This window comes from Weissella viridescens, assembly GCF_001437355.1.
Taxonomy (GTDB): domain Bacteria; phylum Bacillota; class Bacilli; order Lactobacillales; family Lactobacillaceae; genus Weissella; species Weissella viridescens.
Genome location: NZ_JQBM01000001.1, coordinates 57,672 through 288,110 on the forward strand (window position 1 = coordinate 57,672; position 230,439 = coordinate 288,110).

At 40.7% G+C, this 230,439-nt stretch carries 214 protein-coding genes, 1 other RNA gene, 6 pseudogenes, 1 riboswitch and 1 other annotated feature (1 of these 223 cut by a window edge); of the genes and pseudogenes, 115 read left to right on the forward strand and 106 right to left on the reverse strand.

The genetic code is table 11. The features are described from left to right. The 4 genes from IV50_RS00290 to IV50_RS00305 form a co-directional block, all read left to right on the forward strand. Positions 1 to 701 carry the 3' portion of an MDR family MFS transporter gene (locus IV50_RS00290; protein WP_057743415.1) on the forward strand. Its footprint begins 649 nt before the window's first position, so the window shows 701 of its 1,350 coding nt (coding positions 650-1,350); its start codon lies off the left edge, out of view; it ends in the stop codon at positions 699 to 701. Positions 702 to 780: 79 nt separating this feature from the next. After that, positions 781 to 2,664, forward strand: a complete 1,884-nt coding sequence (gene dnaG, locus IV50_RS00295; RefSeq protein ID WP_057743417.1) for a DNA primase — start codon at positions 781 to 783, stop codon at positions 2,662 to 2,664. Next, positions 2,664 to 3,797: an RNA polymerase sigma factor RpoD gene (gene rpoD / locus IV50_RS00300; RefSeq protein WP_057743420.1), complete on the forward strand. Its 1,134-nt coding sequence runs from the start codon at positions 2,664 to 2,666 to the stop codon at positions 3,795 to 3,797. Before dnaG ends, rpoD begins: the two co-directional genes overlap by 1 nt. A gap of 82 nt (positions 3,798 to 3,879) precedes the next feature. Next, positions 3,880 to 5,100 (forward strand): MFS transporter, encoded by a 1,221-nt coding sequence (locus tag IV50_RS00305; protein WP_057743423.1) that lies wholly within the window; start codon positions 3,880 to 3,882, stop codon positions 5,098 to 5,100. Between the two features lie 121 nt (positions 5,101 to 5,221). Here IV50_RS00305 and IV50_RS00310 read toward each other — a convergent pair whose 3' ends face one another. Further along, complete coding sequence (locus IV50_RS00310; RefSeq protein ID WP_057743425.1) at positions 5,222 to 6,310, reverse strand: site-specific integrase; 1,089 nt, start codon at positions 6,308 to 6,310, stop codon at positions 5,222 to 5,224. Positions 6,311 to 6,413: 103 nt separating this feature from the next. Here IV50_RS00310 and IV50_RS00315 point away from each other — a divergent pair, with 103 nt between their 5' ends. Then, a complete protein-coding gene (locus tag IV50_RS00315) occupies positions 6,414 to 7,010 on the forward strand; it encodes a hypothetical protein (RefSeq protein ID WP_057743428.1) in 597 nt (198 codons plus the stop codon). Between the two features lie 175 nt (positions 7,011 to 7,185). Here the strand turns inward: IV50_RS00315 and IV50_RS00320 are convergent, their stop codons facing one another. From IV50_RS00320 to IV50_RS00330, 3 genes are read right to left on the reverse strand one after another with little or no spacing between them, the layout of a single operon-like run. Next, positions 7,186 to 7,605, reverse strand: a complete 420-nt coding sequence (locus IV50_RS00320; RefSeq protein ID WP_057743431.1) for a hypothetical protein — start codon at positions 7,603 to 7,605, stop codon at positions 7,186 to 7,188. Positions 7,606 to 7,663: 58 nt separating this feature from the next. Continuing rightward, positions 7,664 to 8,059 (reverse strand): hypothetical protein, encoded by a 396-nt coding sequence (locus tag IV50_RS00325; protein WP_057743434.1) that lies wholly within the window; start codon positions 8,057 to 8,059, stop codon positions 7,664 to 7,666. A 3-nt stretch (positions 8,060 to 8,062) separates the two neighbouring features. Then, a complete protein-coding gene (locus IV50_RS00330; RefSeq protein WP_057743436.1) occupies positions 8,063 to 8,398 on the reverse strand; it encodes an XRE family transcriptional regulator in 336 nt (111 codons plus the stop codon). Positions 8,399 to 8,715: 317 nt separating this feature from the next. Between IV50_RS00330 and IV50_RS00335 the strand changes: the two genes are divergently transcribed. The 8 genes from IV50_RS00335 to polA all read left to right on the forward strand — a co-directional run bounded on the left by IV50_RS00335 (position 8,716) and on the right by polA (position 17,636). Beyond that, positions 8,716 to 9,429: a response regulator transcription factor gene (locus IV50_RS00335; protein WP_057744611.1), complete on the forward strand. Its 714-nt coding sequence runs from the start codon at positions 8,716 to 8,718 to the stop codon at positions 9,427 to 9,429. 2 nt (positions 9,430 to 9,431) lie between these two features. Further along, entirely contained in the window at positions 9,432 to 10,838 is a 1,407-nt protein-coding gene (locus tag IV50_RS00340) for a sensor histidine kinase (RefSeq protein WP_057743439.1), read from the forward strand. Next, positions 10,838 to 11,467: a uridine kinase gene (gene udk / locus IV50_RS00345; RefSeq protein ID WP_057743442.1), complete on the forward strand. Its 630-nt coding sequence runs from the start codon at positions 10,838 to 10,840 to the stop codon at positions 11,465 to 11,467. The genes IV50_RS00340 and udk overlap by 1 nt, the downstream gene beginning before the upstream one ends. Before the next feature lie 15 nt (positions 11,468 to 11,482). Next, the gene (gene ytpR / locus IV50_RS00350; RefSeq protein ID WP_057743444.1) at positions 11,483 to 12,124 is read left to right on the forward strand and encodes a YtpR family tRNA-binding protein; all 642 of its coding nucleotides are present in this window, start codon (positions 11,483 to 11,485) and stop codon (positions 12,122 to 12,124) included. 14 nt (positions 12,125 to 12,138) lie between these two features. Continuing rightward, on the forward strand, positions 12,139 to 12,600 hold the full coding sequence (locus IV50_RS00355; protein ID WP_057743447.1) for a hypothetical protein: 462 nt from the start codon (positions 12,139 to 12,141) through the stop codon (positions 12,598 to 12,600). 89 nt (positions 12,601 to 12,689) lie between these two features. Continuing rightward, a complete protein-coding gene (murC, locus tag IV50_RS00360) occupies positions 12,690 to 14,036 on the forward strand; it encodes a UDP-N-acetylmuramate--L-alanine ligase (RefSeq protein ID WP_057743448.1) in 1,347 nt (448 codons plus the stop codon). Positions 14,037 to 14,099: 63 nt separating this feature from the next. Further along, positions 14,100 to 14,822 (forward strand): Bax inhibitor-1/YccA family protein, encoded by a 723-nt coding sequence (locus IV50_RS00365; RefSeq protein WP_057743451.1) that lies wholly within the window; start codon positions 14,100 to 14,102, stop codon positions 14,820 to 14,822. Between the two features lie 102 nt (positions 14,823 to 14,924). Further along, positions 14,925 to 17,636: a DNA polymerase I gene (polA, locus tag IV50_RS00370; protein ID WP_057743454.1), complete on the forward strand. Its 2,712-nt coding sequence runs from the start codon at positions 14,925 to 14,927 to the stop codon at positions 17,634 to 17,636. A 41-nt stretch (positions 17,637 to 17,677) separates the two neighbouring features. Here the strand turns inward: polA and IV50_RS00375 are convergent, their stop codons facing one another. Beyond that, positions 17,678 to 17,977 carry a hypothetical protein gene (locus IV50_RS00375; protein WP_057743458.1) on the reverse strand — a complete coding sequence of 100 codons (300 nt, stop codon included), beginning with the start codon at positions 17,975 to 17,977 and terminating at the stop codon, positions 17,678 to 17,680. A gap of 153 nt (positions 17,978 to 18,130) precedes the next feature. Here IV50_RS00375 and IV50_RS00380 point away from each other — a divergent pair, with 153 nt between their 5' ends. Beyond that, on the forward strand, positions 18,131 to 18,793 hold the full coding sequence (locus IV50_RS00380) for an NAD(P)H-binding protein (protein WP_057743461.1): 663 nt from the start codon (positions 18,131 to 18,133) through the stop codon (positions 18,791 to 18,793). A 14-nt stretch (positions 18,794 to 18,807) separates the two neighbouring features. Here IV50_RS00380 and IV50_RS00385 read toward each other — a convergent pair whose 3' ends face one another. Continuing rightward, positions 18,808 to 19,299 carry a phosphotransferase-like protein gene (locus IV50_RS00385; RefSeq protein ID WP_057743463.1) on the reverse strand — a complete coding sequence of 164 codons (492 nt, stop codon included), beginning with the start codon at positions 19,297 to 19,299 and terminating at the stop codon, positions 18,808 to 18,810. Positions 19,300 to 19,485: 186 nt separating this feature from the next. On the opposite strand from IV50_RS00385, the gene IV50_RS00390 reads away from it, so the two are divergent. The 4 genes from IV50_RS00390 to IV50_RS00405 all read left to right on the forward strand — a co-directional run bounded on the left by IV50_RS00390 (position 19,486) and on the right by IV50_RS00405 (position 21,153). Continuing rightward, entirely contained in the window at positions 19,486 to 19,671 is a 186-nt protein-coding gene (locus tag IV50_RS00390) for a hypothetical protein (protein ID WP_057743466.1), read from the forward strand. Between the two features lie 193 nt (positions 19,672 to 19,864). After that, positions 19,865 to 20,155 carry a hypothetical protein gene (locus tag IV50_RS00395; RefSeq protein WP_057743470.1) on the forward strand — a complete coding sequence of 97 codons (291 nt, stop codon included), beginning with the start codon at positions 19,865 to 19,867 and terminating at the stop codon, positions 20,153 to 20,155. Between the two features lie 118 nt (positions 20,156 to 20,273). Beyond that, positions 20,274 to 20,636 (forward strand): ASCH domain-containing protein, encoded by a 363-nt coding sequence (locus tag IV50_RS00400; RefSeq protein ID WP_082626086.1) that lies wholly within the window; start codon positions 20,274 to 20,276, stop codon positions 20,634 to 20,636. Between the two features lie 10 nt (positions 20,637 to 20,646). Then, positions 20,647 to 21,153, forward strand: a complete 507-nt coding sequence (locus IV50_RS00405) for an isochorismatase family protein (protein ID WP_057743474.1) — start codon at positions 20,647 to 20,649, stop codon at positions 21,151 to 21,153. Between the two features lie 67 nt (positions 21,154 to 21,220). Here IV50_RS00405 and IV50_RS07955 read toward each other — a convergent pair whose 3' ends face one another. The 3 genes from IV50_RS07955 to IV50_RS00415 form a co-directional block, all read right to left on the reverse strand. Continuing rightward, on the reverse strand, positions 21,221 to 21,439 hold the full coding sequence (locus IV50_RS07955; RefSeq protein ID WP_236697679.1) for a GNAT family N-acetyltransferase: 219 nt from the start codon (positions 21,437 to 21,439) through the stop codon (positions 21,221 to 21,223). Beyond that, positions 21,402 to 21,794 carry a GNAT family N-acetyltransferase gene (locus IV50_RS00410; protein ID WP_057743478.1) on the reverse strand — a complete coding sequence of 131 codons (393 nt, stop codon included), beginning with the start codon at positions 21,792 to 21,794 and terminating at the stop codon, positions 21,402 to 21,404. The genes IV50_RS07955 and IV50_RS00410 overlap by 38 nt, the downstream gene beginning before the upstream one ends. 65 nt (positions 21,795 to 21,859) lie before the next feature. Further along, a complete protein-coding gene (locus IV50_RS00415; RefSeq protein ID WP_057743481.1) occupies positions 21,860 to 23,188 on the reverse strand; it encodes a C1 family peptidase in 1,329 nt (442 codons plus the stop codon). 139 nt (positions 23,189 to 23,327) lie between these two features. Beyond that, positions 23,328 to 23,606, forward strand: a binding site (T-box leader). A 93-nt stretch (positions 23,607 to 23,699) separates the two neighbouring features. Between IV50_RS00415 and IV50_RS00420 the strand changes: the two genes are divergently transcribed. From IV50_RS00420 to ribB, 20 genes and pseudogenes are all read left to right on the forward strand, one after another. Further along, the gene (locus tag IV50_RS00420; RefSeq protein WP_057743484.1) at positions 23,700 to 24,578 is read left to right on the forward strand and encodes a MetQ/NlpA family ABC transporter substrate-binding protein; all 879 of its coding nucleotides are present in this window, start codon (positions 23,700 to 23,702) and stop codon (positions 24,576 to 24,578) included. Between the two features lie 298 nt (positions 24,579 to 24,876). Beyond that, a complete protein-coding gene (locus tag IV50_RS00425) occupies positions 24,877 to 25,878 on the forward strand; it encodes an ABC transporter ATP-binding protein (protein WP_057743487.1) in 1,002 nt (333 codons plus the stop codon). Between the two features lie 8 nt (positions 25,879 to 25,886). Next, positions 25,887 to 26,861, forward strand: coding sequence for an ATP-binding cassette domain-containing protein (locus tag IV50_RS00430; RefSeq protein ID WP_057743489.1), 975 nt, complete (start codon positions 25,887 to 25,889; stop codon positions 26,859 to 26,861). Next, positions 26,842 to 27,801 (forward strand): murein tripeptide/oligopeptide ABC transporter permease OppB, encoded by a 960-nt coding sequence (gene oppB, locus IV50_RS00435; protein WP_057743492.1) that lies wholly within the window; start codon positions 26,842 to 26,844, stop codon positions 27,799 to 27,801. Before IV50_RS00430 ends, oppB begins: the two co-directional genes overlap by 20 nt. 10 nt (positions 27,802 to 27,811) lie before the next feature. Continuing rightward, positions 27,812 to 28,708, forward strand: a complete 897-nt coding sequence (locus tag IV50_RS00440) for an ABC transporter permease (RefSeq protein ID WP_057743494.1) — start codon at positions 27,812 to 27,814, stop codon at positions 28,706 to 28,708. Positions 28,709 to 28,810: 102 nt separating this feature from the next. Then, positions 28,811 to 30,622, forward strand: coding sequence for an ABC transporter substrate-binding protein (locus IV50_RS00445; RefSeq protein ID WP_057743497.1), 1,812 nt, complete (start codon positions 28,811 to 28,813; stop codon positions 30,620 to 30,622). 67 nt (positions 30,623 to 30,689) lie between these two features. Beyond that, the gene (locus tag IV50_RS00450; protein WP_057743499.1) at positions 30,690 to 31,751 is read left to right on the forward strand and encodes a S66 family peptidase; all 1,062 of its coding nucleotides are present in this window, start codon (positions 30,690 to 30,692) and stop codon (positions 31,749 to 31,751) included. Positions 31,752 to 31,962: 211 nt separating this feature from the next. After that, entirely contained in the window at positions 31,963 to 32,451 is a 489-nt protein-coding gene (gene purE / locus IV50_RS00455; RefSeq protein ID WP_057743503.1) for a 5-(carboxyamino)imidazole ribonucleotide mutase, read from the forward strand. Next, positions 32,444 to 33,571, forward strand: a complete 1,128-nt coding sequence (purK, locus tag IV50_RS00460) for a 5-(carboxyamino)imidazole ribonucleotide synthase (RefSeq protein WP_057743505.1) — start codon at positions 32,444 to 32,446, stop codon at positions 33,569 to 33,571. Before purE ends, purK begins: the two co-directional genes overlap by 8 nt. Beyond that, positions 33,558 to 34,292: a phosphoribosylaminoimidazolesuccinocarboxamide synthase gene (locus IV50_RS00465; RefSeq protein WP_057743508.1), complete on the forward strand. Its 735-nt coding sequence runs from the start codon at positions 33,558 to 33,560 to the stop codon at positions 34,290 to 34,292. Before purK ends, IV50_RS00465 begins: the two co-directional genes overlap by 14 nt. Before the next feature lie 2 nt (positions 34,293 to 34,294). Then, positions 34,295 to 34,549 carry a phosphoribosylformylglycinamidine synthase subunit PurS gene (purS, locus tag IV50_RS00470; protein WP_057743510.1) on the forward strand — a complete coding sequence of 85 codons (255 nt, stop codon included), beginning with the start codon at positions 34,295 to 34,297 and terminating at the stop codon, positions 34,547 to 34,549. Between the two features lie 2 nt (positions 34,550 to 34,551). Then, positions 34,552 to 35,226: a phosphoribosylformylglycinamidine synthase subunit PurQ gene (gene purQ, locus IV50_RS00475; RefSeq protein WP_057743512.1), complete on the forward strand. Its 675-nt coding sequence runs from the start codon at positions 34,552 to 34,554 to the stop codon at positions 35,224 to 35,226. 10 nt (positions 35,227 to 35,236) lie between these two features. Further along, positions 35,237 to 37,459 carry a phosphoribosylformylglycinamidine synthase subunit PurL gene (gene purL, locus IV50_RS00480; protein ID WP_443098088.1) on the forward strand — a complete coding sequence of 741 codons (2,223 nt, stop codon included), beginning with the start codon at positions 35,237 to 35,239 and terminating at the stop codon, positions 37,457 to 37,459. Beyond that, positions 37,441 to 38,855, forward strand: a pseudogene (gene purF, locus IV50_RS00485) (amidophosphoribosyltransferase); the annotation flags it as partial. The gene purL and the pseudogene purF, both read left to right, overlap by 19 nt. 80 nt (positions 38,856 to 38,935) lie before the next feature. Next, positions 38,936 to 39,988, forward strand: a complete 1,053-nt coding sequence (gene purM, locus IV50_RS00490) for a phosphoribosylformylglycinamidine cyclo-ligase (RefSeq protein ID WP_057743515.1) — start codon at positions 38,936 to 38,938, stop codon at positions 39,986 to 39,988. Further along, a complete protein-coding gene (gene purN / locus IV50_RS00495; protein ID WP_057744616.1) occupies positions 39,967 to 40,554 on the forward strand; it encodes a phosphoribosylglycinamide formyltransferase in 588 nt (195 codons plus the stop codon). Before purM ends, purN begins: the two co-directional genes overlap by 22 nt. Next, positions 40,554 to 42,080, forward strand: coding sequence for a bifunctional phosphoribosylaminoimidazolecarboxamide formyltransferase/IMP cyclohydrolase (gene purH, locus IV50_RS00500; RefSeq protein ID WP_057743519.1), 1,527 nt, complete (start codon positions 40,554 to 40,556; stop codon positions 42,078 to 42,080). Before purN ends, purH begins: the two co-directional genes overlap by 1 nt. A gap of 15 nt (positions 42,081 to 42,095) precedes the next feature. Next, positions 42,096 to 43,342, forward strand: a pseudogene (gene purD, locus IV50_RS00505) (phosphoribosylamine--glycine ligase). Positions 43,343 to 43,348: 6 nt separating this feature from the next. Further along, a complete protein-coding gene (locus IV50_RS00510; RefSeq protein ID WP_057743522.1) occupies positions 43,349 to 45,010 on the forward strand; it encodes a formate--tetrahydrofolate ligase in 1,662 nt (553 codons plus the stop codon). A 99-nt stretch (positions 45,011 to 45,109) separates the two neighbouring features. Then, entirely contained in the window at positions 45,110 to 45,742 is a 633-nt protein-coding gene (gene ribB / locus IV50_RS00515) for a 3,4-dihydroxy-2-butanone-4-phosphate synthase (protein ID WP_057743524.1), read from the forward strand. Between the two features lie 228 nt (positions 45,743 to 45,970). Here the strand turns inward: ribB and IV50_RS00520 are convergent, their stop codons facing one another. After that, positions 45,971 to 46,678: a helix-turn-helix domain-containing protein gene (locus IV50_RS00520; protein ID WP_057743526.1), complete on the reverse strand. Its 708-nt coding sequence runs from the start codon at positions 46,676 to 46,678 to the stop codon at positions 45,971 to 45,973. Positions 46,679 to 46,884: 206 nt separating this feature from the next. Here IV50_RS00520 and IV50_RS00525 point away from each other — a divergent pair, with 206 nt between their 5' ends. Next, a complete protein-coding gene (locus IV50_RS00525; RefSeq protein ID WP_057743528.1) occupies positions 46,885 to 47,616 on the forward strand; it encodes an SDR family NAD(P)-dependent oxidoreductase in 732 nt (243 codons plus the stop codon). Between the two features lie 47 nt (positions 47,617 to 47,663). Here IV50_RS00525 and IV50_RS00530 read toward each other — a convergent pair whose 3' ends face one another. Continuing rightward, a complete protein-coding gene (locus IV50_RS00530; protein ID WP_057743531.1) occupies positions 47,664 to 48,614 on the reverse strand; it encodes an L-lactate dehydrogenase in 951 nt (316 codons plus the stop codon). 296 nt (positions 48,615 to 48,910) lie between these two features. Between IV50_RS00530 and IV50_RS00535 the strand changes: the two genes are divergently transcribed. Beyond that, positions 48,911 to 50,266 (forward strand): gluconate:H+ symporter, encoded by a 1,356-nt coding sequence (locus IV50_RS00535; RefSeq protein WP_057743534.1) that lies wholly within the window; start codon positions 48,911 to 48,913, stop codon positions 50,264 to 50,266. Positions 50,267 to 50,353: 87 nt separating this feature from the next. On the opposite strand, the pseudogene IV50_RS00540 reads toward IV50_RS00535, so the two are convergent. Together IV50_RS00540 and IV50_RS00545 are read right to left on the reverse strand one after the other, a co-directional pair. Next, positions 50,354 to 51,298: pseudogene (locus IV50_RS00540) on the reverse strand (lactate/malate family dehydrogenase). A 21-nt stretch (positions 51,299 to 51,319) separates the two neighbouring features. Continuing rightward, positions 51,320 to 52,453, reverse strand: coding sequence for an aminotransferase class I/II-fold pyridoxal phosphate-dependent enzyme (locus tag IV50_RS00545; RefSeq protein ID WP_057743536.1), 1,134 nt, complete (start codon positions 52,451 to 52,453; stop codon positions 51,320 to 51,322). Positions 52,454 to 52,740: 287 nt separating this feature from the next. On the opposite strand from IV50_RS00545, the gene IV50_RS00550 reads away from it, so the two are divergent. Next, complete coding sequence (locus tag IV50_RS00550) at positions 52,741 to 53,778, forward strand: aldose epimerase family protein (RefSeq protein WP_057743539.1); 1,038 nt, start codon at positions 52,741 to 52,743, stop codon at positions 53,776 to 53,778. Between the two features lie 67 nt (positions 53,779 to 53,845). Here IV50_RS00550 and IV50_RS07785 read toward each other — a convergent pair whose 3' ends face one another. After that, positions 53,846 to 53,998 (reverse strand): hypothetical protein, encoded by a 153-nt coding sequence (locus IV50_RS07785; protein ID WP_156405002.1) that lies wholly within the window; start codon positions 53,996 to 53,998, stop codon positions 53,846 to 53,848. Between the two features lie 235 nt (positions 53,999 to 54,233). Here IV50_RS07785 and IV50_RS07790 point away from each other — a divergent pair, with 235 nt between their 5' ends. The 15 genes from IV50_RS07790 to IV50_RS00620 all read left to right on the forward strand — a co-directional run bounded on the left by IV50_RS07790 (position 54,234) and on the right by IV50_RS00620 (position 67,628). Further along, positions 54,234 to 54,383: a hypothetical protein gene (locus IV50_RS07790; protein WP_156405003.1), complete on the forward strand. Its 150-nt coding sequence runs from the start codon at positions 54,234 to 54,236 to the stop codon at positions 54,381 to 54,383. Between the two features lie 19 nt (positions 54,384 to 54,402). Further along, the gene (locus IV50_RS07960; RefSeq protein ID WP_057743541.1) at positions 54,403 to 54,585 is read left to right on the forward strand and encodes a helix-turn-helix domain-containing protein; all 183 of its coding nucleotides are present in this window, start codon (positions 54,403 to 54,405) and stop codon (positions 54,583 to 54,585) included. A 100-nt stretch (positions 54,586 to 54,685) separates the two neighbouring features. Beyond that, positions 54,686 to 54,985 (forward strand): hypothetical protein, encoded by a 300-nt coding sequence (locus IV50_RS00560; RefSeq protein ID WP_057743544.1) that lies wholly within the window; start codon positions 54,686 to 54,688, stop codon positions 54,983 to 54,985. 423 nt (positions 54,986 to 55,408) lie between these two features. Beyond that, positions 55,409 to 56,242 carry a bifunctional DNA-formamidopyrimidine glycosylase/DNA-(apurinic or apyrimidinic site) lyase gene (mutM, locus tag IV50_RS00565; protein ID WP_057743545.1) on the forward strand — a complete coding sequence of 278 codons (834 nt, stop codon included), beginning with the start codon at positions 55,409 to 55,411 and terminating at the stop codon, positions 56,240 to 56,242. A gap of 2 nt (positions 56,243 to 56,244) precedes the next feature. Then, positions 56,245 to 56,859: a dephospho-CoA kinase gene (gene coaE / locus IV50_RS00570; protein ID WP_057743548.1), complete on the forward strand. Its 615-nt coding sequence runs from the start codon at positions 56,245 to 56,247 to the stop codon at positions 56,857 to 56,859. 3 nt (positions 56,860 to 56,862) lie between these two features. Beyond that, entirely contained in the window at positions 56,863 to 58,212 is a 1,350-nt protein-coding gene (locus IV50_RS00575; protein WP_057743552.1) for a DnaD domain protein, read from the forward strand. Next, the gene (dnaI, locus tag IV50_RS00580; RefSeq protein WP_057743555.1) at positions 58,209 to 59,159 is read left to right on the forward strand and encodes a primosomal protein DnaI; all 951 of its coding nucleotides are present in this window, start codon (positions 58,209 to 58,211) and stop codon (positions 59,157 to 59,159) included. Before IV50_RS00575 ends, dnaI begins: the two co-directional genes overlap by 4 nt. A gap of 105 nt (positions 59,160 to 59,264) precedes the next feature. Continuing rightward, positions 59,265 to 60,278 carry a YibE/F family protein gene (locus IV50_RS00585; protein ID WP_057743558.1) on the forward strand — a complete coding sequence of 338 codons (1,014 nt, stop codon included), beginning with the start codon at positions 59,265 to 59,267 and terminating at the stop codon, positions 60,276 to 60,278. Beyond that, on the forward strand, positions 60,275 to 61,030 hold the full coding sequence (locus IV50_RS00590) for a YibE/F family protein (protein ID WP_057743560.1): 756 nt from the start codon (positions 60,275 to 60,277) through the stop codon (positions 61,028 to 61,030). The genes IV50_RS00585 and IV50_RS00590 overlap by 4 nt, the downstream gene beginning before the upstream one ends. 141 nt (positions 61,031 to 61,171) lie before the next feature. Further along, the gene (locus IV50_RS00595) at positions 61,172 to 61,861 is read left to right on the forward strand and encodes a response regulator transcription factor (RefSeq protein ID WP_057743563.1); all 690 of its coding nucleotides are present in this window, start codon (positions 61,172 to 61,174) and stop codon (positions 61,859 to 61,861) included. Positions 61,862 to 61,879: 18 nt separating this feature from the next. Next, positions 61,880 to 63,355, forward strand: coding sequence for a HAMP domain-containing sensor histidine kinase (locus tag IV50_RS00600; protein WP_057743566.1), 1,476 nt, complete (start codon positions 61,880 to 61,882; stop codon positions 63,353 to 63,355). An 88-nt stretch (positions 63,356 to 63,443) separates the two neighbouring features. After that, positions 63,444 to 64,448, forward strand: coding sequence for a nucleoid-associated protein (locus IV50_RS00605; protein ID WP_057743570.1), 1,005 nt, complete (start codon positions 63,444 to 63,446; stop codon positions 64,446 to 64,448). A gap of 137 nt (positions 64,449 to 64,585) precedes the next feature. After that, positions 64,586 to 66,070, forward strand: a complete 1,485-nt coding sequence (gene yjeM / locus IV50_RS00610; RefSeq protein WP_057743572.1) for a glutamate/gamma-aminobutyrate family transporter YjeM — start codon at positions 64,586 to 64,588, stop codon at positions 66,068 to 66,070. A 132-nt stretch (positions 66,071 to 66,202) separates the two neighbouring features. Further along, entirely contained in the window at positions 66,203 to 67,183 is a 981-nt protein-coding gene (gene yidC / locus IV50_RS00615) for a membrane protein insertase YidC (RefSeq protein WP_057743575.1), read from the forward strand. 109 nt (positions 67,184 to 67,292) lie between these two features. After that, the gene (locus IV50_RS00620; protein WP_057743578.1) at positions 67,293 to 67,628 is read left to right on the forward strand and encodes a thioredoxin family protein; all 336 of its coding nucleotides are present in this window, start codon (positions 67,293 to 67,295) and stop codon (positions 67,626 to 67,628) included. 38 nt (positions 67,629 to 67,666) lie between these two features. On the opposite strand, the gene IV50_RS00625 is transcribed toward IV50_RS00620, so the two are convergent. The 5 genes from IV50_RS00625 to mvk form a co-directional block, all read right to left on the reverse strand. Further along, entirely contained in the window at positions 67,667 to 68,209 is a 543-nt protein-coding gene (locus IV50_RS00625; protein ID WP_227067110.1) for a TetR/AcrR family transcriptional regulator, read from the reverse strand. 176 nt (positions 68,210 to 68,385) lie between these two features. Then, positions 68,386 to 69,423: a type 2 isopentenyl-diphosphate Delta-isomerase gene (fni, locus tag IV50_RS00630; protein ID WP_057743583.1), complete on the reverse strand. Its 1,038-nt coding sequence runs from the start codon at positions 69,421 to 69,423 to the stop codon at positions 68,386 to 68,388. An 8-nt stretch (positions 69,424 to 69,431) separates the two neighbouring features. Beyond that, positions 69,432 to 70,505 carry a phosphomevalonate kinase gene (locus IV50_RS00635; protein ID WP_057743586.1) on the reverse strand — a complete coding sequence of 358 codons (1,074 nt, stop codon included), beginning with the start codon at positions 70,503 to 70,505 and terminating at the stop codon, positions 69,432 to 69,434. Next, complete coding sequence (mvaD, locus tag IV50_RS00640; RefSeq protein WP_057743587.1) at positions 70,502 to 71,488, reverse strand: diphosphomevalonate decarboxylase; 987 nt, start codon at positions 71,486 to 71,488, stop codon at positions 70,502 to 70,504. Before mvaD ends, IV50_RS00635 begins: the two co-directional genes overlap by 4 nt. A gap of 5 nt (positions 71,489 to 71,493) precedes the next feature. Further along, on the reverse strand, positions 71,494 to 72,429 hold the full coding sequence (gene mvk / locus IV50_RS00645; protein WP_057743590.1) for a mevalonate kinase: 936 nt from the start codon (positions 72,427 to 72,429) through the stop codon (positions 71,494 to 71,496). Positions 72,430 to 72,643: 214 nt separating this feature from the next. Here mvk and IV50_RS00650 point away from each other — a divergent pair, with 214 nt between their 5' ends. The 4 genes from IV50_RS00650 to IV50_RS00665 all read left to right on the forward strand — a co-directional run bounded on the left by IV50_RS00650 (position 72,644) and on the right by IV50_RS00665 (position 78,254). Next, complete coding sequence (locus IV50_RS00650) at positions 72,644 to 75,496, forward strand: helicase C-terminal domain-containing protein (RefSeq protein ID WP_057743592.1); 2,853 nt, start codon at positions 72,644 to 72,646, stop codon at positions 75,494 to 75,496. Between the two features lie 96 nt (positions 75,497 to 75,592). Then, entirely contained in the window at positions 75,593 to 76,105 is a 513-nt protein-coding gene (locus IV50_RS00655) for a cell wall elongation regulator TseB-like domain-containing protein (RefSeq protein ID WP_057743595.1), read from the forward strand. Positions 76,106 to 76,131: 26 nt separating this feature from the next. Beyond that, positions 76,132 to 77,427, forward strand: a complete 1,296-nt coding sequence (gene asnS, locus IV50_RS00660; RefSeq protein WP_057743598.1) for an asparagine--tRNA ligase — start codon at positions 76,132 to 76,134, stop codon at positions 77,425 to 77,427. 77 nt (positions 77,428 to 77,504) lie between these two features. Then, complete coding sequence (locus tag IV50_RS00665) at positions 77,505 to 78,254, forward strand: DnaD domain protein (protein ID WP_057743601.1); 750 nt, start codon at positions 77,505 to 77,507, stop codon at positions 78,252 to 78,254. Between the two features lie 41 nt (positions 78,255 to 78,295). On the opposite strand, the gene IV50_RS00670 is transcribed toward IV50_RS00665, so the two are convergent. Together IV50_RS00670 and recU are read right to left on the reverse strand one after the other, a co-directional pair. Further along, entirely contained in the window at positions 78,296 to 80,650 is a 2,355-nt protein-coding gene (locus tag IV50_RS00670) for a transglycosylase domain-containing protein (RefSeq protein ID WP_057743604.1), read from the reverse strand. A gap of 18 nt (positions 80,651 to 80,668) precedes the next feature. After that, complete coding sequence (gene recU, locus IV50_RS00675) at positions 80,669 to 81,271, reverse strand: Holliday junction resolvase RecU (protein ID WP_057743607.1); 603 nt, start codon at positions 81,269 to 81,271, stop codon at positions 80,669 to 80,671. Between the two features lie 137 nt (positions 81,272 to 81,408). Here recU and IV50_RS00680 point away from each other — a divergent pair, with 137 nt between their 5' ends. From IV50_RS00680 to uvrB, 9 genes and pseudogenes are all read left to right on the forward strand, one after another. Then, the gene (locus IV50_RS00680) at positions 81,409 to 81,981 is read left to right on the forward strand and encodes an SLOG family protein (protein ID WP_057743610.1); all 573 of its coding nucleotides are present in this window, start codon (positions 81,409 to 81,411) and stop codon (positions 81,979 to 81,981) included. Positions 81,982 to 82,059: 78 nt separating this feature from the next. After that, positions 82,060 to 82,404: pseudogene (gpsB, locus tag IV50_RS00685) on the forward strand (cell division regulator GpsB); the annotation flags it as partial. A gap of 177 nt (positions 82,405 to 82,581) precedes the next feature. Continuing rightward, an RNA gene (gene rnpB, locus IV50_RS07630) (RNase P RNA component class B) lies at positions 82,582 to 82,951 on the forward strand. A gap of 90 nt (positions 82,952 to 83,041) precedes the next feature. Next, entirely contained in the window at positions 83,042 to 84,172 is a 1,131-nt protein-coding gene (locus IV50_RS00690; RefSeq protein ID WP_057743613.1) for a THUMP domain-containing class I SAM-dependent RNA methyltransferase, read from the forward strand. Positions 84,173 to 84,206: 34 nt separating this feature from the next. Further along, complete coding sequence (gene pcrA, locus IV50_RS00695; RefSeq protein WP_057743615.1) at positions 84,207 to 86,492, forward strand: DNA helicase PcrA; 2,286 nt, start codon at positions 84,207 to 84,209, stop codon at positions 86,490 to 86,492. A gap of 12 nt (positions 86,493 to 86,504) precedes the next feature. Beyond that, on the forward strand, positions 86,505 to 88,511 hold the full coding sequence (gene ligA, locus IV50_RS00700) for an NAD-dependent DNA ligase LigA (protein WP_057743620.1): 2,007 nt from the start codon (positions 86,505 to 86,507) through the stop codon (positions 88,509 to 88,511). Between the two features lie 59 nt (positions 88,512 to 88,570). Further along, positions 88,571 to 89,764: a CamS family sex pheromone protein gene (locus tag IV50_RS00705; protein ID WP_057743624.1), complete on the forward strand. Its 1,194-nt coding sequence runs from the start codon at positions 88,571 to 88,573 to the stop codon at positions 89,762 to 89,764. A gap of 99 nt (positions 89,765 to 89,863) precedes the next feature. After that, positions 89,864 to 90,499 carry a YfbR-like 5'-deoxynucleotidase gene (locus IV50_RS00710; RefSeq protein ID WP_057743626.1) on the forward strand — a complete coding sequence of 212 codons (636 nt, stop codon included), beginning with the start codon at positions 89,864 to 89,866 and terminating at the stop codon, positions 90,497 to 90,499. A gap of 140 nt (positions 90,500 to 90,639) precedes the next feature. Then, a complete protein-coding gene (gene uvrB, locus IV50_RS00715; RefSeq protein WP_057743629.1) occupies positions 90,640 to 92,658 on the forward strand; it encodes an excinuclease ABC subunit UvrB in 2,019 nt (672 codons plus the stop codon). Positions 92,659 to 92,703: 45 nt separating this feature from the next. Here the strand turns inward: uvrB and IV50_RS00720 are convergent, their stop codons facing one another. Both IV50_RS00720 and IV50_RS00725 read right to left on the reverse strand, forming a co-directional pair. Beyond that, the gene (locus tag IV50_RS00720; protein WP_057743632.1) at positions 92,704 to 93,009 is read right to left on the reverse strand and encodes a hypothetical protein; all 306 of its coding nucleotides are present in this window, start codon (positions 93,007 to 93,009) and stop codon (positions 92,704 to 92,706) included. 7 nt (positions 93,010 to 93,016) lie between these two features. After that, positions 93,017 to 93,445: an HIT family protein gene (locus IV50_RS00725; protein WP_057743637.1), complete on the reverse strand. Its 429-nt coding sequence runs from the start codon at positions 93,443 to 93,445 to the stop codon at positions 93,017 to 93,019. Between the two features lie 142 nt (positions 93,446 to 93,587). Between IV50_RS00725 and IV50_RS00730 the strand changes: the two genes are divergently transcribed. Genes IV50_RS00730 through trmB form a run of 3 tightly spaced genes read left to right on the forward strand, consistent with a single transcriptional unit; the run spans position 93,588 to position 96,043 of the window. After that, positions 93,588 to 94,298, forward strand: coding sequence for an ABC transporter ATP-binding protein (locus IV50_RS00730; protein WP_057743640.1), 711 nt, complete (start codon positions 93,588 to 93,590; stop codon positions 94,296 to 94,298). Beyond that, the gene (locus IV50_RS00735) at positions 94,291 to 95,397 is read left to right on the forward strand and encodes an ABC transporter permease (RefSeq protein WP_057743643.1); all 1,107 of its coding nucleotides are present in this window, start codon (positions 94,291 to 94,293) and stop codon (positions 95,395 to 95,397) included. Before IV50_RS00730 ends, IV50_RS00735 begins: the two co-directional genes overlap by 8 nt. Further along, positions 95,381 to 96,043 (forward strand): tRNA (guanosine(46)-N7)-methyltransferase TrmB, encoded by a 663-nt coding sequence (gene trmB / locus IV50_RS00740; RefSeq protein WP_057743645.1) that lies wholly within the window; start codon positions 95,381 to 95,383, stop codon positions 96,041 to 96,043. The genes IV50_RS00735 and trmB overlap by 17 nt, the downstream gene beginning before the upstream one ends. Positions 96,044 to 96,091: 48 nt before the next feature. Here the strand turns inward: trmB and IV50_RS00745 are convergent, their stop codons facing one another. After that, a complete protein-coding gene (locus IV50_RS00745) occupies positions 96,092 to 96,514 on the reverse strand; it encodes a DUF2507 domain-containing protein (RefSeq protein ID WP_057743648.1) in 423 nt (140 codons plus the stop codon). 113 nt (positions 96,515 to 96,627) lie between these two features. Between IV50_RS00745 and IV50_RS00750 the strand changes: the two genes are divergently transcribed. From IV50_RS00750 to IV50_RS00815, 15 genes are all read left to right on the forward strand, one after another. Continuing rightward, positions 96,628 to 97,548 carry an ADP-ribosylglycohydrolase family protein gene (locus IV50_RS00750; RefSeq protein WP_057743651.1) on the forward strand — a complete coding sequence of 307 codons (921 nt, stop codon included), beginning with the start codon at positions 96,628 to 96,630 and terminating at the stop codon, positions 97,546 to 97,548. A 208-nt stretch (positions 97,549 to 97,756) separates the two neighbouring features. Next, positions 97,757 to 98,533: a threonine/serine exporter family protein gene (locus IV50_RS00755; RefSeq protein ID WP_057743654.1), complete on the forward strand. Its 777-nt coding sequence runs from the start codon at positions 97,757 to 97,759 to the stop codon at positions 98,531 to 98,533. A 2-nt stretch (positions 98,534 to 98,535) separates the two neighbouring features. Further along, positions 98,536 to 99,009 carry a threonine/serine exporter family protein gene (locus IV50_RS00760; protein ID WP_057743657.1) on the forward strand — a complete coding sequence of 158 codons (474 nt, stop codon included), beginning with the start codon at positions 98,536 to 98,538 and terminating at the stop codon, positions 99,007 to 99,009. Positions 99,010 to 99,093: 84 nt separating this feature from the next. Further along, positions 99,094 to 99,924 carry an HAD-IIB family hydrolase gene (locus IV50_RS00765; protein ID WP_057743660.1) on the forward strand — a complete coding sequence of 277 codons (831 nt, stop codon included), beginning with the start codon at positions 99,094 to 99,096 and terminating at the stop codon, positions 99,922 to 99,924. 43 nt (positions 99,925 to 99,967) lie between these two features. Beyond that, positions 99,968 to 100,795 (forward strand): glycosyltransferase family 8 protein, encoded by an 828-nt coding sequence (locus IV50_RS00770; protein WP_057743662.1) that lies wholly within the window; start codon positions 99,968 to 99,970, stop codon positions 100,793 to 100,795. Positions 100,796 to 100,868: 73 nt separating this feature from the next. Beyond that, positions 100,869 to 102,218: an APC family permease gene (locus tag IV50_RS00775; RefSeq protein ID WP_057743665.1), complete on the forward strand. Its 1,350-nt coding sequence runs from the start codon at positions 100,869 to 100,871 to the stop codon at positions 102,216 to 102,218. Positions 102,219 to 102,403: 185 nt separating this feature from the next. Next, entirely contained in the window at positions 102,404 to 103,408 is a 1,005-nt protein-coding gene (locus tag IV50_RS00780; RefSeq protein WP_057743668.1) for a glycosyltransferase family 2 protein, read from the forward strand. Position 103,409: 1 nt separating this feature from the next. Beyond that, positions 103,410 to 103,835: a GtrA family protein gene (locus IV50_RS00785; RefSeq protein ID WP_227067090.1), complete on the forward strand. Its 426-nt coding sequence runs from the start codon at positions 103,410 to 103,412 to the stop codon at positions 103,833 to 103,835. Positions 103,836 to 103,995: 160 nt separating this feature from the next. Beyond that, complete coding sequence (folB, locus tag IV50_RS00790) at positions 103,996 to 104,358, forward strand: dihydroneopterin aldolase (RefSeq protein WP_057743671.1); 363 nt, start codon at positions 103,996 to 103,998, stop codon at positions 104,356 to 104,358. 6 nt (positions 104,359 to 104,364) lie between these two features. After that, on the forward strand, positions 104,365 to 104,856 hold the full coding sequence (folK, locus tag IV50_RS07965) for a 2-amino-4-hydroxy-6-hydroxymethyldihydropteridine diphosphokinase (RefSeq protein WP_069201651.1): 492 nt from the start codon (positions 104,365 to 104,367) through the stop codon (positions 104,854 to 104,856). A gap of 14 nt (positions 104,857 to 104,870) precedes the next feature. After that, entirely contained in the window at positions 104,871 to 105,431 is a 561-nt protein-coding gene (gene folE, locus IV50_RS07970) for a GTP cyclohydrolase I FolE (protein WP_069201652.1), read from the forward strand. Between the two features lie 13 nt (positions 105,432 to 105,444). Beyond that, on the forward strand, positions 105,445 to 106,740 hold the full coding sequence (locus tag IV50_RS00800; protein ID WP_057743673.1) for a bifunctional folylpolyglutamate synthase/dihydrofolate synthase: 1,296 nt from the start codon (positions 105,445 to 105,447) through the stop codon (positions 106,738 to 106,740). A gap of 5 nt (positions 106,741 to 106,745) precedes the next feature. Beyond that, positions 106,746 to 107,861 carry a dihydropteroate synthase gene (gene folP / locus IV50_RS00805; protein WP_057743676.1) on the forward strand — a complete coding sequence of 372 codons (1,116 nt, stop codon included), beginning with the start codon at positions 106,746 to 106,748 and terminating at the stop codon, positions 107,859 to 107,861. Positions 107,862 to 108,004: 143 nt separating this feature from the next. Continuing rightward, a complete protein-coding gene (locus IV50_RS00810) occupies positions 108,005 to 108,859 on the forward strand; it encodes a metallophosphoesterase family protein (RefSeq protein WP_057743679.1) in 855 nt (284 codons plus the stop codon). 11 nt (positions 108,860 to 108,870) lie between these two features. Then, positions 108,871 to 109,725 (forward strand): metallophosphoesterase family protein, encoded by an 855-nt coding sequence (locus IV50_RS00815; protein WP_057743682.1) that lies wholly within the window; start codon positions 108,871 to 108,873, stop codon positions 109,723 to 109,725. A gap of 52 nt (positions 109,726 to 109,777) precedes the next feature. On the opposite strand, the gene rpiA is transcribed toward IV50_RS00815, so the two are convergent. Further along, positions 109,778 to 110,485: a ribose-5-phosphate isomerase RpiA gene (gene rpiA, locus IV50_RS00820; protein ID WP_236697681.1), complete on the reverse strand. Its 708-nt coding sequence runs from the start codon at positions 110,483 to 110,485 to the stop codon at positions 109,778 to 109,780. 132 nt (positions 110,486 to 110,617) lie between these two features. On the opposite strand from rpiA, the gene rbsK reads away from it, so the two are divergent. Both rbsK and rbsD read left to right on the forward strand, forming a co-directional pair. Further along, positions 110,618 to 111,556, forward strand: a complete 939-nt coding sequence (rbsK, locus tag IV50_RS00825; protein ID WP_057743688.1) for a ribokinase — start codon at positions 110,618 to 110,620, stop codon at positions 111,554 to 111,556. Positions 111,557 to 111,571: 15 nt separating this feature from the next. Beyond that, the gene (gene rbsD / locus IV50_RS00830; RefSeq protein WP_057743691.1) at positions 111,572 to 111,994 is read left to right on the forward strand and encodes a D-ribose pyranase; all 423 of its coding nucleotides are present in this window, start codon (positions 111,572 to 111,574) and stop codon (positions 111,992 to 111,994) included. Between the two features lie 39 nt (positions 111,995 to 112,033). Here the strand turns inward: rbsD and IV50_RS00835 are convergent, their stop codons facing one another. Then, positions 112,034 to 112,405, reverse strand: coding sequence for a DUF1304 domain-containing protein (locus IV50_RS00835; protein ID WP_057743694.1), 372 nt, complete (start codon positions 112,403 to 112,405; stop codon positions 112,034 to 112,036). Between the two features lie 69 nt (positions 112,406 to 112,474). Here IV50_RS00835 and IV50_RS00840 point away from each other — a divergent pair, with 69 nt between their 5' ends. Then, positions 112,475 to 113,092 carry an NAD-dependent epimerase/dehydratase family protein gene (locus IV50_RS00840; protein WP_057743697.1) on the forward strand — a complete coding sequence of 206 codons (618 nt, stop codon included), beginning with the start codon at positions 112,475 to 112,477 and terminating at the stop codon, positions 113,090 to 113,092. An 816-nt stretch (positions 113,093 to 113,908) separates the two neighbouring features. Here IV50_RS00840 and IV50_RS00845 read toward each other — a convergent pair. The 5 genes from IV50_RS00845 to IV50_RS00865 form a co-directional block, all read right to left on the reverse strand. Further along, a complete protein-coding gene (locus tag IV50_RS00845; protein WP_057743699.1) occupies positions 113,909 to 114,622 on the reverse strand; it encodes an MIP/aquaporin family protein in 714 nt (237 codons plus the stop codon). 12 nt (positions 114,623 to 114,634) lie between these two features. Further along, entirely contained in the window at positions 114,635 to 115,408 is a 774-nt protein-coding gene (gene tpiA / locus IV50_RS00850) for a triose-phosphate isomerase (RefSeq protein WP_057743702.1), read from the reverse strand. Further along, positions 115,405 to 117,216, reverse strand: a complete 1,812-nt coding sequence (locus IV50_RS00855) for an FAD-dependent oxidoreductase (RefSeq protein WP_057743705.1) — start codon at positions 117,214 to 117,216, stop codon at positions 115,405 to 115,407. The genes tpiA and IV50_RS00855 overlap by 4 nt, the downstream gene beginning before the upstream one ends. Continuing rightward, the gene (gene glpK / locus IV50_RS00860; RefSeq protein ID WP_141324813.1) at positions 117,216 to 118,730 is read right to left on the reverse strand and encodes a glycerol kinase GlpK; all 1,515 of its coding nucleotides are present in this window, start codon (positions 118,728 to 118,730) and stop codon (positions 117,216 to 117,218) included. Before glpK ends, IV50_RS00855 begins: the two co-directional genes overlap by 1 nt. Positions 118,731 to 119,357: 627 nt before the next feature. Further along, positions 119,358 to 120,980 (reverse strand): malolactic enzyme, encoded by a 1,623-nt coding sequence (locus IV50_RS00865; RefSeq protein ID WP_057743712.1) that lies wholly within the window; start codon positions 120,978 to 120,980, stop codon positions 119,358 to 119,360. 121 nt (positions 120,981 to 121,101) lie between these two features. Here IV50_RS00865 and IV50_RS00870 point away from each other — a divergent pair, with 121 nt between their 5' ends. Beyond that, positions 121,102 to 121,977: a LysR family transcriptional regulator gene (locus IV50_RS00870; protein ID WP_057743716.1), complete on the forward strand. Its 876-nt coding sequence runs from the start codon at positions 121,102 to 121,104 to the stop codon at positions 121,975 to 121,977. Between the two features lie 69 nt (positions 121,978 to 122,046). On the opposite strand, the gene spxB is transcribed toward IV50_RS00870, so the two are convergent. The 7 genes from spxB to fba form a co-directional block, all read right to left on the reverse strand. Beyond that, positions 122,047 to 123,870 carry a pyruvate oxidase gene (gene spxB, locus IV50_RS00875; RefSeq protein WP_057743719.1) on the reverse strand — a complete coding sequence of 608 codons (1,824 nt, stop codon included), beginning with the start codon at positions 123,868 to 123,870 and terminating at the stop codon, positions 122,047 to 122,049. Positions 123,871 to 124,126: 256 nt separating this feature from the next. After that, positions 124,127 to 125,506, reverse strand: coding sequence for a polysaccharide pyruvyl transferase family protein (locus IV50_RS00880; RefSeq protein WP_057743722.1), 1,380 nt, complete (start codon positions 125,504 to 125,506; stop codon positions 124,127 to 124,129). Positions 125,507 to 125,633: 127 nt separating this feature from the next. Continuing rightward, positions 125,634 to 129,101 (reverse strand): CDP-glycerol glycerophosphotransferase family protein, encoded by a 3,468-nt coding sequence (locus IV50_RS00885; protein WP_057743726.1) that lies wholly within the window; start codon positions 129,099 to 129,101, stop codon positions 125,634 to 125,636. Positions 129,102 to 129,268: 167 nt separating this feature from the next. Continuing rightward, positions 129,269 to 130,450, reverse strand: coding sequence for a CDP-glycerol glycerophosphotransferase family protein (locus IV50_RS00890; protein WP_069201653.1), 1,182 nt, complete (start codon positions 130,448 to 130,450; stop codon positions 129,269 to 129,271). A 103-nt stretch (positions 130,451 to 130,553) separates the two neighbouring features. Next, a complete protein-coding gene (locus tag IV50_RS00895) occupies positions 130,554 to 133,991 on the reverse strand; it encodes a CDP-glycerol glycerophosphotransferase family protein (RefSeq protein ID WP_057743729.1) in 3,438 nt (1,145 codons plus the stop codon). A gap of 121 nt (positions 133,992 to 134,112) precedes the next feature. Further along, positions 134,113 to 134,712, reverse strand: a complete 600-nt coding sequence (locus IV50_RS00900) for a cadmium resistance transporter (protein ID WP_057743732.1) — start codon at positions 134,710 to 134,712, stop codon at positions 134,113 to 134,115. Between the two features lie 191 nt (positions 134,713 to 134,903). After that, positions 134,904 to 135,782 carry a class II fructose-1,6-bisphosphate aldolase gene (gene fba, locus IV50_RS00905; protein ID WP_057743735.1) on the reverse strand — a complete coding sequence of 293 codons (879 nt, stop codon included), beginning with the start codon at positions 135,780 to 135,782 and terminating at the stop codon, positions 134,904 to 134,906. A 502-nt stretch (positions 135,783 to 136,284) separates the two neighbouring features. On the opposite strand from fba, the gene IV50_RS00915 reads away from it, so the two are divergent. Then, on the forward strand, positions 136,285 to 137,238 hold the full coding sequence (locus tag IV50_RS00915) for a dimethylarginine dimethylaminohydrolase family protein (RefSeq protein WP_057743741.1): 954 nt from the start codon (positions 136,285 to 136,287) through the stop codon (positions 137,236 to 137,238). Between the two features lie 22 nt (positions 137,239 to 137,260). After that, positions 137,261 to 137,845, forward strand: a complete 585-nt coding sequence (locus tag IV50_RS00920; RefSeq protein WP_057743744.1) for a pentapeptide repeat-containing protein — start codon at positions 137,261 to 137,263, stop codon at positions 137,843 to 137,845. Positions 137,846 to 137,877: 32 nt separating this feature from the next. On the opposite strand, the gene IV50_RS00925 is transcribed toward IV50_RS00920, so the two are convergent. Continuing rightward, entirely contained in the window at positions 137,878 to 138,204 is a 327-nt protein-coding gene (locus IV50_RS00925) for a MazG nucleotide pyrophosphohydrolase domain-containing protein (protein ID WP_057743747.1), read from the reverse strand. A 59-nt stretch (positions 138,205 to 138,263) separates the two neighbouring features. Between IV50_RS00925 and IV50_RS00930 the strand changes: the two genes are divergently transcribed. Together IV50_RS00930 and IV50_RS00935 are read left to right on the forward strand one after the other, a co-directional pair. Continuing rightward, positions 138,264 to 138,833: an LOG family protein gene (locus IV50_RS00930; RefSeq protein WP_057743749.1), complete on the forward strand. Its 570-nt coding sequence runs from the start codon at positions 138,264 to 138,266 to the stop codon at positions 138,831 to 138,833. Between the two features lie 164 nt (positions 138,834 to 138,997). Further along, a complete protein-coding gene (locus tag IV50_RS00935; protein ID WP_057743752.1) occupies positions 138,998 to 139,528 on the forward strand; it encodes a hypothetical protein in 531 nt (176 codons plus the stop codon). A 33-nt stretch (positions 139,529 to 139,561) separates the two neighbouring features. Here IV50_RS00935 and IV50_RS00940 read toward each other — a convergent pair whose 3' ends face one another. Beyond that, positions 139,562 to 140,356: an SDR family NAD(P)-dependent oxidoreductase gene (locus tag IV50_RS00940; RefSeq protein WP_057743754.1), complete on the reverse strand. Its 795-nt coding sequence runs from the start codon at positions 140,354 to 140,356 to the stop codon at positions 139,562 to 139,564. A gap of 90 nt (positions 140,357 to 140,446) precedes the next feature. Between IV50_RS00940 and IV50_RS00945 the strand changes: the two genes are divergently transcribed. After that, the gene (locus IV50_RS00945) at positions 140,447 to 140,989 is read left to right on the forward strand and encodes a GNAT family N-acetyltransferase (protein ID WP_057743756.1); all 543 of its coding nucleotides are present in this window, start codon (positions 140,447 to 140,449) and stop codon (positions 140,987 to 140,989) included. A gap of 56 nt (positions 140,990 to 141,045) precedes the next feature. Here the strand turns inward: IV50_RS00945 and IV50_RS00950 are convergent, their stop codons facing one another. Genes IV50_RS00950 through alr form a run of 7 tightly spaced genes read right to left on the reverse strand, consistent with a single transcriptional unit; the run spans position 141,046 to position 148,118 of the window. Further along, positions 141,046 to 142,140, reverse strand: coding sequence for an aspartate-semialdehyde dehydrogenase (locus tag IV50_RS00950; protein ID WP_057743759.1), 1,095 nt, complete (start codon positions 142,138 to 142,140; stop codon positions 141,046 to 141,048). 10 nt (positions 142,141 to 142,150) lie between these two features. Further along, entirely contained in the window at positions 142,151 to 142,897 is a 747-nt protein-coding gene (gene dapB / locus IV50_RS00955) for a 4-hydroxy-tetrahydrodipicolinate reductase (RefSeq protein WP_057743763.1), read from the reverse strand. Further along, complete coding sequence (gene dapA, locus IV50_RS00960; RefSeq protein WP_057743766.1) at positions 142,897 to 143,790, reverse strand: 4-hydroxy-tetrahydrodipicolinate synthase; 894 nt, start codon at positions 143,788 to 143,790, stop codon at positions 142,897 to 142,899. Before dapA ends, dapB begins: the two co-directional genes overlap by 1 nt. A gap of 11 nt (positions 143,791 to 143,801) precedes the next feature. After that, entirely contained in the window at positions 143,802 to 144,968 is a 1,167-nt protein-coding gene (locus tag IV50_RS00965) for an N-acetyldiaminopimelate deacetylase (RefSeq protein WP_057743769.1), read from the reverse strand. Between the two features lie 12 nt (positions 144,969 to 144,980). After that, complete coding sequence (gene dapD / locus IV50_RS00970; protein ID WP_057743771.1) at positions 144,981 to 145,700, reverse strand: 2,3,4,5-tetrahydropyridine-2,6-dicarboxylate N-acetyltransferase; 720 nt, start codon at positions 145,698 to 145,700, stop codon at positions 144,981 to 144,983. Positions 145,701 to 145,723: 23 nt separating this feature from the next. Then, on the reverse strand, positions 145,724 to 146,989 hold the full coding sequence (lysA, locus tag IV50_RS00975) for a diaminopimelate decarboxylase (protein WP_057743774.1): 1,266 nt from the start codon (positions 146,987 to 146,989) through the stop codon (positions 145,724 to 145,726). Positions 146,990 to 147,002: 13 nt separating this feature from the next. After that, positions 147,003 to 148,118 (reverse strand): alanine racemase, encoded by a 1,116-nt coding sequence (gene alr / locus IV50_RS00980; RefSeq protein WP_057743777.1) that lies wholly within the window; start codon positions 148,116 to 148,118, stop codon positions 147,003 to 147,005. Positions 148,119 to 148,205: 87 nt separating this feature from the next. Next, positions 148,206 to 148,382: riboswitch (Lysine riboswitch) on the reverse strand. Positions 148,383 to 148,486: 104 nt separating this feature from the next. On the opposite strand from alr, the gene IV50_RS00985 reads away from it, so the two are divergent. Next, entirely contained in the window at positions 148,487 to 149,851 is a 1,365-nt protein-coding gene (locus tag IV50_RS00985) for an aspartate kinase (protein WP_057743780.1), read from the forward strand. A gap of 63 nt (positions 149,852 to 149,914) precedes the next feature. Here the strand turns inward: IV50_RS00985 and IV50_RS00990 are convergent, their stop codons facing one another. Then, positions 149,915 to 151,096, reverse strand: coding sequence for an MFS transporter (locus tag IV50_RS00990; RefSeq protein WP_057743782.1), 1,182 nt, complete (start codon positions 151,094 to 151,096; stop codon positions 149,915 to 149,917). 29 nt (positions 151,097 to 151,125) lie between these two features. After that, positions 151,126 to 152,415, reverse strand: a complete 1,290-nt coding sequence (locus tag IV50_RS00995; RefSeq protein WP_181405887.1) for an MFS transporter — start codon at positions 152,413 to 152,415, stop codon at positions 151,126 to 151,128. Between the two features lie 381 nt (positions 152,416 to 152,796). Between IV50_RS00995 and IV50_RS01000 the strand changes: the two genes are divergently transcribed. Further along, on the forward strand, positions 152,797 to 153,576 hold the full coding sequence (locus tag IV50_RS01000) for a threonine/serine exporter family protein (protein ID WP_057743785.1): 780 nt from the start codon (positions 152,797 to 152,799) through the stop codon (positions 153,574 to 153,576). 24 nt (positions 153,577 to 153,600) lie between these two features. Next, positions 153,601 to 154,095, forward strand: a complete 495-nt coding sequence (locus tag IV50_RS01005; protein WP_057743788.1) for a threonine/serine exporter family protein — start codon at positions 153,601 to 153,603, stop codon at positions 154,093 to 154,095. A 43-nt stretch (positions 154,096 to 154,138) separates the two neighbouring features. On the opposite strand, the gene IV50_RS01010 is transcribed toward IV50_RS01005, so the two are convergent. The 5 genes from IV50_RS01010 to IV50_RS07700 form a co-directional block, all read right to left on the reverse strand. Further along, on the reverse strand, positions 154,139 to 155,308 hold the full coding sequence (locus IV50_RS01010) for a serine hydrolase domain-containing protein (protein WP_084736667.1): 1,170 nt from the start codon (positions 155,306 to 155,308) through the stop codon (positions 154,139 to 154,141). A 91-nt stretch (positions 155,309 to 155,399) separates the two neighbouring features. Further along, positions 155,400 to 156,551 carry a serine hydrolase domain-containing protein gene (locus tag IV50_RS01015; RefSeq protein ID WP_057743795.1) on the reverse strand — a complete coding sequence of 384 codons (1,152 nt, stop codon included), beginning with the start codon at positions 156,549 to 156,551 and terminating at the stop codon, positions 155,400 to 155,402. A gap of 2 nt (positions 156,552 to 156,553) precedes the next feature. After that, on the reverse strand, positions 156,554 to 157,453 hold the full coding sequence (locus IV50_RS01020) for an alpha/beta hydrolase (protein ID WP_057743798.1): 900 nt from the start codon (positions 157,451 to 157,453) through the stop codon (positions 156,554 to 156,556). Positions 157,454 to 157,467: 14 nt separating this feature from the next. After that, positions 157,468 to 157,965: a PTS sugar transporter subunit IIC gene (locus IV50_RS07695; RefSeq protein WP_057743801.1), complete on the reverse strand. Its 498-nt coding sequence runs from the start codon at positions 157,963 to 157,965 to the stop codon at positions 157,468 to 157,470. 42 nt (positions 157,966 to 158,007) lie between these two features. Next, the gene (locus IV50_RS07700; RefSeq protein WP_057743804.1) at positions 158,008 to 158,739 is read right to left on the reverse strand and encodes a hypothetical protein; all 732 of its coding nucleotides are present in this window, start codon (positions 158,737 to 158,739) and stop codon (positions 158,008 to 158,010) included. A 133-nt stretch (positions 158,740 to 158,872) separates the two neighbouring features. Between IV50_RS07700 and IV50_RS01035 the strand changes: the two genes are divergently transcribed. Continuing rightward, entirely contained in the window at positions 158,873 to 159,916 is a 1,044-nt protein-coding gene (locus IV50_RS01035) for a serine hydrolase domain-containing protein (protein WP_057743807.1), read from the forward strand. Between the two features lie 43 nt (positions 159,917 to 159,959). Here IV50_RS01035 and IV50_RS01040 read toward each other — a convergent pair whose 3' ends face one another. From IV50_RS01040 to IV50_RS01090, 12 genes and pseudogenes are all read right to left on the reverse strand, one after another. Then, complete coding sequence (locus tag IV50_RS01040) at positions 159,960 to 160,820, reverse strand: alpha/beta hydrolase (RefSeq protein WP_057743810.1); 861 nt, start codon at positions 160,818 to 160,820, stop codon at positions 159,960 to 159,962. A 51-nt stretch (positions 160,821 to 160,871) separates the two neighbouring features. Then, positions 160,872 to 162,149 (reverse strand): D-alanyl-lipoteichoic acid biosynthesis protein DltD, encoded by a 1,278-nt coding sequence (dltD, locus tag IV50_RS01045; RefSeq protein ID WP_057743812.1) that lies wholly within the window; start codon positions 162,147 to 162,149, stop codon positions 160,872 to 160,874. Then, on the reverse strand, positions 162,142 to 162,381 hold the full coding sequence (gene dltC / locus IV50_RS01050) for a D-alanine--poly(phosphoribitol) ligase subunit DltC (RefSeq protein ID WP_057744626.1): 240 nt from the start codon (positions 162,379 to 162,381) through the stop codon (positions 162,142 to 162,144). Before dltC ends, dltD begins: the two co-directional genes overlap by 8 nt. A gap of 40 nt (positions 162,382 to 162,421) precedes the next feature. Next, a pseudogene (gene dltB / locus IV50_RS01055) lies at positions 162,422 to 163,672 on the reverse strand (D-alanyl-lipoteichoic acid biosynthesis protein DltB). Then, positions 163,669 to 165,195 (reverse strand): D-alanine--poly(phosphoribitol) ligase subunit DltA, encoded by a 1,527-nt coding sequence (gene dltA, locus IV50_RS01060; protein ID WP_057743815.1) that lies wholly within the window; start codon positions 165,193 to 165,195, stop codon positions 163,669 to 163,671. The pseudogene dltB and the gene dltA overlap by 4 nt, the downstream one beginning before the upstream one ends. A gap of 19 nt (positions 165,196 to 165,214) precedes the next feature. Beyond that, the gene (locus IV50_RS07705; protein ID WP_072153082.1) at positions 165,215 to 165,349 is read right to left on the reverse strand and encodes a teichoic acid D-Ala incorporation-associated protein DltX; all 135 of its coding nucleotides are present in this window, start codon (positions 165,347 to 165,349) and stop codon (positions 165,215 to 165,217) included. A 92-nt stretch (positions 165,350 to 165,441) separates the two neighbouring features. Beyond that, positions 165,442 to 166,596, reverse strand: coding sequence for a serine hydrolase domain-containing protein (locus IV50_RS01065; protein ID WP_057743818.1), 1,155 nt, complete (start codon positions 166,594 to 166,596; stop codon positions 165,442 to 165,444). A 194-nt stretch (positions 166,597 to 166,790) separates the two neighbouring features. Beyond that, entirely contained in the window at positions 166,791 to 167,177 is a 387-nt protein-coding gene (locus IV50_RS01070; RefSeq protein WP_057743821.1) for a hypothetical protein, read from the reverse strand. Beyond that, on the reverse strand, positions 167,170 to 168,477 hold the full coding sequence (locus IV50_RS01075; RefSeq protein ID WP_057743824.1) for a Y-family DNA polymerase: 1,308 nt from the start codon (positions 168,475 to 168,477) through the stop codon (positions 167,170 to 167,172). The genes IV50_RS01070 and IV50_RS01075 overlap by 8 nt, the downstream gene beginning before the upstream one ends. Positions 168,478 to 168,640: 163 nt before the next feature. Then, entirely contained in the window at positions 168,641 to 171,364 is a 2,724-nt protein-coding gene (locus IV50_RS01080) for a YhgE/Pip domain-containing protein (protein ID WP_057743826.1), read from the reverse strand. Continuing rightward, a complete protein-coding gene (locus IV50_RS01085; protein WP_057743829.1) occupies positions 171,361 to 171,804 on the reverse strand; it encodes an RrF2 family transcriptional regulator in 444 nt (147 codons plus the stop codon). Before IV50_RS01085 ends, IV50_RS01080 begins: the two co-directional genes overlap by 4 nt. Positions 171,805 to 171,987: 183 nt before the next feature. Then, positions 171,988 to 173,148: an ArgE/DapE family deacylase gene (locus IV50_RS01090; protein WP_057743832.1), complete on the reverse strand. Its 1,161-nt coding sequence runs from the start codon at positions 173,146 to 173,148 to the stop codon at positions 171,988 to 171,990. Between the two features lie 149 nt (positions 173,149 to 173,297). On the opposite strand from IV50_RS01090, the gene IV50_RS01095 reads away from it, so the two are divergent. Continuing rightward, on the forward strand, positions 173,298 to 173,888 hold the full coding sequence (locus IV50_RS01095; RefSeq protein WP_057743835.1) for a hypothetical protein: 591 nt from the start codon (positions 173,298 to 173,300) through the stop codon (positions 173,886 to 173,888). A gap of 48 nt (positions 173,889 to 173,936) precedes the next feature. On the opposite strand, the gene IV50_RS01100 is transcribed toward IV50_RS01095, so the two are convergent. From IV50_RS01100 to IV50_RS01115, 4 genes are all read right to left on the reverse strand, one after another. Beyond that, entirely contained in the window at positions 173,937 to 174,419 is a 483-nt protein-coding gene (locus IV50_RS01100; protein ID WP_084736670.1) for an NUDIX hydrolase, read from the reverse strand. Between the two features lie 18 nt (positions 174,420 to 174,437). Beyond that, positions 174,438 to 175,040, reverse strand: a complete 603-nt coding sequence (locus tag IV50_RS01105; RefSeq protein WP_057743838.1) for a short chain dehydrogenase — start codon at positions 175,038 to 175,040, stop codon at positions 174,438 to 174,440. A gap of 31 nt (positions 175,041 to 175,071) precedes the next feature. Beyond that, entirely contained in the window at positions 175,072 to 175,344 is a 273-nt protein-coding gene (locus tag IV50_RS01110; RefSeq protein ID WP_057743841.1) for a hypothetical protein, read from the reverse strand. A gap of 235 nt (positions 175,345 to 175,579) precedes the next feature. Next, positions 175,580 to 178,255 carry an HAD-IC family P-type ATPase gene (locus tag IV50_RS01115; protein WP_057743845.1) on the reverse strand — a complete coding sequence of 892 codons (2,676 nt, stop codon included), beginning with the start codon at positions 178,253 to 178,255 and terminating at the stop codon, positions 175,580 to 175,582. A 211-nt stretch (positions 178,256 to 178,466) separates the two neighbouring features. Here IV50_RS01115 and IV50_RS01120 point away from each other — a divergent pair, with 211 nt between their 5' ends. After that, the gene (locus IV50_RS01120) at positions 178,467 to 179,417 is read left to right on the forward strand and encodes a TerC/Alx family metal homeostasis membrane protein (RefSeq protein ID WP_057743848.1); all 951 of its coding nucleotides are present in this window, start codon (positions 178,467 to 178,469) and stop codon (positions 179,415 to 179,417) included. A gap of 102 nt (positions 179,418 to 179,519) precedes the next feature. Here the strand turns inward: IV50_RS01120 and IV50_RS01125 are convergent, their stop codons facing one another. The 4 genes from IV50_RS01125 to IV50_RS01140 are packed head-to-tail and all read right to left on the reverse strand — an operon-like array spanning position 179,520 to position 182,212. After that, positions 179,520 to 180,386, reverse strand: a complete 867-nt coding sequence (locus IV50_RS01125; protein ID WP_057743851.1) for a polysaccharide deacetylase family protein — start codon at positions 180,384 to 180,386, stop codon at positions 179,520 to 179,522. Beyond that, positions 180,322 to 180,660: a hypothetical protein gene (locus IV50_RS07875; RefSeq protein ID WP_057743854.1), complete on the reverse strand. Its 339-nt coding sequence runs from the start codon at positions 180,658 to 180,660 to the stop codon at positions 180,322 to 180,324. The genes IV50_RS01125 and IV50_RS07875 overlap by 65 nt, the downstream gene beginning before the upstream one ends. Positions 180,661 to 180,662: 2 nt before the next feature. After that, entirely contained in the window at positions 180,663 to 181,889 is a 1,227-nt protein-coding gene (locus IV50_RS01135; RefSeq protein WP_057743857.1) for a glycosyltransferase family 2 protein, read from the reverse strand. A 26-nt stretch (positions 181,890 to 181,915) separates the two neighbouring features. Next, positions 181,916 to 182,212, reverse strand: a complete 297-nt coding sequence (locus IV50_RS01140; RefSeq protein WP_057743860.1) for a hypothetical protein — start codon at positions 182,210 to 182,212, stop codon at positions 181,916 to 181,918. 350 nt (positions 182,213 to 182,562) lie between these two features. On the opposite strand from IV50_RS01140, the gene IV50_RS01145 reads away from it, so the two are divergent. The 6 genes from IV50_RS01145 to IV50_RS01170 all read left to right on the forward strand — a co-directional run bounded on the left by IV50_RS01145 (position 182,563) and on the right by IV50_RS01170 (position 191,592). Beyond that, entirely contained in the window at positions 182,563 to 183,960 is a 1,398-nt protein-coding gene (locus IV50_RS01145; RefSeq protein WP_057743863.1) for a hypothetical protein, read from the forward strand. A gap of 55 nt (positions 183,961 to 184,015) precedes the next feature. After that, positions 184,016 to 185,296, forward strand: coding sequence for an Ig-like domain-containing protein (locus IV50_RS01150; protein ID WP_057743866.1), 1,281 nt, complete (start codon positions 184,016 to 184,018; stop codon positions 185,294 to 185,296). A 113-nt stretch (positions 185,297 to 185,409) separates the two neighbouring features. Beyond that, entirely contained in the window at positions 185,410 to 187,845 is a 2,436-nt protein-coding gene (locus IV50_RS01155; RefSeq protein WP_057743869.1) for a Xaa-Pro dipeptidyl-peptidase, read from the forward strand. A gap of 246 nt (positions 187,846 to 188,091) precedes the next feature. Then, a complete protein-coding gene (locus tag IV50_RS01160; protein WP_057743872.1) occupies positions 188,092 to 189,363 on the forward strand; it encodes a hypothetical protein in 1,272 nt (423 codons plus the stop codon). A 391-nt stretch (positions 189,364 to 189,754) separates the two neighbouring features. Continuing rightward, positions 189,755 to 191,086 carry a M20/M25/M40 family metallo-hydrolase gene (locus IV50_RS01165; RefSeq protein ID WP_057743875.1) on the forward strand — a complete coding sequence of 444 codons (1,332 nt, stop codon included), beginning with the start codon at positions 189,755 to 189,757 and terminating at the stop codon, positions 191,084 to 191,086. Between the two features lie 17 nt (positions 191,087 to 191,103). After that, entirely contained in the window at positions 191,104 to 191,592 is a 489-nt protein-coding gene (locus tag IV50_RS01170) for a GNAT family N-acetyltransferase (protein WP_057743878.1), read from the forward strand. Between the two features lie 45 nt (positions 191,593 to 191,637). Here IV50_RS01170 and abc-f read toward each other — a convergent pair whose 3' ends face one another. The 4 genes from abc-f to IV50_RS01190 all read right to left on the reverse strand — a co-directional run bounded on the left by abc-f (position 191,638) and on the right by IV50_RS01190 (position 196,504). After that, on the reverse strand, positions 191,638 to 193,140 hold the full coding sequence (abc-f, locus tag IV50_RS01175; RefSeq protein WP_057743881.1) for a ribosomal protection-like ABC-F family protein: 1,503 nt from the start codon (positions 193,138 to 193,140) through the stop codon (positions 191,638 to 191,640). Positions 193,141 to 193,382: 242 nt separating this feature from the next. After that, positions 193,383 to 194,210: an energy-coupling factor transporter transmembrane component T family protein gene (locus IV50_RS01180; protein WP_057743883.1), complete on the reverse strand. Its 828-nt coding sequence runs from the start codon at positions 194,208 to 194,210 to the stop codon at positions 193,383 to 193,385. Beyond that, positions 194,200 to 195,924 carry an ABC transporter ATP-binding protein gene (locus IV50_RS01185; protein ID WP_057743886.1) on the reverse strand — a complete coding sequence of 575 codons (1,725 nt, stop codon included), beginning with the start codon at positions 195,922 to 195,924 and terminating at the stop codon, positions 194,200 to 194,202. Before IV50_RS01185 ends, IV50_RS01180 begins: the two co-directional genes overlap by 11 nt. Before the next feature lie 19 nt (positions 195,925 to 195,943). Next, positions 195,944 to 196,504, reverse strand: coding sequence for an ECF-type riboflavin transporter substrate-binding protein (locus IV50_RS01190; protein WP_057743889.1), 561 nt, complete (start codon positions 196,502 to 196,504; stop codon positions 195,944 to 195,946). A gap of 139 nt (positions 196,505 to 196,643) precedes the next feature. On the opposite strand from IV50_RS01190, the gene IV50_RS01195 reads away from it, so the two are divergent. Continuing rightward, positions 196,644 to 197,195, forward strand: coding sequence for an MFS transporter (locus IV50_RS01195; protein ID WP_057743892.1), 552 nt, complete (start codon positions 196,644 to 196,646; stop codon positions 197,193 to 197,195). Positions 197,196 to 197,481: 286 nt separating this feature from the next. Then, entirely contained in the window at positions 197,482 to 199,431 is a 1,950-nt protein-coding gene (locus IV50_RS01200; protein WP_069201655.1) for a hypothetical protein, read from the forward strand. 77 nt (positions 199,432 to 199,508) lie between these two features. Here the strand turns inward: IV50_RS01200 and IV50_RS01205 are convergent, their stop codons facing one another. The 5 genes from IV50_RS01205 to map form a co-directional block, all read right to left on the reverse strand. Next, positions 199,509 to 199,688: a hypothetical protein gene (locus IV50_RS01205; RefSeq protein ID WP_057743897.1), complete on the reverse strand. Its 180-nt coding sequence runs from the start codon at positions 199,686 to 199,688 to the stop codon at positions 199,509 to 199,511. A gap of 14 nt (positions 199,689 to 199,702) precedes the next feature. Beyond that, on the reverse strand, positions 199,703 to 201,346 hold the full coding sequence (gene ade, locus IV50_RS01210; RefSeq protein ID WP_057743900.1) for an adenine deaminase: 1,644 nt from the start codon (positions 201,344 to 201,346) through the stop codon (positions 199,703 to 199,705). Between the two features lie 176 nt (positions 201,347 to 201,522). Then, a complete protein-coding gene (locus tag IV50_RS01215) occupies positions 201,523 to 201,897 on the reverse strand; it encodes a type II toxin-antitoxin system PemK/MazF family toxin (protein ID WP_057743904.1) in 375 nt (124 codons plus the stop codon). Further along, on the reverse strand, positions 201,897 to 202,136 hold the full coding sequence (locus IV50_RS01220; protein ID WP_057743907.1) for a hypothetical protein: 240 nt from the start codon (positions 202,134 to 202,136) through the stop codon (positions 201,897 to 201,899). Before IV50_RS01220 ends, IV50_RS01215 begins: the two co-directional genes overlap by 1 nt. 51 nt (positions 202,137 to 202,187) lie before the next feature. Beyond that, complete coding sequence (gene map, locus IV50_RS01225) at positions 202,188 to 202,979, reverse strand: type I methionyl aminopeptidase (protein WP_057743909.1); 792 nt, start codon at positions 202,977 to 202,979, stop codon at positions 202,188 to 202,190. Between the two features lie 179 nt (positions 202,980 to 203,158). On the opposite strand from map, the gene IV50_RS01230 reads away from it, so the two are divergent. Beyond that, a complete protein-coding gene (locus IV50_RS01230; protein WP_057743912.1) occupies positions 203,159 to 204,514 on the forward strand; it encodes an amino acid permease in 1,356 nt (451 codons plus the stop codon). A 58-nt stretch (positions 204,515 to 204,572) separates the two neighbouring features. On the opposite strand, the gene IV50_RS01235 is transcribed toward IV50_RS01230, so the two are convergent. The 8 genes from IV50_RS01235 to IV50_RS01270 form a co-directional block, all read right to left on the reverse strand. After that, positions 204,573 to 205,382, reverse strand: a complete 810-nt coding sequence (locus IV50_RS01235; protein WP_057743915.1) for a methylenetetrahydrofolate reductase — start codon at positions 205,380 to 205,382, stop codon at positions 204,573 to 204,575. A 60-nt stretch (positions 205,383 to 205,442) separates the two neighbouring features. Beyond that, a complete protein-coding gene (locus tag IV50_RS01240; RefSeq protein ID WP_057743917.1) occupies positions 205,443 to 206,069 on the reverse strand; it encodes a hypothetical protein in 627 nt (208 codons plus the stop codon). A 192-nt stretch (positions 206,070 to 206,261) separates the two neighbouring features. After that, positions 206,262 to 207,596, reverse strand: coding sequence for a dihydrolipoyl dehydrogenase family protein (locus IV50_RS01245; protein ID WP_057743920.1), 1,335 nt, complete (start codon positions 207,594 to 207,596; stop codon positions 206,262 to 206,264). 105 nt (positions 207,597 to 207,701) lie between these two features. Continuing rightward, positions 207,702 to 208,205 (reverse strand): Asp23/Gls24 family envelope stress response protein, encoded by a 504-nt coding sequence (locus IV50_RS01250; RefSeq protein ID WP_057743923.1) that lies wholly within the window; start codon positions 208,203 to 208,205, stop codon positions 207,702 to 207,704. Between the two features lie 26 nt (positions 208,206 to 208,231). Then, positions 208,232 to 208,426 (reverse strand): DUF2273 domain-containing protein, encoded by a 195-nt coding sequence (locus IV50_RS01255; protein WP_057743926.1) that lies wholly within the window; start codon positions 208,424 to 208,426, stop codon positions 208,232 to 208,234. A gap of 18 nt (positions 208,427 to 208,444) precedes the next feature. Beyond that, entirely contained in the window at positions 208,445 to 209,044 is a 600-nt protein-coding gene (gene amaP, locus IV50_RS01260) for an alkaline shock response membrane anchor protein AmaP (RefSeq protein ID WP_057743929.1), read from the reverse strand. A 73-nt stretch (positions 209,045 to 209,117) separates the two neighbouring features. Next, the gene (locus IV50_RS01265) at positions 209,118 to 210,638 is read right to left on the reverse strand and encodes an ABC transporter permease/substrate-binding protein (protein ID WP_057743933.1); all 1,521 of its coding nucleotides are present in this window, start codon (positions 210,636 to 210,638) and stop codon (positions 209,118 to 209,120) included. 12 nt (positions 210,639 to 210,650) lie between these two features. Beyond that, on the reverse strand, positions 210,651 to 211,598 hold the full coding sequence (locus tag IV50_RS01270; protein WP_057743936.1) for an ATP-binding cassette domain-containing protein: 948 nt from the start codon (positions 211,596 to 211,598) through the stop codon (positions 210,651 to 210,653). Positions 211,599 to 211,838: 240 nt separating this feature from the next. On the opposite strand from IV50_RS01270, the gene IV50_RS01275 reads away from it, so the two are divergent. The 3 genes from IV50_RS01275 (at position 211,839) to IV50_RS01285 (ending at position 214,234) form a co-directional block, all read left to right on the forward strand. Then, a complete protein-coding gene (locus IV50_RS01275) occupies positions 211,839 to 212,879 on the forward strand; it encodes an ABC transporter permease (RefSeq protein WP_236697683.1) in 1,041 nt (346 codons plus the stop codon). Positions 212,880 to 212,881: 2 nt separating this feature from the next. Next, positions 212,882 to 213,556, forward strand: a complete 675-nt coding sequence (locus IV50_RS01280; RefSeq protein ID WP_057743941.1) for an ABC transporter ATP-binding protein — start codon at positions 212,882 to 212,884, stop codon at positions 213,554 to 213,556. Between the two features lie 144 nt (positions 213,557 to 213,700). Then, a complete protein-coding gene (locus IV50_RS01285) occupies positions 213,701 to 214,234 on the forward strand; it encodes a TetR/AcrR family transcriptional regulator (RefSeq protein WP_057743944.1) in 534 nt (177 codons plus the stop codon). An 81-nt stretch (positions 214,235 to 214,315) separates the two neighbouring features. Here IV50_RS01285 and IV50_RS01290 read toward each other — a convergent pair whose 3' ends face one another. The 12 genes from IV50_RS01290 to IV50_RS01345 form a co-directional block, all read right to left on the reverse strand. Beyond that, the gene (locus tag IV50_RS01290) at positions 214,316 to 215,920 is read right to left on the reverse strand and encodes an APC family permease (RefSeq protein ID WP_057743947.1); all 1,605 of its coding nucleotides are present in this window, start codon (positions 215,918 to 215,920) and stop codon (positions 214,316 to 214,318) included. Positions 215,921 to 216,383: 463 nt separating this feature from the next. Beyond that, entirely contained in the window at positions 216,384 to 217,085 is a 702-nt protein-coding gene (locus IV50_RS01295) for a DUF975 family protein (RefSeq protein ID WP_057743949.1), read from the reverse strand. A 52-nt stretch (positions 217,086 to 217,137) separates the two neighbouring features. After that, complete coding sequence (locus IV50_RS01300) at positions 217,138 to 219,387, reverse strand: ATP-binding cassette domain-containing protein (RefSeq protein WP_057743951.1); 2,250 nt, start codon at positions 219,385 to 219,387, stop codon at positions 217,138 to 217,140. Between the two features lie 499 nt (positions 219,388 to 219,886). Beyond that, positions 219,887 to 220,411 (reverse strand): GNAT family N-acetyltransferase, encoded by a 525-nt coding sequence (locus tag IV50_RS01305; RefSeq protein WP_057743954.1) that lies wholly within the window; start codon positions 220,409 to 220,411, stop codon positions 219,887 to 219,889. A 12-nt stretch (positions 220,412 to 220,423) separates the two neighbouring features. Beyond that, positions 220,424 to 221,602 carry a thiolase family protein gene (locus IV50_RS01310; protein WP_057743957.1) on the reverse strand — a complete coding sequence of 393 codons (1,179 nt, stop codon included), beginning with the start codon at positions 221,600 to 221,602 and terminating at the stop codon, positions 220,424 to 220,426. 260 nt (positions 221,603 to 221,862) lie between these two features. Further along, positions 221,863 to 222,813, reverse strand: a complete 951-nt coding sequence (locus tag IV50_RS01315) for a Dyp-type peroxidase (RefSeq protein ID WP_057743960.1) — start codon at positions 222,811 to 222,813, stop codon at positions 221,863 to 221,865. 232 nt (positions 222,814 to 223,045) lie between these two features. Beyond that, the gene (locus IV50_RS01320) at positions 223,046 to 223,489 is read right to left on the reverse strand and encodes a Fur family transcriptional regulator (protein ID WP_236697684.1); all 444 of its coding nucleotides are present in this window, start codon (positions 223,487 to 223,489) and stop codon (positions 223,046 to 223,048) included. A 22-nt stretch (positions 223,490 to 223,511) separates the two neighbouring features. Continuing rightward, complete coding sequence (locus tag IV50_RS01325; RefSeq protein ID WP_057743964.1) at positions 223,512 to 224,291, reverse strand: ABC transporter permease; 780 nt, start codon at positions 224,289 to 224,291, stop codon at positions 223,512 to 223,514. Further along, positions 224,275 to 224,928: an ABC transporter ATP-binding protein gene (locus IV50_RS01330; protein ID WP_236697685.1), complete on the reverse strand. Its 654-nt coding sequence runs from the start codon at positions 224,926 to 224,928 to the stop codon at positions 224,275 to 224,277. Before IV50_RS01330 ends, IV50_RS01325 begins: the two co-directional genes overlap by 17 nt. Before the next feature lie 93 nt (positions 224,929 to 225,021). Next, entirely contained in the window at positions 225,022 to 225,423 is a 402-nt protein-coding gene (locus tag IV50_RS01335; protein ID WP_057743969.1) for a VOC family protein, read from the reverse strand. A gap of 11 nt (positions 225,424 to 225,434) precedes the next feature. Beyond that, entirely contained in the window at positions 225,435 to 226,235 is an 801-nt protein-coding gene (locus IV50_RS01340) for an alpha/beta fold hydrolase (RefSeq protein ID WP_057743972.1), read from the reverse strand. A 96-nt stretch (positions 226,236 to 226,331) separates the two neighbouring features. Beyond that, on the reverse strand, positions 226,332 to 226,904 hold the full coding sequence (locus tag IV50_RS01345; RefSeq protein WP_057743975.1) for a hypothetical protein: 573 nt from the start codon (positions 226,902 to 226,904) through the stop codon (positions 226,332 to 226,334). A 291-nt stretch (positions 226,905 to 227,195) separates the two neighbouring features. Between IV50_RS01345 and proC the strand changes: the two genes are divergently transcribed. Further along, the gene (gene proC / locus IV50_RS01350) at positions 227,196 to 227,963 is read left to right on the forward strand and encodes a pyrroline-5-carboxylate reductase (protein WP_057743976.1); all 768 of its coding nucleotides are present in this window, start codon (positions 227,196 to 227,198) and stop codon (positions 227,961 to 227,963) included. 36 nt (positions 227,964 to 227,999) lie between these two features. Here proC and citG read toward each other — a convergent pair whose 3' ends face one another. The 3 genes and pseudogenes from citG to IV50_RS07880 form a co-directional block, all read right to left on the reverse strand. Next, positions 228,000 to 228,854, reverse strand: coding sequence for a triphosphoribosyl-dephospho-CoA synthase CitG (gene citG / locus IV50_RS07920; protein WP_057744636.1), 855 nt, complete (start codon positions 228,852 to 228,854; stop codon positions 228,000 to 228,002). After that, positions 228,841 to 229,413 carry a citrate lyase holo-[acyl-carrier protein] synthase gene (citX, locus tag IV50_RS07925; protein ID WP_057743980.1) on the reverse strand — a complete coding sequence of 191 codons (573 nt, stop codon included), beginning with the start codon at positions 229,411 to 229,413 and terminating at the stop codon, positions 228,841 to 228,843. Before citX ends, citG begins: the two co-directional genes overlap by 14 nt. Positions 229,414 to 229,515: 102 nt before the next feature. Next, positions 229,516 to 230,439, reverse strand: a pseudogene (locus IV50_RS07880) (hypothetical protein); the annotation flags it as partial.

Below are 230,439 nucleotides of genomic sequence, written 5' to 3' on the forward strand. Positions count from 1 at the left end.
AACTATCATGGCAATACTTTGGATTAAGTCTGATCTTTTTGGTTGGCTTCTACTACTGTAATAAACGTCGACAAATGCTCAATTTAGCAGTCTTTAGGAACAAAACTTTTGATGAGCTCACATACAGTTTCTTGGTTTATCAGGCGATGTTATTGGGATTATCGTTTGTGTTACCAAACTACTTACAATTAGGGTTACATGTTACATCAACTCAAGCGGGTTTGTTCATGTTCCCTGGAGCAGTGCTTGGAGCTGTGTTAGCACCAATTTCGGGACGACTTCTTGATAAGATTGGCGCTGTTAAGCCAATTTTGGGTGGTATCACACTATCAACAACTGGGTTAGTTTTGATGAGTGTCTTTTTCCCCGTGATGAGTTTTTGGACGCTCTTATTGGCGCACATGTTACTCATGACAGGAACAGGGTTAGCGTATAGTAATATCATGACTGTGACTTTGGGTACATTGCCTCCTGAACAAAGCGCCGATGGAAATAGTATTTTGAATACCATGCAACAATTTGTTGGAGCAAGTGCAACGGCCATTGTTGCCCAAATCTTTTCAAGAACCGTCACAACGCATTCAAATGGGACTGGAACCATGCTTGGTTCACAATATGGAGTGTGGTTGTTAACAGCTTTGATGCTTGGCTCAGTTGTATGCTTTTGGTTTGTCAAAAGACAGTTGCAGACCAAAGCGTAGTCAAGTTGCATTCTCCTAAAAAACCAGTATAATTATATGGAGTGAAACTGTGTCCACTCAGTGATTGGAGGTGCAGGTGATGCCAACACGAATCCCAGAGGATGTCGTAACTGAGATTAGAGAACGGGTCAATATTGTTGATGTGATATCACCTTATGTACCATTAAAAAAACAAGGTCGAAATTTGTTTGGGGTGTGTCCGTTTCATGAAGAACGGACACCATCTTTTTCAGTCAATGAAGACAAGCAAATTTTTCATTGTTTTTCATGTGGACGTGGGGGGAATGTATTCAGTTTTGTGATGGATATTGACCAAGTTTCATTTCCACAAGCGGTTGCTAAGGTGGCACCGCTAGCTGGAATTGATATTGATGATAAATATCTTAACAATGAATCAGCCCAACCTGTTGACGAAAGAACGCAGGCCTTACGTGAATTATATCAAGATGCAACAAAGTTATATCACCATCTACTGGTTAATACCCAAGCTGGTGAAACAGCACTTAACTATCTCCATGAGCGTGGGCTAGATGATGCTACGATTGATGCCTTCATGTTAGGCTACGCACCAGGTAATGATTTTTTACTCGATTATTTTCAAAATAAGAAAGTAGATTATCAATTACTTCGGACATCTGAATTGTTTGTGGTCTGGGACGATGGGACGCTGCATGATCGATTTTCAGATCGTGTATTATTCACCATTCGTGATCAATATGGACATCCGATTGCCTTTTCTGGGCGTCGACTAAGTGCTGATGATACACAACCTAAGTATGTTAATAGTCCAGAAAGTTTATTATTTGATAAATCAAATGAACTTTTTAATTTAGATTTAGCACGGGATAGTATTAAAAAGTCACACGACGTCATTTTGTTTGAAGGATTTATGGATGTCATTGCGGCTTTCCAAGCTGGTGTAAAAAACAGTGTGGCTTCAATGGGGACCTCATTAACGATTGATCAAGTTCGACAATTGAATCGATTAGCTGAAAATATTACAATTGCCTATGACTCTGATGCGGCTGGGCAAAATGCGACAAAAAGAGCTCTTGACCTAATTCAACAGAATAGCCAAATGACACCGGTTGTCGCACATATTCCAGACAATCAAGATCCGGACGAATACTTGCGGAGTCACGATGCGGCGGCACTCAATGATGTGCTGGCTCATCACCACGAAAATCCGATTGCGTTTAATTTACGATTTCTTCGCCAAGACCGGGACTTTTCGAATCAAAATGAGGTGTTTGATTATATTGATCAGGCGTTGCATTTAATTGCATCGGTTGATGAAGCAGTTGTCCGTGAAAATTATTTACGTCAATTGTCGGATGATTTTAATATTAGTTTTGATGCTTTGACTGACCAAATTCGCCCAATGTTGATGCAACGGCAAGCAACGCGTCAATCGACGCCAGTACCGCAACAAGCTGCGCCGACATATGTGGATGGGTTGGTAGAACTGCCTGAAGCACCGGCATTTCCGGTACCTGATGATGATTTGAATCGGGTGGAGCAAGCTGAGCGGATGTTATTAGCTTGGATGTTACGGGATAATGACGTATGGTTAGAGGTTACACAACAACCTGATTTTACATTTTCGGACGTGTCCTATGAAACGTTGTATATGTTGGCAACTGGCTATCGGGAATCGCATCAATTAACGACAATTGATAACCTTAATGATTTTATGGATTACGTTCAAAAACCAGAACTAATTCGGATTCTGGCTGCAATTCAAGATATCCCCGATGAATTATTTGAGGATCGGGAGCATGTGAAGGCCTACATGCAAGTAATGATGCAAGAAGAACCGTTAGAAACACAGATTAAGAAGTTAACGCAACAATTGGCCGAAGCGAAAAGTATGCATAATGATTCAGAAATCGCACAAAAAAGTGTTGAAATCATCAATTTGCTACGTAAGCAACAAGCATTAAGAGAACAAGGAGACCGATGATGGCAGAAAAAAAGAAGACAACAGCAAAAGAGATGTCACAAGAAGATTTTGATAAAGCTATCAAAAAGGTTATCAAGGCCCACAAAGCTGACAAACAAATTCAAGAGGATCAATTACAAAAGGAATTAATTACGCCTTTGGAAATGGATTCAGATCAAATTGATGAGGCCTACGATGAAATTGAGTCTGCTGGTATTTCAATCGTTGATGAGAATGGTGAACCAACGGAACGTGCCTTGAAGAACCGTAAGACTGCACTTTCTGAAAAGGAATTGAAGCAGGCTGCTGATGCGCCTACAGGAATGAAAATCAATGATCCTGTTCGGATGTACTTAAAGGAAATTGGTCGGGTACCGTTGTTAACGGGAGATCAAGAAGTTGAATTAGCTGAACGGATTGAACAAGGTGATGAAGAGGCTAAGCAAGAATTGGCTGAAGCCAACCTACGTTTGGTTGTTTCAATTGCTAAGCGTTATGTCGGTCGTGGAATGCAATTCTTGGATTTGATTCAAGAAGGAAACATGGGGTTGATGAAGGCGGTTGAAAAGTTCGATTACCGTAAGGGATTCAAGTTCTCAACTTATGCCACTTGGTGGATTCGTCAGGCCATTACACGTGCCATCGCTGACCAAGCTCGTACAATTCGTATTCCAGTTCACATGGTCGAGACGATTAATAAGTTGATTCGAATTCAACGAAACTTGCTCCAGGATTTAGGTCGTGAACCAACACCTGAGGAGATTGGTGCCGAGATGGACATCAATACTGACAAGGTTCGTGATATTTTGAAAATTGCTCAAGAACCTGTGTCATTGGAAACACCAATCGGTGAAGAGGATGATTCACATTTGGGTGATTTCATTGAAGATAATGAAGCAATTTCACCTGCAGATTCAGCTGCCTATGAAATGCTGAAAGTACAACTTGAATCAGTTCTTGATACATTGACTGATCGTGAAGAACAAGTTTTGCGTTTGCGTTTTGGATTGGACGATGGACGTACACGTACGCTAGAAGAAGTCGGTAAAGAATTTGGTGTGACGCGTGAACGTATCCGTCAGATTGAAGCCAAGGCACTTCGTAAGCTACGCCACCCATCACGTTCAAAGCAATTACGTGATTTCTTAGATTAAAAGATGACTTAAAAGTCGGAGGATAATGTCTATTGTTCTTCGGCTTTTTGTTTTTTCAAAAAAATAATGGAGGCTGGGAAATATGGAAGCAACCCAGGAACAACAACGTCAAAAGAAACTAAGTAATTTTAGTTTACCGTTGTTAACGTCAAATTTTGCATCAGTTTTTGGTGAAGGGGTTTACCGCTTTGGCTTGAATTGGTTTTTAGTTTCAACATATGGGAATGCCCAACTATTAGGTTGGTTAACTGGATTTGGTTTTTTTGTTTATTTACTAAATGATATGTATGTTGGGGCAGTCCTTGATCGTTTCAATCGTAAATGGGTGTTAGTTTTATCTGATTTATTCGGTGCTATCGGCATAATTATCTTATCATTGATGATAAATCCCGCGAATCCGCAGACCTGGATTTTATTTGCGATTACTGCAGTCATGTATATTGATATATCCTATGAGTATCCCGCTGCGCGGGCGATCCTACCAGATGTGATTAAGAAATCGGGTCTAGCACGCTTTAATGCCTATGTGAGTGCCGCCTTTTCAGCTGGACAAGCAATGGGGCCACTCGTGGGTGGAATCTTACTCCGAATGGATTGGATTAATTTACGTAGTTTTATGTTCTTGTATGGAATGCTGTTGCTTTTGACAGCAGGGATTAATTTAGCCATCCGCACACATCCAGAAGTCATTGACCGCGTATCAGAACCATTCATTCAAAGTTTAAAGAATGGCTTCACCTATGTTTGGAAAATGCCAAAACTATTCGAATCTATGCTGATTACTGTATGGGCAAACTTTTGTTTTGAAGCTTTCATTATCTCAATGCCATTTTTGGTGCAAAAGACTTACCATGGTACAGCTAATGAATATTCATTAGCTTTAACTGCTGCGGCAGTCTCGGGCATTGTGGCGGGATTTTTATTAGCCCACTATACTCGGTTTAATAATTTAAATACGTTGTACCTTGATTTTTATGTGCTCGGGTTTGCCTTTATGATTGCGACGTTTGTGAACGTGATTTGGGCGCTGGTGATTGTCATTATTATGAATGGCTTTGTGCGTTCTTCATTTGTGATTAAGGTGAATACGGTTCGTCAAGAGGAGAGTTCTTCTGAGTATTTAGGTCGCGTCTTTGGTATTTCATTTTTTGCCACCGATCTTTTCGCACCCATTGTAAGTATTACATTTGGTTATAGTGTTTCAAAGTTAGGCGTATGGACTTTGTTAGTCATCGGAATCATGATGATTGTCGGGATGCTTGCCATTAAAGCAGTGATGCGTCGACGTTATGCTACTGCATAACTTTATAAATTCTAAAAAAGATAACTGTAAAACCTGCAGTTATCTTTTTTTTCGTGTTAAATTATCGATATGTACTTATACCGCTATTTGTAGCGGTTATTGGGGAAGATTGGGGAAAAAATTATTTTTTACCCTTTCCCAATACCTTAAGGGCTAACTTATCTTGAGTTAGCTCTTTTTCTTTGAGCATATGTGCGTATGTGCTTAATGTGACAGTTGTGTTAGCATGTCCAACTCTCTTGCTAATATAATTGATGTCAATATTATTATGCAGTAGGTAGGAGACGTGAGAGTGCCGTAGACCATGGAATGTTATATTGGTTATGCCTAGCTTTGTGGTTAATTTATGGAGCGAATAATTTGCAGCTGAACTACTACTAGAGGCATTAAACATGAGTCGTTTTCCATCTTGTGAAGCAAAGTAATTTTGAACAACTTCGGATAAAGTTTCTGGGATAGAGACCGTCCTAATACTAGATTGGTTTTTTGGTTCAGTTATCTTTTTAACGGCTGATGAAAACGATTTTGTAATTGATACTGTGTTATTGGTGTAATCAAAATCAGATTCTTGGAGTGCGTAAACCTCTCCAAAACGAGCACCAGTTTCTAAAACGACAAGAATTATGATTAAAGCAGGTTCGTCTGGCATATCAGAGGTGTGATCATATAGGTAATCACGTAGAAGAAAAAATTCTGCTTCATCAAGGTATTTCTTCGCTTTTTTACGACCATTATCATTTCCGTGGGGTTTTAACCTTGAGTAAATATCTCGATCTATAAGACCATCAATTTGTGCATCTTTTAGAGCAGATCTTAAAGAGATAGTAAATTGTTGTACGGTAGATGTGAGGTGTGTTTCGCCGAACTCATCTAATTTGCTTTGAATTATTTGTGTTGTTAATTTATTTAAGGGGATATTCTCAAATAACTCATTTACATGCTGCTGCCAAACAGTATATCTAACACGAGTTGATTCACGAATATTCTTATCTTTAAAATTTTTAACCCATTGACGATAATAATCCGTAATCAGAATTTTACCCTGCATAAAGTCAATGCCTGACTTAACTTTTGACTCCATTTCAGCAGACCATTTAACAGCTTCCTTTTTCATAGGGAAAGTCTTGCTAGCCTTTCTGCGAATACCATTTCCGTCAGTGTACGATACTACGGCTCGATATTTTGAACCACGTTTTTCAATTGACGCCATATTAAATTAAACCTAACTTTTCTTGTTATAAATAAGCAGTTTAGTGACATGCTAAGGTCAAGATTGTATACTAATTAAAAATAAGCTAATTTAGGGAGTGAATATGGAAACGTTAATTTCAACATTGATTACAACTGGTGGGCTCGGTTTTGCCAATGTTCTGTTTTTAGAAAGAACTGGTGTGCTACATTTTGATAATCAATTAAACAATGATAAGTATATGTGGCTTGTCGTTTTTTCTGCTTTGAACTTTGCTGTACAAACGTTTTTTAATAATATATATATTACAGTGGGTGTGTCGATTATTTGTACTGGGATAGTTTATGGGTGCAACTATAAGCTAGAGAACCTAATCAGAAATAAATCTGGTTTGTCCAGTGCAACTGATGAGAATGCCGCTGATGCTTTCTGGAATAGTATGTTTGCTAAGAAGGATCTATACGTATTTGTTTTTGATTTAAATTCACATCAATTACTAGATTTCGGTGAACCTATCTATGTCACTCGAAGTCTTGATAAGAATAACGGCATCGCAATGAATCTAAACGGTTCGGAAATGGAGGAATATGCAAATTACAATTATGAGAGTGTCTTGGCATTAGCAGAATACAACCAGAGTAGCCAAAATAAAGCTAGTGGGGCAAACTCGTATTCTGACTATGAAAACAATAAGAAGTACATTGCAATTTGGAATGATTAGTTTACTTATCCTTTTTTGGATTCTTTGGAAGAATTGGTTCTCTTTCAGATCTCTTCGGGGTAGGTGTATTTCTAACTTCTGGAACTGGTAAATCCGGATACCTTGTATCGGTCATATTTCTCTCCTTGCCACCTTAGGGTGGTTTTTTTATGTATGCCACTAAAGTGGCGTTTAATTAATCAACATACCCCTTTTTAGTGGCGTAATTTTGATTCATGTCCATGATAGCAACAGCTTTCATATCAGACTTATTACCGCTCTTACTTGCGAATTGAATAAGAACAGCTCGGTCAGTGTCCTTATCTTCCCAGACGATAGTTGATTCAACAGGCAATTTAAAGTCTTTTGAACTTTCAATGTCTGATGAATCAGGGAACTTTTCTTTATTTGGTGTTCCCAACATCTTTTTGGCTTCTTCATATGAAGTACCATTGTTACCAAATTTGCTATCACCTAATTTAATTTCAGTGTTAGCTTTTTGTGCAATTGAATTTGGTTTAGTTGATACATAGAAAAATGATGCAGCACCGATTGCTACTACTAGTACAACTGCAAAAAGCCAGAACCAAATGTCCTTATAGAAATGCTTACTCATAAAATGTCTCCCATCAGCTTTTAACGTGGTTCAGGTATTTCAGTTTTGCACGTATGTGTTATCCCATAGCTAAACTTGAGTAGGGGTTAATAGGTAAAATTCGTTGAAGCCAATAATCGTCACATCCTGAAATTTCAAGAAATAACTGACTGTATTCTATGGATCCACCCTCACGGATGAAGATTTCCCATAAGAATTCGGTAGCTTGTTCATTGCAGTCACGTTCTTGTGAGCACCGGACATCATTTTCAAAGCGGCGTCGCTTATGTCCATCTAACTTATGAAAATACTCATGTGCTATAACCTTGGGGGTTGCTCGGTAAGTATCATAAGCACCAACGTTCTTAGTAGGGTTAATAACAGCTATTGCATCTAAATGTTCAACGGCTCTGAAATCAACACCTAAGCTTCTGATGGACTCTACAAGTTCATCTATTAGGTCTTGTCTATTCATACACTATTCTCCAAATAAAGCACGGAGAACGTTTTTATCATGATCACTTAGAGGTCGTCCATCAGATGAAAGGAACTCGTCCCATGAATCTGTTTTAGCTACATCTTTAATATCTACCTTTGGTTTCTCAGATTTTGCATACATATCATCGGAAGTACCAAGTAAGTAATCAACAGATACACCTAATGTTTTTGCAACTGGGGCAACTCTGTCTGGAGTAGGTTGATGGTTCTTCCACTTATAAATAGACTTCCCGCCTAATCCTGATTCAATGGCTAAACTAGTAAGACTTTTGCCTTGGCTTTTTGCGACTTTTTTCACTCGTTCACATAATGTCATAGGTTCTCTTTCAATTTGTTAGAAAATAAGTATCCATGTATGTGTATAATTATTTATATTGAAATGTTGATAGACAAATCAACACATTCGGAATGGTTATAAAACAACAAGTTGAATGATTTATGCTGATACAGAGATGTTTAACTTGGTGCGATCTCCAATCACAATGGTAGTATCCAATTTGTGCATAGTCAACAATTCAATACTTAAAAATGGAAAAAATGTCTGAATTCGATTTGAAAATTGATGAAATTGAAGTAATGCGTGTTAAAATGAATAGAACCATTTTGTATAAATATATACTTGAGGTAATGAAAATGACACGAATTTTGGTAGTTGACGATGAACCGTCACTCGTAACGTTGTTAACGTATAATTTGAAAAAAGTAGGCTATGAAGTTTATGCGCAAAATGATGGCGAAGATATTTTAAATACCATCAAAGACAAGCAAATTGATTTGATATTACTTGATGTCATGTTACCTAATCAAAGCGGTGTTGAGATTACACGAGATATTCGAGCCGCAAAGATTGATGTTCCGATTATTATGGTGACCGCTTTAGACGATGAGGTTGATAAGATTTTAGGCTTGGAGATGGGGGCTGATGACTATGTCACGAAACCCTTTAGTCCACGTGAAGTCATTGCCCGAATTAAAGCAGTCTTACGTCGGTTTGAACATGGGCATAAGCCTGACCAAAGTACTGACCATATTAAGATGTATGGTGATTTAGCAATTGACTATGACAAGATGGCGGTTCAGCTATCTGGTGAAAATGTTAAATTAACACCGAAGGAATATGAACTTCTAACGTATATGGCCCAACGTGAAGGTCGTGTTTTAGATAGAGAAACAATTTTGCATGGCGTTTGGGGTTACGACTATGGTGGCCCAGATACGCGCATGGTTGATATGCATCTCTCACACCTGCGGGAAAAAGTGGAACAAGATCCTAAGCACCCAGCCATGATTAAAACTGTACGTGGGATGGGCTACCGCTTTGAAGATCCCAGTAAGGCCGAGGACTAGGTATGCATAAACATAAAATCGGTCCATTTATCCGATCATTTGTTTTTTTTGCCATCTTATTTTTCTTAGCAACCAGTGTGGCAACGATAATTGGTAATATGATATCAAAGAAGGCCCTAGCTTATGGCGATCTTTGGGAACTATTACTTATTGTGTCAATGGGTCTGGCGCTGGTGGTGGCGATTGTTTTAGAATGGACACGACGACGTCAGCAAGAACAAATTGATCTTTTCATTGAAAAAATGCAGGCAATGCGCGCTCAAAATGCCTACGGGGGGAAAGTCTTATTACGTCCAGATGACCCACTTGCGCCGTTAGCTAACGCAATTAATGACGTTCAAAGTCTTAACCGGTCTCGAACGAAAATGTTGCAACAACAGGCAAGCGTTTTGAACGTTTTATTGGAGAATATGCCAATTGGTGTATTACGGATTAAACCGAACCATGAAATCGTACAGATGAATGATCAAGCCATGTACATGTTGCAACTGCCAGATAATGCGATTGGAAAACCATTTGAAAACGTCTTTAAAAGTCATCAACTATTGGCTTTGGTCAATCAAGTCTTGGATGAACAGATAAGCCAGCGTGAGCAGATGGAGATTGATCAATTAGATGTGGATGTCTTTGTGACCTACTACCAATTGCGTGAACGCCATGATGAAGTCATGGTTCTGTTGTATGATATGACAGAATTAAAGCGACTTCAGAAAATGCAGGCGGATTTTGCTGCAAATGCGTCACATGAATTACGGACACCACTATCTGCTATTATTGGATTTGCGGATACACTATTAGATGGGGCACAAGATGATCCAGAAGTACGCTCTGAATTTATTCAAATTATTCATGATCAGGCCGAACATTTGCTGGCCTTGACGAATGATATTTTGACATTAGCCAAGACCCCGGTGCAAAATAAATCTGTCGAGCAGTTGCCAATTCGGGAGATGGTTGATGAAACATTTGAAACGCAAGCTAATACTGTTAAAGGTCTACAATTAACTCTTTATAATCGAGCAGATGCGCATACCGCTTTTCAACAAAACCGGGATGATGTGCAAACTATTTTAACGAATCTCATTGTAAATGCTATTAAATATAATCAGATGTCGGGATCAGTTACGGTGACTGCGCATGCTGATCAACGCCAGTGTTTTATTACAGTTAGTGATACAGGGATGGGAATTCCCAGTGATCAACAAGAACGTATTTTTGAACGTTTTTATCGGCTTGATAAATCACATAACAAAAAAATACCGGGAACAGGATTAGGCCTTGCCATTGTCAATGATTTGGTCCAATCGCTTGGCGGAAACATTCATTTGGAAAGCCAGGTGGGGGTTGGAACTAAAATTACGGTGACACTGCCTAACCTCCCAATTGATAAAAGAAAGAGTAAAGTATAATGAAAAATAGTAAACCTGTAATTATTGGCGTTACCGGAGGATCAGGCTCTGGTAAGACAACCGTCAGTGAAGAAATTTTTAATCGTTTAGCTGGTGAATCAATGGTCATGTTACCACAAGATGCCTATTACAATGACCAGAGTGATATGGACATGGAGGCGCGGAAGGCCGTAAACTATGATCATCCTGATGCGTTTGACACAGCACTACTGATTAAACAATTGAAGCAGCTCATTGGTGGTGAAACGATTGAGCGCCCAACATATAATTACGCCGAATATAATCGTTCACCTGAAACAATCACAATTGCGCCAGCTGATATTATTATCGTTGAAGGTATTTTGTTATTTAATAATCCTGAATTACGAGACTTATTAGATATTAAGATTTATGTTGATACTGATGACGATATTCGATTCATTCGACGGATGCAACGTGATGTCAATGAACGCGGTCGAACAATTGAATCAGTGGTGAACCAGTACCTTGCAACAGCAAAGCCAATGTATCACCAATTTATTGAACCAACTAAGCGATATGCAGACATTATTTTGCCCGAAGGTGGCGCAAATAAGGTTGGTATTAATATGATTGAAGCACAACTACGTGTTATTTTAAATGCAGATTAAAAAGGAGGAATCAACATGTTGATTTCAAGTTATAACCAAGCCGGAATGGGGGATGTGCTCGTTTTGTTGACGGCCTCGCAATCAGGTGCCACGCACTCAGAACAAAAAGGTGACATCGTCCGTCTGACAAATGAGAAGAATGAAACGATTGGCTACAATGTGCTTAATGTAAGTCAATTGCTTGACCTAGGCGATGTGGCCGGACAAATTCAATTAGATGCAGACCAAGTTGCTATCCTAAATCAAGCCATTAATGCTGTTGGATTTACTGGCGACTTGGTAGTAGATACAGATCCTAAGTTTGTTGTTGGTTATGTTGAAAGTGCTGAACCACATCCTGATTCAGATCACTTACAAGTGACCACAACACAAATTGGGAATGGAGAAACTTTACAACTGGTTTCTGGATCACCAAATATGAAAGCCGGTATCAAAGTTGTTGTTGCTAAAGTTGGCGCGATGATGCCTTCTGGATTGATTATTTGGCCAGGTGCCCTTCGCGGTGTTGAGTCAAATGGAATGATTGTTTCAGGTCGCGAATTGGCCTTGCCAAATGCTCCACAACAACCGGGAGCACTCATTTTACCTGATGATTTTGCTGAAGTAGGCACACCATTTGATGCAAAAGCGCCTGCTGCACAAGCCTTATTTGAATAAGGGAGATAGTAACGATGGTAGTTAATCGACGGCCAATTGTGTACTATGAAACGTTACGCCGACAGAGTTACGCGCAACAGGTCAAAGAAATTATGGCTGCCAAAACAGCTTATATCTTATATGCCGATACTGACACAGCCGATGATGCGCCTGTTAATGTCACAGCGCCTGTTGAAACGGTCGTTTTGAATCCGGTTGAGGTGACAATTCTTAAACCACAACCGATTGCTACAGTCTCAAATGTGACTCAACCAGATGCGGTTCGCGAATCACATGCTATGTCAGAGCCTAATTCACGAAACCAGACAGCAGTACCTGAAACATCAGCCGTTGAATTTGAAACGCCAAAGGTGGCTGAGACGCGGACTAATGCTGGTAATATGACTGGCTTAGGGTTGAGTTTGGACTCAATTTTTGGTGAGGAAAAACAAGCTGCAGCGCATGCACAATCAAAATATTTTAAAGATTCTAAATAGAAAGGTGGTTCAACCCTATGTGTTGAACCATTTTTTTGCTATCATAGTTATAAACAGATTTGAAACGAATTTTGGAGATATGACTAATCATGGATAAAGAAACAAGCTACTATTTTATTGGGATTAAGGGTTCAGGAATGAGTGCCTTAGCACGCATTTTGCATGACCAGGGGTATCAAGTATCAGGTTCTGATATTGATGAATATACCTTCACACAAAAGCCATTAGAAGATGCTGGTATTGCCATCAAGCCATTTGATGCATCAAATATTAAACCAGGGATGACTGTCATTCGCGGAAATGCATTCGAAGATGATCAAGTTGAAGTGGCCCAAGCCTTAAAGATGGAAGAAGCTGGTGAAGTTAAAGTGATGACTTATCCAGAAGTGGTTGAAGAATTAATTCAACAATCAACGTCAATTGGTGTAGCTGGTGCCCACGGTAAAACATCAACAACTGGCTTACTGGCACATGTTCTTTCTGGAATTGCGCCAACTTCATATTTGATTGGTGATGGTAGTGGTAAAGGTGTTCCTGATCCACGATTCTTTGTTTTTGAAGCAGACGAATATCGTCGTCACTTCAAAGATTATCATCCAGATTATGCCATTATGACGAATATTGATTTTGATCATCCTGATTATTACACAGGTATTGACGACGTTCGTTCAGCTTTTGAAGAATTTGGCTCACACGTCAAGAAGGGCGTTTTTGCCTGGGGAGATGATCCGCAATTACGTCAACTCCACCTTGATGTGCCAATCTATTATTATGGTACTAATCCAGAGACTGATGATTTTTATGCAACCAATATTAAACGCTCTACCAAAGGTTCAGCCTTTGATGCATACTATCATGATGAATTCTTAGGGACATACGAAGTACCGCTTTATGGGCAACATGGTGTTTTGAACTCGCTAGCCGTGGTTGCAGTGGCCCATTTTGAAGATATGGATAAAGAGCTCGTTAAGCACGAACTTTTGTCATTTAAGGGGGTTAAGCGTCGTTTTACTGAAAAGCAAGTCGGACCAGTGACCATTATTGATGATTATGCACATCATCCTTCAGAGATTAAAGCAACCATTGATGCAGCGCGCCAAAAGTATCCTGATCGTGAAATTGTGGCTGTTTTCCAACCACACACGTTCAGTCGGACAATTGCTTATAAAGAAGATTTTGCTAAAACATTGGACTTGGCTGATCATGTTTACTTAACTGACATTTTTGCTTCTGCTCGTGAAAAGAAGGGAGACATTAGTTCCGAAGAATTAGGTGCTGAAATCAGCAAGTTCCGAGGAATTGTATCACCTGAAAACGTGGCACCACTGTTGAATCATGAAGATGGTGTGTTTGCCTTCATGGGAGCTGGTGATTTGCAAAACACTGAGTTTGCCTTTGAAAAGCTTTTGGCAAATACGCAAACAAACCTACAATAATAAGCTTAATCTAAGCTACTAGTTGTATACTAATTTAAAATAATTTCAAATTGGAGGAATTATATGGATAATTATAATAACCGTCGGACCGTTAACCCGGATACCGCTGGATTAAACAAGTTCTTTGTGAAAGTCTACCAATATATGGCAATGGCTTTGTTGGTTTCATTTGTCACGGCATACATTGGTGTTAAGTTCTTCGCACAACAAATTGCGGCAATTTTCACGAACCCAATCATGTCATTGGTGATGTTCGCAGTAATGATTGGCTTTGTCTATCTGTTTTCTAAACGTGTTTACTCAAATCCTGGAGCTGCCTTCGGAATGTTGATGGGATACTCGGTTTTGAACGGGGCAACTTTCGCCGTAATCGGTCTTTCATTTGATGTTGCGACAATCGGGATGGCACTTGCTGGGGCCACTGCTTTGTTCGCTGGTATGGCAATTTATGGATACACAACGAAGCGGTCACTTGCCTCATGGCGTGGTATTCTATTTGGTGCCATGATTGCATTGATCATCGTTGGTCTATTGAATATCTTTTTCTTCAATAGCTTGGTTTACCTTGTGACAGCCATCATCGGAGTGATTGTGTTTGCGGCAATGACAGCCTATGATATGAACACTTTGAAGTCAATGTATTTCCAGTTTAGCGAAAGTGGTGCTGGAGCTACGGCTGAACAAGGATTGGCTGTATCAGGTGCTTTGAATTTGTACCTTGATTTCGTCAATATTTTCTTGTATTTGCTACAAATCTTTGGTCTTGGTGGCAGCAACAACGACTAAATTTAAAGAATTGGGACGTCCTATTTATGATAGGGCGTCTTTTCTGTTATGATAAGAGAAGAAGAAATGCGGCGAGCAGATGTTGCTGAAAGAGAGATATATATGGCTAGACCAACATTATTACTAATCGATGGAAATTCATTGGCATTCCGTGCCTTTTACGCCATGATTAATCAAGTCGATCGCTTTGTTAATAGCGAGGGCTTGCATACCAATGCCTTAGTGGCATTCAATAACTTTTTGGATGGTATCGTTGAACCATTTAATCCAGATAGTGCATTAGTTGCCTGGGATGCAGGGAAAACCACTTTCCGAACTGGTAAATTAGACTCTTATAAGGGTAACCGTGATAAGACACCAACTGAATTAACTGAACAATTTCCGTATTTGCGTGAAATGGTAACGCTTCATGGCATCTACAGCTATGAACTCCCAAATTACGAAGCGGACGATATTATCGGAACGACAGCAAAAGAAGGCCAAGCCGCCGGTTATGATGTCACCATTGTCACTGGTGATCGCGATATGTTGCAATTGGTGGATGAACATGTTGAGGTTTGGATCACAAAAAAGGGTGTTTCAGAAGTTGAGCATAACGATTTAGCCATGGTTGCTGAAAAATACGATGGTTTGACACCCGCACAAATTGTAGATGTCAAAGGTCTCCAAGGTGATACATCGGATAATTATCCAGGTGTCGCCGGGATTGGGCCCAAAACGGCCATCAAGTTGATTAAGGAATATGGGTCCATTCAAGGTTTATATGACCATATTGACGAGCTTAAGGCCAATAAACAAAAAGAAAAATTGGTAAATGGTAAGGAAGACGCTCTGATGTCCCGTGATTTAGCACGAATTCGGACCGACGCACCCGTGACATTTACCCTAGAAGATTTAAAATATACGGGACCCGATTACCAAGGCTTAATTAAGTTCTATCAGAAATTAGATTTTCGCCAACAATTGGCCAAATTAGCTAATCAGGGGCATGTCGCAGGTCAGCCAGAACCGGATGTGGATGGAGCAAGTGGCAATCAACCACAAGCTAACGCACAGAAACCCATTAATTTGAAGCCTATGCTTTTGGAAGATGTCGCAAACTTACCTAATTTTGAAGATGAAATCAGTGTTTATATTGAGCTGGATGATAAGGATTATCATCTAGGCGTTCCTGTTGGCTTTGTCCTTGGTAATGAAACCGATGGTTATGTGGTAAGTCGCGATCTTGATTTATTATTAAGTGAACCAGTGAAGCAAATCCTCGAAAACAGTGACATTGCCAAACATGTTTTTGATGCCAAATCAATTTTCGTGGTTCTAGAACGTTATGGCATTGCCTTGGCAGGTGTAAATGATGACGTTTTGTTGATGTCATACTTGGTCGACACGAATGATAACAGTAATGACTTGGGGGCTTTGGCACAACAAAATGATTACTTTGACGTTCAAACTGATGAGTCAGTTTACGGTAAGGGAGCAAAGTACGCCATTCCTGAAGATGATGATGTATTCTTCAATCATTTGGGACAAAAAGCGCGCGCGCTAAACATGTTACCAGCACAACTGTTGTCACAATTAGAAGAGCGTGAACAGACTGATCTCTATAAAACCATGGAATTGCCATTATCATTTGTACTAGCTGATATGGAAATTAATGGGATTAAGGTTGATAGTCAACAGTTGCTGGCCATGGGAACTGAATTAACAAACTGTCTGCATGAATTAGAACAATCAATTTATGCGGAGGCTGGCCATGAATTTAATATCCAATCGCCTAAACAACTAGGCGTCGTGCTTTTCGAAGAAATGGGCTATAAGCCAATTAAAAAGACAAAGACGGGTTATTCAACGAGTGTCGATGTCTTGGAACAAATGCAAGATGTGCCAATTGTGGCTGATATTTTGGAGTACCGGAAACTGTCAAAAATTAAAGCAACCTATGTTGATGGTTTATTACGGGTCATCCATGGGACAGATTCAAAGGTGCATACGCACTATATTCAAACTCTGGCCCAGACAGGCCGCTTATCTTCAACCGATCCGAACTTGCAAAACATTCCTGCTCGAACTGAAGAAGGCCGTTCAATCCGTAAGGCCTTTGTACCTAGTGAACCAGATTGGTATATTGTCAGTTCGGACTACTCACAAATTGAGTTACGTGTGCTAGCACACATTTCTGGCGATAAGAATATGCAAGCAGCGTTTAATGCTGATGAAGACATTCACGCGGATACTGCACGTCGTATCTTCCACTTAGATGATGATGCTGAAATTGATCCTAATATGCGTCGTAAAGCTAAAGCCGTTAACTTTGGAATTGTTTACGGTATATCAGACTTTGGTCTCGCCAATAACATTGGCGTTAGTCGTAAAGAAGCTAAAGAAATCATTGATACGTACTTCCAGGAATACCCTGGCATCAAGCAATGGTCTGACAACATTATTGAATTTGCACGTGAACATGGGTATGTAGAAACCTTGGCGCACCGCCGTCGTTACTTACCAGACATTCATGCTAAAAATTTCAATGTGCGTAGTTTTGCGGAACGTACAGCTATGAATACGCCAATTCAAGGTTCAGCTGCAGATATTATTAAAATAGCCATGTTACATGTTCAGCAGGCCTTGAAGGATGCTGGTATGCAAACTCGTATGTTGCTTCAAGTACACGATGAATTGATTTTCGAAGTTCCTGAAAATGAATTAGAACAAGTGCATACAATGATTCCAAAAATAATGGATTCTGCGATGCAATTAGATGTTCCTCTTAAGGTCTCAACTCATGAGGGTAAGTCTTGGTACGAAGCGAAATAAAATAAAAAACGTTCCAGAGCTTGTTTACTCTGAAACGTTTTTTATTTTATAGTTTGCGGCTCGAGAATTTCAACTTCAACGACATCTTCAGCAGCTGCTTTATCCTTATTTGATAAGGCAATGATTTCTTGGTCGATGCGTTCACGTTCTTTAATCAAAAGTGTTTTATTATTTTCCATAGAAGCACTAATGTTTGTTAAATGAACGGCTTTGTTATCTAAGATAGATTCACGTAATTTAGAAGTCTCAACTAAAGCCTGGTATTTTTGACGTAAACGTACGTAAAGAATACCCAAAATGCACACAATCAAAAGTAAAATAGCAATAATTATTTTAAGCATGTATGTTTCTCCAATAATTTAGGATAGTATCAATTATACATGATAATTGGGGTGGCATTAAACCTTTTATTTGATTTGAAATAAAACTGACAGGGGTGTATCCTTGCCTATAATGATAATTACTATGTAAAAGAAAGTACATGAGGCAAAAAGATGACAAAAGAAATTTTAGTGGTTGGTGCTACAGGACGTGTTGGACAACGGGTGATGCGACTTTTGCAGAATAACGTAGCTTACCATGTTGTGGGGACATCGAGTCATCCAACAGCAGAATCACCATTGATTAAACTTGACCTACATGATAATTTTGAATCAATTCGTCAAGTTGTTGCTCAATTTGACATTGTATTTTTTACAGCTGGATCACGTGGAAAAGATCTTTTACAAGTGGACTTGAATGGTAATATTAAAATTGCACAAGCTGCTGAACAAGTAGGTGTTGAGCGATTTGTACAACTTAGCTCAATTAAATCGTTAAATCAAAAAGGTTGGTCAACACCTAAAGCAGGTGACTTAACAGATTACAATATTGCACGTCATTTTGCCGATCAGATGATTACCCAAAGTAAGTTAGACTATACAATTGTTCAAGCTGGTTCGCTTTTGGAGACAGAACCGACACACAAAATTAATGTCTATTCCATCGGTGAAATGGGGCAGCGTGTGAACTTAGACGAGACGCAGAATCGGGGAAATACATTAGATGACGTTGCTCACGTCCTCACTGAAACACTTAATTACCCTAACTTAGCTCAGCGCGTAATTGAAATTGAGAATGGCGATATGCCAATTACTGAAGCCTTGTCTCAAATCTAATTAAATCAACTTGATCAACGTTCGTTATAACAACTTTGTTGAATCACTTTGAGACGCTCTGGTAGTGATAACTGTGTTGGTATAATGATTTCTGCGTGTTTTACTGGATCACCATTGTGACACCACCACTTCTTTAATTGAATTTCCGAAAAGGGAGTGGGTTTTAAGTTATTGCGTTGTAAACCAGTGTCGAAATCTAGGTTTAAATAGAAGTAATGGACGGGTACAGGGACGCAGTCTAAAAAGGTGTAAACCGCTCGATAGTGTTCTGTTCGTAAAATCCCTTCCAAAATGATATCTAATTGATGATCAAGAGCCCAATCCATTAAAGTGACAATTAATTTTGGTGTTAAACTATGCAGTCCTTCATGTTCTAAGAGTAATTCTCTTTTAATCGTGTCTTGAGCGATTAAAAAAGTTGTTTGTGGGTGTGCCGCTTTCAATGCTCGCGCAAGTGAGGTCTTGCCACTTGCTGAGTTTCCGCGAAGTACAATGATTTGTGACATAGAGTTGAACCCCTTATTGATCTGGAAAATAGTTTCTTTAGTCTTGTTATTTGTGTAGAATATGCTATAATAATAGATTAAGGGTAGCAGGTATGCATTCAGTGGTCTTAAATAAAAACCACTTTGCATTCATATATTGTATACAATATATAAAAGTAGTAAACAAGACTAAAAGGAGGAAAACAGATGAATCAAGTATCAAAATGGTTTAGATTAAAAACGTTGCAACGCGAACACGCACGTGTGCAAATGAAATTAAACCAAATCTATTCAACAAAGAGTCGTAGTACAGACTTCTTAGAACGTCAAAAGAATTTGCGTCGTCGATTGCGTACAATCGAAGAGCGCATGGATCAATTAAAGCAACAATAAAGCTGATGGCCTTGCCATTGGCTTTTTTTGTAACGTTTGAATGACCAACACTTGTGTCGGCTTTAAAAGTGGGGTGAATTGGTCTATAATTAAATTTTAATGGAGTACATTGTTTATTTTAATTTTAGCGCAGTGAAGGATTACGTTAAGAATTTGTTGTTTTAGAATTTAAATGGGAAAGTGGGTAAGTAGCATGTTAGGTCAAGTAGGCGATTATCATTTCAATAAGACGACGCACAATAATTTAAAGGTTCATGTAGATGTTGCCGGAGATCCCGAGCAAAAAGCTGCTGAGGAAGAAGCCGGATTCCATGTTTCACAAAGTCTCCGTTTGCATCAGAGTTACGAAGAACGTTACAAGCGTTTTGCCAAAATGATGGAGGCCAAGAAACCGCTCGATGAAATTGCTAAAGAATTGGACTTATCTGAAATAACGTTACATAGTCAACGTTATATGCAACGCTATACAAAGCACGAGAAATAACCTAACAACCTAGGAGTGGGATAGGTACAATGAATCAAACAGTTGCAGAATATTGGGAGACATTCCGTAAAAAAATCAGCTTAAGGCTTCCGAACCATATGAAGTCTTTGGGTTTGGCATGACGCCAGTGGTCATTGACGAATTAGCTGAGCTAGTCGTTAAAGATAAAAAAGTTGGTACTACCAGTGCTGTGAGTTTGTATGAACACGATGAGCCGATGCCTTATGTTGGTGCGCTATCCATTGTATTAAATAGCGCCGAACAACCTGTAGCTGTGATTGAAGCGACACAGGTTGAAAAAATACGCTTTGATGATGTCACACCGGAACACGCACGTTTGGAAGGTGAAGGGGACTTATCATTGTCCTACTGGCGGCAAGTCCACAAAGATATATTTGAATCGTTGTTTCAAGGTGAGTTAGGGCGTCCTTTTAATGGGGATGAACTGGTTATTTTTGAAACCTTTAAACGTGTGTTTTGAAGGAGTAATCATGTGGTCAGCTGATGTCTTACTTGTTATTGATATGCAGAATGGCATTTGTCGTCGTGGTGTGGCAGATAGTCTAGATTTATCTAATCTGATGCAACGCATTAATACCCGCGTCCAAAGCTACCATGCGTTGGATAAACCCATCATTTGGATTCAACATCATGATGATGACATAAGACGCCATACATTTGACTGGGATTTTTTACCAGAATTGATGCTTAATCGAACGACAGACGATATAATCGAAAAAAATCATCCCGATAGTTTCTACAACACCTGTTTGGACGCACGCTTGCAACAAGTAGGTGCACAGCATCTTGAAATTTGTGGTGCACAAGTCGAGTTTTGTGTCGATACGACAATCAAAGCAGCCTTTGATCGTGAGTACCAGCTCCATATGCTGCCAAATATGACAACTACTTGGGATAATGAATACATGAACGCTAAACAGACGCAGAAATTTTACGAAAAGATTTGGCAAAATACTTTTGTATCTGGTCTCGCGTAAGCGACCACAAGAAAAAATGATTGTTAATAAAAGGCCCCAGCCTGTTTTACCAGCTGGGGCCTTTTATTTATAGATTAATAACATCCGGTTGTTTAGGCAAGGGTGAGATTTGTTTTTCCATCCAAATGGTATCCAGCCAGTGTCCAAATTTATAACCACTGTTTTTGAAATGACCAACTGTTTCAAATCCTTGTTTCTGATGAAAAGCAATGCTTGATACGTTTTCAGCTGTAATACAAGCAAAGATATTAACGATATTTTGCGTTTTCAGCTGTAATACAAGCAAAGATATTAACGATATTTTGCGTTTTCAGCTTTTGTTCTAATGCTGTGTAAAGCGCTTGACCAACATGTTGTCCTTGCGCTGAATCTACGATATAGATGGTCGTTTCGACACTCCATTGATAAGCAAATCTTGAATTATAAGCATGTGCGTAACAGTAACCCAGTAGCTGATCTTGGTCATTTTCCGCTACCAAGTAGGGATAGCTTCGTCGGATTTGCTGAAACTGCTGCGTAAAATCCGTCAATGTTGGTACCAATTCATCAAAGGTTGCTGTAGAACGCGTCACATATGGTGCATAAATGCTGAGTAGTTGTGGTAGATCCGCTTTTTGAGCAGTACGAATCTTTACTGTCATGTGATACCTCGTATGAGTCCGAAAAAAAAAGTCGGGTACACCCGACTTGTGTGAGAAACATTCAACTAGGCAAGAGCACCCATTGGATCCCATGGCGCTAGTTTGATTGGTTCAGTTTCAAGGGCAGCTTTTTGGGCATCGGTTAACAAATCTTTACGAACCACGATTTGGTAAGTGAATTCATCCATCCAGGCATCACTCATCACGAAGAAACCATTCGTTCCAACCTTATCGCCCCAGCTGTTTTCAACTTTCCATTTTGTAGGTTGGTCGTTTACAAGATCAACACCAGTCAAAACCATGGCGTGTGTCATCATACTTTCACCGTAGTCCAAGCGTTGTGCCTTGGTTGTATCAAAGTCAACATAAAATAATTCATTCACGTCATACGCATCCAATGCCATAATCCCCTTATCACGAATTGATGATTGTCCGACATCGCTACCAAACCAAACAGATTCACCAGCTTGAAGTTGCTTGAGTGCTAGATCTTTTAAATCAGCCATTTCAAGATTAAGATATTGAACGGGCTTCCCATTAACGACGTTTCCTAACATATCAACACTGTAGGTGTGCATGAACGGTTTGTCGGCAGTAGGGGCATTAATGACACTAATGTAGTCATTGAAGTCGATATCAATATACTTTTTAAAGAAAGATTGTGGGGTTAAGTCCGTTTCTTGTAAGAAGTTGTTGTTTTCATCCCGATATTCAAAGTCGAAAGTTTCAGGTGGAATACCCAAAGCCATGGCGAGAACATTATAAACTTCTTGAAGTAGGTCCTGGCGCTTGGTTTCAATCTCACTGGCTGTGGCGTGGTCTGCCACTAATGTTCGCAAAATATAGGCATGCTTTCGTAATAACTTATTCAAATATTCATTGAGCTGGGTTGAATCTGAACTACTTGCGGTTTCAGGCATTGCTGACTTAGGCACGAGGCCGTACTTGTCAAAGATTGACACCATCATATCCCATTGACCACCATCTTGTTGTGGGGTTTGGAGAAGGAAAGCCACTTCGCGACTAGTACGGTCCAAGTCTGCGGTAGCCAAGATGTTTTCATAGAAGTAATTGGCCTTTTCATATTTGTCCCAGAAGAAGGTGTAGTTTTGTGAAAGTTCAAAGTTAGCAAGGTTAAAATCACTTGAAAGCTTGTGGCGCATTGTATTTAATGCGGCAAACATCCAGCAACGACCTGACTTTTTCTGATCGGCAACCTTACCAGTATTGAGATCAATCGAAAATGTAGGGGTGTTTTCGACAAATGTGCTCTGATTTTGGGCAGAATTATTAATGCCGTTCTTCCAGACACTGCGTTGTCCCACACGTTGCGTAGGATTGGCTAAAAATGCTTCACGAAACTTATTTGTTTCTGATTGTGTAATTTCTGACATATGGACCCTCCTTATTTCTAATAATTCTCATTTTACGCCGAAAATGATTGAAACACAATTGATGACAAAAAGTTAAACGTTTAATGAGAAAAAATCATTTTATTGATTGACATTAGCGTTCTTATTCGTTATTCTAATGTTGTTTACGAAGATAAGATGAAGTAGACATTGAAAGATTCTCAGAGAGCTAATGGTTGGTGTGAGTTAGTGATTGGCAAATGTTGAAAATGGTCTTTGAGTCATTTGTAGTGGTGAGCCATCATGGGTTGATGTGTAAGCCATTGCCGGAAGTGCCCGTTATCGCACAGCGTATATCCGAACGTTGTTGACTAGTCCAACGGAAGTGGCGTACGTCTGAGCTTGTGTCAGTAATGATACGAGAAAACTAGGTGGTAACACGATTCAGATCGTCCTAGGATACCCAAAACAGGGGTGTCCTAGGACGTTTTTATTTTGGCCAAATAAACTGTCAATCGTGTTGACTGAACACATATCTGATGAGGAACATAATATGAGTAAATTATTGAAGCAAATTGCAGTCGGTTCAGCAGTATTTGGGTTAGCAACAGTTGTGGGGACGACTGTTTCACAAGCAGATGGGAAAGATACAAAGGACCTGAAGACGATTAAAGTGGGAATTAATTCACCTTCAAAGACAGATGATGGCGTTTGGAAACGCGTTAAAGCCAATGGTAAAAAGAATGGGATTGATATTAAACTAGTGACGTTTACCGATTTTAACCAACCCAATCAAGCGTTGCAAGACGGTCAAATTGATGCAAACGCATTCCAACACTATGCTTTTTTGAAGGATTGGAATCAACATCACCATGCTGATTTACAAGCTGTTGGACAAACGGTTTCAGGTCCAGGACGCTTATATTCTGATAAGCATAAGAGCATCAAAGACATCCCAGATGGTGGGACAATCGCCATTGCAAATGATCCAACGAATGAGGCTCGGGCACTATTCTTGTTACAATCGGCGGGCTTGATTAAGTTGAAGAGTGGTGTAGAGAATCCAACCGCCAAAGATGTTGTTTCAAGTCCCAAGCATTTAAAAATTAAGGAACTTGCGGCTGATCAAACCTTAGCTAGCTTGAAATCAGTTGATGCTGCGGTAATTTCAGCAACTTTTGTGGAAGCAGCTGGACGTAATCCGGAGTCCGCAATCTATGTATGGAATGTCGATAACAAACACACTCATCAATATATTAATATTATTGCTAGTTCAAAGGCCAAAGAAAATAAGTGGTATACCAAGGCGTTGGTAAAATCTTATCAAGCGGACAACGTTGCTAATTATATAAATAAAACGAGTCATGGAACTGAGGTACCTGCTTGGAAAGGCGCTCCACAGCCAAAATTAAAAACAGCTGAACAAAAGTGAGGGAAATAAATGAGAAAACACTTTTAATTCTCATTTAACTAAGTTATAATCTCAAATACAAGCACAACGATAGCGTTTGATGTTCCTTTCCAAATTTTATAAACATAAATATACAACCATACTACTCAAAAACATCTTCATTATCTGCTGTGTTCTGTATGCGAAGCCTTATCAGGTTTACACCTGGTAAGGCTTTTTTAGTGCAATAGTGGCATTTTTTAATAAAACACTTGCATTTATGTCTTTAATATTAGAGAATACTAATAATTTAATTTTTAAGGATGAGGAGAGCAAGTGTATGGTTGGTGATGATTTACTGAATGCAAAAAAAGTAACAGTTTCATTTTTAATCAATGGTGAATGGCAGACAGGAATTTATGATGTTGATTTAGATATCGCACATGGAGAGGTGCTTGCGTTAGTCGGTGAATCTGGGTCAGGTAAAAGTACCTTTGCCACCTCAGTCATTGGTTTGCATAATAAAAAACAAACCCACGTGACGGGGAGTATCACCTTAGATGGACAGGAATTGATTGATTTACCAGACGCAGAAGAAAATCGCGTTCGTGGAGAAAAGATTGGCATGATTTTCCAAGATCCGTTGGCCGCTTTAAACCCACTCATGAAAATTGGACAACAAATTCAAGAGACATTGGATATTCATGATGTCTATCAAAAGGATCAATATCATGCACGTGTGATTGAACTATTGGATGAAGTTGGCATTGTTAATCCGGAGCGAACAGCTAAACAATATCCACATGAACTATCTGGAGGGATGCGTCAACGTGTCATGATTGCGTTAGCTATCGCAAATGATCCGGACTTGATTATTGCAGATGAACCAACAACTGCGTTAGATACGACTATTCAAGCGCAGATTTTAGATGTTCTGCTTGAAATTCGTGACCGTAAGGAAACTGGGATCTTATTGATTACCCATGATTTAGGTGTCGTAGCTGAGGTTGCTGACTCGGTGGCTGTTATGTACGCTGGACAAATTGTTGAAAAAGCTTCAGTTCAAGAATTATTTGAACATCCACTACATCCTTATACACGTTCGCTCTTGCGTTCAAACCCTGAGGTCGATCGTGAAGATGATGAACTCTACGTTATTCCAGGTACGGTTCCCGCATTATCCGAAATGGACCACCACAAGGATTTGTTCTTACAACGTGTTCCGTGGATGCAAGACGAAGCAGACGTAGACATTCCCGATGAACTTGTTGAAGCGCGACCAAATCATTTTGTACGAGGAACCGCTTGGCGCACATTTGAATTTCCAGATCAAAAAGGATAGTAAAAGATATGGCAGATGAAATTTTAAAATTAGAAGGTTTGAAAGTACATTATCCCATTCGTTCCGGTTTTTGGAATCGCGTGACGGACAATGTCAAGGCGGTTGATGGTGTTGATTTAACCATTAAGCAAGGTGAAACATTAGGCTTGGTGGGTGAGTCCGGATCAGGTAAATCAACACTGGGTAAAGTGATTGTTGGTTTAGAAGATATGACTGAAGGAAACTTAGTTTATGAACATGAGCATGTGAACACTGCGGCTGAACGTAAGCGCGTCCAATATAACAAGGATGTTCAGATGATTTTCCAAGACTCGTTGTCTTCCTTAAATCCACGTAAAACCATCTACGATATTATTGCGGAGCCAATTCGTAACTTTAATCCTATGGATCCAGTTGCAGAAAATGACCGTATTCGGAAGTTGCTAGATATTGTGGGGTTGCCACAACGGACCCTTTTCCAATATCCTTTCCAGTTTTCAGGAGGACAACGACAACGGATTGGAATCGCCCGAGCGCTAGCGACAGATCCGAAACTGATTATTGCTGATGAACCGGTCTCAGCCTTGGACTTATCCGTACAAGCGCAAGTTTTGAATTTCATGAAGAAAATTCAAAAAGAATTAGGTATTTCATATCTTTTCATCTCGCACGATTTAGGTGTTGTTCGGCATATGACAGACAATATTGCGGTTATGCATCATGGCCGGCTAGTTGAAAAAGGGACGCGTGAGGATATTTTTGAAAATCCACAACACATTTATACGCAACGGCTCTTAGCTGCTATTCCATCTGTGAATGTGTCAGAACGAGCAGAAAATCGGGCAAAGCGACGTGCGATTGAACAAACGTTCGATGAACGTTTTAATGAATTTTATGATGATGAGGGAATGCCACTGCCACTTGTCCAGCTAACCGAGACACATTATGCAGCATTACCACAGCAAGACCAGAAGGAGACGGACCATGTGGAAAGTAATAATTAGACGAATTTTAATCATGATTCCACAACTTTTTATTTTAAGTTTGTTGGTATTTCTATTAGCAAAGATGATGCCAGGGGATCCATTTAGTGGATTAATTGGTCCAAACACAGACCCTAAACAGATTGCCGCATTACGTGAGGCAGCAGGCCTAAATGATCCCTGGTGGCAACAGTATATCCACTGGATTAGTAATGCCGCTCACGGTGATCTAGGGATGTCATATACCATGAAACAACCAGTCTCAACTTTGATTGGTAGTCGGATGGTGAATACTTTCTGGCTTTCATTGTTAGCCATGATTTTGACGTATGCACTTGCCATTCCAATGGCCATTTCAGCAGCACGCCACGAAGGCTCACTTTGGGATCGCATTTTGTTAATTTATAACTCGGTTACTTTTGGTATTCCTGCCTATGTTGTGTACTTACTCTTTATTTTCATCTTCGGATTTACTTTGGGTCTTTTCCCAACAGGTGGTACAGTCGACCCTAATGTTTCAGGATTCTTCCCAACATTGATTAATAAGATTTATCACATGATTTTGCCAGCAATTACGATGGCATTATTGGGAACAACAGCAATTTTCACCTACCTCCGTTCTGGTATCTTAGATGAACAAACGCAAGATTATGTGAAAACTGCCCGTGCTAAAGGTGTAAGTGAAGATCATGTCTTCACGCGACATATTCTTCGAAATGCCTTGCTACCAATTGCTGCCAATTTTGGTTTTGTCATTACTGGTTTGCTTGGTGGAGCCATCTTCGCTGAAACAATTTTCGGATATCCTGGACTCGGTAAGTTATTCATTACTGCAATTACAGGACGTGATTACTCAGTGATTACAGCTTTAATTTTGTTGAACGGGTTCTTAGCCTTATTGGGAGCACTGCTTTCAGATATTATTATGGCAATTGTTGACCCACGAATTCGGATTGAGTAGGAGTAAGAAGATGAGTCGAAAATTAAAAATCAAAGAAAATGCAGGAAATGGTGGACTCCTCAAGCGGACGTTAATCCGTGAATTTAAAAAGGATGATTTAGCCCGCTATTCACTTTATATTTTAGTGGCCTTACTTTTAATCGTCTTTGTCGGGGCATTGTTTATTCCTAAAGCACATTACCTTGATGTCAATATTATAGATCAATATTTGGCCCCCATGACTGATGGCCATATCCTAGGGACAGACAACGGTGGACATGACATTATTACAATGTTGATTGTTAGTTCGCGCAATTCACTGACAATTGCCTTAGCCGTTACCTTGCTTACCTTTGTTTTCGGTACAGTTGTGGGAACAATTACGGGTTATTACGGTGGAAAGGTCGACATGATTGTCATGCGTATGACTGACTTTATTATGATTTTACCCGTGTTAATGATTATTATCGTGTTGGTCACAATCGTGCCAAAGTATAATGCCACAACGTTAATTCTATTAATGAGTGCGTTTTATTGGATTGGAACCATGCGGTTGGTTCGTTCACGTGTGCTAACTGAATCACAACGTGACTATGTTAAAGCATCAAAAACATCAGGTACATCTAATTTCAAAATTATGTTCCGTGAAATCTTGCCCAATATTGCCTCATTGTTAATTGCTGAAGCAACCCTTAGTTTTGCTGGAAACATTGGATTAGAGACTGGGTTAAGTTTCTTAGGGTTCGGATTGCCAGCGGGTACGCCATCATTAGGAACAATGATTAATGAGGCCACAAATCCTGAAACGATGACCCAAATGCCATGGACCTGGGTGCCAGCGGCGGTGATTATTCTCATTGTCGTTTTGACAATTATCTTCATTGGGCAAGCTTTGCGTCGTGTGGCTGATCAACGTCAAACGAATTAATGATAATTAAATTAGAAAAGAATTAGAAAAACACTTGCTATGTTAAATAAGTAATGTATAATAACTTTATTAGTAAATTTTAATCATATGGGAGTAGAGGCTATGAGTAAAGGAAAATGGATTGCAGGTGTGACCGTAGCTGCCGTTGTCTTAGGCGGTGGTGGATATGCGTATTATGCTTCACAGCATAATGATAATGCTACCGGCGGAAAAGTTGGTAATTTGAACGTCGAATACAAAAATGATAAAACGATTAAAAAGGGCGGAAATTTGAATGTTGCTTATGAGTCAGATGTTCCGTTTAAAGCACAGTTTGAAGCTGGGTTAATGGACGATGCTACCATGCAGCAAATGGCAGCTCCCGCCACTGGTGGAAGTGTTAACGGAGGCGGAGGAATTTTCAATGCCGATAACGACTTTAATATCCAAAAGGGTGGTCAAGCAGACATTTCCTTTGATAAGAATGCTAAAACAGCGACAGTGACATTGCGTGATGACCTTAAGTGGTCTGATGGCAAGCCGGTTACGGCAAAAGATTACGAATTTGCCTACGAAATTGTCGCCAATCCCGCCTATGGATCGTCTCGTTGGACTGATTCATTAGCGAATATTGAAGGATTGAGTGATTACCATGCTGGTAAAGCAAAATCTATTTCTGGTATTACCTTCCCGGATGGCGAAGAAGGTAAAAAAATTAAACTCCAATTTAAGGAAAACAAGCCAGGATTTAAGCATACTGGTAATGGATACTTCCTCGAAAGTGTATCTCCATACCATTACTTAAAGGATGTTGAACCAAAGAAATTGGCGTCAGATCCAAAGACAACAACAAAGCCTTTGGTCACTGGTCCGTTTAAGCCTGAAAAAATTGTTTCAGGAGAATCAATTTACTATACGCAAAATAAATACTACTACGGTAAGAAGCCAAACTTGAAGTCAATTACGTATACAACTGTAGACCCTTCAAAGACAGTAGCTTCGATTAAAGCTGGTAAGTATGATGTGGTCAAGGAAGCCTCACCAAGTGTTTATCCACAAATTAAGAAGTTGGGTAATGTTGCTGTGACCGGACAGCAACAACTTTATATCTCTATGTTGAATTTCAACTTAGGTCATTACGATACGAAAACATCACAAAACGTACAAGATCGTAAGACGCCATTACAAGATAAGCGTGTGCGTCAAGCTATTGGATATGCACGTAATGTTGACGAAGTTACAAAGAAGTTTGGAAACGGGTTAACGCAACGTGCAAATACATTAATTCCACCAATCTTTAAGGACTACTCAGACACTAAACTTAAGGGTTACCCTGAAGATATTAAGAAAGCCAATAAGCTTTTGGATGAAGCTGGCTGGAAGTGGGATAAGAAACACGAGTTCCGAGAGAAGGATGGCAAGCGTTTGAACTTGACTTACATGGCACGTCAATCTAACGGAAACTCTGAAGCCGTTGCTAAGAACTATATCCAACAATGGAAGAAGATTGGGGCCAATGTTACCCTTTATAAGGGTCGTTTAACTGACTTCAACACTTATTTGCAGATTACAACTTCACCTGAATCTGGTGCATGGGATTTGACTGATGCAGCTTGGTCACTTTCATCTGACCCATCACAAAATGATTTGTTCAGTAAGGGTGCTCAATACAATACTGGCCACTTTACGAGCCCAGAATTGACAAAGAAGTTGAACAAGATTGATTCATCTACAATCAAGAACGATAAAGAACGTGCTGAAGCCTTTAAGGATTATCAAAAGTACATGAATGATGAAGCATATGTCATTCCAACGTCATTCAGCACAGATTACACACCAGTTAACAAGCGTGTAGCTAACTGGTCAATGGCTTATGGTGACAATAATGCTTGGTCTGATTTAGGGGTTACCTCAAATACACCAGCAAAGAACTAAGCTATTCTGAAGAAGCAATAATCCGAGATGGATTATTGTTTTTTTATTATCTCGAAAGGAGCACGCTATGACGATTAAGCCACCACATTTAAAAAAAGGGGACACACTTGCCTTAGTGACGCTTTCAAACGGTGCACTATTTGATAATGACATTGCCTTAAAAATCGGTCAGCAGCGCCTGGCTGATTTTGGCTTAAGTCTCAAAGTGATGCCCCATGCAGCTGATTCACCAGAATATTTATGGGAACATCCGGAGGTACGTGCTACTGATTTGAAGGCTGCATTTATGGATGACGATGTCAAAGGGATCGTCTGTACCATTGGCGGGTGTGAGACTTATCGACTTACACCATATTTACTTGATGATCCAGAATTTATAAAGGTAGTGCGTCAGCACCCAAAAGTTTTTATGGGATTTTCAGATACAACGTTAAATCATCTTGTTTTCCAAAAAATTGGCTTGAATACGTTTTATGGACCTAGTTTTTTGAATGATTTCGCTTACTTAGGGCCTGAAATGTTGCCATTTGCCCGTGATAACTTTGCCCATTTCTTTGTTCCTGAAGCTTATCAGCTTGTATCAAGTCCAGTTTGGTTTGATGAGCGCCAGGATTTTTCAGCTAATAGCTTGGGCGTACAACGTATGGCACATCAAGAGCGATATGGTTATGAAACGCTGTATGGAACTGGGGCCCAGACAGGCAAACTATTAGGTGGATGTATTGAAAGTTTGTTTGATTTGTTAACTGGCCACAATTTTCCTGACGAATTAACCATCAATGCAAAATATGGGCTATGGCCAAAAAATTGGCAGGGAAAGATGATGTTCTTAGAGCCGAGTCAAGAGAACCCAGATCCGAAAAAATTAGCGATTTATTTACATCGAATTGCCCAGACCGGGGTTTTCAATCAGGTATCAGGTTTATTAGTGGGCAAGTCCCAGAACCAGAAGTATTTTCATGAATATCGAAAACTGTATCAACAGCTTGGTGAACGATATCATTTACCAGTACTTTATAATGTTAATTTTGGTCATGGCTTTCCACGACTTTCCATGCCATATGGTGTTGAAGTTGAAGTTGACTTTGATGAACAAACGATTAAATTACTAGAATCGCCATGGACATAAATAAACGATAAGGGGCAACTTAAAAGTTGCTCTTTTTTTCTGCAATAAATCAAAAATGAACTTTACTTCTATATAATTCACTTCTAAAACGTTTAAAACACGAACGATATAAATTAATACCGTTAATTTTAAAGCTAAATGTTTACATTAATGAATAATGGTGGTTAAATGTATGTAAATAAGACGTAAATCAATGTTCGTGGAGGAAAATATGCCAAAAGTAGCTGTCATTATGGGGTCACAATCAGATTGGCCAACCATGCAAGAAACAACCAACATTTTTGATGATCTCAATATTGATTATGAAGTTCATATTGTTTCTGCTCACCGAACGCCTGAAAGAATGATTTCATTTGCGCAAAACGCACGTGAAAATGGGTTTGGCATCATTATTGCTGGAGCTGGTGGTGCGGCACACTTGCCAGGTATGGTTGCAGCCGCAACAACGCTTCCCGTGATTGGTGTGCCAATTCAATCAAAGGCCCTAAATGGTATGGATTCGTTGTTAAGCATTGTTCAAATGCCAAGTGGTGTGCCAGTTGCCACAGTTGCAATAGGTACGGCAGGTGCGAAAAACGCAGCTTACTTAGCCGCACAGATATTGGGAGTTACAGATTCACACATCGCTCAAGCCATTACCGATTTTCGTAAGCAGCAAGCGGATGCAGTTATTGAAAGTGAGGCACATTTAAATGACTAAGCCAATCTTACCACCCGCAACTATCGGTATTATTGGTGGCGGACAGTTAGGACAAATGATGGCCTTGGCTGCTAAGCCAATGGGGTACCGTGTCATCGTTTTAGATCCAACGCCAAATGCACCTGCCGGTCAAGTTGCCGATGAACAAGTAATTGCGTCATATAACGATGCTGCCGCTTTAACCGATTTGGCTCGACGTGTGGATGTGCTGACCTATGAATTTGAAAATGTTGATTTAGCAACACTTGAAACCTTAGGAACATTAACGCCATTACCACAAGGAACTGAGTTGTTAGCAACGACTAAAAACCGGTTGTCTGAAAAGAGATTTTTACAAAGTTTGAACTTACCAGTTACTGAGTTTGCTGAAGTGAAAAACGTTGCTGATTTAGATGCTGCGGTTCAACAAGTTAAATTGCCTGCCATCTTGAAGACTGTTGAAGGTGGATATGATGGTCATGGTCAATGGGATATTCCAGACCGTGAGGCATTGGCAGAATTAGTTGCCCATTGGGATAACGATATTGAAGAAACATTGATTTTAGAGCATCGCATTGATTTTGATTATGAAGTCAGTGTAATGGTCACAACAGACGGAACAGATACAACCCGTGTCTGGCCAATTACCGTCAATGAGCATCACAAACATATCTTACGTAGTTCATTAGCCGATGGCCAACAATCCACGCACTTACAGGCCATTGTTACCGATATCGCTCAAAAAATTGCGCAGGCCTTTAACTTAAAGGGTGTGTTAGGCATTGAAATGTTCGTAAAGGGCGATGCCATTTACATCAATGAATTAACACCACGACCACATAACTCGGGTCACTATAGCATTGAAGGCACGAATGTTTCTCAGTTCGAAGGACATATTCGCAGTATTGCTGGTCTGCCGATTCCTGAAATCACCTTAGCAGCACCAAGCATGATGCTGAATTTGTTGGGTGAAACCCTCGATAAGGCTCGTGAAGCACTTGTCGATCATCCCGAATGGCACTTCCACGACTATGGTAAGGCTGACATTAAGCCATTACGAAAGATGGGACACATCACGGTTACTGGAACTGAAGCAATTAATGCATTAAAAGCATGGGGGATGTCAAATGGCGCATACTGAAATTGAACAAGGTAATTTAATTACCGCAGGTAAGGCTAAGGCTTTATATGAAACAAACAACCCGGAATACATCTGGGTCCACAATTTAGACCAAGCCACAGCTTTAAATGGTAAACGAAAAGAAGCTGTTGCAGACAAGGCCTATTATACAAATCAAATTAGTCGTTATTTATTTGAATACTTAAATCAAAAAGGGGTTCCAACGCATTATGTGGAAGCCTTAAATGAGACTGATAGCTTAGTCCATCGTTTGACGATGCTTCCAATTGAAGTTGTAACACGTAATTATGCTTCAGGACATTTCGTGAGTCGCTTCGATGTTGAACCGATGTTTCCATTGGAACCCACCGTTCTGGAATTCTATTACAAATCAGATGCTTTGGATGATCCATTCATGAATGACTCACAAATACTTGCCCTCAATCTGGCATCACTGGAAAGTATCACGCGAATTAAAGACCTAACCCATCAAATCAATCCACTCTTAAACCAATTGTTCGATGAAATTGGGATTACCTTAGTTGACTTCAAGCTTGAATTTGGCCGTAATACCGATGATGTCATCGTACTAGGCGATGAACTTTCACCAGATAATATGCGGTTAGTTGATCAGACCACGGGTGACTCACTCGATAAAGATGTTTTCCGTCAGCAAACTGGCGATTTAACGACTGGTTATGCCCAAGTGCTCACACGTCTACAAGCAAAATTAGGAGAATAAAAATGTATTTAGCAAAAATCAAAGTAACGTATAAGCCTTCAGTTTTGGATCCACAAGGAGAGGTCATCAAGTCTGCACTGCACCGTCTAGACTATGAAACCGTAGAACAGGTTATTCAAGGTAAATACTTTGAGGTTAGGTTATCTGCTGATTCATTGGCTGCTGCCAATGGTTTGGTAGAATCAATGACTGAAGCACTTTTGATTAATCAAAATACAGAAACTTACAATTATACCGTCGAGGAGGTTGAAGCCTAATCATGAAATCAGTTGTAGTTCGTTTCCCAGGCTCTAATTGTGATGAAGATATGTTTTACGCTTTGCAAGAACTTGGATTAAATCCAAGTTTCGTTTCAGCCCAAAGTGATATTTCCTTAGCCGATTATGATGCAATTTTTCTTCCCGGTGGGTTCTCTTATGGTGACTATTTACGAACAGGTGCTATTGCTCGTTTTTCACCAATCATGCAGGCTGTGCAAGCTGCAGCAGATAATGGACAACTTGTTGTTGGCATTTGTAACGGTTTCCAGATTTTAACAGAGAGCGGTCTCTTACCTGGGCAGCTGATGATGAACGAAGTGCCTGGTTTCATTTGTGATGAAACACTATTACAGGTTGAACAAGCTGAATCAGCCTTTACCAATGCCTACACCACAGACGAAATCCTTATTCCCGTCGCACACGCTGATGGGCGCTACTATGCTGATGAACAAACTTTAGCTGACCTCGAATCCAATCATCAAATTGTCTTTAAGTACACATCTAATTTAAATGGTTCTGAAGATATGATTGCCGGTATTACCAACAAGCAAGGCAATGTCTTGGGCATGATGCCTCATCCAGAACGCGCGGTTGATCCATTAATCGGCAATACGGATGGTCAAAACTTCTTCAAGAGTATTTTAGCAACGGTTGCAACACAAGGAGTGAACTAACATGGTCGAGATGGTATCTAATCCAATGGCAAATGAGCCGAACCCCACTGACATTCAAACAACTAAGTTGTATGAAGCTTGGGGCTTAACTGAACATGAATATGATTTGATTGTTGATGAACTAGGACGATTACCGAATTATACTGAAACAGGCTTATTTTCAGCCATGTGGTCTGAACATTGTTCATATAAGAAATCAAAACCTGTTTTACGAACATTTTGGTCAAAAAATGAACGTGTACTTCAAGGACCAGGTGAAGGTGCCGGTATTTTAGATATTGGTGATAACCAGGCCGTCGTCTTTAAAGCTGAATCACATAATCATCCTTCAGCAGTTGAACCATATGAGGGTGCTGCTACAGGCGTTGAGGGAATCTTACGTGATATCTTTTCGATGGGTGCCCAGCCAATTGCAGTGCTTGATAGTCTTCAATTTGGAGATGTTACGTCAAAGCAAACGCAACGTCTAATTGACGGCGTGGTTGCTGGCATTGCTGGATATGGTAATGCAATTGGTATTCCAACCGTTGGTGGCGCAATGAACTTTGATGCGACGTATCAACATAATCCCTTAGTCAATGTCATGGCCGTCGGGTTGCTTGATCAAGATTTGCTACATGTTGGAAAAGCTGAAGGTGCTGGAAACGTTGTGCTATACGTTGGGGCAACAACTGGACGTGACGGTATTCAAGGGGCTACCTTTGCTTCAGCTGAATTTGATTCTTCCGAAGATCAAAATCGTTCAGCCGTTCAAGTTGGTGATCCCTTTATGGAAAAGCTTGTCATGGATGCAACCATTCAAGCCATTCAAGAATACGGCGATGTCATTGTCGGCGTTCAAGATATGGGGGCCGCTGGTTTAGTATCATCAACGGCCGAAATGGCTGATAAAGCTGGTATGGGAATGATCTTAGATTTGGATCAAGTCCCACAGCGTGAAGAAAATATGACCCCCTACGAATTAATGCTCTCTGAATCACAAGAACGCATGATTCTGGTTGTTAAAAAGGGACACGAAGATGCCGTAAAGCAGATCTTCACAGATGCCGACTTAAACGCGATTGTGATTGGTGAAGTTACCGATAATAAACAGTATCAACTTACCTTTGATGGGGCGCTGGTAGCCGATGTGCCTGTTGATTTCTTAACATCAGCCCCAAAGGTTGAATTGCCACAAACTGAACCTGCTCGTTTAGTTGAAGCAACAACAGCGCAATATCAACCTGAAGTGACAGATGCTACTGCTGTTTTAAAGCAATTATTAGCACAACCAACGATTGCTTCTAAGGCAGCTTTATATCGCCACTTTGATTGTAGCGTTCGTGCTGACACCGTTATCAAACCCGGAGGCGATGCGGCAGTTGTACGTGTTCGCGGGACGGAAAAGGCTTTGGCAATGACGACAGACATCAACAGTCGTTACACATATCTTAACCCTTATATTGGTGGACAATGGGCCATTTTGGAAGCAGCACAAAACATTGTCGCAACTGGAGCCGAGCCAATCGGAATTACGGATTGTTTGAATTTTGGAAACCCTGATGATCCAGAAATTTATTACGAATTAGCGCAATCCGTTGCCGGAATCAATGAAGTGGCTCAAGTGATTAATACACCTGTCATTTCTGGAAATGTATCCCTATATAACGAAACGGATGGAACTGCGATTTATCCTACGCCGATGGTCGGTATGGTGGGCTTGCACACATCAACAGATGATATTACGACCATTCAAGCCAAACAAGCTGGCGATGTCGTTTATCTTGTTGGTGAATTAAAAGCACAATTTAATGGTAGTGAGATTCAACACATGCAAACTGGTTCAGTGTCAGGAGACTTATTCTCAATTAACGTGGATCATGCTCAGGCAGTACAAGCGAAAATACTTGAAGCCGCGCAAAGTCATTATGTCAATAGTATTCATGACATTGCTGAAGGTGGATTAGGGGTTGCCGCATCTGAAATTTTGTTTGGCACACCATTTGGTGCTGAACTTACCTTGGCAGCACCAATCGGAAATGCCTTTTCGGAAGCGCCAAGTATGTTTATTGTGACGGTAGCTCCAGCAGAACAAGCAGTGTTCGAGGCTTTGATGGGCGACGAAGCAACAAAGTTGGGTGAAATCACGGAAAATCCAACCCTTAAGCTTGTCGCACAGGATCAAACAATTAACGTATCCGTATCTGATGTAGAAAGTATGTACAAGGACAGCTTATGGCAACAACTACAATAGTAAATGAACGTTCGCTAAATGAAGAATGTGGTATTTTCGGCGTTTGGGATAATCCAGAAGCCGCTGAATTAACTTTTTATGGCTTACATGCGTTACAACATCGCGGACAAGAAGGGGCCGGTATTGTTTCAAAGAAGGCTGATGGTCGTCTCTGGCAAGAACGAGGTTTAGGACTATTGAGTGAAGTCTTTGCCGATCCGCGCCGAATGATGAATTTGGTTGGGGATTCAGCAATTGGGCATGTTCGTTACGCCACGGCAGGCAGTAACGGAATTGAAAATATTCAACCATTTATGGTGAATTTTTCTGACATGCAAATTGCATTAGCGCATAACGTAACATCACCAATGCCAAGACGTTACGTCAAGAACTTGAAGATGAAGGTGCAATTTTCCAATCTTCATCGGATACGGAGATTTTGTTGCACCTCATTCGACGATCAAAAGCACTGACTTTTGATGAGAAATTGCAAGAAGCCTTGCTTAAACTTCGTGGTGGGTTTGCGTTTCTACTCTTAACGCCGAATGCAATGTACGCCGCGCTTGATCCACACGGCTTCCGACCTTTTGTGATTGGTCGGTTACCTAACAATGGCGCTTACGTTGTCGCGAGTGAGACAGCTGCATTAGCTTCAGTAAATGCAGCATTTGTGCAAGATGTGCAGCCCGGTGAATTGATTCGCTTTGATAACACGGGCATGCACGTTTCCAACTATACTGAGCATACAACGTTAAACATCGATGCCATGGAATATATTTATTTTGCTCGTCCAGATTCCAATATTTATGGTGTGAATGTGCATAAAGCACGCAAACGCATGGGTAAGGCGACGGCCATTGAGCATCCAGTTGCGGCTGACATGGTGGTTGGCGTGCCTAATTCATCCTTATCAGCTGCAATGGGCTACGCCGAACAGGCGCAATTACCAAACGAAATGGGCTTAGTGAAGAATCAATACATTGCGCGTAGCTTTATTGAACCAACGCAAGAAAAGCGTGAACGCGCCGTACGAATGAAATTGAGTGCGGTACCAGCCATTGTTTCAGGTCAACGCGTCATTCTCGTAGATGATTCAATTGTTCGTGGAACGACTTCAAAGTACATTATTAAGATGCTTCGCGATGCTGGGGCGAGTGAAGTCCATGTACGCATTGCTTCACCTGAATTCAAATACCCTTCATTTTATGGCGTTGACATGCAAACGACGGATGAATTGATGGCTGCCCACCACACAAAAGCTGAAATGTGTGAAATCATCGGAGCCGATTCACTAGAATTTTTATCCGTTGATGGGTTAATTGATAGCATCGACTTACCTTATTCAGGGGCAGGCAATGGACTGACAACGACCTACTTTGATGGTCACTATCCATCGCCAGTTTACGATTACCAAGCATAATTGGCAAAATTAGCTGAAGCTGGCGTGGTGACCTTTGACCCCGAACCCTAATCACTACTTTTAAAGGAGAAGCTGACATGACAGATGAAAGTGCGTATGCTGCATCCGGTGTAAGTGTTGAAGCCGGAAAAGAGAGTGTTGCCCAAATGCAAGCAGCCGTTGAAGCAACTTATACCGATAGCGTTTTGTCCCCATTAGGCAGTTTTGGATCAGCCTTTGCTTTAGGTCAGGCGCTACATGACCCAGTCTTAATTAGTGGGACAGATGGTGTCGGAACAAAGTTGTTATTAACGATTGCCGCACAAAAATATGACACGATTGGTCAAGACCTGGTTGCCATGGTTATGAACGATGTATTAGCTCAAGGCGCCAAACCATTGTTTATGCTTGATTACTTAGCTGTCGATAAGATGCGTCCAGAGGTTGTCGCCACATTGGTTAAAGGGGTCGCTCAAGCGACTAAGACCATTGGTGCTTCATTGATTGGAGGGGAATCGGCCGAATTACCCGGTATGTACGCAAAAAATCATTATGATCTTGCAGGTTTTGGCGTTGGCGTCGTCGAACGAGATGCCTTGCTTTCAGCTGAAAATGCTCAGGCCGGTGATGTTCTAATTGGCTTACCTTCAAGCGGGCTCCACTCAAATGGATATTCTTTGGTTCGACGCGTCTTGGGTCTTGAAACGGATGCAGACTTTACCAAATTACCGGAAGCCATGCAACAAACGTTGCTAGAGCCAACCCGCTTGTATCAACCAGCGCTAAATCCCATTTTGGGTATGGATGGCTTGCATAGTATGGCGCATATCACAGGTGGCGGGATTGTTGAGAATTTGCCTCGCGCATATGATGAAACTCTCGCTGCTGAGCTCGAATGGGGTAGTTGGCCAATCCTGCCCATTTTCGACATTCTGCAAAAGCAAGGTAATTTAAGCTTAGAAGATATGTTATTGACCTTTAATAATGGTCTTGGCATGGTCTTGGCGGTTGCTCCTGATGCGGTTAACGCTATGATGCAGCAATTTAATACTCATGATGAACCTGCCTACATCATTGGAAAACTACAACCACGCACGACTTCAGACATTGAATGGAAGGGGCAAGCACCATGGCCAATGACGTTCGACTAGCCGTTTTTGCATCTGGTCATGGCACAAATTTTGCCGCTATTCTTGACGCAATTCAGACGCAAAGCCTGTCTTGCCAGATTGTCCGCTTAGTCGTTGATAAAGCAAACGCTGGGGCATTGGCAATTGCCGAAGCTCACAATATTCCGACGTTGGTAGTGAACTATAAGGCTGCCGGAAGTCGCGACGTTGTTGAACAGGAAATTATTACGCAACTAAAGGACGATGGCGTACAGGGGATTTTGTTAGCAGGCTACATGCGGATTATTACGCCTAAACTCTTACAGGCATTTCCACAAAAAATCGTTAATATTCATCCAGCTTTATTACCCAGTTTTCCAGGAACACATGGTATTGAAGACGCTTTTAATTACGGCGTCAAAGTCACTGGTGTCACCGTCCATTTTGTGGACGAGGGCACAGATACGGGGCAAATTATTGATCAGCAAGCGGTGCGTATTACCAACGACGATACGCTCGCAAGTTTAGAAACAAAAATTCATGACGTTGAGCATCACTTATATCCCGCGGTTTTAGCACAATTATTGAAAGAAGAGGTATTTAACTAATGGCACGAGCACTAATGAGCGTTTCAGATAAGCAAGGTTTAGTTCCTTTCGCACAAGCATTGACTGAATTAGGTTATGAGATTGTTTCAACTGGTGGCACCCTACGAACTTTACAAGAAGCAGGGATTGAGGCTATTGCAATTGATGACGTTACTGGTTTCCCAGAAATTTTAGATGGACGTGTTAAGACATTGCACCCACGTGTACACGCTGGATTGTTAGCACGTCGTGACTTGCCAGAACACATGGAAACTTTGGCTGAATTGGATATCACGCCAATTGATATGGTCGTCGTTAATTTGTATCCATTCAAGCACACCATTCAAAAACCGGATGTGACTCGTGCCGATGCCATCGAAAATATTGATATTGGTGGCCCTTCAATGCTTCGCTCAGCTGCTAAAAATGCGCAAGACGTTTTACCCATTGTTGATCCAGATGATTACAATGAAGTGATTGAACGTTTGCAAACAGATAATGTTGACCAAACGTACCGACACGGTTTGGCTGCGAAGGTCTTCCGTCACACAGCCGCGTACGATGCACTAATTGCTGACTATCTTACTGATGAAGACTTTACCAAGCAAAAGACTGAAACTTATGAATTAGTGGATAACTTACGATATGGTGAAAATGCGCACCAGGATGCTGCTGCTTATCGTGATGCCTTACCAACTGACTATTCAGTCTTGAGCGCCAATATTTTGCATGGTAAGAAGCTTTCATATAACAATATCCGCGATGCCGACGCTGCCTTACGGATCATTGCTGATTTCTCTGAGCCAACGGTTGTGACAGTTAAGCATATGAATCCAGCCGGGATTGGGCAAGGGGACACCATTGAACAAGCTTGGGATCGCGCTTTCTATGCCGATGATATCTCAATCTTTGGAGGGATTGTTGCCTTGAACCGTGAGGTAGACTTGGCAACTGCCCAAAAGATGCATAAAATCTTCCTTGAAATCATCATTGCGCCAAGCTTTACAGATGATGCGTACGCTGAATTAGCTAAAAAGAAGAACTTGCGCTTGTTGACTTTGCCATTTACAAATGACATTCCGCAAGCCGTTGAATTGACATCAATCTTGGGTGGTACGGTGATGCAACATCGTGATTTATTGGAAGAAAAGCGTGAAAACTATGAAGTGGTTTCACAGGCGCAACCAACAGAAGCCCAATTGGCAACCCTTGAATTCGCACAAACTGTTGTTAAGCACGTGAAGTCAAACGCAATTGTTGTGGCAACCGATAATCAAACCCTTGGAATTGGTGCTGGACAACCAAATCGAATTGATTCAGTTAAGTTGGCTGTTGACCATGCTTCAACCAAGGACGGTTTTGACAAAGCTGTTTTGGCCTCAGATGCTTACTTCCCAATGGATGATTCAGTGCAATATGCTGCGGACCATGGCATCAAAGCCATTGTTGAACCTGGTGGCTCAATTAAGGACCAAGCTTCAATTGATAAGGCTAACGAGCTTGGCATTGTCTTGGTCTTTTCTGGAAACCGTCACTTTAAGCATTAAGATTGGAGTAGGTCAATGACATCTGTCTTAATTATTGGGTCTGGTGCCCGCGAATTTATCTTTGCTAAAACATTTGCGCAGTCTGTTGACCAAGTTTTTGTTGCCCCAGGTAATGCAGGTATGCGTGAGGCTGGCTATGAAACGGTTAATTTAACGGATATTCCTGATTTAATTGCATTTGCTCAAAGTCAAAAAATTGATTTGACTTTGTCGGCTCTGAAGCACTATTGACCGACGGTATCGTTGACGCTTTTCAAGCGGCAGGATTACCGATCTTTGGTCCAACAAAATCTGCTGCCCAGTTGGAAGGGTCAAAGGCATTTACTAAAGCCCTCCTACAAAAATATGATATTCCAACGGCCGATTCCGTGACTGTAACAAATCTAAACGAGGCCAAACAAGTCCTCAACACCCATGCTTATCCAGTTGTTGTTAAACTTGATGGTTTAGCTTTAGGTAAGGGGGTTAGCATCTATGAACATCCAGAAACTGCTTTAGCGGGCATTGAAAATATCTACGAACAAGATTCCCAAGCCCCTTTAGTTATCGAGGAATTTATGCAGGGACCTGAATTTTCAATCTTTTCTTTTGTCGGAAAAGAACAAGTCGTTCACGCGCCGATTGCCCAAGACCACAAACGTCTCTTAGATGGCGATCGTGGACCAAACACTGGTGGTATGGGTGCCTATAGTCCGGTTCGCTGGATTGGTGAAGATGTCGTACAAACAGCCATTACATCGCTCGTTGAACCCGTTCTAGCAGCCATGCGAGCGGAAGGCACACCCTTTGAGGGCATTTTGTATACCGGCGTTATGTTGACTGAAGCTGGACCAAAGGTTATTGAATACAACGTCCGTTTCGGAGACCCAGAAGCACAAGTTGTTCTGCCACAATTGACGAGTGATTTGTACACAAATATCATGGAATTGCTTGCTGGCAAACCAACCAATATGACTTGGCAAGATACTGATGTCTATCTTGGTGTAACGCTAGCTGCTCCGGGTTATCCGGTAAATCCTGAAAAGGGGCTGCCGTTACCAGCATTGCCAAATGATGTTCAAATCGATTATGCTGGTGTCAAGCAGCAAACAAATCAACTTGTTAGTAACGGGGGGCGTGTGTTAACTGCAGTTATTCATCGACCAACGATGGTGACTGCCCAAACTGATTTGTATGCCGCATTAGATCAGACACACACGGACTTGGTCTACCGACATGATATCGGGCACCAGGCTGTGGTAGCAGAATTAGCAGAGGAGTAATGGCAGATGTTAAGTGATATTGAAATTGCACAAGATGCAGAAGTTTGGCCAATTGAAAAAATCGCCGATAAGATTGGACTTGAAAAATCGGAATGGCAACCGTATGGCTGGGATAAAGCCAAAATCACATTGGGACATGAACATGATAATGATCCATTGGGTAAGTTGATTTTGGTAATCTCAATTAATCCAACCGCGGCTGGTGAAGGAAAATCAACGGTTACTGTCGGATTAGGCGATGCCCTCGCTAAGGTTGATGAAAAAACCATGATTGCTTTGCGTGAACCATCTTTGGGCCCTGTGATGGGGATGAAAGGCGGCGCGACAGGTGGTGGCTATTCACAAGTCATTCCAATGGCGGATATTAACTTACACTTCACAGGTGACTTCCATGCGTTAACGAGTGCGCACAATACTTTAGCCGCATTAATTGACAATAGTATTTATCAAGGTAACCCGCTAAATATTGATCCACGTCGTGTCCTTTGGAAGCGTGCATTAGATGTGAATGACCGTGCCTTACGTCATGCCACAATTGGTCTTGGTGGTCCAACAAGTGGCGTGCCACGTGAAGACGGCTTTGATATTACCGTTGCATCCGAACTCATGGCTATTCTAACGTTATCTACGGACTTGATGGACATGAAGCAACGGATTGAAAAGATTGTGATTGCAGATACGTATGACCGTCAGCCTGTAACTGTTGCTGACTTAGGCGTAGCTGGTGCTTTAACGACTTTGTTGAAAGATGCCATTCACCCTAATTTGGTTCAAACGTTGGCGCACACGCCAACTTTGATTCACGGCGGACCTTTTGCCAATATTGCCCAAGGAACAAATTCGGTCCAAGCAACCAAAACAGCACTTCAATTATCAAACTACGTCGTCACGGAAGCTGGCTTCGGTGCTGACCTTGGTGGTGAAAAGTTTTTGGACTTTAAAGTACCGCTTTTGGGTAAGACGCCTGACACGATTGTGATCGTTGCCACTGTTCGCGCTTTAAAGATGCATGGTGGCCTGGCTAAAGATGAGCTCAAACAACCCAATGTGGCTGCACTACAAAATGGTTTGGCAAATCTTGGACAACATCTATCAAGTATGAAGCGTTATGGCGTACCTGTTGTGGTCGCCATTAATCAATTTACAGATGACACAGCTGAAGAATTACAAACAATCAAAGACTATGCTGCTGAATTTGATGTACCAGCATACGTTGCTGATGTCTGGGGGCAAGGTGGTGCAGGGGCACGCGAATTAGCTGCCGGTGTAATTGAAGCAACGCATCAACCATCTGACTTTACGCCGCTTTATACACCAGAAGATGCCGCGATTGATAAGCTAAATAAAATTGCCCAAACCATTTATGGTGCCCAGGGCGTTGAACTATCTGAAAAGGCTCAAAAACAACTCAAGCGTTTCGCCAAGTATGGTTGGGATAAATTACCCATTATCATGGCTAAAACGCAATACTCACTTTCTGATGATCCTAAAAAATTAGGTGCACCATCAGACTTCACAATTCATGTACGAGAATTTGTTCCCAAATTAGGGGCTGGTTTCTTAGTTGCAATGACTGGTTCAATCTTAACGATGCCAGGTTTGCCTAAACATCCAGCTGCCAATGACATTGATATTGACGAGGACGGTACAATCCGTGGCTTATTCTAGGACCCAATTATTGGATGCGATGGGTATGCCTCCGTAAGGATACCCATTGACTCTATTCTGTTACTGTTGTTTTATTTATATTTAAGGAGCGAATATTTCATGAACACTTCAATCGAAGATGCTGTCCGTTACATGGCCCAAGGTGGGTTGGCCGTTATTGTTGATGATGAGAACCGCGAAAATGAGGAGGACTTGGTCGGCATTGGATCTAAAATGACACCGGAAAATGTCAACTTTATGGTCACCCATGCTCGTGGTTTGCTTTGTGCCCCAATTACACAATCAATTGCCGACCGTTTAGGTTTGGTTCAAATGGTTGAGAACAACACTGAAGTGAACGGTACCCGTTTCACACTTTCAATCGATGGCAGCCATGCCGCAACTGGTGTTACGACTGGTGTTTCTGCCTTTGATCGCTCTGCCACACTACAACACTTAGCTGACCCTGAAGCCAAGGCAGAAGATTTCGTTCACCCTGGTCACAGTTTTCCACTAGTTGGTGAAGATGGTGGTGTAATGGCACGTGACGGTCATACCGAAGCCACTATCGATTTAGCACGTTTAGCTGGTGAAACCGAGGTAGGCGCTATTTGTGAGATCTTATTAGAAGATGGGCACATGGCGCGTGAAGCTGATCTACGTCAATTCGCCGAAGACTTTGATTTACCCTTTATCTCAATTGAACAACTAACAGACTATGTTCGCGAACATGGTAACTCCGCCATCGTTTAGTCCTAGAACATAAAAATCATAAAAAAGCTTAGCTGATTGACGTCAGCTAAGCTTTTTTTGTTTGTTTCGTTCAAGTAATCCATCGTAGTTAGATTGTATTTTTTATTTCAGTAATTTCATGGTTGATGCTATCCAATAATTCAATATCTTCTAAGGTTGCAATTATCTGCACATACTTATTAACTTCTTGATCATTCTTCCTGGCAAGAGCTTTTCGAACATGGGCGGTTAATGCGATATCATATCGATGAACGAGTTTGGCATACCTGATTGATTCATCAAATACCTGATTGATTCATCAAATACCTGTTCACTTTCTGATGCCGCATCGTCCAAAAGCAACAGAAGACCTAAATTATTTAAAAATGAAGCTTTTAAAGCAATTAATTCAGGGTACTCGTGTGAAATTTTATCAATTCCTAATTTCGCAACATTCTCGGCCACTTTGACAGGTAAAAACGCTATCAAATCATTCAAAACGTAAAGGTCTGTTCGATTCCAGTTTTCTACCAATTGAAACTTGTTCCAAACGGCCTGGATAGTTTCTTGTAATTGATGTCTATCCGTAGTAGTACGTCGCCATAGAGCATCTGATAGCATATAAATATTTTCAGTCATGGCGTTTTCTTCAAAATTACGCGTAGCTTGCACATTCTCAATCTTTCTAAGGTGAAAACTATGGGGAGCTTGTGTATCTATATTTTTAAAATAAGCTTCTAAAGCAGAGTTACTTTTTTCACCCATATAACGGCGCTCAAAATCTGACAATGAAATGCCCAGCCGATTAATTAATTTCATGGCGGTTTCAAACGAGGGCTCGTGTGTGCCATTTTCGATTTTCGAGATGGTTGAGCGCGAAACAATACCGTCAGACAGCTCTTTTTGTTTAATGTTTCTTTCGATACGAATCTGTTTTAATAACCCGCCAAAAAACATGATCAAACCTCCCTATATGCTTTACGTGTGACTATACGACACATTTTCCATGCGCTGGAAAATTAGTGATAGTCTGTAATTAATCAACGATGGCCATGGGCTAAACATGATGAATTTTAACATAGTCTATCAGAAAAATTATAGGTCACTTCATCCAACTTGGTTTTTGGATTGCTTGTAACCCATGTGAATAGGAGCGTATCAATATGAAAAATATCGTCATTACTGGAGGCACTTCTGGTGTTGGTTATGCTATCGCTAAAAGTTTGATTAACGAAGATGTCTCAATTATTATTATTGGTCGGCAAAAAATCAAGGCTCAGCGAGCAGCTTCAAGACTAGGAGATAAGGCATTTCCAGTCACGGGTGATCTATCAACTCCAAGTGATCGTGCAAAAGTTGTGGATGAAATACAAACTAGATTTAAACACGTTGATATTTTGATCCATAGTGCTGGCGTTATACCACATAATAAAATAGAGAATATCAATACCAATTTAGCTGCGCATTACTATCTAACGCTGGCCTTAACAAACCAATTAAATAATAGCCGCATCCTAATCGTTACAGGAAATCCGACCGTCATACAAAGATTTCCAGTCAATGAAATGCAATCAACCCCAGTTTTTAAAGCGGCTTGGATACTAACACATAAGACGCTTTTAATGCTTTATTTAGCTAAAATGTTCCGTTCGGTTGGGACAACAGTAAACAGTTTTTTCCCAGGGGATGTAAAAAGTGACTTAATGTCTTATACTCGCAGTCTATCAAATACCTCTGTATCGGTGGCCAAACATTTAGCCATAGATTCAGCTTTTGACGAACAAACAGGGCACTTTTATGACAACTTGGGAGAGCTTGTTGAATTAGATGCCAAATTGTATAATCCGATAAATGCCGAAAAAATTCTCTCAAAATATTTAGATTTAGAAAGTTAATACGCTAAACAAACCCGACTGTATATTTTACAACCGGGTTTGTTTTATTAAAGTTCATTATTTTCAATTTTTTCGAGCAATAAGTGGTAGCGTTCCGTTACAAAGTCATAAGACCCTGTTAACTTTGTTTCTTCTTCATCAGTTAAGTGTAGATGACCATGACCTAACACACCATCGCGCCCAATAACAGCAGGATATGATAGGGCAACTTCATGACCCTCACGGAACGTTGATACGGGTAATTCTTCATGACTATCATTCAAAATTGTTTCGGTAAGACGAAGGGCAGAAGCAGCAATCGCATAACTCGTATAACCTTTACCATTCAAAACACGGTATCCATTATCGCGGGAAATATTGGCAATTTGATTAAGGTCAATGCCTTTTTCCGCGGCAACGGGTTCGATAGATTCATCTAGAATCTTGACAGTTGACCACGCTGTAAATTGTGAATTTCCATGCTCACCTAAGTTATAGCCTTGAACCGAACGCGGATCAACATCGAAAGTTTCTCCAACGGCATTCTTCATACGGGCAGTATCAAGTAGCGTTCCGGTTCCAATGACTTTTTCTTTGGGGAAACCAGTCAACTTTTGGTAAAGCGTTACAATCACATCATTCGGATTCGTAATCACTACCAGAACACCATTGAACTTAGTTGCCTTCAACTTTGCAGCAACCGATTTCAATTGTTTCGCATTGTACTCAGCTTCAATAAAGCGGGCATTACCCCCGGTTGCATTTTTTTGAAGCCCAATATTCCCAAGTGCAGAGATAATCACATCAGCGTCATCAAGGGCATCCCAATCGTTTGAAATGATATTTGCATGGTGTTTTAAATTCGGTTGAGCTTCAATTAAATCTAAGACTTCTGAATCCAATTTCTCCGGATTTGAATCAATTAGCACATAATCATCAGCTAATCCCTGAAAAATAGCACCTTCTGCAACAGCACCTCCAACGTGTCCAGTTCCAATAATTCCAATCTTACGTGTCATGTCTCTACCTCATTTCATTGACTGAATGCTTGTTTATGGTAGCAATATTAAATCTTTTCTCATTTATTGTCAATTAATCTAACCAAAATAATATAAAAATGGTAAATAATCAACAAGTCTTGTGATTACATGCCATTCTATATACAAGGACATGGTGACGTCTTATAAAGTTGTATGCTTTATGATTCATTGGAAATGCACAATCTTTGAAAGCGCATACATTAGCTACACAGGGTGTGTTACACTAATTATCGAAGAGTTATATTTCACAAATTATTTTGAGTTGGAGAGAACTTATGGAGTCACTTATTGTACTATTTTTGGGAATTGCTTTGTTATTGTTTTTAATCATCAAAGTTAAGATGAATACATTCATTGCTCTCATTTTCACTTCTGTTGTTGTTGGATTAGGATTAGGGATGAACTTCGTTGAAATCCCACTTTCGATTGAAAAAGGAATCGGCAGTTCGCTAGGGGAACTAGCCATCGTGTTCGGGTTCGGAGCCATTCTTGGGCGTTTAGTATCTGATGCCGGAGGTGCTTATCGCATTGCCCACACTTTAATTAATGTTTTTGGAAGAAAGTACGTTCAACTTGCGGTGATGATTGCGTCATTCATTTTGGGAATTGCGTTATTCTTCGAAGTGGGGATGGTTATCTTAATTCCAATCGTATTTGCTATTGCACTTGAAGTTGGGGTGCCATTGCTTTACCTTGGAATCCCAATGGCAGCTGCCTTGTCAGTTACTCACGGATTTTTACCACCACATCCTGCACCAACTGCCATTACGGCAGCCTTGGGTGCAAACCCAGGACATGTTTTGATGTATGGGTTCTTGATCGCCGTGCCAGCAGCATTAATTGCTGGACCCGTCTTTACAAAGGTCGCTCAAAAGTACGCACCTGATGCTTTCAAAATTAAGAAGGAATTAAGTGCTTTTGGGGAGGTTAAGTCATTCACCTTGGCTGACACGCCTTCATTTGGATTAGCATTGTTAACAAGTTTGTTCCCAGTGATTTTGATGGGGCTTACAACGCTTTATACGGTCGTTATGCATGATGGAGTAGCACCAAGTAAGGCCACTGGTCTTGATAGTTTTGTTGCCATGATTGGAAATCCTGTTGGTGCGATGATTATTTCTTTGGCCTTTGCGCTCTGGTCAATGGGCTGGCATCAACGTAAGTCAGCTAAGCAAATGAATGCCACCATTGAATCAGCCGTGAAGTCTATCGCCATGTTATTACTTATCATTGGTGGTGGGGCTGCTTTCAAGCAGATTTTGATTGACGGCGGTATTTCAAATGAAATTTCACATCTGTTCATGAACTCAGCCTTATCACCACTATTGCTCGCATGGATTATTACCGTAGTCCTACGAGTGGCCTTAGGTTCAGCGACCGTCGCTGCATTGACAGCAGCAGGGCTAGTGCAACCGTTGATGGTTTCAGCTTCTGTGAACCCAGCCTTAATGGTCCTTTCAATTGGGGCCGGATCACTGGCAGCTTCCCACGTAAATGACGCTGGTTTCTGGATGTTTAAGGAATACTTTGACCTTAGCGTTAAACAAACTTTGCAAATCTGGACAGTACTTGAGACCTTAATCTCAGTCGTTGGATTGATTATGGTTTTGTTGCTAAGTCTAGTCGTATAAAACTAAATGAAAGATGTCTTCGTTACAAGTGGAGACTTTTTTTATACAAAAAAGGAAGGTAGCGGGGGCTACCTTCCTTTTTAATTTTTAGTACTCATCTAAATGTGCCACAATATCATGGTACTTATCTGAAACAAATTTGTATGATTCAGCTAACTTTGCTTCTTCGGCATCAGTGAGATCCAAATCAGCTTGTTGCAGGATGCCTTCACGACCGACGACAGCAGGATATGAAAGGTAAACATCATGTCCTGGACGTAAGTTAGAAACGGGCAATTCGCTATGACTATCTGAAAGAATGGTTTCAGTTAGTCGAATTGCTGCACCAGCAATGGCATAATTTGTATATCCCTTGGCTTGGAATAGAAAATGACCATTGTTTCGGGACGTATCTTCGATGTCTTCTAAATCAACACCTTCACGTTCCGCAATTGGGATAATCGGATGATCCAAAATTTTAACATTTGACCAAGCGGTAAACTGTGAGTTACCGTGTTCACCCAAGTTATAACCACTCACTGAACGAGCGTCAAGGTGAAACGCTTGTCCGACACCATTTAACATTCGTGCTGTATCAAGCAATGTCCCCGTCCCAATTACCTTATTTTGAGGGTAGCCCGTCAACTTCTGATAGAGGGTAACCATAATATCATTTGGGTTTGTAATCACAATTAAAACCCCATGGAATTTAGTGGCCCGTAAATGCTCAGCCACTGATTTAACTTGTTTGACATTGTGGGGCACCTCAATAAAGCGTGAATTGGTCCCTGGGTTCGTTTTTTGCAAAGCAATCTTACCTACGGAAGAAATGACAACATCGGCATCATCCAATGCAGACCAATCATTCACAGTGATATTTGCATGGTGCTTTAAATTCGGTTGTGCTTCAGTCAAATCGAGGGCTTCAGCTTCGACATGGTCGACATCCGTGTCAATCAATACATAATCGTCTGCGACACCTTAAACCACGGCACTGTGCGCAATCGCACCACCAACATGTCCGACACCAATAATTCCAATCTTTCTAGTCATAAGCTGAACGACCTTTCTGAGCTATTGCTCTTCCAAAAAACGTGCAATGCGACTGACCGCTTCTTCCAAAGTTGCCTTGCTTGAAGCGTAACTCATTCGGAAGTGACCTTCACCACCAGGACCAAACGCTTGTCCCGGCACGGTACCAACCTTGGCTTTGAGAGCTAGGTCAGTCACGAAGGCCGGATCATCATCCCCATATGCTTCCGGGACGCGAGGGAAGAGATAGAACGCTCCTTCTGGGGTATCCAATTCGAAACCTAAATCGCGCAGCGCATTGACCAGGTAATCACGTCGATCTTGATATTCATCATTCATTTCCATAGTTGCTTGGTGGCCGGCCGGCGTGCCAAGGGCCACCGTAGCAGCAGCAGCCATTGGGTTAGGCGTTGTTGTCACAGCCATTTGATGAACGAGGGCAGGGCCCTGAATCAAATCCTCTGGGCCCGCAATAAAGCCGAGACGATAGCCTGTCATCGCGTGGGATTTAGAGACACCATTTAAGATTAACGTCTGTTCAGGTAAATATTGTGCAATTGAGTGATGGTTTTGATCATAGGTAAGTTCTGAGTAGATTTCATCGGCAATGACGACAATATCTGTATCTTTCAAAACTTCAGCCAATGTCTTTAATTGCTCATCAGAATAAGTCCGTCCAGTAGGGTTACCTGGGTAGTTGAGAATCAATACTTTAATGTCATCCCCGAATTCGTCTAAGGTTGCTTTCAAGCGCTCAGGTGTGAGAAGAAAATCATCATCTTGAGTATTAACCAACAATGGTTCGGCGCCCAAAATCAAAGTATCTGATTCATACAGTGGGAAAGTTGGGGTTGGAATCAAAACTTTATCACCAGGATTGACAAACGCTGCAATCGTATCGTAGATAGCCTCTGTAGCCCCAACCGTCACGACAATGTTTTTGTCAGCATGATATGTCAAGTCATAGCGTGTCTGCATAAAGTCAGCTATTGCTTCACGGAGTGCTTGAGTCCCCAGCGAAGGACCATAGTGTGAATCATCACCTGTAATACTATCAATGGCTGCCCGCTTACTGACTTCAGGGACATTGAAATCTGGTTCACCTAACGTCAACTTGATAATGTCATCAATCTTTGAAAATTGATTATCGTATTCACGAATAATATTGGGTGTCACACGGCTTAAATTTTTATTAGCAGGGAAAGTTTTTGGCTCCTTAGCAAATTGGTTTCATGTTCGCTCTCAGATACGACACACACGTATGTGACCGTATTGTTGATGATAATATTAAATGTTTTCTCATTTTATGTCAAATTGTTAGCGACCAAACGTTTCAGGTTTCCAGTGAAGCAATTTCACGAATTTTAATTATGAGAACACTTCTCCAAAATTCGTTTTTTTTAATACAACACTGTATAATGAAAGTATAGTGAATGTTGGCTAGGTGTATATGGAGGTATCTCATGATTACAAAGACACATTTTGGCGAAGTTTCAGGAAAGCCAGTTGAAAAGTATACAATTGAAAATCAAAATCAGACACGCTTAAGTGTTTTGACTTATGCTGAAATCGTCCAAGAATTTTCAGTAATTGATAACAATGAACGAGTGAACTTAGTGTTATCATCAGATCGAATTGAAGGTTTTTCGGAAAATACGTACAACATTAATCGTGTTATTGGGCGTGCTGCTGGACGGATTACCAAGGGGACTTGGACCCAAGACGGCGTGACACATCATGTACCGACGAACGACGGCGAAAACACACTTCACAGTGGACCTGAAGGTGTTGGAAATCAGTTCTTTGTCGTTAAGTCAGTTGACGAAGATAAAAATCAACTCCAACTAACTTATACAGCACTGGAATCTGTTGATGGTTTCCCCGGAGACCTTGACATAACAGTGACCTACACTTTGACTGAGAATGATACTGTTGATGTCACTTTTACCGGCCACCAAACGAAACAAGCTGGTGTCTTTAATCCAACCGTCCACATGTACTTTAATCTGGCTAACCCAGGTATTACTGATTTAATCGACCATGACTTATTTATTAATTCAGACCAACACTTAGCTGTGAATGCTGAAAAGTGCCCAACCGGTGAACTTGTCGATAATGCAGGAACACCATTCGACCTAAAGCGTCACCATGATTTGGGGGAGATCTTACCTGAACTAAAAAAGACGACCGTTGAACAAGGATTTGATGACGTCTTTAAGGTTCCGGCTAATCAGGACGCTGTTGCGGCTAAAGTTACTGATCGCGTTTCAGGACGGCATGTCGCAATTCATTCAGATCGCAATGGGGTTGTTGCCTTTACGGAAAGCCAAATTGGCAATGATGTCAAATACTTGAACCTTGGTGAGAGTAAGCCATGGATGGCCGTTGCGCTCGAAGCACAAACATTGCCTGATAGTGAAAATCACCCTGAATTAGGAGATGTTTCCATCGCCGCTGATGAAACTCAGGAATATCACATTCAATACGTTTACGGTAAATAATGCAAATAAATAAAAAGCCTGTTCTCGGTATAGTCCGAAAACAGGCTTTTTTAATGTGTTCATTGCTTTATTCAATAAAGAGACTGGCAATTAGGAGGAAGAGACCTACTAGAGGGATAGCGTTAAAGTAATTACCTTCACCAATTTTGAAATAGCGTAGGACAACCCACAGTAGGACAAGCGCGCAGCCAACAAAGGCGATGATATTTTGAATGGTCATGGGACACCTCATGTGTTTTTTATTTGCCACTATCCTAGCATTTTTTAAGGGATGGAGACAAATAACCTAAGGAATGACAGTGAAAAAATTTTAAAAATAAAGTTTGGTACTTTTTGATAGATTAGAAAGTTTTATTTTAAATACCATTCAGTATATAATTAACATATCACATAAACTGAGGAGGAAACGAAATGAAGATTTGAAGGCGACTTCTTCTTCGTTGAGTAGAGGAGATATGACAAAAGAGCGAATGATTAATGTAAAGAAATATAATAAGTATGGTGCAAAAGTAACTCGCGAAATTTCGATGCGTACGGGATTTTTTAACGTATTGAATAAAATGGGTTTAATTAACGCGAAAAACTGGGAAAAAGTAAATAATTAATCTAGATGACGACGATATTATGAGCGCTGGTGAAGCATCGAAGTTATGGGGGAAATCGGACAACTATGTTAGACAAATGTTGGCGAAGTACCCAGAGAAATTCCCGGCAGGATCCGTAAGAAAAATTGGAAAACAGTTAGTTGTGACACCTCAGGGGATGGAAGCTGTTACAGGTATTAGGAAGAATGACTTAGATATCTAGTAAGTGGTGCAGTTTACCCAACTAATTGTACAAAGGTTATTTTTGAAAAGATTGCATAAGTTGTGAATCAAGTCATATCAAAGATAGAGAGATGAATTTTATGTTATTTGGAACGATTAACAAAAATGGTTATGATGTTTCTTTAGAAACTTTTCCAGAATCCTTTGACCTGGCTACAAGTGTAGAAATAAGTGCATATGACGTTACAATCTATTTTAAAAATTACTCAACCTTCAACGTTTGGTACGATGGCTATACAGATGCGACAGTTGCATTTGGATTTGACATCCACGGCACAGGTGAGCCGTGCCCAAAAGGTCTCGTTATGGAAAGAGTCCACGATACATTATATTATGAAACATTAGCACAACAAGAGGCTTTAGAAAAAGTGGCAAAATAATGGTACTTGCACGGATGAATACGTACTGATTATTCATATATGGACCTGAATATGTCCTAAAACGGTTCTTTTTTTATGCCAAAATTGCGTCCAGGAGTAGCTCAGTTCACTTAAAATATTGAACGAATGATTGTAATTGGCAACACTTTTAGAAGAAGAAACTCAAACAGCAGAATCCAAATCAGGTTCAAAGTTTTTTCATAACAGCAAGCAATCTTAAGACTGTGATCGTATCCAAAAAAATCCCTTTTATGACATAGTTTCTTAACCAGGTTCTTTTTAATTTATCTTTAACCGAAAATGAACTATAATTAGAAGTTACAAGAACAAGTTCAGATAGCAATTGTAAATTGACAAAAGGGTTAGCCTAAAAGCTAACCCTATGAACAACAAACACTGTCACATCAAGGGAAGGAGCACCACATGCCCGAACTACCAGAAGTTGAAACTGTCCGCCGAGGTCTTAATCGGCTCGTTAAAGGACATACGATCCTAGGAACTGAAGTCCGTTGGCCAAAAACGGTCTCAAACATGACCCCAGAAGAATTCGATGCTGAATTAACTGGGCGTAAAATTGAAACAGTTGATCGGCGTGGTAAGTACCTCTTATTCCGACTATCTGGTGACATGACGATGGTGTCACACCTTCGCATGGAAGGGGCCTACTACACGGTTCCCGCTGGAACTGAACCAGGTAAGCATGATTTGGTAACTTTCCACCTTGATGAAAAAGTTGACTTACTCTATCGTGATACCCGTAAATTCGGTCGCATGACCTTAGTTAAAAATTCAGAACTTGGTCAAGTTCCTGGCCTTTCAACATTAGGGCCAGAACCAACAGAAAAAGATTTGACCTTTGCGTATATGAAAGAAATCTTTAATAAGTCGCATGGGCGCATCAAACCTTTCTTGCTGGATCAAAGTCACATCGCCGGTATAGGTAATATTTATGCTGATGAGACGCTTTGGCAGAGTAAAATCCATCCTAAAACACACACTGACGCACTGTCCGATGACGAGATTAAAGTGCTCCGTGAAAATATTATTAACGAAATGGATCGTTCCATTAAGCACCATGGGACAACTGTTCATAGTTTTACGAATGTCTTTGGTGAGGCAGGGGAATTCCAAAATGAATTAGAAGTGTACGGGCGCGTTGGAGAGCCATGTTTACGCTGTGGCACAACTTTAGAAAAAATAAAGGTTGCCCAACGTGGCACTACTTTCTGCCCACATTGTCAAGTTGAAAAGGATTAATCATGTTTAGATTAGGCTTAACTGGTGGTATTGCCACAGGAAAATCAACCGTTTCAAAGTACCTTAAAGAAAAAAAGGGGCTTCCTGTTCTAGATGCCGATGACATTGCGCATCAAATCATGGGTCCAAACCAACCCATTTTGACAGAGATTGCTGATGTTTTTGGGGATGACTATATCAATGATGACGGCAGTCTGAATCGGCAAAAACTTGGTGCACTTGTGTTTAATGATGACCAGGCGCGTCAAAAATTAGATGATTTAACACATCCACGTATTTTTAGTGCTTTTGAAGCACAAATGCTGGAATTAGAATCTGCGGGGACTGCACTCGTTGTCCTAGACATCCCATTACTTTTTGAAAATGAACAACGCTTAACTTATGATGCCGTTGCTGTTGTTGTCACCACCGAGCACACGCAACTCAAAAGATTGATGCAACGTAACGCGTTAACTGAATCCGAAGCCATGGCGCGCATTCAATCACAAATGCCGCTTGATGAAAAAAAAGCTAGTGCAGATTACGTGATTCAAAATAATGGCACGCCAGCTGAAACATACAAACAAGTCGATCAGATGATTGACCAAATTAATCAAACAATCGCAGAAAGGAGTTAGTCTATGGGAGAATTTTCATTACAACAACACTATCGTGTCATCAGTGACACGGCTCTGACATTGCCTGATATTCAAGCACTCACTCAAGTTTATTTGCCAATTATTGGTCATGAAGCATTCACGTTGTACATGACCTTAGCATGCTATCCACATAACGATACACGGACATTTGTTCATACTGAGCTCCTTGACCAAGCAGGGTTAACCCACCATTCTTTTTTAGATGCTCGTGGTCGCCTAGAAGGCATCGGTTTGATGAAGACCTTTCAACAAGATTTAACCATGAAGACACAGTGGGTTTATGAAATGCTTGAACCCATGTCAACGCGGGCCTTCTTGTCTGATGACACTTTAGCCAGTTTATTGGCACATTACTTGGGTGAGGATACCTTGAACCAGCTGATTGCAGATACTTTACCAGAGCAACCCGCAATTCCAGGGAAAAATGTCACGGCTTCATTCTTTGATTTAATTGGGGCGGATTCATTCAAGCAAATGAAGTCGCCAGTAACCAAACCGGATCGGCTTACGCCAGTTCAAAAGGATATTAAAGCAGCCAATAAATCACTCAATCTTGATTTGATGGCTCAAATGCTCAAATCGTTCAATGTATCTTTACGAGATTTGAAAACTAACGAGGCGGCCTTACTAGTTGAAAAGGAATTATATGGGTTAGATGATGTGACATTGGTTCGTCAAATCCAACAAAGTTTGACACCCAATCATGAAATTGATATGCCACGTTTGCGTAATAACTTAAAGCAACAAACGCTAGCTAACCAACGTCAACCCGTTTCGGACCCGTTACAAAACACAATTGCCGAACAAGACGCAACTGCAACCAGCGAAAAACAAGACCAGCCTCAAAATCCAGCACAAGTCTTTTTGGAACAAGTAAAAAATACGGCACCGGTTGCCTATTTAAAAGCTTTACGCCAAGCAAAGGGTGGTTTCATCACTGACAGCGAGTTGAAGGTTCTTCAAGATACAGCGCAATTGAATCGTCTACCAAATGAAGTCATTAATGTTATTTTATATGAACTGACAGTGGTTGAAGGACGCTCAACAATCAGCCGTAATCTCATGCAAACCATTGTAAATGATTGGAGTCAGGCTGGTATTCAAAACGCAACAGGTGCGATAAAATATCTACAAGAACGTAAAAAGAAACGTGCTGAGGCACAAAATACCAATAAAACACGTTATCGTAACCAACAGCCAATGAAGAATGAAACACCACCAGATTGGAAAAATCAAAAGGTGGAGGCTGCTACGGCTGAAGAACAGGCCGCTGCATCCCGTCAACTTGCCGCACTTCGTGCAAAACGTAAACAGGAGGATCGTAAGTCATGACCGAATCTGATTTTAATCAACCCCTCGACGTCGGCCAAGCCATGCGTAAAAGCATGCAAGAAAACCATTTAAATGCACGTTATGCTGAAGTGCAAAAAAAAGTATTTGCTGATTCTGATATTCAAGCCTTCTTTACTGCACACGCCGATGAACTAAATCGCGACATCGTCCACCGCGACTTTGCTAATTTGTACGAATTTTATACGCAGAAGCAGAAATCTGATGACGAATCCGTACATCGTGGTTACGAACCTGTATTAGATTTCATTGATGGGCAAATTACTGTCTTATATCAGCCGAGTCGGGCAACTGTCCAGGCTCAAAAACAACAAGCACGTGAGAATCTCGTTCATGCGATTCAGATGCCTAAATTGATCACTCGTGCAACCATGGATGATTTTTCAAACATTAGTGCAGATCAAAGTAAAGCTGTGACAAAAATCATTAGCTTTATTACTGAATACCTTGAAAGTCCTACAGAATATCACCGTGGTCTTTATCTACATGGACCATATGGTGTTGGTAAAACCCATCTCATGGGCGCAATGGCTAACGAATTAGCTGAATATGATGTTCCGGTAACGCTCGTACATTTTCCAAGTTTTGCGGTTGAACTACGTAATGGATTTAACTCAGATAATGAGGTAAACCAGAAGCGATTAGAAACGCTACAAAAGGCTACCATTCTCGTCTTAGATGATATTGGTGCTGAATCACTAACAGCCTGGTTACGTGATGATGTCTTAGGTGTCATTTTGGAATATCGCATGCAAAATGAATTACCGACTTTCTTTACATCTAACTTTTCAATGGACCAACTTGAAAAAGAACATTTAGGAACGACCAAAGCTGGTAATGAACCTATGAAGGCCGCTCGAATTATGCAACGCATTCGTTTCTTATCTGAAGAAGTGCTGATGTCTGGTGAAAATAAGCGGGTACAATAATAATGCAAATTTTAAAATCATATTTGAAAAAAAACATGGCACGCTTGGCTAGCACTTTTCGTACTAGTTATTAGCGTGGCATGCTTTTTTTCTTTCAATGGCGCGATGTACCACGATCCACTCGTCCGGGTGAGTCAGGTTAAGACACATAAAACTGGCGCTGAATCTGACCAATACGGTAACCGTGTAAAAACGTACTCACAAAAAATTACTGCCACTTTTCTAAATACGAAACAAACGCACGAGACGATCAAACTTACGAATAGCTACGACACATCCTATGCATTAAATGAACCTGTTAGACCTGGTCAACAATTGTTTCTAACACATGATGGACACGGCCAGTGGTCAATCAAAAATGCTCGGCATGATATGCTTTGGATGCCACTGGCGGTCTTTGTTTTAGGTGCTATGCTTATTTTAACTGGTCGCCATGGTCGGCTAATGTTACTTACATTGTTCATGAATGTGGGGTTGTTTATTTTTTTCATCTGGCTCAATACGCAAATACCACATAGCAATGTTTTCGTCTTATTTATTTTCTTTTCTATTTTAACAACGATCTTAACCCTCGGATTATTAATGGGCTTTCGTTCACGGCAAACCTGGGTCATCATTACGACCGTACTTGCAACAAGTCTTGTGACCTTGAGTCTGAGTGCCTTGATTTTTACGATTTTGCATAATCAAGGTGTTTATTATGAGCACATGGAATTTGTTACTGAAAATCCAGAGACGCTTTTCATGGCAATGACTTTAGTCGGGGTCCTAGGAGCAGTGATGGATGAAGCAACTGATATGACTGCAACACTTTTTTCATTAAAACGAGAACGTCCCGACATTTCGAATGGTGAATTGATTAAAGCCGGACGGAATATGGGTGGAGAAATATTTGGTGCACTTAATAATGTGCTTTTCCTTATTTTTATTGCCGAACAACTCCCCATGGCTGTTCTGTTTCTCAGAAATGGTAATAATTGGTCATTCACTTATATCAGTAATTTATCCATTGGAATGATTCAAACGTTGATTAGCGCTATTGGCATTGTCCTAACTGTACCCATCGGATTACTCTGCTTTAAACTCTTTACGCTACGGAAAGGGGAAAATGACAAATGAACGTGACTTTAGCTTTAGCAATAATTTTGTTTGTTTTAATGATCCTTATTGGCGGATCCCGTGGCCTTGGCGCATTTGTGAGCCTATGGATTAATTTTTTGGTTTTGGCCACCGTGATTACACTAATCAGCTTTTCCTTCAACCCATTTTGGGTACTGCTAATTGGCGGTGGGGTAATTTTAACCATTACGGTTATTAGTACTGGTATTGATGAAGATGCGACAAGCTTAGCCTTGGCTGTGAGCTTTATTGTCATGATTATCTTACTTGCCCTAATAGTGCCAATTGAACACTTAGCTTTGTCAGGTGGTTTTTCCGTTGAAAATAGTGAGGAGCTAGAAGGGTTGTCCTTAGGCATTAGTGTGCCATTTACCACTCTGGGTATTTGTGCGGCTTTGTTAGCAACTTTAGGCGCTATTGCCGAAGCGGCCGTTGCTATTGCTGCTGGGTTAAGCGAATTGAAAGCAGATCAAGCAACATTTGATTTACCAACACTGGCCAAAGCTGGTCAAAATTTAGGGCATGAGATTGTTGGTACTGCCGTTAACACCGTTTTATTTGGTTACTTGGCAGACTTCTTAAGTCTTTCACTCTTGTTCACGCGCTTAAATTACAGTCTATCTGAGATAATCAATACAAAACTATTTACCACGTCAATGTTGTCCTTACTTTATTCAGTTCTGGGTGTTGTACTGGTTTTACCATTCACAATTTTAATTTTCTATTATCAAAACCGTAAACGCGCCCAATAATTTCAACAAAAATGCCGAAATCACAGGTTTTCAATAGGAAAAATGAGAAGACTGTGTTACCATTTATTTATAACAAATAAATTAGAAATAACAGATCAAAAGATCGCCTTTTAAATTAAGAAGAAAGATAGGTACGCACATATGAGTAATATCCTTATCGTTGAAGACGAAGAAAATTTGGCACGTTTTGTTGAGCTAGAATTGCAACACGAAGGCTACGAAACCCATGTCGCTGACAATGGTCGCGATGGATTAGATGAAGCCATGAATAATGACTATGACTTGATCCTCTTGGATTTGATGTTGCCTGAATTAAGCGGACTTGAAGTTGCCCGTCGTTTACGTGAAGTTAAAAACACACCTATTATTATGATGACCGCACGTGATTCAGTAATTGACCGCGTTTCTGGGTTAGACTACGGTGCTGATGACTACGTTGTTAAGCCATTCGCTATTGAAGAATTGCTAGCACGTGTTCGATCACTATTGCGTCGTATCAATATTGAAACAGAAGAACACAGCTCACATCAAAGTGTTGTCCGTTACCGCGACTTAACGGTTGAAAAAGAAAACCGAATTGCACGCCGTGGTAATGAAATTATCAATTTGACAAAGCGTGAATATGAATTATTGCTAATCTTGATGGAAAACATTAATGTTGTACAATCTCGTGAAGAACTTTTGAAAAAGGTTTGGGGTTACGACGCTGATATCGAAACAAATGTTGTGGATGTTTACATTCGTTACCTACGTAACAAGATTGACCAACCAGATTCACGCGCTTCGTACATCCAAACTGTTCGTGGGACAGGATATGTCATGCGTCAATAGTAAGGTGGGGGAATCAACATGGATAATGCAAAATCCAAAAACAAACAAGCATCAACACCTAAGCCCATTTCGCTGAAATGGAAGTGGACTGTTGGATCGCTAGTTGGTGTTTTTTTGGTGTTTGTTGTCTTTGCTTGGTTTTTGGTCCAAGCTTTCTCAAACCGAATGCTTAACACGGAAAGCGATGATGTTAATCGCTCAATGACAACTGTGGCTAGAAGGCTGGAACGTGAATCAGATCGCCAATTAAATTCAACAGATATTGATAATGTGCTTCGTCCGAATCAGGCTGATTTTAATTCAGTCGTTAACGACCCTGTCATTCACGAAATTGCTCGTTCTGACTATGATTTGATTATTTATGATAATCACGGGAAGCAGGTGTACCCTGAAAAGCCAACCAATGTTGCATATAAACCTGTCAAAAAATCAACAATCTCACTGGAAAAAGTCAATCATTCAAAACAAATGATTGGTCGTCAACCCTTAGTAAATCGAGATGGCCATGCAACTGGTTACTTAGTTGTTGAAAATAGACTCGTGTCTTATCACAAAACATTCACGCAAGTCTTTTCAATTATTGTTGTCTCAATTATTCTGGGATTGATGTTGCTAGGGTTATGGACATATTGGTTATCAGGTTACTTCCTGTTGCCAATTCAAGACATGACCAAAGTTGCCGATCGCATTCAAAAAGATCCCAACTTGCCCGAGCGTGTTAAAGTTGAAACACGCCACCCTGACGAACTGTCGGAATTAGCAGATGTTTTGAACAGCATGCTTGATCGTATGCAACGTTTCATCACACAACAGCAACGCTTCGTGGAGGATGTTTCACACGAACTACGTACACCTGTTGCCATTGTAAAGGGCCATATGGAGTTACTTAATCGATGGGGGAAAGATGACCCTAAGATTTTAGATGAATCTATCCAAGCCTCACTCAAGGAAATGCAACGTATGCAGGGACTCGTTCAAGAAATGCTTGATTTGACCCGTGCTGACCAAGTTGAATTAACCTTTAAAGATGGTCACACCGATGCAAAGGAAGTCATTAACAGTGTGTATCACAACTATGAACTGATCTATCCGGACTTTAAATTTGTCCTAGATGATACGTTGAAGAGTGCCACTTGGCTAAACATGAGTCGTGACCATTTCGAACAAATTTTGATTATTTTAACTGACAACAGCGTGAAATATAGTCAAGATCGAAAGGAAATTCACTTCTCGGCCTCTAAATCTGGATCAAACCTTGAAGTTGCGATTCAAGACTTTGGTGAAGGGATTAGCTCCGAAGATGCACAACATGTTTTTGACCGATTTTATCGTGTTGATAAGGCACGTTCACGTAAACAAGGTGGAAATGGCCTAGGCTTAAGTATTGCGCAAAAGCTTGTTGAAGGTTATGGGGGCACAATTGCCCTCGAATCCGCACTAGGTCAAGGAACTATTTTCCGTGTTACATTACCAATCCAAGAAGAAACAGACTAACGAAACACGATGAAAACGATGCTGAAATGATTGGATACCACCATTTCAACATCGTTTTTATTTTCATGTAAAGGAAGAAGTACGTTTTATGATTATTAAACACGCGATTCTACACATTCTAGATAAGGATGCGGGTAATTTAATTGCTTCTCAAAGTGAGATGGATATCTCAAACATCCAAATTCACGAATATTTAAAAGGCATTTTAACAAAATTTGAGAGTGGCGATTATAAGCCTGGTGAGTTAAATGACTCTGATTACATTGCCAAGATGATTAGTGATGATAATCCTGACAATTTTGTTGAAAAAACGACTGCATTAGCCGATAAGCTTTTTAGTATTGTCGCTCCAGCAGAAAACGTACCAGCTGGAGATTTGCTCTGTGTCGAATATGCCAATGGCACCGATGACTATTTTGCCATGTTAAAGCTGAATTTAGTGCCACACTACACACATACGATTGACTATGAAGGTGATGACCTTGTCAACAAACTTGTACTTAATCGTTCAATCTTACCGGATCCAACACAAACAGCTCAAGAAGGCATTATTATTAACCTAATGACAGGTAGTTTTCAATTAGTTGAGAAGCAATACTTAATTGATGGTCATCGCATCAATTATTTCTCTCAAAATTTCTTGGAAATCGATCCAGAAACCTCAGCCAGAGATAATATTAAGACCATTAAAAATGCGGTAAAACATGTCGCCGACAAATTTGACGTTCCAGAACATGAAGCTTTATCAACCACGCAAAATGCTATTTTTAAAAACCTTCAAGAAAAAGAAGGGGCGATTAAGGTTTCAGATATCGGGGATGCGGTGTTTGCAGGTAATATGTCTGCACAAACTGCATACCAGGAAATCACAAAAGAACAATCACTCGATGAATCAATTGACATTCCGAATGCTGCAAAATATGAAAAAAAGTACCAAGTCCAACGCTTCAAACTGGATTCAGGGATTGAGATCACAATTCCCATCGACATCTATCAAGATAAGTCTAAAGTAGAATTTGTGAATAATCCTGATGGCACGCAAACCTTATTGCTCAAAGATATTGGTGCTATTATGAATAAATTCAATTCGTAAATTAAGAATACGTGAGCTTATGATAAAAGGATAAACCCTTCATGAAGGGTTTATCCTTTTAATTGTTTCACAAATCAGAACAGTGTAGAATTAACCACTGTATATTTATGTAATTATATTTGGATTGGAGCAAAAAAATGAATAAAAAGAAGATTGGTTTATCAGCCCTCGTGTTGATGATCTTTTCAACGATTTTTGGCTTTGCTAATGGACCCGTTGCATATATGCAAACAGGTTACGCGGCCATTATCTGGTATGTGCTGGGTGCACTATTCTTCTTTCTACCAACCTCAATGATGTATGCCGAATTCGGATCTGCTTATAAGGATTCTAAAGGTGGTATTTACACATGGATGGAAGGGGCCCTTGGGAAAAAGACTGCGTTTATCGCAACTTTCGTGGGACTTGCTGCCTGGGTTGTATGGATGATTTCGGTCGCCCAAAAGGTTTGGATTCCATTTTCAACTATCTTTGCTGGTCATGACATGACCCAAAGTTGGTCAATTTTTGGACTATCAAGTACCAAGACTGTTGGACTATTAGCAATTGCCTTCGTCATTGTCGTTGCATTCTTCGTTACACGTGGTGTGCAGTCAATTTCCAAGATTTCATCAATTGGTGGAATCTTTGTCATGGCAATGAACGTCATTTTGATTATCGCATCAATTATCGTTTTGATTGCGCATCATGGTCAATTTGCTGAACCAATCGTTGCCAAGTCATTTATCGTGCCAGAGAATCCAGCTTTCCAATCACCTATGCAGTTAATTTCATTTGCTTTGTATGCAGTCTTTGCCTATGCCGGCATGGAACAATTAGGTGGGATGATGGAAGATATCGATGATGCCGAAAAGACTTATCCAAAGGCTGTCTTTATCGCAACCATCGTGATTGCTTTCGGGTATGCCTTATCAATCTTATTCTGGGGTGTTACGACTAACTGGTTGAATTTGTCAAATATGTCAAATGCCAATCTAGGTAATGTAACTTACATCTTGATGAATAATTTAGGGGTGGAATTTGGTTCTGCCGTTGGCTTTTCACATACTGCTTCACTTACGTTAGGGGCATGGTTTGCGCGATTTGCCGGACTTTCAATGTTCATGGCCTACCTTGGTTCATTCTTCGTACTAACATATTCACCACTTAAGTCATTCATCTTAGGATCACCTAAGGAAGTTTGGCCAAAGTCAGTGATTCGTTTGAACAAGGCAGGGGTCCCAACGGTTGCAGTCTGGTTGCAAGTAGGCTTGGTCATTCTCTTTATTCTTGGAATCTCATTTGGTGGTAGCAATGCTGCTGAACTTTACCAAATTTTGACAAACATGGGAAATGTTTCTTCAACTTTGCCATACGTCTTTTTGGTTGCTGCTTTCCCAATTTTCAAGAAACTAACAAACGTCAATCATCCGTTTGTTTTCTTTAAATCAAAGCGGGTTACATGGTTTGCCACAATCATTGTTGAAGCCTTGATTATTACATCAATGGTCATGACGATTATTCCATTGATCACGACTGGTGATTATGCAAATGCATTTTGGACCATTGTAGGACCAATTTTCTTTGCTTTCTTAGCATGGCTACTTTACAGTCATGCCGAGCGTAAACACGGTAAGTTATAAACGATACTGAAGACCATCGCTACTCATATAGTAGAGCGATGGTCTTTTTGCTGATTTAGCCTTATTTACAAGTCTTGCGGGTGTGATATAATGAGTTAGTTAAATATAAAACTCGTGAGGAAACTGCTTCAAATGAAAATTAAACATTTAACGCCAATTCTAGTGATTCTATTATTAGGATTATTGGTAACTGGTAATATCAATATTTTGCAAGGACCATTGACGTCCTTTATGGAATGGGCTCAACATGCAATTGGTGGAGCTAACGCTGTTGGTTGGTCAATCGTAATGTTGACTTTGTTTGTGCGTCTTGTTCTAATGCCTTTCATGGTACAACAACAGCATGCTGCAACAGTGCAACAAGAAAAGATGCGCTTGCTTCAACCACAATTATCAAAAATTCAAGATGCTCAAAAGAATGCCAAAACACGAGACGAGCAGATGCGTGCTTCGCAAGCCATGATGGCTGTTTACCGCGAAAATGGCGTTTCAATGTTTGGTGGTATTAACTTTTCAATTATGTTGATTCAAATGCCCATTTTTACTGGTCTTTATTCAGCCATCCAACACTCAAAGGATTTGGTTGGGGCCAGTTTCTACGGTATTTCATTAACAGACAAGAGTCCAATGCTTGCATTTTTCACCGCAGCTTTGTACTTCTTACAGTCATACCTTTCAACCATTGGTATTCCAGAAGATCAAAAGAAGACGATGCGTTCAATGATGTTCATGATGCCATTGATGATGTTGTTCACCACTTGGTTTACCAATGGTGGAATTGCACTTTACTTTAGTGTCGGGGCGATTGTGATGATTTTCCAACAATTAATCATTACAATGTGGCGTCCACGTATTCGTAAGCATATTGGAAATACGTTTGAAGTGAAAGATGTCGCTGATGATGCCTTAGCTGGTAATCTCGCACCGGCAGCGGAACCAACAAACCGTTTTGCCAAAGCCATTCAAGATGCTCAGAACGCGCAACAAGAACAGGCAGCAGCTCAGACTGATTCGGATATTCCTAAGAAGACTGAAGCTCAATTACGGGCTGAAAATCGTGCGCGCAATGCAAAAAAGCATGCAAAACCAGATGACGAAGATGCAAAAAAATAACATCCTAAAAAAAGGAAGCCTCATCTGATTGAGACTTCCTTTTTATTTTACTTATTTTATGTAAGGATGTATAATGATGGTAATTACAATATGATGGAGGATTTAGATTATGGAATTTTACGAACCAAAACAGCATTCCGATGTTGAAATACGTGAAGCAATTGCTTCAAATGATGAACTGGTACTCTTCTTACAAACATCTTGGTGTGGTGATTGTAAAGCTATCAAACCCTTTGTACAACAATTCAAAGACCTTGTAGAAGAAACTGGGGCTAACTGGATTGATGCAGATCGTGATGAAAACATTGCTATTGCTGATGAAAATGGCCTCCGCGGAATTCCTGTCTTTGTACTTTTCAAGAATGGTCAGCAAGTTAGCCATATTGGAAATGGACAACGTTTAAATCCTGCAGATGTTGCCAACTGGATTAAAGAAAATGTCTAAAAAAAGAAGATACCACAGTATAAGTGGTATCTTCTTTTTTAGCGATTTGCCTCAGTCATTTGTTGTGCTAATTTTGACATCTCGGCAACCGATTCATGCATACCTGTTGCAATCCAACGAATAGCCAGAGCCAGCATTCCAGAAGCTGTAAAATCAGCCACATAATCAATTGATTGGACAGGCTTATGGTCGGCTACACGATCTTGACTATATAAGGCCACATATAGCTCTTGCAAAATATCACGAAGGGGTGGATAGAACTGTTCACGTAGACCAGCATTCAACAATACGGCGATAATCATCCCATTTGACTTAATAAACCCGAAAAAGGCTTTAGCGATTGCTTCACTCGTCAATGGTAAATGTTCAACGTCTACTTTAAACTCACTGTTCAGCTGTTCAACAATTGTATCAATTACTGCTTCCTTTGTACCAAAATGGCGATAGAAAGCCATCCGTGACACGCCTGCCTCGCGGGTTATTTCGGTCACCGCCAGTTGGTCATAGGATTGGCTTTGCAACAAAGTTAACGTCGCATCAATAATTTGTTCGTCGGTTTGTTGACGAATACTTTCAGTCACTGCATTTCTCATACGCTCATCTTATCGAAATTCTGTCGTGAATAGGGGACTTGTGACTAAACCACAATAAAATTTACCTTTCGCTGTGATTTCTCAATAATTATTAATGTTTTTTTATAAAAGTTTTTACAAAGTCATTAGATATTAAAAAAGCTAACCTAGGTAGGTTAGCTTTTTTAACGTTGATCATTATAATTTTTCAATTCAGGGGATAAGATATATGGCACATTGACTAAATCGCTCGCTTTGCGTGCACCAACTAACGCATATAATTCGGTTAGCTGCTTTTGCCAACGCGTGATTTCGTCAATTAAACCATCAACATCTGTTGTTAATAGTGTGTGAAGGAAATGCCCAGCAATACCAACTGCTTGGGCTCCCATAATCTGCGCCTTTAAGATATCAAGGGGAGATTGAATGCCACCAGTTGCGAAAACGTTAATTGCATCAGTTGCATTCTGTGCTTCAAGAAGTGATTCAGCGGTTGTTTGACCCCAATCATATAAGAAAGAATATTGCTCTGGGGCTTCTCGATTACGGCGGTCTTCAATCTGTGCGAAATTGGTGCCTGAACGCCCACCAATATTAACATATTGAACACCCATTTCTGCTAGTTCATTAATACTTTGAGCATCCATACCAAAACCAACTTCTTTAACAATGACGGGAACCTTAACATACTCAACAATCTCTTTAATATTATCTTTCCAATAAAAAGATTCATCGCCTTCAGGCATGACCGTTTCTTGAGCGGCGTTAACGTGAACCTCCAGCGCATCTGCGTGAATTAAGTCAACTGCTCGCTGGGCATTTGCGGCAGAGTGTCCAGCACCGATATTTGCCATTAAGAAACCATCTGGATTGACTTCTCGTGCAATTTGAAAACTAGTCGCTTGAGCAGGTTCCTTAATGGCAATACTTTCTGATCCAACAGCCATTGCTAATCCGGTTTCACGTGCAGCAACAGCCAATTGTTGATTAATCTCACCTGTCTTTTCACTACCACCAGTCATCGCCTCAATATAAAATGGATATTGCCAATTGAAGTCCATATTTGACATACGCAAATCGACTTCTGTCATACTTATTTCTGGCATCGGACGATGAATGATCCGAATATCATTAAGTGAAGAAGTGGGTGGGGTACGGCGGAAATTTGATTCAGCTAAAGCTAAATGTTCATTTTTACGATGGGCTTGTCCTGATTCTGTCATAAAGCCTCCTATGTCTCTGGGGTTGCGATTTCTAATTGAAGCGGGGTAATACCACGTGCTTGCCATGCTTCTTTTAAAGCGACTTCAGCAGCTTCATCTTGTACAATGGCCAATCCGTTATCACCGTTACCAGCCCCTGAAATCTTTGCTGCAATACCACGACGATATGCTGAACTCAATAATTCACGTAGCTTTGGCGTAACATAGTTGATATGCATAAATTCAGCGAATTTTATCAGAGCTCGTTGATTCAGCCGTAAATTAGTTCGGAACGCAATATAATCAGCTTGTTGGATATTTTTCTCCAATAATCTAATGAGTGGGGTTGTCTTGCTGCCCAACCGTTCCTTATAAATACGGGCAACTTTTGCATTAATCGTGAGTAATTGTTGCGTGTATGCGGGTTGACCAGTCCAACCAACGACCAAGCGCCAACTAGCCGGAAAGGTAATCTCATGAATATCTAGCTTAGGCCAATCCATTGCAATGAGTTCAGATAATTGACACGTAGCATCAGTTAACTTCTCTTCAAGCCATAGATTATCAAACCGACTATAGAAAATCACATTTTCAAAGCTAGCCGCTGCCACATCACCCATAGAGCCCACTTTAAAACTAGGTAACGAGCTTAGAATAATAGCACTCATCTTAAATAATTCAAGTGGGGACAAAGCAAGTTGGTAGTGTTGCGCCAATCCTTTAATTAAGGCAACCACAGTTGCCGCTGACGAACCTAAACCAATCTTCTTACCGTATTGATCTAGGTCACTCGCTAAGTCAATGGATAAACCGGATAGTTCTTGCTGATGCTCATTTAACCATATTGCCATGACTTGAAGCGTTTTAGTCGTTAAATTCCAAGCATCATCTAATGCTTCTTGTTCCAGAACGTCCAAACTAATTGTTTTGTGACCTAGTTGATCACTAGCAAGGGTTAGTGTTGGTTGGGCATCGTCAGTATCTGTAATGGTCACAGACATATAGCGATTGACTGCAAAAATAATACTTGCCTGTCCCGGTAGAGTAATGGCATATTCTCCGGCTAAATATAATTTCCCCGGCGCCTTTACACGCGTGATCATATGCTATCTCCTTTAACAATTTTAAGTCCTGGTCCAGGTGTAGCCACAACCGTCGTGATGTTAGGCATGAGTTGTTGTAGTTGGGCTTGAATTTGGTCTGTATCAGTAGATTTTGAAATTAATTTAACATTTGGCCCTGCATCCATTGTTGCATAGACTTCAATTCCAGTTTGTCGTAATTGCGCAGCAAGTTGGATGACGTCCCAAGAAGCATCAGTCAAATAGTTAAATGGGGGACAAGCCGTGGTATTTGTAGCGTGCATTTGAAGCGCATTCGCTTCTGCCATTTGTCCGAGCGTTGTGAAATCATGCGCCGCAATTGCGTTTTCCATTGGTACAGTTAGTGCATTCGTGTTATCGACCCATTCTTGGTAAAAGGGAGAGGTGGCCATGGTATGTTGCATACCACCACGTGAATCAATTTTTTTAGGTTGATCATTGATGACGACCGTCAATAATTGAATATCCCAATCGACTTGTTCGGTTAACGGTATAGCAAACGAGGTCTGATCATCAACACCACGCATCCACTCAACAAATCCTCCGTAAATGGAACGTGAAGCAGATCCTGAACCTCGGCGTGCTAACCGACTTAATTCCGTTTTTGATAATTCAAGGCCAGCTGCTGAACTGGCAGCACCTGCAAGTGCAGCGAAAGCAGAAGCAGACGAGGCAAGCCCGGCAGCTGTCGGGACATGGTTGGTCGATTTTACAGATGCCTTTGCGGAAATGTTAGCCATCGACCGAACATCATCTAAAAATCGTGTAATTTTCTCACCAGAATTTCCCGTCAATGCTTGTCCATTTAAAGACACTTGATCTTCAGTTAATGTTTCATCAAATTGGACCGTTGTATCTGTATAAAATTCATCGAGCGTGAGGGAGATTGAGGTAGTTGTGGGAATAATCTCTGTTTGATTTGCTTTACCCCAATATTTAAGGAGTGCAATGTTCGTATGTGCTCTGGCTGTATATGCTTGCATAGACGCTACCTCCGTGTATAATGTTGAACCCAAACTTCTTGTGCGCCAGCTTGTTCAAGTGCATGAATCACGTTATCGGCATGCTCTTTTGTATTGGCTAAGGCCAACATAGCACCGCCGACACCACCACCGGTCAACTTAGCACCTAGTGCACCTGCTTGATTGGCTGCTGTCACTAATCGATCTAGGCTAGGGTGTGATACCCCAAGCTCTTGTAAATGTTGGTGGGCTTCAGTCATTGATTGTCCGATGGCCGTTGTGTCGCCTTGCTTCAACCCATCACGAATATTTTCAGCAATCTTGCCTAATGCAGAGATATGGCCGTTTGTTTGTGTTGGATTAGCATCAAATTGTTCACGAACAACTGAAACTGCCAGACCAGTTTGACCACGGACACCAGTATCCGCAATAATCAGATAGCCTTCCAAGGTCATTTCAAGAGTCTGCGTCGTCTCTTTTTTGATAAACCAAACCGGCACATCACTCGCACACGTCGCTGCGTCTAAACCGGATGGTGAGCCATGGGTTACTGCTTCTTCAATATTAGCCCATTGTTGCAGTTCCGTTTGAGATAGTGGTGCATCGAAATAATTAAAAAAAGCACGAATTATCGCAATGGCTGATGCAGCAGATGATCCCATGCCACGTTCCTGGGGAATCGTTGATGTGATTGCTAATAAAAATGGCATATTTGTTGCGTCAAAATGTCGTAAAAGACGCGTAATGAGTTGTCGAATGCCTTCATAAACTTCGCCCATTTCATCCATCGGACCTTGGTAATTGGGTGTAATTACCATTTGACCAGCTTGACGTGCCATTAATTTTGCGGTCATTGCTAGGTCGGGAAGGGGTACCGCGATTGCTGGTTGGCCATAGACAACCGAGTGATCCCCAATGAGAATCACTTTGGCATGACTGGTTCCAGTGCTTTGACTTTCCATATTTAAACCACCAATCTACTTAATTTATATTTTATTTCTATAGTTAAAATAATTCATACTTGTAAATTCTAACAAAAATGAATTGAATATGCCATAAATCAACCTTAGCATGTCAAAAGTTCGTTGCGTTTTGTGATATCACAGCCTGATTATCAAAATCTAAAGCAAACATGCTATAATAAGGTAAGAAATTAGACAAGGTTGTGATCGAAAGATGCAAAAAAAAGACATATATGCTGTTGTTGATCTAGAGACAACCAAGACATCACAAGATGATGGGCATATCATACAAATTGCAATTGCATTTGTACAAAATAAAACAATTATTAATCAATTCTCAACAATGATTAATCCCGGAACCAATATTCCGCGTCATATCACCCAATTAACGGGTATTACGAATGGCATGGTTAAGCATGCCCCATATTTTGAAGAGGTCGCCCAAACAATTCATGCTATGTTACAGGGGACAATTTTTGTGGCGCACAATGTTAATTTTGATCTGCCTTTTTTGAATATTGAATTTTCACGTCTGGGCATTACACCGTTGGATTCCGACGCAATTGATACCGTACCACTTAGCCAACTCTTATGGCCAACAGCGCCGGGATATCGACTTGTAGATATTGCAAAATATCTAGGAATTCTTCATGAACATCCACACCAAGCTGATAGCGATGCTGCAACCACCGCAGAATTATTCATTAGTATTTTAAATCGTGCCCAAAGTTTGCCGATGGTAACACTCCAGTCCCTGACTGATTTACCTTTGGTATTACCCCGACAAAGCAAGCAAGTCCTAGTGGATGCACTTCGTCTCAATCGAGAAAAACCACAGCCTTTAGCTCATAATTTACAGGTAATTGACGGTTTAGCCATTCGCCGTTTCTCAGCTCCGGCACCCTTAGTCGATGACCAGAATGTGACTTATCCAGCTAAACCGAGCCAAAAGAAACAATTATTTGGCGATACACTCACTTATCGGGATGAGCAAGCAAAATTAATGAACTTTGTTGATCATCACTATGACCAAGCCGATAACGATCTCAGTCAAAAGGCACCAGGTACAGATGCATTAGTCATTGAGGCGCCAACTGGAATGGGAAAAACCTTGGGGTATACGTTACCTTATGCTTACTTAGCGCAAAAGAATCGTAAACAAGTGGTTGTTTCAGTGCCAACAATTACGTTACAGAACCAAGTGGTTCAGGTAATCAATCAACAACTAAATGCGATTCTACCATTTGAAGTTCGTGCGGTAAGTTTGAAGGGGCAGACCCATTATTTGAATTTACAAAGTTTCAAACGTTCACTGAATGTTGATGAGGGGTCTGCTGCTTTACAGTTTATTAAAGCGCAGATTTTAGTTTGGTTAACAGAAACGCTAACTGGTGATTTCGATGAACTTAATCTCATCAATCCACAGACCGAATTTATGAACAAATTGTCACAACCCGCCAACAATCCAACTGGTTCAGCCTTTTATGGACATGAGTTTAGTGAGCGACAGCATATTATTGCCCAAGAATCACAATTCTTAGTCGTCAATCATGCTTACTTGGCGAGTTATGCTCACAAATTAGGTCCCAAAAATGATGCAGCTTATTTGGTCATTGATGAACCGCAACATTTACCAGATGCTGTGGTGCAACAAAGCCGTCGCCAACTAAACTTTAACCGTTGGTTCGATGATGTAAACGAGGCGCAGTTCTTATTTGATCGTTCTGCAAACGTCAATATTCAAACTATTCTCACTCGGATACCGGGTGGTCGAAAATTGAAGAATCGTTTTCTTGAAAGTATTCATCAATTGCAAGCTGAAATCCCACAACTTGAAACAAAATTGTATCGTCGTTTTCTGTTAAACCAAAAGGAGGTCCTCGGATCTGGGGTACATGACTTCCCAGTCGACTTGCATGAACTAGCGCAATTCTGGGTTGAACAAGCCGGACGTGTTCAAAAAATTCATCAAGGCATTGCCGATTTACAAACATGCTTAAATGATTTTCTTGATGAATTTAGCCAGCTCAAACACGTTTTTTCCGTGGATGAACGTCAAACAATTGCTGATTTTCGACGTTGTTTAAATTTAATTGCCAACTCCGAACACAGCTTAACTGTTTTCCAACAGGATCTAGTTGAGTTCCCTGAGGCAAGCGTATTTTGGTTAACACAAAATCTTGATCAAGAAGGGCAACATTTGAAGCTCAGTGGCGGATTATTACACACCGTTGATTACTTCAAAACACGTGTTTATCCACACTTCATGCCAGTCACTCTGATTGGCGCCACATTGTTTACGTCTAATAAATCAAACTATCTCTATGATCGTTTAAACATCGATCGTAGTACTGCCGAGGTTCATACCTTTAACGATGTATTTGATTATGCCAACCAAAGTGAATTTATTTTGGTTAACGATGCCGTAAATCCAACAGACTCAGGTTATGTTGATTATCTAAGCCGAACCATTGCTGATATTTTAGAGCATGTTCATGAAAATACATTGATTTTATTTAATTCCCTAGAAACTATTCAGCAAGTTTATCAACAACTGCAAAAAATGAATGTCGCTAATAAAAATCAATTAACCATTTTGGTTCAAGGGATAACTGGGTCGCATGGCCGTATTCTAAAACGCATGCAAAATGAACAAGGCATTATTACACTAGGTGCGAATAGTTTTTGGGAAGGCGTTGATTTACCTGCTGAGCAATTACGTTTGGTCATTATTACACGACTACCATTTGATCAACCTAATTCCATTCCTCAAAAAGCTGAAGAAGCCTTCCTACGTGCTCAAGGACGTCAACCATTCTACCAAAGCACACTACCCAAAGCAGTGCTTAGACTGCGTCAAGGCGTTGGTCGTTTAATTCGAACTCCCACGGATTATGGGGCTGTTGTCATGCTCGACGTGCGCATGCTTGAAAAGCCTTATGGAAAGACGCTGCGCAACATGTTACCTAAAACGATGCCGCAAGTTGTGCGTGCAAGCCAAGCTGTTGGACCTGAACTCGCACAATTTTTTAAGCAACATGATGAAAAACAGCATCATTTGGACTAAAATTATCTCGAGAAGGGCTTTAATCTCGCTACTTTTTTTGATAAAGTAAGATAAGATGAGTCATACCAAATGTATGATCAATAGGAGGGGCTTATTATGGAGATGCGTCTGGCACCTCAAAGACGTCGTCGGCAACAACGTCGTCGACGCTATACAATTATTGCTGTGATTCTTGTGATTATTATCTTAGTTTTCGGTTACTTTATGACCGTTAATCAACCAAGAGCTGATGCTAAATCACAAATCACACATAAGGCACAAAAAGCCCAAAAAATTAAATATGTCGATCATTTTTATCGTGTTTCACGATCACATACTTATTATTCTGTGACCGGAAAAAACAAAGATAATCAAACAGTCGGAGTGATTAATCGCAAGGGATCAAATAAACTAACAACCGTTAAAATGGCTGATGGTTTAAGTGCTAAAGATATTCAACAAACGGTCAAAAATAATTATCCGGTTAAAAAGATAACGTCACTTGGGCTAGCCACCTACGAAGGTGTGCCTGCCTGGGACGTTACCTTTATCGATAACCGTGATAATTTAAATTTTATGACATATCAATTTAAGGACGGTAAGGTTTTGCGTTCCGTTCAGAACTTCTAAAAAAATTGCCACAAGGAGCTAAAGTTATGGAAACGATTCGCATTGAGGATGCACCACATTTTGTTGGACAAAAAGTACGTTTAGGCGCTTGGTTGCGTAATAAGCGTGGTTCAAATAAAATGCAATTCTTGCAACTACGTGATGGAACAGGTTTCTTTCAAGGTGTTGTCGCTAAGGAAGCAGTTGGAGAAGATATTTTCGCCAAAGTTAAGGCATTAACGCAAGAAACGAGCATGTACTTAGTTGGAACAATTCGTCAAGATGACCGTTCTGACTTTGGTTATGAAATGGATGTCGAAGACGTCACTGTCGTTGGAGAATCTGAAGGTTACCCAATTACACCAAAGGAACACGGAACTGATTTTTTGATGGATCACCGTCACCTTTACCTTCGCCACATCCAACCATTTGCTGTACTTCGAATTCGTAACACTTTGATTGCAGCAACTTACGAATTCTTCAACAAGGAAGGCTTCATTAAGATTGACTCACCTTTGTTAACAAGTTCTGCTCCTGAAGGAACTACTGAGCTTTTCCATACTGAATACTTCGATACAGATGCTTATTTGTCACAAACTGGTCAATTATATGCAGAAGCAGGGGCCATGGCTTTCGGAAAGGTCTTTACTTTTGGACCAACTTTCCGAGCTGAAAAGTCTAAGACGCGTCGTCATTTGACTGAATTCTGGATGATCGAACCTGAAATGGCTTGGATGCACCAAGATGAATCACTTGAAGTTCAAGAACGTTATATTGCTTACTTGATTCAAGCTGTTTTGGATCGTAACCAATATGAACTTGATCTCTTAGGACGTGATAAAGACCTTCTAAAGAGTTACACGCAATTACCATATCCACGTGTCTCATATGATGATGCCATTACACTACTTAAGGAAAACGACTTTGACGTTGAATGGGGTGTTGATTTTGGTTCACCTGAAGAAACTTTCTTGGCAAATCATTTCAACAAACCTGTCTTCATCACTAATTTCCCTAAAGAAATTAAAGCCTTCTACATGAAGCGCGATGAAGAGCGTGATGATATCGTTATTTCTGCTGATCTATTAGCACCTGAAGGTTATGGTGAAATCATAGGTGGTTCTGAACGTGATACAGACTACGATTATCTTGAAGAACGTATCAAGGATATGGGGCTTAATGTTGATGACTACCAATGGTATCTCGACTTGCGTAAGTACGGTGCTGTGCCACACTCTGGTTTCGGTTTGGGACTAGAACGTATGGTTACATGGGTCACCGGGGAAGAACATATTCGTGAAGCAATTCCATTCCCACGTACTATGAACCGCTTAAAGCCATAAACAATTTTATAATCACATAAAAAGCAGATGTGCATAACATCTGCTTTTTAAAACCAAAAATATGGAGGCACACACTTTTGTCAGACAATTCATTTCAAGCACGCTTCTTAGCCATGGGAGATGTTTCAGTCAGTGCCTATATCTTGACGCACTATCATCAATTAGGAATGTCGAATGATGAATTCTTATTGTATCTACAATTGAAAAACCAAATTGAACATAACCATGACATTAACACGGGCCAATTAGCTAAACAATTGGGGTGGTCAACAGAGAAGATTAATCAACTTATTGAACAAATGCATACCAAGGGATTTGCCGACTATGTTTCTCAACATGACGAACAAGGTCGGGTTGCAACCAGTATCGACTTCTCTCCATTGCTAACAAAAGTTATGCAAACAAGTGGTAACTATACGGCTACAACAGCCGGGGAACGGGTTGCAAGTGAGGGGGCTGTTGTAGCTGAAACAGCTGAAAATAACGATCAACCCACGCGTAGCGACATTTTTAATATGATTGAACAAGAGTTTGGTCGTCCATTGAGCAGTATGGAGTTAAGCACGGTTAAAGATTGGTTCGACATCGATCATTTCCGACCTGATTTCATCAAAGCCGCCCTGCAAGAAGCGGTGATGAATCAAGCCTTGAGTTTACGCTACATTGAAACCATCTTAGTTTCATGGCAGAAAAAGAACTACCATTCACTTAACGATGTTTATGATGAACGCAAAAATCGACAACAGTATAAGCAAGCCAATACCGATGCCACGCCTCAAGTGAATACTGATATTGATATTATGAATTTAGATTTAAATAACCTATAACTAATAAAAAAGACCTCACATAACCGTGAGGTCTTTTTTATTTATTGCGTAGCAGTTCCAGAGCTACCGTTATTTGTAGGAGCAGAGGATTGTTGTTCATTCACTGTGCCGGAAGAAGAGGACGCTGGTTGTCCTACAGAAGCAGCCGAGCTTGACGTTGCAGGCATTGCTTGTCCATCATTGGTGATTGTCTGTTGAGATGAGCTTTCCGTTTGACGGCTTGAGCTTGATTCACCGCGAATAGCATCTCGTGTATCAGGATTCAAAATCGTTGAACTACTTGAATTACCAATGCTGTTAGAACTAGATTGTTTACCATCATCTTGGGCTTGTAACTTAGCAAGGCCAGGATCCTTAAATGATGCTCCACGAACTTCAAACTCTTGCTTACCATATTTATTGACTTCCTTAACACTTGAAGGGGCAGTCCAATCTGAACCATCCGCATCAATAACACCAGAAGTCATAATGTAATTCATCAAAGCCTTATAAGATTGTAGCGCAAGCATTTGATCATCACCAGAAGCTAAGTAGTGGCCAGGTGTATTTGGTTCATCATATCCAGTCCAAGATGAAATGGTTGCTGTCTTAGTATATCCAGTAAACCATGTATCAGAAGCGGCGCCATCCGGAACCTTAGCATCATCAGCATAACCTGTTGTACCAGTCTTGCCAGCTTGCGCATATTCAGGTGTATTCACAATATTAGCATACGAATCTGTCACAACTGACTTCATCATACTTGTCAACAAGAATGCCGTTGAAGTCTTCATTGCGCGTTGACCAACTGGCTTGATATCTTTAACATCACCATTTTGTTCAGAAATGCTTGAAACATAATATGGCTTGTAATACGTTCCACCGTTTTCGAAAGCAGAGTACGCAGCCGCTTCTTGCTCAGTTGAAACGTCAATTCCAATCGCATTACTTGGTACCAAATTTTCTGCCTTGGTTTTAATCCCTAACTTCGTCATAAAGTCGGCAGCGTCTTTTGATCCAACAGCTTCATATGCTCGAATAGCTGGAATGTTTCGTGATTGGGCAACTGCGTGACGCATGGTCATTGGCCCATCAAACTTGTGGTCAAAATCATATACCTTCGTGTTTGTACCAGGGTAGGTATATGGTGTGTCATTCAAGGCACGATACGTCGGCCAATTCAAATGTTCGACCGCTGGACCGTAATCGACGAGCGGCTTAGCCGTAGATCCAGATGAACGGGTCGTTTGCTGCGCACGATTCAAGCCGAACGTCGTATCATTCTTACGTCCACCAATTTGGGCAATGACCTTACCATTCTTTGGATTTGCAACAGTCATGGCAAGTTGTAAGTCATCACTTGGCCATTGCACTTCGGCATCCCCATTGGCAATGTCATAGGCTTTCTTTTGCACATCCAAATTCAAATTGGTGTGGACCTTCAAGCCGTCCTTAGTTGGGTCATAACCCATCTTCTGTAATTCGCTCAATGTTGATGAGATATAAGCATCTGATATTTTGGCGCTTTCAGCTGACTTTTCAGAATCCGGATGATCAATCTGCAACCCAGATGAAAGGGGCACCTTTTTGTATTCTTCCAATTGCTTAGCTGAGATGACATTATTTTCCTTCATCGCAGTTAACACAGTATCACGGCGAGTCTTCGCTCCCTTTGGGTTAGTGTATGGATCATAACCTGACGGTGACTGTGGCAATCCAGCAATCAAAGCAATTTGAGGTGTTGAAAGTTTATCGAGAGGCTTACCAAAGTAATACTCGGCCGCCGTCTTCATACCATAAACGCCGTTTCCCATATAAACCTTATTCATATAAAGGGTTAGAATTTGATCCTTAGAATATTTCTTTTCAAGGTTCACCGCTAGATAGGCTTCTTGTGCTTTTCGCTTCAACGTTTGATCAGCAGAAGAGGTTGAAAATACTGTCAACTTAACTAATTGCTGAGTCAACGTCGAACCACCTTGCAAACCAAGGGAAGAACCGGTGAAATTAGCAAAAGTTGCACCTAGAATACGACGTGGGTCAACTCCGTGATGTTTGTAGAAACGCTTGTCTTCAATTGAAACAACGGCTTCTTTAAGTGAATCCGGAATTTCTGACTCTTTGGCAACTTCACGCGTTTGGTTCCCTGTTGTATAAAATACTTTACCTGAAGAATCAAGCAATTGCGTTTGCGAGGTTCCTCGTAGTGCGCTGTCAGTAATCTTTGGTGCACTCGAAGCATAGTACGTAAACATTCCAGCGCCAACGGTAACACCTAAAACACCAACAACCGCAACGGTGATAATCCCGTTACGCCAGTAATGTTTTGAATTATTTGTCTTCTTTTGTCTTTGCGAGCGACTATTCGGATTCTTTTTTGGATCCTGTCGACTCACACGTGATGATTCATCACTCATGTCAATACTCCTTAAAATTTAACGTTGCGCTAGTAACAAATCAATCGCATCTAGATAGGGGAGGCTTGGATTTAAGCCAAATGGAATTTTAACGCCGTTTTCAGCTATCTCAGCATATGGAATTGATTTACGTTGTGTCTGTTGTTGATCCCAAAACTGTATCAGTAAATCAGCCCAAATGGCAAACGTTTCTTGCCGGCTTGTAAAACGAATAATCATAAAAGCCAGTCCCGCCTGTGCTTGAACCCGTTTGAGATGCTCCACTTGATGCGCGTGCACATTCTTTAATGGAAACGATTGTTTATTTGCCGTTTCTTTAGCATCAAAATCGATATACTTTCCATTATACACACCATTGTAGTCTGTTGTAGACGCTTCTCTAAAATATCCTTCAGTGATTTTAGCAGCAGAACGGGCCGGATAATCCACGTGCACAATTTGAATGGGCGTGGGTTTCTTATAGATGACGGCACGATCTGTCGCTAAATAGTACGCATTGGCGTGATTTAACTCTTCTTCAAGCGTCATACCTCGCTTTGCTTGGTTAGTGGGTTGACTCGTTGATTTAGTTGGCGTATTCGGGTCAACAAACTTTTGCCCATTTGGATAATTAATTGCCATAAAAACTCCTCAATTCCACTAATATCTAATTAATTATAGCAAATATTTTTTTATTTAGCAATTTTACAGTTATTTTTTTTGAAATTCGCTATAATTTAACCTTATCTAAGGAAAATAGGACTATTATATAAGAAGTTATGGAACGAACATGGATTACTGGCTTCACCCAATTCGAGCTTGGTATCTTTAAAGACACTGATCCCCGCGTTGAAGTGATTAAATTTGCCATTCAAAAGAAATTAAAACAAGCATTAGAAGAAACGGATGACACTTATTGGGTTATTACAGGAGGGCAATCGGGCATTGAACAGTGGGCAGTCTCAGCCACTTTAGCTCTCAAGCCTGACTATCCGCAATTATGTGTGTCTATCATGACCCCATACCAGCAATTTGGTTCAAATTGGAAACAAGAACGCCAAGAACAACTACACGCGTTAGTGCAACAGGTTGATTTTTCGGCATCTGTTTCACCACAGCCTTACCAAAATGCTGGTCAACTACAAAACTATCAACAGTTTATGCTGAACCACACAGACAACGCACTTTTGTTTTATGATGAGGAAGCTGAACAGTCAAAAGTACGTTTTGCACGAAAAGCTATCTTGCAATTCCAACAGCACCACCCAAATTATGAGCTTTTCCAAGTTGATTTCGAGAAGCTACAAGACTACGCTGAAGAATACGCAGAACAACAATCCGATTGGTCATAAAACTTAATTTAGTTTTGTGTTTATCGTGTAAAACTGTTAAAATTAACAATACGTATAAGAGATAAAGGAGTTTCACTCATGGAAAACGTGCAACATACTCGTGAAGATATTTTAAATAAAGAATTTAAGAATACACGCATTGGTTCAGGTTATGACAAGACTGATGTTGATGCCTACTTAGATGAGATTATGGGTGACTACCAAATCTTCCAAAACAATATTGATGAATTGGAAAGTCAAAATGAGAAGCTAAAGGCGCAAGTTGCTGAGCTAACTAAACAAGTAACTGCTGCCCAAGCTGTATCAGCAAGTAACCCAACGCAAGCTGCACCAACTACAAATGTTTCAAACACAAATATGGATATTTTGAAGCGTTTGTCTAATTTGGAGCGTCGTGTCTTTGGGACAGTTTCTGATGCCAATGGATCTGTAAATCCTGCAGAACCAACTGTCACATCTGCTACAACACCAGGTAGTCAAGCACAACCAGCAACCCGTGTTAAGCCAACTGAAGTTGGACGAGAAACAATTGTTGCAAACTTTTCACAACAAGGGGCTACTCAAAGCCAAAATTAAGTGTATAATGTTTAGTACTGATGTATTGGTGGGTAATTGCGTACGGCTTATGCCGTATGAGGAAAGTCCATGCTCGCACTGACTGCGATGTCAGTAGTGTTCGTGCTAGCTGAAAAAATAAGGCTAGGCAGCTTTTTAAAGTTGACGGCCAACGAATGACCTAAGGGCTTGCCTATGGTTTAATAGTTGTTAAGGTGCCACAGTGACGAATCACACCAGAAATGTTGTGAATGGAACGCGGTAAACCCCACGAGCGGGCAACCCAAACTTTGGTAGGGGCGCTTGACCTAGCTAATTGAAGCGATGGTCGGGGAGATAGCAATATCTGAGATAGATGATTACCACCACATAAAGAATGCCATCCTTTGTGTGGAACAAAACATGGCTTACAGCCAATACATCCGGCAAAGCCGGCGTCCTTGTGGCGTCGGCTTTTCTTTTTTTCTTAATTCATGCAAATAGACAAACAAATTGGAGCAATTACATGCAAACTTTTAAATTAATGGCCACAATGGGGGCTGGACTAGAAGCCGTTGTGGCAAAAGAGCTCAAAGATATGGGCTATGCCACGCAAACTGAAAATGGTCGTGTATATTTTTCAGGAGATATGACTGATATTTACCGTACAAATTTGTGGTTACGTACCGCAGATCGTATTAAAATCGTTGTAACAGAATTTTCAGCATATACGTTTGATGAACTTTTTGAAGGTGTTAAAGCATACCCATGGGAAGATCTACTTCCTTATGATGCTGAATTCCCAGTGAACGGTCGTTCAAAGAATTCAACACTCCATTCCGTTCCCACAGTACAAGCAATCACTAAAAAGGCCATTGTTGAACATCAATCTGAACACTTCCATGCCCATGGTCATTTACCTGAAACTGGTAACCGTTATGTGCTTGAAACCGCCATTGATAAGAACCAAGTAATGATTACACTTGATACGACCGGTGATTCACTCTTTAAGCGTGGTTACCGTACTGAAAAGGGTGGCGCACCATTAAAGGAAACCATGGCAGCTGCTTTGGTAAAGTTAGCCCACTGGTTTACTGACAACCCATTTGTCGACCCAACGACTGGATCTGGAACCATTGCAATTGAAGCCGCTTTAATGGGCCGCAATATTGCACCCGGTTTGAATCGTGAATTTGATATTTCACAATGGGATTGGTTTGACAAAAATATCAGTCAAAAGCTAAAGGCTGAAGCTCGTCAAATGATTGATTTTGATGTGGAATTAGACATTGAAGGTTATGATATTGACGGAAGCATGATTGAAATCGCCAAAGCTAATGCCGATGCAGCTGGTGTTGGTGATGATATTACCTTTAAGCAATTAGCAGCTAAAGACTGGTCAACCGATAAAATCAACGGTATTATTGTGGCCAATCCACCTTATGGTGAACGTTTGGGAGATGAAGATGCTGCCGAACAATTGTATGCCCAAATGGGACACATCTATAATCAAATGCCAACTTGGTCAAAGTACATTTTAACTTCAGATGAAAATTTTGAAGAAGCATTTGGTGCAAAAGCAACAAAGAAACGTAAATTATATAACGGAGCTATGAAGGTAGACTTATACCAATACTGGGGTAAGAAAATCCGTTAATCCTTAAATTTAAGAGCAGGAAGGGGTAGACACTATGAATCCTTTATTAGAGGGAATGAATGAGAAACAAGCTGAGGCTGTACTAACAACTGAAGGGCCACTATTGATTATGGCCGGTGCTGGTTCTGGTAAGACGCGTGTTTTGACACACCGTGTTGCCCACTTAATTGAAGATGAAAATGTCTTACCTTGGCGCATTCTTGCCATTACTTTCACCAACAAGGCTGCTCGTGAAATGCGTGAACGAATCGGTCAACTTGTCTCACAGGAAGATGCACAAGCCGTTTGGGTTTCGACCTTCCACGCCTTGGCGGTCCGAATCCTACGTCGTGATATTGATCGGTTAGGCTACAAGAAAGACTTTACAATTATTGATGCCTCAGCCCAACGTAGCTTAATCAAGCGAACATTAAAGGACTTGAATGTCGATATTGAAAAATATGATCCACGATCTGTCCTTTCAGCCATTTCAAATGCCAAAAATGCAATGGAAACGCCGTCAGATTACGCGGAACAAGCTAATGGGCCTTTTGAAGAAATTGTTGCCAAAGCTTATAAGGCCTATCAACATCAATTAGCCTTAGCGCAATCTGTTGATTTTGACGACCTTATTATGCTAACGATTGAACTTTTAGAAAAAGAGCCAGAAGTGCTTAATTTTTATCAAAATAAGTTTCAATACGTGCACGTCGACGAGTACCAGGACACTAATGATGCGCAATACCGGCTAATTCGCTTGCTATCAGGTCTACACCGAAATCTAGCCGTAGTTGGTGATTCTGATCAGTCAATCTATGGTTGGCGTGGTGCAAACATGCAAATCATGCTCAATTTCACCAAGGACTATCCTGATGCTAAAACAGTTATGTTAGAGCAAAACTATCGTTCAACACAAACAATCCTAGATGCGGCCAATGCGGTTATTACAAATAACCAGGAACGTATTGCTAAGAATCTATGGACTGATAATGGGGCGGGTGAAAAGATTACGTATTATCGTGCGCAATCTGACCGAGATGAAGCTTATTTCGTTTTGTCACAAATTCAAAAGTTAAAAAAAGAAGGTCAGTACGATTATAAAGATCAAGCCATTTTATACCGGACCAATGCGCAATCTCGTGGAATGGAAGAAGCCTTAGTTAAAGCTAATATTCCATATACCATCGTCGGAGGCTCAAAATTCTATGATCGAAAAGAAATCCGTGATGTTTTGGCGTACTTTACGTTATTGACTAATCCTGCGGAAAACGAAAGTTTCTTGCGGGTTGTAAACGAACCCAAGCGTGGCATTGGTCAAACAAGTATTGACCGGTTACGGGCTTTTGCCAATCAGCAAGATTGGACCCTGTTGGATGCTGCAAAAAATGCTAGCTTAATCCCAGGCATGACGGGACGTGCGGCAACCCAATTAACAAAATTTGCCACGATGATTGATAATCTACAAAAGCAAACCGAGTTCGATCTTTCAATCACAGATTTAACGAAACAAATTTTGGAACAATCTGGCTACGAACAGTTCCTTCAAGATCATCCAACACCTGAAAATCAAGGTCGCCTTGAAAATCTAGCTGAATTCTTATCAGTAACCGCTGAATTCGATGAACACTATGAACCAACAGATGAAAGTGTCTCAAAATATGCTGATTTCCTTTCTGAATTGGCACTGGTTTCAGATTTGGATAATTTGGACGAAGCAACCACCAACCAAGTCACGTTGATGACCTTGCACGCAGCCAAAGGATTGGAATTCCCAGTTGTATACATGGTGGGGATGGAAGAATCATTGTTCCCATTAGCGGGGGCTTTATCTGATGATGCCCAAATGGAAGAAGAACGTCGCTTAGCATATGTTGGTATTACACGTGCCCGCGAAAAACTTTACATAACAAACGCGTATTCACGTTTGTTATATGGGCGCACATCAAATAATCAGCCCTCACGCTTCATTTCAGAAATTAACCCAGCCTTGCTAGAATCACCTGAAAATCAAAGGCTTTCAAGTACACAAAATCAAGAAAGTAGTTACCCATTTTCTCAACGCTCACAACCGGCAACGGGGACGACCTTTACAGGGCGTCGTACGAATGAAAGCAAAAACACTAGCATGCAGCGAGCAACCTCTCAACCCTTCAATAAGCCTGAACAATCGAGTGTCGAATGGCATGATGGTGACCAAGTGCAACACAAAAAGTGGGGCATTGGTCGTGTTGTCAAAACATCCGGTAGTGGTGAAAACCAAGAACTGGACATCGTTTTCCCAAATCAAGGAATCAAACGCTTACTAGCAGCATTTGCCCCAATTGAGAAATTTGAAGAGTAGTTAGGAGTAAAGATGTCAGATAAAGCAAACATTCAAGCCAAAATTCAAACTTTGGAATCACAGCTCAAGCAATGGGCACAGGAGTATTATGAAAATGATGCCCCAAGTGTCGAGGATGCTCGTTACGACCAAACTTATGCTGAATTACAGGCCTTAGCACAAGAACATCCTGAACTAATTGCGGATGATTCAATTACAAAGCAGGTGGGGGGCGCACGCCTTAAAAATGATTTACCAAAGGTTAATCATCCCGTGCCTATGTTATCTCTTGGTGATGTCTTTTCAATCGATGAACTCCAAGAGTGGATGACCACCGCGCAAAAGCAAGTAACGACACCTTTAACGTACAATGCAGAATTAAAAATTGACGGATTGGCAATTAGTCTAATTTATGAGGCTGGAAAATTGATTCAAGCTTCAACCCGTGGTGATGGTACCATTGGTGAAGATGTAACTGCGAACGTTTTACAAATCGAGGAAATCCCACAAACGCTAACTGAACCAATTTCAGTCGAAGTCCGTGGTGAGGTTTACATGAATAAGGCAAACTTTGTCGCCTTAAACCAACAACGTGAACATGATGGACTCGCAACGTTTGCAAACCCACGTAATGCGGCGGCTGGTTCATTGCGGCAACTTGATCCAGCAGTTACCAAGGCACGAAAGCTATCTGCTTTCTTATACCAAGCTGTCAATCCAATTGACCAACTTGGCGTTCAAACCCAGTCGGATCTATTGAGCCGATTCACTCAGCTCGGTTTACCAACTAACCATGAAAATGCTGTCGTTCAGACACAATCTGAAGCCCTCGATTACATTAATCAAGCGGATCATCAGCGTGATGCTTTAACCTACGGTATTGACGGAATTGTCTTTAAAATTAACGATTTAGCACTACAGGCTGAATACGGCAACACGATTAAGGTCCCACGCTGGGCAATTGCATATAAATTTGCACCTGAAGAAGCAGAAACGGTAGTTCACGATATTACTTGGACAGTTGGTCGTACTGGGGCAGTGACACCAACAGCAATTATGGATCCGGTTCAACTAGCCGGGACAACTGTGTCACGTGCTTCATTGCATAATCCGGATTATTTACAGGCAAAAGATATTCGGATTGGGGATACAGTCTTATTACATAAGGCTGGTGATATCATCCCCGAGATTAGTGAAGTCGTCTTAGGCAAGCGACCAGAAGCTTCAGAACCATATCAAATCCCAACTTTGTGCCCAGCTTGTGAGCAGGAACTAGTTCACGTTGATGGCGAGGTTGTCCTACGTTGTATCAACCCGCTTTGTCCCGCTCAAATTCAAGAATCAATTACCCACTTTGCCTCACGCCAAGCCATGAATATAGACGGACTCGGTCCAAAAATTGTCACACAATTATTGGAACATAATTTAGTCCACGAAGTTTCAGACTTATACCGGTTATCCCTAGATGATTTAGAAGGACTTGATAAATTTGGAGCTGTTTCAGCAAACAATCTTGTCTTAGCCATTGCTAATTCTAAACAAAATTCAGTTGAACGCCTCTTGTTTGGCTTGGGTATCCGTAATGTTGGTGCAAAAGTTGCTAAGTTAATTTCTGCACAATTTGGCTCATTACCTGCGATTGCACAAGCATCGGCCGATGAAATTGCTGCCATTCCAGGCATTGGATTGGTTATCGGTCACAGTATTGCCCAATATTTTGCAACTGCACAGGCACAAGATCTCTTAAATGATTTCGAAAACCTTGGCGTAAACATGTCATATTTGAGCGGAACACCTGTCCAGACTGATACAGCACTGAGTGGGAAAAAGGTCGTTATTACAGGAAAACTAACGGCCATGACCCGTCCGGAAATGACGGAGTGGCTTGAATCGCAAGGCGCTACGGTTACAAACAGTGTTTCGAAGAAAACCGATATTTTAATTGCTGGGGAAGATGCTGGCTCAAAATTGACAAAAGCACAGGAATTAGGCATTGAAATTTGGTCTGAGGACCAATTACGTGCTAATATGGAACAGTAAAATTAATTTTTTGAATGAACTGCGCCCAACTACTGCATGGCGTTGAAAAAGGAGATATTATGCAGTCTTATAATAAGTGGATTAAATGGGGACTTGGGGCACTAGCAATTCTTGCGTTAATTGGAATTCTAGTCTTCTTCGGTAATTATTTTTCAAAAAATAATGTCGATAATTCTCATGACACAGTAACGACCAAGAGTAATGGGAAAAATGGTGTTCAAGTTACTGGAAAAACAAACAACTCAAATTACAAAACTGTTATTAAAAATGGACATTATTTGACGAGTAAAGCACGTGGTGTTACTGCCTCAAAAAATAACAACCAATTTAACATTATTAGTTTTGAAAATGGACTGCTTGATTTCTCTAAGGATCACTTTAGTCCTTCCGATTATGTTTTCCAAGAAGGTCAGTATCTTGATTCGAACACAGCCAATGATTGGTTGGGTCGCAAATCTAAAGATAATCCAAATGGTTTGAATCCAAATGACAATAAAAAGACTGACTCATCACGAAACCCAATCTATTTGCAAACGATTGAAGAGCAAGACTACATGAAACAAAAAGATGGTAAGCTAGAACTAGGTGGGATTGTGCTAGGATTAGGCATGAATACTGAAGACACTTACCAAAAAGAACAATATGGTGCAAACTTTGTTCAAAAGATTAGCGCAGAAGACCGTGTGGCTCAGGGTAAGGAAATGGCCCAGGAAGTCGTTCAACGTTACCGTAAGATGAACGGGATTAGCAATGATGTCCCAATTGTCGTTGCGATGTATGCGCAAGCACCCGATGATTCATTAGCAGGTGGAAATTTCTATAGTTGGAATAAATCCGCCTCTGGCGACAAGCTTGGTAATTGGAATAAGCTTAATTACAAGACGGTTACTTTGCCAATTCAAGGTTCACAGGATGATCCAAATCAAAAGTCACCTGCTGCTGACTTGAATAAAAGCTTTACAAACTTCACAAACAACGTGCAAAACTTCTTCCCAAATCTGTCATCAGTGACGGGACAAGCTACGTACAAGGATAGTCAAGTTAAAGAATTGAACGTTACCATTTCAACCCAATTCTACTCAGCAACGGAAATTACTAACTTTGCTAACTATGTTGCCCAAGTTGCGCCTAATTATCTACCAAAGGGCGTTCCTGTTAAGATCAGCATTAGTTCATCAAGTAATATGCAAGCTTATGTTACTAAGCAAGCCAATGATGATAAATATACAACAACAATTTTAGGTAATAACTAAACAAAAACACTCAACTTAGGTTGAGTGTTTTTTGTTCACTTGCAATATAATCTTGTTACAGGTAAGATATATAAAATTACTTTTGGAGGAAGCTAACTCATGGGAATGCATCAGTACCTGTCTGGACTTAACGAATTAGAAATGATTTCACGGGCCCCAGGATATTTTAAGTATCAGCCACACTCAGTTGCGGCCCATTCTTGGAAAGTAACACAAGCAGCACAGTTTTTAGGCGATGTAGAAGAACAGGCCGGTAATACTGTTGATTGGCGGATGCTTTATGAAAAAGCGCTAAACCATGATATTTCAGAACGTTTCATTGGTGATATTCGTACACCAGTTAAGTATGCTTCGACCGAATTACGTGAGATGCTCGCAAATGTCGAAACTAGTTTATCAGACAATTTTGTTGAAACCGAGATTCCAACTGAGTTACAAGACGTGTACAAACGTCGGTTACATGAAGGAAAGGATGATTCATTGGAAGGACGTATTCTTTCGGTGGCCGATAAAATTGATTTATTGTATGAAGCTTATGGCGAATTACAAAAGGGGAACCCTGAACCTGTTTTCCTTGATATCTATAAAGAAAGCCTTGAAACTATTTTTGCCTTCCGTGACATGCCAAGCGTCGCTTATTTCATCAAAGAAGTCCTACCAGAATTGTTAGATGAACAATTCCCAGGTTCTGAAACATTGCAACGCATCTACATCACTATTTTTAATGCCGATTAAGCAGAGGATAGTCTGTCCAAGACTATCTTTTTTTTAAATAGAAAGAGCGTCACGCATTAGGTTAAAACAAATTTTTTTAAGTTTAACTGAACAAAATGCGCTATAATTAAAGAAGAATACTTAAGAAACGAGTAGGTAACATGACAGATAATCAAACAACCAAAAAACCATTTGATTTGGTTTCAAAATACAGTCCAACTGGTGATCAACCAACTGCAATTGAGCAACTTTCTACTGGTATTGATACAGGAACAAAGGAGCAAATTCTATTAGGTGCCACCGGAACAGGTAAAACCTATACGATTTCAAACGTCATCGCTAATGCAAACAAACCAGTGTTAGTTCTTTCACATAACAAAACTTTAGCCGGACAATTATATGGTGAGTTTAAAGAGTTCTTTCCAAATAATGCTGTTGAATACTTTGTGTCTTATTATGATTACTATCAACCAGAGGCCTATGTACCATCTTCAGATACGTATATTGAAAAAGATTCGTCAATCAACGATGAAATTGATAAGCTCCGTAACTCAGCCACCGCTTCATTACTTTCTCGCAGTGATACGATTGTGGTTGCATCCGTTTCATCAATTTTCGGATTAGGTAGCCCAGAGCAATATCGAGATCACGTCATTAATTTACGTGTGGGGGAAGAAATTGAACGAAATGACTTGATGCGCAAATTGGTTGACATTCAATTTGAACGCAATGACATTGATTTTCAACGAGGTCGTTTTCGTGTTCGCGGTGATGTCTTAGAAATCTTTCCAGCCTCATCAGATGCAAAAGCACTCCGCATTGAGTTCTTCGGAGATGAAATCGATCGCATCCGTGAAGTTGACGCCCTAACAGGAGAAGTGACTGCTGACGATGATTTCGTGTCCATTTACCCGGCAACCCACTTTATGACGAACGATACGATTCGTAATCGAGCTGTTAAGACAATTCAAGCCGAGCTCGATGAACAACTTAAGAAATTTGAAGCCGAAGGTAAGTTGCTAGAAGCGCAACGCTTAAAGCAACGAACTGAATATGACATTGAAATGATTCAAGAAATGGGCTTTACAACTGGTATTGAAAATTATTCACGACATATGGATGGACGAAAGCCAGGGGAACCACCATTTACGTTGCTTGATTTCTTCCCAGACGACTTTTTAATTGTGGTCGATGAGTCGCACGTTACCATGCCACAAATCCGAGGCATGTACAAAGGGGACCGTGCTCGTAAAGAAACATTGATTGATTATGGATTTCGCTTGCCAAGTGCACTCGATAACCGTCCGTTAAAAATTGATGAATTTGAAGAACACGTCAATCAAATCATCTACATGTCAGCAACGCCCGGTGATTATGAAACTGAACGGGTAAGCCCGGATCACGTTGCCCAACAAATTATTCGACCAACTGGCCTTTTGGACCCTGAAATTGAAGTTCGTCCCGTGCTGGGTCAAATTGATGATTTGATTGGTGAAATCAATGAACGTGTGGCTGTTGATGAGCGTGTCTTCATCACCACTCTAACCAAGAAAATGGCTGAAGACCTAACTGATTATTTGGAAGATGTAGGTATTAAGGTTAAATATCTACATTCCGATATCAAAACACTTGAACGAACTGAAATCATCCGTGATTTGCGTTTAGGTAAATTTGACGTCCTAGTCGGTATCAACTTGCTGCGTGAGGGAATTGATGTTCCTGAAGTATCATTGGTTGCGATTCTGGACGCAGATAAAGAAGGCTTCTTACGTAACCCTCGTTCTTTAATTCAGACCATTGGGCGTGCTGCACGTAACGAACACGGGCATGTGATTATGTATGGGGACTCCATTACAAAATCAATGCAACAAGCCATTGATGAAACATCACGCCGTCGGACGATTCAAATAGAATATAACGCAGCCCACGATATTACGCCACACACGATTAAGAAGGAAATTCGCGGACCGATTGCGATTACGCATGAAGCTCAAACGGATGCAAATGCTAGTGACAGTTTCACACAGACAGCTTTCAAAGATATGCCGCGTAGTGATCAAGATGCAACCATTGCCAATCTTGAGGATCAAATGCGCTCTGCCGCAAAGCGACTTGACTTTGAAGAAGCAGCTAACTTACGTGATGCTGTTATGGAATTAAAACTACAAATTGGCGAATAAAGTATAAAAAGAGCACTCACATGATGTTGTGAGTGCTCTTTTTCATTAAGACTTCTTTTTTCTAAAAGTTAGCATTTGATTAATCGTCGCCATTCCATCATCAATGCGCGCTTTAGCTTCATCAATCCGTTCCAAATGGGGCTTATTTCTAAAATTCATCTTGTTAACGCTTTTTTGTACATCCTTAGATGTCTGTTCAACCAATGGCATTGCTTCTTTTAAATTCGCCATTGCTTCATTTAATTCTTTTGAACTCACTTGAACACCTTTGACGCGTAATGCAAATGCCTTAGAATTTAAAGTCACGACTTGAGTTGCATTACCAACCAGTTGTTTAATACTTTTAAACATCGACTAACTACTCCTTTGAGAATTGAGCGCTAATTTTAGCGGCGCGTTCTTTATATACTTCATCAGAAACTGGATGTTCCTCGGATGGGGCAGGCAAGTTTAAGCCGTCATCCTTATACCGTGGAATAAGATGAATATGTGAATGGAACACAGATTGACCTGCCGCTTCACCATTGTTCATTAGGATATTCATACCGATAATTTTATCATCACTCGCCTTAATGGCCCGAGCAACTTTAGGAATTTTAGTTAATACTCTTTGCGCTAAATCATCATCATAGGCAAAAATATCTGGGACATCTGCTTTAGGTACAAGTAAGGTGTGACCGGGGTTTGCTTGACTCAAATCCAAAAAAGCCAATACATCTTCATCTTCATATACTTTATATGCTGGAATTTCACTCGCAATAATCTTATCAAAAATGTCGTCTGCCATGGTGTGCCTCCAAATTGTTTTTAATTGCTATCTTTATTATAGCCTATCAATCATAAATATGCTTGCATTCTTCAATTGAAAAATAGTGTAGAATAGAGCTAAGTTAAAATAACAACACATTTAAAAAAAGGAAGCGCGTATTATGACCTTACAAGTTGAAAATTTATCTGGTGGTTACGGTCAAACAACCGTCATCCAAAATATAAACTTCACCATTCCAGCGGGATCAGTTACCGCTCTCATCGGCTTAAATGGCTCTGGAAAATCAACCATTATTAATCATTTAATCGGACTACTAGCACCAAAGACCGGGTCAGTTGTATTAAATAGTCACAATCTTGCTCAAGATCCAGTTGGATTTAAAAAGCAAATTGCCTACGTGCCTGAGCAACCTGTGCTGTATGAAGAACTAAATCTACAAGAACACATTCAAGCAATGATTAATATTTACCATTTAAACGAAAAAACAAGTTGGGAAGAAGCAACGCGCTTACTTAAAATTTTCAGACTTGATGATAAATTGAATTGGTTTCCAACGCACTTCTCTAAAGGTATGCGCCAAAAGGTCATGATTGTGATGGCGTTTATCACACAAGCTGATCTGTTTATTATTGATGAACCTTTCTTAGGTCTCGATGTCTTAGCGGTGCAAGATCTCTTAACACTCATTGACGAAAAACGTGAGTCAGGAGCTAGCCTGCTTATCACAACACACGTCATGAGCACCTTGAAAGCACATGCTGATCAATACATTTACTTAGAACAAGGCCAAATCGTTGCAAGTGGTGCTATCGATGCCATCAGTGATCAGGTACCGGTCATGCTCATCGGTGAGGAGCAGACCAATGGGTAAAAACAATCTTTTTAAGCAACGTTGGACCGAAGAATGGCGACATTTTTCAAAGTACTTGAAGTATGTTTTTAATGATCACGCTGTCATTGCTTTTTTCTTCCTATTTGGGGCTTTACTATTCGCGTATCAACATATGCTGCAGACTTTACCAGTCAACTGGTGGACACAACTTTGTTTAGCACTAGTATTACTACTGACCCTAATATTCTTTAAAACACCTGCAAGTTTTGTGAAACCTGCTGATGCCGTTTTTTTCTTAGGTGATGATCAACAATTAAAGCAGCTTTGGAAAACGGCAACAAACTATAGCATGATCATCAACAGTTTGATAGAGGGGGGCTTAGTCCTTATTTTTTGGCCACTCATGCTGAAACTGTTCTCTATTAACTTGATTATCATCTGTCTGTTTACCGCACTAATGATGCTCGTTAAAGCGTACTTCACTTATCAGAAGGCGCATCAGGTTGCCGCCTTTAAACCAGCAACGCCACAACTCCTGAATTGGCAGGCAATTGCACGCTTTGAAGAGCAGCGTCTCAACACAATTTACACCTTCTTTAACCTATTTGTTGATGTCCCTGGCTTACAAAGTTCAATTAAGTCCCATCCATGGCTAGAAAAATTACGTTCTTTTTGGCCAGGATACCATACTGATGCGCTACTGCCGATGTATGTCACAACCTTTATTCGCAAACAACAATATTTAGGGTTGTGGGTTCGGACACTGGTACTGGGTAGTCTGCTAATTCCATTTACCAGTGGCTACTTACTGCTAATTTTACTGGGCTTTCTTGAGTATTTGTTCATTGCGCAACTCATTCCCTTAGCGGGCGGGTATCGTCGCCTTATCTTTGATTACGTCATCCCCGTGGACGTACAGGATCGTCAACGTGCTTTCCATCAATTAGGGTGGCCATTAGTCATGATGCTCAATTTAGTTTGGACCAGTATCTTGCTCATCTGCCAACCAATTTCAATAAACCAAGGATTTATGATGATTTTACTTGTCATTTTCGGTCTTTCTTTGGTATTCTTATACTCTGATCGCATTATTGCGAACACGTTTAAAAGGAGAGTAAAACATGCGTCTAAGAAATAAAAAGTGGGCTGGTCCATGGCTTGAAGCCCATGCCGACCTCGTGATCAATCAACAAACTGCGACTGATCTAAAAGGTAAATGGGAGACTGTTTTCCCAGTCGCACAACCCATTCAAATCGAAGTCGGGACAGGTAAGGGTCGTTTCATCATTGGCATGGCCAAAAAATATCCAAACATTAACTTTATTGGTATGGAAATTCAAGAAGCCGCTGTTGCGGTAGCTGGACGTATGGCTGATGAAGATGAAGCGGCATTGCCTAATCTAAAATTCATCTATGGTGATGGTGCTGGCGTTGACACATATTTTGAAAAGGGTGAAGTTAGCAAGGTCTTCTTGAACTTCTCAGATCCTTGGCCAAAATCACGTCATGAGTCACGTCGTCTAACATACAAGAGCTTCCTTGCTGGATACCAGGCCATTCTACCGGATGGTGGTGAGCTTGAATTTAAGACGGACAATCGTGGTTTGTTTGAATACTCTCTATACTCATTTAATCAATTTGGCATGAACTTCTTGCCTGATGGCATCTCATTAGACTTACATGCTGACGCTGATAAAATGATTGATAATGTTGAAACCGAATATGAAGAAAAGTTCTCAGAACTTGGATTCCCAATCTACAAATTTGTCGGTTCATTTAAGTAAAAAAATACCCAACCAGATAACCTGGTTGGGTATTTTTATTTGCTATCATTAAATTGGTAAATCTAAACTTTGTTCGGCTAAAACAGTGAAGACCACATGTTCATTAATTTCAACCTGCGCTTCAACTCCAGTACCTGAAATCGTTTCAATAGCCTGGGCTAAAAATCCGGCTTCTAGGTAGAAACTAGGGGTTTTACGTTCAGATTGCCGAGCTAAAACAACGGGACCACTAAGTTCCCACTTCAACTCTGTTCCTTGCCGACTCAAGGCCTTCAAACTACCAAAGCCGATTCGATTAAAGCAGAGCTCAATGGCTGTAATGCTGTTAAGTTCCTCACGTTGTGCCAAACCTTTTCCAGCCCAGTACAAGATGTTCGATTCGTCTTCTTGCAATAAATCCGGTAGTAACCGATCTCTTAGCACCGTTAAGGCAAATGTGTTTGTTTCTGGTGATTGAACTAACTCGTCCATAATGCACTCCTTAAATTGAAAATGAATATACTCAAGTATATAGCATTTCAAGTCATTTGCCAACATATTACATCCATGTTAAAATTACTGCCTGTGAAAGGAATCAGGTAATCATGAATCAATCTCAGACACCCTTAACAAATACAACTTATGGTTTGGTCAATGCAGATTGCTTTGCCGAACACCTTGATAACGCACAAACGACCGATTGGAGCTCAGCTTCATCATTGACGTTGGCAACTATCTCTAGCTTATCGCGTGGGTATAACTTAAGCCATTTAATGGATCAGTTTACTGCATGGTACGCACGAGGGGACTATACTGCTGACCGTAGCGTGCAAATGAGTGATCGCACCACAATTCGTTCAATTGAACACTATATGATTAATCACGATCCATTTTCTTCTGGTAGCCACCAAGAACAGGTTGTGGATAATGGTGCTTTGTTGCGTATTATGCCAGTTGTTTTATTTCTAAACACTGAATATGGCGATGACTTTGTGATCGATGACCCAGCCATGCTGACACTACACCAAATTACAGGGTTAACGCATAATCAGCCAACTGCACTCATTACAAATGGTATTTATGTCATGTTCGTTAATGAATTGATGGCAGGGGAGACGCCCGTTGATGCCCTTGAAATCGCCATTGATACAGCATATGACTACTATTCAAAACATAATATTTTTCAGGAAGCACTAATTCACTTTGATCAATTAAATACACCTGACTTTAAAAATAGTAATATTGAATCACTCACTGCGTCAAATTTAGCCATTGATACTTTAACAGCCTGCATCTGGATTATTTTAAACTCTGATTCCTATGCAAGTGCAATGGCCCTGACGCTCAAATTAAACGGTGATCCTAGTAGTTTATTGCCTTTAGTGGGCACAACTGCCGCAATTTTGTACCCAGTCGATGTTGACGCTATGACGAATTTACCAAAAAATGGAACGAATCTTATCAAACGTATTCTAAACATCGGTAATCGCTCTTATCGTTTTCAACGCCTAGAACTTTTTAACTAAATCAAGTCACTGTTATTTGTGTCATTTTAATGACCCAAATGGCAGTTTTTTTAATTAAATTGATACACTAATTTTTCAATAAATGAGATATACTTGGCAGAGTTCTTAACTGAGCCTTAAATGTAGGGTAGGCATGTTTGCTTTTACCGATACATATTATCGATAACTATAATATCTAAAACGAAGTTTGAAGGGAGCACAGTCGGGAATGGGACAAGATCGACAACAGTTACTCCTTGCCAAAACCTGCCTATTAGCCAGCCAAATTCTAATGGAAAATGGTTCTGAATTGGCCCGTATTGATGACACTGTAAAATATATTTCAAATACATATTCTGCTGGAAACGATGAAATTGAATCATATGTCACGAGCACACTTATCATTATCACAGCCAATGACCCCTCTGATGAAGAGATGCAGCCGCTGGTGCTTGTTGAGAAAACGAACGTGAAATCAATCAATTTAACCAAAATTGATGAAATTAACCGTTTATCACGCGCGTTCGTTGCACGTGAACTCACACTAAAGGAACTTTACGCTGAATTACGAGCGCTCCGAAAGATGCCGATGACTAGTCTGACAAAGGCGAATATAGGAAGTTTCTTTTTAAGTAGCACTTTGACGTATTTAGCCACGCAAAGCATCGTCGCAAGCATCTTAGCCGGATTATTCGGAACTTTAGGTATGTACATCGTTACCAAAATCTACGATGCTTTACATCGTCCTTTTATTGGGGAGTTAATTGTGGCAGCAGTCATTACAATTCTAGTTCGCTTGATCATGCTCGTTACACCTTTGCCTGAGTTCAACAACATTATTATTGGCGCCTTATTTCCGCTACTACCAGGGGTCCAATTAACCACTTCAATTAACGATATCTTCGATGGTAACTTGATTAGTGGTCCTCAACGTTTACTAAGTGCATTGATTCTAACATTTACAATGGTGTTGGGAAGCTTGCTTGTCTTTACTATTTGGAGGTAATTATGGCTATTTTAGACTTTTTATTTAAAATTACGCTAATCTTTGGTGCTTCCATTGGATTCGCCATGACGGTTCAGGCACCCAACCGTTCACTTGCCATTACGGGAACGATTGGGGCAGTCAGTTACATTCCGAATATGATTGCATCTGGCTTAACCCATAACGTCTACTATGGTATTGCCTGCGGTGTGGCCAGTGTCACCACTTTATGCTATTTTGCTGCACGCATGTACCACATTCCAGCTTCTATCCTATTAGTGCCTGGGTTAGTGCCTTATTTCCCTGGACAGAAACTCTACCAAATGATCTGGAGTCTCTTCCAACTTGATTTAAGTGACTTTATTACAAACACTTCTGGATTCGTTGAAACCTCAGTCTGCATTTATGGAAGCATGTTAACCATGAATCTGGCCTTACCAATCATTATGCAGTTTTATCGCAGAATAAAGCAGCCATCCAAAACCAAATCACTTTAAAAAAGTTGGTGTTATTTACACCGGCTTTTTTTTAATCTAAAATGAAATAAGACAGAAACCAAAGAAATCGGAGAGAGGTAGCCCATGACTGATATTAAAATGATTGCAACTGACTTGGATGGTACTTTTTTTAATGACCAACGTCAGGTTAATGAACCTAAATTCGCCGCACTTTTGGACTATTTTGATCAACATGACATGCATTTTGTCATTGCAACTGGTAATGACCAGCCCTTGGTTGACAAAATATTTGCACCATTCTTAGGTCGTTTTGACTATGTGATGAATAATGGTGCTCAAGTTTCAACTCGCACGGGGCAACACCTGCGCGAGGCGTATTTTCAAGCATCTGATTTACCAGTCATCCAAAATTTAATTGAAGGTCAGAACATGCATTTCCGGCATGGCATTATTTTTAATGGTGTGCATGATTCATACATGCTCCACGATTATATCGAAGTGGGTGACCTCTACGAAGACATCTTATGGTATTTCCCAAAGCTGAAGTATATCGATCGTATTTCAGAAATTCCAGAAGACGAGACAATCGTCAAAGTTATCTTTAGCGCTGATCCTGACGAGGCTAATCAGTTTATTACTTTGGTCAATGCTAACTACCAAGAAAACTACCATGCGACAACATCAGGATACGGCGCAATTGACGTCATCCCTGCCAATGTCAATAAAGCAACTGGCCTTGACTTTCTACTTGATTTCTATGGTCTGAATGCAAGTCAATTAATGACCCTTGGTGATGGTTTTAACGACTTAGAAATGCTCGAATACGCTGCCAAACCAAAATCAATGCCTAATGGGGACACGTACATCAAGGACCATTTTCCACAGGCTGTTGCCGATAATAACCACGATGGAGTGCTTGATACCATCGTCCAAACTTTAAATATAACACTGTAATCATCTCTACCTGAAAAAGAGGGATTCAACAAATGAGGTCAACATGGACATTAACCTATTATTTTCAATCGATGAAAATTTCACAACGCAATTAATGACAACGGTGTACTCAATTTATGCCAATTCAAACAAGGATAATCATTATCATGTTTATATTGTGCAGGAGTCGCCACTAAAAACTGCTGATCAATTACAAACTTTCTTTGATCAATATGACATGGATTATCATCCCATCGTCATTGATAAACATGATTTTTCAAAAGCACCAGTGTCAAAACGCTATCCAAAATCAATTTACTTTAGACTATTAGCTCACGAATATTTGCCAACCAATTTAGATAAGATTCTCTATTTAGACGCTGATATTCTTTGCTTGAACGATATGACACCTTTTTATCAAACTGATTTGTCCGGCTATTTGTATGCTGCTTCTATGCACGCCGATGCCTTAAACTTAACCAGTACGGTAAACAAGATTCGTCTGGATACTGATTTAGATAATTACTACAATTCTGGCGTTTTATTAATGAACTTAGCTTTGATTCGTGAAAAGGTTCATCCTAGTGATATTTTTAAATTCATCGAAGAATATAAAAATTTCTTATTATTACCAGATCAAGATGTTCTCAACAAGTTATATGGTGATGACATCATGCCAGTGCCTGATAACTATTATAACTACGATGTCCGTAAAGATTTAACTTACCAGATCGTTAGTGATGGGGAATATAGCCCCAGTTGGGTCGCTAAAAATACTGTCTTTTTGCATTACTGTGGTAAAAATAAGCCTTGGCATGCCAAGAATCCAAATGACAAATATAATTTTATTTATAAACATTATATGCATTTAACCTTGAATGATAATAACTAATCATATTGCCACGCCCTTGAAAGTTAGCTATAATAGTTAAATTGTTGATTAAATAGAATGTAGGTAAATTAAAATGAATCAAGATAATGCGACGACAAGTCCACAAGGACTTAAACGTAGTATGACGCTAGCATCTGCGATTTCCACTGTAATGGGAACCGTTATTGGTGCGGGTGTTTTCTTCAAAGTCTCAAATGTCTCTGAAGTAACTGGCTCAACCAGTATGTCAATGCTCGTTTGGCTATTGGGTGGGTTAATTAGTTTGTGTGCTGGGTTGACTGGTGCCGAACTTGCCGCGGCCTTGCCTCAAACAGGCGGAATGCTTGTTTATATTGAACGTGCTTACGGTAAACTACCTAGTTTCTTACTTGGGTGGGCGCAAGTCATTGTTTATTTCCCAGCCAGTATTGCGGCCAAAGGAATTATCTTTGGAACGCAGTTAATCAATTTATTCCACTTGGATGCCAAATTAATCATTCCAATTGGGGCAGTCGCCTTGATCTCTGTTGAACTGATTAATTTCTTAGGGGCCAAAATTGCTGGAACATTCCAGTCAATTACACTGATTTTCAAGTTAATTCCATTGGCACTAATCGTTATCTTTGGCCTATTCCAAAGTGGTAGTGTTCACGTTAGCTTGTTCCCAGTAACCGCTGGACCTGGTACCGGTGGCTTTATTACTGCTATGGGTGCCGGACTACTTGCAACTATGTATGCCTATGATGGTTGGATCCACGTCGGAAACATTGCAGGGGAGATGAAGAACCCTTCACGTGATTTGCCCCGTGCCATTACCGGTGGAATTATCGGTGTGATGGTCATTTACTTGCTCGTTAATTTTGTCTTCATGCACACATTGCCACTAAGCGCCTTAGCTGGTAATGAAAGTGCCGCAATGGATGTCGCAAGTAAAATTTTCGGTGACATGGGTGGTAAATTAATTACCATCGGTATTCTAATTTCAATCTATGGAACGTTAAATGGTTACACATTGACTGGTATGCGCTTGCCATACGTCATGGCTGAAGAACGTCAATTACCATTCTCAAAGTATTTGACTCGTCTAAACGCCAATCAAGTCCCATACATTGCAGGATTGTTTGAGTTAGCTTTGGCCATCGTGCTTATGTTTGTTGGTGGGTTTGATACGTTGACAGACATGTTAGTCTTCGTGATCTGGATGTTCTATACACTTGTCTTTTTGGGTGTCATCATCTTGCGTCGTCGCGAACCAGATTTGCCTCGTCCATATAAAGTACCGCTATATCCCGTGATTCCTATTATTTCGATTTTGAGTGGTGTGTTCATTCTTGTATCTACATTAATGACACAACTTACATTAGCATTGATTGGTATTGGACTAACCTTACTCGGTTTGCCAGTTTACTTCATCATGCAACATCGTAATGCTAAAAATGACTAAAAGTAGAAGCATCCCATCGTTTTGGGATGCTTTTTTATGTGTCTAATTTTGTACCAAATATCAAAATTTAGGGGGAGTTGCAAGCCTCGTGAATCACTTTTTTAAAATTTAGAATTGTGTTACACTTATTATTCGTGAATAATACATTTAATTAGATAAAAATCGATTACAAGGTGGAGATACTAATGAAACGCTTAATGATTGTTGTACCAGCGTACAATGAGGAGGAAGCCCTACCAAAGACGCTAGATGTTTTAGACGGTGTGCTTTCTGATTTAATTGAAACAAACAAGGTCGATAAAGCCAGTAAGATTGTCATCGTAAATGATGGATCAGCTGATAAGACATGGTCAATTATTGAGGATGCCGCAGCTAAAAATGACCACATTTCTGGTATTAATTTTAGTCGTAACTATGGACACCAAAATGCCCTTATTGCTGGCTTAACAGCAACCCGTGATTACGGTGATATTTTTGTCACGATTGATGCGGACTTACAAGACGACGTCAACGCCATTCCAAAAATGGTTGCTGAAAACGCCAACGGGTTCGACATTGTCTATGGTGCCCGTAATTCACGGGAAACTGATTCAGCATTCAAGCGCGGTACTGCGGAAATGTTCTACAAAATCATGGGGAAGTTGGGCGTTGAAATGGTACCCGATTCAGCTGACTATCGCCTTATGTCACAACGTGCTGTAGACCATTTACTTGAATTTAAAGAACACAACCTTTTCTTACGTGGGATTGTACCTCGTGTTGGTTTCCCAAGTACAGTTGTTTACTATGCCCGTAAAGAGCGTGAAGCTGGTGAATCTAAGTATCCGTTGAAGAAAATGATTAACTTTGCGTGGGACGGTATTACGTCATTCTCTGTTGCACCAATGCGCTTTATTTTAGCCGTTGGTATTTTCAGTATGGTGATTGCCGTTGGTATGATGATTTATGCAATTTATCGTGAATTAACGGGACATACAGTAGCTGGATGGTCATCATTAATGGTGTCACTTTGGTTTATTGGCGGATTCCAATTAATTGGTATTTCTATTCTGGGTGAATACCTTGGTAAGATCTTTAACGAGGTCAAGGACCGCCCACGATACGTCATCCAAGACAACTTGCTTTCAAATCAAGATTTTGATGACAAGCAAGCTGAAAAGCATTTGGATGATGGTATGGGGGAAGTTTAAAATGTCAGCATTTATTGAAAAAATTTCAGCCTTACTAAAACAATATCAAGATGTCATTATCTACCTTATTTTTGGTGTGCTAACAACCTTAATTAATTTGGTTGTTTATACGATTGGTTTGTACTTTGGTATGAACGTACAAGTTGCCACCATCTTGGCTTGGGTGATCGCCGTGATTTTCGCTTATTTGACAAACCGCAAGTGGGTTTTTCACTCAACCGCTCATACACCACAAGAAATCGGTAAAGAAGCCACGTCATTTACGTTATCACGTTTATCAACTTTGTTAGTTGATATGGCAATTATCTGGTTTGGGGTCCAGTTGTTGGGTCAAAACCCAATCGTTTGGAAGATTATCGATAACGTCATTGTTGTTATCTTGAATTACGTCCTCAGTAAAGTGATGGTCTTTAAAGATCACGAATAACCGCAAAGCGACAAACACAATCATCGTGTTTATCGCTTTTTTCTTTTGTTTCAATCATCGGTTTCCATCTAAATGCGAACATTTAAAATGTAAAACATTCAAATCCCACGAAAATTGTTGTAGAATTTAGTATAAATCAAATAATCGAGGTTTTTGAATTTTGAAAATTAAATTAAACGACATGCAATTTCACAGCTACATTGGTTTTTATGCGGCTGAACGTGAAGTCGGGCAAGACATCACAATCAATGTAACGCTGACTTTGCCAGACTGTCCGCTTGAAACGTATCTCACTGACGACTTGACGCAGACTGTTAATTACGGTGATGTTTACGATCTAATTGCTACAATGGCCACAGCTAAAAACGAAACCAAACTAATTGAAACTTTGGCCGCGCGAATGATTCAGACAATTCACCGTCAATTTCCAAACGAAATTGAATTGGTCACTGTCCGCATTAAGAAACACAATCTCCCAATTGCCGGTATCTTAGATAGTGCCGAAATTGAACTCGAAGGGTAGGAATCGATGCACAATATTGCTTACATTGGATTAGGTAGTAATATGGGCAACTCACAAGAGACCCTCACACAAGTTATTGCTGATTTAGATGCCAATCCAGATATTCAAGTTTTAGCGCGTTCATCGCTCTACCGGACCGACCCTGTTGGGAATGTAGACCAAGATCAATTTGTAAACGCGGTTATTAAGATTGGCACGACATTAACGCCTGATGCATTGTTGCATGTTCTACATGAACTTGAACAGAAATATCATCGCGTCCGCACGGTGCATTGGGGGCCACGCACCTTAGATTTAGACATCGAACTGTACAATGATGTCACGTTGCAAACTCAAGCCTTAGACATTCCACATCGCGAAATGTTTAATAGGTTATTTGTGCTTGTGCCATTGCTTGATGTATTAGATCCAATGCATCCCCGTTATCAACAAGTGACCCAAGCTGCCACGGACTTAGCTGGGCAACAATATATTGCTAAAATCGATGCAACATCATAAATAAGGAGCCACTTATGGATCATGAATTAATTGAAGCCAGTGTTCGGAATATATTTAAAGCAATTGGTGAGGATCCTGATCGTCCAGGAATTCAAGAAACCCCCAAGCGCGTCGCCAATATGTATGAAGAAATCTTTAGTTCCCTGCAGCAACCCAAGTTTGAAGCCTATAAGCTCTTTGAAACCGATGATAGTATCAATGGTGAGCTCATCACGGTAGCGGATATCCCATTTTATTCAATGTGTGAGCATCACCTACTACCATTTTTTGGTACCGTGTCGGTAGGCTATATCCCACAAAATGGACAGGTCATTGGTTTAAGTAAGATACCTCGATTAGTCGATTACGCAGCTAAACGTCCTACATTACAAGAAGCGGTCACCAGTACCATTGGCCAAACCCTGATGGACATCTTAGAGCCTTCTGGTGTTGGTGTTATCGTCAAAGCGCGACATATGTGTGTTGAAATGCGTGGGGTAAATAAATCAAACAGTGTCACGAAAACATCGTTTTATCGAGGTACCTTTAAAGAACAAGCAGTGCGTCAGGAATTTTTAGACACACTTAAACAATAGGAGTGGTAGCGATATGACCAGTTATGCAGAGATATTAGCGCACATCCCCCGAAAAATGAAATATGATCCCAAGGTTGATCGAATTGGGTTAATCCACGGGATTCTAAATGCGTTGGATTATCCTCAAGCCCGCCCAATGAATCTGCATATTTGTGGTACCAACGGGAAAGGTTCAACTGGCACAATCATTGCGGCAATTTTACAAGAAAATGGCCAGAAAGTAGGACGCTTTGTGAGTCCAGCCATGTACGACGACCTAGAGCAAGTGACCATTAATGGGGCGTCAATGACTGAAGAGTCCTTTCTTAAATGCTATGCTCAATTTAAACGCGGATTGTTCAAACAAGGTTTAACTCAGGAGGATTTGTCTATATTTGAAACCTTCTTTATCATTAGTGTCATTTATTTTGCCTCACAAGATGTCGATGTTGCTATATATGAGTGCGGTCTCGGTGGTGAATTTGATGCGACCAACGCATTGGGCGTGAGTGCGTATACGATTTTCACCAAAATTGACATGGACCATATGCAAATTCTAGGCAACACCTTGGCTGAAATCGCCGAAACAAAGTCAAAAATCATCGACCCCAATTCAACGGTAATTAATTATGCTGGGCAACAAGCGGACGTGACAAAAATTTTGCTGCATACTGCATCTGAGCGAAATGCCGCATTCGTAACGGAATCACCCTACAACATTACGGTACAAGCTGAATCGTTAACATACTCTGATATTCAAATTAGCATCGCCGAACAACTTTCACCTGTAATTTCTTTCCACATGGCGGGGGCTTTTCAAATTGATAATTTGCAGACAGCGCTAACTTGGGTAGGGGCTTTCAATCAAGCTCATCCCACGGAAACCATCAGTTTGTCAACAATCACCAACGCCTTATCAACGGTTACCCTAGCTGGACGGATGGAGGTTGTACAAAAAAAGCCTCTGGTTATCATTGATGGTGCCCATAATGTAGACGGCATACAAGCCTTAGTTAAATCCCTTGGAAAAACGCAACGCTACACCATAATTGTGGGCTTCTTAAAAGATAAGGACTATAGTGACGCAATTGAGGCCCTTAAAACATTAAACGCTGACTTTATTATCGCTAGTCCTGATAATCCAGACCGTGCTTTACCTGAACAGGAATTAGCTTCTAGTTTTAAAGCTCACGGAATTACCGATGTCAGGACATCAACGAATCTTGTGACAACATTTAAAGAACTAACCAATTGTCAGCATCCAATTATTGTTACCGGTTCATTCTATTTAATTAATCAAGTGCAAGCAGCGCTAAAAGAAAGCGAGTAAGTGATATGAAGATTAGTCTATTAACATCTCAGAATGCCCAAAATAGTGGTGAGCAATTGCTCGTGCAGCAGGCCACACTAAATCAAGAACTCGTGATTGTCTTTAAAGACATTGAAGATGCGCAACGCCAAAGGCTAGTGGCTTTAAGTCAACAATACTATGTCAATTTCACTGAATCTGGCACAACGTTAACTGGCATTTTTGATGGACCGGCACTTTCACAATTTATTGAAGCACTCGCTGATCAACCAGCCTTTGACGATTTACGCAAAATTCAATCCGATCATGCGATTACTTGGCAAGCTGGACGTTACACTTACGATTTGACGCACTCAGGGCTTGTATACGCCATTTTAAATACAACACCTGACTCTTTCTATGATGGGGGACAATACTTCAACATGGACGACGTCATGGCTCATGTCTCTGCTATGATTGCGCAAGGAGCTGATATTATTGAAGTTGGAGGACAATCAACACGTCCTGGTTATACGGAAATTTCAAGTGAAGATGAAATTGCTCGCATTATGCCCTTCATCAAGGCTATTCAAAAAACATTCCCTGATATTGCAATTGCGGTTGATACCTATAAGCCTGACGTTATGCGAGCAGTTATTGATGCTGGGGTTGATATCATTAATGATATTAATGGTTTTACAGATGATCCCACAAAGTTAACCTTAATGCACGATTCAAAAGTAGGGATGGTTAGCATGCTTAATCGTCGCTTAATGGATGAACCGATTAGTTACGCGAACATTATCGAAACATTCCATGATCAGATTAATGCCTTCAAACAGGCCGATATTGATTTAAAGCGCGTGTCCCTTGACCCGGGTGTTGGATTTTCAACTGTTGGTAACCTAAATAATGATTTAGGTCTAATTCATGGTATTAAACAATTAAACCAATTCCACTTACCGGTGATGGCTGCCGTCTCAAATAAGAGCTATTTACAAAAGCTCCTTGGCCTAGCTAAAGACGACCGTGTTACAATGACCCTGATTACAGAAGCTTTGTTGTATACCGATGGCAATCGGATTATCCGCGTTCATAATGTCGAAGAGACTGCCCAGATGCGTCAACTACTTGATCAAATTGCTGGTAGTTATCTGGCTTAGTAAAAAACTGCTAGTCAATCATGTAACTAGCGGTTTTTTTATTGCGCAGGTCCCATGATAGGTATATGATAAATTTGTGAGAGAATAAACATACGACTTAAATTCGATTAAACAAAATACAATCCATCAGAAAGGATTTCAATATGCGTCATAAAATTGCATTAATTTCTGATATTCACGGCAATTCAGCAGCTTTGGCAGCAGTTGTCGCCGATATTAAAGCCAAACATATTCCTGAAAGCTGGTTTTTGGGCGATTTATTTTTACCAGGTCCTGGTGGGGATGACCTATTTGACCTCCTTGATGCCGCTAACACCACCATCTTAATTCGTGGTAATTGGGATGACCGTGTTTTAAACATATTGTCAGCGCACCCACAAATTAATACGAAAAAAGATACTGGGGTCTACAAGGCAATCCTGGCAAAATTTGTCGCAGAACGCCTATCTTCTGAAAATATTAAGCGCATGCACAAAATGCAACAACAAGTTTTCAGAACAGTGAATGGGCTCAAGATTGGGCTAACCCACAATTTACCTACACGTAATTATGGACCCGCCTTAGGCTATGCGGTCGAAGGGGCGGCTTTTGATGCTTTATTTACTGAGCCAAATCAGGATGTAGCCGTTTATGGCCATATCCATCACCAAGTGCTCCGCTATAGTAGCCATGATCAATTGGTGGTAAACCCTGGTTCGGTAGGTCGACCCTATTCAAAGCACAAAAAAGCCAATCAAGACCGCCGGGCCCAATATGCCATTCTAACAATTGATGATACAGGCGTCGCGGATGTGACTTATCAAAAAGTAGCCTATGATCCAGAACCAATGTTACAAAAAGCTGCCATGATGGGGTTACCTTATGTCTCCATTTACCGCCAGATTCTGGCACAGTCAGCACCGGAAAAAGTCTACATGGCACCTGTTCATCAAATCAACCACGACAATCATTATGTCGATGAATTGAAATCCTATCTTGTGAAACAAAAACGGTCGTAAGGAGGGATGCTATGACCAAACGAATTGCACTCATTTCAGATATTCATGGTAACCAAACGGCCTTAGAAGCGGTTATTGATGATCTCCACAAACATCCAGTCGATGAAACTTGGTTTTTAGGTGATCTGCTTGGGCCTGGTCCTGCCACAGATGTGCTTTTTGACTTGCTCGAGCAAGTCAATACAACCATCTTTTTAAATGGTAATTGGGACACTGATTGCTTTTTACCGGTGTTAAATGCCCCTGAAACGATTGACACAACTAGTCCAAAATGGGTTTACCTTGGACGTATTGGTCAATATATTGGTGAGCACATCACCCCAGAGCACCTAGCCATTATGCAAAATGCACCTATTCATGCTGAAATCGCACAAGGTCCACTAAACTTAAGCCTAAACCACAATTTACCAGATGTAGCGCGGGGACGCGATCTTGAAGTTGCAGCTGATACGAACGCCTTTGCACCTCTATTCACTAATGAATCCGTTGATATTGCAGTTTATGCGCATGTACATCACCCGTTACTTCGTTACAGTACAGATGACCGTCTCATTATTAATCCTGGTGCAGTCGGTGAACCGTACTTTAATCATCCTAGATTGAATGCTGACCGCCGGGCCCAATATGCCATTTTAACGTTGGATGATCAGGGGATGGCCGATGTTGAGTTTCGTAAAGTCACTTATGACATTCCAACTGAATTAGCACGAGCACGTGTAGCCAACTTACCTTACTATGAACTCTACCAAGAACTACTCGAGTCAGGAATCAGTCACACAAATGAGTCGGACTATTTGATGCAATTTGATACAGATGGCCATTATACAGCCGAATTGGAGACATTCCTGAACCAACAGCGTCAATAGCATTGATAACTTAAAAAAGCAGCGTAGGTCGGTCGACTTACGCTGCTTTTGTTTAATTGTTTCGATTTAAAATCGTTGTTGGTTCAGTTCCCACAATCAATGTATCGCAAATACCAAGGAAAAGACCATGTTCAACGATCCCCGTATGTTGAATTAACTCATCACCGAGCGCTTTTAAGTCGGTAACTTCAGAAATATCAACATCAATAATATAGTTAGCAGAGTCGGTAAGGAGGTACTGACCATCCGCATTCACTCTAAAATGCGGATCAAGACTAAGGTCAGTCAAATAATTAAAGACGTGATGACTCCCAAAAGGCAAAACTTCGACCGGCAGCTTAAATTGTGTCCCCAAACGTGGACTTTGTTTTGAGGGATCAACAATCCAAATATTTTTTTTAGATGCTTTCGCCACAATTTTTTCATAGAATAAGGCAGCTCCGCCACCTTTAATCCCATTTAATTGTGGGTCAACTTCATCGGCACCATCAATTGTAATATCAATGCCATCTGTTTCATCTAAGGCTACAACATGCAAACCAAGGCTTCGACCAAGTTCATCGGATGCAATTGAAGTTGCCACACAGGTGATATTATGTAACTGGTCCTGTTGGACTTGCTCAGCTAAACCTTCAATGAAGAACTTAGCCGTGCTACCCGTTCCAAGCCCAACAACCATATTATCTTGAATAAGCTTTACCGCAGCAAGGGCTGCATTTTTTTTACCAGCATTAACCATCATCATTTTCCTCTCAGTCATACTATGCGTATCGCTCTAACACTATTATGCACGTTTCAACAATTTAAGTAAACCGTTTTAAAGAAAGCGTTTACATATGCTACAATATATAATAAACTTATAAATGAAATCAAATCAATTAGGAGATAGCCCATGTCAAAAATTATTACGGTTTTAGGATCAACAAACATTGATAAAGTTGTCCAAGTACCACGCTTCGGGGCCAGCGGTGAAACCATTCATACGAATCAGCATCTCGTTGAAGCGATGGGTGGAAAGGGGCTAAACCAAGCCGTTTCTTCTGCGCGATCAGGTGCTAAAACCAACATGATTACCAAAGTTGGTAAAGCCTTTGATATTGAAAAGAACATGGCTGTAGACAATTTGAATACGGATGCAGTGATGCGTTCCGAGACAGAAGAAACCGGACAAGCCTACATTACTGTTTCACAGGAAACTGGTGACAACCTAATTTATATTTACGGCGGTGCCAACGATGATTTAACACCAGCCGATGTACAAGCTCATGCACAAGAAATCATTGAATCTGACGTCATTATTTCACAACTTGAGACACCCATCGAAACGGTCATTGAAGGCTTTAAAATTGCACGTGAACATGGTGTAAAAACTATCTTAAATCCAGCACCAATGCCTGAAGCCGGTGGACTGCCAGATGCTTTGCTCAAGTTAACTGATCTGATTGCACCAAACGAACATGAATCATACTTGTTAACGAACTTGGAATTGACTGATGAAGAATCAATGTTGCGTAGTGCGGTATATTACTTTAAGCGCGGGATTGATACGGTGATTATTACACTTGGTGAACGTGGTTCATTTTACATGCGTGATAATGGAGAACAGGCTATTATTCCAGCCTTTAAGACCAACGCTGTTGATACCACGGCGGCTGGAGATACCTTTATCGGGGCTTTGGCTACACGTTTGAACCCTGCCTTTGATAATCTACCTGAGGCAATGCGCTATGCAGCTGCCGCCTCATCAGTTGCTGTTTCACGTCCAGGAGCACAACCAAGTATTCCAGCTGAAGATGAGGTTCTCGCTATCTTAGCTGTCAGCGATCACTAAGGAGCGGATGTCCAAATGCGTAAGACAAATGTTTTAAATACCAAACTAGCTAATGCTATTTCACAAATCGGGCATACACAATGGCTTTCAATTGGTGATGCAGGCCTGCCCATTCGTGATGATGGTCGTAAAATTGATTTAGCTGTTGTTCGTGGATTACCAACCTTTATTGATGTCCTTGAAGCAACACTTTCAGAAATGAAGGTTCAAAAGGTTTATCTCGCACAAGCCATTAAAACCGAAAATCCTGACCAATTACAAGCGATTGAAACATTATTAGACGATAACGTGGAAATTGTATGGGTGAGCCACGATGAGTTAAAGGCGATGACTCGTGATGAAAATAATATTGCCACTGTGCGAACGGGGGAAGTGACGCCTTTTTCAAACATTGTGCTCGAATCCGATGTTGATTTCATTGGTACTGCGATTAAATAAAAAAACGTACTAACTGCAACGGTTAGTACGTTTTTCAGATTAAACTAAGTAGATTAATAACAATGCGATGGCCGATGGCACACATTGCATGAGAAAGATTTTTTTCGTTGCCGTAAAGCCACCATATAAGCCGACACCGAAGACAAATAGCATCAATAACATCATAAAACTGTTTTGCGCGGATTGCGAAACGGGTAAAATGAAGTTAGTTGCAAGAATGATTAAACCAAATAGTCCATTGTAGATACCTTGATTTCCTAAGGCAGTTTTGGCATTAGCTTGATTCACGAATTCAAAGGGCATATTAAAGGCCTTAGCTTGCGCTTCTGGTTTACCAAATATTTCTAGCCCCATAATGAATAGGTGTAAGCAACCAATCAATGTTGTTAAAATTAATAATAGCATTTGCATGTTCAATTCCTCTTTTCTTAGAGTCTTATTGTAACAAACATTCGCATATTCGCGTTAGAAAGGACCCATATGACTCACATTGTTGTACTCGGCGGTACCGGTTTTGTCGGTAGCGGTATTTTACAAGAGCTTTCAAAGAATTCAGCATACACACTTACAAGCATTTCTAAAACTGGTGGCGATCCACAGAAACACTTAGCTGGTGTACATTATGAAGCTGCCAATTTAACGAAAAAGGGCGCTTGGCAGACAGAAATTGCTAAAGCAGACTGGGTAATTGATTGTGTTGGTATTCTTCGGCCAAGTCGAAAGAAAAAGACTTCATACGAACAAAACAGCCTTTTGCCGGCTTTGCAGGCTATTGATGCGATTAAAGATAGTAAGACGAGCTTTCTCTTTATTAATGCAAACGCTGCACCAATCCCTGAATATATGGCATTTAAGCATGCTGTTGCCGATTATGCAGATCAACAATTAGATTCGCGTGCTCATAATGTCTATCCAGGACTCGTGTATGGTCCTGAGCGTAAAAACACGTATTGGCTGGGAAGAACACTCAATTTCTTAATTAACCAGTGTCATTTGACGATTTTGAAGCAGTATCGGCCAGTCACTCAAGGTGATCTCGCTAGTGCAGTTGATCAAGTCTTAAAGCATGAAAACACGCCATTGACGCACCGAATCTAGGTTTATTTCATAGCTAAATGGCTACTAAAGCCTAAAAATACCATTAGTTAGCATTCATTAACTAATGGTATTTTTATTATCCCAAAAGATGTGAAACTACAAAAAAGAGCGTTTATTCACTTATTTTAAATCGTTGCATAAAGTTCAAAAACTGCGCTAATAACGACAGTCTAGAATCGTCAATAAATCTATATTTAGTACAAATTAATCGGTACAATCATAATCTCAACGAAGTTACGAAATGACTGCCTTTAGTGACCTGGTAAGATTAAATTTCAATAGAGGTAAACTGATAAAAATTTGACTATGAATCTTTTGAGGAACTTTCATCGTTGTATCAATAATTTAAATCTGCATTATAACTTTATTAGTCATTGCGATAGGTATTCCGATGTTGATCAATAGCTATCGATTGACTCAAAGCAAATTTTGTCGACACCGTTGGATCGAATCAAGAATCATAAGTTTAAGTTATCTAATATAGTAAAGGGGGGCATTACTGTAATGAACGGCCAAATTCATTTATTCTAGTTTACATAATATGTATTATCGTTAGTTACTAATTTGTAATGGTACCACTAATAGTTACTGAAGTTAATAGCATATTGATGCTGCAATATTCCAAAATACCATTTACAATGGCTATCTTATTAGTTCCCACAATCAAGTTCCTTTGTACAAAACAAAAATGGCTAGAAGTATTCCGGCTTTGATCCCGACACGCTTCTAGCCACTTATTTTATATCATCTTATATATAGATTCGCTTCTTCCGGGAAGCTACGATAACAGACGGACTCAACTTAGACTTCAATGAATCAGCTAGCTATATTAATAGTATCATCACTTTCATCCAGAATATATCTGTCAACTAATGCTGCAATGACTGATCCAACAAACGGCGCTGTTAGATATACCCACAAATTTTGCATAGCTAGTCCACCAGCGTAAATTGCTGGAAATAACGAACGGACTGGATTCATTGAAGCGCCAGTTAAGTTACCACCTACAAATACTAAGACGGCTATGGTTAGACCAACTGCAATTGGTGATTGAATGGCGTACATATTCGTCTTTGCATGATTCAATACAAGAATCAATACCAAAAGAAATGTGGTTAAAACAACCTCGGTCAAAAATGCGACTCCGCTCGAAATATTTGGGAATACAGTACTATTTAAATGGTTCTTAGCAATTTCTTGTGTCCAAATGCCACCAGTACCACGCAAAAATGATTTATAGGTCATTACAACTAGTGTCTCACCAATTAAACCACCAATAAGCTGTGCGAGCACATATATGAACGCCTCTGTGGCTTCCATTCGCTTGGTTAAATACATCATTAAGGTCACAGCTGGATTAAAATGTGCTCCGGACAGGGGCCCAAAGGCATAAATTAACACAGCCAATGCAAAACCCCAACCAATTGCTGGCCCAACTAGATCGTTAAAGTTTCCAAAAATGACCAATCCTGTACCAAAATAGAGTAGAAGTGCGGTTCCAACCACTTCTCCAAATAATTTTTTCTTCATTACCCTACACCACTATCCTTCTGTGGCAGCATTAACCATTTTTAAGAATGCTGCTGGTTCCAACGATGCCCGACCAATCAATAGCCCATCAATATCTGGCAAATTCAAAATACTTTTTGCATTATCGGGGGTCACCGATCCGCCATACTGTATTCGAATTTTATCCGCTACATCTTGCGAAAATAAAATAGCTAGTGATTGACGAATCACTCGACCAGAATGCTCGATAATTTCTGATGAGGGCGCCTCAGTTGCTCCAATAGCCCATGCTGGCTCGTACGCAATAACAATCCGATGCGCCGCCGATTTTTCAACACCGGCTAAAGCTACGGCAATTTCCGTAAGTGGTGCCATCTCGACATCATCCGGGTTGTAACGAGTTGTGTCCTCTGCAATGGCGACAATCGGTGTTAATCCGTTACGTAAACTAGCCGACACCTTTAGACCAACAGAGCCGTTCGTTTCTTTAAACATCTTTCGACGTTCATAATGCCCAACAATTGATCCAGTAACACCGATATCCGCTAAGGCTGCCGGTGATGTTTCACCTGTATAGGATCCATCATCTGCCCAATGCACATTTTCCGCAAATACACCAATTGGTAAGCCTAATGATTCACTGTATTTCACCATTTCGTGCAAGTAGACATCTTGGGCTGCAACCCCGACTTGAACTTGCTTTACATTCGGCAGTTTCCCTTGAATTTCATGTAAAAATTCATAGACTTCATCAACTTTTTTATTTGTTTTCCAATTACCAATAATTAACGGGGTTCGTTTTGTCATCGTCCTGCCTCTTTTTTTAGCGTCTTTAGTTGTGTTTCATCACGCAACCGTACATATTCCGCACGCATGATGGCTTTCGTCTCTGCCGACCATGTTAAGCATTTTGCCATTTCTTCAATAACCGGTTCTTCTAATCGTTGTAGGTCTTCAGACTTGAAAAGCAAGTAGTTGGTTCTGCGTAGAAAGAAATCAATTGGCCGCAAAACAAATTCATGCTCAATGGCATAATGAAGCGTACTCGTTTCTGTAATTGACAAATGTGGTGCACTCACCCCTATTGCAATGTACTTTGCAAGTTCTGGTGTATTCGATCCATACAAATTAGCGAGTTCCAAAGCTTCAGATTCAAGAATACCCAATGACTCTAATTGTTCCGCATATCTATTAATTTCAGCGTCAACTTGATTAGGATTAAAATGTCCGCCTGATACAGGATAATTTGTTGAATCAATAAGCGTCACAGCCTGACTAAATTCATCTGATAAAGCTTTTTCAACAAACTTCATCGTATCTGATGCCATCAGGCGATAATCGGTTAATTTTCCACCAGACACATTGATGATGCCATTTTCAACCTCAATTTTATATCCACGTGAAACGCTTGACGCGCTTTTTGCACCGCCAGATAAGTCTTGTAAAGCTTGATTAACTTTCTTCCGATCAACTTCATGGTCAAAGTATTGATTTATTGTGGTATCAAGTGCATGCAACGTGTCATCAGATACATCTTTCTTTGTGGTGTTACCGTTATAATCTCCATTTCCAATTAATGGTCGAATTCCAGCCCAACTTGCCTGAACGTCTTCCAACGTAATCTTGGCTTTAGGAAAGCGCCGATTAATTGCAGTTAATAAATAATCAACATCCGGTTGTTCAACTTTTGGATGTGCATAGTCACCTGTGTAATCAGTATCAGTTGTTCCAAAGTAAGTTTTATCCGTTCTTGGAATCACAAATAACATACGTCCATCGTGAAACCCTGAATCAAAATACAACGTATTTGGTACAGGTAAACGATCTTTTTTTACGACCAAATGAACGCCCTTGGTTGGACGCATCGCATCAGTGGTTTGTTCATCAGCGATTTCAGTTACGCGATCATGCCAAGGACCGGCTGCATTGATAACTAACTTTCCTGTAATATCAAAGGTTTCGTCACGGAAGACATCATTAACTTGAACTTGCTTAAATGCACCCGCATCAACAATTTTTGTCGCTTTGATATGACTTGCCACAACTGCCCCGTCCGTCACTGCTTGTTTAATATTTTCAATTGTCAAGCGCGCATCATTGTTTTGAAAATCCAGATAAATGGCTAGTCCCACCAGCCCCGTTTGATCTAGCATTGGCAAATAGTCAATTGCTTCCTCTGCAGATAACAACTTGTGGACATACGGACTATCTTTAGAAACTGCGGCTAATTTATCATAGATTTCCATCGCAATTTCAGCACTCATTGGCGTGAAAGTGGCTTCAGGTTCGTCGTAGAGCGGCATCATCATATGCGAAGGACGTGGAATATGTGGCGCAATCTTTTGTACACGGGCGCGCTCCCCAACCGTATCAGCTACAACATCAACATCGAACGTTTTTAGGTAGCGTATCCCACCATGGACTAACTTTGTTGACCGACTACTAGTTCCTTCAGAGAAATCTTGCATATCAATCAAGGCGGTTTTTAATCCCGATGCTGCCGCTTGAAGTGCAATACCAGCACCCGTAATACCGCCCCCAATAATCACCACATCGAAGACGGTTTCTTTCAATGTTTTAACTGCTTGCGTACGTTGCTTACTATTAAACTGCATTATATTTGACCTTTCCGATTTGGCTTAAATACCTGCGTGGCCTCAACAGCGCTTATCCATCCATCGTATAATTCATCAGCTTGTTCAGCTGGCATTTCTGAACCAAATTCAGTGGGCTGATTAACCAATGTTTTCAATTCGTCAATATCTGACCAAAAACCAACTGCTAATCCAGCCAAATAGGCAGCCCCAATTGCTGTTGTTTCGACATTCGCAGCTCGAACAACTGGCTTTTGAATCAAGTCTGCTTGAAACTGCATGAGATAGTTATTGAGTGATGCTCCGCCATCGACATGCAATTTTGCAACTCGTAAACCAGTATCAGCATGCATGGCTTCCATCACATCTTTACTCTGGTAAGCCAGTGATTGTAGTGTCGCCTTGACGAAATCTTCACGCGTAGTTCCACGCGTCAGTCCAAAAACTGCTCCACGAGCTTCCGAATCCCAATAAGGTGCGCCCAATCCTGTAAAAGCTGGCACAACATATACCTCATTTTCGTTTGTTGAAGCGTTTGCCATCGTTTCACTTTCTGGACTACGTTCAATCACACGCATACCATCACGCAACCACTGCATGGCCGAGCCTGCAATAAATACAGATCCCTCCAAGGCATACGTCACCTCACCCTTGATTCCATATGCAATTGTTGTTAATAAACCATTATTTGAAAGCTTGGGTTGATTCCCAGTATTCATCATAATGAATGACCCTGTTCCATACGTATTTTTAACATCACCTTGGTCTAACGCTAATTGGCCAAACAAGGCCGCCTGTTGATCCCCCGCCATTCCAGCAATAGGGACTTCTGCGCCAAAGAAGTGGATGGGAATGGCCTTCCCATATACTTCAGACGATTGACGAACCTCAGGTAACATTTTTAGAGGAATATTTAAGAGTCCGAGCAATTCAGAATCCCATTTCAGGTTATTAATATCAAACATCATCGTTCGTGATGCGTTAGTGAAGTCAGTTGCATGAACCGCACCTCCTGTTAACTTCCACAATAGCCATGTATCAATTGTTCCGAACAAAAGGTCACCATTCTCTGCACGTTGTTGTGCACCACTTACATGATCAAGAATAAAGCGAACCTTCGTTGCTGAAAAATAAGCATCCGGGATCAACCCTGTCTTTTTTTGAATCAAATCCTTATGACCGTCAGCAATCAACTTTTCAGCAATTGGTGCTGTCTGTCGTGACTGCCAAACAATCGCATTATGAATTGGCAGACCTGTCTCTTTGTCCCATACAATCGTCGTTTCACGTTGGTTAGTGATACCGACACCCGCAATATCCGTCGGTTGAATCCCCGATTGAATCAGTGATGTTGCGATAACCGCTTGTACGGCAACCCAAATTTCATTCGCATCTTGTTCAACCCACCCTGGTTTAGGATAAGACATTGAAATTTCACGTTGTGCTTGGGCAATTGTCTCCCCCTTTTTGTTATATATAACAGCACGTGTACTAGTTGTTCCTTCATCGATAGATAATATATATTTTGACATAATTCAGTGGTCCCTTTCATTTTGCATTATTCACAAAGTTATAAAACTACGCAGATACAAAAATAACTATGGACTTGGCCAAGCCTCAAAAAGAAAGCGCTTTCTTCACTCAAAAGCATACACCCTGCCAAATTTATTCACAAGCTTATTTTTAGTCAAAGGTGTAAGTGTTTTTCAATTTTAATTTACCGTCGCATTCAAAAACACTTGAAACAATTCAATTTATTCATAAAAACGAAAACCTAATTGAATCAAAAACACTTTCATATCAGGTAAAAGCTTGGACCATCGTTATAAAATTATGATTGTAAATATTTTTCATGATTTCGAGGGACATCTGTGAAATCATGTTAAATATAATTTTCTCATGATTTACTCATCGCCAAAATATGGTTCGTTTCACAAATGCAATTTAATTTTGTACTTGCTTCACAAAATTAAATAAGGTCATTTTAAAGTCAACGTATGCGTGAAAATTTTCCATATTCACTTGTGAAAACTGAAAAAAACCTTAGTCTTATTCAAGTATTGTTGGTACCCGACAACATCAGTTCAAAATTATAATTAATTTTAGGACATAAAAAGCGCTGAAAGTAAAAAATACAATCAGCGCTTTTAAAATATAATCTATTAATATTCTGGAATCCATTCAGCATTCTTTACAGCTGCTTCAACGTCAGGCATTGACTTACGGTTGATTCCTTCGGCCACGGCTTCCTTTGCCACAGCAATCGCCACACGTTCTGACATCTCACGTAGACTTGATACTGGTGGCAATACTGGTGCACCTGATTGACTTGCATCAACCATACCACCTAATGCATGGGCGGCAGCTGAAATCATGCCATCAGACAAAATACGTGCTTGTGAAACAATCGTTCCTAAACCAAGACCTGGATAGACGAGCATATTATTGGCTTGCCCGATTTCAAAAGTGACACCACTATATGTCACTGGATCAACTGGAACCCCTGCTGCAACTAAGGCCTTACCATCAGACCATTTAATAATGTCAGCAGGCATCGCTTCATGCAAACGCGTTGGATTTGAAAGTGGGAAAATCTTTGGGTGTGGTGTATTGGCAGTCATTTCTTCAACGATTTCCTTGGTAAACGAACCAGGATTGGTCGATGTCCCTACTAATACCGTTGGGTGGACAGCTTTAACAACTGCTTCCAAATTTGTTAGTGCTTCTGGATGCTCAAATTCTGCACGTGAACGGGCAAATGGACGCTGCTCATCAGTTAAGGTCTCATCATCATCGAACAACAACCCTTGTTTATCGACCATATAGAAACGTTGACGCGCTTCTTCTTCAGAAAGCCCTTGTTGCATAAATTCAGCTAAGACACGGTTTGCGATTCCAGTTCCAGCGGAACCAGCACCATAGGTTAGATAAACTTGATCCTTGATGTCTTCACCAGTAATGGCGAGTGCACCAAGTACTGCTGCTGTGACAACAATCCCGGTTCCTTGAATATCATCATTAAAGGTTGGCCAGTCAGCTTTATACGTATTTAAAATCTTAGTTGCTGTTGAACGACCAAAGTCTTCAAAATGTAGGTACATTTCTGGGAACAATGATTGCGCTGTTTTAACAAATTTATCTACAAAGTTAAAGAAAGTTTCACCACGCTCACGTGGTTGACGGTTACCAAGATAAGCTGGATCATCTAAAAGACTCTGACGATCGGTTCCAGCATCGATAGAAACTGGAAGCACGTGGCTAGGGTCAATGCCGGCAGCAGCAGTGTAGACCATTAGCTTACCAACAGCAATATCAACACCTTGCACACCCCAATCACCAATACCTAAGATTCCTTCGGCATCGGTAACCACAAGTAAGTCAATTTCACGGCCATCGGCTGCGTTTTCCAAAGTTGCCTGGATGTTTTCAGGATGGTTGATGTCTAAGAAAGCGGCATTCTGCGGGTTCACAAATAAAGCTGAGTAGTTTTCGATGGAGTCAGCAATTGTGGGATCATAGACAACCGGCATAAATTCAGCCACATGCTTATCCAACAAATTAAAGAACAGCGTCCGGTTTTCGTTAAAAATTTGTGAAAGGTAAAGCCGCTTTTCCAAGTTTGTTGCTTTTGTTTGGTATTGTGCATAGGCTTGATTGGCCTGCTCATCAATACTTTGAACATGACTAGGAAGTAGTCCAACTAGCCCCAATTCTTCACGTTCAACTTCGGTGAAACCAGTCCCTTTATTTAAAAATGGGTTATTTAATACTTCATATCCACGCATGCTTAATGCCTCCATAAATTATTTTTTATTTAATGTATATCCACATTGTAGTCGCCACCAAAAATTATAGTCAAACCTACATGGTATAATAAGATATACTTATATGAAGCAGGTGCAGTCCATGAACATGAATGATTTATCTTACTTTATTGATTTAGCTGAAACACACTCATTTACAGCCGTCGCCAAGCACTTTGATATTAGTCAGCCCAGTGTGACGTATGCCATTAAACGACTCGAAGAACACTTTGAAGCCCAGTTAATCAACCGGGACCAATCGCATAAAACCATTTCGCTAACTCCCGCAGGTTCAACACTCTATTTGGCTGCACAAAAGATCGTCGCCGAATATCATTTTGCCCAATCTGAAATCAAGCTGCAGACGCAGCAAAAATTGACGCTAGGACTGCCACCAATCATTGCTACCTACTACGCTCCGAAACTCAGTCATTTACTACTTGAACATAATCTTTTAGAACATGTACAAACCATTGAAAATGGTAGTATCGATTTAATTAATAAGGTTAGTCTCGGTCAATTAGATATGGCCCTCATTGGTGCGCCTACACCACCTACCGGACTCCAAAATGTCCAATGTAAACAGATTAGTGCCTATCCCTTTGTACTCATTACTGCAGATCAGACCACTCCAGACCAACTCTCATTCAAAGAGTTAGACCAACAAAAATTTATCCTATTAAATGAAAGTTTTGTTCACAATTCAGTCTTTACCCAACTTAGTGAAAATAGTGGTGTGCACCCTTCTATTTCGTACCAAACGAGTAATCTTACCCTACTAAAGGATTTAGTTCGTCAACACGGTGGCATGAGTTTTATCACGACCCTCGCCCTAACCGATGCCGATCAAGATTTAAAGCAGATTAAACTAACTGACGTAGATTTACCAACTTTTAACATCTATGCTGTAAGTCGCATTCAAGAGCATGCCGACGCCATGACTCGTGAGCTTGAGGGACTTATTAACCATCTCGATTAAAAAGACGTCCAACTCTTAAAAGAGTCGGACGTCTTTTTAAATATCATAAGTAAAATTTATACGTAACCGTTAGAAACTGTACTTGTTATCACTATCATTTTCCTTGATATAACGTGATTCTAGTCCTTCAGCTTCAAGGAATTCACGAAGTGGTACAAGGTCTTCAGCTTCGTACTTTTCCTTGTACGCCTTAACAACATCATCACCATAAAGCTTTGGATCCACCTTCAATGTCTCAACCGGAATTGGACGGTCTTGGGTAATCTTAGCATCGACGACAACAACACGTCCTTGCTTATATTGAGTCACAGCTTCTTGCATGACTTCATCAATATCCTCAATTCGACGAACCGTTAACCCAACTGCCCCTTGAGCTTCAGCAATTTTAGCGTAATCAACATCAGTGAAATCAACTCCGAAGTTATATTCATTGGTATCTTCATACTTGTCTTTAATAAAGCCATACTCTGTATTTGTGAAGACAACGTTAATGACTGGTAAATTGTAACGGACATTTGTAACAACATCTGGATAAGTCATTGAGAAGGCACCGTCACCCATCAAATTCCAAACTTGGCGGTTTGGATAAGTCTTCTTGGCCCCGATACCACCTGGCAAGCCAATTCCCATTGTGGCAAACAATGGTGATGTACGCCACATGTTCTTTGGCGTCATGTGCAAGTGACGTAGTGACAATTGCGTTACATTCCCAACATCAGTTGAGTAAATGGCATCTTCGTCTGCATACTTATTGATGGCATTATAAACTTGGTAGGCTTGCAATGGTCCCTCAGTCTTATGCTCCAACTTGTCCATATACTCATGCCAGTTTTGTACGTTCTTGATATTAGCATTCCACCAGGCTGATTCTTCAACAGGCGTTACCTTTTCCAAAATTGCATCAATTGCCTCACCAGCATCACCAAGGATGGCAACATCTGTTTCGTGACGCTTACCGAGCATAGCAGGATTGTTATCAATTTGGATAAACTTATCAACATTTCGGAAAGTTCCTTGTACTTCAGAGAATGGGAAGTTTGAACCAACGAATAACACTGTATCCGCTTCAAGGACCATTTCATTAGCAGGCTTCCAGCCAACACGGAAAGTTGAACCAGTTAAACCTTCAAAGTCCCATTCGAAAGTTTCATAGTTCTTACCCGTTGTAATGACCGGAGCCTTAAGCTTGCGTGCTAAATCTTGAACAGCACTTCCATGCCCCATTGTCCCCACACCAGCATAAATAATTGGACGCTTAGCTTGTTCAAGAAGATCAACAGCAGCATCAATTTCTGAATCCAGAACCGGAGCAGAACGATAGTTTTGGAAATCAGCTCCAGAAGAATAAAGTGGTGTTGAGTACAGTGATTCCTCGTCAACTTCAGCAAATCCAAAGTCAGTTGGTACTTCAAGGACTGCTACTCCACGCTTGGCGATTGCCGTACGGATGGCGTCATCAACCAAATGAGGTAATTGTTCTGGCGTTGCCACACGACGATTATAAACCGCAATATTTTCATACATTGGGTTTTGGTTCAATTCTTGGAAAGAATCCATATTCAATTCACGCACTGGCTTTGAACCTAGAATGGCCAAAACAGGTACGTTATCCATGGCTGCATCATACAGACCGTTAATCAAGTGGGTTGCACCAGGTCCACCAGAACCAATTGTCACACCCAGCTTACCGCCAAACTTCTTTTGCATTACGGCAGCCATCGCACCAACTTCTTCATGTTTAACTTGTAAAAAGTTAATCTTATTCTCTGGATTACCCATGGCATTCATAAACCCACTTAATGTTCCTGACGGAATCCCATAAATGGTTTCAACACCCCAACCTTCCATAACCTTTAACGCTGCTAATCCTGCTGAAATCTTCTTATCTGACATAAGTAAGCCTCCTTTGATGTAACGCTCCTGTAAGCGCTTTCTTTACTTTATTGTAGCGGATTGTCTGAGTCGTGTCAAGGAAAGTTGACTTAGCATGTAATTTTCAATAAATCATCCGTTAATTGCTGCATTTTAGCAATATTAGTTTGGACATTATCGATATAATAATAACTCTGTGTCCCTTTTTTAGTGTAGTTAATAATTCCAGCCTCCTTCAAAATATTTAAACCAATGAAACTAAAACAAAAACCCTGATTTAATCTTCATCAGGGTTTTCAGTTGCAGTTTGCAGTTGCTTTTGGAGTTGTTCAATTTGTGCATGCAATTTATCATTTTCGTTTGTTAAGGCATGGTTTTTCTCTTGATTATGCTTGATTGCTGCTCTTAAACGCTTTTCTTTGATTAGATTAGCCGTAGTGCCTTCAGCTAGCCGTGATCGTCGTTCAACATCAGAAATTTGTTCTGATGAAGCCACCGCACGATATAGGTTCGACTGCTGTTCAAGTCGATCCGCGTATGTCATTTTAGGATCCTGTTCGATGGTCGGTTCCAAACCATTCTTTTTCAAAAACGTAATGAAGTTAGCGAAATTAGCCGCTTGCTTTCGTTCAGGCGCATGCATATCCAATTCTTGTAATAATGCTTCAGGCGACGGGTTTTCATCTAATCGTTCTGGCAAAACATAAGGTAACCCATGAAACTCAACAAGCTCTTGCATCCGCGCATCAATGGGAATCGTCACACTGGGTGTTCCGGCTAACGTTGCTGCGACATTTCCATGGAAACGCGTTCCAATACTAAAATCCGCATGCTTCATTTCGTTAATCCAAGTCGGTGCATTTAAAAAGAATTGTGCTTCTCCACTCGCATACGCTGGGTCATGAATATTTGATGGGTAATGATTGATTGAAAACGTTGACCCACCACTATATAACAATTTAAACTCATCATACTCCTGTGGAATATAGCTAACATGTGCATAATCACGGTGTAAGTTGCTGATATAATCCATCGTTTTTTCTGGCGCACTCTTCGAAATATTAGTTTTAAATCGACTCGATTGTAGACTGAAATCTGATCGTAGATCCCTAATTTTTAACTGAGGACCGAACGCGTACATTGAGGGGCAACCAATCACCACATGATCCTCACCCTGCTTGAATCCAAGATTATTCAGATATTGCGCCGTAATGTCACCACGCAGGCCCACTACACTAGACTTCTCCAAAACTGCAGCTACAAAATCACGTACAATATCATCATATTCAAAATGTAAATCTGCTTCTGCAACACCATAGTCTGCTCTTACCCCCATACCGATGAGATAAACTGGTATTTTCAAAGCCCGAATAACATTTGTTAGTGCCTTTAACGTCGGCATAAAGTCTGGCCGGATTGCGTCGGCAAGGGCAATGATATAACCGTCATAATTTGTGTTAATGTCATCTACTTTGCTCATGCTGACAACATATTCATCACTCTCAATCGTGACATCCGGACTCACTAAATTACGAAAAATACCGTAGGCATACAACATATTTCCTGAATTGGTGCCGATGAAGTCACGAGCAATTAAGTCACCCGGGGTTTTATATTCAAGCGGATGTAGTCCACTTCTCATGAGATATTTTTTCATAGCCTGCATCTCCATTTTTCGCTCAAACGTTCATGAATTCAACTCAATAGGTAAACGTTGCAAAGTATACCACAATCGAAACATCAAAAAAACAACCTTACCCGGAGATAAGATTGCCTTTGATGTTTTATTTCCCATCTAAGAATGGAAGTGACTTTGCTAAATTCAAAGCTGAACGTAATTCATTCTTTACCTTCTTCTTTGCCTTTGTTTTAAGTTCTTCTAAATCTAGTGATGGTTGGGTATTTTTCACAATGTTTTCAGCCACATTTGCATCTGTAACCATGCGTACTAACCCCTTGTTAGCTGAAATGTAACCAACTGATGTGCGTAGACGTGGCACACCTCCAATGTTCCAATCGACACCATCAACCGTAAGAATACTTCCCTTTTCAAGGGTAAACTTACTTTGCGCACTTTCAACCCACTTTACACCAGCATAGGCATATTGTGTTTTTAATAGCTCAACCTTGAATGGTGCTGCTTGTGTTAGTTTAATGTACTGGTTCAAGTTATTGATTGGGAAAACATTTGTAACTGCTGGAATATTTGTAACTGGCACACCTTCTTTAATTTGTAATTCTTTGAAGGCATCACGCGCACTTTGCGGTGACTGACACAATGACATCCCAATATTCTTTGTTTTAGTTCGTAATTCTTCAATAGACTTACATGACGTTACATCTGCTCGTGTTAACACTGGCGCAAATGCACGTGCTTTACCATACATCGCCAAATTATCCTTGTATTGCGCAAAGACAGATGAAATATATGGATCGAATGGGTGTCTGAAGTAGTACTCAAACTCACTTTCACCAACAAAACGATCAAAGCGATCAGGATCATCGACATTTAGCTCGGCATAATCCTTTGCAAAACGTTCAATGTTTTCTGAAATGGCTTGGTGTGAGTCATTTTCCTTAGGAATAAAGATTGGTTCAACGCGACCATCAACCCGCTTATAACCAGGGATACTCTCATATGGTGTCGTTGCAAAGATAGATTCAAAATCACTAAAGTTCGCAGGCATTTGTGTGAAACGATGACGAATTGATTCCCCAGTTGTCTCAGTGAAATTACGAACATAATAGAATGGATTTGGAACATCCTTTCCAGCGGCATCCTTTAACAAACGAGTCAAAGTATCTTGCGTATAACCACGACCCCAGAACTCAATAAAGGCAAACTTTTCGTCAAAATTGATTTCTTGCTTCAAATAATCTGTAACAATTGGTCGGCGCTCTGCTGCAATCTCGAGCAAGCGGTTCTTATAAGCTTCTGATTGACTAAAGATTTCACGGATTCCCACTGCAATATCACCAGTCAACGTTGGTTCATTTCGATAACCCTCTAATTCAGGCAAAATTTGCAACAATTCCTCTTCTGGCAATTGGCTTGACTTCACCATATCATCAAAATCATCCATCACTGTAAACATACCAAATGGTGTGAATGAAGCTGGATCGACCTCATCAATAAATGACGCCACACGCCAAGCTTTACGAGATCCGTAAATAAACTTTGCCTTGATGGGTAACTGTTCAGTTTCAATCAAGACGTCCGCAATTTGCTTCAGGTAGTAACCATCTCGTGAGATAAAGTACACGGTTTTATATCCGCGTTCAATCGCATCGCGCAAAGCCCAGTTTACATATGGCACAAATGTTGGTCCTACGAATGAATATGCGTAATATGATGGCACATCAAATTGCATCTGCTTTTGGTCAATCAATTCCCAACGACGACGTTCGAATAAGGTCGCTAAACGATACGCATCATAGGCAACACTCCGGTCAGCAGTGTCCACAAAATAGCGTTCATTCGGAACAAAGTCAGCCATATCATGATTGTACGTTTGAATGCCTAATCGACGTGGCACGGTTCCATCAGCTTCCTTATTATCGCCATAGTGGACCCACTTTTGATAATAGTAATCAATATCAAAGAAAATATAGCTAAAGAGGCGTCCCGTTGACTTTTGATAACCAACTGAACTTGAAACGTACATTGGAATATCAGCTAAACGTGAATCAGCACGTGTCACCATTGCTCTGATAACGTGTTCAGGCAAATACATGTCTGAAATCAACATCACATCATTTCCAGCTTCTTTTAACTTAAAGAGTAAATCAATACGCTTTTGAATTGGTTGCACTGCGTCAATTTCATATTGTGCTTCCGTTTCAGCCAAGAACTGTACTTGTGCATCACTTAAGTTGAAGTTCGCTTGTAATCGTCCGAGAATATCCTGAAGTGTTACTTCAATTTTATCAGTATCACGTTCATAAGTTGTCTTTCTAAAGACATCACGCTCATCTGCTTCTACTTGCTTACGAACTTTCGTATAGTTTTCAAGCAAGTAACTTGAGAATGGTTCATCAGTATAATGGACCATTGCCGATTGAACCTTTGCAAAAATGCTATCAGGTGAAAGTGCATCACGTTGAATCAATGTATCAAAAATATCAAAGGTGTGTAGTTCTGGAAAGTGCTCATGCTTAGGCTGTGCATCATCTGCCGCACGAATCAACTCTTCGATGGAATGGTTTTGCTCGTACTTGAAGAAGTAGTCCATCAAATATGACTTATTTTGAATTGGTTCAATGTCTGTATCAAATGTTTGCAATAAGCCTTCAAATGACATGACAATATCTCCACCTGTCAATTCGAAGTAATCACCAATAAGTTCAGAATCATTCACGTATTGTTCATAATCCGGAATATAGCGAATAAACTTACTTACACCACTTTCCAACAAGTCATAAAAGATTGATGAATAATCGACGACACCAACCGTGATTTTGTCAAAGATTTCGTATACATCATATTGGTCATTCCAGAAGTAAATATTCTTATCATCTGCAAATTGCTTAGCAGCTTGTAAATATTCTGGATCTGCTAGCATGAATGGATGGAGCTTCAATATGAAGAGACTATTATGCTTGGCCATCTTCTCTGAAATTGCCCCCAAGTCAGGTAATAACGTCTTAAATGAACCATTCACGTTTGTAAAGCGATACGTTGGTGCAAACAAATAAACCTCATCGAAATCATCAATGAAATCAAGTGCGCCTTTGTCCGTCCGCATACCCGGTTCACGATACACACTATTACGTGGGTATCCACCACGAATAATTTGATCTTCCGTCAACCCCATATCCGCCTCAAAGTGGCTCTCCATTGCCGGTGAGGTAGCCAAAAACTTCAGATTGTTGCGATATAAGGCATAGTTACGTGCATATTTACGCACGATACTTTCTGCAAGCGTTGAATCAGGTCCAAGCCCCAATTCAATATGCTTTAATCCGACACCATGCCATAAATTAAGGATAATGGCATCTTCATTCAAAGATGCTGGATAGCTTTCACGGAAATTCTCAGTGACGTACACATCGGCATCCTTAAACAATTGTTCTGCTTTATTTGATTGCGCATATGTTGCCTTGTAACCAAGACGGGCAACCATTTGTGCTTCTTCTTTTGTATCAGCAATCCACCAAACTTCGTGTGTTTGAGCATTATGTTTTTGCATATACATCAGCAAAGCCTTTGGATTTCCTTGCCATTTATATGTTCCAAATAACCAGAGTTTCATTTTTATGTCCTATATCCCTCTATAACAAAATCAAGAAAACTGTCTAAATCTCTCTCGGATGATTATACACTATAACGTTTACATTTAAAACACGATAGTCCCGCATCGTACGTCCATCAATAATTGCAATCGTATGGAAATGTATAAATGATTCACGCCAATTCAAACTACTTTAAATGACCAAAATCAGTTTCCAATGCATCTACAAAACGCGCTGATGCTTGACCATCTAAATCATCAAAATAAAAATCAAGAAAATCCTGTAACTTAGTTTGGCTCTGATTGTCACTATTTTCAATTGCTTGAATCAACCCCGGCATATTAGCCGTAATCGGACCCGGCACGAAATCTTCATACTTGACATAAAAGTCTCGCGTGGCTCGATATTCGTCTAAATCCGGTGCAAAAAAGATTGATTGACGCTTTAGTAAACTATATTCAAAGATGACTGATGAATAATCGGTAATCAGCAAATCTGTGGTCAATAGCAAATCATTGATCTCACGTGAACTAGAAACATCATAGAAGAAATCCGAATAGACCTCCGGAATCGGCACCGCTTCTTTAACAAATGGGTGCATTTTAAATAAGAACACGTAACCTAATGGCGCTAACGCATCATGGAGGGATTTAAAATCTAACCATTCGTACGGATAGTAGGCATTTGACTGCCCACGCCCACGAAAAGTTGGTGCAAATAGAATGACTTTTTTATTTTGAATGAATGTTAATTTTTCTTCCAATTCTTGCACAATCGCGCTTTTTTTCTCGTCATCAAAAAAGAGATCCGTACGCGGCACCCCTAAGGGACACACCCGATCTTCATCAATGCCAAATCCCTCCGCATAAAACGGTGCGACATGCTTTGAAGAAACAATCGCTTTTGTGTAATTTCGGTGATTTTTAGATTTTGGATCAGGACCATCAGGTAACCCAACTCGGCTAAAGCCAAATTTTTTAAAAGCTCCCACCGCATGCCAAACTTGAATAAGTTCAGCGTTTTTACGCATCTTGAGTGGATAGACGAGCGGATAAAAATCATCAACTAGCACATATTTACTGGTACCAATCAGCCACGCAATTTTGGTGTACATCCAAAATGACTTAGCTTGATAGTTGGTACCATTCAAGGCAAATGCCATTTTGAATGGGTCGTCACGTCGGTTAATTTCATTGACGATATATTCAAAATTACCTGACAAACTTGATCGAGAATCCGACAAGAAAGCCACGTGGTTTTGGCGCACTGGTACAACCGATTTAAAAATCACATAGATTACTCTAAAATAAAGTTTTTTTACGCGCTGATAATATAGATTCAATTTATCCGAAATTTTTTTCAAGTTCATCCTCGTAACCCTCTCAGTAATACAAAAAGTGTCATTTTTGTTTGCACAAAAACAACACTCATCGCGTTCTAATTCAATTGTACTACAATATTGTGATTGCCGCCTAAATATCAAAGCCAGGGGTTCGCTTCAAAATTGCTTTGAGCAATTTCTTACCTTTTTTAGCTTGCTTACGCACATATGGACGTAAGCGCAGTGACTTTTTGATAATGTTATCAGCATCGGCACTCAATGTTACTGCAGTTTGTTGCTTATTGGCCGAAATATAACCAAGCTCAGTGCGTAATCTTGGCACGCCTTGGCTGGTCCAATCAATGCCCAAAACTGTAATAACAGTGCCCTTTTGCAAGACATACTTACTCTTGGCTACCTTGGTCCAATGCACACTTGCATACACAAATTGTTTTTCTTGCAACACAACCCGACATGGGAAAGTTTCAATATGCACATACCGACCCAAATCGTTGACTGGGAATGGGACTTTCGTTTGTGGAATATCCGTAACCTTACCGCGCTTAAGCTTTTGAATGCGGCGATATGCAGCCCGAGCACTGTCAGATGAACGACTCAATGACATTTCGAGATTTCGCGTTTGTTGGCGTAATCGGCGTGGTGTTGTAAATTGCACCTGCTTTGCACTCAATATCGGTGCATATTCTTGTGGTTCACCGTACATCGCCACATTATCCTTATATCGTGCAAAGACGGATGTGATATACCCGTCATATGGGTGCTTAAAGAAATACTTGTAGGCACTTTCACCAGTAAAGCGATCGAATTCACGGCCGTCTGCGACATGTAAATTGACAAAGTCACGCGCAAATAACTGAATATTTTCAGTTATTGCCGCATGATATTCATTTTCCTGACGGGTAATGATTGGCTTAACTGTGCCATCAACATCCCGTTCGTACCCCGGAATACTCTTATATGGCGTCGTTGCAAAAATTGATTCAAACGGACTAAAGTTAACCGGCATTTGCGTAAAGCGATGACGGATGGAATGTCCATCATTATCTGTAAAGTTTCGGACGTAATAGAACGGATTATCAACGGGATGCCCAGCAGCATCTTCCAACAGTCGTGTTAACGTGTCTTGCGTATACCCCCGACCCCAGAACTCAACAAAGGCAAATTTTTCATCAAAATCAATTTCTTGTTTCAAGTAATCCGTAACGATTGGGCGTCGCTCTGCCGCAATTTCCAACAACCGATTCTGATAAGCTTCAGATTGACTAAAAATTTCACGAATTGTATTCGCAACGGCCCCTTTTAAGGTTGGTGCGTGACGATATGTTTCTAGCTCTGGTAAGAGTTCAAGTAACTCCGCTTCCAGTAACTGACTTGATTTTACCAAGTCATCGAAACTATCCATCAAAGTAAACATACCAAACGGTGTAAATGATGCTGGATCCACCTCATTGATAAAAGAAGGGACACGCCAGGCCTTACGTGAGCCATAGATAAACTTCGCTTTCACTGACAGGTGTTCTTCAGCAATAATCACATCCGCGATTTGCTTCAGATAATATCCGTCACGTGAAATAAAGTACAGGGTCTCATAACCACGTTCAATGGCATCAGTTAACGCCCAATGCACGTAAGGGACAAATGTTGGTCCAATATAGGCATAGGCATAATAAGCTGACATATCAAATGTCATATTTGCTTGATTAACAAGTGCTTGTCGGCGGCGTTGGAAGGCTGTTGCCAGCTTATAGGCATCATAACGATATGGCGCTTGAGCCTGTTCAACATACCATTGCTCATTTGGCACAAATGTATCCATATCATGATTATACGTTTGGATACCAAGTTTGCGTGGGGCTTTGCCATCGGCGTGTTTATTATCACCATAATGGACCCACTTAGCATAATGATAGTCACTATCAAAGAAAACATAATCAAACAACTTACCGGTCGACTTTTGGTAACCAACTTCACTTGATACGTATAGTGGTAATTCGACCAGACGTGGATCAGCTGCCTCAAGCATTTGTTGAATCACTGCTTTCGGCAAATACATATCCGAAACAAGCTTTACATCATTTCCAGCTGCAATCAGCTCAAATAGCATGTTAATACGTTTTTGAATGGGTTGAACTGCACTAATTTCAGCCGAAACTTCTTGTTCGTATAGAAAAGCTGTTTGCGCATCTGAAAGATGGTAGTTTTGCTGTAAACGATTTAAGATTTCTTGCAGTGTCACTTCAAACGTATTAGATTGACGCTCATATGTCGTCTTCTTAAAGACATCTCGTAAGTCCGCCTCTACTTCTTGGCGAATTGTTTGGTAGTTATCAATCAAATACCGTTCAAATGGTTCCTCAAAATCTACGAGTTGTTCTTGAACTTCAGCAAAAATGCTGATGGGTTCAAGCGTGTCTCGCTTAATTAAGGTATCAAAAATATCAAATGTGTGTAATTCAGGGTATTGACGATGACGGGGTTGCGCAGCATCCGCATCTTCAATCAAATAATCAATCGTTGTCGTTTTCTCATATCCAAAGAAATAGGTCATCAAAAAGGCTTTGTTTTCAATTGGCGACTGTGGTTGATTAAATGACGTCAGTAAATCACTGAAACTTGTCACAATCGTTCCACCAGTTAACTCAAAGTAATCACCAATCAATTCTGAATCATTGGTATATTCTTCAAAATCAGGTATATAGCGGATAAATTGATCAACACCACTTTCCAATAAATCATAAAAAATAGATGAGTAATCAATAATACCTACCGTGATTTTATTGAAAATTTCGTAAACATCATACTTATCGTCCCAGAATAATAGGTTTGGATGATTTGAGAACTCTGTCATCGCTTGTTGATATTCTGGATCTTTTAACATAAATGGATGTAACTTTAAAATAAATAACCCATTTTGGGTGGCCATCTTATCCGCAACTGCCTTTAAATCAGGTAAGAGTTGCTTGAATGCACCATTAACATCTTTATACCGATATGTTGGTGCATATAAATAAACTTTATCGAAATTATCAATAAAGTCCAATGCCCCGTGGTCAGTGCGCATTTCAGGATCTCGATAAACTTGATTCCGTGGATACCCACCCTTAATGATTTGCCCTTCATCGAGTGGCATGTCTTCAATGAAATGTTCTTCCATAACCTCAGAGGTCGCCAAAAATTTGAGATTATTCTTATATAGTGGATAATTTCGGACGTATTTTTTAACAATACCATCAGCTAAAGCAGATTCGGCACCAAGACCAAGTTCGATATGCTTTAACCCAACGCCATGCCATAGATTTAGAATAATCGCGTTTGGATTTAGACTAGCTGGGTATGTTTCACGGAAGTTTTCCGTAACATAGACATCAGCTTCAGCAAATAGTTTTGCAGCCTTACTTGAGCTCGCTAAAATCGCCTTATACCCCAGACGCTTAACTAGCCGCATTTCATCACGTGTATCAGCGACCCACCAAACGTCATGCGTTTGTGCATTGTGCTTTTGCATGTACATCAAAAGTGCTTTAGGGTTTCCTTGCCAACTATATGAGCCAAACAACCATAGTTTCATACTTCTTCCTACATTTCTAATTTATTCTTTTCAGAGAGACGCAAAGGCACTTCTGAATTTCTGCGCACATTCAAGCGCATATGTATCACGGCTCGACAGCTTTATCGAACCCGCTATTTTATTATGTGAATAAGATATAGAGACCCAGCCCAACATAGATGACCGGAACCAAAATCTTTTGATATTTTTGAACGAAGTTTCTAATGACTGGTAAATCAGAGATAAGTTGACCAATCCAACACCAAATTGGAATCATGATAATGAATAAGCCAAGCACACCCCACATTTGGACATTGGAATACTTACTAAACAATGGAATGTAGATGCCCATATTGTCAGCCCCATTTGAAATGGTAAGTGTCATGATTGTCCCTAAAGTCAATCCTGTGGCTGTATGCACTTGCTTTTGAACCTTAGTATGATAGGCCGTTTCTTTTTTAGCTGTTTCATCAGCCTTATATAACTTGTAAAAGCCACTCATCCCCATCAATAACGGGAAAATCCCCAGCAGATTCAAGTAATTTAAATTAAAAGCATGTAGCATTGTCACACAGGCAATACTTAAGACTAAGATGGCCCCAATTCCCAGCAACTGACCGAATAAAATGGTCGAACGTTGTTTTCGATTCGTCGCTTCAGCATACAAAATCGTTAGGATAACGAGATCATCCAAATTACTACTTATAAAAGCCACAATCACTGAAACAATAAAATGTATCATATTCCTGTTTCCCTTTTCTACTCTTTATAAATGACTCTACGTATTCATTATTGTACCATTTTTAATAATAAATGTTATAGCAGCAATTGATTTCATCGTGTAAATCCATCGATGGCGACTTCTCATATTCTAACTGATACAACTTGCTTTGCTAACAAAAAAGCGTGTACACATGCGTACACGCCCTTCCATTATGCTTTATTTTGTGAACCAAATACTTTTATACGATCTTCACACATTGCTTGAATGGCTTCCGATCCCGGTTGAAGGAACTTACGAGGGGCATAGTTTTTACCCTGTAGGTCTTTATCTGAAAGCACAAAATCACGAATGGCTGTGTGGAAAGCGAGTTGTCCTTCAGTATTGACATTTACCTTAGCAATACCCAATTTAATCGCCTCTTGAATTTGATCGTCGGGAATTCCAGAACCACCATGCAAGACCAATGGTAGGTCTCGACCCAGCTTCTCAGAAAGCATGTCCGTAATCGCCTTCAAGTGATCTAAGTGCAATCCCTTCCAATCAGCTGGGTACTTACCATGAATATTTCCAATGCCGACAGCAAGTGAATCGACACCAGTTTCTGCCATCTTAAGGGTATCATCAAGCGAAGCAATTTCACCGTCTGCAATGACCCCATCTTCTTCACCGCCAATTGTTCCGACTTCGGCTTCCAATTGCTTATCCTGAGCATGAACTAAATCAGCAATTTCTGCTGTCTTTTTTACATTTTCATCCAATGGTAGCGCAGACCCATCAAACATGATTGATGTAAATCCTGCTTGTAAGGCTTCGTGAACATCAGTTTCAGTCCCGTGATCGAGATGAATTGCCATAGGCACAGTAATATTAAGGGCCTCATACAAATCAGCAATCAAGTCATGCGCCACTTTAAAATCACCCATATACTTGGCAGCACCACCCGTGACCTGCATCATCACTGGTGATTGCATTTTTTCACAAGCAAGTAAGATTGCTTTGGCCCATTCCAAGTTATTCACGTTAAAAGCAGGCACGGCATAGTGTTCTGCTCGTGCTTTTTGTAGCATATCGACACCATTTGTAATCATGTTTGTTACCTCTTTTTTTAATGGTTGTTATTAAAGTTCATTGGCAAATGACCCCATATCTTGTGGGGCCGTACCTTTAGAATAACATTTTTTTACATAAATCAAAATGCCCACCGCCTGCGCCATTTTATGTCTGTATTTTATTTTTATTAAAAACGAATTTAATATTTATTTATTTGAACTAGTTTTAAATTAATCGAAACCAAACAGCCTCCTTACAGGTATTTGATTCATTGCGGCTGGTAAAGCTAACTCGTTTACATGCAGGTGTCGCAACAAATAGCTCTGAGTATGGCTGGCACCAAAAAATTAAACACCTCTCTTGGTTTAAATACGAATGGTTGCCCTTATCCCTACTTCAAAGCTACCAAAAAACCGGTCTTCAAGCCAATTAATAACAAAATGAAAGCAGATAACATATTGCAACGTTATCTGCTTTTTATTTTGCCTTTGCTGGACTCTGTTATACTTAAGTAAAAACCACCGAAGGGAATCACATCACATGTCAGACACAATTAACGTTATTTCAGAATTTGCCCCATTAAAAAAAGTTGTCCTAGCACAGTCTGAATTTGCCTTTTCCAGTCAAGCCGTCTACGACGAAATGGACAATGGTGAGTATGACTTTCTAGATGAGACTTATGCCGACATTGAAGTTGGGCACTATTCTGAAGATTTTGCCACAGCATACCCAAAACTCAATCAGCAATGGTTGGCAGAAAAACAGAACCTAATTGAAGTCTTTAACCAATTTGGTATTGAGGTGATCCGTCCCCGGTTACTGAATACCACGGAAAAGGAACGCGGGCTTGCCTCTGGTGATGGCTACAGTAATTTTTTTGTGCGTGATCCTTTCTTCACAATTGGCTCAACGGTTATCAAAGGTCATTTACGTTTGCCACATCGTAAGCATGAAATTGATACAATCAATGACTATCTCGTTCGTGCAACAACAGCAGCCAGCGCCCCTTACATCAGCGTCTCCAAAGGTTATTTAGAAGGTGGTGATGTACTCGTCCTTGGCCATGATATACTGGTCGGTTATTCTGGTTTAGCAAGCGACATCACTGGGATTCAATGGATTACTGATACATTGGGATCCGATTATCATATAATTCCAGTGAAACTGCATCCCCATATTTTGCATCTTGATTGTGCCCTAAGCTTATTACGTCCTGGTCTCATGATTGTCTGCCCAGAAGCCTTTATAGATGGCATCCCTGACCAACTTAAGGACTGGGAACACATTGACGTCACACTGGCGCAAGCAACGCAACTAATATGCAATGGTCTACCAATCGATGAACGTACGTATATCACTGATGTTGCCTTTACTGAACTGATTCCACGCATTGAGGCACATGGCATTCAGGTCATCGCTTTGGATTACCAAATTTCACGTATGTTTGGCGGAAGCTTCCGTTGCACAACTCAACCGCTACAACGCCTAACCTAACCAAAAAAGGATGAACTAATATATGACAGATGAAACTCTTCCCATTTCTGATTTAGAATACGGTGGAAGCTATACCAACTGTGTCATCATTAATGATGGCGCCCCCTTACGGCTAGATACCATGCAATTTGAAAAATGCACATTTTCAACTATTAATTTTGACGAAAGTGAAATTTTAGATTGTACGTTTATTCACTGTGATTTCTCCAATACAGACTGGTCAGGTAGTATCATTTATCGCAGCCTTTTTGAAAATTGTCGCTTAGTTGGTATCGACCTAGCGCAGACACAGTTAAAAGATACGCGCTATACAAACTGTCACGCCCTCTATGCTAATTTTTCTGAAGCAAAAATGACTAACACCGCTTTTCAAACCACGCAATTAACTGAAAGCTATTTCCAAAACCTACTCAGTATTAAAAAAACAACTTTCGTTGCATGCCAATTAGACGGCGCTGATTTTGGCGGCACTTCACTCAAAGGCGTAGATTTCTCCAAGAGTAACTTTGAAAGCCTCGTCTTTTCACCAGAACTCATGGCTGGCTGTACTTTAAACCAAGAGCAGGCAGCTATTTTCATGATAAATCTAGGTGTTAAAATTAAATAAAAAGACGTATGTCAGTTCTGGCACACGTCTTTTTATTTTGCGTTTGATTTAAAACGTCCATTTAATTTATCTTCACTATATTGCATAAGTTCACTGGGCGAAATGCCAAATTTCTCACAAAAAATGAACACTTCATCTAGCACATCTGCCAACTCTTCTACGATATTTTCCTTTTCTTCTTTCACTGATTGCGTCCGCTCACCTGGATGATCACGCCCAAATTCAAAACGGCGAATTGCCTGGGATAACTCACCAACTTCTTCCGTTAAAAAATTCAATCGTCGTGATGAAGAGAGTTGTAACCAGCCACGTTCGGCATAAAAATCGGCCAACCACTGTTTATGCTCATCTAAATTCATAGTCGCCCCCCACAGTATGATATATTATATATCTATAATACATGAATTGGAGGCATATTATGCAAAAGATTGCGGTTTATTGTGGGGCTTCGACAGGTAATGAACCCGCCTATGCTGACGCTACTGTGGCGTTAGGCACTTGGCTAGCAGAGCATCAGCTTGAACTCGTCTATGGTGGTGGCGGTGTTGGTCTAATGGGATTACTAGCTCAAACAGTATTGGATCATGGTGGTGTTGTTCATGGCATCATGCCTCAAAATCTTTATGACCGTGGTGCTGCTCATCCAGGGCTCACTGATCTTGAAATTGTGCCGAACATGTCTGTTCGTAAACAAAAAATGTTAGCGTACGCTGACGGATGTATTGCATTACCTGGTGGTCCAGGGACTTTAGAAGAAATTGTCGAGGCTTTTTCTTGGGCTCGTATCGGCGATAACGATAACCCTTGTGTTTTCTATGATGTTAATCACTATTATCGACCAATCCAAGACATGTTCCAAGCAATGGTGAATACTGAATTCCTCACCCAGGCAGATTTTGATAAACTAGGATTTTTTGATAGTTTACCAAAAATGTTTCAATTCATGGAAAACTACGAACCTCCTTTGATTCGACAATATACAAAATAAAGCAATTAAATCAGCAGTTATGGCATTAAACGCCTGTTTAAGTGAATGAACTTATGTAATAAATATTAAAAAAGATTAGTATTAACCAACTTATCTTTGTAAATCCGTTAAGCTCAGCTATAATAATTAGTGTTAATAAAACCGTGTTATAGGAGAAACAGGTCATGAAAAAAACAGGAATTGTCGTTATGTTAGTTGCTGTACTCGCGCTGTGTGGTGCAACTGCATACTACGGCGTCACTCAAAATAAGCACAGAGCTGAAGTTAAGGCACAACAAAAGTCTTCTTATAAGGCTGCATCAGAAAGTTTGGCAAATGCTGCTAGTGATTCTGATGAGAATGCAAGTAACACTTCAACCGAAACTGCAAGCAACACTTCAACAGAGTCAGCCTCCGGATCAGTTGAAAAAGATGCTAAGAAGCTTAGCTTATCAGACTTTATGTCAACATATGGCACGTCATATGTTGGATACCTTCACGATCAACAAGGTGTTCCAATGGCTGATGCACTTAAATCAGCCAAAGAAAACCATATTCCTTTGACAAAATACGAAAAGGAAACCCTTGCTGGCCTCAAGGATGGTAGTGTTATCGCTACTGCAGATGGTGACGTTGCACCAGCAGCAGACGCAGCTACAACCGATCAAACAGATGACAATACTGCTACTGATCAAACTGAAGCAGGTACTGAATAGCATAAAAAAAGCGGTCCCGCAGGGTCCGCTTTTTTAATTCATCGTTGGAACAATGCCCCCATCCATCCGCAGCGCTTCACCTGAAAAAGCACCTGCTTTTGGACTAGCAACGTAAGTCACAAAGTCTCCAATCTCCTGAGGGGTAATTAATCGTTGAATAGTTGACGTTGGGCGATTGTTTAACATGAATAGACGTTCTCTTTCAGTTAAGCTTGCGATGTCTGGATACAGACTCTCCAAAAGACTTTCCACACCTTCAGTTAATGTTGAACCTGGCATCACTGTGTTGACGGTCACAGTTGTTCCAGCTGTCTGTAAGCTCAATGATTTTGCCAAACTCAGATTCATGGCTTTTGTCATAGAATAATGCGGCATTTCGGGACTTGGCATCACGGCTGCTTCACTTGCAATAAAAATAATACGTCCATCGGCATCCTTTTGTAAGAGCCGCGGTAAATAAAACTTTGAAAGTGCAATCCCCACAATGGCATTTACTTCAAAATAATGTCGCCACTCTTCAAGCGTCAATTCAGCAAACGTTGCTTCTTCAAAAATAGCCATGTTATTAACTAAAATATCAACTTTAGGAAACTGATGATAAAGTGCTTCACGTTCAGCTTCCTGGCTCAAATCAAAAGGGGCCGCGCTTATCGAAACATCGGGATACTGTAACTGTAATGTCCTCTGTACCTGATCAACTGTCTCAATTGAGCGACCGTTAATAATGACATTAACACCTTCTTGTGCTAAACTTTCAGCAATTGCGCGACCAATCCCCTTAGTCGAACCGGTCACTAATGCTGTTTTTTGTTTTAACTGTAAGTCCATTCCTCTCACCTCTTACTTTAAATTAGTTAAATCAGCATAACACACTTACTTATTGTAAACAACGTCACATCTTATTCGGAGGTATATCATATGTTTGTTTTTTCAGAATTTGAAACACGCATCGGTCTCATTCAACTCGTCTTCCCTGAAAATAGCCACGCACCTGAGCTATTCAACATTATCCAGACGAACGCAGCCGAATTTACTAAATGGCTCCCGTGGGTTCCAAAAACGGATTCCGTTGAAACTGAATTAAAATTTATCAACGATGTACGAATGAAAAATGCCCAATATGAATTACTTTCACTAGTCATCCTTGCTAACCGACATCCCATTGGCACAATAGATTTACACGAAATTAACGCAAATTTTCACCATGCTCAAATCGGATATTGGCTAGACCCTACCTATCAAGGTAACGGCATCATGACACAAGCTGTCAAACAATTAGCTCACCACGCCTTGCATGAGCTTGGTTTTCATAAATTAACCATTGAAGCTGATACACTGAATGTAAAAAGCATTGCTGTCGCCGAAAATGCTGACTTTCACTATGAAGCAACACTAAAAGATCACATTATTAACGAGGGCGAATACCGCGACTTGCTTTTGTACACAAAACTAGCTGATTAATCAAAATTTAATTTGAAAAATTTGTACAAAAAAAGAGGCTTATGGCCTCTTTTTTATTACTTCCAACTTGCCTGTTCAGGCACATGTACAAGGTCATCCTTGACCAGTTGCTCAGCAATTTCCACAGTATTCCAAGCAGCACCCTTTAATAAATTATCCGATACAATCCACGCATGGAAAGCACCCTCATTTTCCAAGTCACGACGGACACGTCCAACAAACGTGTCACGTGAGCCTTCAGCCAACAAAGGTTGTGGATAGATTTGATGATCTGGATCATCTTGCAAGACAACGCCATCTGCGCCTGCAAAAGCTGCTTGAACGCTCTCACGGGTCGCTGACTTATCAGCGACTTCAAAATAAACACTTTCTCCGTGTCCAATAATCACCGGCACACGAACAGTAGTTGCTGTTACTTTAATGGCTGTTGCTTTCGGATCACCCAGCATAATTTTCTTGGTCTCTTCGATCATTTTATACTCTTCATGCGTGTAACCTTCATCTTCAAAGACATCAATTTGCGCCAAAAGATTAAAAGCTAATGGATAATGTTTAACATCACCCTTTACTGGTAAGATATGCGCATCATCATTCATAATTGCCCGGTCACCATCAATATAGGCTTGTGCTTCAGCAATTACCTCATCAATCGCACTTTGTCCAGCACCAGAGGCAGCCTGATAGGTTGAAACAATCACTTGATTCAACCCAAACTGGTCTTGAATTGGCTTTAGAGCCACAACCATCTGAATCGTTGAGCAATTCGGATTAGCAATAATCCCTTGATGTTGACGTAAGGCTTCCGGATTTACCTCTGGAACAACTAATGGCACACGTTCATCCATACGCCAATATGAAGAATTATCAACGACAACAGCACCACGTTTTACTGCTTCCGGTGCTAATTCGGCCGAAACTGATCCTCCAGCTGATGCCAAAACAATATCAATACCCTCAAAAGCATCTGGTTCTGCTAATTCAACCGAAATTGGTTCACCTTTGAAGTTCAACTGCTTACCAACTGACCGTTCTGAAGCCAAAAGTTTAACTGATTTGACTGGAATAGTTGACTGCTCTAATTGTTCCAAAATACGATTACCTACGGCACCAGTCGCCCCTAAAATCGCAATATGATATCCTGCTTCTGACATTTATTTCTCCTTACAAATCCATAATGGCATCTAAACCAACTGCTAAATCAGCAACTTCGTCAACATGTTTAATTGCTAAGACCACTCCAGCCATAAATGACTCACGCGAAATAGAATCTTGACTGATGTGCAATGATTCACCCGTGGCACCAAAAATGACCTCTTCGTGTGCTAAGTAACCGGGTAAACGCATGGCGTGTACTTGTACGTCATCAATGTCTTCTCCACGTGCCGGTTGTCCAATACCGACTAATCGTGGATCTTCACGACGACCAGCCGCAATTTTTTTAGCCGTCGCCCGCGCTGTGCCCGAAGGTGCATCAAGCTTGTCTTGATGGTGAATTTCCAAAATTTCAGCGTCTGGCATGTACTTAGCTGCTTGACCTGCAAAATGCATCATCAATACGGCAGAAATTGAAAAGTTTGGAACAACCAAAACATGACGTTTTTTGCTTTGCGCTAAGTGCTTAAGCGCATTAGTCTGTGTCTCTGTGAGACCACTGGTTCCGATGACAACATCCATATCGGCATTAAGGGCATATTCAGCATTATCATAGACTGTATCCGGAGTTGTCACATCAACCCAAACATCTGCGCGAACATCAATCAAATCAAGTCCTTCAAAAACAGGCACATCAGCTGGTTTTGGATGTGGCGCCAAAATCCCCACTAACTCTAAGTCTTCGGTTTGTGCGATTTGCTTTTGAATGGCTTGGCCCATTTTACCAAAACCACCAGCTAGAAATACTTTTGTCATTAGGCTTGGTCCCCCTCGACTTGGTCTGCTAATAATTCATGAAGGTGAGTTGTTTCAGCTTCATTCAAAGGCAAGATTGGCAGACGCGTTGTATTTTCTACCTCACCCTTTTCAGCCAAAATTGCCTTAACTGGCGCTGGGGATGGATAAGCAAACAAGGCACTCATTTTTGGTGTTAACCAGCGTTGTAGGCGCCCTGCTTCAGGGACATCCCCAACTTCAAGCGCTGTAAACAAGGCTGCCATTTCAGGTCCATAAATGTGTGAACTAACTGAAATTGTTCCTTGGGCCCCCACAGCTTTAGCAGCCAAGGTTTGCGCATCTTCACCTGTATAAACCCAGAAATCGTCTGGTGTATTTTCAACAAGGTAACCTAAGTCATCAATTGTTGTCACCTGCTTAACCGCATTAATGTTATCGTGTTGGGCTAAAGTGACGACGCTTTCGTTGGTTAGACCAACAGCTGATCGACCTGGGATATTGTATAGCATCACAGGCACTGTTGAGGCTGTTGCAATTGCACGGAAATGTTCAATCATCCCTGCCTGACTAGGCTTATTGTAGTAAGGCGTCACAGCTAGTACAGCATCAACACCCTCAATGTCACTCACTTCTTTAGCGAATAATGCAGAGTGTTGTGTATTGTTATCACCAACATTGGCGATGACAATCCCACGAGCACCCACATAGTGTGCAAAGTGTGTATACAAAGCAATTTTTTCCAAATGGGTTAAGGTTGGTGCCTCACCGGTTGTCCCACCAATGACGAAACCTTGTGTCCCTTCGTCAATTAAACGATCAGTTAATTTATCCAATGCTGGATAATCAATTTCAAGTCCATCATCAGTAAATGGTGTAATAATTGCTGTAATTAAGTTAATATCTTCGTACATGTTTGTGCTCCTTATGCTTGTGTCATGCGCCAGTCCAAGAATTCGGTAATTGCGCGTACCCCCGGTACCAGCGCTGCTTCATCTGGACTTAAAGTTGCTTGATGGAGATTGTGTTGCGGGTCATTTACACCTAACCAGAACATTGTTCCTGGAATTTGATGGAGTAAATAACCAAAATCTTCGGCAGTCATTGCTGAATCAATATCACTGAAATCAACGTCATCCGCGTTTTCCATAAAATCAATAAACCGCGCCGTTGTCTCTGGGTCATTTTCGACAGGTTGGTAGCCGCCCTGCTCTAACTCAAGATCAACATCTACATTAAATGTTTCGGCAACGCCATTTGCAATGCGCGTCATGCGTGCCATCATCATTTCTAAATTCTTTTGTGTGAGTCCTCGCATGGTTCCAATGAGCTTCGCTTCACTGGCGATAATGTTTCCCACTGTCCCACCTGCATGGAAACTGCCAAATGTCACCACGCCAGCATCGACTGGGTTAAGGTTCCGCGACACAATTGATTGCACGGCTGATACAAAACTAGCCCCTGCTAAGAGAGCATCATTCGTGAGATGTGGCATTGCCGCGTGACCACCGGCACCAGAGAAAGTAATTCGAACGACACATGAGCCAGCAAAGAGTGTCCCTTGCCGTGTTGCAATTTGTCCAGCTGGTAATGCGGGATTATCGTGCAGACCATAAAATTCATCTGGACGCCATTCATCGTTGAAAACACCTAAATCATAAAGTTTCTTACCACCAAACTCTTCTTCTTCAGCTGGTTGAAAAAGAAATACAAGGTTATCCTTTGGTTGATGCACAGTATAGTAATGCAAAACCCCCAAGGCCACGGTCATATGCATATCATGGCCACAAGCATGCATTTTACCAGGATGCTTTGACGCAAAAGGTAACCCGGTTGCTTCATCAATTGGCAAGCCATCAATGTCTGTTCGATACCCCAATGTTCGTTGGGGGTCTGATCCCTGAAAACGTACTAAAATGGCTGTTGGCAGCTCAGGTACGTCACGAATTTCCATCCAAGGGACCTGCCAATCCGAAATAACTGATTTCAGGTAGTCATGCGTTTCCGTTTCTTGTAAAGCTAGTTCAGGAATTTGATGTAAATCGCGTCTAATCTCAACTAATTGCGTATCATCTAATAGTGCTTCAGCCATGTCGCCTGCTCCTTAGTCTAATTGACGTAGGGCGTCGACCAAGGCCGTCTTACTTTTTGTTTGATCATCAAGTGTCTTTATCACCTTAGCAGGCACACCAGCCACAACGGTATTAGCGGGCACGTCATCTGTGACGATTGCTCCGGCTGCTACAACAGCATTGTCACCAACTTGTACGCCTTCAATAATGACAGCACCGGCTCCAACCAAAACATTATCGCCAACGCGCACTGGTTGTGCAGACGCTGGTTCGACAACTCCAGCCAAAACCGCATTTGCTCCAATATGTGAGTGCTTACCCACTAAGGCACGTCCACCGAGCACAGCGCCCATATCAATCATTGAAGCTTCACCAATTTCAGCGCCAATATTAATCGTAGCACCCATCATAATGACCGCATTTTGTCCAATAACCACTTGATCACGAATAATCGCTCCTGGTTCAATTCGAGCAGGGATATTGTCATAATCCAACAAAGGAACACCTGAGTTACGGGCTAGAATTTCGACATGAGTATGACTAATCAAAGCCTCATTGTCATCCAAGACTGGCTTAATTGCGGCCCAATCGCCATAAATAACACCGGTATCTTCATTTAGGAAAGCTTCAACCCCTTCTGGAAATTCTAAAATCTTAAGGGCACCATCCCCCGCAATATCGACACGGACAGGTGTTAGCTTAGGGGCCGTTGCGATTGTGTTAATAATGTCTTCAGCAGATAATTCAGTCATAATGTTCTCCCTTATCAATTCTCTTATAGTTCGTAGTGATGATCCAAACGGACCATATCAGCATAGGTTTCACGTTGCACAACTTCTTGTGATTGGCCATTTTCCACAAATACAACCCCTGGTCGTGGATTACGATTATAGTTTGAAGCCATTGAGTAGCCGTAAGCCCCAGTGGCGTTCATAACCACGACATCACCAGGTTCTAGTTTAGGCAAAGTTTGTTCATCAATCAAAATATCACCTGATTCACAATACTTACCGACTAAGCGAACAGACTCGGTTTCACGGTCATCAGCTGGTTCAGCTAATTCAGCTTCGTAGTCCGCTTGATAGAGGGCTGGTCGAATATTATCACCCATCCCACCATCAACGGCAACATAATGGCGCATCCCTGGCAAGTCCTTACGTGAACCAACGGTGTATAAGCTGTAGCCCGATGGACCTGCAATTGAGCGACCAGGTTCAATCCAAATTTCTGGCATAGGAAGGTCACGTGCTTGCGTCGCCGTTTCAATACTTGTGATAATGTCATCAACCAGCGTTGTAGGTGGTAATGGTTGATCATCTTCTGTATAGCGGATACCAAATCCACCCCCAACATCCAAGACCTTAGGAACAAAACCAGCTTGTTCTGCTAGCTCAACCAAACGGGTCGCAACGCCTTGGAACCCAGCTTCTTCAAAAATTTGTGAACCGATATGCGCATGAAGCCCTAATACATTCAAGTGTTCACTTGCTAAAGCAAGTTTAACAGCCTCAACCATTTGTCCACTATCTACATCAAAACCAAATTTACTGTCAACTTGACCTGTTGAAATATATTCGTGCGTGTGCGCTGAAATACCTGGTGAAACACGTAAAAGCACATCCTGTGTTTTATTTGCTTGTTTAAGCAAATCTTCCAACAAATTTAACTCATAAAAGTTATCTACAATAACCGTTCCAACACCGTAGTCAATCGCCATTTGTAATTCTTCAGCTGACTTATTATTTCCATTAAATGAAATATTTTCCATTGGGAAGTCAGCCCGACGTGCCGTATACAACTCTCCACCTGACACAATATCAAGATGTAAGCCCTCTTGCTTAACAACTTCATACATGGCGACTGTTGCAAAAGCTTTTGACGCGTATGATACAGCATAAGCAACATCACGGTTTTCAAAAGCTTGCTTGAAATCACGCATTTGTTGACGCATTTGTGGGACATCATAGACATACAATGGTGTACCATATTCTCTGGCTAAATCAGTTGCGGCAACTCCCGCAATTTTCACTTGTTCACTCATCTCGTTTGCTCCTTTATTTCCCTAATACTCGGGTTAACCGTTCTTGTAAGTGGATTGATACCTCCCAAGGTGTGACACCCACATGGGCTCCAACATCTTCAAGCGTGTTCTCTTGACCATGATTCTTCCCTATCACGGTGACCTTAGTGCCAACTGGAAAGGCATGTGGCAATGCAACCATCATTTGATCCATGGCTGGCTTACCAATTAGTGGACAACGCTCACCTTCAATAATGACATCAAAGCCTTGAATCTTACGGCTCAAACCATCACCATAACCAAGCGGAATCGTACCAATCCATTCACCTTCTGATGTGTAGTAAGTATGACCGTAGCTAACACCGTCACCTTCATGACATTGCTTAACAAAATTCAACTCGGTTTCAAGCGTAAGGACTGGTTCAACATAACTGGCATCGCGTAGTTCACCTTGTGAAGGTTCTATCCCGTATGCAATTGTCCCAGCACGAATGACGTCGGTTGGGATTTCATCAGCATGATATAACGCAGCGGCTGAATTAGCAAGATGTACCATACGTGGTAGTTCAAGACCATCGGTCAATTCATGCCAACGGTCAACCTGCTTGTGGAAGTAATCCACCTTTGGCGAATCCGATTCTGCAAAATGGGTCATGATGCCTAGATCATCAAAAATACCGACCTGATTTCGAGCATAATCTAATGCATCAGCCAATTGTTCACGGTCAGTAAACCCAATCCGATTCATGCCGGTATCAACAGCGATGTTGATTTGGAGTGGATTCTCCACACCTGCTAATTCATCGTGCGCTTGTGTTAACCAGTTTTGATCGGCAACCGTCAAAATAACGTCGTATTCTGCTGCTAACTTGGCATATCCCGGTGGCGTAATGCCGAGAACCAAAATTTGGACGGTAATCCCGGCTTGCCGGATGGCTAGGGCTTCATCCAGAATGGCAACCGCTAATCCATCCACGCCAGCTTCAACCGCTGCCTGACTCATGGGGATGATGCCAAAGCCGTAGGCGTTTGACTTAACCGCTAACCACATAAACTTGGCGTGCGAAGCATCACGTGTCGCATCTAAATTATGTTTCACCGCTGATTTTGAAACTATCACGCGGGTGGGTCTTGTAATCGCAACTACCATGTCTGATCCTCCAAAAAATCTAAAAAAAATCCGAATTACAGGGAACGCCCAGTAATTCGGATTCAGTAAAGTACACTTATCTCGATAACGAACGACAGCTCCCCACTACTTGTATGAGCAGTGACAGTCTAACAACTCTTAATTGCTAGCCCGGCATTTGATTTTGCCCAAACCAAAACACCTCGGCAACCTTCCCTTTCACTAACTTCACCGTTTGGCAAACTCCATTAGTTAATTTTGTCGGTTGCAACCTCTATCTATTTATTAAATTACCATTAGATTACTAGTTTTTTGCGAAAAGGTCAACCCCTTGACTTTCATCATTTTCACATGTTTACTTGATGACAAACAAATTGGAGGTTACTTTTATGAAAGTCGTTAAGTTTGGAGGGTCCTCATTAGCTGATGGTGCCCAGTTTGAAAAGGTTATCAATATCATTACGCGTGATGCAGATCGGCGTGTTGTCGTCCCTTCTGCTCCTGGTAAACGCTTTTCTGGCGATATAAAAGTAACGGATCTATTTATCACTTTTGCTGAAAAAACCATTAGTGGTGCTGATCTCTCAGAAATTAAACAGACAATTCTAAAACGTTATACAGATATTCTTGATTATTTTAAAATTGAGGATGCAACGTTCGTAAACATGCTTAAAAACGAACTAGACCAACTAAATCGTATTCACTACCCCTCTTTTGATTATCTTTTTGCTGCATTTACAGGGCATGGTGAATATTTTAATGCGCAATTACTCGCGCGAATCTTAAATCATTTGGGGCATCCTGCCAAATTTGTCCGCCCAGACACAATTGGTATAGTTGTAAACGGAACCCCTCGAGCAGCCGCAATTGTTCCCGCTTGCTACGACACCATGCAACAAGTGACGTTAGATGATCAAGTTATTACCGTTGTCCCTGGATTTTGTGCTTTTGATGCCGACGGTTTGATGGTCACTTTTTCACGTGGTGGATCAGACATCACAGGCGCTATCTTAGCTCGTGGACTGCAGGCCGACTTATATGAAAACTTTACCGACGTCTCTGCTATCTATACCGTAAATCCCAATCTAGTGCCAAATCCTCAAAAAATTAAGACAATGACTTTCCGTGAAATGCGGGAGCTATCGTATGCGGGATTCTCAGTCTTTCACGACGAGGCAATCCTTCCTGTGATTGAAACAAATGTTAAAATCAATGTTAAGAACACCAATGATCCCAGCGCGCCTGGAACAATGATTGTCCCAACCAGCGCAGTTGACGAAAAAACTGTCTCACCCGTCACCGGTATCGCAACAGACGCACGTTTCGCCGCCATTTATATTCACCGATACTTGCTGAATAAAGAAGTCGGATTTACCTTGAAAATTTTAGAAATCCTCGCGAAACATGGTGTCAGTTATGAGCATATGCCATCTGGAATCGATGATATGACCATCATTTTCGATAAATCACTGGTAAGTGAAGAACAAATTCAGGCTGTTTGCTCCGAAATTGAAGAAACCGTACATCCAAATGAACTAGATTTGATTCCTGAATTTGCCATTATGATGGTTGTAGGTGAAGGGATGCATGTTTACCATAATGCTCCAGCTAAAATTCTCACAGCGCTTAGTGATGCAAACATTAATGTCGGCATGATTAACATGGGCGCTTCTGAAATCAGTCTCATGCTTGGTATTGATACACATAAAATTGATGAAGCCACTAAAATTATTTACCAACAATTTTTTAATTAAATTAATATTGGTATAGCTAAAAAAGCCAACTGGATAACATCCCAGTTGGCTTTTTTATATCTTTTAATCAATAAATCCTGGTTTCCCAGCCTTATAACCAATAACGACCATCAAAACGGCCAATACCAAAATTAACATTAGTGGTGTAATAAACGAACCAGTCCAGCCTACTAGTAAGCCGAAAAATACAGGTCCGACGGCTGCTAGGGTATAACCAACAGTTTGGCTCATCCCTGAAAGTTCAGCTGCAACCTGACCAGAATGCGTACGAATCGTAAATAGAATGAGTGATAAACTAAAGGCCGAACCGACAGCAATTCCCAAAATTAGAACAGCTACGACCATCAAGAACTCATTGCCAGTAAACAATAAAAGCGTCCCAACAAAAATAGCAGATCCCGCAAAGATGACAAAACCAGTTTGATTCTTAACCTTTTCGGCAAAAACTGGCACCACAAATGAGGCTGGTAAAATCATTAATTGCAAAACGCCCAACAGACTTCCACCAAACGCTAATGAATAACCTTTGCTTTCAATAATCTTAGGCAACCAAGAAACGTATGTGTAGAAAATCAATGATTGTAGACCCATAAAAGTTGCCAAAGACCAAGCAATTTTTGAGCGATAAATGTTAACTTTCGCTCCCATTTGTGTGGCTGTTCCAGCATCTGTTTGAGTAGCGTTAGCTCCACCCGTTAGATAAATCATAAACCAAACCAACAAAGCTGGTAGCGCCAAAAAGCCAACCGATGCCAAGGCTAGGCTTGGTACATTATGCATCAACCCCAAAACTGGGATTGCTGCACTTGACCCAATGGCCCCCATTAAATTCATAACAATCGTATAGCTACTTGTAATCTTACCGAGTTGATTGGGAAAGTAAGTCTTGGCCAAAGTTGGCAAAAGGACGTTTCCAAAACAAATCCCTACGGCAATAATCACTGTTCCGATATAGAGGCCAATGTTTCCTGTAAATGATCGTACCAGGATCCCGACTAGCACAAGACTAATCGACCCTAAAATACTTGGCAACAATCCTAGTCGACGCGAAATCTTAGGCACTAAGGTTGATAGGATTGCAAAAACCAAAAGACTAATTGAGGTTAATTGGCTCAAATTTGTCAATGAAAGACCTGTTGTATCACTCAAAGAAGGAATTAGCGGGCCCACTGAGGTCAGTGGAATTCGTAAGATAGCCGCTAGAAATAAAATGCCAGCTAAAATAAGTTTCAATTCTTTTTTCATCATTTTTCTCCAAAAAATATTTTTTTATGCTACGTTTTAGTGTTGCTTGTTTTTTTGTTACTTTGTAAATTTACATCATATTCACGTGCCGACTTAAATGCCCAATTCACAGGTGCACATAAGAACACGGCTACACCACAAATTAAGAAGACACGATTTACCCCAACGGTATCAGCCAATGGCCCAAAGACAATCAACCCAATTGGTCCTGGGAGACTCAAGATTGACATAGTGACGCCCATGACTTTACCCAAGTTCTCGTTTTCATAACTTTGCTGAATCATCGCCATTAGTAGTGTATCGAAGAATGGCACGCCAACGCCCGTGATAAACGTTAGGCCGACGAAAAGCATAAAACCAAATTTAGAAGGTTGCAACAACCCACTCAAAATCATGACAATCCCCAAAGAAATATAAGAAAGCATAAACGGAATCATTCGATTTTTCCAATTTCCAAATACGCTGATAATGAGCCCACCTGTCAGCATTCCCACTGAATAACAGACTTCAACTAACCCAACTTGACCAATAGAGGCTTTAAAATAGTCTAAAGTCATCAAGGGATACAAACTAGCAATTGGCATAATAAATAACGTTGAAATTGAACCAATCACCAGTGAAATCCATAACCCTTTATTTTTGGTCAAGAGTTGTACCCCAGTCAGCATGTCACTTACAACAGTCTTAACTGGATGGGCCTTGGCCACTTCGTTCTTAGCCGCAGCATCCACCTTTGGGATTTTAACAAATTGCAGCATGCAAATTCCCAGAACGGCCCCCAGCACATCTAGTAATAATAAATATTGCACGGAAACTATGGTGAACAAAAAGGCACCGAGCGCTGGGGCAACAATCATATTCGCTGATTGAATCATCCCAAACTGCCCATTCACTTTAGTTAAATGTGCTTCGGGTGTAATCGTTGGGATAATTGATTGAATTGTTGGCATCTGGAAGGTCTGTGCAACGGCGCGAATAAACAGCGCCAGATAAACCACCCAAATTGAAACGTGCCCCGTCATTAGAATAACAATTGACAGTCCAGCTGCAACAACTGCCGCGACAACATCTGGCACGATTAATAAGAGTTTCTTGTTCCAACGATCAACATAAGTCCCAGCGAAGGGACTAAGTAAAATCATCGGCAACATACCGATAAGTGTGGCATAACTAAGCACCTTCGCTGAGTGCGTTTGCTCAGTTAAATACCAAATAATTGAATATTGAACCGTCATACTGGTAATACCAGTTAAGAACTGACTCAATAAAAAAGCGCCGACATTTTTCTGCCAGCTTGAAAGTGTTTTAAATGTAGTCAAAATATAGACTCCTTTATCAAATTTTTTTAACGTAAAAACGTTAAAAAGATTCATTATGGCGTCCACTCCCCAATCGTTATTGTCCACACTTGGGGGAACTGCCTGAACCTAGAACCGTTGTTCCACGACAGCCATTAAGTTTCATTGAAAATGAACCTGAATTTCCAGTATATTTGAACTTAATTTTTAAGTCAATCACTAAATCAAAGTTTTTTTCGTAAAAGGTTAGGCCAAATTGAAAACCATGTCATAACTGGTATCAATAAATATGCATTGCTTTAAAATTTACTTTTAATACGATTAAGCATATAATTATTGCCATGTGTCTCAGTTTCGACATCGGTACACATTAACCAACCTAAATTCAAAGGACCTATTACGATGACCCAGACCGTTACTGCGATACAGAACATTGATTCTGATCGCCTTTTAACAAATTTAACGCAGTACGCATCTTTGATGATTGAGAATGGTGCCGAAGATTCTCAAGTAGAAAATCAATTGATTACAATCAGTGAATTTTTAAACGTTAAAATTAACTGTGCCATTACTTTAGATACCATTTTCATTAATCTAGATAGCACAAGTAAGACGGAATTAATTAAGGTTAATTCAAATGCCTTTAACCTTCAAAAGGTCGATGCGTTGACCCAAAACACTTATGCCTTATTAACTAGGCAAATTGATCTAAACACCTATTACGATCGCATTGATCGCATTGAACATAAAACTATCAACTACCCTTTTTGGTTACGTTTCATAGGGGCTGGGTTAGTTTCAATGCCACCCTTTTTACTTTTCCAAACAACTCCAATCACTTTTTTGTTTGGTTTTTTTCTAGGACCAACTGGCTACTTTTTAAATAGTACCGTTGACCGTCACGTTGACTTGCCCTATGTGGCCAATGTATTTGGCGATTTTACGGTAGCCTTTTTAGCTTGTGTTGCCGGGACATTCTATCCAACAACTTCGGTTGCTAGCCTCATCATCTTTGGTTTGCTGCCCCTATTCCCTGGCACTTCAATTGTGAATGCAATCCATGAAATTATTCATAATGAGATGATTTCAGGATTAATCCGTCTTCTGCAATCATTGCTAAGTGCTGGTGCTTTAGGTGTTGGCTCAACCATTGCCATCGTTATCTTCAACGCACTCTTTTAAGCTACCTCTAAAAGGAACAACCTTATGACAAGTTACCATATTTTAATGAACATGCTACTAAGTTTTACATCAGCCTTTGGTTTTGGAATCATCACCAATGTTCCCAAACGATCATTAGTTCCTTCGGGAACGATTGGCATGATTGTTTGGATCGTTTATCATGGACTGTCACTGACTTTGCCCAACTCACTCGTCTTGCCAAATTTAATGGGTGGTTTAATCATCGGCCTATTAGCCCATGCATACGGTAGCCATTATCATGTGTCTTCCAATGTTGTTGCTATCCAAGCCATGGTGAGCTTAGTTCCTGGTAGTGGAGCCTATGAAGCGATGAAATTGTTAATTACACCCAACCACAGCGCCTACGCTGCCCATGCGCAATTCCACAATGTATTTGTGGTTGCTGTATCAATTACAATTGGCTTCTTCCTAGCTGAATTCTTCATCCTTATGTTGGGTAAAATCAATCATAGCCAAGTTAAATCAATTAATGATGAAACGTGGCGTCGTCTCTTGTAATTTATAATAAAAAAGAACGCGACCGTAAAGTCGTGTTCTTTTTTTATGGTTTAATTAAATCATTGAAATACCTAAAGGTTATTTCCTCATTTTCTGGTTCAGCCTTCTGATTAGAAAATAAAAAGAGACCCGTCTTCCCATCACTTGAAATACGATATGATGATTCAAAACCAGCTTGCGTACCGTGACCACCGTAAGCATTGATGCTTGGCAACGTATAGACGCCACCTGCATAAGTTTTACCAGTAACTGGATGCGTTAGTGCTGTAAACTGTGCTTTCGAAATTAATTTACCATTAATTTCATCATCAAACAATTTATAGTAGGTGTATGGTGTTGCATATGAATTCCCTGTTCCGACTTCAGAATAAAAAGCAGCTTTAGGTGCTTTTACTGGATGATTACCGCCAATTTCATACGCGACAGCACGGTTTTTATTACTCAAAAATTGTACATTGTTCTCTATATGATAGTACGGTTGAATATATTCATCTAATAAATCGTCATACGATTTATGGGTCAACTTTCTTAAAATTCCTGACACGATAATATAATTTGCAGCACTGTAGCGCCACTTCCCATTTTCGCCGTATTGTGGATTGTATTGTACCCGCTGTACGACATTATTGATATAGCCGGCTTCTGAGAGATTTTTCGTACTAAAGCCATTGACCATATATCCACTTGTCATATCAACAAGATCTTTTATCGTTACAGATTTGGCATTTGGCAAATTAGGATAAAATTCCGAAACTTTAGTCTCAAAATTGTAGCCATGATCATGAAGAACTTTCACTAACAATACCCCAGTGATATTTTTAGAAATTGAAGCCAATGGGTATGTCGTTGTCACTGTATTTTGCTTACCTGACTGGTTAGATTTTCCATAAGCCCGATTAAGTAGGACATGTCCGTCTTTGATAACTAGCGCGGTTCCTTTGAAACCCTTGCGTTTCAACTCTTGATTCAATTGGTTCACTACTGGCCCTTGCACATAAGTTGGCTGGTTGCCATTATCTCTGAATTTATTGGATGGTTTAAGCTTTACGGTTGACTTCTGGTTTGCCGACGAAGTATGCCGAGTATTTTTTTGGTCTGGCCTCAAGCTTAATACCAACAGAATCAGTACAACTATAAGGACTCCCAAGAAACCGACTAACAACCACTGGCGCCGTCTCTTTTTTTGTTTTGATTGATTTAAACGCATTTTCATTCACGCCCATTTACATTTTATTCAATGAACAATTATAGCATTAATTAATAATTCCGGTAAATCCACAACTAGGTTCGCAAAAAAAGGATTCTTAATAGTTTTTGAATACTACCTCATGTCCAACAACTTTCCCGTAAATATATTTTGCCAAGTTAGCATTTTTTCCCGTTACAGAATATTGATTCGATTGTAGGATTACCGCATTGCGGCCATCCTTACTCATATAGACATAATCCTCAAAGCCTTGCATCACACCACGACAGAAATAAGCGCGACCACGATCTTCTGAATACAATCCTCCAGAATAAATTTCGTGATATTGTGACATTGGTGTCGAAACGGCTTTAAACTGTTGCGGCGTAACAATTTTTGCTTTTATCTCAGATTCAAGCAGTTGGTATATGCCCCAAGTATTTGTGAAAATATCACCCGTGCCCAACTCCTTTTGATATTCTGATTTGTTAAATGGGATGTTAACCCCCTCAACTGTACTACCTAGTGGCTTCGCTAAATTATTCGCATACCCCGGCAATGTTTGTAGTTCATATTGTGGACCAAACGTTTCTTTAACGAGTTGTTCGTATGATTTTCCAGTCACTTTATGCAGAATGCCAATCAAAATATGATAATCAGTGGCATTATAATGCCACGTTGTTTTTGTATGATTATAGTACGTATGCTTTAAAATTTCGTCAATGTACACTTTTTCATCCCCTAAACGCTTGGGTACAAATTTGCTCGTGTCATATTTTGCATTCATGGTAATTAATTGCCGAATCGTTATGTTTTCAGCATTCGGCAAGTTCGGATAAAACGTCGATACTTTCGTCTCTGGGGAATAACCCTTAGCTTCTAACTGCTTCACTGCAAGTACAGCCGTCACATTTTTGGTCAATGAAGCAATCGGATACTTCGTCGCTGTCGTATTGTCACGTTGCGACCGAATTCTAGTCTTACCATACCCTTGATTCAAGATGGGTTTACCGTCTTTAACAACAAGTACCGTTCCACTAAACTTATTTTGTTTAATGGCGTTATCGAATTGTACTGCCTGACTCGCCTCAGGCACCACCTCATGCTCATGCGTCAATGCATCTCGTGAATCGCTCTGTGCTGAATCCGGATGCTCAACTAAAGTCGTACCTAAGTAAGCGATGCCACAAATACCAGCAATACTGATGCCACAAATACCAGCAATACTAACGATGGCAACCAGCCATTTAGCATGTTTTTTTAGTGGCATACCTATTTCTCCTTATGCTTATCTTTTTTTGTCACAACCGAACCATCCTCTTGCGTTGCCCCGTTTTGCGGTTGTGGTTTGGTTAAAATACGCTGTGTTATCGTACTAATCACTTCATCGTTTTCCGGCAAATCCGAGTGTTCTGCATCTGATCCGGTTACTGTAATTTCCGTATAGTTTTTTACCTGATTTTGATAAATATACTTACCTGCTCGGACAGATTCTTCCGGAACAATGCCATCTGATGTATACGTTTTGGTCCCAGCCAGCGCGTAAACCGTTAAATCCTCTGGCAAACGCTTTTTATGTTTAATAAAATCAGAAAGCATTTGCGTTCGGTTATGAATCGAGGTTTCTTCAAAGTTAAATGGCGTGCCCATTGTCAGCAGTTTCTTAATTTTTACTTCAGGATAATTTTGTGCATATCGTTCTAAGAAATCAGTATAAACGAGTCCGCCATTGGAGTGGCCAATCCCTTTGTAATTATTAAATTCATACTTATTCTGGAGCATAGCAAAGGCAGCGTTAAACATCTCTGCTTCGGCTTTAATATTCTTATAGCCATCATGGTTATTTTCAAATCCAACGACAATAAAGGGTTCATTATCATTTTTTAGTTTTTTGCCAACCACTGTGATTCGACCATCGTTCCATACTTTGACTTTAATTAGGCTATGACGAACCGGTGCCGTTTGATTAATATCCTCAACCATGCCATCGAACCGATTATTTGTCGCCGAGCTGCCGGGAATTAAAATGACCGGTGATAGTTTTGAATTGTAAAAACGATCTAGTTCGTGAATATTCATTTTAGTCCATGAATAAGCTGGAACGGCCAGCAAAAGTAGTAAGCCTATCCCAATCAGGAGGCCCGTTATGGCTTGTTTATGTCTTTTTAACATCGTTTTCACCACCCTCAATGCCTTTCGTTTAAGCGTATTTGTATGCGTTCGTCCAACTTAACAAAAGGAATATAAATCATCACATCAATGATAAACATCACAATTCCTGCAAATAATGCAACACAATTTCCACCTGAGCCCATAAAGGCGATCAATGGACCTGGCGTTCCAATCGGCACCGGATAGATCGATGGTGGCATTGCTTTAAGACCAATCAGAATGGCACCTAAACAAACATTGATTGTTGGTACGAAAATAAATGGAATGAGATAAATCGGACTAAATAAGACCGGCAACCCAATCATTAGTCCTTGCCCACTTCCAAAAAGTGTGGGCAGAATTGAAATATTACTGATTGCCCGCTGTTTGCGACTTTTTGAGAATAGAATAACGGCAACACCTAAAGCTAAGACTCCACCAACACCACCAAATAATCCGAAACTATCATAGAGACTTTCTTCGGTGAATGGATTAGATACTTGCCAAGCTGAATGATGCTTTAAGGCAAACATTAAACTAGCATTTGCTGTTGGACTAGTAAAACTGTTATCAAATTAAAACGGGCCGCTTAAGCCCAACCAACGCATAGCCGTTGTCACAAGCGTCCCCAACAGGGTCATACTAAATGACCCCCGTTGCAATGCGCTAACAGCCATATCAATCCCATTCGTAATTGGTGTGAATTTAACAAGCATGTTTAATCCAACATTCAGCAGTAATCCACCACCTAACATCAAGGCCACCACGCCAATCATTCCATAATTATTGACACTTTCGGTGTGCTTAGCATGTTTTTGTCCCCATCTTGCCACACGACCAAAAATAGTCCCAACAATATATCCAAATACAAGTCCTACTAGTAGCCCACGCATCCCCGTATATCGTGTCATGGCAGACAACTGCATGTGTCCCTTCACCAAATTGGCAGGATTGAAAACGAGCACATATGCAACCGCCGCAGTAATGCCAGCTTGATAGATTTTATGACTATATTTTCTCACAGATAAATCAGCCATATAATAGGCAGCTAAAATCCCTAAAATCCCTAAAGTTAAGTGGGATAAATTTTGAAAATAGTGATTCAAAAAATCATATTGCGGTAAAAGGTTCGGAATATCAAATACATTATTGATAAAGCCCGCGTCATCTAAAACTGTTTTACGGAAAGCTGATAAAAAACTGCCAATTATGGCAAAAGGAAATAGTCGTGTTAACGTTCGTTGCGTCAAATCCACAAAGCGATATTGTCGAATTCGAAAGAACCATTTAAATAAGTTTTCCTGCATACCTAATAACCTCTACTCCAGTGTCTTAAATCCTATTTTACCATGTTTATGAAACAGAAGACTTGTGGTTACAAATTATATTGAAGCGCGGTATGATATGAGTAATATCTTTTCGAAAGGAGCTACTATGTCCATGGATCATACGGCACACAATGATTACCTCGCGGAACCTATTGCCAAAATCATGAAAAAATACCGACTGGCCGGTAAAGTTCTCGTTATCAACGCTGACCAGTCAAATCAAGACATTGAGGGCTTTGGTTATGCTGATAAAAAACATCTGCGCTATAATCAGAACCCTAATGTTCTTTATCCAAGCGCTTCCCTCCAAAAATCCATGACTGCAGCTATGATGATTCAAATCATCAATGAATCAAAATTCACTTCATCCCCGATTAGTGAAGACACCCCGATTGCACGCTGGTACCCTGACCTGAATAAAGGTGCCAATATTACAATTAGCCAATTATTAACGCATACCTCTGGTATTGTCGATTTAAAGTCAGAACGTGATCCAGGTTTCATTATGACTGAAGATCAGGCAATTCAGGCTACTGTTAACCGGATTAATGCTAGCAAACTATCTCTTAATCATTTTTACTACGATAATGACAACTATATCTTACTCGCTGGGATTATTCGTCAGGAAACACACATAAGTTATGCTGATAATCTCAACCAACGTATCATCAGACCGCTCAAACTGACGCAGACAGTTATGTGGCACGATTTAGATACACATGGCGGCACACCGGCCGTCAGCTACCGTTCCTTTGGTCCTTGGCAGTACCGACAACCTCGAACGGCCACCCCTCAACTCATGTCTTATATCGTTGGAGCGGGTAATCTATATACAACCCCAGATGATTATTTAAAATTCCAACGTGGATTACATAATAGTCAAATTTTAGATGTGCACGGTTACGAGCAACTCACCCATCAACCTAATCGACCTAATAATGGCTATTCTGGTGGCATGTACCATCGCCGTCACGGGAAACTCAAGAAAGTTTACGGCTACTTACGTGATACTCATTATCGCAACTGGGTCCAACTCTCTAGTGACAGTCAATATGGCATCATTCTTTTTACGAATCAAAGTCGTTCATCAATGGGGGTCAAACGTGCCGCACATGAAATACTACAACTCTTTTCCGATCAATTTGATGCTAAATAAAAAACACTGGATTGCTATGTGTAGCGCTTCCAGCGTTTTTTATTTACATTTGAAAAAATTTATCAATCTCTTTCAAGGTCGCTTTAGCTTCTGGCATGGACTGCCACATTGGATAATCATGGACTAAACAAGGATGAATGATACAATCAACTGCATTTCCATCGGCTAATTCGCATTTCTGCGCAATGGTTTTAACTGAATCCACAACACATTCATTGCCACCTGAGTCCAAACGCAACCGTCCAATATGACTAAAATCCGTCTGTTGCATGAAATCGAATTGTTGATACCCCACATCATTTTGCATACAGCGCATCCGCTTTGGATCTAACACCAAATCTTGTTGCGCTGCTGTTTTTGAGACATTAAAAGTTGTATCAGGGCAGAGTGAAACCAGCGCCGAAGCATCAGGAATTTTCAAACTATTCTCACGGATATCTAACAATAACCGTAAAACAATGTTAGCACCAGCAGAATCCCCCCAAAGATAGTGTCGCTCCGCTTGGCTTTGATTCATCCAGTCTTGATAAACCTTTAAAATCCACTGACGAACATTTACCAATCCGGCAGGTGCTAGCGGATAATCCGGAATTGTTACAGCATATCCCATTTTCATAAAGGTCAATGCCACTTGATTAAACGCCGTTGAAGCCGGCAAAATAAACGCCCCACCATGCAGCATCAGCAATTCACCTTTGGTGGTATCCGTTAATGTAAGACGGCGGATTGAGCACGCTTCAAGTTCAACAGTTGTCTGCTTTACCTTATCTGGAAATTTAAGGGACTGTGGCCGTTCATCAGCGGGTAACTGTTGCATCTTCGCAAAAGTATCCATTAATTGTTGGCGATAATTCATTTCAGCAAGTTTTTGATTAATTGACGCGGCCGTTTCTGAAAGTACCATCATTCCTCCTAAGCAAAACGCGTTAAACCATGAGGTTCAACGCGTGACATGCTATTGCTTAAATTGCTTGAAATCATCAGATGCCCTTGGTCGGTAATTAGCCCACGCAGCATCAAAAAACTTATTATTGATTTTATATTTAGGTTGCGCCTGTTTCTGTGTCAGGAATGGGTTAACATGGTCATCCATTGCTAACCAACCGTTCCAACCTAAATGAATTGTATCTTGCATAAAGTACGGTTTATTACCATCCTTAGATAGATCAACAACATGATTAAAGCCTTGAGAACGCAATTGATACGTAATCTTCTTCACTGAACGTTGGTACATTCCTTCGTTTAACCCTGTGTAGTCCATCCACTTTTGGTTTACCGGTGGAATGACGAACATAACATCAGTGTTTGACTGCGCAAATTGATTCAATACTAATTGGAAATCATTATACTCAACTGATGCCTCATAGTTAACGTTAGCTTGTTTGCCAGCTAAATTCTTTTCAGCTTGACGGACATGCTTATCGTAAAAGGTATTATTAATGCCAAAACGGTTATTCGTTGTTGATTGCTTACCCAGACGTGTTGCTGTTTGGGTAAGTTGCTCACGATTATAAGGCTGTGGCAATGTCTTACTTCCTGGCAAAATCTTTTGGTTATAATTGTCCTCGATTCGCCATTTACTAAAGAATGCATCTTCATGGTTCACCAGTGATAATTGGGTATTAATGCGTTGCTTTTCAAAGGACGACAAGGGTTGTCCGTTTGCCACTTTTTGCATCATCTGTTTAATTGACCCATCCGGCGCAACCTTCATAAATCGTTGCGCAGCAAGCCGATCCGCTTGTGTACCAGTTTGATTCTTTAAAAAATCAAGTCCTTGACCCGAACTATAAAAGACGGAGAAAGCTTGTGGATTATCCGTATTTTTAACAAACCATTGCGGTGAAATAACGAAAACGGCCTGTTTATCTTTAATTTGTGGCAACATCTGTTGCATACCAAAATAATGTGACAATGCCGTTGATCCACTTTGCCCAAGCAAGAATGGACGATAGCTGCGGTGATAGCCCTCAGCTAAAGTCGACGGATGCATGGCATCCATGCGTTTCCATTCACTTGACCCAAAAAACGGAACAAATCGATGTTGTGTATCTGATAAGGCCTGTTGCTTTAGGATAGCACTTTTAAAAACACGCGGTGAAGTTGCACTTGCTGCTTTACGTTCAACTTTATAGTTGGATTTAGGGTGCGTATTTGCTGCGAGAATCACCACTAAAATTAAAAGTACCGCGCATAACAATGGCCCAAAAATCAGCCAAAGTCGTTTACGCATTCCGCAATTCCTTTACCCCTTCAATAATCTTGTTAGCTGTATTCCAGTCATCACGTCCCATTTCAGAAACAGGTACCTTAATACCAAACTTAGATTCAAGTGCCACAACTAACTCAACAACAGCCATTGAATCCAATACGCCTGCATCAAATAAATCTTCATCCATCATATCTGAAACATCTTCCATGAACAAATCATCGATGATTGCAATCACTTCTGCTTGTACATCCATATCTTCTGCCATTTTTAAATTCCTCTATTCTTTAATTTAATTAGTGAAACCATAATTCATTCAAAAAGCCTGAGAAGACCAAGAAGGTGAACATGGTAAAGTTAAACGTTAAAAAGATTGCAAATCCATTGGTGAACCAGTTACTTGGTAATGGTTCCAAACCAGCTTTTTTTACGATCACGATTCTTTTGTTTCTTCTGACGTAACCACCAGTCATTGATAATCAAAACGAGCGCGTGAAGGAAACCATACAAAATATACCACCATGTCACACCATGCCAGAATCCCATCAAAAGCATGTCTACCATATAGGCAAATCCTGATGTCACATTTCTATTTTTAAACACCTTATTTCGCGTTAAGACCAAAACTAAACGCATAAAGACATAATCTCGGAACCAGAAGCTCAAAGTCATATGCCAACGATTCCAGAATTCCTTTAAGTTCTTTGCCATAAAGGGCTTATTGAAGTTAATTGGTGTATCAATTCCCATAAATTTTGAAATCGCAATAGCAAACAAAGAGTAACCCGCAAAATCAAAGAAGAGGTAAAGTCCGTATGAGTACATCACACCAAGCGTTGGTAAGTTAAAGATTCCCCCCTCCAGCAAAGCTGCTTTTTTGAAAGGAATCAAAAACTTAGCTGAAATGAGATACGCAACAATGAACTTATAAAAGAATCCCAGCATAATGTTCCATGTCGCGCTCTGAACGAAATCTAGATAACGTTGTCGATCAGGTACTTGTTCATAATCCGCTTCAAAGCGGCGGTAGCGATCAATGGGTCCTGATGATAGTGTTGGCATGAACATTAAGAACCTAATCGTTGGCCAAACTTTGACATCTTTAAGGACACCGTTCCGCATTTCCATAATCATGCCGACTGATTTAAACGTCAAATATGAAATTCCCAGAAAACCAATAATGGATGCCTTGCCTTGCCTTGATTAAATGCAGGATGCAATTTCACAATGACTAATGGAAGCGCCGATAGTAAGACCGCCCCATAGAATACCCACTTATTGTCATATTGCTTACGATAAGCCTGGTAAACGAGAATCAATACCGTTTGCCAAAGAATATACGCAATTAGCGCGTAAAATTGTACCCACTTTGGTCCTGCAAACATAAGTAGAATGAACACAAATGAGAAAACCGCTTCATAAATCTGGAAACGGCGTCCCATGAACATCCCTACAATAATTGGTAAAAGCGCCAACAAGAGATACCCAAAGTACATGGGATCGCCGTATGGCTGTAAATTAGGCAGAGAAGCTAACCATTGACTCATGAGCCGTTCACCTCAGCAATAAGTGCCTTGATGTCCACCTTACCATTTGGCGTCAGTGGCAATAATTCACGATAAATGAATCTTGATGGCATCATATAAGGCATCATTTCATCTGATAAACTTTCTTTAATGGCCTGTGTTAGTTTCAGTGGCTTTTCATATTGTTCCAATAGTCCTGGCTTAGGTACAACATAGGCCAGCAATTGTTGTACCTTATGTTGATCGTTATAACGAGGCACTGCCACGGCTGACTCAACCATATCTGATAAGTTCAGCACATGTGAAACTTCCTCTAATTCAATGCGATAACCGTTGAACTTGATTTGGAAGTCCATACGTCCCCCATAGTGTAACAAATTATCATCGTCCATCGAACCGACGTCCCCTGTGTGATAGGCAGGTTGTCCATCAAATTCAAAGAAGGCTTCTTCTGTTTTTTCTGGGTTATTGAGGTATCCCTTTGATACTGCTGGGCCAGCGACAATAATTTCACCTTGCTCACCATGTGGTAATACTGTGCCATCTACATCCATAATATATGTTGGAGAATCCGGCTTTGGATAACCAATTGGAAGTCGCTCAGCTTTTTCTAACATCTCATCGGTAATGGCCACTGCAGATAGCGCAACTGTAGCTTCAGTTGGTCCATATGCATTGACAATGCGAGCATCGGGGAAACGTTCACGTAGCTTTTGTGCTGTTCCCACAGTTAACTCTTCCCCATCAAAATAGAAGTACTTGATGTTTGGCATATGTTCCGCATCGAATTCATCTGATAACATCGCCATATCAGCAAATGATGGTGTTGACGTCCAAACCTCAATTGGCAGTTCAGGCAAAACCTTGAACAGCTCTTTGAAGCTTTCAACAACATGACGTGGCAAAGCATATAATGTACCACCCATCGCTAACGTTGGCGCCCAGTACATCACTGATAAATCGAATGAATATGGGGGTTGCGCTAACATTTGTGGTTGCTGTGAAATATCAAAGGCTTCCGCAGATAACATCCAATTTGTGAAAGACAGCAAATTTTTATGTGAAATTTGAACACCCTTGGGCTTTCCAGTTGTCCCTGAGGTAAAAATGATGTAGTAATTGTCATCATCCGTTACCATATGATCTAAATTATAGGTGACATCGTTTTGTACCACTTCAGCCAATTTTTCAGGCGTGATGACGGGTACAGCATCAATTTCAATTGGTAGTGGGTCTACTGCAATAACCGCAGCAGGCTGCGCAATCTCCAGAATTGATGTCAATCGTTCTTCTGCTGAATTAATATCAACCGGGATGTAAGCATGTCCTGACTTTGTCAAACCGACAAATGTCATAATCGCTTCATAGTCTTGTCCTGTAAAAACCATCACAGGTGCTTTATCAGCTAAACCTAATGTATCAATATACGCCGCCAAAGCATCTGAGTCGTGTTTTAAATCAGCATAGGTATGTTGCTCACCTAATACATCATAGACAACCCGATCACCTTGTGTCATAGCGTAATTGTCAATGGTTTGAATCATATTTTCTCCGCATGTCTATCTAAAATTCGTTATAAATGAAGCCGCCTTGTCCATGGCCTGAATAACCATAGAAATACAACAAAATCAATAACACGGCAAAGTAAAATAATGTTTTTATTATAAACAGCCAAAAGCCTGTATGTTTTTTAAACATTGTTTCGTCCTTTCACTTTCCAGTCTGCCTTATCTATTATTTCATAATTATATCAATGGTATCACAAAAGATTACAGCATTACCATTGATAATTAGTTAGTACTTTCTTCAGTGGTATCATCAGCCTCGTCTGTTTCTGGCGCTTTTATTGTTTCAAAAAGTCGACTAGCTAGGGGTTTGTTGCGTGCTTCATCGTTTCGATTAGAAAATAAAATAACCGCATTTTGACCATTTTTATCCATGAACAAAGTTGGTTCAAACCCTTGCATCTTGCCATGTCCAACATATGACTGACCATCAGTACTTGTATAAAGTCCACCAGCATAGAATAAACCGGCAGGTGGTGTCGTTAGCTCTGTGAGCGCAGACTGTGGTAATATCTTTCCCGCAAAATCATCTTTTAGGAAACAATACATCGTCCATGGTGTGGCGAAAACATCACCTGTTCCTACTTCTCGCGCAAAGCGCTGTTCCTGAAAAGCAAGCGCGTGTCCTTGATCATTATAACCGGTTGTGCGATGGTCACTTTTTTTATATTCTTGCACATTTAAAAAGTGATACTTGTCTTGAAACTCTTGTTTAAACAATGTCATCAATGACTTACCTGATAATTGACGTGCTACTCCAGATAGTAGAATGTAATTTGTCGATGTATAGAACCAAGGCTTTGACTGGTGATTAATCGTAACGCGTTCCGCAACATTGTTTATATAGCCCGCCTCACTCATCGTTTTTGTCGTAAACGGCACATCCGATAAATCAGCTGTCATCGTCCAAAGTTGATGTAATGACGTCTGCTCAGCCGATGGTACATTGGGATAGAACTTTGATAATTTTGTTGTACCATCTAATTGATGTTTCTGTAACTGCTTTTGTAGCACAATTCCCGTCAGATGCTTTGTCAGCGAGGCTAATGGATAAACTGTCTCTACAGTATTGGCTTTATGATTCTCCCCAGTGCCATAGCCTCTGTTTAAAATAACTTTATTATGTCGTACGACCAACGCAGTTCCCGTATAATCCACTGCCTGCAGCTGCTTTTCAAGCTCATGGCCTAGCTTATCTTGGGGGACTACTTCTCGATTACCTTGATCACGATAAACTTTTGTTACCTGCTTCTGTGTTTTTTTCGTCGAAGATTGTGACCCGCCATTTGTCAGAGTCGTCGCCTTTAAGGCCAAGCCACCACAAACAACACCACACCCGACTAATCCAATCAAAACTAAGCCAATTTTTTTATAATTCATTTTTCTTCCCATACCAATTGTATTCCCGCAATAATTAACATTGTTTAGACTAGCCTATTTATCAAGTAACGGCAAGCCCCGTCCTTTTCCTATTTGTAAAAAAAAAGAACGAAGCCATCCCGGGCTATCATATGTGCTTTAAACCTGCATCGTTAAAGTAATACCCAAGCTGAATAGTCACCCACCGACAACTTCTATCGAATAACACGCTCACACCAATTAATATCATCACACGCAATCATTTCAGTTCCAACATAAATATAGTTGTCCCTGTAACCCGTCACTTTACCCTGAACTATCGGGGTTAGATGTCCCAACTCATCACGCCGAATACGCTGTACTTTCACCACTTCATGATTAGCATAAGCATGCGTCAACACCTGATCAATTTCTGCTTCATCCATCCGAGGCTTTGCTGTTCGTGTTTCAACTTCAGCTGCCTTTTCTGTATATTTGGCCACATCCTCAACATGGTCTGACAAATAAAACCCTTGCCATTTCACCATACCGCGATCACGGTAGGTTTTTTCAAAGAAATCCTTAGCTCGGAGAAAAGCGGCTGCATTAGCTTTGCTATCCATATGCGTTGCCTCCACTGTGTCCCCCAACCAATCCGGCTCGGTCAATCATGGTGCCACCATTATCAGTTGAGGCTAGTTTAACAATAGCCGTCGTACCAAACTTATGACGAATATCATCAACCACATGCTCTATAGTTTGTTCTTTAATATTGATTGTAGGTTCAATAAATAAATCCATTTGTTCAGCCACATCAGGAATTAATTTACCAACTGATATTCCAATGTGCCGAATACTTTGCCCGTCATATTGACTATCAAATAATTGATAAAGGGCGCCAACGATTCGTTTTGCGCGATTCGTCGGGTCTATGCTTATTTGTCCGGAAAATCCGGGTTCGCTCTCTGATAACGCAGCACCCACATAAAGATGAACTACCTGACAAGCCTGACCTTTAGCCCGTAAACGCGCAGCAATTTGTTCACCGATTTCACGGATGACATTTTTAATTTCGCTTGCTTGAACATAATCTCGTGGTAAAACCTGACTATTCGATATACTAGCGCCCTTTGGCTGATATTTATCAGACAACCGACTTCGGTCAACCCCCCAGGCTAAAGCAAATAAGTCAGCACCTTTAACACCAAAGCGCTCCATTAAATACTGTGGATCTGCCAATGCAATATCTCCCATAGTACATAATCCCATCTGATTTAATTTTTTGGCTGTCCTTCGTCCAATGCTCCATACTTCGCTTAAGTCATGGATTGACCATAACTTATCTGGAACTTGTTCATAATGCCATTCAGCAATCAAACTATGGTTATTTTTAGATTCTAAATCTAAGGCCAGTTTAGCCATAGTCGGATTGTCACCGATGCCAACTGTCAAATATAAACCAAGGCGTTGTTTAACTTCCAATTGAATAATTCGGGCAAGACCTTTTAACGTCAAATCATGCCCGTACTTCGTCTGCAAGTATCCCCATGAATCTGTGACATCTAATATAGATTCATCAATCGAATACAGTTGCAAATCTTCCTCAGCTACAAATTCCCGAAAAATATCATTAACTCTTTTATTTTCCTTAATATAGTAATTCATGCGTGGTGGCACAATAATTAACCGTGGATCATCTGGTAAATCACGATGTCGCGTTACATTAGAAATACCAAATGTTTTTTTTGCCATCGGCAATGAAGCCAACACTAATCCACCATTCGTATTATCAGCTTGGCTCATTACAACTAATAACGCTTTCATCGGATTTAGACCTAGGTCCACACATTCACAACTGGCATAAAAACTTTTACTATCAATCATGAGTATTTTTCGCCGTACTTCATTTTCTGTCGGAAACATCCTGACACCTCCATTTAAAACTAACTATCGTTAATTTTAACCTAACATTTAAGATAATCAAGATTTTTTGATAGAAATCTTCATCATTTTATATGACTGTTCATCAGAAAAATTATAATAAAAAAGAGCTATGAATTTATTCATAGCTCTTTTTCTTTTCATATTAAGCTTCGTCCTGCAAATCAAACCTGAAGCGCTTCTTCATCTGCATTCTGAAGAAGAGGTATGACAAGCCGGCTAAGACAAGACTCATGGCAATGAGTATCAACATCGGTTGTAGAATACCATCCCCAGTAGAGATTGTCGCTCTTAGCCCCTCAATTGAATACGTCATTGGCATGTATGGATGAATTGCCCGATAGAACGGTGTTGTTAACTGCATTGGGTAGGTCCCCCCAGCCGCAGATAGCTGCAAGACCATCAAAATCAAAGCCAGGAATGTTCCCAACTTTCCAAGACAGACACTCAGCAAGAACAAGATTGTCATATCAGCTACTGAGCTGACTAACAAAACAATCAAGAACTTAAATGGTTCAAGTGGATGAATACCAACTAGGAAGATTGAAGCTAGATAAACAATTAACGCTGGTCCAATTGATAGTACAAGCGGTACCATAAACTTACTGAACCACCAGCCTAATGAACTCTTAGGTGGCACAATTGCTGGATCAAATACGTTGATAATCGCCATTAAAGTAATCATTCCAACGTATAAGTAGATTGAAAGCATGTATGGTGCCATACCATAACCATTGTTCTTCGTATTGGTTGAATCACTATGCTTCACCTTAATTGGCTTACCAAACATGTTAACAGTCTTCTTATTGTCCTTAACCTTGTTAACCTTCTCAGCCCCATCGTTCAAGCCCTTTGAAAGTTTGTCGGCACCTTGGTTGGCAGACACTAGTCCAACCGTTAACTCATTTGCACCGGCCGTTAGTTTACCACCACCAGCAGCCAGTTGCTCTGCTGCTTCATAGATCTGGGCCCCCTTGGCATCCAACTGACCCAAACCACTAGCTAACTGTTGACCACCTTGATTGAGTTGTGAAACCCCACCAGTATATTGACCAAGTCCACTAGCTAATTGATTAGCACCTGATTGAAGTTGGCCACTCTTGCTATCAAGTTGACCGAGTCCGCCAGCAATTTGGTTGGCACCTGATTGAATCTCACCACTTTTACCATCAAGCTGACCTAAGCCACCAGCCAATTGGTTGGCACCTGATTGAATTTCGCCACTCTTACCATTAAGTTGACCAAGTCCACCAGCTAATTGGTTGGCACCTGACTGAATCTCACCACTCTTATTATCAAGTTGTGTTAGTCCATTGTAAACTGCGGCACCACCTTGCTTAAGGCCAGCACTCTTTTGGTTGAGTTGGCTCAAGCCACCATTCAAGGAATTAGCTCCCGCTGAAAGTTCAGATACACCACCGAAAGCTTTTTGCATCCCGGCGTAAAGTTGATCATAGCCATCAGCTAGCTTAGCTAAATTATTCGTCTGCGCAGAATCACTTTGCAATTCAGTTTGAACCGAATTCAAGTTAGCCGTTAAACCACTAACATTCGTTTTAAGCGTTTGCTTTTGTGCTGCTGTTAGGTTAGAAGCGTTCTCCAAGGCTGCCAAACTTTGAATTTGCCCCGCCATATCACTCAACTTAGCAGTTAATGCAGCATTATTGCCACCAGACTGCGTTTGACGTAGCTTATCAACTTCCGCCTTATATTGTGACGCAGCTGAACTTAAGCTTTGACCACCATCGTTAACACTACTATTAAGGGTATTTAATGAGTCCGTTAGCTTGGCACTACCAGCTTGAGCTGAACTAACACCAGCCGTATATTGCTGAATCCCCTCATTTAATTGAGAACTACCATCCACTAACTTTGAAACACCACCAGTGTATTGGCCCAAACCAGTCGCCAATGATTGGCTACCTTGGTTCAGTTTTGAGACACCACCGGTATACTGTCCCAAACCAGTCGCCAATGATTGGCCACCTTGGTTCAGTTTTGAGACACCGCCAGTATATTGGCCCAAACCAGTCGCCAATGATTGGCCACCTTGGTTTAGTTTTGAGACACCGCCAGTATATTGGCCTAAGCCACCAGCAAGTGAACCAGCTCCTGACTGTAACTGACCACCCTTACTATTAAGTTCAGACAACCCACCAGCTAACTTTTGACTACCGTCATTTAGTTGTGAAACGCCATTGGTATATTGCCCAAGCCCTTGGCCCAGTTGACCAGCACCGTTACCGAGCTTACCAGCACCATCAGCAAGACTCTTGGATCCATCACTTGCCTTTTGCAAACCATCACCAAGTTTTGCTGATCCATCAGCCGCTTTTTGCATCCCTTTACCCGCTTGTTTAAAGCCAGTTAAGACTGCCTGTGCATAGGCCTTAGTCACTTCACTTTGGACATCAGCCTTAATTTCGTTCATCGCTCCTTCACCAATCTTTGAACCGATGAAGTTATTTCCAGAACTTGTTTTATATTTGAGTTGCATTTGCTTTGGATGATCATCCATTAGCGTTTTCGAATTCTTTGAAAAGTCTTTTGGAATAATAATTTCCAAATAGTACTTACCGTCTTTTAGCTTCTTATCAGCTTCTTTCTCGTCAACTTTTTTGAAGTCCAGACTCTTGCTATCAACTAAGTTGTTAGCCATTGATTTTCCAATATTGACCTTTTTACCATCAATCTTGACACTCTGATCTTGATTAACGACAGCTACGGGTAGTTTATCAAGGGCACCATAAGGATTCCACATTGACTTCAAAAAAATGACAGAATAAATTGCCGGAATCAGCATAATCACAATCATCGCAAAGCGTAACAACTTATTCTTCTTTAACTTTTCCCACTCTGCCTTTATCATGTATGACTCCTTTCTGGTCGATGTGCTCGAATTAACTGACTAATCTTATAACTATTCAGTCGTTGCAAATAAGCCTGCTCAGCTTTTTCCATAAAAGAAGCAACTTCTTCTTCGCCTGAGCGAATATCCGAGGCACCCTCCAAAAAATTGTCGGCAAGATGTTTAGGGTGGTAATTCTTCGTTTTACCCTCAATCGCATAGTAAATATCGAGTAAGGAGATATCGTCGGTGTTTTTAATGAGGTAATAGCCGCCACCTTTACCCGTATCCGATGCAATAACATTTTCGCGGACAAGATTTGCCAAAATTTTCTTGGTATAAGCATTCGAGCTCTGCATCAACTCACTGATTTCATTACTACTAATCTTTTGAGGGTAACGATCGTTGGCCAAGAGCAAAACAATGCAAATGGCACCTTCGAAACTATCTTTATATTTCATCCAGACCCCTCCATCATTAATTTAACTGCATACATTATACATACGTGGATGACAAATGTCCACGTTAAACCGTTAATTTATTTCACTTTATTTAAAATCTTGTCCTCATTCTCACAGTATTTAAATTAAATGTTTTTGAAATCAAAAAAGGTCGCCCGTATCAGGCGACCTTGCAACATTTAATTAATATTCAGTGGATACGGTCGTAAATAATTCTGTGTACATGTCGATAAACTTTAGATACATATCCTTCGAGCACTCTTCATTATTTTGGTGTGCCGTTAGGAAGTTTCCCGGACCAAACACAGCCATTGGAAATCCGATTGGATGATCAACAAGAAGCTTTGAAGCATCTGTTCCGCCCGGTGCAGCGATAGCTTTAATATCTTTTCCGACCGCCGCTTTGGCAATTGCTTGCATTTTTTGAATCAACTTTGAATGCAAGTCACCTTCAATTGGAATGATTTCCATGGTAACTTCACGACTAACCTCACCCTTGTGATTAGCATTAAAGTCAGCAATGGCTTGGTCAATAATGGCCAATACTGCTTCGTTATCAAATTCGGGTACCGTACGCACATTTAACTGTGCTTCTGCAGTTGCGGGTAAAATGTTTGGTTGAGAACCGCCATTGATCACATCAATATTGTAGACATCTTGTCCAAGATATTGGTTGGTATCCTTTTGGCTTCTTTCATCCAATTTCGTTTTAATATCCGCCCAAACATCCATTAACTCTTGAATAGCGTTAATACCTAATTGTGGCGTTGAACTATGCGCAGCCTTTCCTTTGGCTGAGAGCGTGATATTCAACTCACCCTTATTAGCAAAGCTTGTATTGTATCCCGTTGGTTCACCGACAATCAGCGCGTCAACGTCATCCATGTATCCAGCAGCTTGAAGGGCTGTTGAGCCAGCCATACCAACTTCTTCACCAGCTGTTGCTAAGAAACGCAAAGTACCATCGAATGGTATCTCCTTTTCTTTAATGTCAATTAAAGCGATGGCCGCTGCAGCTAAACCGCTTTTCATGTCTGAAACGCCACGACCAAACATTTTGTCTCCATCCATGGTTAATTGAAGTGGATCCGTCGCCCATTGGCTACGATCAAAGTCAACCACATCCATGTGCCCAGTAAAGGCAATGACTGGCTTACCAGTTCCAACGTGTGCCACTAAATTAGCGCGATGGTCAGGATCAGAAGCAAGCGGTAAGATTTCCGCTTCAATGCCATGTTTTTCAAACAAGGCCTTTAAGTATTCAGCCACGGGGCGTTCATTTCCATTACGACTATCAAATTGAATTAAATCTGACAAAATCTGAATTTTTTCATTACTTTCCATAAGCATTCTCCATTCATTAGTCGGATAAACATGACAAAATTATTAAAATAAAGTATAGCACTAATTCTGAAGAAAGATAGTTCTTGGCGAAAAATCATCAAGTGTTACAATGAAATAAACTAGGCTATGAGCGTAAAGGAGTTATACACATGCGTAAAGGAATTATTTCAATTATCGTTGCCACTGCCGTAATTGGCGGAGCTGGTACTTATGGTTACGCTGAAATGAACGCGCAACATCAGGCTGAAACACAAAAAAGCCAAGCCTCAAGTCACGTTGCCAGCGTCAAGGCGACTTCTAAATCATCTTCACAAAAATTAGTGAATAAGACTAGTGTTACGACAACAAATGCAAATTCTAATGAATCAAGTTCTAACCAAACTAGCCAGTCAGAATCCAAATCATCGAACCTGACATCATCTGGTGATACAACTAGTTCATCTACTGACAGCACAACAAGTCAAATATCTACTGCACAATCGCAAGATGCTTCAACCGCCCATTCAAGTGCACAAACTACCATTGATCCAAACAATCCCAACCTGACACCAAATCAAATTGCACAGTTGTCTCCCACTGACCAAGCCGCTAATCTACGCGTTGCAGCAGCTCAAGATCCCACCCGTTTCAAGATGGATTCAGCTATCGTAAAGGGGTATTCTAACGCGGCTATCCAGAGCGTCCCCGCTTGGTCACACTATTCTGATAGTGAAATCAACCACTTTAGGAGCCAAGATTAATAGACACAAAAAGCACCAGTATCCCAAGATACTGATGCTTTTTTTAATCTAAAAATGCCACTGCGTAAAACGCGTTGCCGCTACATCAAAGTAACCGGTTGTTAAATACTGCTTTGCTTTTAAAACAAGCGGTGAAGCATTCGCCTCAGTTATATCATCAAGGTCCACAAATAATGCTCCGGCGGCATCTTGACCATCAAAATCTGGCACTTTAGCCTGAATATCACCTTGGAACTGCAAAACATGGTAAAAGACGGTAACATGCTGGTTTTCTTCAAATCCTTGATAGTGCCAGGGATAGTGGAAACTTGTAACGCCCAGTTGCTGAATCTCTTTAGTTAAAAGTCCTGTCTCTTCTTTAATTTCACGAGTCAACGTCTGTTCTAAAGTTTCGCCTGCCTCCGATTGTCCACCAGGTAAATCAAAACGGTTTTGGTAAGGTCCATCTGTTTTTTTTATAACAGCCAGCTGTTTCTGCTGAACCATTACACCATAAACGCCAAAAGATTGATGTACGCCATTTTGCATCATCGTGAGCCTCCAGAAGCTTTAATATATCTGATATTCCTGTCCCGTTTGTTTACCGACAACACTTTTAACAAAAGCTTCGGCAACGTCCGTAATTGAGACCGGTGTATATCCCAAAAATTGCGACTTTAATTTCTCAAAACTGACATCAACCACATTAGGACTGATAGCATTAATGCGTAGTCCACGTGGTAAATCAATCGCGGCGGATTTTACAAAAGCAGTCACACCACCATTTGCCATGGCCGCTGAAGTACCACCAGGAATTGGATCATCTTTCTTAATCCCTGTCGTCAACGTAAAACTGCCACCATCTTTAAGATAGTGCTGTCCAACAATCACCAAGTTAATTTGACCTAATAGCTTACTCTGGACTGACAACATATTATCTTCTGGTTGCATGTCAACCAAAGCCTTCGCAGTTGTCTGACCGGCAGTTGAAATCACGTGGTCTAACTCTGGCAGGTCCGTATACATATTTTTAATACTTTCAGGATCAGCTAAATCAACATAGACATCAGCATCATGGCGGCCGCCACTAATAACGGAATGGCCTAATTCACGCAAACGCGCTACAACAGCCTTTCCCAATGTCCCATTTCCACCAACAACTAAAATTTGCATCTTTGATTACCTCTTAAATAATGGCCTATTGTTAAGCTAAAGTCACTTCAATACGCTTAGGCATTTTGATGGCTAATTTTTGAATCTTTTGAATTGGATCGATACCAATAACTTCAATCACATCAGCCAATACATTTAGTTGCAACGTAAAAGCTGGCACCGTTGTCTCCCCAGTTGTATAGATGTCAATATCAACAGCGGTACTATCTGGAACCATTTTAACATCGGCCTTTGTTACAGTACCATTTAGGACGCGCAAGACCCATCCTTCGGTTAACTGAATCACATTTTGTTCTTCTGACATTATGAATACCCCTTTTCATTCAGTAATTAATTAACCTTAGTGTACCTTTATTATCTTGCGGACTAGCGACAACAATGCGTCAATTTGGTTAAAGTCAGAAGACGAATTATTCACTTTAAAGAATAAGTATTCTTTTAAAATCCAAGGTGTTAGTTTTCAAAAATTAATATTCATTTTTAAAACAACCATTCCCTACCAAAAAAGCAACCAAGCTCATAGACCTGGTTGCTTTGGCTTACTTATGTTTTAAATACCACTTATTCAGTTCCGCCCAAACAATCACGGGCAAACCGGCTAATATCACAAGCCCCCATTGTTGTAACGTCAATCCCGCTGTTGAAAAAATGTCATTCATAAATGGGACGTAAGTTAATACAAGTTGTAAGGCAAACATTAATCCAATCGCGACATACGCCATTGGGTTGGAGAATAATACTTTTTTCGCAAAAGCAAAGGCAGATGTTCGAATATTAAATAGGTAGAAAATTTTACCAAAAATAATAATATTGACGGCCATTGTGCTGGCAACCGCAAATGAAATACCTTGTCTCTGCATCACTTCAAAAATAACCAAAGCCATTCCCGCAATTAAGACACTCACCATAGTCATCTGCAGAGCGTCAGATCGATTCATTAGCCGTGCATCTGCTTGACGAGGCGGTTTTTGCATCAAACCTGGTTCCGCTGGTTCGAAAATAAATGCCAACTGGATAGTAATTGCCGAAACCATATTAATCCATAATAGTTGTGTGGGTGTTAAAGGTAGTGGCTGACTAAGTAGAATACTAATCGCCACAATTAACCCTTCTGCAAAACTCGTTGGCAACAAAAATAGAATCGTTTTTTTGATATTATCGTAGAGACGTCTACCTTGTTCAATCGCCGTCTTAATGGTTGAAAAGTTATCATTTGCCAAAATCATGTCAGCTGAATCTTTGGCGACGTCCGTTCCCTTGATTCCCATCGCCACACCGATGTCTGCTTGTTTTAAAGCAGGAGCATCATTCACACCGTCACCGACCATGGCTGTAACATTACCTTGTTGTTGATAGGCTTGAACAATCTTGAGTTTATTATGTGGTGTTGTTCTAGCAAAAATATCATAGTTTCCAACAATCTTGGCCAATTCATCCAAGGTCAAGGCATCGACTTCTTGCCCTGTCATGGCACGAATGTCATCAGCCAGACCTAATTGTTGACCAATTGCACTCGCTGTTTCAACGCTATCACCGGTTATCATTTTCACCTTGATACCAGCCACGCGCATTTCGCGAATCGCTTGAATCACTTCTGGTCGTGGCGGATCAGTAATACCGACCAATCCTAAGAATTTAATCCCTTGTGCAGCGATATTTACTGTATCAATTGTTTCAGCATCCCCTAGCATGTCCATATATCCAACTGCAATCACACGTTTACCGACTTGTGCAAGTGAACGGGCGCGGTCAGTCCAATATTCACGGTCAAAATGTTGATTACCTTCGGCAACTAAGTCAAACATGACATCTGGCGCACCTTTAATGGCAGCAATCCGTTCACCCTGCTTATTTTCAATCAGTTTTGCAATATAACGATAATCTGAATCAAACGGAATCCGATCAATTTCAGTTACCTGCGGTTCTGTAGTGCCAAAACCTTTGTAATAAGCCGTAATAAATGCCGCATCAGTTGGTTCGCCATTCACAACCCAACCCGTTTCTTCCTCAGACAAGACGGTATCATTAGCAAATAGACCCATCGTGAGTAATTTCGCCAGTTCTGAATCAGTCTGTGCTTGAACGGTTTGTCCAGCTAATTCAAAGTGCCCATTTGGCACATAACCAGTTCCAGTAACCGTGTAATGACGATTTGCGACGAAAATATCTTGAATCGTCATCTCGTTTTTTGTTAACGTTCCAGTTTTATCTGAAGCAATGATATCAATTGCACCAAGGGTTTCAGCTGCCGGCAATGTTTTAACAATGGCATGTTTTTTTGTTAACTTTTGAACACCTGTCGCCAAAATAATGGATGTTGCGGCCGGCAATCCTTCTGGCATAGATCCTACGACCATTGTGATAACCGCCATCGCTAGTACCGGTAAAGTATAGACGTTCATAAACCAGCCTAGGGCAAATAACAGCACTGAACCGACAATGATAAACCATGAAATACCCGTCCCCAATTGATCGAGTTCTCGCGTTAAAGGAGACTTTTTTGGTTTCACTGCTTGCACACTGGTTGAAATTTTACCAATTTCAGTTGTGGCACCAATCTGCACGACAATTCCGAGACCACTACCATTTGTAACTCCTGTTGATGCAAAGGCCATATTGGTTTGCTCAGCAAGGGGTGTTATTTCCGGTAACATGTGGTCTGATTTTTCAACTGAGTCTGCCTCACCGGTTAACGAGGATTCCTGAATTCTTAAATTATCTGTATCAACAAGTCGTAAATCAGCTGGCACATTATCACCAGCTTCTAAATAGACAACATCCCCCAGAACGAGTTCTCGGGCCCTAACCGTTTGACGCTTTCCCGCTCGATAGACGGTTGCTTCAGCAGAAAGCATCTGCTTAATCTTTTCCAAAGCATCATTGGCGTTCACTTCCTGCATATAACCAATTAGTGCATTAATCACAATCACAATGCCAATCACAATGGCATCAGAATAATGTTGCATCAATAAGGTCACAACAGCGGCAAATAACAAAATATAAACAATGATATTGTTGAACTGATTTAAGAAAATACGCCATTTTGGCGTCACCTTAGTCTTCAATTCATTAAAGCCATCTCGTTTTAGGCGCTGTTCGACCTCCGGTTGTGTCAGACCGGCTGGCACGCGTGTCTCAAATGCGTTGATTACCTGCGCATTTGTTTTTTGATAAACTGGTAAGCTACTGGATATAGGGTCCTTTAATTCTGGCACTGATGTGTCTCCTTAAATTTTTTATATTTTTAAACATTCATTCAAATGTTTAAAAATATTATCCCAAGTCAATCTTTAATTAACCTTATGTCAATGAATACGTGCGAATAAGTCCACAAATTCCATAAGATATCTATAATTCTTAAAGAACCCTCTCTTTTTTTAGTGTATAGTGATTAATTATAAGTAAAAAAGAAAGTAGAAATAAATTATGACAGTAACCCCCATTTATTGGATTGGCTTTTTTGTCTTTGTCGTTGCAATGCTCGTCTTAGATCTCAAAGTTTTCAACAAAGCAAATACTGCTCCAACCATGAAGCATTCCCTCATTACTAGTGGTGTCTGGATTGTTCTAGCACTACTCTTCGCTTTCATCATTTTCCACCTTGGTGGTAAAGATGCAACCGTCGACTATCTCACAACCTATACCCTCGAGATGTCATTAAGTCTAGATAATCTATTTGTCTTTATTCTCGTCTTTGGTTTTTTCAATATTGCCGCTAAGTACCAGCACCGTGTCCTATTCTGGGGTGTTTTCACCGCCATCATTATGCGGGTTTTGTTTATCCTTGGTGGATCAGCTTTGTTGTCACATTTCCAATGGTTAATGTACGTTCTTGGTGCCTTCTTGCTTTATGCTGGAATTAAGATGTTCTTTAATAATCAAGAACAACAAGAAAGCCTTGATGATAATAAATTGATGCGTTTTTTGAATAAAGTGCTCCCCATTAAGATTACCGAACAAGATGGTGCCCCATTCTTTGTAAAATCGAATGGCAAGACTTTTGTCACTCAATTCATGGTCGCTTTAATCTTCATTGAAATATCTGACATTATTTTCGCCTTTGATTCAATTCCTGCTTCATTGGCCGTAACGACTGATACCTTTGTCGTCATCACATCAAACATCTTTGCATTAATGGGCTTACGTTCATTCTATGCGGCATTGTCATTAATTTTGCCAATGTTCAAATACATTAAGTATGGTCTTGCTGCAATTTTGTCATTCATCGGTTTGAAGATGATTGTAAATGAAATTAGCAAAGCAATGGGCTCAAGTTTTGAAATCTCAAATGCGGCTTCATTAGTTGTGATTGTGCTTTGCCTGGCCGTTGCCATCGGTGCATCGCTCATCTCAAATCGTCGTGAAAAACAAGCTTAAACAAAAAAGCAACTAGTCGTAGATTTCCTCGGCTAGTTGCTTTTTTATTGTTTTATTGTAAACGTGACTAAAATTAAAGCGTGTCGTTACTCCCCAACCGTACTAACTTAACCACTTAGCTAAATTCTGCCAAGACTTTTCATTTACTAGCATTCTTGGCACATCTAAATTGTTTGTGCCTTGATTGACAATGCCTGGATCAAGCGTGGAAACAGAAAGAATACCGTGTTTACTCATATACTGGGTTAAATAATCGTTAGCAGCCCCATATGGGTACGTAAAATACTTCGCATATTGTCCAGTATGTTGCTTAATTACGGCTTGGCTGTGACGATAATCTGCTGCCATTGTCTGATGCGATATCTTACTTGATTGCAAGGCTGGTTGTTCATCGATTTGATAATGTAGTTTATCAGTATGCAACCCCACCGTTGCTAATGGACTCTTGGCCATCTTTTCTAGTTGCTTCCAATTGGCCATCCGAATGCCATCCACTTTTTTGTCTACAAATCCGGTTACCACAAAGAATGTATAGGGAAATTGCTTTTGTTCCAAAATGTTCGCTGCATTTTCTGGCATCGACCGATCAACATCATCAAACGTTAAGACAACATATTTTCCATGGATTGGCCCATTAGCTTTCATGTTGAGCATCTCTTCATATGAAATCACTTTTACGTGTTTCTTCGCTAAAAAGTCCATTTGCTTTTTAAACTCGGTTTCGGTGACATTATATTCATGTAACTGATCATTACTTGAGACATGTTTGGCGGCACGATTTAAGCCAGAATCCTTTAAAATCCGATGATACGTCAAGACCGTTACCCCATTAGACTCTTGATGGAACATTCCAGAATAAGCAGGCAAAGTACTGTGCGCATGCCCTTTAGAAAACTGTAAATATTCATTTCCCAGTGCCAACCCAAAAATAATTAAAAAAATGATATAAATACTTCGTTTGATGCGCATAAACGTTACCCTCTCGGTGTTGTGTATCCCGAGTTAACTCAGCACACCCCAAAACAAACAACCAAACCAACAAACTCACACTCAATAATCCGATTACGATTAAGAAAATTTTCTGATTTAACCCCAACACAATATATAGAATGCTTAAATCATCTGTATAGGCTCCCCCCAGGTACAGCCCGCCAATCAATACTAGTCCGAATGAAACGATCCAAACACTTGAAATAAACGTTTCTTCTAACCAACCAAAATACCTTTTTTTCCGAATAATCATGTTTATACCCCTCGATCTGGACTGACCCATGTCCCCGTAGATTTCTTTGTGAATAGGACGACAAATTCTGACTTAATTGAACAAACTAAATTAATCACCCAATAAAATAGGTAATAAATCGGCCAAACAAATAAATCACGTACTGAAATTTTGCTTGTTCCTCCATCGCGAATTAAACTAACTGCCGTCATGAATACCATCATAAAGATATAAATAAACATAATTGGCACTGAAAGCTTGAAATCATGCGCTGGAAAGACGGAAATAACGAAATCAAGTGTACTGATGATGAATGACCACGACCAAAGGTGTGAAAAGAACATTTCCAACATTAAAAACTTGGTTCCGGTACCAGCTTGCCGTAAAACCCAATGAATATTCTGGTTGAACACTTCCACGCCACCAATCGACCAGCGTGTCCGCTGTTTGATAAATCCCTTTAATTTCTCTGGTACCAAAATATGCGTAATTGCGCGTGGTTCATACTTGATTTGGTACCCGAATTTATAAAAACGCCAAGTGACGTCAATATCCTCAGTCATCACTTGCGGATTGAACCCTCCAACCGTTTTTAGACTGCTCACCCGATACATCACTAACACGCCAGAAACGGTCATAATTTTATGAAACAATGTTTGTTGCGCTCGCTTGATTGTATCAATGATACTCACATACTCAAGTGCTTGTAGCGTTCCCAACACAGTTGTCCGATTTCGAACAATTGGCTTTCCCGTAACTGCTGCAATTTCAGGTCGATCAAAGTTTTCAACTAACTTACTAATCGCTGCTGAGTCAATAATCGAATCTGCATCAATTACCGTAATATAGTCAGAATCAACATAGTGCGTTAAAGCAAAATTGAGTGCACGCGCTTTCCCACCATTTTCAGACATTTCAACGAGTGTGCAATTCGTCCAATGGTGTTTCTGAATATAGTGTTTCACAATTGCGACCGTTTCATCCGTGCTTGCATCATCAACTAAAACAACTTTGAGATTTTCATATGTGACCTTTTTGATTGCCGCCATAGTCTCTTCAATCAAATCAGCTTCATTAAACATTGAGACGACGATTGTGACGCTTGCTTCGTCTGCAATATCTACCTTTGCTTTTTCCCGATGGGTGTGAAAACAGATGGCCCCTACGATCCATCCGACTGACATAAAAACAGGATAGATAATGGTATATCCCGTCATTAATTGCAAAATCTCCTTCAGTACCTCTGTCATACCCTTTTCCTCCCCAATTCTTAAACCTAAACTCGGCGCAATTGAATTTTAAGCCGTTCCTCAATTATGGCCATTTCGTCATATGAAGCTCGTGGCAAATGAGTCGTTTGTTCTAAATGAAAAATAACCTTATTGATAGTGATTTTAGGATTTTCTTGATAATAATGTTGCACAATTGGTTCAAACATTAAAATCCGCTTACTAATCCGTTTGGGCTGCTTTTCATCTGTCATATTCGACGCGACCTCCGTATGAATCGTGTCACGATTATGAAAGTGATAGTTGAGTTGCGCTGGCCCCGTTGCTCTTACATCAAAGTACATGGCGCACTCCTTTCTACATTTTTTATGATTTTTCAATTAGAAAAACATCATTTGCTCTAACTGATAACTCAAATTAAACCACAATTAATTTTTGAATTATATGATTTCCAGTCGCTTACCGTTCATGCTTTTTTACTCACGATAAAAAAACAGAGACTCTGAAAATAGAGCTCTGTTCGTTCCAATCATATTATGGTTGATGCTATCGCTTATCCAGCGCTTTTGGCATATACTTTTTATAGTAGGTAATGTGCAACTTGCGTAACGCTAAAAAAAACGTAGACTCCGCATCGTGCTTGTTATGATATTCTGAGCCTGCCAAAGCAAACATATTCCTAAGGAGGATCATGATGGACAAAATCCTTTGTTTTTTAGATAAAGATGATGAACAAAAAATCCATATTGTTAATCAAATGTTGCAGTCGTCAGAACCCATGTTAGAACGCAAAACCTTCGCGGCCAATCTTGACATGTCAAACTACCGTTTAAACAAGCTAATTGATGAAATTAATCTTGATTTACAAACCGTTGCGCCTAATGTTTTCATTAACGTCACCGATCGCTACATTGATAACAATGAGCAACTGAAATTTGGTGTTGAAAACTTATTATTGCGTAATTATTTTAAATCAAGTAATGCCGAGAAATTTCTACTCTCCTTATTAAAGAATGATCAAATCATTTTTAATCAAACCTTTCGCGGGTATGGTTGGTCGCGTGCTTTTTTCTTCAAAGAAAAAAAGAAATTCGAAGAGAATATGATGTACTTTATTGGCTTACATCCTTCTGAGAAAAATTTGCGTCTCTTTATTTACAATTTATATGACTACTTTAATGTCGTCCCCGACGTTCAAATTCCGGAAGTTCAACGTCTGCTTGATCGCGTGTTGCAACTCGATATTCCTCGAATACAAAATGACCTCGTTTTTGCTCAAAAAATCAGCATTTTGATTATCATTTCATATTTCCGTAACCACTATCATCATCGCGTTGCTGACGATTACTTATGGTTAGCTAAGAATCCAGATAACCCTGGCGTCCTTGATCTGTTTAAACAAGTTTTGCCTGAAAACACAACGCGCGCTTCCATCTTCATTTTTCAAACCACGCTCGAAATTGGGCTAATTGAACCGACCCACTACCCTATAGAGGACTTAGTCCGTGACGAATCAAGCTGGCAAGCCGTCTATCGTATTATCGCTAATTATATGAACCAACTTGATTTCCCGTTTTCAGAGACCCAAATCAACAATACGGTTCGTGAAGTGTATACAGAAACCCAGCGAAATTATTTCTTAACGGAACGCGATTATAGTCATGCTAGCCACTATTTCTCGACAGTTTACCCGCAAACGGATTTCCATATTCGACAATTAATCGCTTTAGTGAATCAAGAAATTCGCATGTCACAAAATCATCTTTACCATTTGTATTTTAGAATTGTTGTGTTAGCTATGTCGTCAGGTTTGGACTTTCAAAAAGATGACACAATTGAGATTTGCGTCTCTTTTTCTCGAGGCTATCGCGCCACCAATTGGGTGTCCAATAATATTAATGCCTTCACCTACCTCAACGTTCATACCACAACGGAACTGTCAGAAAAAACGGACATTTACGTAAGCGATGTGCCTTTAGATCATTTTGAAAAACCACAAGTGATTTGGAATAGCCCTACTGGGCCCCAACAATGGTATGACTTAGAGGAACTCATTCGCCAAGTTCGTCATCAGAAATTTAGCCCAAAATAAATGTTTACAAATTTTCATCGCTTTGATATTCTGACCGCGAAAGCGAGGGGAATTTATGAAATTAAGAACATTTTTAGTTAATATATTAGTAACAGTGGCCTGTGGTGTCAGTTTGTTGCCAATTACGGCGCAAGCTGACACGTTATCAGCCAAAGGTATTGATAAGGATAGTGCCATCATTACTGATGGCCAAGGCAAAGTGCAAAGTCATACAACTGACCTCACTGAATCCGGATATCATGTGAGTTGGCATTGGTCTATTCCCGACCAAGTTAAAATTAAATCTGGTGATACCATGCAAGTTGAGGTTCCAGATAACGTCATGATTCCGCATGCCTTAACCTTTGACATTTTGAATAGCACGGGCACTGTGGTCGGTCAAGCTAACTTTGCTGCGAATAGCCCCACTGGTACAGTGACTTTTAACAACGAATTGGCCGATAAAACGCTTAATCGCAAAGGGGAAATTTATATCTACGCAAGTGGTAAAGCTATCGATGATCAGTTACCAAGCGATTGGTTGATTAACAAATCCGGTTGGTGGGAATCTGAACAACACAACAAAATCAATTGGAACATTGCCTTAAATCCAGCGCAAGACCACCTCGGACACGTCACGTTAACTGACACGCTTGGCGCACACCAAAGCTACATTCCAGGAAGCGTACAAGCCCAAACTGGAACTTGGGATGATCAGGGGCAGTTCACTCCAGATGGTGGCACCCTTGATGTAACCGTCTCACAAAAATCAGATCGATCAATCCAATTTGATTTGGCTAACGTAAAAACAGGGGTCAACCTACAATACCAATCTAAGGCAACTGGTAATCCAAATGGCGCAACGTACACCAATGACGTTACTCTCGATGCAGATAATCTTGGTGATGGTGACGATGACGGCATGTCTCGTAATCAATCTAGTGCCCAATTGAGTTTCGGTGGCGGTGGTACCGGTGATGGTGATATGGACATTAAACCTGATGTCCCTGAGAAACCTACTACGCCTGATCAGCCTGTCACGCCTGAAAAACCAGCTCAACCACAGGATCCGGTAACACCTGAAAAGCCAGTTCAACCACAACAACCAGTTGCGCCAAAAAAGCACAACCCAAAAAAACAACCTAAGCAAGTGCCTTCAACACAGGTACCTGCTAACCACCCACAAGATACAATCACGAGCAAATCTAGTGAACACGCTACCCCAGCCAACAAGAAACAGCCGCAGCATCAACAATTACCACTAACAGATGTTGCAAAGTACAGCTTTCTTTCATTGATTGGCTTAGTGATTCTATCTGTAACTGGGACACTTTATTTTAAATCACATCACAAATAAACCATGAAAAGCCTATCAGTCCAAGCGACTGTTAGGTTTTTTTGTGTGGCGAGTTTTTCGGCTAATTAGCGTATAATAAACATATAAATATATACGATAACGGGGTAACTGAAATGAAAAATAACCAGTTTGGAAGGATGCAACTCCCACTAGATACAGAACTCTTGGAATTGAAAAACATTCATGTTCTTGAGGCAGATGTTTTAGACACGCCTAAAGCACAATTGATTGCATTTTTGCAACGAGCTTGGACCCCACTAGTCACGAGTCCGGCTGCTTTTGACCAGAAACTTAGCCAGCTGCTCGCAACACCAGACACAACCATGGCTGATTTTTTTGCATCAGCAGCTCCCCTTACCGCCGACATTTTTGCACGCCTTGCCTTACAATTATTACAATTTGAACCAGAAACTGACTACGATATAGCTGATCCTTTGTCTGCGTACAGCACTTTGCAGTTACCAACATTTGATGTTGAAGCCTTCCAAACTGCCAACGATGTTGCACATGCATGGTATCAACTGCTATCAACACATACTAAAAATGGCGAAACCTATTTAGATTACCTCACACAAACGGGCTACTTTGTGCCATTTTACGGTCAAATCACCGGTCCTGTTTTCTTCAATGGAAAAGCCCAAGCTGTTTTCAATCCCCATGAAACCATTCATGAAATTGTTTATGTTGAAGCCCCACTTGATACAGACCATGATGGTAAACGCGATTTGTTGAAAGTTGAAGTCTCTCGACCAAAGTTAACTAACTCAGGTTACAAAGCTCCAGTCTTGTATACAGCGAGCCCCTACAATCAAGGAACGAATGATACTTTTGGTGAAAAAATAACACACTCGGTTGATGTCCCGTTAACTGAAAAGGCTCCCAACCAACTAACCGCAGCCGATGTCCAATTTCAAAGCCTATCGCCAGAGCTACCACCCGAACGCATCCCTATTGGTGAAACCGTGTTAGCCACTGAGCACTTTGCTAAGGAACAGAGTTATACGTTAAACAATTACTTTTTGAGTCGTGGTTTTGCGGTTGTATATGCTGCGGGAATTGGTACCCGTGATTCAGATGGTCTTCGTGATACTGGTGGTCCTGCTGAAACGCTCTCAACTGTTGCAATCATTGAATGGTTAGATGGTCAATGTCAAGCATTCACCAACAAGACTGATCGCATTGCCATCCCCGCTTGGTGGACCAATCAACATATTGCCATGACTGGACGCTCGTATTTGGGAACTTTGGCAACTGCCGCCGCCACTACTGGTGTTGACGGTCTAAAAACGGTTATTTCAGAAGCAGCGATTTCAAGTTGGTATGATTACTATCGTGATAACGGATTGGTCGCCGCTCCCGACACCTTCCAGGGTGAGGATATGGACGTCTTGGCTGGTGATGTTTTCAGCCGTATGCAAGACGCAGGCGACTATCTTGGCGTTAAAAAAGACTTTGAACAAGTTCTATCACAGTTACAAAAGGACCAAGATCGTCATTCTGGTAGTTATACGGCCTACTGGGATGGCCGAAACTATTTGAACCAAGTCGCCAATATCAAAGCCGACATGATTTTAGTCCATGGTTTAAATGACTGGAACGTCAAACCACGCAACGTCTACAATTTATGGCAAAGTTTACGTGAACTCCCCATCCATAAGAAAATCATCTTACATCAAGGACAGCATATCTACATTAATAACTTCCGCTCCCTTGATTTCACAGATATGATGAATTTGTGGTTAAGCTATAAATTGTTTGATTTGAATAATGGGGCTGATACTTTGTTACCAGACGTTTTGATTCAGGATAATGTCACGGCGGAGACCTGGTACCCTGTTACGGATTGGCCTGCTGCCACCGACCAGTACCAAACCCTCTATCTGGATCAAGATCATTTAACTGAAACAAAGCATCAAACACCTCAAATCCAAACGTTTAATGATCAGTTATCCGAAGCAACTTTCAAACGCTATTGTGATGACTTAGCTGGCTGGCATGCTGATCTCTTCAAGCCAAATACTGATGAAAACGCATTACGCGATAACCGACTCATTTTTAAAACAGAACCCCTGGTGCACCCTTGGACAATTGACGGTACCCCTGAAATCACGGTTGATGTCGCAGTTGATGCGTCCGTGGGGATGCTTAGTTTCCAACTAGTCGATTATGGTGATGCAAAACGGCTAGGTGCCAAGCCAACGCTATTAGCCAAAAATGTCTTGAGCGGTGCCTATGACTGGCGGACTGATGATTTATATGAATTTATGCCAGAAACACAAGTCACGCCTTGGAAGATGATTACTAAGGGACACGTCAACTTACAGAATCGCACGCATGCCTATCAAGATGAAGTAGTTGTACCAAATACCTTTAACCAAGTGCATGTGACCTTACAACCAACGTTCTATCGCTTGCCAGCTGGACATCGACTTGGATTAGTGATTTATGCAACCGATTTTGAAACCACCATTCGTGGTAACCAAAACCTCAGTTACCAAATTAACCTAACTGAGAGCCAACTTAATTTACGTCTTGCTGACAATCATTAATAAAAAAGTCGCACACCTATGTGCGACTTTTTTTATTGATTCATCTTATACAGTTGGTGTGTTTAAAGTCTGGACACACTAGTTAAATTTACGAAATTTCACATTTAAAACGATTCAAAAACGAACGTTGTTAGAAACCGATATAGAGCCCTTTCATTTCAGTCATATGCCCCTTATAATACTAGCAACGAGATTGAAATATGAGAATGCTTTAATCATTCATTTTGACAATTGGAGGCATGCCAGATGATCCATCAAATTCCCCATCTTCCACCAACGCTAACCTTTGGCACCCTTGCAGAGCGTGTTGGTATTGAAATTGAAGAACATCGTGTACAGTTACCCACTGCACATTTATCACAGCACCCACATGATTCAGCCCTAGGTGATCGACGAACTGAACCTAATTTCCAGACCGATTTTTCAGAGAGTCAAGAAGAATTAGTTACGGACCCACAACCAACGGTTCGTAAGGCCTTAACGCAACTGACGCAACTGCAAAACCGCTTAATGGACCATTTAAAGGCTGACGAGATTATTTGGCCACTTTCAATGCCTCCTTATATGGCTGATAGTGATGTAGATTACTTAGCCACCCACTTTGAGCGCCCTTGGTACGCAGACTATCGTCAAATTTTGATTGAGCACTACGGTTACTATCAACATATTATGACCGGTATTCATGTAAATTTCTCATTGTCAGATACCATTAGTGGTCCATTGTTAGCTTCAGGTGCGTATCCCAATCGGAACGCCCTTTACTTTCAAATTTTGAAACAAGTCTCAAAATATCGTTGGCTCATCACTTACCTCTTCGGTGCTAGCCCTGTTACGGAAAATCCGATTGATGATCGCATGTTGGCCCGTCGAAGTGACATCACACAACCAGTCCGCTCTTGGCGCTCAAGCACCGCTGGTTTTGCCAACCATCGCACCATTCAACTTGATTTTACGAACTTAGATACATTCTTAGCTAGTCTTGACGCACGCATTGATGCAGGTGATTTGTATGACTTAAGTGAATACTATGGTCCTGTGCGAGTTAAAGCTACCGACGCCTACCATAGCCAACACCGTCATTCAGTAGAATATTTAGAATTCCGAATTTTCGACTTAAATCCCTTTACCCCTAGTGGTATTAATCAAAATGCACTAACAGTCTTAGAGTTACTAATACTAGATGCGCTCTATTTTCCTGAAAACATTGACAACGAGATGATGCAAGAAAGCATCAAGATTAATGATGCCATTGCGCTCCAACATCCTGACGCGCCATTGCCTGAAGCACAACAAGTTGCTTTTAAGCAACTCCTGGCGCATTTCAAATTGCTGCAAGCTCAAGCCGAAGATGGTGCTGAATGGCAAACGACACTCGATGATTTGGCGAATAACATCGACCAACCACGGAGCACCATTTCTCAACAACTGGTTCCGCATATTCATAATGATTCTTTGCAGGCATTCGCAACAGCACAAGGTGAATATTGGAAAACAACTTACCAAAATCAGCGTCAGTAAATGATAAAATACATACAGATTTCTCAGTTGACTTTTAGAATTGAACTTTGTATGATATTGCTAACACAAAAAACAAAGTGATCAGGAAAGTAAACCGATGTCAGATAACAGAAAGCTAGTGGTTGATGTGAACTAGTATCTCACTTCGTTTGAAAATGACCTGTGATTGGCATACATGAGCGTGCATCGTGAGTGTATGACGGATTGGCCTCCGTTATCATGGCACACCATTCGACAATTTTGTCTGATGGTTAGTGAGTGGCGGTTGGTAACAACCCCAAACGCTCAGAATGGTAACGTAACTATACATTTAGCTGCTTCTGACTTCGACAACGCTGTCGTCGTTTGAAGCGGCTTTTTTATTTAAGGCACAAAAGAAAGGATTGTACTTATGACAATTCACGCAGACTATTTAAATTTACTCAGCGAACTTATCGCACTACCAAGTGTTTCTGCAAAAGAAGAATTTTTACCAGAAACGGCTAAAGTTTTAGCTAAAGCATTAGCCGACCTTGGTGCCGATGTCATTTACGATGACACCTACTTTGCGCCCCTGGTCATTGGACAACTCAAAAGCAACAATCCTAACGCAGAAACTGTCATCTTATACAACCACTATGATGTTCAACCAGCTGAACCCTTTGACTTATGGAAAACTGATCCGTGGACGCTAACTCAAACTGGTGATAAGCTTTATGGTCGTGGCGTCAATGATGATAAAGGAAATATTACGGCGCGTTTGACGGCGGTGGCTGAATACCTCACCGAACACAATGGCGAACTACCCGTTAATATCACGTTCCTATTTGAAGGTTCAGAAGAAACTGCTTCACGTCACCTTGATGATTACGTGGCAAAATACGCTGATGTACTCCAAGCGGATTTAATTATCTGGGAATCTGGTGAAAAAAACAGTGAAGACCGGGTCGAGATTTATGGCGGTAATAAAGGTATCGTAACCTTCACCCTGACTTCTCAAACCGCTAAAAAAGATCTACACTCTTCATTTGCGGGAGTTGTTGATTCAGCAGCTTGGCGAATTACACAAGCTTTAGCAACGCTCTTTGACCAATCTGGTCATATCTTAGTGCCAGGCTTTTATGAAGATGTCATTCAACCAAACCAACGTGAACGGGATTTAACAGCAGACATTCCGTTAACTCGCGCAGAACTCATTGATCAATTAGGGATTGAAGCCCCTTTATTAACCGATAAAAATGGTCAAGATCTCAAAGAAACGCTCTATTTTGAACCAACTCTCAGCATTGAAGGAATTAGTTCCGGCTGGCAAGGCGCTGGTGTTAAAACCGTTCTCCCCGCACGCGCCGAAGCTAAATTGGAAGCACGTCTAGTACCTGGCATGGACCCTGACAAGACTTTTAATCAAGTTAAAAACTACCTCACTGAGCAAGGTTACGATGACCTAACGTTGACGAAAACGCTTGGGCAACCCGGATATCGGAGCGACATGTCAGATCCAGAAATTTTACGTGTCGTAAACGTGGTCGATAAGCTCTACGATACTGAACCGATTGTCGCCCCCACCGGTGCTGGAACTGGTCCCATGTACTATATCCATGAGGTCGTGCAAGCACCAATTGCGAGTCTCGGCATTGGCTATACAAATAATCGCGACCATGCCCCCAATGAAAACATCCGTTTGGCCGATTACGATGATGACATTGTCGTGATTAAACAATTAATTGCCACATACGAAAATTAAAGAGAGCCGGTAGTTGTATGAGTCAGATTATCGTTCGTCGTTTCGTGGCAGATGATGCGCGCGCTGTCGTTCAACTCGTTGCCAAAACAATGCGTATTTCTAATCGTGTAGACTATTCCTCAACTTACATTGAAAATGCGCTAAAGCGCCTTGATACAGCCCACTATCTTGAGTTAAATCAACGCTCACATTTTTATGTTGTTTGTGATCAAAATCGTCTCATTGGTACGGGTGCCATTGGCCCCTATTGGCATTCACGCGATGAATTTAGTTTTTTTGCTGTTTTCGTTGATCCAGCTTATCAAGGTCAGGGCATTGGGACACGTATCGTAAACACGTTAGAAACGGACAGTTATTTTGCAAAAGCGCGACGTATCGAAATTCCAGCCTCAATTACGGGGCGCCCTTTCTATGAAAAATTCGGTTACCACATTAAAGATAATCAAACCGAACCTGATGCAGATGGGTTGTACCGTCTGGAAAAATTTCATACACCGATTAGTTAAACACAAAAAGCAGACTATCTTAACGATAGCCTGCTTTTTTTAATGCTAATGGACTGCTTGTAATTCTATACACTGAGCTCGAATATTGTCTAAAAATGTTTGGTCGTGTTCAACCACAATCATTGTAGGCTTAAAAGTTTGGATAACTTTTTCAATTTGCGTTTGATTAAAGACGTCCAAATAATTCAACGGCTCATCCCAAAGATACAAGTCGGCCGGCTTAACGAGCGCCTGCGCTAACTCTACACGTTTCTGTTGACCGCGACTCATTTGTTCGATTGGCAATGCAAATGCGCGTCGTTCTAATCCAAGCTTATGCAGCATGCTCATAAGCGCCTGTTCATCAACACCATGTGCCCGACTAAATTCCTTTAGGGTTCCATGTAAATGCTGCGTTGTTTGTCGCACCTGGCTGATTGTTAGCGAACTTGCCAGCCTCAAATCCCCCGTGACTTGACCCGTAAACGTACCTTGTAGGGCTTGCAAAAGTGATGATTTGCCCACCCCGTTATTGCCAGTCAGACCGACGATGTCGCCCGGTACAACTTTAAGAGAAATTGGGGCAAATAATGGTTCAGTCTGATATGCTAACTGCACACAGTTTATGTCCACGAGTGGCGATTTTCTTGGAGTTTGCACGGCCATCGTTAACGGTTCCACAAATTCAAGATCCTTTAAAAGCAACTCTTTATCATCTATCGCCTGTTGCGCATGCCGTTCAATTTGTTTTGCCTTCTTCATGGTTCGTGCAGCCCGGGCTGATTCAAACCCCTTATCACCATGATTTTTGCCACCAACTTGTGATGGTTTCGCAGTTAATGACTGTTCTCGTTGATCTGACCAATGCGCCTTCTGCTTTGCAGCTTGATCAAGTTGTTTAATTTCGCGTTGTAACTTCTGCTTTGTCGCCAACTCATACGCATCTTGAGCTTGTTTTTCTTGTTCATAGATCGAAAATGATCCGTTATATCGTTTTAATTGTGTTTTTTCAATTGATAGGGTGTGATCCGTTGTTTCATCCAAAAATTGGCGATCATGACTTACCACAATAAAGCCTTGTTTTTGGCGTAAATATTGTGCGACCTGTCGACGCGTTTTCGCATCCAGATGGTTTGTTGGTTCATCCAGTAAAATAAAATCATCCACATTTGCAAAAACGAGTGCCAATAAAACTTTAGTTTGTTCACCACCCGAAAGTGTTTGATAAATTTGTGTTTCAATGCGGTCAACATTCAGACCAAGCAATTGCATTTCACGTTCAACTTCCCATAAATGCTCTGGGGCAACCGCTTGTTCAAGCATGGTTCGCACCGTTTGATTAGGGTGCGCGACAACCTGTGGGAAATATTGGACGTTAACATCACAGATTAACGTTCCTTGATAGGCTAATTGATTTTGTATGAGTTTAAATAGTGTAGTTTTCCCACGCCCATTGCGACCGACAAGACCTAAGTGCCAGCTTGTATCTAGTACTTGAGATACATTTTCAAATAAGTTTGCTTGCCCATCATAAGCAAAGCTAACATTTTTCATTTCTATTTTCGACATAAAACCTCCAAAAAAAGACACCAGCCGCAATTAAACAGACTGGTGCCTTCTTGTTTGGGCCGTTGGTCCTAACGAAAGAAAAATCACTAATCTTGAAAATTGCAGACTGCACCCCTTTCTAATCACTTAGAAAGTGCTCCAACAAAATTTCAAATATTAGCTTAATTCTTCAATGGACACATACCTCATTCGTTTTATAGTATCTGTATTATAAGCAGGTTGCTATTTTTTTGTCAAACTTTTTATTTAAAGGGATACCAAAACCGACTACCATTCGTCAACAGTAGAACTAGTTCAATCCCGATAAGTAGGCTGGTTAAAGCAATCGCCCACCAATCCAAAGTTTTAAATTTCTGTGCATAATACCAAGTTCGGCGCTTTCGTTTCCCAAATCGACGTAAGTCCATCGCCCGGCTGACCGAGTCAATTTGTTCTAATGACGTAAACATCAGCGGCATCATAATCCCAACCGCTCCTTTTAAGCGATGCCATAGAGAGGTATTTTTAGACATATCATAACCTCGCGCCTGTTGCACTTTGCTAATCGTTTGATACTCCACTTGAATATCTGGAATATATCGAAGGGCTAGAGCAACGGCATAAGCCACACGATATGAGATCCCAATTTTATTCAGTCCGGCGGAAAATTCACTTGGATTAGTCGTCATCAAGAAAATCAACGCGAGCGGTAAAGCAAATAAGTACTTGGTAAAGACAATGATCTCGTAATATAGTTGCTCAAAGGTTAATGCATAGGCGCCACTTCCCAACAAGACAGTCTTGCTCCCAAATAAGTGCGTGCCATATTGCGGCGCAAAAACATAAATTAAAATCAGATTTAAAATCGCAAAAACAATGACAAGCCAAACCAGTACACGCACATCGGTCCATTTAATTTTAGCAACAAATAAGGCGCCAATTGCGACAACACTTAATAACAACAAGTATCGTAAATCAAAACTAAGCGACCCGAAGATGGTCAAACTTAGAAAAATGATTAATTTCGTCGTGCCCGTTAATTGATGAATTGGCGTTGTGCCGGGATGAAAACCAAAAATATTATGATTCATGCGCAACCTCCCGTTTATGCAATTCTCGATAAACTTGCTGATTAGCAACCATATGATGACTAGTTAAAAATACATCCAATGACGTTGGCGCTAAATGTGCATGAGTTAGCACGTCTGGTTGCTGCAACAGACGGATTGGATCCGTATCAGCCATAATTTGTCCATCAACTAGAACAACAGTCCGGTCTGCAATATAGCTCATGAGTCCTAAATCATGAGTCACTAGCAAAATTGTTAAGCCATATGATTGCTGTAAATCTCTGACAAAGTCCATTAATCGATTCGCATTTTCAGCATCTTGCCCAGCAGTAGGCTCATCAAGAATTAAAATATCCGGATTTAGTACCAGAATCGTAATAATACTAAGCCTTTTCTTCTGCCCATAACTCAGACTATCGGTGGGCCAGTTCCGCATCGAATATAACCCAGCTAACTCAAGCAATGGGACAACGCGCTCTGCAATTTCTGAGTCAGAGACATTACGCAAACGTAATCCCGAAGCTACTTCATCAAAAACAGTCGGTTGGGTCAACATCAAATTAGGGTCCTGAATCACATACCCCATCCGTTCAGCGCGTTCCTTTATGGAAAGCGTTCTCAAATCCGTCTCAGCAAGGGTTAACGTTCCGCCGACATTTTTGTTCTCAATAAACCCAGTTAGAATATTGATTAACGTTGATTTACCTGATCCATTTTTACCAACTAATGTGACAATTTCTGACTTACGCAATGAAAAATTCAAATGATCAAAGAGCGGTTGATTTTGATCGTAGCTAAATGATAAATCAGTGACAGTCAATAATGGTTCCGTTATCTGAGTCGTTTCATGGTTAGGTAGTTGCGCTAAATACTCCTCAATTTGTTGCTGTAATTGTGGCCCCAAAACCGTTTGCGGCTGTGTTAATTGGGATAACTCTCTTAGTTCAATATTGGCCGCCCGGAGGAGTTGGACATATAATGGTTCCGCTAATCCATATTGAGGCAAGCGCGCCTCTTGTAGTATTTCAACAGGTGGCGCATCTTGAACGATTTCACCTTCATCCAAAAGCACAACTCGATCAATTTTATACTGCAGAACATCCGCTAACCGATGCTCAATCAAGATAATCGTGATACCTTGCTCTGTTCGTAATCGCTCAAGTAACCCTAACATCTCTTGCCCACTAGCTTCATCCAAACTAGCTAATGGTTCATCCAATAGTAGTACCGGACTCTCATCAATCAACACGCCTGCCATCGCAGTTCGCTGTTTTTGCCCACCAGATAATTGTTGCGGTGCCAACTGCAATTTATCTCCCAAATCCAAACGACTAGCCCATGCTGCAACAGCAGCATGCATATCAGTTTCGCCCACTTCATCATTCTCTAAAGCGAAGGCAATATCCTCAGCAACACTTAAACCAACGAATTGTGCATTCACATCCTGTAAAACGGTTCCAATTTTTTGAGATCGTTTAAAAATGCTTTCGTCATTGATGCGTTGACCATCAAAATATAACTCACCGGTTAAAGTACCCGGAAACGCTTCAGGAATCAGCCCGCTGATTAAGCGTCCTAGGGTTGATTTACCAGAACCGGAAGCTCCTGCAATCACGATAAATTCGCCAGCTTGAACTTCCAAATTGATGTTTTTAAGTGTTGGCTCTTTCTGCGCTTCATATTTAAAAGTAACATTGTCTAGCTTTAGAATTGCCCGTGATGTTTCGTTCTCCATGTTTACGTCCTATTCCGTTTTATGCCTCGTGTTCCAATGAGTTCTTTTTTACCTTGGTTCGATTGTAGATGGCCAATACTGCAGTTCCCAAAATTGCTGTTGAAATCACATTGACCAAAGTCGAAACTGCACCTTGTGTGAATACCTTAGCTGCCGGTTCACTATAAATTAAAATATCGCCTAGTGGTGCAACGACTAACCAAGCCACGATATTTGATACTAACTGGGCAAGATTAAAGCCAATAATCTTGCGCGTGGTAAAATTACCATCGGCAAAGTGTAAATACTTTCCAGCAAGGCCAATCAATACGCCGAAGACACCGTCAGCAATGACCCAACTCCACCAGATTGACCCATATGAAATTGCATCATTTAAAGCATGACCAATAAAAGCAACCAATCCACCAACGACCGGTCCAAAAATGGCCGCAATTAAGCTCAACCATGCTTGTGCCACATTAATTTGTGTATTTGCAATGCCTGTTGGAATGGCTAAAAATTTAAATAAAATAATAAAGACCGCTGTGCCAATCCCGACAGCAACGACAGAACGTGTTGATAATCCATTTTTCTTTTCCATGACGTAGCCCTCACTCTTCTTCCTGATTGTACCGAATGACAACCGTCAAGCTGTCGAACCAATCACTGATGATCAACCCAAACAAAAAGAATCCATCAATATCAAAGTTATTTTCATTGCTGGAACCGTTCTCTTTCTAATGCTCTTACCAAACTTAATCGGTATGAAACTTCCTTCAATGGTAACCGAAGAAAATCTTGGTACCGCGGCCACGGCAACGCTAGGTTTAGCCGGGATGGGCTTAACTCAAATGTTTGGTAGTGGTTTATATGGATTCATTGAACGTTTCTTAAAGGCTTGGATTTTACCACTCGCTTTTATTGGGGGTAGCCTAGGTATCTTAATCATCTATACCGCTAACCAATTACCAATGGTCATTGCCGGTGCACTTGCATTTGGATTCTTTGTTTCAATGGCTGCACCTTATCTTTTGACGCTCGCAGCTGATGTTGCACCCCTTGGATCAGCTAATCTTGCATCTGCCGTCGTTTTGCTTGGTGTCAATGTAGCTACCTTCATTGCGCCCACATTTTGGAACACCCTTGGCAAGCTAGTAGGTGCCACAGATCCACGTAGTATCATTTCTGATGGTATGGTCTTAATGGTCCTTATGGCAGTAATGTCAATCCTATATGCTATCAAGCAAAAAAACAGTCATGCCACAACGCCTGACGTTAGTGAAGAAATTTAATCGTAATAAAAAAGGATGTTGAACTTGGGTTCAGCATCCTTTTTTTAATTTCAACAATAATCAGCCATTCATTAGAATTCTCATACGTTCTTAAGTTATATCTTTCGTATACTTATTTTAAGCTATTTCAATATCAATATTCGCTCTATATCAAGCATCGGGACGCTTTTGACAATCTTTACACCTACTTTCATTTATTGATAAAATACAAAGTTGTGCGTAAAAAAGCTACGCCATTATGCTAGACATTGATTTACTAAAAATAATTCACCATAAGGAGCACCTCATGCAAACGCTTAAGCATTCTTTACTTGCCCGTTTTCTATCAATTGCATTAGCAATTGGGATTATTAGCAACATGATTAACCCGATGATACCGCAACCATTGGAGGCGGTATTCATCTTGGTCGTAACCGTTTTGGTTTGGTTCGCCATTAAGGCAGTTTTACCCTTAATTGACCGACTTACTAAACACCAAGTTAAATGGATTATCATTGGCGCTTTGGGACTCATGTTAGTTGGCCAAATTTTGGTCTTACACTATCTACCTGTTACCGTCTATCACGATCCATATCGTGTCCTTTCACAGGCTGATCAAATCAGCCACGGTAATCCAGTATGGCAAAGCACCTATTTCTGGCGTTATCCTAATAACGTGACCATCGCCTACCTGCTATCAGTATGGTTAAAGTTCACCAATTTATTTGGATTGACAACCAACATGTCATTGCACATTCTCTCGATCTTAACGCTCGACACATTTATTATGTTGATGCTTAAGACCATGTATCAAATTAGTCATAAAAATCGTCACATCTTATTCGGTGGTTTAGCCTTTATGGTTTTTACACCATTCGCATATACCTACTTTTTACAAGTCTTCTATTCAGACTTACCATCACTTCTATTACTGTTAATTACCTTTAGCATTATTTATTTTTGGCCTGAATACACCGGATGGCGCCAATGGGCCGCTGGTATTACCCTTGTCTTAGCTGTGATGTTAGGGCAATTATTAAAGCCAAATATTATTGTTTTGATTCCTGCAATTTTAATGGTTTGCGCTGTCCTTTTCTATAAAAAGACATTATCACTCGTTAAAATTCTGATTCCAACGGTTCTCATCGTTGTTGGTTTTGGCTTGAGTGTTCCTGCTAAACAAGCCATCTTCTCTGAAACAAACTATACCAAAGATGAAGCGTTTGAACTTCCAACCGTTTCTTGGATTGCAATGGGACTGAATAAAGATTCTCGCGGAACTTATAGTGGTGATGATATCGGAACCGAAATTCAAATTCCAACCAAATCAGAACGTGCAACTTTTGAAACAAAGGTGGCAAAAGAACGTATTCAAGAGCTCGGTCCATTTGGTTTATTAGAACAGCGGACTATTAAATTAGGCATTTTCCTAAACGGTGCCAATCCGCATACCTTCTACAATGGTGGGTTACAAGCGGCACCGGCTTGGAAAGCTAAGCATAGTGAATTCCTAAATTACTTAGTTAGCATCATCTACCAAGTTGGCACAATCTTGTTATTTGCCAACGTCATGGTCCGTGCCTGGGCTTGGCGTCCAAAACTAAATAGCCAGGCCGAAATGACCACCTTAATTGCGATTGTTACAACACTTGGATATATGGCTTTCCACAGCTTAGTTTGGGAAACAGAGCCACGCTATGGACAAATTATCTTACCTTTGGTTATGTTTGTCCTTGCTGCCCTGCCTGCACCACAATTTTCTGAGAAATCATTTGGAAAGCGTTGGCGCTATGTGATGCCTGCGATTGCAGCCATCGCTTTGTTTGCCTCAGCAGCTTTCCTAAGTGATTATTATCCTAAGAAACAAATTGTAGCGGCGCAACGTAGTCAATTGTCTACGCAATATGGTGCTCGTGCAGCCAGCTTACCCAAACGTTCAGTTGTGACCCAGAAAGTAACGCTTAACGGGCCAGCTAAACGGGTTTCAGTTCAAATTCATGAAGGTTCAACGTTTGAAGGAGAGATTATAAATCTCAAAACCAAGCAACGCTACGTTTTGAAACAAACTGCAGCTAACTATATTTATGAAGGTCATTTGCCAGCTGGTGATTACCAATTATCATTCATCAATCATCAAAATAAGGATCAGCTTGCCGATGTTGTTTCAACTAAAAACTACAAGCTTGCCCCTTACCCACTTGTGATTAATGACAAGGCGAACCCACATGCTTCACTTGTTTATAAAATTCAAAAATAAACTTGAAACCATCCAATATCATGTTGGGTGGTTTTTTTATTAAAAAAAAGGGACCCAAATCTTGGGTCCCTTTTACTTTAAATCTCACACGTACACCAATTCTTTAATTGGTTGGCTGAATAGTGGGCTTGTTCGCCCCCTTCGAAGCGAACTAAGTATTGCTCGCTCGTTGGATCATAGCCCATAACCAAAGCTGGTGTCTGCAACTTGGTTGGCTCTTGTACTTGAACCGAGCTACCAATCATAAATTCTGACATCGCCTTTTCCTCCTTTAATCTTGAATATTAATGAACTTAAATTGATCAAAATCAAAAAGACCTTGATCGGTTATTTTCAAACTCGGAATCACAGGTAAAGCCATAAATGATAGAGTCAAAAATGGATCAAATGTGATATCACTGATTTGTTGAAAAGCTGTTTGTAACTTTTGATTCTCGGCATACACGACTTCATATGGTTGATTGGACATCAATCCACCAATCGGTAATGGCAGTGTCACAATATGATTGGCATCAATTACCACGACTTGTCCGCCACCCATTTCACGCAAAGCGTCTGCAGCGAGCACCATGGCTGCATCGTCATGTCCAGCTAAGATCATATTATGAGAATCATGTGCAACTGTTGCGCCAATTGCACCTTGCTTAATCCCTAATCCTTCAATCACACCCACACCGTGGCCTAAATCGTGATAACGTTCAGCAACTGCAATTTTATTAAATGTTGCATCAGCTGCAAAGAACCCATTTTCAACTGATACCGGTACCTCGATATGCTCGGTGGTAATATGGTGCGGCATAATTTTGATGACATGTGCCGGCTGGTCAGCTTTGAGTGGCAGCGCCAAATCGTCAGTGTTTAAAGTAACATGCACTGGTACTTTGAAATCAACTGAAGCAGCCACAGCGCCACCATCCACCCATTGCCCATTAATCATTACCCGTGCTGGTTCAGCATTTACTTTATCCGGTAAGATCACAAGATCGGCTAAATAACCGTCGGTTAAAGCACCAAGTTGAGGCAATTCTTCCGCTAAAGCAGCGTGGTAACTTGCCATCGTAAAGGCTTGTTCAGGTCGCATCCCCGCCTTAATCGCCATTCTAACATTCTCATCGATAGAACCTTCTTGCACAAGATCATGCACACTTTTATCATCAGTGGCAAAACTAAAGGCCCGTTGATTAAGCGTTGTAACCGCCGGTAATAGTGCCAATTCATCAGCTTCTACTGTTCCTTGACGAATTAATACTGCCATCCCCGCGTCTAAACGTTCTTGCGCCTCTTGCACATTTGTCGCTTCGTGATCGGTTTTAATACCATATTGTCGATACACAGCCAATTGTTCACGTGATAAGCCTGAAGCATGCCCATCTGCGTGCCTACCATGCGCATTAGCATCGGCTATTTTTTGAAGCATATCCGGTTGTTGTTGTGCAACTGCAGAAAAATCCATGACCTCAGCTAATCCATTCACTTCTGGCTCTTGGTAAAACGGCGCTAAACTAGCAGCATCTAATACTGCACCCGTTCTTTCAAAAGGGGTTGCAAGTACTGATGAAGGCAACATAAAGAAAAATCTGACCGACGTCTTTCGCGCATCATTCAGCATATAGTTCAATCCATCCGTTCCAGCAACACTAGCTAACTCATGTGGGTCAGCTACCGCGCTAGTAACACCATGTTGTGCCAAAAGGCGTCCCAACTCGGCCGGTCTTAGTAAACTACTCTCAATATGCATATGGGCATCAATCATCCCCGGAACAATGTACTGGTTCTGTGCATCATAGACTTCATCTGCAACTAAGTGGGTACTTGGCCCACGTAAGACAATTTGATCTTGTTCAATCCAAAGTTTGGTTTTTTCAAATTCTTCTGTAAATACATTTAAAATTTGTGCATTCGTAATGTGCAACATGGTTTTCCCTTTCAGATATCAACTTGGCTATTGTTAAATACTATAAAACAAATACCAGTTAATTAAAAGGTTATCTCTGACAAATGTTCGCTTAAGCAACACTTCCATCCTAAATCATCCGCATTTAATATACTTTTTACAAAAAAACACGAACTTAACCAAACAAAAAGGACATTTTATTTTGAAATGTCCTTTTGTTCAGGTAGCGTAACTGCTAATTGCAGTTTCTGGATGACTTGCGTCAATATATCATGTGGCATGTCTTCAATATACTGCCATTTACGTGCAATAAAATCAAAAGACTTAAGTTGCTCTGTGTATACAGTCCCAGATATTTTCGTACGCTCGTCTAGCGCAACATGCAATGGGTATTCAGGCCCATCATAACTACCATGCGAAATAGGGACAATCCAAACAAAATGTGATGTTTGCATCAGGATATCGTTGCTGACAACGACTGCCGGTCGTCGCTTAACAATTTCGTGCCCCGCGGCCGGTGAAAAATTAATGTAAATGATTTGCCCTTGCTTCGGGTAAGTCCGTTCACTCATTAATCCTCCCCCTCATCTGCTTGCCATTCGTCATCACTAGGTTGATAAATACCTTCCCAATCTTCAAATAACTCCGCCAAACGAACTGCATTCACAACTACCTCTTCGTCAACTGGCTTTAAAACAATTGCCCCATCAGCGCGTTGCGATACGTCTAACACTGTTCCTGATTTAGGTGCATAGTCTTCAGGGATACGTACAAATTGGCCATGTTGGTCGGTTTCAATACGTTTTAGCATAAGCGTTCAACCTCCTGATACCAAAAAGACCGCCCCAAGGCGATCATCGGTTTAGTTATTTAATAGGTACTTAGCATCGAATTCAGGATCTTGACTCGTTAAAATCTTAGGACCATCCTTAGTCACAACCAATGTATGCTCATATTGACATGACCATGAACCATCTGCAGTTTCAACTGTCCAACCATCATCGGCACGCGGTGGCTTAACTTCCCATGAACCCATGTTAATCATTGGCTCAATGGTCAGTGTCATCCCTTCCTTCAAACGTGTTCCATGTCCAGCAACGCCATAGTGCGGTACTGCAGGATCTTCGTGCATGGTGGGTTGGATACCGTGTCCAATATAATCGCGCACATTTCCATAACCCGTTGTATCGATATAGCTCTGAATTGCATTACCAATATCACCAATACGATTGCCAACTTGCGCTTGGTCAATGCCAAGGTAAAGTGCCTTGTGCGTGACATCCATTAAGTTCTGAACTTCTGGTGAGACTTCACCAATGGCATAGGCCCACGCTGAATCTGAGTAGTAACCATCCAAATCAACAACAGTATCAACCTTAACAAGGTCACCATTCTTTAAAATACGCTTTTTACTTGGAATGGCATGCGCAACTTCTTCGTCGACCGCCACACAAGTTGCATACTTGTAACCTTCAAAACCTAATTCGGCTGGACGACCACCACGATCTTCAATAAACTTGCGACAGAAATTTTCAACATCCATTGTTGAAAGACCGGCCTTGATATAACTACGGAGGGCAATATGCATATCAGCTAATAACTTACCTGAACGTGCCATCCCATCAATTTCACGTTGTGACTTAATTGTAATCATTTTATTTTCTCCAAACTATTTCAATCTCTACTATAGTTATAACATAAATTGACGCAAAATACTGTACTAGCCTAGTTGCTCCACCATGTCTTCCTCCAAAAAGTCTGCTATAATCAGGGTTATTATAAATATGTGTTGCGTTAAATAAACAATGCAGCAAGGACAACTAGGAGTCTTTTATGGAACGAAAATTATCGGCCCGCCAAGTCCAAATGATTGCCTTGGGTGGTACCATCGGTGTCGGTCTCTTTATGGGATCCACTTCGACAATCAAATGGACCGGACCTTCTGTCTTAATTGCCTATATTGTGGCAGGTGCCTTTTTATACTTAATCATGCGGGCACTTGGGGAAATGCTCTATGTTGACCCTGACACAGGTTCTTTTGCGAAATATGCCAGTGAATATATTCACCCTGTTTGGGGCTATCTAACCGCTTGGAGTAATATTTTCCAATACGTCGTCGTAGGTGTCAGTGAAATGATTGCGATTGGTGGATACATGCAATTCTGGTGGCCACATCTTCCTGGTTGGTTACCTGGAGTTGTCGCCGTCCTATTCTTGTGTCTGGCAAATGTTGCCTCAGTTAAAATGTTTGGGGAATTAGAATTTTGGTTTGCTTTGATTAAGGTATTAACCATTGTCCTCTTTATTATTTTGGGCTTGGGGGTAATTATATTTGGTTTCGGTAATCACGGTCAGCCCATTGGATTTTCAAATCTATGGAAGTGTGGTTTCTTTACCGGAGGTGTCACAGGATTCATCTTTGCCCTGTCAATCGTCTTAACATCCTACCAAGGAATTGAATTAATTGGGGTCACTGCCGGTGAAGCTGAAGATCCACAACACACACTGGTTAAAGCGATTCACTCAACGCTCTATCGCATTTTGATTTTCTACGTCGGTGCCATTTTCGTGATTCTTTGTATCTATCCATGGAATCAGTTGAGCAGTGTTGGCTCACCGTTTGTGCAAACTTTTGCCAAAATTGGGATCACCTCAGCAGCTTCAATTATTAACTTCGTTGTTTTGACAGCAGCCTTATCCGGAACAAATTCTGGTATTTATAGTGCTAGTCGTATGGCCTATCGTCTTGCAGATGAACACGAATTGCCAAAGGCATATAAGAAATTGAACCGTCACGGTGTTCCAGCTTATTCAGTCATTGCTATTTCATTAGGCATCTTTATTGGCGTGATTTTAAATGCGATTGCACCCCTTTTCTTCAAAAATTCGGGCAATGCCTTTGTGATTGTCTATAGTTCCAGTACCTTGCCGGGAATGATTCCGTGGTTTGTAATTCTAGTGAGTCAGTTACGTTTTCGTAAGGCGCATCCTGAATTACTAAAGGATCATCCTTTTAAAATGCCATTATCACCGTGGTCAAATTATATTACGATTGTTTTCTTAGCAATCACGTTAGCTTTCATGTTCTTTAATCCTGAAACGCGTGTTTCGTTAACCGTTGGATTAGTCTTCTTAGCCATTATGGCTGGTGTTTACTTTACAAAATTTGCTAAAAACGATCATAACTAAACAAAAGCTGAGTACGTTGCCAATGCAACATACTCAGCTTTTTTAGTATCAGATGGTTTTACAACCCCTGAAAAAGTTCACTAACCACAGCAATATCATTTTGACAAAACAAATGAATATGTGAATATCCATGTTTTCGTAAATCAACAATTTGCTTAATCGTTAGCGCTAACCCTTCCGATTTAAACGCATTTACATCTGTTTGCGTGAGAAGTCCCTGAACCACTGGACTTGGCGTCACTTGTGTTAACTGAATCATCTTTATGACACGTTCGCGTTGCACGTAAGGCATGACACCGATGATTAAGGGCATCGAAACTTGAGCCGTTTTTAGTGCTTGCTGAAATTGATATAGTCGATGGTTGTCCATTACCACCTGCGTCATTAAGGCCTTGGCCCCCGCCAGCCGTTTTCTTTCCACCGTCTGAATGGTTTGCTGTAAATTATCATCTTCAGGATGTCCTTCCGGATAAGCTGCTCCCAGCACCTCAAATTCCCCCGTCTTTTCGATAAAGCGAATCAAGTCATCCCCATGCCCAAAAGCGTTTGGTTCCCCGTCACCCCGAACTGCAAGGACGGTTTGAATTCCCATTCCTGAAAGCTTTCGTAGCAGTTCTTGAACTTGCGCCTGGGTTTGGTGACTTCCTGTAACATGGGGAACAATCGGTACATTGATGCACTCTAGTAATAACTGAATGAATGACAAAACGGGTGTGGCTAGTTCAATGCTACCACCTGCCCCAATTGTAATTGCAATAAATTCAATTTCGTCTCTTGGTAATGTTTGAAGCTGTCTAATGAGGTCTTCCTGTTCACCAACAGTGGCTGGCGTACTGATTTCAAGGGAATATTTTATCGTTTTTTCCATTATCCTAAATCTCCAATAAAAAAACTATGGATTCATCGAATCCATAGTTACAGAATCTATTTATTTTGGTGTCACAACACCATTCTTGTCAACATGGTACTCGTTCAAAACACCATCGCCTTGACCTTGTTCGGCGAGCTTCTTGTCTCGAATCATAACATCGTATCCTGATCCAGATTCTGAAGCAATCGTTCCGACTTGAAGTCCGTTTAAATCAAGTCCATTTTGTTGTGCGTAGTCAACAACGGCTTGTGATGCGTTTCCTTGTGCATCCTTTTCAAAAGGTACTGCTGGTTGTGGTGTTACCGGAGTAGTTACCGGAGTAGTTGCCGCAGTACTTACAGATGTTGCTTGTGCTTGGCCTGCAGGTGCCACAGTTTGTGATGTCACTGGCTCGGTTTGATTTTGTTCATTTGTGTTTTGTGTTGTCGCAACCTGAGTTACTTCAGCCGTTTGGGTTTCAGCTGGTGTAACAGCATCCACTGATGTCTTAGTTGCAGTTGTTTTAACAGCAGGCTTTGCAACAACCTTCTTGTGTGTCCGTTGCTTTGCAACTGGACGTGCGGAGCTAGAAGATTGTGCCATTGTTTCTTTATGATTTGAATTTGCGCCGATTACAGCCACACTACCAACAACAACTAGGAATGCCACAGCAAGACTTACGATGACTTTAAACTTCTTTGACATAACTTCTAACCCCGTTTTCTTTTTTGTTTAACGCTTATCTATGTGTCAATTATATTACGATAATGAAACAAAATGCAACAATTATTTTAGAATATGTCGCAAGTTTAACAATTGTTAACATTTGCGACATATTCTATCAGCATCATAACCAAAATAAAAACGTGTACATCAATCAGGATGTACACGCATAGATTATAGTCGACGTTGACCAGTATATTCAATTGATGGGAATAAATAGATAAAGCGTTGCAATTGCTTTTGAGTCAAGCCCATTTCAATCATTGGAACAAATGTGTTCATACTGTTTACCGCTTCATGACTCATTTCTGCAGCACCGACTAACACATGCTCTTGATTGAAAATCAAAGTCAAGTACGCTTCCGTTTCGTTTCCTACTTGGCGGAACCAATCACTTTGGTAGTCAACATTTGTGATTTGATACTTTTCCGGATTAGCTTCGGCTTCTGCCACTGAAACACCCACTTGCGCGATGCGTGGTGAAGTAAAGACTACTGTCGAAATGGCAGGATAATCAATTGGTTCAGTTGAGTCACCAGAGAATTGTGATGCGAGATAACGAGAATCGAAAGCAGCAACTGGTGTTGTCTTTGGTAACGCATGATCAACCACATCTCCAGCTGCATAAATATTGGCAACATTTGTTTGTAAATGATCATTAACTGGAATACCACGATCAGTAGACTCTACACCTGCCGCTTCCAAATTCAAATAGTCATGATTAGGTTGGCGTCCTGTTGCATCAATAATGTAATCCGTCTCCAACAACAAATCATTTTGTCCCTTTACTTGGAACCCATCCACCGTTTCTTCAACTGATTCAATGGTTTGATTTGGAATAAAGCGTACCCCGCGGCGCTTTAAGTCAGCAACAACTCGTGTCACGTATTGTTGCGGAAATGAACGCAAGTATTTATCTGAGCGCGTGATAATATCAACCTTGGCTCCTGCCGCATTGGCAATTGTCGCAAACTCCATTGCAATATAACCACCACCAAAAATCGTCACATGTTCTGGCATATCAGCAATAGATAAGAAATCAGTTGAATCATGTACAAATTCTGAGCCTGGTATATCTAAGCGATGAGGTCGTTGACCAGTTGCAATCACAATTTTGTCAGCAGTCACCATCTTGCCGTTAATTGAGACAGTATGTGCATCAACAAAGTCAGCATGACCTTTAAATACGGTAATCCCTTCCTTAGTTAAACGTACTTCATTATGATGTGATTGAGGATCAATTAATTCATGTTTGTGGGCCATTAAATCTGACCAATTAATGAAAATTGAACCTTCGACGCCACGATCTTGCATGGCTTCAACTTGACGGGCTAATTCAACGGGGTGATCTAGCACAATTTTGGCGTTACAGCCATAATTAGAACACATACCTCCAAATAAAGCTTCTTCAGCCACAGCTAATTTTAGCCCTTGTTTGGCCAATGGTACTGCTCCATTCCATGTGGCTTGCCCACTCCCGATATACAAAACATCATAATCAAATGCCATTTAAAGTGTCCTTCTCTTTCTATTCAATGCATTAAGTCTACCAAAACTGACTTAAATTAAGTTTAGCATAAAAAAAAGACCGACCGGAGTCAGTCTTTTTTTTAACTATTGCACGCGAGGTTCTGCGTCCTTTGCATCCTTGGCGTCCTTAGAATCCTTTGACTTATCATCATCAGACTTCTTAGTTGCACTAGTTACCTTATCTTGCAATGATTGGCTGTCAGCTTCGTATTGCGCCTTTGACTTAATATCAATGACTTCAACGTTGAATTCAACCAAATCCAAACCAGTCATTTCCTTCAAGTTCTTGGCAACCAAGTCCTTCATTTCGTTGTAAATACCACGAACATCCTTACCGTATTCAACAACGATTTGCATGTCGGCTGCAACTTGCTTTTCACCAACTTCAGTGTTGATACCAGCTGTTGTCTTATCAGTGTTAACAAGCTTATCTGCAATGTTTGAGAAGAATCCGCCATCAACATTTAGCAAACCATCAACCTTATCCAATGAAATACCAATAATCTTTTGGATAACCTTGTCATCAAAAGTTAACTTTCCTGAAATTTCGTTTGTCTTTGCGGGTGTGTTTGTCTTTGTGTCTGTCATATTTTTATCCTCCAGATAAATCGTGTTTACTTAGTATCTTTGCTAAAGAATCCAGAATCTTGTAGGTATAACCCACCACCGATTCCAACTCCAGTCAAAATAACGACCAATAGGGTCTTCCAGAAACCAAATTCAAGGAAAAGAACTGCTAGAACTAATCCAGCGGCTCCACCAAGAATTGGCCACTTATAAGCTGCCCAAATATCTTTTAATGTATCCATTGTCTGACTCCTCTTATCCTATATTACTCTAGATTCCTTTGATCCATCTACGGCAACATCTGATTTTTTACTCTTCTTACTTGTAGCAAGATTAACACGAACAGTCTTCTTTTGCTTCAAACCAATCAAATTAGTCAAATCCTGTGTTAATTGATCTGCCCACATTTGCTCGATTTCAGCAACGTTTGACGCTGAATTATTCAATTCGCCTCGCACCTGAACCTTAATCTTCTTACGACGAATGTTAATCTTGATCTTTGGATTATTTATAAATGTTTGATCTTCTAAACTAGCCGTGACAAATCCCAAAAGTGCCTTACGACTAATACGTAATTGACTGTTTTTATCTTTAAAAACATACGCATCCACTTGACGTGGGTAGAACAAAACAATAATAAACCCAAGAACTGAGATTACACCCAAGACAACTGCCGCCCAAAAACTAAAGAGACGCCAATATTCATTGGTCATAATGAAGCGATGAATTTCTTCATACGTCTTGCCAGTAAAATTAAAGTTTGCTGGTGCAACCTTATAGTACGTAAAAATCAATGTTCCAAAGAGCAACATCAAGATTAGGTAAAACAATAAATAGCCTAACTTCTTACTTCTTTTCACAACATCACCTCCTGCCAATCATGATACATGATTTCATAAATCATTTCAATTCTAATTAACGTCTAATGCACATTTATTTTAAAAATGCATTTTTCTGTAAGAAATTCCGTGCGACGGTACTTGCTTGCTGATGTTCAATTGCTACTTGATAATTCATTTTAATCATATCTGACTCAGAAATGTGTCCGCTTAGTCGATTTAAACTTTCTTGAATTTCGGGATGGTCACGTAAAACCGATGGACGGACAAGCGGCGCGCCTTGGTATGGTGGGAAAAAATGTCGGTCATCCTTTAAGACAACTAAGTTTTGCGCTTTTACTTGCGGATCAGTTGTATAGGCATCGACAACTTGCACTTGCTTATTTTTTAAGGCTTCATACCGCAGGCTCGGTTGTACACTTTTCACATTTTTAAACCGCAAGTTATACGCCTTCTTAATGCCTGGATAACCATCAGATTGATTATAAAAATCACTTTCAAAAGCTGCCGCAAGCTGGGGACTGACGTGTGCTAAATCGGAAACCGTTTTGAGTTGATATCGCTGGGCCGTCGTTTGATCAACAGCCAAAGCATAGCTGTTTTCATAAGCCATAGGTTGTAAATAATCCAACTGATCTTCGTTTTTTAAGACCTTCCGAGCTTGTTGATAGACCTGTTTAGGTTGATGACTGACAAGTTTTTGTGGGTGGATACTTTGCAATACGGTCCCTGTAAATTCAGGATATATATCAATTTGGTCATTTTTAAGTGCTCGATATAAAAATGTTGTATTCCCAAAGTTCGGCTTTAGTTCAACTTCTAATTTCGGATTGTCAGCTTCGATCAGTTCCTTATACATATTCATTAGAATTTCCGGTTCACTACCCAGTTTCCCAGCTATGATAATTTTTTGATGCTGTTGTGTTTGATAATAATAATAACTGCCATACCCTAGACCAGCTATGACAAGGCAACTTGTAAGCATTACGAGATATTTTATTGAAAATCGACTTAAAAATTGTAGGCCGATCGAAAAAACAACGGCCAACACGGCCGATAAACCAGCCCCAATTAATAAATCAGTATTATCATTGTTCTGGATTCCCTGCATAATGAAGGTTCCTAATCCACCACCACCAATTAAAGCTGCCAGTGTTGCCGTTCCAATTACCATCACTGTCGCAATCCGTAATCCTGTAAAAATAAGCGGTAAAGCCAATGGTAACCTGATTCGCCATAATTTATACCACCACGATAAACCAAATGCCTCAGCGGCTTCTAATAGTTCTGCGTCCAGATGCGTTAATCCAGCATACGTATTTTGAAAGATTGGCATGAGCGCATACAAGACCAATGCAATTATTGCCGGCACTGTTCCAATTCCGACAATCGGAATTAATAATCCTAAAATTGCCAGGCTCGGAATCGTTTGAACTATCCCTGTAAGCTGTAACATCCCTTCACCTAATTTACGATGATTCATCAGCATAATCGCTAATGGAATGGCCAGACATGCTGCGATTACTACTGAAATGAGAGATATCCAGATATGCGTTCCCAACGCACTCAGAACAGACTGACCATTGGTTTGCATCATTTGTATTATTTTTTGCATAGTCAACCCTTTCTATAATTGCGCCATATATCGTAAATAATCAGTTTGTGAGATGCTAATCTGTTGATTAATTTGCACTATCTGGGTTGGTGCATTTAATAACGCTTTTGCCAATTCTGATAACGCCGCTTCTTCTGATACAAACGGTCCCGATTGTTGCGCGTTAACATGATAAAATCCTAAGGCAACCATATCGGCAACCGTTTTTGTTTGTTGTGTCTTAAACAACTCCGCTACTTGTGCATTTTTTGGGTGTTGCATGATATTTTGGGGTGAATCCACTTGAAGCAGGTGTCCATCTTGCATCACGCCAATACGAGTTCCCAACCGAATCGCTTCATCCATATCATGAGTTACAAAAACAATCGTTGTCTGCCTATTTTTATGTAAATCCAATACCAATTCTTGTAGTTGCTTGCGTGAAATTGGATCGAGCGCACTAAAGGGTTCATCCATCAAAATAACTTCGGGTTCAGCCGCCAGTGCCCGAACAATACCGACACGTTGTTGCTCCCCACCAGATAACTCATGTGGCATTCGTTGCGCATATTTGTCAGGATTCAGTCCGACTTCGCGCAATAGTTGCTCAATCTTTGGTCGGGCAAGTTTTGTTTTGATTCCCTGAGCATCCATTGTCACCGCTGCATTTTCAAGTACCGTCATATTTGGAAAGAGCGCGCTATTCTGGAGAACGTATCCAATGCGGTGCCGGTACGTATTCAAAGGTAGATTGGCAATATTTTCACCATTAAAAACAAGGCTGCCCGTTGTGGGTAAAATAAGCCGGTTAATCATCTTTAAAGTTGTTGTTTTGCCACTGCCACTTGCCCCAACTAGAACAAAAAAAGCACCTCTTTCAATCGATAAAGTCAATTCTTGAACCGCATTTGTCGAACCAAATTTTTTGGTGATTTGATTAAATTGTATGATTGGCTTTTCTTGTGCAGCTGCATGCTCCATGATGCTCACCTAATTTCTATAAATTATGGCTACATTATAACTTAATTTTACGGGCATGGCAAAATTCAACATTGACACTGTGTCAACTATCAGGCAAAATACAGTTAATGACACATCGTCATTACTGACTTGTATCCGATGTGCATGTAACTCACAACTAAACCTTTGTCGTACTAATGGCCGATAAATCGTTTAATATCAAAAAATCGAGGTATATTTATGTTTTTAGCTTGGCATGAAATGAAATATGAAAAATTACGCTACGGACTCATCATTACCGTCATTGGCTTAATTGCCTTTTTAATTTTTATTATTAGCTCCCTTGCTTTAGGCTTAGCGCACCAAAACACCGCCGCTATTGATAGTTGGCACACCAAAAGCACCTTAATGAATAAAGATGCTAACGGTAACATGGGTCAGTCTGTGATGACTGAATCCGAATTAGCAGCACAAACACAAAATAAACAGACAGCAGTTGTCGGCATTACACCAACAAATATCAGTAAAACCCATAAATCCGATCACGATGCGGTCCAATTTATCGGTATCAATTCAGATGAATATATTGCTCAAAATCTCAAACTTTCAAAAGGTCATCAACCAAAACATCAAAACGAAGTGATTATTTCTGATAAGCTTTCGCAATACAAAGTGAATGATAAGATTCGAATTGGCCTTGATGACACAGAATATACGGTGAGCGGCGTTACTCCGGATGCGCTATATAATATGGCACCCGTTGTCTATGGCAATCTTAAAAACTGGTCACCAATTAAAGGAATCAATCCAACTTTCAAAGCCAGTGGCTTAATTTCAAAATCATCGGCATCGCTCCAGACAAATGATAAACGATTAAAGGTTTATGACCGTCAAAGTTACCTAGACAATCTGCCTGGTTATACCGCACAAAAAATGACCTTTATTTTCATGATTGTCTTTTTGATTTTAATTTCACTCATCGTGGTCACAATTTTCTTGTATATCTTAACGATTCAAAAGTTACCGAACTTAGCAGTCTTACGCGCACAAGGCATTCCAAACCGATATCTCGTTCAAAATACATTTAATGAAACATTATTGATTATGATATTAGCCATTGGCTTTGGTGCTGTGCTAACAGCCGTGTCGGCGTTTTTCATGCCCAACAGTGTCCCAGTATACTTTGACCTTCCGTTAATGCTAGGTGTTGCCGGTGGCATTCTTGGAACTGGTTTATTAGGCTCATTCATTCCGATGTGGGTCATCACAAAAATTGATCCTGTCACAGTAATTGGAGGATAATCATGACAACATTAGCGCTTAAACACATTAATAAGACCTTTGGCTCTGGACAAAACAAAGTATATGCCTTAAAAGACGTTTCATTTGAGACAGCCCCTGGCGACCTCACTTTAATTTTAGGACCATCCGGTTCTGGAAAAAGTACCCTGCTCACTATCTTAGGTGGGTTACAAACACCCACGACCGGTGACATGGTCGTAAACAATCAGAATATTAAAAAACTCACGCAACACCAGCGCGAAACCTTCCGATTAAATGAAATTGGTTTCGTTTTACAATCGTATAATTTAGTCCCCTATTTAACCGTTTCGGATCAATTCACATTGGTAGATCATGTTAAAAAACAAGACAACTTAGATGATGCCGATTTTGAACAAGTTATCAAACAACTCGGTATTGAAAAATTACTACACCAATATCCGAGCGAATTATCCGGTGGACAAGCCCAGCGTGTCGCAATTGCTCGCGCACTATACGCCAATCCCAGCATTATTTTAGCTGATGAGCCAACTGCAGCATTGGATAGCGATAGGGTCATTCAAGTTGGTCAACTATTGCAGAGTATCGCCCACCAACAAAATAAATCCGTGGTGACAGTCACGCATGATATTCGATTGAAAGAATTTGCTGATCATATTTATGAACTAGTAGATGGTGAATTAACGCAAGTCAAATAAAAAAAGCTGGTTCAGCATTGAACCAGCTTTTTTCATAGCTATCCTTTTAAATTATGAAACCCCCGTTGTTGACACTACGTCACTCTTGGTGCAAACTTAACTTACCGACATTTTGTCACATCAATTACATAAGGAGTGTGTCTTATGGTATCACCAACATTTGAAAAACTAAAACCAGAAAAGAAGGATCGCTTAAAACGGGTTCTCATTGAAGAATTTTCAAATTATACCCTTGATCAAGCGCAAGTTGCTCGAATTGTCAAAAAGGCTGGTATTTCGCGTGGATCATTTTATACTTATTTCTCGAATCTTTACGATGCCTACCATTGGACGCTTACTGAGATTCTACAAAATGTGCACCACTTCCGGAATGCTGACCCGCTTGCAGGGACCATTGCATTCATCGAAAATTTGCCGCACAACCCCTATTATGATTTTCTAGATAAGTATTTCCAAATTAATGAAACACTACTTCGGACACACGCACCAGAACTTTCTCCGCGGCAAGCGATCCCCACGCTAGAACCAACAGCAACCGACCAAACAGTTCGCAATTGGTTAGCGATGATTAGTACGCATTCCTTGATTCAAGAACGTTTCGCGTTTCCCGACCATGCTGATGATATTTTGCAATCATTACGCCAATTAAGTATTTGGATTCATGACCAAGAGTCATAACCCAACTCAGTTACAGGTCATTATCTAAAAAAGAAAAACACCCCTTGTTCCAAATGGAACAGGGGGTGTTTTCGTTTAATTTTAATTCTCAGAATCGTCAGTTACAACTGTGTCGTTTAATGTAAGGGCTTCATTGAAGTAACGTCCCTTGAATGACGTGCGAACACCCCAAACGTAGAACAACAATGAACCAATAATCACCACAACAAAGTCCCATGGATAACGGAACCAGTTCAACCCGTTAAACTCCTTAGAACCAAGGAATGAAATAACTGAGATAAATACAAGATATACTAACATCCAACGACTACTGCGGAATGCATTCTTAGTATTTGGGAAACCAAGGCGCTTTTCGTAGAAGAAGTAGAATGGCAATCCCAATGCAATCACGACAATAACTTCAAGCGTTGTTGGGAACATTGCCCAGTAAGTCGCTAATGAAGCCAAGACAAAGGCAACTGGTGCCATAAATGGCATTAACTTACCCTTAAATGGACGCTTCAAATCAGGTCCCATTTTACGCAAACTCATAACTGAAACAGGTCCAGTCAAGTAAGCAATCAATGTTGATGTCGAAATCACACTAGCTAGTGCTGTCCATGAAGGGAAAATCACAACCAATAGCATACTCAAAACCGCATTTACGACCATAGCCATGCGTGGCGTGCCATAGTGGTTATCTAACTTACCTAAGAACTTTGGCATGTGGTTATTTGAAACCATTGCAGCCAATGTACGACTTGCTGTCGCTGCGAATGAAACACCAGTTCCAAATGGTGAAACAAAGGCATCCATATACAGCAAAACTGACAACCAGTACAAACCAAGCATCATCGCTAAATCAGCAAATGGTGATTGGAAGTTAATTCCGTGCCAACCATACTTTGCAATCACAGATGGATCAATTGACGTAATGTACGTGCTTTGCAAAAGCAAGTAAATGACTGTGGCAATTCCCAATGAAATGGCAATCCCTAATCCAATATTACGTTCAGGCTTCTTAATTTCACTTCCCATGTTAATCACCGTTTGAAAGGCATTAAATGAAAAGATAATTCCGGCAACCGTTGTTGCGGCAAAAATTGGCGCAGTTCCATATGGCATGAATTCATGAATTGAATGACCATAATTTCCAGGATGGAAGGCACTCAATGTAAACATCACGATAACCAATGCTGGAATTCCAATCTTGAAGATTGAAATAAAACTAGTGAAACGTGTTAACAAATCAACTGACCAGTAATTCAACAAGGTAAACACAAGAATGAAGAAACCGACAGCAACATATCCAGTTAATGACAACTGACCATTTGAGAAAAAGCTGTGTGTCCAAGTTGCCCAACTCCAAGGCCATGAGCTCATGTATTGAACAGCCGCAATTGACTCAATCGGAATCAAAGCAATTAGTGACACCCAGTTTGCCCAAGCTGCGACGAAACCAAGTAATGATCCATGGGTTATCTGAGCATACTTACTCATTCCCCCAGATTGTGGAAACATTGTTCCCAATTCAACATAATTATAGGCAATAGCACCAATGACAACGGCACCAATCACCCATGAAATGATGGCAGCTGGTCCGGCAACCTTGGTTGCTTCCCAAGAACCGAATAGCCAACCCGATCCGATCAAAGCGCCAAGACTAAGCATGACGATCTGAAAGAGACCCATTTTTTTCTTTTCCATGACGAAATAAAACTCCCTTCGAATTGTATCGAAATAACACGCTTAAAACAGCGTTTAGTGATTTCCTTATCCGTATAGCTATCTATTTTAACAAAAAGAATCAATCAATTCAAATTAAAGCGTCAAAATAAAATATTATTCAAATTCAATTCATTTTCATAAGTATGTATTTCGTATTTCCAAAAAGCTGTTTTAACCCCCGTTTAATTTTCGTGAATACCATTTTAAAAAGTTGCATGCGTCCGCATAAGCATACCTTTTAAACGCGTTTTGTACATTGTGATTTAGGGGGACTTAATCACATTTTTTTACATTATGTTATCATCTTCCTTTTGTAATAGATTTGCTGACTTTTGATGGCTAAGAAAATGACACTACATCAATTTTATTACCGACAATGTCTAACCGCGACAAACCAAAAAAAGCAAACCCCATCATGTGGTTTGCTTTTAAAAGATACGTTTTATGATAATTCGTCTTCATCATTTTCTTGTAGTACAGCATCACGTACAGTTTCAGGAAGATCATAAAGACCTAACCGTCCTGGCACTAAATGCTTATAAAAATTTTGACCAGCTAATGTGAAATATGGATATACATAAAATAATGCAATTCCAAAGGTCACAATGACCAAAAGTCCCCACAAAATGAAACTCAAATGCATGATGAATAAGTCCGCTTTGTGTCCATCCATTAATTCTCGGCTTTTTGTAATAGCTTCATTATAGCCTAATGGCTGACCCGCATCGACAGAATCCTTATAAATATTTAGCGCTTGTGAATATGAATATGACTTCACAATTCCTGGAACAATCAAAAGCAACGTCCACAAGGTCGTATAAATTGACATTAATAGTGAAATGACAATGACACCCCAAACATATTTCGATTTCAAAGACTCTGTTTGTTGCGTGATTGGATTTCCAGTTGGTGCTTCTGCTCGGAGCCCATCTAGTGACACGTAGCTCGTACTAATTGTAACAAAAAAGTTCACAATCGTAATGAGCACCAGGGCAAAAGCCACCCAACCAGATGGTTCACCGGTAGCGACACTTAGTAGGACATACGTCAAAATCGTAATTAAAAATAATTTAAAATTGTAACCATAGTTTTTGTTTAAGTAGTCACGTGCTTCTTGTTTAATCATTACGCGTTCATTTTGCATTGCTTGTTTTCTCCTTTATGCTTACGGTTTGCATGTAACGTACAGTACCTGTTTAACGTAAGTACGGTGCTGTAATGGTATCATTCGACTGCACCATTTGTTCCGGCGTTCCGTCAAACATTAATTGACCACCGTTAATACCACCTTCTGGTCCCATTTCAATCAACCAATCGGCCGCCTTCATGACATCTGGATGATGGTCCATGATGAACAAGGTACTCCCCTCATCAACCATCCGTTTAAAGAGATTGATAATATGGCTAATATCCGCTAAATGTAATCCATCGGTTGGCTCATCCAAAATATAAATGGCTGGGTCTTGGTGCAAATAACGCGCCAATTTCAAACGTTGTAGCTCGCCACCTGATAACGTTGAAAGACTTTGGTTTAAATGCAGATAACCTAACCCAACATCAACTAATGACTTTAGTGCACCAGCAAAAGGTTGATCGGCAAAAAAAGCAGCCCCTTCATCGATGGTCATCGCTAGCACATCAATGATTGATTTCCCATTATATTTATAATTAGCCATCTCTGGCTTATATCGCGTACCATGACAAACATCACATTCCATTGTTACGTCATCCATAAACGCCATCTCTGTTTTGATGACACCCTTACCGTGACATGCCGGACATGCACCATCAGCATTGTAACTGAATTCTGATGCGCTTAGACCTGTTGCATTAGCAAATAATTTTCGTATTTTATCAAAAATATTGAGGTAGGTTAATGGCGTTGAACGTAAGTTAATCCCAATGGTCTTTTGAGAAATACTGATTATTTCTTGTGACTCATCACGCGTTTGAAGTTGCTGGTAAATCGCCTGTGATAACGTACTTTTCCCTGAACCAGCAACACCACAAATGACGGTCATGATGCCCATTGGAACATCTAGACTTAAATCATGCACATTGTTGGAGGTTACGTGTTCAATTGGCACCCATGTCGTGGCAGTTTTAGGAGTCGTATTCAATGGATATTTTTGTTTAATTAAGCGACTTGTTAATGTATCAGCTTGCTTAAAGTCAGCCTGAGTCCCGGCAAACACAAGTTCACCACCAGCAGAACCAGAGCCAGGTCCAATCTCAACCACATAATCAGCAGAATTAATAATAATTGGATTATGTTCAACCACAATGACCGTGTTCCCCTTATCACGAAGACTCAACAAGGCCGCCTTGAAACGGGTCACATCTTTAGGATGTAATCCAGCACTTGGCTCATCTAAGATATACATCATATCGGTCAATTCACTATTCATGTACTTCGAAATTTTAACGCGCTGTGCTTCCCCACCAGATAACGTACCAGTGTTACGGCTTAGCGTTAGATATCCAAGTCCCAAATCAACCAGTGCCTGGACCCGATCTCGAATTGCATGACACATATCATTGGCGACTGGATCATGAATTTGATCTAAGAATGAATCGATGATTGTATCTACAGGCATGTCCACAACGTCACCAATGTTTAACCCATTGATTTTAGATGAAAGCACCCGTTCATTGACACGCGTTCCATGACAGACCGGACATGTTTGAACAGTTACAAAACGGTCGACATCTTTCTGGTGTCGTTTACCCTCATCTTTATGCAAAATGCTTCGTTGCATCCGTGGCACAACCCCCTCATACAAGGCAGTTTTAGGCCACTCTTTAGGTGGATTATCCAGCTTTGTTTGCGGTTGATAGAGCAACTCGTACAACTCTTTTTCTGAATAGTCTTTAATTGGCTTATCTAAATCAAATAAGCCACTGTAAGCGTAGCGCTTCCAGCGCCATCCATGTCGAAAAGTCGGAAAATCAATGGCATCCTCATTCAATGATTTATTGAAATCGATCAATTTATGCACATCAATATCCGTAACCGTCCCTAATCCATCACATTCAGGACATTTACCTTCGGGGTTATTAAATGAAAACGTATCTGAGTAACCGACAAACGGCTTCCCGACACGTGAAAATAGCAAACGCAAATACGTGTAAATATCCGTATACGTCCCGACCGTTGAACGTGCATTGGATGATAATTTCTTTTGATCAACGACAATTGCAACAGGTAAGTTTTCGATTTTTTGCACAGCTGGTCGGTCATACTTAGGCAAGTATTGTTGAACAAATGTTGCAAAAGTATCATTTAATTGACGGCGTGAAGCTGCTGCTAAAGTATCAAACACTAGTGATGATTTACCAGACCCAGATAATCCGGTAACCACCACAAATTCATGTTTTGGAATATTAACAGAGATATCTTTCAAATTATTTTGAACGGCATGTTCAATTTTAATCCATTCAGTCATAGGCGCAATTGCTCCTCTATATTTATAGTTACTGTTATTTTATCATGATAACGTTTCTCATACACTTCTGACTATATCATGATGTGCTCAATTGTAAAAAAGCTCCGCCGAAGCGGAGCTAAAACACTACTTATGTAAGTAACGTTTAATTGCGTCAATAATGAACGATGCTGACACCGTAACAATAAGTGACAGGACTGCAGTAAAAACTGCTTGAACGAAATATAACAAAGGCAAGCGCCTCCTATCCGGCATCTTATGTGAACGTGATGCCGTGAAAAATTATACACGAAAAAAGACAATAAAAAAACCATTCAGGCGTTCACTCCCAAATGGTTATAGAACAAGAGGCGTACCCACTTGTTATATTTCGTTCTTTCATTATATCATTTTGTCCCGTTTTTGCAACTTGGTCACTGTCTAAATACAGATCTATATCAAAGGGAAGCCCCGGAGATACAGGGGGGATTTTGTCCTAAACGCTTTAAACTCTTAGACCCTATATGCCAAATTCTGGCGCATATTTCAACGTCCCATGCACATCAGTTAGCCCCTCTTCACGCATGGGTTTAATTTGAGAATACTCGTCCCGTACTTCCATAGGCGCTTCAATACCAAATTGGCTAGCTGCCTTATACCCAAATTGACGATAATAGTCGCCACCCAAAATACTAATAAAACTGTAGCCATGTTTTTTCGCTACTGTCTCAATTTCAGACATTAACGCTTTCCCCACGCCGTGCTTTTGTGCAATTGGTGCCACAGCCAAAGGCGCTAAGACTAGCCCTGAGGCTTGCGGTTGCTCATCATCAATAATTAAAGCATCTGAAAGTAGCGCATACCCCACTAACATCCCCGCATCCCAAGCAACAAAATCATAGGTGCTGGTCTTGTTACTTTTTCGGAGCGCTGTGACAAGTTCACTTTCACCTGAGTAACCGTGATCAGTCCCAGTGAAAGCTTCCTGAATCATGTTCGCTAAAGCTGGTACATCATTTTCATCAAGCGATTTTTTAATTTCCATTATGCTGATTCACTAAACCTTCTTGATTAAAGCTGAAACGCCCATGCCACCACCAATGCATAGTGCAGCAACACCATAAGCATCATCTGGCAATTCATTAATCAATGTCACCAAGACACGCGCCCCAGACGCACCAACTGGATGTCCAAGAGCAAGGGCACCCCCATTTGGATTTACATGTGCTGGATCCAAATCTAGCAAATCATTGGTTGCCACTGCTTGGGCGGCGAACGCCTCATTCAACTCAAACGTATTGATGTCTGATAACGCGAGTTCCGGATGCTTGCTCATTAAATCCTTAATCGCATAATATGGTCCAATGCCCATCATAGCTGGATCAAGTCCGACTAAACTAGCATCAACCCACTCTGCTAGCGGCTGCAAATCAAATGCCTTAACCGCTGCTTCACTCGCCAAAACGACTGCTGCTGCACCATCGTTAATACCTGAGGCATTTCCGGGTGTAACCATTCCGTCTTCTTTAAATGAAGGTCGTAAACTGTTTAACTTTTCAATTGAGGTATCGGCGCGTGGTCCTTCATCAGTATCAACGATTAATTCAGACTTCTTCATTTTAACCGGCACTTCAACGATTTCATCATCAAATGCGCCCGACGCCATCGCCTGTAATGCACGTTGATGACTTTCGTAAGCAAATTGGTCCATCGCTTCACGGCTCACATGATATTCATCGGCAATATTTTCTGCTGTTATCCCCATGTGATAACCACCTTCAGCATCGGTAAGGGCATCGGATAACAGCGTATCCTTTAAAGTACCATCGCCCATACGATAACCAAATCGCGCTTTGTCCAAAACATAGGGTGCTTGGGACATATTTTCCATGCCACCGGCTACAATCACTTGTGCTTGACCAGCTTGAATCAATGCAGCCGCAGTATTCACACTTGAAAGTCCTGAACCACAGACATCATTTAACGTGATGGCAGGTGTTTGGTTGCCTAACCCAGCTAACTGGCTGGCTTGACGGGCAGGATTCTGTCCTAATCCTGCTTGGAGGACATTTCCCATGATGACTTGATCAACTTTCAAATTTTGTTCACCCTGGGCTTGTTCAACTGCGCCTTTAATTGCGCGAGCACCTAGTTCTGGTGCTGAAACAGTTGCCAGCTTTCCTCCAAATTTACCAACTGCGGTACGCTTCGCACCGACGATATAAACTTTTGACATCAATTCCAGCTCCAATCTTTCGATTTTTTATTTTTATCTTTATTCAACGTAATCACATACAAGTGGTAATTATACCGCGTTAACTTTGATTTAACCATAAAAAAAATCCCAGTCGAGGGACCTGCCAGTTTCTCGACTGAGATATCGTTTCAATATGCTGCTATCTAAAATGAACGTCTCTAACACCTTTAATTGTAAACGCTTTCATTATAGAATGCAATAAAAAAAGAACGTCCCATCAACGGCGCTCTTTTAACGATCTATGCATTTAATTTACCGTCGGCAATGTCAGCCAACATATCACGTGATGGTACAAAGTAAACTTGTCCTGTCAACAACGTTGAGAAGGTCAAGAGGTAGTCGCTTTGGTCAACCATGTTTTCCAACATGTGCTTCGTAACTTCCCAATGACGTGAATACCCAATGAAGTAAGTTCCGGTCTTATCTTGTGCTGGATCAGAAACTGGCACATTCATCCGCACAATTTTTTGTTCTTCCCCATCTGGTTCGTACTTAGATGCCACATTGTGCGCATTCTTAAATTTATCATCATCTTCAAGTTCAAGGTCGGTAAACTTTTCACGCCCTACAGCTTTTTCTTGCGTTTCAGTCGCCTGGTTGTTCCAGAAATCCATATCATGAATCCACTTTTGCGCAAATGCATAAGACCCATTAATAAACTCCGGATCTTCATCCCCAATAATGGCATACTCAGCTGCATCTTGTACTTCAGGTGCTTCTGTTCCATCAATGAAACCGATAATCGCACGACCTTCAAAGTAGCGGAACCCCTTGGTTTCATCTAATACAGTTGTGAAATCCTTCAAAAAGCGACGATATTGTGTCACTACTTCGTAAACAGTTGCTTCAGTCTTAGCACGAACATGTAAGAAAATATCCCCTTTAGTAGCAGGCATACTATACTCTGGTCCACTAACTCCCGTAAATGTTTCCAACTCTTTTGGCTTATCCGCATTTGGGAAAAGGTATTCCCATGCTTCATTACTAAAACCAATTGAAACTTTCAAACTGTCTTGTGCTGAACGAATACGCATTGAACGAATAATTGCTTGTGAACGATCCGCAAATTCTTGAATACCAGCCTGTGCAGCTGCTTGGTCCTCGCGTGTCAATTCCAAAACTTCAAAGGACACGTGTTCGCCAATATCCTTCCAAACATCCTGTGCCTTTGCTGGGTTAATTTCAACCATGTTGCGCCTCCTCTTGTGTATATGAGATTACGAATTGATTTTTCGTCTCATCTTTATCTTTCTACAAATTCATTTTATCACAATTTAGAATGAAACTAAATTAAAAAAATAATATAATTGTGTATTTTTTAAAAAAATTTATCCGTCATTTTAATTACACCGAATTCATTATATATACATATCGCAACAATTTATACAAAAAAGCGCAGCTCAGAAACGAGATGCGCTTTTATTAGTTATTAATTCCAAGTTTCTCTTGGCAGATTGGGCAGAGCCCTTCAACCGTGACTTCATAGCCTTTAATCAAAAATCCGGTCTCATTGGCTGCAATATTAGGTAACTGACTCAAGTCAAAATTCCGACCATCAACGATGCGTCCGCAATTCGTACAAATCGCATGATAGTGTGGATGTCCAAAATAATCATAGTGTCGCTTACCATCCATATCACTATCAATCGCTAAAACTAACTGCGTTTTCAATAACAACTCCAAAGTATTGTAAACTGTCGCAAGACTAATTGACTTATCTTGATTTTTCAAATCCTGATAAATCATTTCCGCCGTTGGATGTGTCTCATGAGTCATCAAATACGCTAAAATTTCTTTTCGTTGTGGCGTCAATTTGTAGCCAGCATCACGCATTGCTTGCAAAGCGTTTTCAAATTCTTCAGACAATATGCCTCCCCCTAATCTGTTTTTATTGTTTTGGCTTTGGTAACTGTAACTGCCAATGCGCATTGTAGAACTTACGTGTTGCTAAGTAGCTACCATAAACCGAAGCAATTCCAGTTGCTGAAAGCAACATAAAGACAACGACAATTTGGTACTTAATCGCGTGAATTGGATCAACCCCCGCCATAATCAGCCCGGTCATCATTCCTGGTAATGAAACTAAACCATAGGTCCGAACTGAATCAATTGTTGGCTGCATTCCTGTTCGAATAGCTTCTTTAGCAATATCTCCAGTCGCCAATTTAGGACTAGCACCAAGGGCCAGCCGTTCTTGGACGACTTCTTGTTGATCAGTAAACTGTTGGTTGAGATTTCGGAAGACCAATCCCATTGCTGTCATTGAATTTCCTGCAACCATCCCAGTCACTGGAATCAACTGATAGGGTTCAAATTTAATCACGCGAGTCAGTACCAAGATTCCCACAGTAATTAATGTCGAGATAGTTAAGCCTACCCCAGCAATTTTAAACGCACCCGGAATCCCTTGACTTCGATAGGCCGCATTTCTGGCCGCATTGAAAACAATCAGCACCGCCATCACCAGTGTTAACCAGGTATTATTAACTTGGAAGACAAATTTCAATAAATAACCGACAATGATTAATTGAATAATTGCCCGTGCAACAGAAATGATTGTATCTTTTTCCAAATGTAGCTTTTGTTGATAACTAATAGCCAATGAGATTAACACTAAACTGAATGATAAAATCAAAGACCAATTACTAACATTAATTTGTGCGTTCATTAATCGTCGCCTCCCCATCTTCAAGTGTCATAATTGCGTTTGCGTGTTTAATTTCTTCGCCATCATGCGTTACAGAAAGAATGGCAAAATGATATCTATCTTGCATTTGTTGAATCAAAGCCCAAATTGTTTTTTTCGTTTCGGCATCAAGTCCAGTTGAAATTTCATCAAGTAGCAAAACCTTAGGCGGAAATAGTAGATTTCTAGCAACACCTACTCGTTGACGTTGTCCACCAGATAACTCATGAACATCCTTATCCAAGAAGCTTTCTGGTAAATCCATTGCGCGTAATAGCGTTAACTCGCGATTCACATCAGGTGTTTGATTGCGCACCTGAAATGGTAAATCTAAATTATCCCGAACGGTTTTACCAAAAAGTTGGGCTGATTGCACCGCATAAGAGACATCCTGACGGTAAGTGCTAATATCATAGTCCCACTGATTCTTACTATCCAGCGTAATTGTGCCGCTCGTCGCGTCAACTAATCCGGCAATAATCCTAAGTAGCGTACTTTTCCCACTACCTGATTCGCCCGTTATGGTCAACCAATCATCATTTTGGACGGTGAACGTAACATGGTCAAATATCGTCGTGCCATCAAATTGCATTTTCAAATCTTTTACACTAAATGTCATCATGGTCCTCCTACTTTTTTGTAACTCTATTTTAACGCTAAGTTAGAATAATTACAAATTAAAAAGGACATTGCCGCGCAATGTCCTCCTTGATTATTGATTAATTTGACAAAATTCAACAATTTCATGATTTGGTCCTTCAACATTGAAGAACTTAATCCCTTTATCCCAGAAAGGGCGTTCTTGAATTGAGTCATTCACGACATTCAAAGTGCTCGTCTGACACTCAGCAAAAATGTCTTCGATATGTTCAACATTCAATGAAATATGATTAATCGCACCAACAACTCCGTTGGCTTGTTCAGCACGAGCTTCCCACGTTTCGATAACAAGGCCTTTAAATTCAAGGAATTTTACCTTCGACGTCAAATTCTGAAACTCACCAGTTACTTTAAAACCGAGCAGCTCCCAAAATTTAATCGTTGCATCCATATCACGAGTTGGAATTCCAACGTGTTGTAAACCAGTTGCATTTTCTTCGATAGTCTTAAGCATTGTACGCTCCTTTAATGGGTATTAACGAATGACGTTAAAATAGTATTGAATGTTTCTGGATCTTCCACATGTGGCAGGTGTCCTGTATGAGGTACGATAGCAACTTCGGCTTGATCATCTGTAATATGTTGGTAAGTTGCCGCATAATCACTCGACCATAATGGCGATTCCCCACCAGCCACGAAAAGCTGTGGTAAATCACGATACGTTCGAATAACATCACGCCAATCCTGGACTAGATGATTCAAAAGCAATGGTTCATTTTGTTCATAATTGAATGGATGCTCGGCTTGCACCGTGCGAATCGCATAATAGACATTATCAGGCAAGTGCTTAACCGTCATTTTAACATGCTCAACATTACGCGCTGTTAAACTCAAATTGTCCCAGCTATCATCCAATAGACCATAAGGCCAGTCATCTGTATTCAAAGCCTTCGGTGACTGGTCAATTGTCACAACTTGTGCAACGCGCGCCTCACCATAAATTGAAAGATACGCCCAAATAACTGCAGCCCCCATTGAATGTCCCACCAAAATAACGTGATCCAAGTTCAATTCGCGAATGACATCAGCTAAATCCGCACCTAAACGTGAAATTCGTGCCCCTTTACCTGTACGTGCTGAGGCACCATGGTTACGAAGATCCAGTACAATCACTCGAAATCCCAGCGCTTCAAATGCCCTCTGTTGATTTAAAAATTCAGCATGACTGCCGCCATATCCATGAATCAAAATCATCGGTTGACCCTGCTTATTTTGTGAATCTTCATAATATAAGCGCGTATGATCATTTGTATAAAAATATGTCATGCTGCTTGCCTCCATCTTTTTTGCTATGCATCCATTGTACACCAAATGCCGCTTAAACCAGGTATAAAAAAAAACACGGTTTCCCATGTTTAAATGCTATAAGCGATTGGCGATTGAATACCCCACGGTACCAATAAGAACTAGCCCCATCACACTTGCCGCCAAGACACCAATAGTGTCGATGGCCCATTGAAATGAATGCATCATGGTAAAGCCATAGGCTGGCATCATTTGCATACCAACAAACATAATCCCAAAAAGTAATCCAATCATAAAAATAATTTTAATTTGATCAACATATGAACCACCCGTATCTAACGCATGGGCAAACTGCTTTCGTTGCTTTTCATATGAAACATTGAACTTGGCGTATGCTTGACTTTGTGCATCACCGTCGTCCATGGCTAAAATGTTAACGGCTTGATCTCGTAAATCACCCAAAATTCCGTTAAATTCATTATCATCAATATCCGTAACCATCTTTTGCATTGTTGCGAGATCCAGTTGCGTTGATGCGGGATACTTCGCAAAAAATTGCTTTAATGTCATCCCAACATGCGCAATTTCTATGTTTGATTGACCTTGTTTACGAGAATAGATATTCACCAAAGCCATCCCGATTAATGAAATCGAAACCGTAATGATTCCGAAAATCGTTGTAAAATACATCAAAGGCCCTCCTTTTGTATGTCTTGATTTAATTAAACTACATTGCTTCTATCGCGTTTATTTTTTATTTGTACTATTATAATAGCACGTACCGGTTCTCATATAATTTGATGCGATAACACTTAGATTAAGCATCTATGACACCGTGTTTTATGTTTGTTACATTCTTTCTAATATTACAAAATAAGATATTTTTCATATATTTTATGTTAAATTACCGCATGCAACACAGCAAAATAATATGCTACAATAAAGCCAACATAAATCAAAACAAGATGAGGGAGCTTACTTATGAAAGTTGGTATTATCGGTATTGGCCACATGGGTCAAGCCATTACAGATGGTCTTTTAAATCAAGTTTCGCCCGCCGAGATAATTTTAGGGTCACATCGTATTAATGCTGCGATGCAAAGTTACCATGAAAAAAATAAAATTACCGTTACTGATGATTATTCAGACATCATGGATGCAAATCCTGAATTTCTGATTTTTACCACCCCGGCTGCTAAAACCCCTGAAATTATGGATCAATTTAAAGGTATTGATTCAGATGTGACGGTTTTATCAGTTGCTAGCGGCGTTAGTCTTGGTGATATTCAAACTAAGTTCCCGGAAAACCCCAGCGCTCTAGTCGTACCGAACACACCCGTCTCTGTTAATCATGGTACCTTAGGTGTCGCAATGGGCCCACACGTAACCAAATCAAACAACATTGAATCATTTTTAGGCTTATTAGGCGATGTTTATACCGTCCCTGAAAGTGAATTCAATATTTTTGGGACCATTACTGGTTGCGGTCCCGCCTTTCTTGATGTTTTCTTGTCCGCTCTTGGCGATGCTGCCGTCAAAAATGGTCTGCCACGTGCTTTAGCCTATGAAGCTGCTGCCAGCATGGCTAAAGGTAGTGCCAGCCTACTACAAGAAAGTGGGCTTACCCCCGACGCTCTAAAAGATCAGGTGACAACGCCTGGTGGATCAACCATTCGTGGTGTGGTGAGCCTTGAAAAGAACGCTTTCCGGTCAGCCATCATTGAAGCAGTTGATGCAGCGAATAATTAAAAAAAAACACGTCCCTAATGGGGCGTGTTTTTTTAATTAAAGCACATCGGTTACGATAGCCATATAAACTGTCAGAATAAGTAGATCAGCTGAACCACCCAAACTAAGATTTTTTTCAATACAAATATTATCTAAGGTTTTGGCATAGTTCAAACCTTCCTCGGTCTTACTCCCGCCCATCGTAAAGTAAGCGTCTACTTGCCCCTGCCACCAGGGTAAGATATCCATCGTGCCGGCTCGCTTAATCAAATTCGAATCTTCCGTTTCCCGTGAAATCATCATAAGTGTATCTAATAAACGTCCATTCATGTCACCCGTCGTTGACGCAAGATAAGGTAAAGCAATCCCCATGACGACTGGGAAGCCAGCTTCAGCCTGGCCCCGGATTCCCGTTGCACCATATTTTAGAAATTGACGTTCACCAGCTGTTAACGTTTTTTCTGGTTTTTGAGTCAGCCGCGCAAAATCGTGCTCGCTCAATCCCTGTAACATCGCTTGAACCGTCTGACTAACATTTTCACTGGTAATGGGTTGGGCCTGTGCTATTAAATAAGCAGTGGCGCATACTAAAATGCCCAAAGAAAAGACCGCCCCCTTATGGGTATTAACACCTTTAGTTGCATTAAACATATCCTTTTCAGCATCAATACCAGCTTGCCTTAATTCTTCAAAAAGCGCCGTCAAACTACGGTTACCATTGAATTGTTCCGCTAAGGTAACTGCTGTACTCAAATAAGGTTGTAAGCTCACTGCACTATCAATAAAGGTATAAACATCCATATCGGAGTGGGCTCCATTACTACTTGGGTCAACCAACCCCGGTTTGGGGTTAACCGTAACTTCATAAAGTAAGGCCCGCTCGGCAGCCTGAACAAAATCAATCGTCTGCATTGTCATCAATAACTGCTCCTTGATTTACTAAAAAGGTTTGATAGATATTATCTAACGCAGCTGTCATTTCAGTTTTACTGTGTTGCTGGGTTCGAGCACAAACTTTAGCATCTTCACCACAAACAAAACACTTGCGCACATCAAAGCCTAATTCCGTGCGTGATAGTTGTTGACCATCATCAACAGCTGCCATCACGTCTACATCAAAAATACGTCCTAATGAATCAGTTTGTTCGAAGCGAATTCCGTTAATCTTAGCATCATGGAGCGACTGACTAACGACTATGAACGCTTCTGGACCAGTCTCTCGATCAAAATAAACCACTTCTTCAACTTTATTTTGGGCATACATACTTTCGAGCGTCTTTAACCCGCGTTGAAACATCGCCAATATGGCTGGACTTTGTTTCATAGCCCCCGGAATGTTCATTTTAATGCTTATCAGACTTGCTTCCGGAAAGCGATTCATTAAGTTATTTTGTTTATTTACGCGCCATTCTTTGTTGGATAAAATTTGTTCGAGTGTAACCTCAGATCCATTTTCAAAAACATGCTTCAATATCATTTCCCCCAAAAAGCAAAAATTATTTATTTACCTATTATACCCTATAATTTTAGAACCTATAAAAAAACAGTCAACATCGCTGTTAACTGTTTTTAATTAAGCTAGCTTTCCACGTCCGTTAGCATCAAAAGTATAGCGCTTTCCATTGATTGTAATGGTACGGTTAGTTACTTGATGATAATCTTCATAGAATTCAACACTACCATCAGGCATGCGAACTAGGCCATTGACGGCAACACCTTGTGCATTCATATAGTAAACAATACCATCTACGGTAACGTGTTGGTTGAATACTTGAGCACGTGTTGTTGGATCGTAATACTTGATTGTACGTTCACGGGTAGTTGGATTGATAACCTTAGTAATTAATCCATCGACTGCCCAACCCTTATTATCAAAGTAATAAGTCTTTCCATCAATTGTCTTCTCTTGATTCTTTAATTGAACGCGAGTTGTTGGATCAAAGTATTGCAAAGCACGATATCCTGTTTCTGGATTTGCGGCACCCCAACGAATACCTTCAGTTGCCCAGCCCTTACCATCAAAGAAGTAAGTCTTACCATTGATCGTCAACCACTTATTCTTATATTGAACACGTGTCTTTGGATCGAAGTACTGTAGGGCACGGTAACCGGTTTGTGGATTAGCTCCTCCAGTTCGGAAACCATCTTCTGCCCAGCCCTTCCCATCAAAGAAGTAAGTCTTACCATTGATCGTCAACCACTTATTCTTATATTGAACACGTGTCTTTGGATCGAAGTACTGTAGGGCACGGTAACCGGTTTGTGGATTAGCTCCTCCAGTTCGGAAACCATCTTCTGCCCAGCCCTTACCATCAAAGAAGTAAGTATTGCCATTAATCGTCAACCACTTGTTCTTATATTGGACACGAGTTGTTGGGTCAAAGTATTGCAAAGCACGATAACCCGTCTTTGGATTAGCTGCTCCCCAACGTAATCCGTCGGTTGCCCATCCCTTAGCATCAAAGAAGTAGGTCTTACCACCAGTCGTTAGCCACTT

What these genes read in the sequence shown, in the direction of transcription:
- dnaG (WP_057743417.1), top strand. Translation starts at nt 781, where the DNA reads ATGCCAACACGAATCCCAGAGGATGTCGTAACTGAGATTAGAGAACGG.
- rpoD (WP_057743420.1), top strand. Translation starts at nt 2,664, where the DNA reads ATGGCAGAAAAAAAGAAGACAACAGCAAAAGAGATGTCACAAGAAGAT.
- IV50_RS00305 (WP_057743423.1), top strand. Translation starts at nt 3,880, where the DNA reads ATGGAAGCAACCCAGGAACAACAACGTCAAAAGAAACTAAGTAATTTT.
- IV50_RS00310 (WP_057743425.1), bottom strand. Translation starts at nt 6,310, where the DNA reads ATGGCGTCAATTGAAAAACGTGGTTCAAAATATCGAGCCGTAGTATCG.
- IV50_RS00315 (WP_057743428.1), top strand. Translation starts at nt 6,414, where the DNA reads ATGGAAACGTTAATTTCAACATTGATTACAACTGGTGGGCTCGGTTTT.
- IV50_RS00320 (WP_057743431.1), bottom strand. Translation starts at nt 7,605, where the DNA reads ATGAGTAAGCATTTCTATAAGGACATTTGGTTCTGGCTTTTTGCAGTT.
- IV50_RS00325 (WP_057743434.1), bottom strand. Translation starts at nt 8,059, where the DNA reads ATGAATAGACAAGACCTAATAGATGAACTTGTAGAGTCCATCAGAAGC.
- IV50_RS00330 (WP_057743436.1), bottom strand. Translation starts at nt 8,398, where the DNA reads ATGACATTATGTGAACGAGTGAAAAAAGTCGCAAAAAGCCAAGGCAAA.
- IV50_RS00335 (WP_057744611.1), top strand. Translation starts at nt 8,716, where the DNA reads ATGACACGAATTTTGGTAGTTGACGATGAACCGTCACTCGTAACGTTG.
- IV50_RS00340 (WP_057743439.1), top strand. Translation starts at nt 9,432, where the DNA reads ATGCATAAACATAAAATCGGTCCATTTATCCGATCATTTGTTTTTTTT.
- udk (WP_057743442.1), top strand. Translation starts at nt 10,838, where the DNA reads ATGAAAAATAGTAAACCTGTAATTATTGGCGTTACCGGAGGATCAGGC.
- ytpR (WP_057743444.1), top strand. Translation starts at nt 11,483, where the DNA reads ATGTTGATTTCAAGTTATAACCAAGCCGGAATGGGGGATGTGCTCGTT.
- IV50_RS00355 (WP_057743447.1), top strand. Translation starts at nt 12,139, where the DNA reads ATGGTAGTTAATCGACGGCCAATTGTGTACTATGAAACGTTACGCCGA.
- murC (WP_057743448.1), top strand. Translation starts at nt 12,690, where the DNA reads ATGGATAAAGAAACAAGCTACTATTTTATTGGGATTAAGGGTTCAGGA.
- IV50_RS00365 (WP_057743451.1), top strand. Translation starts at nt 14,100, where the DNA reads ATGGATAATTATAATAACCGTCGGACCGTTAACCCGGATACCGCTGGA.
- polA (WP_057743454.1), top strand. Translation starts at nt 14,925, where the DNA reads ATGGCTAGACCAACATTATTACTAATCGATGGAAATTCATTGGCATTC.
- IV50_RS00375 (WP_057743458.1), bottom strand. Translation starts at nt 17,977, where the DNA reads ATGCTTAAAATAATTATTGCTATTTTACTTTTGATTGTGTGCATTTTG.
- IV50_RS00380 (WP_057743461.1), top strand. Translation starts at nt 18,131, where the DNA reads ATGACAAAAGAAATTTTAGTGGTTGGTGCTACAGGACGTGTTGGACAA.
- IV50_RS00385 (WP_057743463.1), bottom strand. Translation starts at nt 19,299, where the DNA reads ATGTCACAAATCATTGTACTTCGCGGAAACTCAGCAAGTGGCAAGACC.
- IV50_RS00390 (WP_057743466.1), top strand. Translation starts at nt 19,486, where the DNA reads ATGAATCAAGTATCAAAATGGTTTAGATTAAAAACGTTGCAACGCGAA.
- IV50_RS00395 (WP_057743470.1), top strand. Translation starts at nt 19,865, where the DNA reads ATGTTAGGTCAAGTAGGCGATTATCATTTCAATAAGACGACGCACAAT.
- IV50_RS00400 (WP_082626086.1), top strand. Translation starts at nt 20,274, where the DNA reads ATGACGCCAGTGGTCATTGACGAATTAGCTGAGCTAGTCGTTAAAGAT.
- IV50_RS00405 (WP_057743474.1), top strand. Translation starts at nt 20,647, where the DNA reads ATGTGGTCAGCTGATGTCTTACTTGTTATTGATATGCAGAATGGCATT.
- IV50_RS00410 (WP_057743478.1), bottom strand. Translation starts at nt 21,794, where the DNA reads ATGACAGTAAAGATTCGTACTGCTCAAAAAGCGGATCTACCACAACTA.
- IV50_RS00415 (WP_057743481.1), bottom strand. Translation starts at nt 23,188, where the DNA reads ATGTCAGAAATTACACAATCAGAAACAAATAAGTTTCGTGAAGCATTT.
- IV50_RS00420 (WP_057743484.1), top strand. Translation starts at nt 23,700, where the DNA reads ATGAGTAAATTATTGAAGCAAATTGCAGTCGGTTCAGCAGTATTTGGG.
- IV50_RS00425 (WP_057743487.1), top strand. Translation starts at nt 24,877, where the DNA reads ATGGTTGGTGATGATTTACTGAATGCAAAAAAAGTAACAGTTTCATTT.
- IV50_RS00430 (WP_057743489.1), top strand. Translation starts at nt 25,887, where the DNA reads ATGGCAGATGAAATTTTAAAATTAGAAGGTTTGAAAGTACATTATCCC.
- oppB (WP_057743492.1), top strand. Translation starts at nt 26,842, where the DNA reads ATGTGGAAAGTAATAATTAGACGAATTTTAATCATGATTCCACAACTT.
- IV50_RS00440 (WP_057743494.1), top strand. Translation starts at nt 27,812, where the DNA reads ATGAGTCGAAAATTAAAAATCAAAGAAAATGCAGGAAATGGTGGACTC.
- IV50_RS00445 (WP_057743497.1), top strand. Translation starts at nt 28,811, where the DNA reads ATGAGTAAAGGAAAATGGATTGCAGGTGTGACCGTAGCTGCCGTTGTC.
- IV50_RS00450 (WP_057743499.1), top strand. Translation starts at nt 30,690, where the DNA reads ATGACGATTAAGCCACCACATTTAAAAAAAGGGGACACACTTGCCTTA.
- purE (WP_057743503.1), top strand. Translation starts at nt 31,963, where the DNA reads ATGCCAAAAGTAGCTGTCATTATGGGGTCACAATCAGATTGGCCAACC.
- purK (WP_057743505.1), top strand. Translation starts at nt 32,444, where the DNA reads ATGACTAAGCCAATCTTACCACCCGCAACTATCGGTATTATTGGTGGC.
- IV50_RS00465 (WP_057743508.1), top strand. Translation starts at nt 33,558, where the DNA reads ATGGCGCATACTGAAATTGAACAAGGTAATTTAATTACCGCAGGTAAG.
- purS (WP_057743510.1), top strand. Translation starts at nt 34,295, where the DNA reads ATGTATTTAGCAAAAATCAAAGTAACGTATAAGCCTTCAGTTTTGGAT.
- purQ (WP_057743512.1), top strand. Translation starts at nt 34,552, where the DNA reads ATGAAATCAGTTGTAGTTCGTTTCCCAGGCTCTAATTGTGATGAAGAT.
- purL (WP_443098088.1), top strand. Translation starts at nt 35,237, where the DNA reads ATGGTATCTAATCCAATGGCAAATGAGCCGAACCCCACTGACATTCAA.
- purM (WP_057743515.1), top strand. Translation starts at nt 38,936, where the DNA reads ATGACAGATGAAAGTGCGTATGCTGCATCCGGTGTAAGTGTTGAAGCC.
- purN (WP_057744616.1), top strand. Translation starts at nt 39,967, where the DNA reads ATGGCCAATGACGTTCGACTAGCCGTTTTTGCATCTGGTCATGGCACA.
- purH (WP_057743519.1), top strand. Translation starts at nt 40,554, where the DNA reads ATGGCACGAGCACTAATGAGCGTTTCAGATAAGCAAGGTTTAGTTCCT.
- IV50_RS00510 (WP_057743522.1), top strand. Translation starts at nt 43,349, where the DNA reads ATGTTAAGTGATATTGAAATTGCACAAGATGCAGAAGTTTGGCCAATT.
- ribB (WP_057743524.1), top strand. Translation starts at nt 45,110, where the DNA reads ATGAACACTTCAATCGAAGATGCTGTCCGTTACATGGCCCAAGGTGGG.
- IV50_RS00520 (WP_057743526.1), bottom strand. Translation starts at nt 46,678, where the DNA reads ATGTTTTTTGGCGGGTTATTAAAACAGATTCGTATCGAAAGAAACATT.
- IV50_RS00525 (WP_057743528.1), top strand. Translation starts at nt 46,885, where the DNA reads ATGAAAAATATCGTCATTACTGGAGGCACTTCTGGTGTTGGTTATGCT.
- IV50_RS00530 (WP_057743531.1), bottom strand. Translation starts at nt 48,614, where the DNA reads ATGACACGTAAGATTGGAATTATTGGAACTGGACACGTTGGAGGTGCT.
- IV50_RS00535 (WP_057743534.1), top strand. Translation starts at nt 48,911, where the DNA reads ATGGAGTCACTTATTGTACTATTTTTGGGAATTGCTTTGTTATTGTTT.
- IV50_RS00550 (WP_057743539.1), top strand. Translation starts at nt 52,741, where the DNA reads ATGATTACAAAGACACATTTTGGCGAAGTTTCAGGAAAGCCAGTTGAA.
- IV50_RS07785 (WP_156405002.1), bottom strand. Translation starts at nt 53,998, where the DNA reads ATGACCATTCAAAATATCATCGCCTTTGTTGGCTGCGCGCTTGTCCTA.
- IV50_RS07790 (WP_156405003.1), top strand. Translation starts at nt 54,234, where the DNA reads ATGACAAAAGAGCGAATGATTAATGTAAAGAAATATAATAAGTATGGT.
- IV50_RS07960 (WP_057743541.1), top strand. Translation starts at nt 54,403, where the DNA reads ATGAGCGCTGGTGAAGCATCGAAGTTATGGGGGAAATCGGACAACTAT.
- IV50_RS00560 (WP_057743544.1), top strand. Translation starts at nt 54,686, where the DNA reads ATGTTATTTGGAACGATTAACAAAAATGGTTATGATGTTTCTTTAGAA.
- mutM (WP_057743545.1), top strand. Translation starts at nt 55,409, where the DNA reads ATGCCCGAACTACCAGAAGTTGAAACTGTCCGCCGAGGTCTTAATCGG.
- coaE (WP_057743548.1), top strand. Translation starts at nt 56,245, where the DNA reads ATGTTTAGATTAGGCTTAACTGGTGGTATTGCCACAGGAAAATCAACC.
- IV50_RS00575 (WP_057743552.1), top strand. Translation starts at nt 56,863, where the DNA reads ATGGGAGAATTTTCATTACAACAACACTATCGTGTCATCAGTGACACG.
- dnaI (WP_057743555.1), top strand. Translation starts at nt 58,209, where the DNA reads ATGACCGAATCTGATTTTAATCAACCCCTCGACGTCGGCCAAGCCATG.
- IV50_RS00585 (WP_057743558.1), top strand. Translation starts at nt 59,265, where the DNA reads ATGTACCACGATCCACTCGTCCGGGTGAGTCAGGTTAAGACACATAAA.
- IV50_RS00590 (WP_057743560.1), top strand. Translation starts at nt 60,275, where the DNA reads ATGAACGTGACTTTAGCTTTAGCAATAATTTTGTTTGTTTTAATGATC.
- IV50_RS00595 (WP_057743563.1), top strand. Translation starts at nt 61,172, where the DNA reads ATGAGTAATATCCTTATCGTTGAAGACGAAGAAAATTTGGCACGTTTT.
- IV50_RS00600 (WP_057743566.1), top strand. Translation starts at nt 61,880, where the DNA reads ATGGATAATGCAAAATCCAAAAACAAACAAGCATCAACACCTAAGCCC.
- IV50_RS00605 (WP_057743570.1), top strand. Translation starts at nt 63,444, where the DNA reads ATGATTATTAAACACGCGATTCTACACATTCTAGATAAGGATGCGGGT.
- yjeM (WP_057743572.1), top strand. Translation starts at nt 64,586, where the DNA reads ATGAATAAAAAGAAGATTGGTTTATCAGCCCTCGTGTTGATGATCTTT.
- yidC (WP_057743575.1), top strand. Translation starts at nt 66,203, where the DNA reads ATGAAAATTAAACATTTAACGCCAATTCTAGTGATTCTATTATTAGGA.
- IV50_RS00620 (WP_057743578.1), top strand. Translation starts at nt 67,293, where the DNA reads ATGGAATTTTACGAACCAAAACAGCATTCCGATGTTGAAATACGTGAA.
- fni (WP_057743583.1), bottom strand. Translation starts at nt 69,423, where the DNA reads ATGACAGAATCAGGACAAGCCCATCGTAAAAATGAACATTTAGCTTTA.
- IV50_RS00635 (WP_057743586.1), bottom strand. Translation starts at nt 70,505, where the DNA reads ATGATCACGCGTGTAAAGGCGCCGGGGAAATTATATTTAGCCGGAGAA.
- mvaD (WP_057743587.1), bottom strand. Translation starts at nt 71,488, where the DNA reads ATGCAAGCATATACAGCCAGAGCACATACGAACATTGCACTCCTTAAA.
- mvk (WP_057743590.1), bottom strand. Translation starts at nt 72,429, where the DNA reads ATGGAAAGTCAAAGCACTGGAACCAGTCATGCCAAAGTGATTCTCATT.
- IV50_RS00650 (WP_057743592.1), top strand. Translation starts at nt 72,644, where the DNA reads ATGCAAAAAAAAGACATATATGCTGTTGTTGATCTAGAGACAACCAAG.
- IV50_RS00655 (WP_057743595.1), top strand. Translation starts at nt 75,593, where the DNA reads ATGGAGATGCGTCTGGCACCTCAAAGACGTCGTCGGCAACAACGTCGT.
- asnS (WP_057743598.1), top strand. Translation starts at nt 76,132, where the DNA reads ATGGAAACGATTCGCATTGAGGATGCACCACATTTTGTTGGACAAAAA.
- IV50_RS00670 (WP_057743604.1), bottom strand. Translation starts at nt 80,650, where the DNA reads ATGAGTGATGAATCATCACGTGTGAGTCGACAGGATCCAAAAAAGAAT.
- recU (WP_057743607.1), bottom strand. Translation starts at nt 81,271, where the DNA reads ATGGCAATTAATTATCCAAATGGGCAAAAGTTTGTTGACCCGAATACG.
- IV50_RS00680 (WP_057743610.1), top strand. Translation starts at nt 81,409, where the DNA reads ATGGAACGAACATGGATTACTGGCTTCACCCAATTCGAGCTTGGTATC.
- IV50_RS00690 (WP_057743613.1), top strand. Translation starts at nt 83,042, where the DNA reads ATGCAAACTTTTAAATTAATGGCCACAATGGGGGCTGGACTAGAAGCC.
- pcrA (WP_057743615.1), top strand. Translation starts at nt 84,207, where the DNA reads ATGAATCCTTTATTAGAGGGAATGAATGAGAAACAAGCTGAGGCTGTA.
- ligA (WP_057743620.1), top strand. Translation starts at nt 86,505, where the DNA reads ATGTCAGATAAAGCAAACATTCAAGCCAAAATTCAAACTTTGGAATCA.
- IV50_RS00705 (WP_057743624.1), top strand. Translation starts at nt 88,571, where the DNA reads ATGCAGTCTTATAATAAGTGGATTAAATGGGGACTTGGGGCACTAGCA.
- IV50_RS00710 (WP_057743626.1), top strand. Translation starts at nt 89,864, where the DNA reads ATGGGAATGCATCAGTACCTGTCTGGACTTAACGAATTAGAAATGATT.
- uvrB (WP_057743629.1), top strand. Translation starts at nt 90,640, where the DNA reads ATGACAGATAATCAAACAACCAAAAAACCATTTGATTTGGTTTCAAAA.
- IV50_RS00720 (WP_057743632.1), bottom strand. Translation starts at nt 93,009, where the DNA reads ATGTTTAAAAGTATTAAACAACTGGTTGGTAATGCAACTCAAGTCGTG.
- IV50_RS00725 (WP_057743637.1), bottom strand. Translation starts at nt 93,445, where the DNA reads ATGGCAGACGACATTTTTGATAAGATTATTGCGAGTGAAATTCCAGCA.
- IV50_RS00730 (WP_057743640.1), top strand. Translation starts at nt 93,588, where the DNA reads ATGACCTTACAAGTTGAAAATTTATCTGGTGGTTACGGTCAAACAACC.
- IV50_RS00735 (WP_057743643.1), top strand. Translation starts at nt 94,291, where the DNA reads ATGGGTAAAAACAATCTTTTTAAGCAACGTTGGACCGAAGAATGGCGA.
- trmB (WP_057743645.1), top strand. Translation starts at nt 95,381, where the DNA reads ATGCGTCTAAGAAATAAAAAGTGGGCTGGTCCATGGCTTGAAGCCCAT.
- IV50_RS00745 (WP_057743648.1), bottom strand. Translation starts at nt 96,514, where the DNA reads ATGGACGAGTTAGTTCAATCACCAGAAACAAACACATTTGCCTTAACG.
- IV50_RS00750 (WP_057743651.1), top strand. Translation starts at nt 96,628, where the DNA reads ATGAATCAATCTCAGACACCCTTAACAAATACAACTTATGGTTTGGTC.
- IV50_RS00755 (WP_057743654.1), top strand. Translation starts at nt 97,757, where the DNA reads ATGGGACAAGATCGACAACAGTTACTCCTTGCCAAAACCTGCCTATTA.
- IV50_RS00760 (WP_057743657.1), top strand. Translation starts at nt 98,536, where the DNA reads ATGGCTATTTTAGACTTTTTATTTAAAATTACGCTAATCTTTGGTGCT.
- IV50_RS00765 (WP_057743660.1), top strand. Translation starts at nt 99,094, where the DNA reads ATGACTGATATTAAAATGATTGCAACTGACTTGGATGGTACTTTTTTT.
- IV50_RS00770 (WP_057743662.1), top strand. Translation starts at nt 99,968, where the DNA reads ATGGACATTAACCTATTATTTTCAATCGATGAAAATTTCACAACGCAA.
- IV50_RS00775 (WP_057743665.1), top strand. Translation starts at nt 100,869, where the DNA reads ATGAATCAAGATAATGCGACGACAAGTCCACAAGGACTTAAACGTAGT.
- IV50_RS00780 (WP_057743668.1), top strand. Translation starts at nt 102,404, where the DNA reads ATGAAACGCTTAATGATTGTTGTACCAGCGTACAATGAGGAGGAAGCC.
- IV50_RS00785 (WP_227067090.1), top strand. Translation starts at nt 103,410, where the DNA reads ATGTCAGCATTTATTGAAAAAATTTCAGCCTTACTAAAACAATATCAA.
- folK (WP_069201651.1), top strand. Translation starts at nt 104,365, where the DNA reads ATGCACAATATTGCTTACATTGGATTAGGTAGTAATATGGGCAACTCA.
- folE (WP_069201652.1), top strand. Translation starts at nt 104,871, where the DNA reads ATGGATCATGAATTAATTGAAGCCAGTGTTCGGAATATATTTAAAGCA.
- IV50_RS00800 (WP_057743673.1), top strand. Translation starts at nt 105,445, where the DNA reads ATGACCAGTTATGCAGAGATATTAGCGCACATCCCCCGAAAAATGAAA.
- folP (WP_057743676.1), top strand. Translation starts at nt 106,746, where the DNA reads ATGAAGATTAGTCTATTAACATCTCAGAATGCCCAAAATAGTGGTGAG.
- IV50_RS00810 (WP_057743679.1), top strand. Translation starts at nt 108,005, where the DNA reads ATGCGTCATAAAATTGCATTAATTTCTGATATTCACGGCAATTCAGCA.
- IV50_RS00815 (WP_057743682.1), top strand. Translation starts at nt 108,871, where the DNA reads ATGACCAAACGAATTGCACTCATTTCAGATATTCATGGTAACCAAACG.
- rpiA (WP_236697681.1), bottom strand. Translation starts at nt 110,485, where the DNA reads ATGACTGAGAGGAAAATGATGATGGTTAATGCTGGTAAAAAAAATGCA.
- rbsK (WP_057743688.1), top strand. Translation starts at nt 110,618, where the DNA reads ATGTCAAAAATTATTACGGTTTTAGGATCAACAAACATTGATAAAGTT.
- rbsD (WP_057743691.1), top strand. Translation starts at nt 111,572, where the DNA reads ATGCGTAAGACAAATGTTTTAAATACCAAACTAGCTAATGCTATTTCA.
- IV50_RS00835 (WP_057743694.1), bottom strand. Translation starts at nt 112,405, where the DNA reads ATGCAAATGCTATTATTAATTTTAACAACATTGATTGGTTGCTTACAC.
- IV50_RS00840 (WP_057743697.1), top strand. Translation starts at nt 112,475, where the DNA reads ATGACTCACATTGTTGTACTCGGCGGTACCGGTTTTGTCGGTAGCGGT.
- IV50_RS00845 (WP_057743699.1), bottom strand. Translation starts at nt 114,622, where the DNA reads ATGAAGAAAAAATTATTTGGAGAAGTGGTTGGAACCGCACTTCTACTC.
- tpiA (WP_057743702.1), bottom strand. Translation starts at nt 115,408, where the DNA reads ATGACAAAACGAACCCCGTTAATTATTGGTAATTGGAAAACAAATAAA.
- IV50_RS00855 (WP_057743705.1), bottom strand. Translation starts at nt 117,216, where the DNA reads ATGCAGTTTAATAGTAAGCAACGTACGCAAGCAGTTAAAACATTGAAA.
- IV50_RS00865 (WP_057743712.1), bottom strand. Translation starts at nt 120,980, where the DNA reads ATGCGTGGATATGAAGTATTAAATAACCCATTTTTAAATAAAGGGACT.
- IV50_RS00870 (WP_057743716.1), top strand. Translation starts at nt 121,102, where the DNA reads ATGAACATGAATGATTTATCTTACTTTATTGATTTAGCTGAAACACAC.
- spxB (WP_057743719.1), bottom strand. Translation starts at nt 123,870, where the DNA reads ATGTCAGATAAGAAGATTTCAGCAGGATTAGCAGCGTTAAAGGTTATG.
- IV50_RS00880 (WP_057743722.1), bottom strand. Translation starts at nt 125,506, where the DNA reads ATGAAAAAATATCTCATGAGAAGTGGACTACATCCGCTTGAATATAAA.
- IV50_RS00885 (WP_057743726.1), bottom strand. Translation starts at nt 129,101, where the DNA reads ATGAAACTCTGGTTATTTGGAACATATAAATGGCAAGGAAATCCAAAG.
- IV50_RS00890 (WP_069201653.1), bottom strand. Translation starts at nt 130,450, where the DNA reads ATGAACTTGAAAAAAATTTCGGATAAATTGAATCTATATTATCAGCGC.
- IV50_RS00895 (WP_057743729.1), bottom strand. Translation starts at nt 133,991, where the DNA reads ATGAAACTATGGTTGTTTGGCTCATATAGTTGGCAAGGAAACCCTAAA.
- IV50_RS00900 (WP_057743732.1), bottom strand. Translation starts at nt 134,712, where the DNA reads ATGATACATTTTATTGTTTCAGTGATTGTGGCTTTTATAAGTAGTAAT.
- fba (WP_057743735.1), bottom strand. Translation starts at nt 135,782, where the DNA reads ATGATTACAAATGGTGTCGATATGCTACAAAAAGCACGAGCAGAACAC.
- IV50_RS00915 (WP_057743741.1), top strand. Translation starts at nt 136,285, where the DNA reads ATGTCAGACACAATTAACGTTATTTCAGAATTTGCCCCATTAAAAAAA.
- IV50_RS00920 (WP_057743744.1), top strand. Translation starts at nt 137,261, where the DNA reads ATGACAGATGAAACTCTTCCCATTTCTGATTTAGAATACGGTGGAAGC.
- IV50_RS00925 (WP_057743747.1), bottom strand. Translation starts at nt 138,204, where the DNA reads ATGAATTTAGATGAGCATAAACAGTGGTTGGCCGATTTTTATGCCGAA.
- IV50_RS00930 (WP_057743749.1), top strand. Translation starts at nt 138,264, where the DNA reads ATGCAAAAGATTGCGGTTTATTGTGGGGCTTCGACAGGTAATGAACCC.
- IV50_RS00935 (WP_057743752.1), top strand. Translation starts at nt 138,998, where the DNA reads ATGAAAAAAACAGGAATTGTCGTTATGTTAGTTGCTGTACTCGCGCTG.
- IV50_RS00940 (WP_057743754.1), bottom strand. Translation starts at nt 140,356, where the DNA reads ATGGACTTACAGTTAAAACAAAAAACAGCATTAGTGACCGGTTCGACT.
- IV50_RS00945 (WP_057743756.1), top strand. Translation starts at nt 140,447, where the DNA reads ATGTTTGTTTTTTCAGAATTTGAAACACGCATCGGTCTCATTCAACTC.
- IV50_RS00950 (WP_057743759.1), bottom strand. Translation starts at nt 142,140, where the DNA reads ATGTCAGAAGCAGGATATCATATTGCGATTTTAGGGGCGACTGGTGCC.
- dapB (WP_057743763.1), bottom strand. Translation starts at nt 142,897, where the DNA reads ATGACAAAAGTATTTCTAGCTGGTGGTTTTGGTAAAATGGGCCAAGCC.
- dapA (WP_057743766.1), bottom strand. Translation starts at nt 143,790, where the DNA reads ATGTACGAAGATATTAACTTAATTACAGCAATTATTACACCATTTACT.
- IV50_RS00965 (WP_057743769.1), bottom strand. Translation starts at nt 144,968, where the DNA reads ATGGCTGAAGCACTATTAGATGATACGCAATTAGTTGAGATTAGACGC.
- dapD (WP_057743771.1), bottom strand. Translation starts at nt 145,700, where the DNA reads ATGACTGAATTATCTGCTGAAGACATTATTAACACAATCGCAACGGCC.
- lysA (WP_057743774.1), bottom strand. Translation starts at nt 146,989, where the DNA reads ATGAGTGAACAAGTGAAAATTGCGGGAGTTGCCGCAACTGATTTAGCC.
- alr (WP_057743777.1), bottom strand. Translation starts at nt 148,118, where the DNA reads ATGGTAGTTGCGATTACAAGACCCACCCGCGTGATAGTTTCAAAATCA.
- IV50_RS00985 (WP_057743780.1), top strand. Translation starts at nt 148,487, where the DNA reads ATGAAAGTCGTTAAGTTTGGAGGGTCCTCATTAGCTGATGGTGCCCAG.
- IV50_RS00990 (WP_057743782.1), bottom strand. Translation starts at nt 151,096, where the DNA reads ATGAAAAAAGAATTGAAACTTATTTTAGCTGGCATTTTATTTCTAGCG.
- IV50_RS01000 (WP_057743785.1), top strand. Translation starts at nt 152,797, where the DNA reads ATGACCCAGACCGTTACTGCGATACAGAACATTGATTCTGATCGCCTT.
- IV50_RS01005 (WP_057743788.1), top strand. Translation starts at nt 153,601, where the DNA reads ATGACAAGTTACCATATTTTAATGAACATGCTACTAAGTTTTACATCA.
- IV50_RS01010 (WP_084736667.1), bottom strand. Translation starts at nt 155,308, where the DNA reads ATGAAAATGCGTTTAAATCAATCAAAACAAAAAAAGAGACGGCGCCAG.
- IV50_RS01015 (WP_057743795.1), bottom strand. Translation starts at nt 156,551, where the DNA reads ATGCCACTAAAAAAACATGCTAAATGGCTGGTTGCCATCGTTAGTATT.
- IV50_RS01020 (WP_057743798.1), bottom strand. Translation starts at nt 157,453, where the DNA reads ATGTTAAAAAGACATAAACAAGCCATAACGGGCCTCCTGATTGGGATA.
- IV50_RS07695 (WP_057743801.1), bottom strand. Translation starts at nt 157,965, where the DNA reads ATGTTTGCCTTAAAGCATCATTCAGCTTGGCAAGTATCTAATCCATTC.
- IV50_RS07700 (WP_057743804.1), bottom strand. Translation starts at nt 158,739, where the DNA reads ATGCAGGAAAACTTATTTAAATGGTTCTTTCGAATTCGACAATATCGC.
- IV50_RS01035 (WP_057743807.1), top strand. Translation starts at nt 158,873, where the DNA reads ATGGATCATACGGCACACAATGATTACCTCGCGGAACCTATTGCCAAA.
- IV50_RS01040 (WP_057743810.1), bottom strand. Translation starts at nt 160,820, where the DNA reads ATGGTACTTTCAGAAACGGCCGCGTCAATTAATCAAAAACTTGCTGAA.
- dltD (WP_057743812.1), bottom strand. Translation starts at nt 162,149, where the DNA reads ATGCGTAAACGACTTTGGCTGATTTTTGGGCCATTGTTATGCGCGGTA.
- dltC (WP_057744626.1), bottom strand. Translation starts at nt 162,381, where the DNA reads ATGGATGTACAAGCAGAAGTGATTGCAATCATCGATGATTTGTTCATG.
- dltA (WP_057743815.1), bottom strand. Translation starts at nt 165,195, where the DNA reads ATGATTCAAACCATTGACAATTACGCTATGACACAAGGTGATCGGGTT.
- IV50_RS07705 (WP_072153082.1), bottom strand. Translation starts at nt 165,349, where the DNA reads ATGTTTAAAAAACATACAGGCTTTTGGCTGTTTATAATAAAAACATTA.
- IV50_RS01065 (WP_057743818.1), bottom strand. Translation starts at nt 166,596, where the DNA reads ATGAATTATAAAAAAATTGGCTTAGTTTTGATTGGATTAGTCGGGTGT.
- IV50_RS01070 (WP_057743821.1), bottom strand. Translation starts at nt 167,177, where the DNA reads ATGGATAGCAAAGCTAATGCAGCCGCTTTTCTCCGAGCTAAGGATTTC.
- IV50_RS01075 (WP_057743824.1), bottom strand. Translation starts at nt 168,477, where the DNA reads ATGTTTCCGACAGAAAATGAAGTACGGCGAAAAATACTCATGATTGAT.
- IV50_RS01080 (WP_057743826.1), bottom strand. Translation starts at nt 171,364, where the DNA reads ATGATAAAGGCAGAGTGGGAAAAGTTAAAGAAGAATAAGTTGTTACGC.
- IV50_RS01085 (WP_057743829.1), bottom strand. Translation starts at nt 171,804, where the DNA reads ATGAAATATAAAGATAGTTTCGAAGGTGCCATTTGCATTGTTTTGCTC.
- IV50_RS01090 (WP_057743832.1), bottom strand. Translation starts at nt 173,148, where the DNA reads ATGGAAAGTAATGAAAAAATTCAGATTTTGTCAGATTTAATTCAATTT.
- IV50_RS01095 (WP_057743835.1), top strand. Translation starts at nt 173,298, where the DNA reads ATGCGTAAAGGAATTATTTCAATTATCGTTGCCACTGCCGTAATTGGC.
- IV50_RS01100 (WP_084736670.1), bottom strand. Translation starts at nt 174,419, where the DNA reads ATGATGCAAAATGGCGTACATCAATCTTTTGGCGTTTATGGTGTAATG.
- IV50_RS01105 (WP_057743838.1), bottom strand. Translation starts at nt 175,040, where the DNA reads ATGCAAATTTTAGTTGTTGGTGGAAATGGGACATTGGGAAAGGCTGTT.
- IV50_RS01110 (WP_057743841.1), bottom strand. Translation starts at nt 175,344, where the DNA reads ATGTCAGAAGAACAAAATGTGATTCAGTTAACCGAAGGATGGGTCTTG.
- IV50_RS01120 (WP_057743848.1), top strand. Translation starts at nt 178,467, where the DNA reads ATGACAGTAACCCCCATTTATTGGATTGGCTTTTTTGTCTTTGTCGTT.
- IV50_RS01125 (WP_057743851.1), bottom strand. Translation starts at nt 180,386, where the DNA reads ATGCGCATCAAACGAAGTATTTATATCATTTTTTTAATTATTTTTGGG.
- IV50_RS07875 (WP_057743854.1), bottom strand. Translation starts at nt 180,660, where the DNA reads ATGATTATTCGGAAAAAAAGGTATTTTGGTTGGTTAGAAGAAACGTTT.
- IV50_RS01135 (WP_057743857.1), bottom strand. Translation starts at nt 181,889, where the DNA reads ATGACAGAGGTACTGAAGGAGATTTTGCAATTAATGACGGGATATACC.
- IV50_RS01140 (WP_057743860.1), bottom strand. Translation starts at nt 182,212, where the DNA reads ATGTACTTTGATGTAAGAGCAACGGGGCCAGCGCAACTCAACTATCAC.
- IV50_RS01145 (WP_057743863.1), top strand. Translation starts at nt 182,563, where the DNA reads ATGGACAAAATCCTTTGTTTTTTAGATAAAGATGATGAACAAAAAATC.
- IV50_RS01150 (WP_057743866.1), top strand. Translation starts at nt 184,016, where the DNA reads ATGAAATTAAGAACATTTTTAGTTAATATATTAGTAACAGTGGCCTGT.
- IV50_RS01155 (WP_057743869.1), top strand. Translation starts at nt 185,410, where the DNA reads ATGAAAAATAACCAGTTTGGAAGGATGCAACTCCCACTAGATACAGAA.
- IV50_RS01160 (WP_057743872.1), top strand. Translation starts at nt 188,092, where the DNA reads ATGATCCATCAAATTCCCCATCTTCCACCAACGCTAACCTTTGGCACC.
- IV50_RS01165 (WP_057743875.1), top strand. Translation starts at nt 189,755, where the DNA reads ATGACAATTCACGCAGACTATTTAAATTTACTCAGCGAACTTATCGCA.
- IV50_RS01170 (WP_057743878.1), top strand. Translation starts at nt 191,104, where the DNA reads ATGAGTCAGATTATCGTTCGTCGTTTCGTGGCAGATGATGCGCGCGCT.
- abc-f (WP_057743881.1), bottom strand. Translation starts at nt 193,140, where the DNA reads ATGTCGAAAATAGAAATGAAAAATGTTAGCTTTGCTTATGATGGGCAA.
- IV50_RS01180 (WP_057743883.1), bottom strand. Translation starts at nt 194,210, where the DNA reads ATGAATCATAATATTTTTGGTTTTCATCCCGGCACAACGCCAATTCAT.
- IV50_RS01185 (WP_057743886.1), bottom strand. Translation starts at nt 195,924, where the DNA reads ATGGAGAACGAAACATCACGGGCAATTCTAAAGCTAGACAATGTTACT.
- IV50_RS01190 (WP_057743889.1), bottom strand. Translation starts at nt 196,504, where the DNA reads ATGGAAAAGAAAAATGGATTATCAACACGTTCTGTCGTTGCTGTCGGG.
- IV50_RS01195 (WP_057743892.1), top strand. Translation starts at nt 196,644, where the DNA reads ATGCTCTTACCAAACTTAATCGGTATGAAACTTCCTTCAATGGTAACC.
- IV50_RS01200 (WP_069201655.1), top strand. Translation starts at nt 197,482, where the DNA reads ATGCAAACGCTTAAGCATTCTTTACTTGCCCGTTTTCTATCAATTGCA.
- IV50_RS01205 (WP_057743897.1), bottom strand. Translation starts at nt 199,688, where the DNA reads ATGTCAGAATTTATGATTGGTAGCTCGGTTCAAGTACAAGAGCCAACC.
- ade (WP_057743900.1), bottom strand. Translation starts at nt 201,346, where the DNA reads ATGTTGCACATTACGAATGCACAAATTTTAAATGTATTTACAGAAGAA.
- IV50_RS01215 (WP_057743904.1), bottom strand. Translation starts at nt 201,897, where the DNA reads ATGAGTGAACGGACTTACCCGAAGCAAGGGCAAATCATTTACATTAAT.
- IV50_RS01220 (WP_057743907.1), bottom strand. Translation starts at nt 202,136, where the DNA reads ATGCTAAAACGTATTGAAACCGACCAACATGGCCAATTTGTACGTATC.
- map (WP_057743909.1), bottom strand. Translation starts at nt 202,979, where the DNA reads ATGATTACAATTAAGTCACAACGTGAAATTGATGGGATGGCACGTTCA.
- IV50_RS01230 (WP_057743912.1), top strand. Translation starts at nt 203,159, where the DNA reads ATGGAACGAAAATTATCGGCCCGCCAAGTCCAAATGATTGCCTTGGGT.
- IV50_RS01235 (WP_057743915.1), bottom strand. Translation starts at nt 205,382, where the DNA reads ATGGAAAAAACGATAAAATATTCCCTTGAAATCAGTACGCCAGCCACT.
- IV50_RS01240 (WP_057743917.1), bottom strand. Translation starts at nt 206,069, where the DNA reads ATGTCAAAGAAGTTTAAAGTCATCGTAAGTCTTGCTGTGGCATTCCTA.
- IV50_RS01245 (WP_057743920.1), bottom strand. Translation starts at nt 207,596, where the DNA reads ATGGCATTTGATTATGATGTTTTGTATATCGGGAGTGGGCAAGCCACA.
- IV50_RS01250 (WP_057743923.1), bottom strand. Translation starts at nt 208,205, where the DNA reads ATGACAGACACAAAGACAAACACACCCGCAAAGACAAACGAAATTTCA.
- IV50_RS01255 (WP_057743926.1), bottom strand. Translation starts at nt 208,426, where the DNA reads ATGGATACATTAAAAGATATTTGGGCAGCTTATAAGTGGCCAATTCTT.
- IV50_RS01265 (WP_057743933.1), bottom strand. Translation starts at nt 210,638, where the DNA reads ATGCAAAAAATAATACAAATGATGCAAACCAATGGTCAGTCTGTTCTG.
- IV50_RS01270 (WP_057743936.1), bottom strand. Translation starts at nt 211,598, where the DNA reads ATGGAGCATGCAGCTGCACAAGAAAAGCCAATCATACAATTTAATCAA.
- IV50_RS01275 (WP_236697683.1), top strand. Translation starts at nt 211,839, where the DNA reads ATGAAATATGAAAAATTACGCTACGGACTCATCATTACCGTCATTGGC.
- IV50_RS01280 (WP_057743941.1), top strand. Translation starts at nt 212,882, where the DNA reads ATGACAACATTAGCGCTTAAACACATTAATAAGACCTTTGGCTCTGGA.
- IV50_RS01285 (WP_057743944.1), top strand. Translation starts at nt 213,701, where the DNA reads ATGGTATCACCAACATTTGAAAAACTAAAACCAGAAAAGAAGGATCGC.
- IV50_RS01290 (WP_057743947.1), bottom strand. Translation starts at nt 215,920, where the DNA reads ATGGAAAAGAAAAAAATGGGTCTCTTTCAGATCGTCATGCTTAGTCTT.
- IV50_RS01295 (WP_057743949.1), bottom strand. Translation starts at nt 217,085, where the DNA reads ATGCAAAATGAACGCGTAATGATTAAACAAGAAGCACGTGACTACTTA.
- IV50_RS01300 (WP_057743951.1), bottom strand. Translation starts at nt 219,387, where the DNA reads ATGACTGAATGGATTAAAATTGAACATGCCGTTCAAAATAATTTGAAA.
- IV50_RS01305 (WP_057743954.1), bottom strand. Translation starts at nt 220,411, where the DNA reads ATGGAAATTAAAAAATCGCTTGATGAAAATGATGTACCAGCTTTAGCG.
- IV50_RS01310 (WP_057743957.1), bottom strand. Translation starts at nt 221,602, where the DNA reads ATGTCAAAAGTTTATATCGTCGGTGCGAAGCGTACCGCAGTTGGTAAA.
- IV50_RS01315 (WP_057743960.1), bottom strand. Translation starts at nt 222,813, where the DNA reads ATGGTTGAAATTAACCCAGCAAAGGCACAGGATGTTTGGAAGGATATT.
- IV50_RS01325 (WP_057743964.1), bottom strand. Translation starts at nt 224,291, where the DNA reads ATGAACGCACAAATTAATGTTAGTAATTGGTCTTTGATTTTATCATTC.
- IV50_RS01330 (WP_236697685.1), bottom strand. Translation starts at nt 224,928, where the DNA reads ATGACATTTAGTGTAAAAGATTTGAAAATGCAATTTGATGGCACGACG.
- IV50_RS01335 (WP_057743969.1), bottom strand. Translation starts at nt 225,423, where the DNA reads ATGCTTAAGACTATCGAAGAAAATGCAACTGGTTTACAACACGTTGGA.
- IV50_RS01340 (WP_057743972.1), bottom strand. Translation starts at nt 226,235, where the DNA reads ATGACATATTTTTATACAAATGATCATACGCGCTTATATTATGAAGAT.
- IV50_RS01345 (WP_057743975.1), bottom strand. Translation starts at nt 226,904, where the DNA reads ATGTATTTTACAACGATTTTCGGAATCATTACGGTTTCGATTTCATTA.
- proC (WP_057743976.1), top strand. Translation starts at nt 227,196, where the DNA reads ATGAAAGTTGGTATTATCGGTATTGGCCACATGGGTCAAGCCATTACA.
- citG (WP_057744636.1), bottom strand. Translation starts at nt 228,854, where the DNA reads ATGCAGACGATTGATTTTGTTCAGGCTGCCGAGCGGGCCTTACTTTAT.